The organism is Paracoccus alkanivorans (assembly GCF_003697785.1).
Lineage (GTDB): Bacteria > Pseudomonadota > Alphaproteobacteria > Rhodobacterales > Rhodobacteraceae > Paracoccus > Paracoccus alkanivorans.
The window spans coordinates 225,928-452,164 of the sequence record NZ_QOKZ01000001.1 but is presented as its reverse complement, the minus strand read 5'-3'; the positions used below and the strand labels follow the sequence as shown (position 1 = coordinate 452,164).

Below are 226,237 nucleotides of genomic sequence, written 5' to 3'. Positions count from 1 at the left end.
CTATGGGAGGTCTGCAAGTTTCACTACAAGCCGGTGCTGGCGCAGACGACCGACTCCTATATCGTCAATCTCAAGGCGCTGGAGGAACTGAGCGACGAATTGCGCACTGCTTTCCTGGATACGGTTCAGGCGCGGTTCTTCCTGCGCACGGCGGAATATCAGCATCAGGAAGCCCTGGCGCTGGCGGATGGGGTTGCCAATCAGGGTGTGGAGGTCGTGACATTGCCTGACGACGTTCTCGGGCTTCTGGCCGAGGCGTCCAAGAAGATCCTGGAAGCCGAGGCGCAAAAGGGCGAACAGGCGGCCAAGGCGGCGGATATCTACCGCAACCTCATGAAGGATCTGGGCTATAGCTGATTCCTGACCGTTTCGCGGTGAGGACAGTCCACCGCGAGGCAGCCGGTTCCACTCACCAAGGCGGATCGGATGAGGACCATTCCGGTCCGGCCGCGTATCAGAACGCTAGAACAGGGGTTTCGGACCATGTTTCAACTGGCACGCGCCGTCACGCGCATCAACCGGTTCATAGGGCGTTGGGCTTCGCTCGCTGTCATTGCCCTTTTTGTTCTGCTGCTGGCCGACGTTGTCATGCGCTATGTCGTCGGCCGCCCCACAATCTGGACCGCCGAACTGGCCACGCTGATATTCGGGGGCTATGCGATCATCGGCGGCGGGTATCTGCTGGCCGAACGGGCGCATGTGAACGTCGACATCTTCTATGGCCGGTTCGGCAGCAAACGGAAGGCCTTGCTGGATATTCTCACTTGGCCGCTGTTCATGCTCTTTGTCGGAGTGTTGCTGTGGCAGGGATGGGTTCTCGCATCCGATGCCATAACGGCTATGGAGCGATCCAATTCCATCTGGAATCCTCCGCTCTGGCCGACCAAGTCACTGATCCCCGTGGCCGCTACCCTGTTGCTTCTACAGGGCTTTATTCGGCTTTGGGCCGATATCCGGGTCCTCATGGACCTGCCTGTGCCCGAGGATGTCTTCGGTAAATCCGCCGCCGCCCCGCATACCGATCCGCAGGAGGAACATCTATGAGTGTCGAACTGCTTACCCTGCTGTTCTTTGGCTCGCTTCTGCTGTTCGTCCTGCTGGGCACGCCGCTGGCCTTCGTCCTTGGCGGCGTCTCTGTCGTGTTCCTCTATTTCGAGATGGGGTCGATCGGCTTCTACCTCCTGGCCTCGAAAATGTGGGAAACGATGCAGTCGCCCACGCTGATGGCGATCCCGCTTTTCGTCTATATGGCCATCCTGCTGGAAAAATCCGGCGTCGCGAATGACCTTTACGACATGATGCATCAATGGTGGGGTGGCCTGCGCGGCGGGCTGGCCATCGGCACGGTGCTGATCTGCGTGATCTTCGCGGCCATGTCGGGCATATCCGGCGCCGCCGTGGTGACGATGGGCACCATCGCGCTGCCCAAGATGCTGGAGCGCGGCTATGACAAGAAACTGGCGCTGGGCGCGATCAATGCCGGGGGTGGCTGGGGTATCCTGATCCCGCCATCCATCCTGATGGTCCTGTATTCCTTGCTGACCGAGGTCTCGGTCGGACGTCTTTTCGCGGCCGGTATCGGGCCCGGGCTGACGCTGTTCGTGCTGGTGTCGCTTTATATCGGCCTGCGCTGCTGGCTGCAGCCGCATCTGGGGCCGGCACTGCCGAAAGAAGAGCGGGCGGGCTGGGGACCGAAACTCCGTTCGCTGCGTTCGGTCATTCTTCCGATCCTGATCGTGACCATCGTGCTGGGAGCCATCTTCGGCGGCTACGCCACCCCGACCGAGGCCGCCGCGATCGGCGTCTTTGGGGCATTGGTGGCCACGATGATCAACCGGCAGCTTTCCTGGGGGGTGATCCATGAGACCGCCATCTCGACCCTGCGGCTGACCGCATTGGTCATGTGGATCCTTTTTGCAGCACATGCCTTTTCCGCCGCTTACACGGCGCTTGGAGCGCAAAGCCTGATCTCCAATCTGATGGCTTTTATTCCGGGAGGGAAATGGGGTGCGCTGCTGTTCATGCTGTTCATTCTTTTCATCCTGGGGATGGTGCTCGATCCGGTCGGGATCATGCTGATCACCTTGCCGGTCTTTCTTCCGGTCGTTCGCGATGCCGGTTTCGATCCGATCTGGTTCGGTATCCTCTTCATCATCATGATGGAAGTGGGCTACATGACGCCGCCCTTCGGGTTCAATCTTTTCTATCTCAAGGGGGTGGCGCCGCCCGATGTCACGATGGGGGATATCTATGCTTCGGTTGTTCCCTATGTTCTGGTGACATTGCTCGGGGTGCTGCTGATGATCCTGTTCCCCTCGATCGTGCTGTATATTCCCGGGCTGCTTTACGACTGAACCGGGCATCTGACCTGCTTGTACCGGTGCCGCAAGAGTGCATTTTTTCTCGCGGAACCGGTTGGCAGGCTGACAGCAAGTGATTAGCGGATAAGGCACCCGGTCGCGAAACCGGCGGGTGCTTTTGAAGGGATTGGGTGATGAGCAAGGTCAACGAGGATATCGAGGCCGAGGGCGACAGGAATTTCGTCACCGCGATTGCGCGGGGTTTCGACGTTCTGCGGTGTTTCCGCCTTGACGAGACCACCCTCACCAACCAGGAAATTGCCAGCCGGACGAAACTGCCCAAGCCGACGGTAAGCCGGCTGACATATACCTTGTGCAAACTTGGCTATCTTGTTCAGTCCGACGCTACCGGGGCCTATCGGCTAGGCGCCGGTGTGCTGGCGCTTGGTTTCAGCGCATTGGCGGGAATGGAAATCGGAACGCTGGCCAAGCAGGAGATGCGCAAGCTCTGCTCGGGCCCCAATCCTTATGTCACCGCTGCCCTCGCCGAGCGGCATCGGCTGCAAGTCATCTACATGGCCGTGCGTCGCTCCAATCAGGCCGTGTCCCTGACGATGAATGTCGGGGCGCGCCTGCCCCTGTTTCATTCCGCGATCGGCCGCGCGGTGCTGATCGGAATGTCCGAGGACGAGAGAGAGGCGATGCTGCAGCTGGCCATTGAGGAGCATCCTGAAAAAGAGGCGCTGGTGCGGCAAAGCCTGCAAGAAGCGCAGGAAGATTATGCCAGATACGGCTTTACCACATCCTTCGGGAAATGGCGAAAGGAGGTCAACGGGATCGCTGTCCCGATCGAGGCGCTGGATGGCGACCGTATCTATGGGCTGAATGTCGGAGGGCCGTCCTTTCTGGTATCGCCCAAGGAGCTGATCGCGGAATATGGCAGCCGCTTGAGAGAATCCGCAGATATGATCGGCCGGCGGGGAACCGGGGCGATATGACCGTGGCGAGACCCTTTCAGGAAAGAGAGTTGTCACCTATCCGGGGGGCAGTTAGGCTGCCGGGCAGCATGGAAATCTGTGGGAGTGACTGATCAGTGGGTCGCGAGAATAAACGTTTGTCCGCGGTGCGCGAAGAGCTTCTGGAAGAAGCGGACATCACCAACGTTCAGAACCAGACCCTCATTCAGGAAAAACGCCAGCAGATTTGTGACGCCGCGCTGGAGCTTTTCCTTGAAAAGGGCTTCGCGGCCACGACGATCCGCGACATTTGCGCGCGTTCCAAGGTCAACCAGGCCAGCATCTACGATTATATCGCCAACAAGAACGACATCCTGCGCCGGCTTCTGAACCAGCTCTGGTTCCGGGCGGATGTGCCGACACTGCCCGAGATCCTGCTGGATGACTCCCTGTCGCTTGAAGAGGCGATCGAGCGCTATTTCGTCGATACCTGGAAATACAAGCGTCAGGGGACGCTATTGGCGTATCGCACCATTCCGCATCTTCCGCCCGAAGACCGCAAGGCAATGCGGCTGCGGGAGATTGCCGTGATGAAGGACCTGGCAGATCAACTGGCCGACAGGCTGGGGCTGGAAGCCGGGGATCAGCGGTTGGAAATCGTGGCGAATCTGATGGTCTTTCTGTCGGCTTTCGGCCCGATGCGCGACTGGCTGAACCGGGATCAGCCCGAGGACGTGATCGTCAAGACCATTGCGGCAGGCGCTTCGGCCATGATCCGGGCCACGGTCAGCGAGATTCGGGAATAAATCCAGCATTCCTTCGCCAGATTGTTCCGGCATCGCATGTCGCGATGCAGGCGGATATTCCGTGCAAATGCCTTGAGCGCGGCGCAGCGGAATTATCACTTTATTTTTCTAATAATTATTAAATATCAAATAAATAAACTACTTTATTAATCTCAATTCAAGATTGCATCTCGGTGCTGTTCGCACTCCCTGACCGCTTTGGGCACGCCAATGTCGGTGCTTTTTAATGTCATTTGTTTTTTGTTGACAATTTACAGGGCGAATGGAATCGTCACCGTGCCGCCGAAAGGCAGCGCGGGAGGAAAGCATGAATTCTCGGGGCGCGATCCGGGCGCTTGAACGGCGCCGCAGATATGCTTTGGCGATGGGCGGAGAGGAAAAGCTCGCAAGCCAGATTGCGCGTGGCCGGCTGAGCGCCCGTGCCCGGATCGAACGGCTTTGTGACGCGGGTTCCTTCAGGGAGATAGGGAGCCTCAGCGGCGCGGGGCGGTATGACGCTCAGGGCAATCTCGAGTCAGTCACCCCCGCCAACTTCATATTCGGGCGTGCCCGGATCAATGACCGCGATGTGATAGTCACCGCCGACGATTTCACCGTGCGGGGCGGAGCAGCGGATGCCTCGATCCGGGAAAAGACCGTGCAGGCAGAGCGTATGGCGCATGAACTGCGGCTTCCGCTTGTCCGGCTTATCGACGCGACGGGCGGTTCCGTCCGCACGATAGAAGCCATGGGCCGCACCTATGTTCCGGCAAATCCGGCATGGGATTCGGTGATCACCAATCTTGAAACCGTGCCCGTCGTGGCCCTCGTCCTAGGCTCGGTTGCCGGGATCGCTTCGGCGCGGGCGGTTTCGGCACATCTGACGGTAATGGTGCGCGGCACCTCGCATATGTTCATCGCAGGGCCGCCCGTGGTGCGGCGCATAGGGATCGAAATCGACAAGGACAGCCTCGGCGGGCCCGAGCTGCACGAGAAATCCGGTGCGGCGGATCTGCTCGTGGATGACGAGGATGCCGCCTTCGAGGCGGCTCGCCGGTTCCTTTCCTATCTGCCTTCCTCGGTCGGTGAACCGTTGCCCGAGACGGGGCCCGTCGCCGTGCCGCCGGATCCGGGGCTGCGAGATATCGTCCCCAAGGACAGGCGTCATACCTACAGGATGCGGGATCTGCTGGGCCGCTTGCTGGATCCGGGAAGCATCATGGAGCTTGCGCCCAGATTCGGGCGCTCGACCATCACCGCGCTGGCCCGGATAGATGGCAAGCCCGTGGCCCTGCTGGCGTCCGATCCCAATATCTATGGCGGCGGCTGGTCGGCCGACACCTGCGACAAGGTCACCCGCTTTCTGGATTTTGCCGAAACCTTCCGCATCCCGGTGGTGCATTTCGTCGATATTCCGGGTTTCATGATCGGACCGGAGGCCGAGAGAGCCGGAACCATTCGTCGCGGCGCGCGCAGCCTTGCGGCGATTTATCGGGCGAGCATTCCAGTGATGACTGTGATCATCCGTAAATGTTTCGGGGTCGCAGGCGCCGCGCATATGAACCCCGAGGGCTATCGTCACAGGATCGCTTGGCCGTCGGGTGACTGGGGCTCGATTCCCATCGAGGGCGGAATCGAGGCGGCTTATCGTGCCGAACTGGACGCGGCAGAGGATCGCGAAGCCGCGATGGATGAGATCGTGCGGCGGCTGGATGCGTTGCGTTCGCCGTTCCGGACCGCCGAAGCCTTCGGGGTGGAGGAAATCATCGATCCGGCCGAGACGCGTGATCATCTGGTCGAGTTCGTCCATCTCGCTTATCGCCGCAATCTTCGCGATGCGCCAGCCGTGAGATATCGCCCATGACAGATATCCCGGTTCTCGAGGTCACGGACCTGTCCATAGGATTTGGCGGGCGCCGCGGCCATCCGGCGCTGGAGATCGTGCGCGACCTGAATTTCTCGATCGCCCGCGGAGAGCGGGTGGGGCTGGTCGGCGAATCCGGCTGTGGCAAATCGGTGACCGGTCTTGCGCTGATGCGGCTCTTGCCGTTCAACGCGCGGCTTGGCGGGCGGGTCATGCTGGACGGTGTGGACATGACCGGCGCCAGCGCGGCCAGCGTCCGGAAAATGCGTGGCAAGAAGATCGCGATGATCTTCCAGGAGCCGATGAGCGCGCTTGATCCGGTCTTTACGGTCGGTGAGCAGATCGGAGAGGCTCTTCGCCTGCACGAGACCCTGACGCGCAGCGAGGAACGCGACCGTGTTGTCGCGGGCTTGCGCGAGGTCGGGATTCCCGCGCCGGAAAAGCGTTACGGGGAATATCCCCACCAGCTTTCCGGCGGGATGCGGCAGCGTGTGATGATTGCGATGGCGCTGATCAACAAGCCCGACCTTATCATCGCGGACGAACCGACGACGGCGCTGGATGTCACGATCCAGGCACAGATCATGGATCTGCTGACCCGGCTTTCCGAGGACAAGGGAACCGCGTTGCTGTTCATCACCCATGACCTTGGCGTGGTGGCCGAGACCTGCCAGCGGATGCTGACCATGTATGCCGGCGAAATCGTCGAGGACGCGCCGGTTGATGATGCGCTTGGCGCGCCACGGCATCCTTATACCTCGGGGTTGTTGCGCTCGCTGCCGCATTTCAACGGGGAACGGGGGGATTTTGCCTTCATACCGGGCCGGGTTCCGGCGCCGAACGCAATGCCACGCGGGTGCCGTTTCGCGCCGAGATGCACCTATGCGGGCAAGGAATGCACGGCACCCCAGGCCCTTCACCATGTTTCGGACGCGCGGCGGGTGCGCTGCATTCGCAGCGCAGAGTTACGGCTTGATGGCGCCGTTGCCCGGGAAAGCGCGGGAGAAACGGCATGAGCGATCCGGTAATCGAGGTCCGTGACCTGAAATTGCGTTTCCCCAGTCTCGACGGCACCGAGGTCGTGCATGCGGTCGATGGCGTAAGCTTCCGGATAGAAGCAGGCGAAACCTTTGGCATCATCGGCGAAAGCGGTTCCGGCAAATCGACCATCGGGCGGGTGCTTGTCGGTTTGCTGAACCCATCCGACGGCGATATCGTATTCGCCGGACGCAGCCGCAGCTCGATATCGGGGCGCGAATGGCGCAAGGCACGGCGCGGATTCCAGATGATCTTCCAGGATTCCAATGCCGCGCTGAACCCGCGCATGACGATCCTTGACAGTTTGATCGAACCCATGCGCATCGCCGGCGGCCGTTCCCGCGAGGAGATGCGCGAGACCGCGCTTGCCGCTTTGGTGCGGGTCGGTCTTCGCCCCGACATGGCGCAGCGCTATCCGCACGAACTGTCCGGTGGCCAGAAGCAGCGCGTGAACATCGCCCGGATTCTGCCGCTCGAGCCCCGGCTCGTAGTCTGCGACGAGGTGGTCGCGGCACTCGATGTCTCGATCCGGGGCGAGATACTGAACCTGTTTCGCGATCTGCAGCGCGATCTGGGCCTGGCTTATGCATTCATTGCGCATGATATCTCGGTTGTCGCGCAGATAAGCGACCGGGTCGCCGTCACATATCTGGGCCGCTTCGTCGAACTGGGCGCAACCGGTGATGTGATAGAGCGGGCGCTGCACCCCTATACGGTTGCGCTGCTGTCGGCCGAGCCGCAGCCCCTGCCGCGGGCACTGCGGGATGACAGGCGGCTGGTTCTGCAGGGCGATATTCCCAGTCCGGTCAATCCGCCATCGGGATGCAGGTTCCATACCCGCTGTCCCTGGGCGACTGAAATCTGCGGGCGGGTCGATCCCGAATGGCGGGAATTGCGTTCGGGACATCGCGTTGCCTGCCATCACGCCACCCCGGAAGGGCTGCCGTCGCCCGGCCGGGCCGGAACAAGAGAAATGACGGCAACATGGGAGGAGACGTCATGACATGGAAACTCGGTGAACTGCCCAAAGCCCTGCCGCCGCTGCGCCGGCGCCAGGTCCTGACCGGGATGGCGGGAGGCGCCGCCCTGGCGATCCTGCCGCGAAGCGCCCTGTCGCAGGGCGGCAAGGTGCTGAAAATTCGCGGAAACGCCAATCCGTCCAGCCTCGATCCGGCCACCGGCGGTGCTGGTTCTGATCATGTCTACCTATACAATTTCTACGATACGCTGGTGGATTGGGAAGCCGGGACATTGACACCCAAGCCGGGCCTCGCCACTGCATGGAAATTCGAGGATCCGACAACGCTGGTTCTGACATTGCAGGAAGGCGTGAGTTTCCACGACGGAACACCTTTCAACGCCGCCGCGGTCAAGTTCAACCTGGACCGGAACCGGATGGCGGGCATTTCCAATATCAAGCAGGACGTCGCCAGTATCTCTGAGGTCGAGGCGACCGACGATCTGACCGTCACGATCCGGCTTGCGGCCCCCGATACGGCCCTGCCGCTGATCCTGTCCGATCGGGCGGGAATGATGGTCTCGCCCGAGGCGCTCGGTAACGATCCCGAGGCGAATATGGATCGGGGTCCGGTCGGCACCGGCCCGTGGCAATTCGGGACCTGGACCGATGGCGAGAAAATCACCGGGACCCGGTTCGCTGACCATTGGCGCAACGGGATTCCCGGGGTGGACGGCATCGAGATATTGGTGATCCCCGAGACCGCGACGGGATTGCGCGCGGTGCAGTCGGGGCAGGTGAATATCGCCTATCAGCTCAGCGAGAACCAGCAGCCGCTGATCGACAGGATGCCGAACCTGGAACTGGTATCGGGGCCGACGCTGTATATCTACCAGCTTTATGTCAATTCCAGCCGTGGCCCGTTGCAGGATCCGCGGGTCCGCAAGGCCCTGTCGATGGCCATCGACAGGGAGGCCTATGTCAATGCCACGCAAGCGGGCATCGGCGAGCCCGCCTATATGAACCTTCCCAAGGCGCATTGGGCCTGGTCCGAAGAGGTCGCCAAGCTGACTGTCTACGATCCCGAGCAGGCCAGATCGCTTCTGGAAGAGGCCGGGTTCGCCGACGGGCTTGATTTGGACCTGCGCGGCTATCCCGACCAGGCTTCGGTGCAGCGGCAGGAGGTGATTCTTGCGCAATGGGCCAAGATCGGTGTGACCGGCCGGTTCCAGAACGCGCCCATCGCCGAAGCTTCCGGCCGGTTTTTCGGCGAAGAGAAGCTGGGCGACCTGCTGTTGTCCGCATGGACGGGCAGGCCGGATCCAAGCCTGACCTATGCCCTGATGTATTCGGAGGATTCCTACTACAATCCCGGCCGCGTCGCGCCGCCCGAAGGCTATATGGAAGCGCTTCAGGCCAGCCGCGAAACCGACGATCAGGCAGAGCGGGTGGCGGCGCTCGCCACGGCACAGAAACTGGCGATGGAGGCGCAGCTCTGCATCCCGCTATCGGTCCGCTACGAGGTCGATGCGATCGATTCCAGCGTGCGGAACTTCAATGCCAATCTGCTGGGCAAGCCCAAGTTCCGCGACGTGACGCTCGGCTGATCCGGTCTTTCTCTCCGGGTGATCGCAAGGCCGCCCGGCGCATTCGCAACCAATCGTGACGGATCTTTCCGCATGTTAAATCCATTGCAACGCAGAATGCTTCGGCGCAGGCTGGTTCAGACCATCCCGGTTCTGGTGCTGGCGACATTCTCCGTTTTCATGCTGCTCAAGCTGCTGCCGGGAGATGTCGCGATCACTATCGCCGGCGAGAACGCGACAGTCGAACGGATCGAGGAAATCCGCGAGTCGAGGGGCCTCAACGATCCGCTGCTGGTGCAGTATGGAAACTGGGTCTGGCGTGCGCTGCATGGTGACCTTTCCCAATCCTTCCTCTCTGGCGAGGAGGTCGGGACCACCCTGCTGCGGGTCTTTCCCAATACCCTGTTCATCGTCTGCTACGCGATCCTGATCTCTGTCCTCATTGGCGTGCCGTTGGGGATGCTTGCCGCGGCCCGCTCGGGCGGGTTGATCGACCGGCTTGTGATGATGCTGTCATCTGCCGGGGTGGCGTTGCCGAATTTCTGGATCGCGATGATCTTCGTCATGATCTTTGCGCTCAACCGGGCCTGGTTTCCCGCGACCGGCTTCGTCGCTCCTTCCGAGAACCTTGCCGGTGCGATCTGGCACGCGACCCTGCCTGCGGTGGCACTCGCGGCCAGTGGCATCGCCGAGGTCGCGCGGCAGTTGCGCTCGTCGTTGGTGGAGATCCTTCATTCCCAGCATTTTCGCACCCTTCATGCCAAGGGGCTGCCCTTCGGCACGATCCTCTGGAAGCACGGGCTGCGCAATGTCTCGGTCAACTTGCTGACGGTGATTTCCCTGCTCGTGAACCGCACACTCGCGGCAACCGTTGTGGTCGAGGTGGTCTTCGCCATTCCCGGCATGGGCAACACTATCGTCAACGCGACGCTGCAGCGGGATTTTCCCGTCGTCCAGGGGGCCGTGCTGGCCATGGTGCTGACCGTGGTGACCGTCAATCTGGTGACGGACATGCTCTATTCCGTTCTCGATCCAAGGATATCGCAGCGATGACCGAGACGAGCGCAACACCCGGAGAAATTCGCAGCACCCGTCCCGCTTTCACGACCCGGGCCAGGGACTGGATGCGGGACGATCCCGTGGCCGTGATCGGGCTGGTCGTGCTGCTGGTGATCGTGCTGTGCGCGATCTTTGCCGATGCGATCGCTCCCCATGATCCGACATTGCAGGACTACAACGCGATGCTGGAGGCGCCATCGGCGCAACATCTTCTTGGGACTGACGATCTGGGCCGCGATGTCCTGTCGCGCCTGATCCATGGCGCCACCGCATCGATCTATGCGTCGCTGCTGGCGGTCGGGGTTGCGGCGTTGCTGGGTATTCCGGTGGGATTGATCGCGGGTTACACGGGGGGGTGGGTGGACGAGGTGATCAGCCGCATACTCGACACTTTCCTGTCCTTTCCCGCCATCGTTCTGGCGATTGCCGTCACGGGGGTGCTGGGCATCGGGCTGACCAATGCCATGCTGTCCGTCGGCATCGTGTTTGCCCCGCAACTCGCCCGGCTCGCCCGCGCTCGCGCACTGGTGCTCAAGCAGGAACTCTATGTCGATGCCGCCCGCTGTTTCGGCGCCTCGACATGGTTAATCCTGAAAAATCACGTCCTGCCGAATGCAATTCAGCCGGTGCTGGTGCAGATTACGCTGCTGATGCCTGTCGCCCTGCTTGCCGAAGCCTCTCTCAGTTTCCTGGGGCTGGGGATGCAGCCGCCGGATTCGTCCTGGGGCTCTATGATCGCGCGCGCCTATGTCTATGCGCAGATCGCGCCGGCCCAGATGTATGCGCCGGGGATCGCGATCCTGGTGACGGCGCTTGCCTTCAATACCGTGGGGGAATCCCTGCGGGAGGCGCTTGATCCGACAGCGAGGAGATGACGATGGCTGAAATCGGCCTGAAAAGCGAGGTTGCCGGCAGGGTGTGGCTACTGGCCCGGCAAGAGGGTGACGAGGTCGCGGCGCAAGAGGCCGTGGTCATCGTCGAGGCCATGAAAATGGAAATCCCCGTCATCTCGGAGAGGTCGGGGAAAGTCGTGAAACTGCTCGTGTCGGAGGGCGACGAGGTTGCCGAGGATCAGACCGTCGCGATCATCGATGTGGCGCCATGATTTCCGCGGCCGAGTGTTTCGAACTGATGAGCCGCGATGGCGACTCTGTTCTGCATCGCTTCGACAGCCATGCCGCGCGCGATCCCGACAGGCTGTTCCTGCTATATGGTGAGAGTGGCGAGCGGTTTTCGTTCGCGGAGTTCCAGAAGCGCACGCGCCAGATGGCTGCCGGGCTTGCCGGGTTGGGGGTCGGGAAGGGAGATCATGTCTGCGTTTTGTCGCCGACCGCAATCCTGCCCGCGCTGGCGATGTTCGCGATCTGGCGGGTCGGGGCCGTCTTTGCGCCGATCAACCACTTTCTGCGCGGTGGTTTCCTGACCTATCAGATCGCCGATGCAGCACCCAAAGTCGTGATCGCCGATGCGGCAGGCGTTGCCTTGCTGCAACCGATACGTGGCGAACTGCCTGATTTCGTGCTTGCCGGTCCCGGCGGTGATATCGAGATACTGGAAGGTGACGATCCGCCCCCGATCCTGCTGGCGCCGTCCGATCCGGCCGCGATCATCTACACCTCGGGCACCACGGGACCAGCCAAGGGAGTTCGGCTCGGGCACCGCTGGATCAACCAGTATTGCTTCAACTCACGTGTCCTCAATACGCCCGAGGATGCAGTGCATTGCGATCTGCCCCTTTATCACGTCGGAGGCGCCTTCAACCTTTTCGCCCGTGCGGCCTGGACCGGCTGCACGGTCGGGCTTTGGGACAGGTTCTCGGCAAGCGCCTTCTGGCAACGCATAGCCGCGAGCGGGGCTTCGGTGGCGACGCTGCTGGATGTGATGATCCCGCATATCATGTCTTTGCCTGCCCGTCCGGATGACGCGGCGAATACACTGAACAAGGTCCATATCCAGCCCTTCAATGCCAATCACCACGCATTCGCCACCCGTTTCGGCGTGGACTTCATGACAGTCGGCTTCGGGCAGACCGAAAGCGGATCGGTATTCGGGGCCGTGCTGGACGAGTTTCCGGAGGGGCAGGGCACGCCCGCCGATTTGTGGAAAGGCTTGTCGAAAGCTGATTACCGGCAGGCGGCCCGGGACTTCGGGCGTCCGTTGTTCGATGGCCGGGAGAGGCTGCCCAAGGGTGTGATGGGCGCGCCGTCGCCTCTTTTCGAAGTGGCGGCGCTGGATGAACATGACGCGTTGGTTCCCGAGGGCGCAGTGGGACAATTATGTATCCGCCCCCGTTTTCCTGACCTGATCCTGCAGGATTACATCAACAAGCCCGAGGCGACGCTGAAGGTGTTGCGCAACTGCTGGTTCCATACCGGCGATGCGGTCCGGCAGATCGACGCCGCCCGCAACCTCTATGTTTATGTGGATCGCATGGGCGGTTTCTTTCGGGTGCGCGGCGAGAATGTCAGCTCTTTCGAGGTCGAAAGCGTCATGCTGCGCCATCCATCCATACGCGCTGCTGCTGCCGTGCCGGTTCCCGCGGCGGTCGGGGACGAGGACGATATCGCCGTCTTTCTTGAGTTGGAGAGCGGCGCAGAGGCCGACCTTACCGATATTCGCGCATATGCCGAGGCCGAGATGCCCCGCTATATGCGGCCAAGGCATATCCGCATCATCGATACCATGCCCGTCACCCCGACATCGAAAATCGAGAAATACAAGCTGCGGGCGCGGCTGATCGCAGAACTTGAGCAGGAAAAAGGGGGCAGCCAATGACGGATGCCGAGGCTTATCTGGCTGATCTTGCCGGGATGCATGCGAAGGTCTGGCCCTCAGGATTTGCGCGCGAGGTGCAATATCCGCAGGGCGAGGTCACGTTGACGCGGCATTTGGCCCATTGGGCGGAAACGACACCCGAGGCACCGGCGCTGATCTATTACGGAACCCGGATCAGTTGGGCGCGGCTTGATGCCGATGCGAACCGCTTTGCGGCGCTGCTGACGGTGCGCGGGATCGCCAAGGGGGAACGCGTCGCGGTCTTTCTGCCCAATTGCCCGCAATTTCATGTCGTCTTCTATGGCATTCTCAAGGCAGGCGCGGTTCATGTGCCGGTCTCGCCGCTATCCACCCCGGACGAACTGGCCTATGTGTTGAAGGATGCCGATGCGAAATGCCTGGTGACACTCGACAGCCTGGCAGCGGTGGCGCTGGCCGCCATTCCCGGCACGATGGTCCAGGAGGTTTTCAGCACCGCGCTGGCCGAGATGCTGCCGGAGGCGCCCGAGATAAACTGCCCGGCCTCGGTCGCCTCCATCGCCAAGCCATGTCCCGGCACGACCGCTTTGCTGCCCGCGATCGCGGCGATGCCGGCGGACCGTATCGAGGCGGGCGATCTCGACAGCCCGGCTGCGCTGAACTACACGGGCGGCACCACCGGCATGCCCAAGGGCTGCGTGCATACGCAGCGCGACATGGTGTTTACCGGTGCAGCCAACTGGTCTGTCACCGCGGGCAAGGAACCCTCCATCAGCCTCAGCTTTTTCCCGGAGTTCTGGATCGCGGGGGAGAATGCGGCACTGATCTTTCCGCTGATGACCGGCGAACCGCTGGTGCTGATGACGCGATGGGATCCCCTGGGCGTTCTGCAGGCGGTCGAGCGATACCGGGTTACCACGGTCGCACTTGTCGTCGATGGGGCGGTCGAGTTGATGAACCGCGCGGATTTCGGCGATTACGACCTGTCGTCGCTGCGTCGGGTGCGGGTGGTCAGCTTCATCAGAAAGCTCGACGCGGATATTCGGGCCGCATGGAAGGCGCGGACCGGGACGGTTCTGGCCGAAGCGGCCTGGGGGATGACCGAGACCCATACCTCGAACACCTTTACCACCGGCATGCAGGACGATGATTTCGACCTGAAGCAGCAGCCGGTCTTTGTCGGTCTGCCGCTGCCTCACACGGAATTCGTGATCCGGGACTTCGAGACGGGAGCAATCCTCCCCTTCGGACAAGAGGGCGAGATCACGGTCCGCACGCCCGCAATGTTCAAGGGTTATTGGAAGCGGCCGGATGCGACGGCCGAGGCGATCCGGGACGGATTCCTGCATACGGGCGATATCGGGGTGATCGATGAGATGGGGTATCTGCACTATCTCGGACGCCGCAAAGAGATGCTCAAGGTTCGCGGCATGTCCGTCTTTCCCGCAGAGATCGAAGCGGTTCTGGGCAAGCATCCGGGCGTGAAGGGATCGGGCGTGGTGGGGCGCGGCGATCCCCATGCCGGGCAGGTTCCGGTGGCTTTCGTTCAGCCTGCCGACCCGATGCTGACGGCCGGGGACCTGGACCATTGGCTGGCCGGGAAGCTCTCGAAATACAAGCTTCCGGAAATCCGGTTTGTCGAGGCGCTGCCGATGACCGCGACCGGCAAGGTCCGCAAGGCCGAATTGCAGGAATGGGTAAATGAGAAGGAAGAGACCACGTGACCAGGATCAACAGGCTGCTTATCGCGAACCGGGGGGAGATTGCGCTGCGGATCGCCCGGACGGCTGCCGATCTCGGGTTGGAAACCTGCGCTGTCCATCCACGTGACGATGCCAACTCGCTTCATGTCCGGCGTGCGGATCGTGCGGAATTGCTGCCGGGGCAGGGTGGCCGGGCCTATCTAGACATCCCCGAAATGGTCGCCGCCGCGCGGCGCGGCGGCTGCGACGCCGTTCATCCCGGCTATGGGTTTCTCAGCGAGAATGCCGAATTCGCCGAGGCGGTCGAGGCGGCGGGAATGCGGTTTCTTGGTCCGACGCCGGAATCGCTGCGCCTTTACGGAGACAAGATCGCTGCACGCAAGCTGGCGGACGAAATGGGGGTGCCCGTTGTTCCCGGCACAGCGGACCCCGTCGATGCGGCGCAGGCCGAAGCGTTCTTTGACCGCCTGCCCGAGGGGGCGGGCATGATCGTCAAGGCGGTTGCCGGCGGCGGGGGGCGTGGTATGCGGGTCGTGCATGACCGCGCCGGGATTGCCCCGGCCATCGAAGCTGCGCAGCGCGAGGCAAAGGCGGCTTTCGGTGCCGCTGACGTCTATGTGGAGCGGTTCATTGCATCGGCGCGTCACGTCGAGTTGCAGGTTCTGGGCGACGGGCAAGGCGGCGTCGCGGCGCTTGGAGAGCGCGATTGCACCCTGCAGCGCCGCCACCAGAAGGTGATCGAGATCGCACCGGCCCCGAACCTGTCCGAAGAACTGCGCAGCAGACTGACCGGATACGCGGCCGAACTGGCCCGCGCGAATGCTTATCGCAGCCTTGGCACGTTCGAATTCCTGCTTGATACGGCCACCGGAGAGGTTTTTTTCATCGAGGCAAACCCTCGGATTCAGGTCGAGCATACGATCACGGAGGCGATCTACGATATCGATCTCGTCGCCCTGCAAATCCGTGTGGCAGAGGGTGTCACGCTGGCGGATCTGAATCTGCCGCGGGATGCCCGGGGCGTAGCGATCCAGTCGCGCGTGAATATGGAACGCATCGCGCCGGATGGCGGGATCCGTCCGGCGGGCGGGACGATATCGGCCTATGATCCGCCAGCGGGTCCCGGCATCCGCGTCGATGGCTTCGGCTATGCGGGATATCCGGTTTCGGCGGCTTACGACTCGCTTCTTGCCAAGGTGATCTCCCGGGGGGACACGTTGCCCGCGGCGCTTGCACGCAGCCGGCGGGCGCTGTCGGAGTTTCGCATCGACGGGCTGGATACGAATCTGAACTGGCTGCGTGCCCTGCTCGCCCGGCCGGAACTTGGCGATTACAGCGTGAACACACGCTTTATCGAGGCGCATTATGCCGAACTGGCCAGCGCGGCTGCCGATCTGCAAGCGGCTTCTTACGGCACGCCTGTCCATGCCGAAACCGAGGCAACCGGCCATGCGGAACTGCCCGGGGATGAGGTCGCGGTGGTTGCGCCGATGCAGGCCACCCTTGTGGACCTGCGTATCTCGTCCGGGGATGTGGTCGCGAAAGGCCAGGTCGTCGCCGTGCTGGAAGCGATGAAGATGGAACATGCGATCGAGGCCCCGGTTTCCGGCCGGATCGGAACGGTGCTGGCCGGGCCGGGACAGACGCTCGCGTCGGAAGAGGCAATTCTTTCGATTGCTCCGGGCGAGGGGCCACAGGAACAGGCAGGTGAAACCGAGGAAGTCGATCCGGATGCCGTGCGTCCCGATCTGCAGGAACTTTTCGATCGCCAGGCACTCGGCCGCGACGAAGCCCGGCCAGAGGCAGTGGGTCGTCGCCGCAGCCGCGGGCAGCGCACGGCCCGCGAGAATCTCGCCGATCTTTGCGATCCCGGCAGCTTCAACGAATATGGCGAACTTGCCATCGCCGCGCAGAGCCGCAGGCGCTCTCGTGAGGATCTGGTACGCAATACGACCGGAGACGGCATCCTGACAGGCACTGGCAGGGTCAATGGCGGCCGCTTCGGTGCCGAGGCCGCGCGCTGCGCCTTTGCCATCGGGGACTACACCGTGCTTGCCGGGACACAGGGGCAGCGGCATCACCGCAAGCTGGATCGCATCTTCAACCTGGCGAAACAGCACGAATTGCCGATGATCTTCTTTGCGGAAGGTGGCGGCGGCCGGCCCGGCGACACGGATCGGGCAACCGTCGCGGGGCTTGATGGACCAAGCTTTGCCACCTTTGCCTCGCTTTCGGGCAAGGTGCCCGTCATCGGGGTTGCAGAGGGACGCTGTTTTGCCGGGAATGCCGCGCTTTTGGGGTGCTGCGACGTGATCATCGCGACCGAGCGAAGCAATATCGGAATGGCCGGTCCCGCGATGATCGAAGGCGGTGGGCTGGGCGTTTACAAGCCCGAGGATGTCGGTCCCATCGATGTGCAGACCGCCAGCGGCGTCGTGGATATCCGCGTGCGGGACGAGGCCGAGGCCTGCCAGGTAGCGAAACGGTATCTGTCCTATTTCCAGGGAACCGATACCGCATGGAGCGCGCCCGACCAGCGTCTGTTGCGGCGCGTCATTCCCGAGAACCGGCTGCGAGTCTACGAGATCCGCGATGTCATCGATACCCTCTGCGACGAGGGATCGGTGCTGGAACTGCGCCGGGGCTGGGGGGCGGGCATGGTGACCAGCCTTGTCAGGATAGAGGGACGGCCCTATGGGCTGATCGCGAATAATCCCAGGCATCTGGGCGGTGCCATCGACGCGGATGCGGCCATCAAGGCCACCCGTTTCCTGCAGCTTTGCGATGCTCATGGACTGCCGGTGATCTCGCTTTGCGATACTCCGGGCTTCATGGTCGGCCCCGAGGCCGAAAGGACCGGGCTGGTGCGAAAGGTTTGCCGCATGTTCGTCACCGGAGCTGCCCTGCGCGTTCCGGTCTATACCGTGGTGTTGCGCAAGGGCTATGGCCTTGGCGCCATGGCAATGGTGGCGGGAGGGTTCAAGGAATCCGCGCTGACCGTTTCATGGCCGACGGGAGAGTTCGGTGGCATGGGGCTGGAAGGCGCGGTCCGGCTCGGCTTTCGCAAGGAGCTTGACGCGGTTGGAAATCCACAGGAAAAGCAGGCGCTGTTCGGGAGGCTGCTGGCTGAGCTATACGAGAACGGCAAGGCTGTTAATTATGCCGCCGCGACCGAGATAGACGCGGTGATCGACCCGCTTGCGACACGCGGATGGATAGCCAATGCCAGCAACGCGGCCCCGCCGGTTGCAGGACGGGGCGGACGGTCGTTCGTCGATACTTGGTAGGATCGGCCCGAAGGGATAGTTTCGTCACGGGACCCGGAAAGAGCAAGGCGGATATTGTAACGATGACAAGGCGAGAACCCGGTGAAAGACACGAGATCGGCTATGCTGCGAGCGTTCCGGGTTTGTCGGGCAATGCGCGCCATATCGGTCGCAATATCCGTCCCCTCACCATCGCGGAGCAAGTGGCGGACGCCTTTGGCGTGATGATCGTCGAGGGCAGCCTTGCACCCGGCGAACGCCTTGGCGAAGAGAAACTGGCCGAGATGTACGGGGTCAGCCGCGGCCCCGTGCGCGAGGCGTTCCGTATCCTCGAAAAACGGCGTCTGGTCGAGATCATCCCGCGGCGCGGCGCTTTCGTGCGGCCGGTCACACTGGCCTCGATCGAGGATCTTTTCAATGTCCGCAATGCGCTGGCCTCCATGGCGGCGGCCAGCTTTGCGCGGCGGATCCACGACCAGGAAGGTCATGCCCGGATCGTCAAGCTCGACAGGCGCCTCGAGCAGCTTCGCGAGATGACGGCGGACCCGGACTGCCTGCCGCTTGATTTCACGTTCCAGTTGACCCGGATCGTATACACTGTGGTGATGGGCAGCGGTAACCAGCTTCTTGGCGAGATCTGGGCAGATCTCAACAACGATACCTTTTGGACGACGATCTGGAAGACGCCGCAGGACAGCCTTACCGTCGAGGAGCGCCGCCGCCGCCTTGCCCAGGTCGAACACAGCGTTGCCGCAATCCGCGATGGCGATTCCGATGCCGCCGAAACCACCATTCGGCTGTGGCTTGAAGAGATACGGGATAATGTCCTGGCCAATCTGCAAAACAGCCGTCCGACGGGGATGCGGTAGTTTACTGTTGTCGTTAGCGTTTTTCACGACGTTGCTCGATCACGAGCGCATGAAACCGTATCCTGCCGAAATACTTGCAGCCCTCCCTGACGATTTTGCAGCTGTCCTGCGCTGCATCGCCCGATGCGCAGTTCGTCGCAGAGATGATCCGTCCAAGTATAATTTGTAACATTCATGAGGATATGTTCTTTCAATCATATCTGAAAGAGAAAAGCTGAATTTTCACATATTTTGACCTGATGCTCAGGGTGCTCCATGAGTATTGAAGCTTTATGTATCATAATTATTGATATTATAATCAAAATATGTAACGTTCTGGCGCGCGATATGACCGGATGAGGGGACATGATGCGGAATATTCTGAAAATCGGCGGCAAGATCGAATTCCGGGGGGGCGGAGCGGTGCTGCCGGTGGCCACCCATCTGGCCAGCTGGCAGGGCGGGCTGCGCCACGCGGGGATGGAGGGCTGAGGTGACGGATTACTTGCTGGGGCTGGACAGTGGTCTGACCGTGACGAAGGCGGTGATGTTCTGCACCGATGGAAGTGTTGTCGCTTCGGCGAAGCGGGAGATCCCGCAGATCAAGGAGCGGGCGCGACATGTCGAGCGGGACATGGAGGCCCATTGGAATGCCTCGGCCGAAGCAATCCGCGAGGCGCTGCATCTGGCCGCCGAGACCGAGGGGTGTGAGGTTCAGCCGCTGGCCTTGTCGGTTGCCGGGCATGGAGATGGCGTCTATCTGCTGGACGAGCAGGGCAGGCCCTTGGGGCTTGCGGCGACATCCCTTGACAGCCGGGCGCAACAGGTGGTCGAAGGCTGGGATGCCAAGGGCGTATCGGCGCGTTCACTGGCGCTGACCGGGCAGGAGCCGTTTCCGGCCTCTCCCGCCGCGATCCTGGCGCATATCCGCGATGCCGAGCCACGTCGCTTCGGGCAGATCGCCGCGATCCAGTCCTGCAAGGACTGGCTGCGCTATTGCCTGACCGGCGAGATCGCGACCGATTTCACCGAGGCGAGCGTGGCCTTCACCGATGTCCGGACCCAACGTTACAGCGATGAGGCACTGGCGCTGTTCGGCCTGCAGGATCTGACCGGGGCCTTGCCACCAGTGATCATGCCGGATGCGGTGGCGGGACATGTCTCCGGCAAGGCGGCGCGCATGACCGGGCTGCGAGCCGGTCTTCCCGTCGCGGCCGGGCTGCATGATGTGACCGCATGTGCCGTTGGATCGGGGGTCATCGCGCCCGGGACCATTGCCGTGATCGCCGGGACCTATTCGATCAACGAAATGCTGATGGACCGGCCCGAGACTTCCGCAGGATGGTATGCGCGCAACGGCCTGATGCCGGGGCAATGGATGAACATGTCCATCTCGCCCGCGTCAAGCGCCAATCTGGACTGGTTCCTGCGGCAATCCGCCCGTGACGCATTGGCGCAGGGTGATCCGTTCCGCGAATTGCAGCGCGAACTGGACGCGGTCGCGGGCGATCCATCTGATATCGTCTATCTGCCCTATCTGTTCGGCTCGCCGCATCGCGCGGATGTCGCGGGGGCGTTCCTTGGGCTGCGGGGCTGGCATCACCGCGGGCATATGCTGCGCGCAGTGGCCGAGGGGATCGTGTTCAACCACCGCCATCACGTCGATCTGCTGGATCCGGATCATCGGACAGACCGGGTGCGCCTGACCGGTGGCAGCAGCCGCAATCCCTATTTTTGCCAGCTTTTCGCCGATGTGCTCGACCGCAGGATCGAGATCCCGGCCACACAGGAGGCCGGGGCACTTGGCGTGGCGATTTGCGCCGGGCTGGCCTGCGGAGCCTATGACGATTGGCACGATGCGATCAGCCGCACCCAGTCAGACGCGCGGATCTTCGAGCCGGGCGCGGGCCGGGCGCAGGTCGAGGAAGCCTGGCAGCGGTATCGAAGGGTTGCGGCAGAAATGGTCCGGTTCGAAGAAAGACAAGCCAATGAATGATGCCGCGCAGAGCCGCGAGGATTTGCTGGACAGGTTGCGGCGGAGCGATCATGTCCCGGTGCTGATCGTTGGCGGCGGAATCAACGGGATGGGCAGTTTCCGGGATCTGAGCCTGCAGGGTATCGACTGCCTGCTGGTCGAGCGCGGGGATTTCTGCTCAGGCGCCAGCCGGGCGCCGTCGCGGATGATCCATGGCGGGCTGAAATACCTGGAGACAGGCGAATTCCGGCTGGTGCGCGAATCCGCCCAAGAGCGCAACCGGTTGCTGGCCAATGCCGCGCATTACGTGCGCCCGCTGGAAATGATCATCCCGATCTATTCGTGGTTTGGGGGCACATGGGCGGCTGTCCGCAAATTTCTGCGCCTGCCGGCCCGGATGCAGCAGCGCGGGGCATTGATCGTCAAGCTGGGGCTGGCGCTTTACGATATCTATGGTGCGCTGAACCGCGCCATGCCGCGTCACCGGATGATCCGTCGCAAGGACGTGCTGCGAGAGATCCCCGACCTCGATCCCGGAATCAGGATCGCGGCCTCTTACTATGACGCGTGGATCACCTCGCCCGAGCGGTTGGTGGTGGAGCTTGCGCTGGACGGCATGGCGGCAAATCCCGGCAGCATCGCACTGAATCATCTGCGCTTCGATGGAGTCGAGGGTGGTCGCGCCCGGCTGGTCGATACGATGACGGGTGAAGCCTTCCTGATCGGCTGCGACCTGATGGTGAATGCCGGGGGGGCGTGGATCGACAGCGTCAACGGCGCGGCCGGCTCGTCGAAACGGATGATCGGCGGGACCAAGGGCAGTCATCTGTTGCTGGACCTGCCCGCTTTCGCGGAAACCCTGCATGGCCGGATGATGTATTTCGAGGCCGAGGGCGGGCGTATCTGTCTCGTGTCCAACTTCATGGGGCATGCACTGCTCGGTTCGACCGATATCCCGATCGAGGATCCCGACAGCGCTGTCTGCGAAGATGACGAGGTCGAATACCTGCTTTCCGCCTTCCGCCGGATTTTTCCCGATGTGCCTGTATCGCGCGATGACATATTCTTCAGCTATGCCGGTGTGCGCCCGCTGCCCGCGAATGATGCCGATGATCCGGGCGCGGTCAGCCGTGACCATTCCATGCCCGAACTGCCGCCCGAGGGCGACCGGCGCTTTCCGATCCTGTCCCTGGTCGGTGGAAAATGGACAACATTCCGTGCCTTTTCGGCGGAACTCACTGACGAGGTGCTGCGTCGTTTGGATATGTCACGAAAGATGGGCACCGAGGCGTTGCCTATCGGCGGCGGGCAGGGCCTGTCGCAGCAGGCGGCCCCGGTTGAGCGGTTGCTGACCTGCATGATCCGCCATCACGGGTTGACCCGCAGCCGTGCGCGGCAACTGGTTGCCCGTTATGGCAGCCGTGCGGAAGGGCTGGCGGCGGCACTTGCGGATGGCGAGCGCTTCCTGACTCACCTGCCGGGTTTCTCGCGGGAGGAGATCGCTCTCGTGGCTCGCTCCGAACTGGTCCGGCATGCCACGGATTTCCTGTTCGGGCGCAGCTCGCTGTTTCTGGAGGGGCCGCTTGGCTTTGAGGCACTGCAGGAGATCGTTGACGCATTGGCGCATGCACTCGATTGGGATGCTGAACGGCGTATATCCGAGCTTGAACATGTTATCGGTCGCTACCGTGATCTGCATCGAATGGAAGTAACACCGCAAAGCGGTGTCAGGCCGCGCTTTGTCCGGACGGTGGGTGCATGAAGGCCAGGGAAAGACGCAAGGATATACTGGAATTGCTGCTTCAGCGCGGCACGGTGCTGGTCGAGGAACTGGTGAACCGGCACGAGGTCAGCCGCATGACCGTTCACCGCGATCTGGATGAACTTGTCGAGGAGGGCTGGGCGGCCAAGATCCGCGGCGGCGTGACCGTGCTTTCGGCGACGCAATTCGAAAGCGACTTCAGCTTTCGCCAGCATGTGAACCAGGCCGAGAAACAGCGGATCGCGGCAATCGCTGCGGCTCAGGTCAATGATGGCGAGGCGATTGCTCTTGGCTATGGGACGACCGTGGCCCGGATGCTGCCCGAACTGAGGAAAACCCCGGATCTTACCATAGCGACCGCCAGCCTGCCCTGCATCGCGGCATTGTCGGAAGACAAGAATGTCGAACTGCTGGCTATCGGCGGGAAATATATCCGCAAGTTCGACGGGTTTTTCGGAAGGATCGCCGAGAAAGGCTTTGGTGAACTGATGCTGGACGCCTGTTTCATCTCGACCTCCGCCATGCGGATGCCGAACCTGTATCATCAGGATGAGCGGGTCGTGCAGATCAAGCTGGTCATGCTAGCCGCCGCCAGACGGAAATATCTGCTGATGGATCACGACAAGATCGGCCATTCCGCTCTGTATCACATGGGCCGGATCGACCTGTTCGACACGATCATCACCGACAGGGCGCTGACCCCGGAAGATGCCGAGATCGCGGCCAGTCACGGGGTCGAGGTGATCGTGGCCTGATTCCGCCGAATTTCAAGGCAGGATATGCCTGCTATCACGTCCAAGCTCGTTTGACCCAAGCTGAATTTCTGTAAATCGGATCATGAACCGGCCCCGTTTCGAAGCAGGCCTCAAGCGCACCGGGAGGCGATCTGCGCATTGCAGATCTCCTTTTGGTATCCGGTCACGATTGGTGATGGTCCCGGGATACCATGGTGCATCAAGAGTTCATTCCCTCTGGCTCAATAGGGAATGCGATATAGTCATGCCCCGTATCCATAACACAGGACATTCCGTCAGGAAGGGTAAGCAACACCGTCCACGAACCATCAACCGACGCCCATAGTTCAATGATGGCGCCGGCGTTGTTCAGGCCCGCCATGACGCGGTTCTCGTGATATGTATCGGCGAGCTGCGTGTGTATTTGCTGCGTCGGCAGGCAGGCAACGACAGCGGCCATGATGAAGCCGAACATCTACTCACCCCCTTTCGGATAGGCGTTTCTCGAGACGATCGGACGTGTTGCGTCCTGACATCGCCTTGCCGTCCTTCCCTCTTCCGGAAAGCGCATTTCCCCGTTCGCCGGGAGAACCGGGATGCTGCCTCATTCACACCCCATGTCCTGCCCCAAAGGCATTCGACACATCGACACGCCTGCGCGAGCGGCGGCACAATCACTTGTGCAACGATGATGCGATTGGCCAAAATACGGACCAGCGCAGCTTGTCTTAAATTGTCTGGAAAGCTATTGCGCCGATCTGACTGGCTCTGAATTCTCTTCGTCGATATGACTTATGTGAGGATCCAACGAAATAGTTTCAAGAGCGGGAGAGCGGTGGAAACAGGTTCTTAGCCCGTTCCGGTGCCTCATCACGAAGCGGGCGCCGCATGTCGATTGCATATGCCATGCCCATCCACGCTGCCATTCGTCAGGATTGCCGACATCGGTGTGTCCGGAATGCAAGGTCGAGGCCTGACGCTACTCGAATGGCCTTTGCTGATACGCGGGATAACCTGCTGGATATGAAGCCCAAAATCCTGACGACTCTGCAAGCTTATAGAGAATATCTGCCTTCGGCCTTTCATCGTCTTCCTGACTGGCGTCGAATTATTGCTATTGGCCTGGTCGCCGACCGGATGATCGCGTGCCGGCATCGTGTCAATACGGAGCTCATCACGCAAGGGGGCGGTGATCTCGGATCCTTGCTGTTCGGCAGCCTGACGCGACCCTCTCGCCCGTGGCACGGCAACCAGTATCGCCACCGGAATCGTCGCCGCATGGAAAACGTGGAATACAAGCGCCTGATGGCAGCCGGAAGTGTAGGGAAACGCCTTGGGATGCTCAGTTCGCGGGCTTGAGACGGTAAGCCGATCAGACACGGTGCCACGAACCTTGGCAAGCTGATCTCGGCAAAGAGTTCGGGAGTGCCCGTGAAATCCCGCTGTCATCTGCTGCAAATTGCGCTGTCACGCCATACAGAAAATCTGCGTCACGCTACTTGAGCTTCACCAGGCGGGGCTGAACAAGAGCAGGATTGCAAACCACGGTTTTCGCCGTTCATGAACCGCTTCGGCATCACATCGGTTTTCCGGGCGGAGTGTGGTCGGGGCGGCGAGATTCGAGCTCACGACCTATGGTCCCATAACCATAGTTTTTAATTGATTTACAAAGCTTCCTTTGCAAAGAGATCCCTTTTATATTTATTAAAATCAATAACTTGCAGGCGAGCTGCAAAATCATTTCTCCTCCACCAGCTTCAACAAAATGGCCTCCCCGTTTTCCGGATTTGCCCTGGCGTACTTCTCGATCATCTCGGAAGCGTGCTTGAGCGACCATCCCATAAAGCTCGCGATATCGCCCAGATCTGGCATGCCATGAGAAGCCGTGTCGCGGCAGTTCACCGAACCAGAACGGTTACACCATCTGTGGCGCAGGAAGTTCGTCCGGCATGTTTGCGCGGGCAAGGTTGTTCATCTCGGGGTTCTCGATTGCCACGCGCTCGATCGGCGTGCGCCAGCAGGCAATGAGCAGGTCAACGCCGTCCTCAAACTCGGCCTTCATGCTTTCCCATGTTCGTCCGCGCGGCAACTTCTTGGGCTGGGTCCATTTAGCTGGTCCTGACATCCAGCGACGGGCCGATCGGTACAGGCGAGTGCATGACGGCGAGCATACCCATATCCACTGAACTTGCGATGGAATCATGTTCGGTGGTTTCCTGTATATCTCACCGGTATTTGAACAGCAGCTTCGGCTTCCAGCTCTTCTGCGAAGCTCACGACGGAAGCCCGGCCGGTACATTGCCGATTGATGATCGCTTATTGGCCCGTGCGGACGGCGTGCCTGTCGAGAAATGGCGCGATCTTTGCGCCCGGCCGATATCGCCGCTGCATAATTGGCACAAGGTTCGATGCGACAATGGTGCGATCCGCCTCGCCCATGATGTCGTCACGCAGGTCGCCAAGGGGTAGGTGAATGTGGCGGGGCTCTATCGCGATCTTGTCGAACGGCGCGGCGCCGGTGGCATGAAGCTGGCCAATTTCGAAGGACGGGCGGCTTCCAGATCCGGGCAGGGCAGGGACTTCATGGATGTCTTCCTCGCCGAGGGCGAGGTGATCCGGCGGTGCAGCGCGCGATCGGCAATGGCGTGGCGATGCAGGTTCGTCGGGTCCGACCATCGGCGCAGGGCGGGAAATCGGCGCGTAATAGCCGGGATTGTGACCTGGTCGATGCGGTCTGCCTGCAGGGGAAGTCGTTTCGGTAGGTGTGGCAGGCGCATGGGTGGGCTGTCTCCGGGCAAAATGTGAAGATAGTTATTTGTGCACTGGCGGCCATCATGGAGCGTATGCAGTCCCATTGAAAGCAGCAAGAAAACCCTTGCTTTACATTTCGGAGTGCCCGCGAGTGGTTCTTATAGAGAAACCCTTGATCGGAAGCCGCCTTTGTTGTTCTTTTGATCGAGATGCACCGAATGCGATAATTGAATTTGGACGGGCCTGCCTCACTCACCTAGTGGGGCTACGTTCTCAGCCTGATGCCATAACGCATTGTGTTCATGGAGAATGTGTGGAATACGATACTGCTTGGGGGCTATTTCGACGTAGGTCAGTTAGGACTTGACGTTGGCAGGAAGGGCGCTGATTATACCAGTTGCAGCTTTGCCGCGCTGATCAAGGCAAAGATCAATTTGCCAAGTCGATTTTTCCGAAAATAGTAGCTCTCAATTAAATAAGTTCCGGGTCATAGTCTGTTTCAAATATAACAGGTTTCTGGTTATCACCTATAAATCTTTAGGATGCCAGGAAAAGATGATAAGAAAATCTCCGCGTGTTCTACCCGCTTCCGAACATGCCAGTATTAAAGGACATTGGATCCGGTGTGCAGCTCGACGTTTAATCTCTGTCGTCGTGCTCGCTCTTCTCTTCTTGCCCGCTGCTACATCTGCACATGCGCAACAGGACGTAATCAATTGGAGCGGCGAATGGGATACGCGCTGGCGCGGTGGCGGGGCGCGTCTTATTCTGGAACAGAATGGTAACCGCGTCACCGGCACTTATCCGTTATATGAAGGGCGCATTGATGCGCAAGCGGAAGGGCGCCAGCTTACCGGGCACTGGAAAGAGGCTAATTCGGAGGGCGAGTTTCTTTTCGTGATGTCGCGTGAGGGTGACACGTTCTCGGGGCGCTTCGACAGGAGAGTGGTGGACTGCTACCCGTGCCGAGGTCGTCTCGCATCCAGAGAACCCCATCGATCAAACGAGCCCGATGGCGACTATGCGCTCCTTTCTGCGGGCGATCGACCAGATCGGTGCCGGTTCCATGGACCAGTTCGGCACAGCGGCCAGCCTAATCGTGTCGACGAGAGAAAGCCGCGGTGAACGTATCAACCGCCCTGACTACGCTCATCTTCTTTTTCGAGTTATCGACAGGTTGACCTTTAGACTCTGGGAACTTCCGAACTCACCGCAAGGCGACAGAGTTATTGCTACCCTCGCCCAAGCCGGTACTCAGGAAACCTTCGAACTCGCCTTTCAATACATCGATGGGGCCTGGTTTATCGATCCGCCGCCGGTGCCCGAACTCGAAAAAACACTCGAAAGGCTCCGCACCGCGCGTGATGAGGCGGAGGACACGGTCACGCCCTCGCCGCAAGAACTCAGGACGCCGCGTGACACTTTCAAGACTTTCTTGCTGGGTATGCAAAATTTCGGCTCCGAGCCCGACAATCCGGCATTCGCTACTCTGGATACCAGCGGGATGACCGAAGTGGTGCGTCGGCAGGAAGCGCCGCTTCTGGCAGGATACATCCTGCAGGTACTTCATCGCATCGGCTACGTTTATTGGCAAGAGATCCCTGACGATCCGGACAGCCGCATTCCTTATGTCCACTTCCAACATCCTGAAGGCGACATTGTCGTCGCCCCTGTGGAAACAGAGAATGGCGTAATCTGGCAGTTCACACCTGACACATTGGCCAGTATTCGTGCTGTCTATGCAGCCGTCGACGATCTGCCAATGCCCCCCGATATCGAGACGGTGATGCAACCCGACGTCTTTTTCCAGATGCGTGGCTTTGTTCGCGCCACCTTACCGAGCCTCCTGAACCGAGCAGGGCCGCTCGAGCAATGGCAGTGGGTGGCTGCATTTGCGGCGTTAATTGCCGGTTCCGGGCTGGGCATATGGGTCAGCCGGATCGTTTTCCGGATCTTTGGACAGAAAACTGCAAATATCGAGGAAGAAGGATACCCCCAGGCAGACTTCATCCGAGAAATAGTGAAATGGTCGATCCGTGCTGTCGTTCTCGGCATCACCATGCTTGTTGTACTTTACAATCTGGGTCTGCCTGACGTTGTGGCGACCGTCGCTGCATCGACTGCCTGGAGTCTCGTTGTTTTTGGTTGTGTGCCAATCGCTTGGCAGGGAATTGCCGCAGCCGTTGATAGCTATGGTCGAAACCGGCGGCTTCCAGCCCACCAGATAACGCTTCTATCCTTCCTCAGCGGACTTGTCCGCATGGGGATTATTGTGTTTGCGGTGCTGGTGCTGGCCGAGTTGCTCGGCTTACCCTATCAGGGCGTAATTGCCGGTCTTGGCATTGGTGGCCTGGCAATAGCGCTCGCTGCGCAGCCAACATTGCAGAATTTTCTGGCCGGTTTCACGCTTTTTGCGGACCGGCCGCTAGAGGTGGGTGATTTTTGTCGCTTCGGTGACATGATTGGAACCATCGAACATATAGGTATGCGCTCCACGCGTATCCGTTCGCCCGATCGTACGGTGATCACGGTGCCGAACTCCGATTTTGCGAACATGAAACTGGAGAATTTCTCCAAGCGTGATCGCATCCACCTCAACACTACCCTGCAACTGCGCTATGAAACGACCCCCGATCAGCTTCGCTTTGTGCTGGCAGAGTTGCGCAAGCTCATGATCGCTCATCCCAAGGTGGCCGCTGATCCCCTGCGCGTGCGCTTCATTGGCTTCGGCGCGCATTCCCTTGATATCGAGATTTACACTTACCTGTTAACTTCGGACTATGGCGAGTCGCGTGCGATCCAGGAAGATCTGTTCTTGCGCATCATGACGGTTGTGGAGGGTGCCGGAGCACAATTTGCCTTCCCGTCTGCGGTCCACTACCAGGCACAGGACGTGGCTCCTGATGCGGAGCGTGTACACCAAGCGGAGCAGGCAATCTCTGCTTGGCGAAAGGAAAACCATCTGCCATTCCCCGACTATGCCTGGCAGGAGAAGGCAGAGCTAAGCAATTCGCTCGACTATCCGCCTGAGGGTTCGGCCGTTGCCGAAGAGATGCAGCCACTGCCTTTCGAAAAAGCGCAGAAATCGTGACAATCTTTCCCAACTCCGAAAAAATACTTCCTTGACGGTTAATATCACACGGGCTTATTTTTTTCTTTACCATCAAGACGTGACCATCAAGACGTGCGCCCGCAGGGACCATCCAGAGCGGGCGTTCTTTGTTCTCGAAACCTCAGATTGTAGTCGAGAGGTAAAGGCATTTGAGAGTCGAGGGCACGTGCCCATCGGGAATAAGTTCTCCGGGGACCTTGATAGCTATTCTCAACTGTGCTCTCGGATGATTTGGCCTGCTAAGCCAACCTGTCACTTCGCCTCGGGAAATCCCGGGGCATTCGATGACAGCTGAGAAGTTCTGTTTGAGCGGCAAGCAATCTGCGATACCCGACGGTACCGTACCTAAAAATACATGATGGTGCGGATATCGTTCGAAATGCAGATGGTCTGCATGTCTGACCAGAAATCTCATGCAAGTAGCCGATAATATGTTCAGTTCAATAAAGAGAAACGGATGAGCCTGCTGGAGTCCATCCTCGCATGCGCTGCTCGTTTACGCCTTTTGCAGGATAGCGCGGCGATCTGGTTCGCGCCGATCGCATGAGGACGCTGATCTAGGACCTGATCGTGACCTTCGGCGCGGCGATGGACAACCTGCCGGACTTTGCCGAGATGAACTTCGGCTTCTCCGCCCAGCAGGCGGCACAATTGCAGGATTATTGCGATGAGCTGCGCTTGGAGGTCCGGCGCCAGGTCGAAAGCCGGGCGGTGCCTTGGTGTCGATGACCGGTTCGCAGTCGGAGCTGGATTTCGGCTGATGGTCGACATGCTCGATCACGGACTCAGCCAGTTGAGCTGGATCCCGCCCCTGCCGCCATCACATCATGAGCATCATCGACGGCATCCAGAATATCCTGCAGCCGATCATTGTGGACTATGCCACCTGCTGATCTTCGGCGCCCTGGCGTGGTTCTTCCGCCGTCTGCCCGAGCATTGGCGGATCGACATCGAGGCCAATCACAGCGAGGCGCTGCACCGGGCTTTGCATAGCGGCGCTGAACTGCTGATCGACACGTTGCAGAAACACCCGGCTGTTGCCATCCCCGATCGTGCAATCGGCGAGATCGTGGATTATGTGCGCATGTCGGTTCCCGCCGCGATCCGCAGGCCGGGACCATTGCAGGAGCGGATGGCGCGGGCAAAGCTGCGGGAGCGGCTGGATGCGATCACCGGGCGGGACCGCTTGTCGAAGACTCTGGAGCGCGCGGGGGCAATGTGAAGTTCCGCCGCGTGCTCCCGTATTGGTGAAAACGCTTGAGGCGTTTTCGCATTTTTGCTGGCTGGCGATTGCGCAATATGGGAAACTTCTACTTGCGATAGTTGTAATCGCCTCCACCTAATGTTCGTCACCCGACAGAAGATTTCCATTTTTTGTCAGGTGACGAACACCAGCTTGAATTACGATTGCCGTCCCATGTGAGCCCATTTTGTCAACACGATCTAAAATATAAAATCGGTACTGGACAACGAGCTAACCTGGTTCAACTGTATCTCAAAATCATACACGGCATCTCCATCTGCATCGGCTCGAATCAGCGCCCGACCATTCCAGTAGCCAACCCAAACGCTGTTTGGAGCATCATTCAGACTCCAGCTAAACGACTGGTTGCCGTCTTTCGTCGTGTCAGCGTCTAGCGCGCTAAGGACAATTTTGTCCTGACCGACCTCGAAGTCTCGGATAACATCTCTTGAAATTCCCGGCGTGCTATCTGCCGGTTTTTCGAATACAAAGAAGTCTATACCTGCCCCACCAAGGATTACGTCAGTGTCTTTCCCGCCGTAGATGGTATCATCCCCATCGTTGCCAAAGAGAGTATCTGAACCAGCGCCACCGTATATACGATCGTTTTCCGCTCCACCTTGCACATAGTCATTCTCGGTTCCAGCGGCTATATTGTCATTCCCAGGGGAGCCGTAAATGGTATCATCGCCGCCTCGCCCGTAGATGGTATCGTTTCCTTCTCCGCCATAAATTGCATCATTGTCATAGCCTTTGCTGACGATATCTTCGGTATCGCCATCTATCCAGTCGTCACCCGACCCTGCGGAAATTGTGTCGTCACCTCCACCGCTAGTAATGCGATCATCTCCTTCATCTCCGTAAATCAGATTTTCCCCGCGACCGCCGTGCAACCGGTCATTTCCAGAGCCGCCGCCGATCGTATCAGTTCCATCTCCAGCGAGAACAACATCATTCCCTGCGCCCCCTCTTAATAGCTTGGACGATGACTCTAAATTGGAAAAAAACTCTATGCGGTCATCTCCATCGCCTCCATTCACCTCCACATATCCCGTTCCTCGAACCGAAATGACGTCATCGTTTTCGGTTCCGTAAATGGTCAAGCTCCCGGATATGCTCTCGTAATCGATGTGCATCTCTCCGCCAAAGGAATTCCTTAGGCTGCGAAGGTCAATAACATTTAACGGCACCCCGTCTCCGCTGAAGTAATCATAGTATACAATCTCTTGTCTGCCGTACTCACCTTCTCCAACTAACCACGAAAAGGTTGTCTCACTAACAGGGTCATAGGCAAATCCAGAGGCCATTTCTAAAGAGTATCGGCTACTCAGATAATAATTATGATATCTCAGATCTCCAAAAGCATAAGCCTCAGACGGCGCAGTATTGCCATTTGTATCGGTTGCGAAGTATACCCCATCCTTTTGCCAAAGCCCCATTGCACAACCTCCTAATTTTGAACGTTAACGATGCCACTCATTGCAAGGTTTAAACGGGTCACAAGCTATGGGCTATGTCAACCGTAATTTTCCAACGGGATCGGTGATTTTTTCCTGCATCACGATATTTCTTATATAAATCGGCTTTGTTACGAAAACCGGACTCACGATATAGTTTCCCTTTTCTCGGACAGGCTTGTCCTGCGGCCTGTGCGAAGGTCTGACGAGAGCGGAGTAGCAATTCATGATAGCGCAGCGGATTTGAATCTCCGCGGCCTGCCGGCCGAATTCGTGCGCCTATCCATGAGATTGGGTTGCGCGGCGCGTATCACCTGTGCGCCAACGAGTATTTTCGCAGCCAATGGAAAAAACACCTCACCGTATAGGCGCGCCATGCCTGCAAGGCCGCCATCATCGCATTGTCCAAGAAACAAACAACTGCATCATGCCGCTGCCGACAAGGTGCCGCTGGTCATGCGCTGCGATAGCTGTCGACGGATTGTGCACTATTGGCGGAAGATCTGATCCTGGTTCCGGGCGAAGAGTATCGGATACATGATATTCCGCCTTTTCCGTGTGGCAAGTGCGGGACCGCCTAGTCTCAAAGACCGCTACCAGACGGCCCTGAAACTGGTCGACAACCCCGTTTGAGGGGAATGAAATGTCTGACGAAGCGAAAAGCGAGATGGTCCTCGAGGTCGCCCCAAACGGCGCGGAGCCAACCCAGTGGATGGTCTTCTGGGCGGACGGCAAACCTGTGTCGTCCGCCGATGACCTGATCTTCGAGAGCCGCGACGACGCGAGCGCCAACGATCGAGCGGTAGCGACCAAGGGCCCGGTGCGGATCATCGTGCACGAAGGGCAGGGGCATGCCGAGGAGGAGTGGGCCGAAGAAGAATGGAAGCCCTTCTATCAGCGCGATGAGTCGGAGGCTACTCGGCAAGGCTGAAACGGGGCAGGGAAAGAACAGAACAGTGTGTCACCGCCCGTTTTAGGGTGTATCGCCTCGATTAAAATGAGTGTAATCAGTTGGTTGGGGAAGTAATGGCGATCCCGGAAGGACTTGAACCCTCAACCTGCCGATTAGAAGTCGGCTGCTCTATCCAGTTGAGCTACGGGACCGCAGTTCCTGCTTCATGCGTGATCGTGCCGGTTTGCGCAAGCATGTCGTCGGGACCGGCAGGATCACACCATCATGATTGACCTGATTGCCAAGCGACCATGACGAAATCAATCCCATACCGGTGTAAAACCTTCGATGCCCGTCGATGAGCGCACCATGTCTGCGGGACGGATGTCATCCCGTATTCGTGTCGCTGCGGGCAAGTTCGATCACCAGCTCCCGCAGTCGCAAGGCCAGCGGTGACAGGGGGCGGCGGCGCAGGCTGAGCAGGTAATAGGGCGAGACGCGGATTTCATGCGGCATGGGCAATGTCGTGAAACCGGCGCTGACCGGCGGGCGCATCAGCAACTGTGCAACCTCGTCGGACATCGGCGACACAGCATCGCTTTGCGCCAGATAGGCAATCGTCAGCAACAATGATGGGCTGCTGACGATATTACGAGGCTCGGGCAATCCGACGCTGGCAAAGGCTGCAAGCGTTGCCTCGCGGATTGGCGCGCCGCGCTGCTGCATGATCCATTCGTAATCGGTCAGTTCCGTCAGAGTGACTGACGCCGCGCGCGAAAGAGGATGGCTTGCGCGAGCGAGAAAGCTGACATTTTCATCGCGCATCGGCAGGATATTGAGGTCCCGGCTGTCGAATTCCGGCAGGATGCGGGCCAGCACGAAATCCATCTCCCCCGCTGCCAGATGTGTCAGCAGGTCACGGGAAGGCAGGACATCCACGGTGATATCCGCCTCGGGCGCCCTCGCCTTGATCTTGCGGATCGCGGAAACCAGATAGCCCACGGCGGGCCCGGTCACCGCGCCCACCCTGACGGTGCCAGCCATGCCACCCTGCATTTCCTGCACATCTATCGCCATGCTGAACATCTCCCGCAGAATTACGCGGGCACGGCGCAGCACCGTCTGGCCGATCTCGGTCGGCTCCATCCCTGTGGGCTGGCGCAGGAACAGCCGCGCCCCCACCTGCCGCTCGATCCCGGCCAGCATGCGCGAGGCGGCGGGTTGCGTCATTGCGCAGGTCTCGGCTGCCATCTGGAGTTGCCCATGCTGGGCGATCTCGTGAAGCAGCCTGAGCTGGATGGGTTTGAGCATCATTCGAAAGAGGGGCCTGGACATATCACTTTTGCTATACAAATGGCCGAAGATGTCATTTTACCATCATGTCTTCGACTTGGTAAGCCTGCTGGAGTGTTGCCTGAAGCGAACGGGCGATCGTTCAGGGCGGGGCGAGAGGGTCCTGCCACTCAGAGGGAGGTTGATATGAAATTCACCACTGCCGCCATCGCGCTTGCGATCGGCGTTTCCGGGCTTGCCTTTGGTGCCATGGCCGAAACCGTGGGCATCTCGATGCCGACGAAATCCTCGGCCCGCTGGATCGACGACGGCAACAACATGGTCAAGCAATTCCAGGAAGCCGGTTACGACACCGACCTGCAATATGCCGAGGACGATATCCCGAACCAGCTTGCCCAGGTCGAGAACATGATCACCAAGGGCGTCAATGTCCTGGTGATCGCGGCCATCGACGGCACCACGCTGTCGAACGCGCTGGCGAATGCCAAGGCCGCCGATATCAAGGTCATCGCCTATGACCGCCTGATCCGTGACACGCCCGATGTCGACTATTATGCCACCTTCGATAACTTCAAGGTGGGTGTGCAGCAGGCGAACACGCTGGTCCAGGGCCTGGAAGAGCGCTTCCCCGACGAGAAACCATGGAATGTCGAACTGTTCGGCGGCAGCCCTGACGACAACAACGCCTATTTCTTCTATGATGGAGCGATGTCGGTTCTGCAACCTCTGATCGATGCGGGCGATATCGTGATCCCGTCGGGACAGATGGGCATGGATACGGTCGGCACGCTGCGTTGGGATCCGGCAACCGCGCAGTCGCGGATGGATAACCTGCTTTCGGCCAATTACACCGACAAGACGCTGCATGGCGTGCTGTCGCCCTATGACGGCTTGTCCATCGGTATCCTGTCCTCGCTGAAGGGCGTGGGTTACGGCTCGGGCGATCTGGCCATGCCGATCGTTTCGGGGCAGGACGCCGAAGTGCAGTCGGTCAAGTCGATCGTCGCAGGCGAACAATATGCGACGATCTTCAAGGACACGCGCGAACTGGCCAAAGTCACTGTCAGCATGGTCGACGCGATGCTGAAGGGCGAGGAGCCCGAGATCAACGATACCGAAACCTATGACAATGGCGTCAAGGTCGTGCCGTCCTATCTGCTCGAGCCGGTGCCGGTGGATGCCTCGAACTGGGAAGAAGTGCTGATCGGATCGGGCTATTACAGCGAAGATCAGCTGAAGTAACCGGCATTTGCGTTCCGCGATAGCCGGGGGGCTGTCTGTCCCCCGGCGCCAGCTGGTTCTCGAACCAGCGGCGCACCACCCGACGACCCCCAAAGGTATTTTCGCAAGGAAAAAGGGGGCGTTCGCAGCCGTTACAGTGGGGGAACCGCATGACTGCGCTTTTGGAGATGCGCAATATCACCAAGACATTTCCGGGCGTGAAGGCCCTGGACAATGTCAGTCTGTCTGTGCGCGAGGGCGAGATCCATGCCATTTGCGGCGAGAACGGTGCCGGCAAATCCACCTTGATGAAGGTGCTGTCGGGCGTCTATCCCGCCGGCAGCTATGACGGCGAGATCGTCTATGACGGCCAGACCGCCGAGTTCGACGGCATCCGCGACAGCGAGGACCACGGCATCATCATCATCCACCAGGAACTTGCGCTGGTGCCGCTCCTGTCGATTGCCGAGAACATCTTTCTGGGCAACGAACGCGCCAGTAACGGCGTCGTCAACTGGCGCGAGACTTTCCGCCAGACCGAGGGGCTGCTGGCCAAGGTCGGACTGCGCGAGGCTCCGGGAACCAAGGTGGACAGCCTCGGCGTCGGCAAGCAGCAACTGGTCGAGATCGCCAAGGCACTCTCCAAGGATGTCCGCCTGCTGATCCTTGACGAACCCACTGCAGCCCTGTCCGAGGCAGACAGCCAGGCACTGTTGGACCTGTTGCTGGAGCTGAAGGGGCAGGGGGTTACGTCGATCATCATCAGTCACAAACTGAACGAGGTTCGCCGGGTCGCCGACAGCGTCACGGTAATCCGCGACGGCGCGACCATCTCGACCATCGACGCGCGCGGCGGCGACCTGACCGAGGATCGCATCGTGCGCGACATGGTTGGGCGCGACATGGCGCACCGCTACCCGGATCGCGAGCGGCGGGCGGGTGAGGTGGTGTTCGAGGTCAAGGATTGGAATGTCTGGCATCCCGAACATGCCGACCGGCAGGTGATCCGCGATTTGTCGATGAATGTCCGCGCCGGAGAGGTCGTGGGCATCGCCGGACTGATGGGCTCGGGGCGCACCGAGCTTGCGATGAGCATTTTCGGGCGCAGCTACGGCCGCAATATCTCGGGCCAGGCGGTGATGCGCGGCCAGCCGGTCGATTTGTCGGCGGTGGACAAGGCGATCGCGGCGGGGCTTGCCTATGTGACCGAGGACCGCAAGACGCTTGGCCTGATCCTGGAAGAGACGATCCGCCGCAACACCATCCTTGCGAATCTTGATGGCGTCGCCAACCGTGGCGTGGTCGATGAAAGCCGCGAGACCGAGGTGGCCGAGAAATACCGCAAGGTGATGAATATCCGCACGCCGAGCGTGTTCCAGAAGGTAATGAACCTGTCGGGCGGCAACCAGCAGAAGGTGGTGCTGGCCAAATGGCTGTTCACCGAGCCCGAGGTGCTGATCCTGGACGAGCCGACGCGGGGCATCGATGTCGGCGCGAAATATGAAATCTACAGTATCATCAACGATCTCAGCGCGGCCGGAAAGGCCGTCATCATGATCTCGTCCGAGATGCCCGAACTGCTGGGCATGTGCGACCGGATCTATGTCATGAACGAGGGCAGTTTCGTGGGCGAATTGCAGGCAGAGGACGCCTCGCAGGAAAGCATCATGTCACTGATCGTCAGGGAGTAGGACAGCATGGAACAGACCGAACGCGCGCCGGGTATCGGGATCGGCGCTTATATCGCCAGGCATATCCGCGAATACGGGCTGTTATTCGCGCTGATCGCGATCATGGCGTTTTTCCAGATCGTGACCGGAGGCACGCTTCTGCGGCCGGTGAACATCACCAACCTGTTCCTGCAGAACAGTTATATCATCATCATGGCGCTTGGCATGCTGCTGGTGATCGTCGGCGGCAATATCGACCTCTCTGTCGGCTCGGTCATGGGCTTCATCGGCGCGCTGGCCGCGGTCATGATCGTGTCATGGAAACTGCCCGTCGGTGTCGCGATGGTTACCTGCCTGATCGTCGGCATGCTGATCGGGGCGGTCCAGGGCTATTTCGTCGCCTATTGGAAAATTCCGTCCTTCATCGTGACGCTGGCCGGGATGCTGGTGTTCCGGGGCCTGTCGCTCTGGCTTCTGGCCGGGCAGTCCATTGGCCCGTTCCCGCGCAGTTTCCAGTCGCTCTCAACCGGTTTCATTCCCGATCTCTTCGGTGCGGACAAGCCGAACGTCGTGGCTCTCGCCGTTGGCGTGGCGGCGGTTCTGGTGCTGGTCTGGCTGGCCCTGCGCAACCGCGCGCGCAACATGCGCTATGGTATCGAGGACGAGCCCTGGGGCCTGTTCGTTCTGCGCAATGCCATCGTCTCCATCGCGCTTTTGTTCGTGACATGGAAGCTGGCATGGTTCCGTGGCCTGCCCAATGTCCTGCTGTCCATGGTGATCCTGACGGTGATCTATGTCTTCATCACCGAACGCACCACGCTCGGGCGCCGCATCTATGCCGTGGGCGGCAATGCCAAGGCCGCCAAGCTGTCCGGCATCCGGACCGAGCGGCTGACTTTCCTGACCTTCGTGAATATGGGGCTTCTGGCGGCGCTGGCCGGGCTGGTCTTTGCGGCGCGGCTGAACACGGCCACCCCAAAGGCGGGCTTCGCGGTCGAACTGGACGTGATCGCCGCCGTCTTCATCGGCGGGGCGTCGATGGCGGGCGGTTCCGGCAAGATCGTCGGCGCTGTTGTCGGCGCCTTCATCATGGGGGTGATGAACAACGGCATGTCGATCCTTGGGATCGGCATCGACTACCAGCAGGTCATCAAGGGCCTGGTGCTGCTCGCCGCCGTGTTTTTCGACGTCTACAACAAGAACAAGGAAGGCTGATCCATGCTTCTGTCGCAAATCCGACTGCCTGATGGCAACCGTGCCGTCGCCATGCGTGACGGAGAGGAGGCCCGGCTGGTTCTGGGCGCAACCAGCACGCTCGATTTGGCGCTGGCTGCCATCGCCGCCGGCCGCAAGCTGGGCGAAGAGATCGCCAGGCGCGGCTTGGGCGAAACGATCGATCTGGCGGCGGCGCTGGCCGAGGGGCGGATGCTCCTGCCGCTCGATCACCCCGATCCGGCGCATCTGCACCTGACCGGCACGGGATTGACGCATCTGGGTTCCGCGTCGACGCGGGATTCGATGCACCAGAAAGCCGATCCGGAAGACCTGACCGACAGCATGAAAATGTTCCGGATGGGGCTGGAAGGCGGCAAACCCCGGGCGGGCGAGGCCGGTGTGCAGCCCGAATGGTTCTACAAGGGCAATGGTCATGCCGCCGTCGCGCCGGGAGCGGCGCTGATCTCGCCACCCTTCGCGCTGGATGCCGGGGAGGAGCCCGAGATCGCGGGACTTTACGTGATCGGCCCGGATGGGCGGCCCTTCCGTCTTGGCTTCGCGCTTGCCAACGAGTTCTCGGACCATGTGACCGAGCGCGGCAATTACCTTTGGCTCGCCCATTCCAAGCTGCGCCCCGCAAGCTATGGCCCCGAGATGCTACTGGGCGATCTGCCGCAGCATGTCGAGGGCGCCAGCCGGGTTATCCGCGACGGCAAGGCCGTTTGGGAAAAGCCGTTCCTGTCCGGTGAAGGGAACATGTCCCACAGCCTTGCCAACCTGGAGCATCACCATTTCAAATACGATCTGTTCCGCCAGCCCGGTGACGTGCATGTGCATTTCTTCGGCACCGCGACCCTGTCATTCGCCGACGGGGTAACCGTCCAGCCGGGTGACGAATTCGAGATTGCCTGCGATGCCTTCGGGCACGCGCTGCGCAATCCTCTGGAACAGCAGGCGGCCGGGGCGGAACCCGTCGCCGTCCAAGCACTCTGAGGCCCTGAATGTCCTTCACTCCCGCACCCTGGCCCCGCAAGCTGCGTTCGCAGGAATGGTATGGCGGCAATTCGCGCGATACGATCTATCATCGCGGCTGGTTGAAAAATCAGGGCTATCCGCATGACCTGTTCGACGGGCGCCCGATCATCGGCATCCTGAACACATGGTCGGACCTGACCCCCTGCAACGGTCATCTGCGGGAACTGGCCGAAAAGGTGAAGGCGGGTGTGTGGGAGGCCGGAGGGTTTCCCGTCGAGGTGCCGGTATTCTCGGCCTCGGAAAACACCTTCCGCCCCTCGGCGATGATGTTCCGCAATCTTGCCGCGCTGGCTATCGAGGAAACCATTCGTGGTCAGCCGATGGATGGGGCGGTGCTGCTGGTCGGCTGCGACAAGACCACGCCCTCGCTGATGATGGCGGCGGCATCGACGGATATCCCCTCCATCGTCGTCACCGGCGGGCCGATGCTGAACGGTTATTTCCGGGGTGAGCGGGTCGGTTCGGGCACCCATCTGTGGAAATTCTCCGAGGCCGTGAAGGCGGGTGAGATGACGCAGGAAGAGTTTCTGGAGGCCGAGCAATCCATGTCGCGGTCGTCCGGCACCTGCAACACGATGGGCACGGCATCGACGATGGCCAGCATGGCGGAGGCTCTGGGCATGGCGCTTTCGGGCAACGCGGCGATCCCGGCCGTGGACTCGCGCCGCCGCGTCATGGCGCAGCTCTCGGGGCGGCGGATCGTGCAGATGGTCAAGGACGATCTGAAACCCTCGGATATCCTGACCAAGCAGGCGTTCGAGAATGCGATCCGCACCAATGGCGCGATTGGTGGCTCGACCAATGCGGTGGTCCATCTTCTGGCGCTTGCGGGCCGGGTGGGCGTCGATGTGACGCTGGATGACTGGGACCGCTGCGGGCGCGATGTGCCAACCATCGTCAACCTGATGCCCTCGGGTGAATATCTCATGGAAGAATTCTTCTATGCGGGTGGCCTGCCCGTCGTCATCAAGCGCTTGGGCGAGGCGGGCTTGCTGAACCGGGATGCGCTGACAGTTTCGGGTGCGACGATATGGGACGAGGTCAAGGACGTCGTTAACCACAACGAGGATGTCATCCGGCCCACCGAAAAGGCGCTGACGCAACAAGGCGGTATCGCCGTTCTGCGCGGCAATCTTGCCCCGAACGGCGCGGTGCTGAAACCTTCTGCTGCCAGCCCGCATCTGCTGGCCCATCGGGGCCGTGCAGTCGTGTTCGAGGATATCGACGACTACAAGGCGCGGATCAACGATGACGCGCTGGATATCGACGAAACTTGCGTGATGGTGCTGAAGAACTGCGGTCCCAAGGGCTATCCGGGCATGGCCGAGGTCGGCAATATGGGATTGCCGCCCAAGGTGCTGAAAAAGGGCATTACCGACATGGTGCGGATCTCGGATGCGCGCATGTCGGGCACGGCCTATGGCACCGTCATTCTGCACACTTCCCCCGAGGCCGCTGCGGGCGGTCCCCTGGCCGTGGTGCGGGACGGCGACATGATCGCACTGGATGTGCCGAACCGCCGCCTGCATCTTGAAATCAGCGACGAGGATCTTGCCGCCCGGCTGGCCGAATGGCAGCCAAGGCATGAGCAGGCCGAAAGCGGCTATGCGTGGTTGCATCAGCAGCATGTCGGCGGCGCGGATACCGGTGCCGATCTGGACTTCCTGAAAGGCTGCCGGGGCAATCCGGTCGGAAAGGACAGCCACTGATGAAGCTTGCACTTGTCGGCATCGGAAAGATCGCCCTCGATCAGCATGTTCCCGCGATTGCGGCCAGCCCGGAATGGGAACTGGCCGCCACGGTTTCGCGCAGCGGGACGGTCGAGGGAGTCGAGGCCTTCACCCGGATCGAGGACATGCTGGAAGCGCGTCCCGATATCGAACTCGTCAGCCTCTGCCTGCCGCCGGTGCCGCGCTTTGCCGCGGCGCAGGCGGCGCTGCGGGCGGGGCGGCACCTGATGCTGGAAAAGCCTCCCGGCGCGACCTTGTCCGAGGTGCATGCGCTGGCCGATCTGGCACAGGCGCAAGGCGTCAGCCTGTTCGCGACATGGCATTCGCGCATGGCCCATGCGGTCGCCGGGGCCAAGGCTTGGCTGGCGGGCAAGACGATCCGCGAAGGCCGCATCACCTGGCGCGAGGATGTGCGCAAATGGCATCCCGGACAGGACTGGATTTTCGAGGCCGGTGGCATGGGCGTATTCGATCCCGGCATCAACGCGCTGTCGATCCTGACCGAGATCCTGCCCGATCCGGTGCATTTGACAGGCGCCGAGCTGGATTTCCCGGCCAATCGCCAGGCACCCATCGCCGCCCGGCTGGCGTTCACGCAAAACATCTTTGCCGATTTCGATTTCCGGCAGGAAGGCCCGCAGACCTGGGACATGGAATTTTCCACCGATGCCGGGAAACTGGCGCTGCGCATGGGCGGTAATGTGATCGAGATCGACGGCCAGCCCGCCGGGGGCGAGGACAGCATCATGGGCGAGTATCCCGCGCTTTATGCCCGGATGGCGGAACTGGTCCGGGACGGGGTATCGGATGTCGATCTGTCGCCGATGGTGCAGGTCTCGGACGCCTTCACACTGGGCCGCCGCAACATTGTCGAAGATTTTGAATTCCAGAAGGAAACGCAATGACTTTCACACCGCATGGCAAACATCTGGTCGCAGGCGAATGGGTCGGGGCGGATCGCAGCTTTCCCTCGGCTCCCGCGCATGGTCCGGCGCATGAATTCAGTGCCGGAACCGTCGATCTGGTGAACCGCGCCGTAGAGGCCGCCGAAGACGCCTTCTGGACTTATGGCTACACGCCCCGAGAAGAGCGCGCCGCTTTCCTTGACGCCATTGCCGACGAGATCGAGGCGCGAGCCGATGCGATCACCGAGATCGGCACGCAGGAAACCGGCCTCCCCGAGGCGCGGTTGCAGGGCGAGCGCGGACGCACCACTGGCCAGCTTCGCCTGTTCGCGGAACATATCCGCAAGGGCGATTATCTTGACCGCCGCCATGATACGGCGCTGCCCGAGCGCCAGCCCCTGCCGCGCCCAGATCTGCGGATGATCCAGCGGCCCATCGGTCCGGTCGTGGTGTTTGGTGCCTCGAATTTCCCGCTCGCCTTCTCGACCGCCGGAGGGGATACTGCCTCGGCGCTGGCCGCCGGTTGCCCGGTGGTGATCAAGGGCCATCCCGCCCATCCCGGCACCGGAGAGATCGTGGCCGAGGCGATCCATGCCGCCATCGCCAGAACCGGCATGCCCAAGGGCGTGTTTTCCTTCATTCATGGTGACAGCCACGAGGTCGGAGCGGCACTGGTCCAGCACCCGCTGATCAAGGCGGTGGGCTTCACCGGCAGCCTGCGCGGCGGCCGGGCGTTGTTCGACCTCTGCGCCGCGCGCCCCGAACCTATCCCGTTTTTCGGGGAACTGGGCAGCATCAATCCCTGCTTTGTCCTGCCGCAGGCCCTGACGGCTCGCGGCAAGGCGATTGCCGAGGGCTGGACGGGTAGCCTGACCATGGGGGCGGGGCAGTTCTGCACCAATCCGGGCCTGCTGGTCCTGCCAGAGGGCGATGCGGCGGATGCCTTTGCCGAGGCTGCCCGTGCCGCGCTGGCCGACCCGGCGGAGCAGGTGATGCTTACCGATGGTATCGCCGAGGCTTACCGTCAGGGGGCCGGGCGCGTGGCCGCACTGGCCTCGGCGGTGATCGAGACCGAAAGTCCGGGCCGCAATGCCTTGCCGAATATCTTCAAGACCAGTGCCGATGATTTCCTGCGCGATCATGCGCTTGGCGAGGAAGTCTTCGGTCCGCTCGGCCTGATCGTCACCGCCCGCGACGCGGACCAGATGTTGGAGCTGGCGCGCGGGCTGGAGGGGCAACTGACCGCGACCCTGCAAATGGACGAGGGGGACACGCTGCTTGCTCGCCGCCTGATGCCGGTTCTGGAGCGCAAGGCGGGACGGGTTTTGGCCAATGGCTGGCCTACCGGGGTCGAGGTCTGCGATGCTATGGTGCATGGCGGTCCCTATCCCGCATCGACGAATTTCGGAGCCACCAGCGTCGGCACCCTGGCGATCCGCCGCTTCCTGCGGCCGGTTTGTTTCCAGAACCTGCCCGAGGCGCTTTTGCCCGACGATTTGCGGGGCTGAGGACTTCACGATCCAGTTTGACCGGAGGCGTTTCATGACCGCGACCATCTTTGACGACCGTATCTGCCAGTTGGGGGAAGGCCCGTTATGGCACCCGGAACGCGGGCAGTTCTTCTGGTTCGACATTCTTGGACGCAGGCTCTTGTCGCGCGATGCCGGACAGCCACTGGAGTGGAAATTCGATCGCATGGCCTCGGCGGCGGGTTGGGTGGATCGTGACCGCCTGATGATCGGCACCGAGACGGGGCTCGCCCTGTTGGATCTGCGGGATGGCGCGCTGGAGCCTGTCGCCGGGATCGAGGCGGACGACCCGGCGACCCGTTCGAATGACGGGCGGGCGGACAGGCAAGGCGGTTTCTGGATCGGAACCATGGGCAAGGGTGGCGAGGCCGGGCGCGGCGCGATCTATCGCTATTACAAGGGAGAGGTCCGGCAGTTGGTGGAGGGGATATCCATCCCCAATGCCATCTGCTTTTCACGCGATGGCGGACTGGCTTACTATGCCGATACGCCGGAGGGGAAAATCTGGGCGCAACCGCTGGACCGGGACGGCTGGCCGCAGGGGGAGCCGGAATTGTTTCTTGACCTGCGGCCCGAAAGGCTGAGACCGGACGGGGCGGTGATCGACAGCGAAGGCGTGCTATGCGTGGCCTGCTGGGGCGCCGGCGCGGTGATCCGTTTCGCGCCTGACGGGCGGCAACTGGACCGGATCGAGGTCGGCGGACGGCATAGCAGTTGCCCTGCCTTCGGCGGCTCTGATCTGCGCGACCTGTTGGTGACGACCGCGCTGCAGGGGATCGAGTCGCCCGACGCGGCGCAGGGCCTGACCTATCTGGCCCGCACCGGGGTGGCGGGTCTGCCGGAATCGCGGGTAATCCTGTGAGCCAGGCACTGTTCGGAAAACTGCCGGACGGACGCGAGGTGCATAGCCTTTCGCTGCAATCCGGCCGGCTGAGCGCGAAGATTCTCACGCTCGGTGCCATCCTGCAGGATCTGCGGATGGAGGATGTGGATCATCCTCTGGTTCTGGGCACGCCCGCTGTGACGGACTATCTGGGTCCGGCGCGCTATTTCGGGGCCATTGTCGGGCGTTTCGCGAACCGGATCGGAGAGGGGAGCTTTACGCTCGACGGAAAGACATATCGCACTGACCCGAATTTCCGGGACCGTCACACTCTGCATGGAGGGAGCGAGGGGATCGATACACAGATATGGCAGGTCCAGTCGCTCGCGCCGGACCGCGCAACCCTGACGCTGGACCTGCCGGATGGCCATATGGGCTTTCCGGGCACGATCTGGATTACCGCAGGGATCCACCTTGCCGGGGATGAGCTGAGTTTCACCCTTTCCGCCCGGACGGATGCGCCGACGATATGCAGTCTCGCGCATCATGGTTTCTTTGATCTGGACGGGCGGGGCGACATCCGCAACCACTCGCTGATGATCGATGCCGGGCATTACCTGCCGGTCGATGACGACCTGATCCCGACCGGGGAAATCAGGCCGGTAGACGGCAGCGATTTCGATTTCCGCAGCCCCCGCCGGATCGGTTCGGCGGGCTACGACCACAATTTCTGTCTCTCGGACGGTCAGCGCCCCCTGTGTCCGGTCGCCCGGCTGACCGGTGAAAGCGGTTTGTCGATGCAGGTGGAAACCACCGCCTGCGGGCTGCAGTTCTATGACGGAGCCTATATGCGGGATGTGCCGGGACTGGATGGCCGGATCTATGGCCCTCATGCCGGTCTGGCGCTGGAAACGCAGCACTGGCCCGATGCCCCGAACCGGCCCGGATTTCCGGATGCCGTTCTGCGCCCCGGTCAGGTCTACTCGGAAACCACGATCTACAGGTTCATCGCGTGATGCCGGAACTGATCGCCATTGACTGGGGAACCTCTTCCTTCCGCGCATGGCTGCTGGGGGTGGGCGGCGCGGTGCTGGACGAGATCCCCTCGGGTCCCGGCATCCTTTCCGTGCCCGGAGGAGATTTCGACGCCGCGTTCGAGGCGGCTATCGGCCAATGGCAGTCGAGGCATCCGGAATTGCCGGTGATTGCCTCAGGCATGATCACCAGCCGCAATGGCTGGGTCGAGACGCCTTACCTGCCGCTGCCGCTCGATGCACAGAGTCTGGCGGACGCCTTGACCGTGCATGTCACCGGGCAGGGAAGGCGCGTGCATTTCGTTACCGGTGCGGTGCGTAATCCCGGCCACGGGCTGCCCGATGTGATGCGGGGCGAAGAGACTGAGATCATCGGGCATCTCGCGGCCAGCGGTGCGGATGAGGGGCTTTTCGTCCTGCCCGGCACCCATAGCAAATGGGCCAGGGTCGAGGGCGGGCGGCTGACGGGTTTTGATACCTGCATGACGGGCGAGGTCTTTGCCATCCTGCGCGATCACTCGATCCTCGGCCGCCTGATCAATGACGGTCCATCTTCGCCGGATGCTTTCCTGCGCGGGCTGCAGGCCGGTCGCGACAAGGGAGCATTGCTGACCCGGGTTTTCTCGGCACGCTCGCTGGCGCTGATGGATCGGCTGGACGGGGGCGAGATTGCCGATTACCTTTCCGGCCTGCTGATCGGAGATGAGGTCGCGGCGGCGCTGGCCTCTGCACGGGGGTCGGTCACGGTCATCGGACGGGGCGATCTGGCCGAGCGCTACCGGGTCGCACTGTCGCATGCCGGGGCAAAGGCGGCTCTGGCGGCACCCGGAATGGCGCGTGCCGGGCTATGGAAAATCGCGAAACTGGCGGGAGTGATCACATGATGGACTGGAATACTGGCTTCAGGACCTGCCCGCTGGTGGCGATCCTTCGCGGCGTGAAGCCCGATGAAGTCGAGGGCATCGCGGAAGAGTTGATCGGGGCGGGCTTCGCGCTGATCGAAGTGCCGCTGAACTCGCCGCAGCCCTATGACAGCATTGGCCGGCTTACCCGGCGATTCGCGGACCGGGCGGTGATCGGCGCCGGCACGGTGCTGACCGCCGAGCAGGTGGCAAAGGTCGAAGACGCCGGCGGCCGCCTGATCATCGCGCCGAATTTCGACATCCGCGTGGCCCGGGCGGCTTCTGATCGCGGACTGATCTATGGTCCCGGTATCGGCACCGTCAGCGAGGCTTTCGCGGCGCTGGATGCAGGGGCGGCTTTCCTCAAGCTGTTCCCGGCCGAGATGATCCCGCCCGTTGCCGTCAAGGCAATGCGGGCTGTCCTGCCGGGCGAAACGCAGCTCTTGCCGGTGGGGGGCATTCAGCCGGACAACATGGCCGGATATCGTGCAGCCGGGGCGGATGGCTTCGGACTCGGCTCGGCACTATATAAGGCCGGGATGACGGCGGCGGAGGTTGCAAATCGTGCTGCCGACTTCATGGCGGCACTGCGAACCGGGTGAAACGGAGAACAGAGGCGGGTTCCTGGAAGTAGGATAGAGCTCTGTTTTCACGAAAATCACCCTGGGCTCTGCTCTCCTTCTCCAGATTCTGCGCCGCTTCTTCGTTGCATAAATACCTTCAGAGGTGTCGGTTGATCGAGCCGCTGTTTTAAGGGGGCTGTCGGCAACGCGGCGGAACGCCCCGGCCTTCGCGGAGCGCAAACCCTCTCAGCATCCGATCAGATCCATCGCCCGCGCGACATTCGCATCCAGCTCTTCCGACATCTCCAGCATGATAGCCCGTTCCTCGGGTGTCGGGAGTTCCAGCGCCTCGATCTGCGAATCCAGCAGCTCGGCGGGCATGAAATGCTCGCGCGCCACCATGCGTTGCCGGATCAGGTTGCGCGGGGCGGTCAGACAGATCAGGCGCATCTCGCCGATCCCCTCTCGCAGCAGGTCGCGGTAACTGCGCTTGAGGGCCGAGCAGGTGAACACCGTGTTCCGTGTCACCCGAGATTGCCTGACGGCCTCGGCAAGGGCAGAGAGCCACGGCATGCGCATCTCGTCGGTCAATGGGCGGCCCGCGCTCATCGCGGCGCGGTTTTCCGGCGTGTGATAGTCGTCGCCCTCGATGAATCTCGCGTCCAGTGCCCTGGAGAACGCTTGGGCGAAAGTGGTTTTCCCGACGCCGCTCGGACCCATCACCAGAACACATAGCCGGGGTGGATGTGCGGGACTCGTCATCGTGATCCTGTCCTGGCTCATGATTGCCCGCCGCCCGACAGGCGGCGGGGAGGTTCAGCGGCCGGTAATGCCGGGGAAGGCGATCAGCAATCCCACCGCCAATATCTGCAGCGCGATGAATGGCAGCAAGGAGCGAAAGATCACACCGAGCGTGATATCGGGCGGTGCCACCGATTTCAGGTAGAAGGCGGCGGGGCCGAAAGGCGGTGACAGGAAGCTGACCTGCATGTTCATGCAGAACAGCACTCCGAACCAGACCGGGTCCATGCCGAGTTCGGTGATGATCGGCACGAAGATCGGCATGGTGAGCAGGGCGATGCCGACCCAGTCAAGGAAAGCGCCGAGGAAAAACAGGATCAGCATCATCACCAGCACGATCACCGTCGGGTTGTCCGATATGCCGGTGATCATGCCCGAGACGAAATCGACTCCGCCCATCAGGTTGTAGACACCAACGATCGCCGTCGCGCCGATGCCGATCCAGACGATCATGCCGACGGTCGCCAGCGTCTGCATCGCCGCGCCCCGCAACAGTTCGTAAGAGAACTCCCCCCGCAGGACGGTGGACAATAGCACACCTCCGACACCGATGGCCGAAGCTTCGGTCACCGAGGCGATGCCGCCATAGATCGAGCCCAGCACCATGAAGACGACCAGGATCGGCAGCGCCAGTCCCTTCAGCAGCCGCAGCTTTTCCTCGCGCGGGACCGGGGTGGGGTCGATATCGGGCACCGCGCCGGGTGTCAGGTAAGCGCGGGCAAGGATATAGATGCAATAGAACATCGCCAGCATGAAGCCCGGCAGGAAGGAGGCGGTGAACAACTCTCCGATCGAGACATTGGCGGTCAGGCCATAGATGATCAGCACGATGGAAGGCGGGATCATGGTGCCGAGAGAGCCGCCCGCGCAGACCACACCGATGGCGAGGTTGCGGTCATAGCCGAGACGCAGCATCTGCGGCAGGGCCAGCAGGCCAAGCAGCACGATCTCCCCGCCGATGATGCCGGACATGGCGGCGAGGATGACCGAGACGAACACAGTCTGGATCGCCACGCTCCCGCGCACGCGGCCCGCGAACAGCTTCATCGCATCGAAGAGGTCGCGGGCGATTCCCGATCGGTCGAGGATCGCCGCCATCAGCACGAACATCGGCACCGAGACGAAGACGAAGTTCATCACGAATGAGTAGACGCGGCTGGTGATCAGCGGGATCGACATCGGTCCGAACCAGCCAAGAGCGAATATCAGCGCGACCAGCAGCGTCACGAAGGCCAGAGGCATGCCGGTCAGCAGCAGCGCGATCAGCATGCCGAACATCAGCACCGTGCCCCATTCGATGCCGAGCACTTGCAGATTGAAGCCAAGATCCATCATCGGCATTACCCTTTCGCCCGGCGGGCATAATTGACGGCGAGTATCAGGAACTGCAGGACCAGCAGGAGCATCACGATAAAGATGAATACCTTGATCAGTGCGGGCGTGGGCGGGCTCCACGCGCTGCCGGTGGTCTCCAGCCGGATCTCGCCGGAGGGGGCCCAGACAGCCCGCGTTACCATGTGCCAGGCCGCATAGGCGAAGAACGCCGAGGCGATGGCGCTCACGATAGATATGATCACGTTGAACACGCGCCGCGTGCCTTCGGGCAGCCAATCATAGATCAGCACGACCCGGATATGGCTGTTGCGGCTGGTGCAGTAGAGCCCGCCAAAGGTAAAGGCCAGTCCACACAGGAAAATCGTGGTTTCATGCGCCCAGATGGTCGGGCGGTTCAGAATGTAACGCAGGAACACCTCTGTCAGCAGAATGGCAGCGGCAATGACGATTCCGGCGGCGAAAATATAGGCGACGCGGTCCACCAGGCGGCCCATCAGCCCGGCCTCCGGAGCTAGATGGCCGGCGCCTTCGGTTATGGCGGCGAGGTCGATTTCGTCCTCGCGTTGATCCTCGGTCATGCGGTGATCCCCCTTGAAAAATGTGGCTGCCCCAGGCAGGTGGGGCAGCCTTGGCAGCCTTATTCCAGCATACCCTTTTCCTGCATGTAGGCGGTCAGAGTGTCGAAGACCTTCTGTGCCATGGGCGACTGGCTGGCGATCTTTTCCCATTCGGCCATGCCAAGCTTGCGGAACTTGGCGCGCTCTTCGTCGGACCAGTTATGAACGGTGATGTTCGGATCCGCCTCTGCCTCGGCCAGCGCCGCCTCGTCCGCCTCGCGATTGCCCTTGATCTGGGTCTGCTGGAATTCCTTCACGGTTTCTTCCAGCAGCGCTTTCATCTCGTCGGGAAGGGCGTCCCATTTCGCCTTGTTCATCGACACCTCCACCAGTGGCAGAGAGTGGAAGCCCGGATAGACCGGGTGCGGTGCGATCCCGTTCAGGCCCTGTTGCTGATTGACCGAAAACACCGAGTAGTCGGCGGCATCGACCACGCCCTTGTCCAGCGAGGTATAGACTTCGGATGAGGGCAGGTTGACGGGCGAGGCACCCGCAGCGGAAAAGACATTGGCGACCGGCCCCTCGGGCGCGCGCATCTTGACGCCTTTCAGGTCGTCCACCCCGTCCAGCGGAACCCGCGACACGAAGGCTTCCAGTCCCGGGGTGGAGACTCCGATGAAATGCAGGCCATAGCTGCCCAGCAGTTCCTGCATCAGTTCCTTGCCGCCGCCGTTTTCGACGAAGTCGATCATCTGCTCAGGATCGGACCACGCCCCGACCGGGTTCGAGATCAGGCCGAATGCCGGGTCCTTGCCCGCCCAGTAGGAACTGTCGCAGATCTGCCCGTCCAGGATTCCGGCGGCAACCGCATCCAGCGTTTCGTTATATTCGACGACCGAGCCGACCGGCAGGATCTCGATCGCGATCGCGCCTTCCGACTTCTCGGCGACCAGTTCGGCCCAGCCTTGCTGGAACTCGAAATTCGGGTTGCCGGCCGGGTCGGACGACTGGAACTTGAAGCTGTATTCCTGAGCCCCGGCAGTGCCGGCCATCAGGATCATGGCCGTCATGGCCGTTTGGATCAGTCTCATCTGGGTCCTCCCAAAAACAATCAGTTTTTTCCGATGGGTTCCAGGCATGCTGCGCCGGTTATCGGCGGGTCTCCATGCCGGTTGCGGGCTACATCGCCCGCCCTCCTTCACCTCCTTCGAGGCCGAAGCTTATATCCAGCAGTGCCGGATCGATATTCCGTTCAAGCCGGGTCAGCATGGCGATGCCGAACTCGACCAGTTCGTCGGACATGGCGCGGGCGCGGGACACGTCGCCTTCCAGCACCGCGCGCATGATGGCCAGATGGTGGCCGACCGTTTCGTCCAGCCCCTGCTGACCGCTGACATGGCTGATATCCAGATAACCGGTGCGCCGGCCCAATGCCTTCAGCGGGCGCAGGCTGCGTTCAAGGAAACGTTCGCGCGAGGCCTGGATCATCAGCATGTCGAAAGCCTTGTCGAGCACGTTGAATTGGTCAAGCGTGATTGTGGGGCGTTCTGCCTCAAGCCGCCGCATGATGTGGGACAGCCGGGCGCGCTCGTTTCCCTCCATTCCCGCGATGGCGGTGGTGCAGACGAAACGGTCCATGTCGCGGCGCAGATCGGCAAGACGCCTTTCCCGCTCCAGGTCGATGGGGGCGATGCGCAGCCCGTTGCGCGGTTGAACATCCAGCAGCGTTTCGGCAGCAAGGCGGCGCACGGCCTGGTGCACGGGGGTGCGCCCCAGCCCGGTGAGGCGTTGCAAATCCTGCGTGCGCAGTGTCGCCCCCGGCGCCAGTTTCATCGAGATAAACAATTCCTCGATCCGCTCATAGGCGGCGCTGGTCAGATCGCCCGCCGGCGGAATCGCCACGGCATCGGCGCGCTCGACCGGGGGCTTTGCTGCCTCGTCTGGTCCTGCCGATGTTTTGGCTTGCGGCGGCATCTGCTCTCCCTTATTGATGTTTTCTGATATTTCACGGCATATCGTAAAAGTCAATGCGATTCGTGCCATTGCCGTGTGACGCCAGAGGACCAGAGGAGGAGACAGGATGAAAATCACGGCGATAGAGACACTGCGGACCGAAGAGTTCTCGAATGTCCTGTGGGTCCGGCTGCACAGTGACGAGGGCAGCATCGGGCTGGGCGAGACCTTCTACGGTGCCGAGGCCGTCGAGGCGCATATCCACAACACGCTGGCCGGACGGCTTCTAGGGCGCGACCCCACACGGATCGAGGCATTGAACCGGGCGATGACCGACCTGCCGATGGCGCAAAGCTCGACCGGGGTGGAATACCGCGCGGCCTCTGCCATCGATATCGCGCTGTGGGATCTGTTCGGCAAGATATGCGGTCAGCCGGTCCATAACCTGCTGGGCGGGCTGAATTGCGACAAGCTGCGCATCTATAACACCTGCGCGGGTTACGGCTATGTGCGCAGCAACAATATCCGCCCCGTTGACACCTGGAATATCGGCGATGCCGAGGGGCCGTATGAAGACCTGAACGCCTTCATGACCGATGCCGGCGCGCTGGCCGAGAACCTGCTGGAAAGCGGCATCACCGGAATGAAGATCTGGCCTTTCGATCCGCCCGCGCAGGAAAATCGCGGCATGTATATTACAGCCGAGCAGATGCGCACCGCGCTGGACCCCTTCGAGAAAATCCGCAAGCGCGTCGGCGACAAGATGGATATCATGGTAGAGTTTCATTCGCTGTGGAACCTGCCCGCTGCCAAGCAGATCGCCCGCGCGCTGGAGCCCTACAACCCGTTCTGGTTCGAGGATCCGATCCGCATGAATTCACCGCAGGCGCTGGCGGAATACGCGGATGCGACCGATGTCTGGGTCTGTGCCAGCGAAACCCTCGGCTCGCGCTTTCCCTACAAGGATATGCTGGATCGCGGCGCCACCCATATCGCGATGGTCGATCTGTGCTGGACCGGCGGATTGACCGAAGGGCGCAAGATTGCCGCGCTCGCCGACACTTATCATCGCCCCTTCGCGCCGCATGACTGCACCGGTCCGGTCGGGTTCGTGGCCGCCATCCATGCCTCGTTCAGCCAGCCCAACACGCTGATCCAGGAAAGCGTCCGGGCCTTCTATGACGGCTGGTATCGCGAGCTTGTCACCGAGATGCCGGTGATTCGCGACGGTCACGCCCTGCCGATGGAGGGGCCGGGCCTCGGCACCGACCTGCTGCCCGCCGTGTTCGAGCGCAGCGACCTGACCACCCGCAAAACGGAGCTTTGACCATGACCGCAAACAAGCTTTTCGACCTTACCGGGCGCACAGCGCTGATCACCGGCTCGACCCGTGGGTTGGGCCGCGCCATCGCCGAGGGCATGGGACAGGCGGGCGCGGCCCTTATCGTCAATGGCCGCAATCCGCAGGCGACCGAGGCGGCGGCGCAGGAATTGTGCGATGCGGGGCTGAGCGCCCGTGCCGCGCCATTCGACGTTACCGACGAGGCTGCAGTCGAGGCGGTTTTCCGAGAACTGGATGCCGAAGGGGTCGAGGTCGATATCCTGGTGAACAACGCGGGCATACAGCATCGCCAGCCGATGGTCGAACTGAGTCTCTCCGACTGGCAACGCGTGATCGACACCAACCTGACCAGCGCCTTCCTGCTGGGGCGCGAGGCGGCGCGGCGGATGATCCCGCGCAACCGGGGCAAGATCATCAATATCGGCTCGCTGACCAGCGATCTGGCACGGGCGACTGTCACGCCCTACACGGTGGCCAAGGGCGGGATCAAGATGCTGACAAAGGGCATGGCCGCCGAATGGAGTGCGCATGGCATCCAGGCCAATGCCATCGGGCCGGGCTACATGCTGACGGATATGAACGAGGCGCTGGTCTCGAACCCGGAGTTCGACGCATGGGTCAAGGGACGCACCCCGGCGGGACGTTGGGGACGCCCCGACGAGCTGGTCGGCACCGCGATCTACCTGGCCTCGGATGCCTCGAATTATGTCAGCGGGCAGTTGATCTTCGTCGATGGCGGGATGATCTCGGTCTTGTAAGGCGTCATCGGTAAAGGTGTATTGCCGATAAAAACAGTTTGATATAGCGTCGCCCGCGAAACGCCCATCGGGCAGGAGAGGCAGCGTGTCCCATATCAGACATCACCGGAGCACCGGGATCATACCGCAAGCCTCGGGCGCGGCCGTGGCGGCGCTCAAGGCGCGGGCAGCGGCATGGGAAGTGCCGCTAGTCGAGACGCCCGATCAGCTCAGCATGTTCGTTTGGGATTGCGAGCTGCGACTGAAGATCGAAGCGGACAGCCTTCGGATCGATCTGAGCGGCCCCGAGGCGCGGCTGATCGGCATCCTGCGCGACAGCGCGACCGAGCTGTTCGCCGAAGTCGGGTTGAGCGCGAAATGGGATCAGCTTGATGTCGGCGCGCTTGCCCCCGGCCTGTCGCTGATGCGGGTCGAGGCCGTCACTTCGTTGACGCCCGGCTTCATCCGTGTGCGGCTATCGGGTTCCGATGCGCCGAGATTCGGTGAAAGAAGCCTGCATTTCCGCCTGCTGTTGCCTCCGGCGGGCCGCACCCCCGTCTGGCCCCGGATCGCGGAGACCGGGCGCACCGCATGGCCCGAAGGCGAGGATGCGCTGCATCGCCCGGTCTATACGGTTGCCGCGCAATCCGGGAACTGGATCGATTTCGACATCTTCCGGCACGAGAACAGCCCGACCTGCGATTGGGCCATGTCGAATCCGGCCGGGCAGGAGGTCGGCATTCTCGGTCCCGGCGGCGGCTGGTGCCCCGAAGCCGATCGCCTGTGGCTGTTCGGCGACGAAACCGCCTTGCCCGCGATCGCCCGGATGCTGGACCTCGCCCGGGGACAGGTGTGCGCGGCCCTTTGCGTTCGACCCGAGGACATGGGGGCATTGGCTGGCGATGCCCGCGTGGACAGGGTGGATGATCTGCTGGCGGCGCTGTCCGGTTTGCCGGAACCGGGAGAGGGAGACTTCGTCTGGTTCGCCGGTCCTGCGGAACAGGCCCGTGCCGCGCGCAAGCATCTGTTGTCGCTTGGCATGGCGAAGAAGGATTTCATGTCAGCGGCCTATTGGGGCTGAGGCGGAGGGGGCGCTGCCCCCATCCGGCTATGCCGGATTCCCCCGAGGTATTTCGGCAAAGAAGAAGGCGCGCGTTCAGGCCGCGAGCGCGGCATAGATGCCGCCTTGCGCGATCAGTTCGGCATGTGTGCCGATCTCGGCGATGCGGCCTTCCTTCATTACCACGATACGGTCGGCATTGCGGATCGTGCCGAGGCGATGGGCGATGACGAGCGTCGTGCGTCCGACCGCCAATGCGTCCAGGGCGGACTGGATTTCGCGCTCGGTCTGGCTGTCCAATGCGCTGGTGGCCTCGTCAAGGATCAGGATCGGCGGGTTCTTCAGGAAGGCCCGGGCGATGGCGACACGCTGTTTCTGGCCGCCGGACAGCATCACGCCGCGCTCTCCGACGATGGTCTCCAACCCCTCGGGCAGGGTTTCGATCAGCGAAGTCAGTTGCGCCTGCCGGGCGGCATCGCGGATTTCCTGCTCCGAGGCGTTCAGGCGGCCATAGGCGATATTCTCGCGCAGCGTGCCGCCAAAGAGGAACACGTCCTGGCTGACCAGCCCGATCTGGCGGCGCAGCCCGGTCAGGCGCATTTGCGGCAATTCGAGGCCGTCGATGAAGATCCGCCCCTCGGTCGGGTCGTAGAAGCGGGGCAGGAGCGCCAGCAAGGTCGTCTTGCCCGCGCCCGACGGGCCGACGAAGGCGACGGTTTCACCGGCACGGATCGTGAGGTCGATATCTTGCAGGATCGGGCGGCCTTCGTCATAGGCGAAGCCGATCCTGTCGAAGCGGATATCGCCTTTCAGGGCGGGCGCTTCGACGGCATCCGGCGCATCGGCGATTTCGGGTTCGGTCGCCAGCAATTCCTGGTAGCGGCGAAAGCCCGCGATGCCACGGGGATAGGTCTCGATCACGGCGGCGATCTTTTCCAGCGGGCGGTAGAATACCCCGACCAGCAGCAGGAAGCCCACGAAACCGCCGGTGCTGAGATCGCCCGACAGGACGAACCCCGCGCCCAGCACCATCACCACGACCTGCACCAGCCGCAGCCCGATATATTGCAGCGCCGACGAGGCGGCCATGACGCGATAGGCGTCCAGCTTGGCCTGCCGGTAACGGGCGTTGTCGCCTGCGAAAAGATGGCTTTCATGCGCCTCGTTGCCGAATGCCTGCACCACCCGGACGCCTCCGAGAGCCTCTTCCAGGCGGACGTTGAAATCGCCGACACGGGAATAGATCGCCCGCCATGTCCGGGTCATGCGACCGCCATAGACGATCACCAGCGCCAGCATCGCGGGCACGATCAGCGCCACGACCAGGGCCAGTTGCGGATGGATCCAGAACATCAGCAGGAAGGCGCCGACAAAGGTCATGATCGCGATGAAGGCGTCTTCGGGGCCGTGATGGGCGACCTCGCCGATCTCTTCCAGGTCGCGGGTGACGCGGGCGACCAGCTTGCCGGTCCGGGCGCGGTCATACCAGCGCCATGACAGCCGGGTCAGATGGTCGAAGGCGCGGGCGCGCATCTCGGTCTCGATATTGATGCCCAGCTTGTGACCCCAATAGATGACCACGGTCAGCAAACCGGCATTGATCGCGTAGAGCAGCAGCAGTCCCGCCGCCGCGGCTAGCGTCAGCGCCCAATCGCCGCGTGGCAGCAACACGTCAATGAAGCCGGTGATTGCCAGTGGGAAGGCGAGTTCAAGCAGGCCCGACAGGACCGCGCAGCCGAAATCCAGCCAGAACAGGCCGAGCCAAGGGCGATAATAGGAAAAGAATTCGCGCAGCATCTGGTTTCTTTCAGGCGGGGATCGCGACGGGCTGGCCGTCGGGTCGGGTCAGCACCTGCATAGGCAAGCCGTAGATTGCCTGCAATGCCTCGGGTCGCATCAGATCCGCCGGGCTGCCCTGCATCGCCAGTCGGCCGCCCTTGAGCGCGACGATATGGTCGCAGAAGCGAGCGGCCATGTTGACCTCGTGCAGCACGATCACGGCGCTGCGGTTCTGGGCGTGGCACATGCGGCGGACCAGCGCCAGCACCTCGACCTGATGGGCGATGTCGAGTGCCGAGATGGGCTCGTCCAGCAGCAGGGTGCCCGCCTCTTGCGCGATCATCATGGCGAGCCATGCGCGCTGCCTCTCGCCCCCGGACAGGGTGTCGACCAGCCGGTCTGCGAAATCCGCCACGCCACATTCCTGCAACGCCCTTGCGACGGCGGCGTGATCGGCCGGGCCAAAGCGGCCAAGCGCGCCATGCCACGGATAACGGCCAAGCGCGACCAGTTCCCGCACGGTCATGCCTTCGGCAGGCGGGGTGGTCTGGGGCAGGAAGGCCAGCCGTCTTGCATAATCGCGGGAGGCCCAGTCCCTCAGTTCGCGCTGCTCGAAGGTAATGCGACCCGTGGCGGGAATCTGCCGGGCCAGCACCTTGAGCAGGGTCGATTTGCCCGAGCCGTTATGTCCGATCAGTGCGATCACCTGTCCGGCGGGCAGCAGCAAGGTGATATCGTCCAGCAGTCGGCGGGTGGGGACCTCCACGGTCATGTTCTCGATTCCGAACAGCGTATCGGTCATGTTCTCGACCTCGTCATCAGCCAGATCAGCCATGGCGCTCCGATCAGGGAGGCGAACAGGCCAAGCGGCAGTTCATAGGGAAATCCGGCCATCCGGGCGCCGAAATCGGCGGTCAGCATCAGGATCGCGCCGATCAACGCCGCACCGGTAACATGATCCGCGGCGCGGGCCAGTCCGATCCGGCGGGCCAGATGCGGGGCCATCAGCCCGACAAAGCTGAGCGGACCGACCAGCATCGTTGCCGCGCCCGTGGCGATGCCAGCCAGACCGATCAGCGACAATCGCGCAAGCCGCAGCGGCAGGCCAAGCCCACCAGCGACGCCGGCGCCAAGCGGCAGGGTTGCCAGCCAGCGCCGCATCGCCATCGCGATGCCCCAAACGGCCAACGCCAGCGCCAGCAGCGGCAATGCCCCACTCATGCCGATGGCCGAGGAGGAACCGCTCAGCCAGGCGAGGATCATCCATGCCTGCGGGCTGCCCGTCGCCATGATCGCCAGCAACACCGACGATGCCAGGGCCGAGACCGCGATTCCGGCCAGCAAGACCCGCTCGGCGGGCATGTCGCGATGGCTTACGAAAGCGGCGACCAGTGCAAGCGACAAAGCCGCGCCGGTCATGGCCCCGGTGCTGAGCGCCGCCGCCGTCGGGGCGGTCAGCGCGAAGGCGATGGCGGCATATCCCAGTGAGGCGCCTCCGGACACGCCCAGCACTTCGGGCGAGGCGAGCGGGTTCGCCGTCAGCCGTTGCAGCAACGCTCCGGCCAGCGCCAGCGCCGCGCCCGCCGAGGCGGCGGCGATCAGGCGTGGCAGGCGCAGGGGCAGGAAGGCGTTGAAACTGGCCCAGTCCAGCACCGTCCATCCGCCCGGCACACGCCCGATCCAGACCAGCACCAGCGCGGCGGCGATCAGCAGCATCAACAGTCCAAGCAGCACATGACGGGGGCGGGCGAGATGGGGGGCGGGGCCTTCGGCGCGCTCGGTTCCCGGCGGGGTGGAGCCGCGCAGGCGTGGCAGCAGCCATATCAGCAGCGGTCCGCCGATCAGCCCGGTCAGGGCGCCGGTCGGGAACATCTCTCCGGTCGCGCCCGCCACGGTCAGAACCAGCCCGTCGCAGACCGACAGGATCAGGGCGCCGACCAGCGGCGACAGGGCAAGCAGCGGCCCGATCCCGCGTGCACCCATCGTCCGCACCAATGCCGGAGCGGCAAGGCCTACGAAGGCGATCAGCCCCAGCTCGGCCGAGACGCAGGCCGCGATCCACACCGCAAGCGCTGCCGCTGCCAGCCGCACCAGCGCGACATTCATCCCCAGCCCCGCAGCCCCCTCGGCGCCAAGCGACAGCACCCGTAGCGGACGTGCCAGCAACGCTGCACCAAGACCGCCAAGCACAAGAACCAACGCCAGCGACCGCACGCCCGACCAGTCCTGCTGGACCAGTGCGCCGCCGTTCCAGATCACCAGCGACAGCAGATATTGCCCCTGTGCAAGGGTGACGGCGGTTGCGATGGCGCTGGCGGTCATCCCCACGAGCATCCCGGCAATGACCATCGTGACGGGGGCAAAGGCCCGTTGCGCGCCGATCAGCAGGACCAGCCCGGCGGCCAGCCCCGCCCCGGTCATGGCGACGGGCCAGCGCCCGGCCTCCAGCAGACCGGGGGCGATGATTGTTGCCAGAACCAGCGTCAACTGCGCCCCGGACGAGATGCCCAGCGTGGTCGGATCCGCCACCGGGTTGCGCAGCACCGCCTGCAGGATCGCCCCCGACAACCCGAGCGCCGCCCCGGCCAGCAGCGCGATCACCCCGCGCGGCATCAGGCCGAATGCCAGCAGGATCTGCTGAAGGCTCATCCCGTCGGGCCGGAAGGGCAGGGCGGGCCAGTCCGCCAGCGGCAACAGCCTGATGGCCGCCAGCCACCACAGGCCGAATGCCAGCAGCACCGCAAGCGGCAGCCATATGCGGATGCTCCGGCTCATATGCCGGGTGCCGGTCCGTCGCGAAATGCCTGCTCCAACTGCCGGGCAAAGCGCAATGCTGACGGAATCCCGCCAAAGGCGTTCATATCGGGCAGCCGGTAAAGCCTCCTCTGACTGACCGGCGACAGGGCCTCCCACAATACGCTGCGCGACAGCCCCCGCTGCGCTTCGGCGGGGATTTTTCCGATGATGACCAGCCGCGCCTCGGGCATCGTTGCCAGCCGCTCGATGGGCACCGGGGCCATGAAGCTGAACTTCGTTCCCTCGCTCCAGGCATTGCGCAGGCCAAGCCGCGCCAGCGTGCTGCCGAACAGGCTGTCGAAGCCGAAGGCGCGCAGATGCCGGGCATCGCCGATATTGACCAGGCAGACAGGCCGGTCGGTGAACCCGGCCAGCTCCTTCGCGTGACGGTCGAGCGTGGCTTCGGCCTCGCGCCGGGCCTGCTTGCCTGCCTGCGGATCGTCCACTGCTTCGGCGAGCGCCTCCAGCGCCGCCAAGGCCTTGGGCAGGGGCGCTTCGCCGGGGGTATAAAAAGGCAGGGACAGAACCGGCGCCAGAGCCTTCAGCCGTTCCTCGTAATGGGTGTAATAGGGCGAACTCAGGATCAGGTCGGGGCGGGTGAGCTGCAGCAGCTCGTAATTCGGCGACCCGCGCAGGCCCAGATCGACGACATCATCGGGGACCACCGGCTCGACCGCATCGGCGCGAAAGCGGATCAGCTCGCAGGCCGCGACCGGCATATGCCCGATGGCGATGGCGGTTTCCAGCATTGCCCAATCGATTGCGGCGAGCCGGGGGCGCACCGACGCCGCCCGCAAAGGCAGGCCCGCCGCCAGCATCATGCCGGCGGCGGTCAGGAAGGTGCGACGGTCAGGCCACAGGGACACGGCCCGGCCTGTTACCACTTGTAGCTGACCTTGGCGGTCACGGTGCGGCCTTCGCCATAAGAGCAATAGGAAAAGCCGCAGCTTGCCACATAGGTTTCGTCGGTGAGGTTGCTGACGTTCAGCGAAGTCTCGATATTGCCACGGGTATAGCTTGCCGCGAGATCGACCAGCGTGACGTCGCCCAGTTCAACCGTATTCGCGGTGTCGGTGAAACGCGAACCGATATAGCGCAGACCACCGCCGACGCGCCAGCCGTTGCCGAAATCGCGGTCGAGCCAGATGCTGGCCAGATGCCGGGGCGCATTTACCATGGCATTGCCATTGGTGGCTTCGCCTTTGGCGACCTGTTCGGTCTTGTTGTAGGCATAGCCGGCGCGCAGGTCCCAGCCATCTGCGATCTCGGCTGTGGCCTCCAGTTCGAAGCCGCGGGATTTCACCTCGCCGATCTGCTGATAGCGAGTCGGGGTGGTGTCCGGGATGGCGTATTTCACGTTGGTCTGGCGCAGATCATAGACCGAGGCCGTAATCAGGCCGTCAAATGCGGTCGGCTGATACTTGACGCCGATTTCCCACTGCCTGCCTTCGGTGGGCTTCAGCATGTCCTCGTTGATGTCGAGCCCGGTTTCCGGATCATAGGACGTCGCATAGCTGACATAGGGCATCACGCCATTCGCAAAGACATAGGACAGCCCGGCGCGGCCGGTCAGCTTGTTATCCTTGAACTCGGCGGGATTGCCATATTGGCTGCCGGTCTGTTCGACCCAATCATAGCGAAGGCCGAAGGAACCACGCCAGTTGTTGTAGGCAATCTCGTCCTGCACATACAGTCCGACCTGCTTGAATGTGATGCTTCCGGCGCTCGGTTCTCCGGTGAAGACCGGATCCGGGCCGTAATAGTCCGGGTCGCGCCAGTTCAGATCCGGAGCGGAGCCGAAATGGCTGCTCTCGTCGGCTTCATATTTCAGCACGTCCACGCCAACCAGGATCTGGTGGGTCGCCTGCCCTGTCACCACCTCGCCGGACAGGCGGGTGTCCAGGCTGATGGCGTCGCTTTCCTCGATCTGGTGGCTTGAGCCGCGAGTGAATACGTCGGGATTGCCCTCGACCATGTCTCTGGCATAGGTGCCCTTGTATTCCCAATCGAGTTTTTCGTAGCGGAAGCCCTGGCTAAGCGTCCAGCCATTATCCAGTTCATGGCTGACTTCGACACCGAGATTCCACATCTTGCGGTCGCTGTCATCCCAGTTCTTCTGACCGGTATAAAGCTCGCGCAGATAGTCGTGATCGACATCGGGGTTCAGTGCCAGGGCGACCGGCACACCTGTGGGCGGAATGGGCGAGTCCTTCGTGTAGGATGCCAGAAAGTCGATCGTGGTCCCATCACCGGGATTCCAGCGAACCGCTCCGGCGAGATAACCCCGCTTGTTGGTCAGATCCTCGATCTGCGTGCTGTCGTCCCGGGCAATGCCGGTCAGGCGCCATGACAGAGCCTCCGAGGCGGTGCGGTTGACGTCAAAGAAAAGCTGTGCGCTCTGGTTGCTGTCGTAACCGATGCCAATCTCTCCGAAATCGGCTGATTGCGCCCGTTTCTGTATTTGGTTGATGATCCCGGCGGGGGAACCGGCACCATACAGGGACGAGGATGGACCACGCAGAACCTCGACCTGCTGCATTCCATAGGTTTCATAGGACAGTGCACCGAAATAACGGAACTGCCGAAGCCCGTTCACATATTGCGCGCTCTCGGCCGAGAAACCCCGGAATGTGGGGTTGTTGAAACGGGCGTCCGCGCCAAAGGGCTGGCCCAGCACACCCGAGGTGTATGACAGGGCTTGCCCGAGATTCTCGGCTCCCTGATCCCTGATCTGCTGGTTGGTCACGACCGAGAGGCTTTGCTGGGTTTCCGCCAGCGGCGTGTCGGATTTCGTCGCGATCTGCGCATGGTTGGCGACGTAGCCCTCCGGGGCCGCTGTCGTATCGGTGGTTGCCGTCAGGACGATCGGATCCAGGACGATGACGTTCTGATCGTCTTGCGCCACCGCCGCCGTGGCAAGGGCGATCGTGCTGACACCGGCAAGGCGGAGGGTGCGGAAACTGGGATACATGCGGAACCTGCCTGAAGGGAATATGATGATGTGGCTACAAATCGACTAAAACAGTAAGGAATGTCAAACCAATCGGCCCGATTTTCCCGGATTATCGCTGCGATAGACAGGAATTGTGACTGAATCGTCACGGATATTACAATGATGACCGCTATCCGGGGGCGGCATCAAGGATAGGTTATCTCGCCCCATAAGGTCTCGACATGGCGAAGAACCCGCCTATCTGTTGCGGGATCGGGACAGGGAAGGCCAGTTCGTGACAATTGCCAATCAAGGAGGGGCGCTCGGTCCCGCATTGTATTTCCGCAGCCATGTAGACGGGGTCACGCGATTGGCCGCCCTTGTCGCACGACCCGACGCGGCGGGCGAGCCGGGAGAATTGCGGGCCGGGGATGCGCGGATCGCCCCTGCAAGACTGGCCCGGGTGGCAGATCTGTCGGTATGGCGATACGATTTCCGGCTTGGTCCCGATGACCTCGGCTATGAGTTCGAAGGGCGTTTTCATTCCGTCAATACCGATGTGACTGGCGACATGCGTATCGCCTTCGTCTCCTGCAATGGCGAGGAGGAGGGGGATCTCGATCGCGATATGGCCGAGCGTAACGCCATGTGGGCGCGCCTTGCCGCGCAGCACGAGGCGGCACCGTTCGCATTGATGCTGCAGGGCGGCGATCAGATTTATGCCGACGAGGTGACAAAGGGCCATCCGCTCAGCAACGACTGGCCGGATCGGGCGCCGCCCGATGCCTCGCCCGCAGAGATCGAGGAGCTGCGTCAATACCTGCGCCAAGGCTTTGCCCGGCGCTATCTTGGCGTCATGACTGCGCCGGAATATGCCCGGCTGTCTGCGACGGTTCCCAGCCTTTCGGTCTGGGACGATCACGACATCTGCGATGGCTGGGGTTCACTCAAGGACAACCGCACGCATTCGGCTGTCGGGCAGGCGCTGTTCCAGGCCGCGCGAGAAATGTATCTGTTGTTTCAGCACGCCGCGACCGAAGAGGATATCCCGGATCTTTTCATGGATCCGCAAGGCACCAGTCTGGGCTGGTGGAAAACCCTGCCGGATCTGACCATCGTCGCACCCGACCTGCGCTCGGAGCGTTCGCGCCACCGGATCATCGGAGAGGCGGGCTGGCACGCCCTGCGCCGGATTCAGCCGGTCGAGGGCCAGATCCTGCTGGTTTCCAGCGTGCCGCTGCTTGGACCCCGGTTGTCGCTGGTGGAAATGCTGATGATGGCGATCCCCCGGATGCAGCATTACGAGGACGATCTGCGCGACCAGTGGCAAAGCCGTTCCCACCGTGCCGAATGGCGCGAGATGCTGCGCGAGGTGTTGCGGATGCGCAGGGCGGGGCCGCTGACCGCGATCTCGGGAGAGATCCATCTGGCGACGCGGGCCGAGATGGGCGCAGGTGCCGACCATGTCCACCAACTGGTTGCCTCGGGGATCTCGCACCGTGCCCCGCCCAAGGGTTATGCACGCGGATTGGGCTGGTTGGCGGGGCTTGGCGAGGCGCCGCTGCCCGAACATCCTATCCGCATCCTGCCGTTGCCGGGGCAGAACCAGCGCTATATCGCCGAGCGGAACTTCCTGGTGCTGGAACGGAGGGACGGAGCGTGGCAGGCCATCTGGCATCTGGAGGAAAGCGGGCCGACGCCGCCTCTGCCATTGTCCGGCTGACCCAGGCCCCGCACCCCACGAAGCTTCCCGTAGTGCTGCACACGGGATCCATTACGGGGCGGAGGTTGTTTCCGGTTGCTCTTCCTCGGCGGTCTCCATCCGCCGGATCAGCAGATCGGGCAGGGCGGGGGCATCGAGTATCGTCATATGCGTGGTGTCGGGCAGAACCGTCAGCCAGGCATCGGGGATGGTTTCCGCAAGCTGGACCGCATGGGCGGGGCGGATGAAGTCGCGATCCCCGATGGCGATCATCACCGGCACCGGGATTGCGGCCAGTTCCTCGTCGCTCCATCCCCAGTCAGAGGCCAGCAAGGCCCCCAGTTTCTTCATCAGCGGGACCATCGCACCGGACCCGCCGGGGTTCTGCTCCTCGAAGCCACGGCGCATTTCAAGGAAATCCTTGGGCGAGGGCAGAAGTTCCACCAGTTCGGGCGAGGGGGGGTGATCGGGGTTGCGGTTCATCTCGACCAGTTCGGGCAGCATGCCTCCGTTGTTCTGGCTGGCCGAGATCGCGGTCAGCGAGGCGACACGCTCAGGCGCGTTCACCGCCAGTTCGAGTCCCAGCATGCCGCCAAGCGAAAAGCCGATGACATGGGCTTTGTCCACCTGCAATGCGTCCAGCACGCCGATCGTGTCGGCGCGCATCGTCTCCAGCGTGACCGGTCCCTCGTGATCGGCGGTGTGGCCATGGCCCTGCTGGTCGATGCCGATCACCGGGCGGTCCTGAGACAGGGCCGGGATCAGGTCGGCCCATGCCAGTTCGGTATTCATCATCCCGCCATGCAGCAACAGCACCGGCGTCTGTTCCGCGGTCAGGTCGCCGTGAACCTCGTACCAGACCTCGTGCCCGTCCACATTCGCGGTTTCACCCAGGGCATGCAGCGGCAGCACGATGAGCGCCGCCGCGACCGTCAGATGCAGCTTCATGCCGATGCTGCCGCCTTTTTCGCATCGGCGGCATGCCAATGGGCCATGTGATCGGCCATGGCGCGGCCGAAAGCGGGGCGGGCGGTGGCGCGTTCCAGATATGCGGCGAGTTTCGGCAGATCGTCCAGCAGCCCGTTTGCTGCCGGCGCGCGCAGGACATCTGCCATGAACAGGTCGGCGACGGTGAACTCGCTGCCCGCCAGCCAGTCGCGATCCGCCAGCGCGTCCTGCAGCATGGACAGTCTGCCGCGCAGGGATTTCTCGAAGCGGGCGGCGGCGGCCTCGTCCTTGTCGAAGAAGCTGGCGGTGGACCATTGCATCGCATAGGGCTCGACACTGTTCAGCGCGGCGATCAGCCATTGCCGGGCGAGGGCGCCCTCCTTGCCGTCCGGCATCAGCGGGGTTCCCTCGGCCAGGTGCAGCAAGATCGCGCCGCTTTCAAACAGCGACAGGTCGCCATCCCTCAGCATCGGCACCTGCCCAAAGGGCTGCCGGGCGAAATGCTCGGGGATTCTGTCCTGCACCGGGACCGTGTCCACCTCATAGGGTCGTCCGATTTCCTCGAGCGCCCAACGGATGCGGATATCGCGCACATAGCCATGCGCGAATTCGGGAACCCAGTCAAAGGTAGTAACGGTGACTTTGGTTGGCATCAGCTTGTCTCCTTTGGTCCGACGACGGCGAAATGCGCGCCTTGCGGGTCCTGCGCGATAGCGATGAAAGCGCCGCCGGGAACCTCCTGCGGACCGTGCAGGACATTGCCGCCATGCGTCTTGATACGGTCCATGGCCGGGGAGACACCGTTCACGCCGAAATAGGGCATCCAGCAGGGGACCGGGGCATCACCCAACCCCATCATCCCGCCGATATCCGTGCCGTCATGCGAGAAAAGCTGATAGGTGCCCATCTCGCCCATATCGATGGGTGTGGATTTTTGCCAGCCGAGCAGGTCGGAATAAAAGGTGAACCCGGCCTCGGGGTCGGTGCTCATCAGTTCGTTCCAGTTGCCGTGCCCCGCCTTTCCCTGATCGAAGGCGGCGCCGTCCTGTCCGTTTTCCATCGGTTCAAGCTGCATGATGCCGAAGGCGGCGCCCTGCGGATCGGCGGCAATGGCAAAGCGTCCGGTGCCGGGAATGTTTTCGGGCGGGCGGTGGATCGAACCGCCCGCGGCGCTGATATCGGCAGCCGCCTTGTCGGCGTCGTCAACGGCGAAATAGATCATCCAGAAGGGCGGCATTTCGCTGACATCCGGGGGCATCACCATCAGTCCCGCCACCATGTCGCCATTGGATTTGGCAAGGTGATAGTCGAACCCTTCCATCCCGGAATCCTCGACCTGCCAGCCGAGGATCTCGCGATAGAAACTCCCGGCGGCGGCGAGTTTGCCCTCGCCGGTCGCCAATTCGTACCAGCAAGGGCGTCCATGCTTGATCGTCATGATCCGCCCTCAGCTTTCGTCGACGATGGGCGTGAAGCCGCCCCAGAACATCCGCATGCCGTCGAAGGGCATCTCGGGCATTTCCTTGCCCTCGAAATCCACGGCCATAGCTGCGAATGCCTTGTCGGCGGTTTCGCGATCCGGCCATTCGATCCACGAGAACATCGGGGTTTCGTCGTCCTTGCACTTGGTGGCGCGATAGAAATCGGTCTCCTTGCCATGCGGGACATCCTCGCCCCAGCCTTCGATCATGCGGATCGCGCCGCGTTTCTTGAATATCGGCCATGACTCCACCGCGTGATCGATGAAGGCCTGCTTGTTCGCGGTCGGCACCGCAAGAACGAAACCGGAATAATAGGTCATCTCATCCTCCTCTGTCGGTAATACGAATCGAAGCATGCCTCTTGTAGTATGAAAAAGCAACTGATAGTATGAAATTATGATGAAAGACGGCGAAAAAATGCGGATCAGGTATGACGAGGGATGCCTTGCGGCCCATGCGCTGAACGTGGTCGGCGACCGGTGGGCGCTGCTGGTGGTGCGGGAACTTATGTTCACGCCCAAGCGGTTCCAGGTGATCCGGTCGGGTCTGCCGGGGATTACCGCGGGGGTGCTGACCCAACGCCTGGCACAATTGGCCGAGGCGGGGGTGGCGCGCCATGATCCCAATACGGGCGCCTATGCGCTGACCGAGTCGGGGCGCGACCTGTTCCCGGTGCTGCAGGCCATCGGCCGTTGGGGGGCAAAGCATCCCGGCCATGATCCGCGCCGCTTCATCAGCCCGACGGCTCTGATGATCTCGATGACGGCGATGATCAATCGCAATGCGGCGCAGGGCCGGCATATCACCGCCGGGTTCCGCTCTGGCCACGAAGGCTTTGTCATTCGGCTGACGGGCGACGGTATCGCCCGGGTCGAGGCCGCGCAGGAGATAAACGCGGATTTCGTGCTGGAGGGCGACGGCAACCACCTGGCCGCCGCCGTTTACGGACCGACTCCGCTGGCCGAGCTGGCGGCTGCCGGAGCGATTGGCCTGACGGGCCATGCCGTTGCCGCGCAGCGTTTCGTCAACCTGTTCAGCCTGCGCGTGGATTGACCGGCGCGATCAAAGCCCCATGCAGTTGGCGTAGAAAGTCGTCGTCGCGGGCCAGTCCGAGAAAACGCCAGCGACCCCGACATCCTGTGCCAGCAGGTCGAGGATTTCATAAGCCTTGCCATCGCTGTCCAGCCAGTCCTTCGCGGTCTGGTAATACCAGCCGCCACCGGATGACAGCGGGCCGGAGCGCTCGAAGCTCCAGGTGATCAGCTTGAGGCCGGCTTCCTTGGCGGCCCTGGAATAGGCGGACTCCACCAGTTCCCCACCCTCGACCGTGAACAGCACCCACAGGGGCGGTGCGAGATAGTTCACGCCCCGCGCATGCAGGTCCTCGAAATCCTCGTCCCAGGTTGCGGGATCCTGGTTGTCGAAGCCTGCCTCGGAATCCGGCTCGATCAGGTAGACGGCCTGCTTGCCGAATTCCGGTTCGGCCTCGATCCAGTAAAGCACATCGTCGAGGCTGAAACTCTGGGCGAATACATCCGAGGCAGGTATCCCGGCGGCCTTGTATTCGTCGATCAGCTTCTGGGCATAATCCTCTTGGGTGAAGCCGTCGAAAGGCATGTCCACGACCGCTTCCTTCAGTTCGGGCGTGAATTTCGTGCCGAGCGATTTGAACAGCTCGATCGATTCCGCATGGGTCATCAGCGTATTGGCCTCGCCCGCGTAAAGATCGGTCCGCCAGTTGGCCGTGCCGTTCATATACTCCTCGACCGAAGCTGCGGTCTCGTCTGCGGCATCCATCTTGGCCTTGAGGCCGCGGAACTCGTCGAGCGTGATGTCGGAAGTCCTGCATTCCACCGCCGCGCCCTGTTCCCCGGCTGCCGGGGTGAAGCCCTGCGTGCATTTGTCCGCAAGATCCGTGGCGAGGATATTGGTCGTCCTGTGCAAATCATCCTGCGCATGGCGGCAGACCAGTTCCTTGTCGCCGGTGAAGGTAACGTCGCATTCCAGTATTCCGGCGCCCTGCCGCGCGGCCATGACATTGGCCTCGACCGTATGCTCGGGGAACTGGAGTTGCGCGCCGCGATGACCGATAGACCATGTGCTGGGTTTCATCTCCTGATCAAGGCAGGCGGTCAGCTTGTCTTTCAGCGGCCCGTCTTCCATCAACCCGACAAGATAGGCCGGGCGGACGCCGATCTCGACTTTCCCGACCTTCTCGGCCAGCGCTGGCAGCGCCACCGTGGTGGCCAGCACGGCGCAAGCGCCGGCGATCTTGATGGTTGCGGTCATCTTTCCCTCGCGATTACAGGTTTTGAAACATCATGGTCACCATCTGCCGCTCAAATGTAACAGGACGGTTGCAATCCGGTGATGAGATTGCGGAGCGTGGCATTTTCAGACTGCACGGTCCAGCTTGGTCCCCAGATGGATCAGGCTTTCCGAAGAGCGCACACCGTCGATCCCGCCGATCCGGTCCAGCAGGTCGTCCATCTCGGCCGTGGATCCCGTCGCCAGTTGCAGCAGCAGGTCGACGCGGCCGCTGGTGGTATGTATGCGCTCGACCTGCGGCATGAGTTTCAGCCGCGGGAGAATGCCCGGCAGGCTGCGCGGCTCGATCACCAAGAGGACAGTCGCACGGATCCGGTTGGCTCGCGCAGCCTCTCCCAAGCGCAGGGTATAGCCCGCGATGGCGCCGCTGGTTTCCAGCCGTTCCAACCGCGCCTGCACGGTCGATCGCGCGACCCTGACCCGCCGCGCCAGCACTGCGACCGACATCCGCGCGTCCTGCGACAGGAGCGCCAGAATCCTGCGATCCAGATCATCCATGGCTGCAATCCTTCGGTTTCGTCAAATCGTCATGATTTTCGTCATAATAACCGGAGTATCACACATATATGCCCTTTTCATCGGTGAAATCGGAACTCAAAAGCGCCATTCTGGGTTCTAACGATCAACCCCGTCCGTTAACCTGCACTCCATGCGCGAAAGGTCATCCATGGGACATAACAAGACTGTCTGGGACAATCCGGCCGAGGTCATCCGCAATCTTCAGCCCGACAATCCGGTGATGGCCTTTGCTCCCACCGTCTTGCAAGAAAGAGCGCGCAGGTTCATCAACGGATTTCCGGGGCTTGTCACCTATGCGGTCAAGTCGAACCCCGAGGAGGTGGTCGTCCAGAACCTGCTGAGCGCCGGGCTGAAAGGCTTTGACGTGGCCTCCCCGGCCGAGATCGACCTGGTCGGGCGCCTGGCTCCGGGTGCCGCGCGGCACTATCACAACCCGGTCCGCGCCCGCTGCGAGATTGCCCATGCCGTCGAGGCGGGTGTCCGGGCGTGGTCGGTGGACAGTCAATCGGAACTCGACAAGCTGTTCGAGCAGGTGCCCACCTCGATCGACGGGCAGAAGGTAGAGATTTCGCCCCGGTTCAAGCTGCCGGTCCTGGGGGCCATCTATGATTTCGGCTCGAAATTCGGCGCGACGCCCGAAATGGCCGCCGAGATGCTGCGTGCGGTGGAGGCGCGCGGCTATGTCGCTTCGCTGACCTTCCATCCCGGAACGCAATGCGTCGATCCGGCGGCATGGGAAAGCTATATCCGCGTGGCCCGGGATATCTGCGATATGGCGGATGTTCGTATTCGCCGGCTGAACGTGGGGGGCGGTTTCCCCTCTTACCGCGTCGTGGGGGTCGAGCCCGAGCTGGAGGCCATTTTCGACAGGATCGGCACCACCGCCGAGGAGATGTTCGGGCAGGATGCGCCCGAACTGGTCTGCGAGCCGGGCAGAGGGCTTTGCGCCGATGCGTTTTCGTTGATCACGCGTGTCAAGGCGGTCCGAGACGGCAGCAGCGTGTTCCTGAATGATGGCGTCTATGGCGGGCTGGCCGAGCTGCCGGTCGTCGGCAATATCGACCGCGTGCAGGTTTTTGACGCCGATGGCAGGCTTCGCGAGGCCGAACGCAGCGGACGGATCATCTTTGGCCCCACCTGCGACTCGGTGGACCGCCTGCCGGGTGAACTGGGCTTGCCCGCAGATATCACCGAAGGGGATTATGTGATCTTTCACGGGGCAGGTGCCTATTCGACGGTCACCAATACCCGGTTCAACGGCTTCGGTGCGATGACCCACGCGACTGTGATGGCACTGGAGTAATTTTTTCCTTACGGCGCGATGCTAGCATTCGTTCATGACGACGATTCGCAGCAACAAGATCCATGTTATCCTGATCGATGGCACATTCGCCTCGCTGGACGACGGTAAACGCAGTTCGATCGGGCGCATACATGCCCTGTTGCGCGGCAAATACGGGCCGCTCGGCGGATCCGATCTCCGCGTGCATTACAGTTCGGGGCAGCAATGGAACAGTTGGCGGACCTTGCCCGAGCTGATGATGGGGCAGGGGCTGCCGGTGCGGATCACCCGCGCCTATGCATGGCTGGCGAGCGAATACCGGCCCGGTGACCAGGTTTTCCTGTTCGGATATTCCCGTGGCGCTTTCGCCGTCCGCAGTCTGGCGGGGATGATCAGCAGGCTTGGCCTGCTCCGGCCGGAACATGTGAACAGGCGGAATGTCTGGCTCGCATGGCGCTATTACAGCGAGCAGACTTCGGACAGAAAGCTGGACATCTTCCGCCGCCGCCGCGCCCGGATCAATGTGCCGATCCGCATGGTTGGTTGCTTTGATACGGTCATGGCGCTTGGTATCCGCCTGCCGCTTCTGTGGATGCTGACCGAACCGCGCTTTCGCTTTCACGACACCCATCTGGGTGAGGATGTCGATTACGGTTTCCAGGCGCTGGCCCTGAACGAAAACCGCGCCGCCTTCGCGCCGATACTGTGGGATAACAGCAGCACCGCGGGGCATATCGAGCAGATGTGGTTCCAGGGGGCCCATGCCGATATCGGCGGCCAGCTCAGCGGCCTGGAATTCGCGCGACCGCTGGCCAATATCCCGCTGGTCTGGATGCTGGACCGGGCGCATGCCGTGGGCCTGCCCCTGCCCGAAGGCTGGCGCGACCATTTCAGTTGCGATGCATCGGCGCCCTCGATCGGTTCGTGGCGAAGCTGGGGCAAGGCATTCCTGGCCCGGGCACCGCGCGTCGCCGGTCAATACGAAACCGAAATGCTGCATGCGACGGTGCCCCGCCCTTATCCGGGCCCGGCGAAGCTGACCGGCTACCTGGCTGATCAGGCAGAGAAAGATGTAAGGCGCAGACCCGGCCGCGCGCGATATGCCGAGCCTGTTGAGGATGCCCCCGAGGTCGGCAGGGCAGAGACCCTGTAGCCTTTAGCCGCCCTGTCAGGCCACGTCCTCCAGCTTGCGGGTCGGTTTGACGCCAAGAGCCAGGCAGACATCGCGCGTCAGCTCCGGCCGGTTCAGCGTGTAGAAGTGCAACTGGTCCACGCCGCCGTCGATCAGCTTTTCGCAAAGCTCGATGCAGATGCCGGTGGCCAGTTCACTCTCGGCTTGCGGATCATCGGCCACCCTGGCGAAAGCATCCTCGGCCCATTGCGGCACGCTGGTTCCGCAGATGCTCGCGAAACGTTTCGTGCCGCTCCAGCTTTGGATCGGCAGGATGCCGGGGATGATCGGGGCGTCGATCCCGGCCGCTTCGCATTTGTCGCGGAAACGGAAAAATGTTTCGGGATCAAAGAAAAACTGCGTCATCGCGCTGGTCGCCCCCGCCTCGACCTTGCGTTTCAGCCATGCGACATCGGCATCCGTTCCGCTGCTGTCGGGATGGGGTTCGGGATAGGCGCCGACACGGATGGTCATGTCGCCACGTGCTGCAATCGCTTCGATCAGCTCGATCGAATGGGCGAAACCGTCGGGATAGGGGGTGAAACGCTCCTGTCCCTTGGGGGCATCGCCACGCAGCGCCACGATCTCGCGGATACCGGCATCGGCATAATCCTGCACGATCTTCATGGTCTCGGCGCGGGTGGCCTCGACACAGGTCAGATGCGCCGCCACCTCCAGCCCGTAATGGCGGTTGATGGTCGTTACGGCCTCATGCGTCAGCTTGCGGGTGGTGCCGCCCGCGCCATAGGTAACCGAGACGAAATCCGGCGCCAGAGGGGCCAGGGCACGCGCGGTTTCCCACAGCCGAAAGGACGCATCCAACGTCTTGGGCGGGAAAAATTCGAAACTGATACTCGGCTTGGTGCGGGCCATGGTGATTCCTTTCATTGCCGGTCTTGTGTCATGTCGCGCGCCGTGAGACAAATTCATAATCTTCAAGATTGTAATGAAAGCGGCTCATATGCATCTGGAACTCCGCCATCTGCGCACCGTCCGCGCGGTCCATGAACAGGGTGGGCTTGCCCGCGCGGCGGATGCGTTGAACATAACCCAATCGGCGCTTTCGCACCAGATCAAGGCGCTGGAAGAACAGGCCGGAGTCGAGCTGTTCGTGCGCCGGGCCAAACCGATGCGTCTGTCGGCTGCGGGGACGCGCCTGTTGCGGGTGGCCGAGCAGGTCCTGCCGCTGATCGACGCCGCCGAGGCAGAATTCAAGGGGGTCGAGATGGGCCGCGTGGGGCGGCTGCATATCGCGATGGAATGCCATGCCTGTTTCGACTGGCTCCTGCCGGTGTTGGACCAGTTCCGGCGTTCATGGCCCGATGTCGATGTCGATATCCGCCAGCGGCTCGCCTTTACCGCCCTGCCGGCGCTCGCCCGGGAAGAGGTCGATCTGGTGATCTCCTCCGATCCCGAGGACATGCCGGACATCACCTTTCAGCCGCTGTTTGATTATTCCCCGACACTGGTCGTTCCCGCCGGACATCGGCTGGTGGCCAAGGGCTATGCCGATCCCGAGGATTTCGCCACCGAAACCCTGATCACCTATCCCATGGATCGCGGCAGGCTGGACGTGTTCAGCCAGTTCCTGACACCCGCCGGGATCGAGCCCGCCCAGAGCCGCACGGTCGAACTGACCGCCGTGTCACTGATGCTGGTCGCCTCGGGGCGCGGGGTGGCGGTTATGCCCGATTGGGTGCTGCGCCGCGAATCCGCCAATCCCGAGCTTGCCATGCTGCCGCTTGGACCGCAGGGGATCAGGCGGCGGTTATACGCGGCGGTGCGTGAATCCGATCTGGATTATCCCTACATGGCGCATGTGCTGAGGCTTTCGCGCACCGAACCGTTGCGCATGCTGCGCGATCCTGCCGCCTGATCCTTGGCATTTGCGCATCTTGCGCCTATGACGCCGCCAACCCCATAGGAGCATGTGATGGCAAGCGCCAATCTGAACATCATGATCAAGGCCGCCCGAAAGGCCGGGCGCAGCCTCGTCAAGGACTTCCGCGAAGTCGAGAATCTGCAGGTCAGCGTCAAGGGCGCGGGCGATTTCGTCAGCCGCGCCGACCGCGAGGCCGAGCGGATCATCAAGGAGGAGCTGCGGACCGCCCGCCCCAATTACGGCTGGCTGGGCGAGGAGACCGGCGAGGAGGCGGGAGAGGATCCCACCCGCCGCTGGATCGTCGATCCGCTGGACGGAACCACCAACTTCCTGCACGGGCTGCCGCATTGGGCGGTCAGCATCGCGCTTGAGCACAAGCGCGAGATCGTCGCTGCCGTCATTTTCGACGCCGCAAAGGACGAGCTTTACGTGGCCGAGAAGGGCAGCGGCGCTTTCATGAACGATCAGCGGCTGCGGGTCTCGGGGCGCACGAAGCTGATCGATTCGCTGTTTTCCACGGGAATCCCCTTTGCCGGGCGCGGACCATTGCCCGCCGCCCTGCAGGATCTGGCGCGGCTGATGCCCCTGACCTCGGGCGTGCGGCGGCTTGGCGCGGCGTCGCTGGATTTGGCCTATGTCGCCGCCGGCCGGTATGACGGCTATTGGGAGCGCGGCAACCAGCCCTGGGACGTGGCTGCCGGTATCCTGATGGTGCGCGAGGCTGGCGGTTTCGTCGAAGGTATCCGCGACGGCGACGATCCGCTGGAATCGGGGCGGATGATCGCTGCCAATCCGCAGCTTTTCGACGCATTCGCCAAGGTCGTCCGCAGCCGCGATTGATGCAAAGGCGATCTGTATTCGCTGCATGCCTGTCATGACTTGACCTTGCGCCGCCACGGGCGCAAGGGCGGGCATATGGAAGAACGCGTTACCCTCGGCCAAAGCCCCGATTCGCAGGCGCCCTACGCAGCCTCTGCCGCGACCGCCTCGGCCCCGCCCCCGATGCCGCCAAGGACGGTTGCGCCGGTTATTGACCGGACTGGCCTCGCGATCCTGCTGATGTGCCTGACCAGCCTTATCTTTGCCGTGCAGGACGGGTTTTCGCGCGTGCTGGGCGAGGCCTACCCGCCGGTGCTGGTGGTGATGATCCGCTATTGGGTCTTTGCGCTTTTCGTCATCGCGATGGTGTCGCGCCAGCCCGGGGGGCTGCGCCGTGCGATCCGCACCAAGCGGCCGGTGACCCAGATCATCCGGGGGGCGTTGCTGGGGCTGGAGACAGCCGTCATGGTCGAGGCTTTCGTGCGCCTCGGGCTGATCGAGACGCATGCCATCTTTACCGTTTATCCGCTGCTGGTTGCCGCTCTGTCCGGCCCGATCCTGGGCGAGAAGGTCGGTTGGAGGCGCTGGACCGCGATCGGCATCGGCTTTGCCGGCATTCTTGTCATCCTGCAGCCGGGCGGCGGTTTCATGACCCTGGAAGCCTTCCTGCCCTTTGCCGCAGCCCTGATGTTCGCGCTTTACGGGCTGCTGACCCGGCATGTGTCGCGTGACGATCCGGCGATGGTCAGCTTTTTCTGGACGGGGATATCCGGGGCCGTCTCGATCACCCTGTTCGGTATCTGGGAATGGCAGTGGCTTGCTCCGCAGGACTGGATCTGGATGGCGGGGCTGTGCCTGTGCGGCATGACCTCGCATTACCTGCTGATCCGCTCCTATGAGATGGCCGAGGCGTCGGCCCTGCAGCCATTCGCCTATACGCAGCTGGTCTGGGCCAGCATCATCGGCCTGACCGTCTTTGGCGATATCCTGCGGCCTAACGTGATCGTCGGTGCGGTGATCGTCGTGGCAGCGGGGCTGTTTACTCTTTGGCGACAGCGGTTGAAGTCTGCTTGACCCAATCCCCGGGCAGCCGTGGTCCGATGAACGGTTTTTCCGGAGGGCGCGACGACAAGGCCAGGGTCAGCCGCAGTGGCGGGGGCGGCATCAGCCCGCCACCGGTCAGATCCCATGTCGGCAGGATAGGCGCGGGTTTGCCCATGATCCGGGCGCGATAGATGGGCATCGCCTCGGTGACGCGCATGACGTAGTTGCGCGTCTCGTCGAAAGGGATCAGTTCGACCCAGTCAACCGGATCGAAATCCCGCCGCAGATCGCCGAAATCCTTCAGCCAGTTCAGCGGGCGCCCCGGTCCGGCATTGTAGCCCGAGGCGGTCAGCGCCGAGGATGCCCCGAACCTGTCCCGCAGGCCCGCCAGATATGCGGCCCCCAGCCTCGCGTTATAGGCGGGGTCGGAGGTGAGGCGCGCCCGCTGATACGGCTCGCCCAGTTTGCGCGCCATCTCTTCGGCGGTGCCGGGCATGAGCTGCATCAGCCCCTGCGCGCCGACATGGCTGCTGACGGTATGGTTGAACTCGGATTCCTGGCGGGCGATGGACAGCACCAGTTCCGGCGGCAGGCCGAGATCGAATTTTTCGAGCCCGGTCAGCGGGAAATGCGCCGCCGGATAGATCACGCCCTGCCCGGCGGCGCGCTTGGACAGGCGCAGCCCGTACCAGGGGGTGTCCGCTTCGATCATCAGCCGCGCCATGCGGGCGATGTCCTCGGGCGAAGCGGTTTCGGACAGGTGAAGAAAGAAGCGCTGCGCTTCGTCGGGCCGACCGGTGGCCAGCAGCCAAAGCCCTGCCCGGAACACGGCATTCTCTCGCAGATCGCTGCCGCGCCAGTCCGGCAAGGCTTCGACCGCCTTGCCCGGTACGGCGTATTCGGCAGGCATCGTAGCGCCGGTCTTTTCCGCCGAAAGCTGCCCGTAAAAGACTCCCGGCATCTCGGCGCCATTCGCATAGGCCGCCCGCGCGGCGGGTTCATCGCCCAGGGCTTCATATGCGCGGCCCTGCCAATAGAAGGCCCGCGCCTTGCTGATGGCACTGCCGACCACGGTTTCCAGATGCTGGAAATGCTTCAGCGCCCGATCCGGGGCACCCGATTTCAAGGCGGCATACCCCGCGAGCCATTCAAGATCGGAATAATGCTCGTTTTCAGGCGGCAGGAAATGCGGGGCGGCCAGGCGTTCCGCCATTGACCAATCACCGTTGCGCATGGCCAGACGCGCATAGTCGACCCGCATCTGTGCCCATTCAGCGGGGATACGCAGAGCCTCGGCGCTGGTCGATGCCTCCAGCATCAACGCTCTTGCGCCGTCATGCTGCTTTGCCCGGACCCGCCACAGAAAGCGGTCCATGGTCAGGCCGGGATCGGCGCGCTGATCCTCGGGCAGGGCGAGGATCAGATCGTCTACGCCGGCCCGGCCGGCCTGCAAGGCGATCCGCGCGGTCACTAGCGGGCGTTCGGTCTCGGCCAGTCTGGGAAGGAGCCGTTCGGCCTGCTGCCATTCCTGCAAGTCCAGCATCCGCTCGGCCCGGGCGCGATGATGCGGGGCAAGCTCCTTGTCGTTATCGGCGAGAAACGCGGTCTCGTCCGCCGCGCTCAATGGTGTCTCTGTCCAGAAGCGGATTCGTTCCCGCCTGGCTGCCTGTTTGTCCAGAATTGTCAGATAGGCGGTCTCGGCCACAAGCGAATCGGGCAGACGGTCGCCGAACCAGTCGCGGATATCTTCGGCGGGCAGGTCGGTGCTCAGTTTCGCATCGCCCTTGCCGCGGATCAGGTCCAGGCCCGGCCAGTCGGGATTCTTGCGGATGAACTCGAGGTAGTTTCCGAACTCGCCGTAACCCGCGCGCAATGCCTGCCAGCCGACCAGCGCCTCTGCCATCGGACCCGAAGCGGCGGCGGCGTCGCGTGCCGTCACCCAATCGCGAACATCCGCAGCCGCCAGCGCCAGCGCCATTGCGCCGGCATCCTCGGCCCGGGGGGCAGAAAGGGGCATGGTGATCAACAGGGCCACCGCCAGCATGTCGCGCATATGTCGCATCACCACCCTGTGTCTCCGCGATAGCGGCAAAGCGCAATTCACAACCTTGGCAAGACGCGCGCTTGGGATTAGGTTCGCGCGACTTTAGCAAGGAAACCACAGGAGCGTGTCATGTTCAAAGGGTCGATGCCTGCCCTCGTCACGCCGTTCACCACGGACGGCGAGCTGGATCTGGACACGCTGAAGAAACTGGTCGAATGGCATGTCGAGCAGGGCAGCCATGGTCTGGTGCCGGTGGGCACGACCGGCGAAAGCCCGACGCTGACCCATGACGAACATCGCATCGTCGTCGAAGAGGTCGTGAAACTTGCCGCTGGCCGTATACCGGTGATCGCGGGCGCCGGATCGAATTCAACCCGCGAAGGGATCGGGCTGCTCCGCCATGCCGCCGAGGTGGGGGCCGATGCCGCGCTGGTTGTAACACCTTACTACAACAAGCCGAATCAGGCCGGGCTCATCGCGCATTACACCGCGCTGACCGAGGCAGTCGACCTGCCGATCATCATCTATAATATCCCGCCCCGCTCGGTCATCGACATGCTGCCCGAAACCATGGGCGAGCTGGCGAAGCTGCCGGGGATCATCGGGGTCAAGGACGCCACCGGCAAGCTGGAGCGGGTCAGCCAGCAGCGGATCACCTGCGGGCCGGATTTCGTGCAGCTTTCCGGAGAGGACGCGACTGCGCTTGGTTTCAATGCGCAGGGCGGGGTGGGCTGCATCAGCGTCACGGCGAATGTCGCGCCGAAGCTTTGCGCCGAGTTCCAGGAGGCAACGCTGCGCGGCGATTATGCGACGGCGCTGGAATATCAGGACCGGCTGATGCCGCTGCATATGGCGATCTTCATCGAGCCGGGACTGGTCGGTGTCAAATACGCGATGTCGCGCCTCGGGCTGTGCGAAGAGCGCGTGCGCCTGCCGCTGACTCCGCTGAGCGACACGACCCGCCGGCAGATCGACGCGGCGCTGGAACATGCCGGGCTTCTTTAGGGGCGGCGCTCAGGCGTGATTGGGGCTCTGCCCCCGCCCAGCCCGTTAGGGCTGGGCTCCCCCGAGGTATTTTGGCAAAGAAGAAGCCGATCCGGGTTCATCATGGGCGATTTTCGAGACCGAGTGCCGCATCAAGCGACCACGCGCCGGGGCCGCGGGAGATCAGGATCAGGAAACATACCGCCCATAGCCCGTGGGTCTGCCATGCGGAGGGGTAGACGAAGATCTGGATGACCGCGGTCATTCCCAGCAATGCCAATGCCGAAAAGCGGGTCATCAGGCCCATGGCCAGCAGGACGGGAAAGACATGTTCGGCGGTGGCGGCGAGGCGCGCGGCGATTTCGGGAGGAATCACCGGCAGGGCGTATTCGTTCTCGAACAGGAACAGGGCCGAAGGTTTCAGCGTCAGTCCCTCGACCTTGGTGCGCCCGCTGTTCCAGAAGATGATTGCCGGAAACAACCGCGCGGCAAATGCGACCAGGCTGTAGGGCAGGTGGTCGCCGAGCGCGTTCAACCGTCCCACCAGCCGAGATGGGGGCGAAACTTTCGGAATCCTGGTCATCTCGTCATTTCCTCTTCGCAGATCAGTTTTTCGCGTAGTAACAAGGACAGCATCGCGACCGGGTCGGTGATTTCCGCCGCCTTGACCAGCGATCCGGTCTCCAACAGGCCGGTGATGAAACCGGCGTCGTCCGCGCCGATCCTTATGGTTGCGACCGAAAAATCGCTGCGCCGCCAGATCAGGGCGCTTTCCGGGCCATTGACCTTGATGCGGCCGTTCTGGCCGGGCTGATTGGCTTGCCAGATACTGACGGCGGGATGATCCAGGCGCAGCAGGGCGAGTGACGGATGCAGATGCAGAACGTCGCGTTCGGCCAGGGTGGCGGGATCGATGGGCTGCGCATCGGCTGCGTGATAGGCAAGGCCGCGCGCCCATTCGATGCTGGCAATATCGGGCAGGTAGGGCAGGGCGGCGACCTGTGGAAAATCCCGGAGGAACCCAGGCATCGCGCCACCCCATTCCTGCAGGACCGGAGAGCGGGGAGGGTGTTTCGAGATGAATTCCCGCGCGAGAGCCGTGAAGAACTCTGCCCCCACCAGCCGCTGAATGACCGGGAAGCGCCGGGCAAGCGCCTGCTTCAGGCTGTGCGCGACATTGTTGCGGTAGACGGCGAAGCGGCGGGCGGCTTCTTCCGCGTCGGTATAATTCAACCCTATCCGACCGGGACCGGTGGTCAGCGCATTGCGAAAATCGTCAGTGAAATCACTGAGCGGCTGCATGTTGCCTCCGATCCGCCAGCATGGAGCTGGCACGGTCGGCCTCTGCCTTGAGCACCGGCCATTCCGGGATGTCGTTGTCCCATTCGACCAGCGTCGGTAGCGGGCCGGCCCGGTCCAGCACTTGGCCGTACAGCGCCCAGACCGGTTCGGCCACCTCGCGGCCATGAGCATCGATCAGCAGCGGGCCGGAGGGGAGTTCCTCTTCGTCATGGCCGCCAAGATGGATCTCGCCCACCAATTCCAGGGGAAAGCCGCCGAGCCAATCCAGCGGATCGCTGCGGTGGTTGGTGCAACTGACAAAGACATTGTTCACATCGAGCAGAAGCCCGCAGCCGGTGCGGCGGGCGATCATGGCCATGAATTCCGTTTCGGGAATGGTGCTGTCGGCAAAGGTCACGTAGGTGGCAGGGTTTTCGAGCAGCATTCGGCGCCTCAGCACCTCCTGAACATGATCGACATGTTCGCAGACCCGGTTCAGGGTCTCGGGCGTATAGGGCAGCGGCAGCAGGTCGTTCAGATACTCGTTGCCGTGGCTGGACCATGCCAGGTGCTCGGAAAAACTGTCGGGTTGATAGCGGTCGCACAGCGCCTTGACGCGTGCGAGATGGCCAGGGTCCAGCGATGACCCGCCGATCGACAGCCCGACGCCATGGATGGAGATCGCATAATCCTGCCGCAACGCCGCCAGCATGGCGTGGGGAGCCCCGCCTGCTCCCATGAAGTTCTCGGCATGGATCTCGAAGAACCCCAGGTCGGGGCAGGTTGCGCGGATCGCCTTGAAATGCTGCGGTTTGAAGCCGACGCCGGCTTGCGGGGGCAGTGCCATCGGATCACCTCATGCTTGCTGCGGGCGCGGGGCGGGGCATTGCCCGCCCCGTACGATCAGGATTCAATCGGTTCGAGCGAGCCGTTATGGCCGGCAGGCGTCTCGATCTCGGTGCAGGTGCCGGCGGGAACCAGTTTCCAGGCATTGCCTTGGTAGTCCTTGGTCGACGTGCCGGCGCAGGTCGTTCCCGGACCTGCAGCGCAATCGTTTTCACCCGCCAGCGCGACACCGTAGCATTTCTCCATATCGCCCTTCTCGGCTTTTTTTGCGTCATCTGCATATGCCACGGCACCCGACAGGCTGATGGCGGTGGCGATCGCCGTTGCGAGTTTCGGATTCATTGAACTCTCCTTTGGTTGGACCGGACGGCGTCGCCGCCCTGAAAGACCATTCGCGATGCATCCGGAGATCGTTACCCCGATCACGGACAGGTGAAGATTGTCATTTTCCGGCGTCGCGGTGTAACGATGTGGGGCCACAACACGTAGGGTCGATTGATGCGGGATGGTAAAGGCGCGCCGAAAGCGCAGTCCGATTGGTCAGATATGATGCGATCGGCACTACGTGGCGATGCCGCCGCCTATAAACGCCTGCTGACTGAGATGGCGCCGGTGCTGCGCGGGATTGTCCGGGCGCGCGCCTCCGGCATGGATCTGGATTGGTGTGAGGATGTGGTGCAGGACAGCTTGATGGCTATTCATCTCAAGCGCGGAACATGGGATCCGGGGCAGCCCTTGCGGCCATGGGTCTATGCCATTGTGCGCCACAAGATCGTGGATGCCTTTCGCCGCAAGGGACGCGCGGTGCATGTCCCGGTGGATGAGTTCATCGACCAGTTCGAGGCGGAACCCGGCACCGATCCACTGGAGAACCGCGACGCGGAGACACTGATCGACCGCCTGCCCGAACGTGATGCGGCGCTCTTGCGTTGCCTGGCGCTGGAAGAGCGCGGCAGCGAGGAATGCGGCCGCCGGCTCGGGCTGGCTCCGGGAGCGTTGCGCGTGGCATTGCATCGCGCGCTCAAGCGGCTGGCGGTGATCCGGAAGGAGGAAGGGTTATGAAAACGGATCAGTTGATAGCCATTCTTGCGGGCGACACTGTGCTGCCGCGTCGGGTCGTGCCGCGTATCTTCGGGTTTACCGCTGCGGGGCTTGTTCTGCCCGCTGCGATGGCATTGGCGATTCTGGGGGTGCGGGGCGATCTGATGCAGGCGATGGCGGCACCGGTCACGATGATGAAATGGCTGCTGCCTCTTGGCGTTGCCCTTCCCGCATTTGTGGCCGCGGCAAGGCTTACCCGGCCCCAGACCCGCAGGGTGCCGATGCTCTGGATCGCGCTTGTGGCCGGGATCGCCGCGGTGACGTGGCTGCTGCTGTCGGTGATCACCACTCCTGCCCCGGAACTGTGGCCCGGCGTGATTGGCAGTTCCCGGCAGGCTTGCCTGACTTCGATCATTTCGATCTCGGCACTGCCGCTGGCATTGGCCATCCGGGTGATGCGGGACGGTGCAAGCCCCGCGCCCATGCATTGCGGTGCCTGCATAGGCCTGGCGGTCGGGGGATTGTCCGCAGCCATCTACGCGCTGCACTGCACCGAGGATGCGCCGCTGTTTTTCCTGACCTGGTATGGGCTCGGGATACTCATCGTTACCGGGATCGGGGCAGTCGCGGGACACTACCTGCTGCGCTGGTAGGATTGGGCATAAAAAAAGGGGGCCGTGAGGCCCCCTTTCCATGACGGTCAGTTGCGGCTGCGATCGACCATCTTGCCCTTGCTGATCCAGGGCATCATCTCGCGCAGCTTGGCGCCGACCTGTTCGATCTGGTGTTCGTCATTGATACGGCGCGTGGCCTTGAACATCGGCTGCCCGACGGCGTTCTCCTGCATGAAGTCGCGCACGAAACGGCCGGTCTGGATATCGGTGAGAACATCCTTCATGCGTTTCTTGGTTTCTTCGTAGGGGAGGATACGCGGGCCGCTGACATATTCGCCGTATTCGGCAGTATTCGAGATCGAGTAGTTCATGTTGGCAATGCCGCCTTCATAGATCAGGTCCACGATCAGCTTCACCTCGTGCAGGCACTCGAAATAGGCCATCTCGGGCTCGTAGCCCGCCTCGACGAGAGTCTCGAAGCCCATGCGGATCAGCTCGACCAGACCGCCGCAAAGCACCGCCTGCTCGCCGAACAGGTCGGTTTCGCATTCCTCGCGGAAATTGGTCTCGATGATACCCGAGCGTCCGCCCCCGATGGCTGAGCAATAGGACAGGCCCAGATCCATCGCCTTGCCCGAGGCATCGTTATGCACGGCGACAAGGCAGGGGACGCCGCCGCCCTTGACATATTCGCCGCGGACGGTGTGGCCGGGGCCTTTCGGGGCCATCATGATGACATCGACACCCGGCTTGGGTTCGATCAGGCCGAAATGCACGTTCAGGCCATGGGCGAATGCGATGGCCGCGCCTTCACGCAGATTGTCATGGACGTATTTCCTGTAGGTTTCGGCCTGCAGTTCGTCCGGCATGGTGAACATGATCAGGTCGCACCAGGCGGCGGCCTCGGCAATGCCCATCACCTTCAACCCCTCCGCCTCGGCCTTGGCGGTCGAGGGACTGCCCTCGCGCAGCGCGATGACCACGTTTTTGGCCCCGCTGTCGCGCAGGTTCAGCGCATGGGCGTGGCCCTGGCTGCCATAGCCGAGGATCGCCACCTTCTTGTCCTTGATCAGGTTCACATCGCAATCGCGGTCGTAGTAAACGCGCATGGTCCAAGTCCTTTCCTGTCTGATGGCGGTGTTGTAGTCCTTATATGCTGCCGGGGATGTTCATTTTTCGCGAATTATGCGAATATTGATAAATATTCATGCCTGAAAGATGGAAGTTTGATAAAATTCATGCCTGATGCGACGGATCGGCGCATATTGCGCCAGCTTCTCGCCGATCCTGACGCCTCCAATTCCGCGCTGGCGGACCGGGCGGGGGTGACTACTGCCAGTCTTTGGCGACGCGTGGAGCGCATGCGCGCAGCGGGCGTGATCTCTGCGATACGGAGCCGCATCGACTGGCGGGCCCTGGGGTGGGAGGTCGAGGTGAGCCTGCGCTTCACGCTGGACAAGACCAATCCCCGCGCGCTGGACGAATTCATCGCGGCGGCGCGCGAGGTGCCCGAAGTGACCGAGATCCAGACATTTCTGGGGAGTGTCGATCTGCGCCTGTCGGTGATCGCGCGCGACATGGCGCACTGGCAGCAGGTTTACCGGGACCGGATCCTGACATTGCCGCATGTATCCGACAGCGATGCGCTGATGCTGGTATCCACCATCAAGGACAGCGCGGAGCTGACGCTGTGAGCGGACTGGATTCGATCGATCTGGCGATTCTGCGGCTTCTGGCGGAAGACGCGACCAGAAGCGCGGCCGAGATCGGTCGGTCGATCGGCATCGGGCAATCGGCAGCCTGGCGGCGGATTCGCAAGCTGGGAGAATCCGGTGTGCTGGCAGGACGGCGGGTGGTCGTGGATAACGCCGCCCTGGGCTTCGGCGTAACCGTGTTTCTGGGGATACGCCTTGCGGCGAAGGGGCGCGTCTCGCTGGAAGATTTCGAGCGTGCGGTAACGGCGATTCCCGAAGTGCAGACGGTGCAGCATGTGCTGGGACAATTCGATTACCGCCTGCGCATCACCGCCCGCGACATCAGCGATTTCGAGCGCATCCTGCGCCGGCGGATCATGACCTTGCCCGGAGTGGGGCAGGTCGAGGCGAATGTCATGCTGTCGGAAGAGCGGCTGCCGGGGCCCTTGGGGGCACTCGCAGGACGCTGACCCTCTTTCGGCGAGGCCCCGCCTGAAAAGAAGCGAGGATGCTGGCGCATGTGTCCTGCCGGGCAGCTGTTTCTGCCTCTCGGCAATCTGCCTCGCTTCGGGGCCGGGTCTCCCGGCAGGCCATGATTTGCCGGCAGAGAAAAACCCGCGCCCGATATGGCATACCGCCCTATCGAACGCGGGTTACAGGGAGGAAACATATGACCACACTCGCTACGCAGCAACGGTAACAGGCTTATGTTTCGATGTATTTCACGGATTCGCGATGAGCGAAAAGAGGCCAGAGCAGCATTAGGATGATCAGCTTTCCGACGCACCAAAGCTGTCGAGGTCATATCACAGGATTCCATATGGTGACCCCGACAGGATTCGAACCTGTAACCTGCCCCTTAGGAGGGTATTGATCGATCTGCTTAATACATTGTAATTATTTTGTTTTCAGGCCATTGGCGGGAACCTGTGCCAATTTTTTGCCTTCGAAGGCCGAGGCCACACGTCGCCCCGGATCATCGCTGTGGACATAGGTTTCCATGAAAAGGGCGGCTGATTTCCATCCGCCGGCGTCCATCGCATCCTTGATCCCCACCCCGAGGCGCATAGCGTTCGTCGCGAAAGAATGGCGACCTGCAGAGTGAGGCGATCGGTATTCGATCTGCGCCCGTTTGCAGACCTTGCGCATGCGATGGTTGATTGAGGTCGGATGCGAATATCCGAATACCTTCTTGCCGTCCGCGATCTCCAGCGAAGCCATGCGGGCCACGAGTTCGGCGGTCAGATATCTCGGATGCCACTCGGCTGTCTTCGTCTTCGCCAGCACCACGGCGGCATTTGGCAGGTCGACATGCTCCCCCATCAAATTCGCTGCCTCAGACGCCCTTGCCCCCGTCTGGTTCATGAAGAGGACAGCGGCGGCCAGATGTGGCAGGTTGTCTTTGTCGCACTGATCGAGGAAGGCATCCAACCAGGTCCGATCGACCGGTTTGTGTTTTCGCGACTTCGGCACCGGAAATAGTTTCACGCTGATCGGACCACACCAGCCGCGTTCATGGGCATGGTTGATCACCGATCTGGCAGGGGTAATGCCCTGACGGTTTCGTGTTGCGGGATTGTCGAAGAGCTCGATCGCCATCTGACGGATATCGCCGGGCTTGATCGAGGCGACTGCACGGCCTTTGAAGTGTTTGAGTATCGGTGGCAGGAACCTACCTTCTCCGCCCTGCTCAAGGTAACTGACAGCTGCTTCCTCGAATGTCCTTACGGCCTCTTCGCCATAGGTATGACGTTTCCAGAGCCGCGCTTCGTATTGCGCCCGGAGTTCTTCGGCTTGCCCCTTGTCGCCAGTTCCAAGGCTTTTTCGAATGCGTTGGCCGCCAATGGTTCCGGTGGCGTACCACGTTCCGCCTCGCTTTTTGAGCTGCAATCCTGACACTTAAACGCCTCCCTCAGCTGACGGATATGTTCGGGGTAGAAGACTAACTTGCGGCCCCGCCGTTCGTAATAGGGCCATTGCTTCAGACGATCTGTCAACGTCCGCGAACAAATGCCGAGGGCTCGGGCCGCTTGATGGCGATCGAGAGGCTCATCGGCCCATGAGGGTAGCGACCGTCCCATCAGAACATCACCTCCTGCCTTGCATCGATCCGATCCATCCATCGGAAATCGGGGTAAAGCTGTGCCTGGTCGCGCCCGCGCGGATCGCGCCTATCCCAGATGAACCACGCGTTTCGCTGTGGCGGGCTGCCCTCGCCGGTGAAATCCAGCTTCCAGCGCATCAGGTAGCAGTAGCTGAACGGATGCGTGTCCAGCAGCTCGCCAAGGCCATTGGCCCGAGCCGCAGGCCAGTCCCATGACAGCAGCAATGCGAGGTAGTCCCAGCCCTGCATGTCCAATGTATGGCGTAGCCAGCGGCCCTTGCCGTCACGGGCATTGATCTCGCAATAGGGCGGATTGGTGATGATCCCACGGGCCGGGCTGGCCTGATAGCTGTAGAAATCCGCAATCCAGCTCTTCGGGCAGCCGCGGTCGATCAGATCGGAAGCCAGGCAGCCAACGCCCATAGCGCGGATCTCGCGGACCAGGGCGCCATCGCCGCAGGCCGGTTCCCATATCACCCCGCAATCTCGAATCCGCTCGCCGTCATAGGCAAGCAACGCCCGGATCGCCTCGGGCTGGCCGGTTGGATAGAAATCCTCGTCGCGGCGCTGATCGGCCTGAGGGCGGCGCTGCTCGGGCAGATCGGCGAACATCGACCTTGCGTCGGCGGGCCTCGATGCCTTGCCGCTGATGGCCCGGAACAGGGGCTTGGTGGATGGGGCGCGGGTCATTGCGCTGCCCTCGCCTTGATTCCCGTGAGCGCCTCGGCCGCAAGCGTCAGTTCCGTGAGTTCTGCGGCGAGGTCACCGGGATGACGGCCGGCTTTTAGCCCCGCAATCAATGCGGCAAACAGCAAAACCGCTGCGGCGGTGTCTGCGCAGTCGCCGCATTGGGCGATGGTTTGATCCGCAATGAACAGCGAACCCGGGCATTGATGATCGGTCACGCCAACCTCTCCCTCATATCAACACCATCTGCGTCTCGACCGGCGTCTCCGCCGGGGGCTCCCAAATCCAGGGGCCGGAGACCGTGGGCAGCCGCGAGAGTGCGCCACGCATATCCCGCTGCCAGCGGATGAACGCCGTTTCCGAGGCCGCGCAGAGCGCGTGACCTTCCGGCCAGCCCATCAGCCATTCGACAAAGAGCGGATTGAGCCGCCGCGCCGCCCGGCCCCGCAAGAGCCGCCGCCAGGTCGCCCGCCCATGACAGACAATCACGTAGGCTCGCAGCCGGCGCGAGATACGGAGACGTTCCGAGAATGTCGGCCCACCGATCGACATCGGCAGGTCCGGGCGGGTGAAGGCTTGCTCGGCCCGATGGTCCAGAAGGTCCAGCCGGGTTTTTCCATTGACCCGGATCATGCTCGCGGGGCTGCTGCCCTTGTGATCCCGGCTGGCGGGCGTTGGCCATTGCGCTGCCTGCGCCGGCAACGGCATCCCGCCCGCTCCGAAACTCTGGCCAGGCCCGCCTTTCGCGCCGTCCGATCCCCTCGGAATGCCCCATAGACCCCGCGCCAGTTCCTCGGCCTTCCGGCTGAAATCCGAGTTGCCCGCCGCATTGTTGCCGTTCTGCGCCGGAGTGCCCGCCATCGGCGTGGGCCAGTTCCGGACTGCTTCCTGAAGGTCCGGTCCGCCCGCGCCGCGCGCTTCCCGATTGCAGTTCGCACCGCCGGTCATTGCCTTGGCGGTGGGCCACGATGAAGACGCGGAGGCGCTCATGCGTCGTGCCTGTTTCGCCCGCCGAGAAGAGGCCAGCCGCAGGCGTGAAGCCCATGTGCCATATTCTTCGCAGCACGGTTTCAAGACCGAGGCTGACATGACCTGCGACGTTCTCGAAAAACAGCCACTCGGGGTCGATCTCTCCGACGATCCGCTCGATATCGGGCCAGAGATGCCGCTCGTCACCCTCGCCACGACGCTGGCCGGCGGCGCTGAACGGCTGGCAGGGATAGCCCGCAAGGATCGTGTCGATATGCCCGCGCCAACCATCGCCGACGAAGCTGCGCAGGTTGTCCCACACCGGGGCCGGCCGGAAAGATCGGGCGCGCCGTCTGCTTGCGGCGGTCGATCCGGTTCTCGAAGGTCCGGCGCCATGTTCGGCAAGACCGGGCAGATTTCCACCCACCATTCCAGCGACAAGCGCGGCCTGGGCGTCGGGATCGAGCTCAACAAAGCAGCGGGTGTGAAAACCCGGCTCGGCAAGCTGCAATCCGAGATCGAGCCCGCCGTATCCGGCGCAGAGGCTGAGGCCGTTTCGGGGCCGCCCGGGATATATGCCCATGTCATGTATAGCCATCTTACGCCGTCGGCCAGATAACAACGCGATAGATTGCCCGGACCAGAAAGTTGCACTCGGCGGTCATGCCTGATTGCCCTCCGCCTCAACTGCCCGCCCGATCTCCGTCGCCAGCTGCTCGATCTGGTCGTCGGTGGCATCGGAGCCCAGCAGCTTCATCGCGGCAGCGGTGCGACCCATGTCGCCCGTGTAGCCCTGGCGGACCTGAAAGGCGTATGCCCCGCGCAATTGTTCGCGGGTGAAGGTCCTAACGCTCATCTCAGCACCCACATAGCCAGCGCGCCGCCTGCGAAACACGCGAACATGCCAATGGCAATATAGACCAGATCGCGGCGTCCGAGGGTTTGGAGAGGCGAGGGTGGTTCCTCGCCCCCGACGGCAGGCAGATCGATCGGCAGCGGAGCATCAGGCGCTTTGCTCTGCTGGATAGCCTTGATCAACTCGGCGAGTTTCTGATCACAATGTTCCGGCAACTCGCCGCGCCGAAGGCCTTGGATGAATTCAAGGAAATTGAGCTCGTGCCGCGTCATGGGCAATCCTTTCAGACTAAAGAAGAAATGCGGCGGATGCACGGCAGAGCCGCCAGTTGCCCGAGCGCCGCGATCTGACATGCGGGAGGCTGCGCGGGGAAAATCGGCCGGAATGGCTTCAAAGTGTCCGTGGAAAGGAACAGCCTTTCAGAAAAATTGGCTGCCGCCCCGGCGCCGCGCCCACCACGGGCGCGGATCCGAAATACAAGATGTCGTGCTTCACCAAACGTGTGGGGCAAGGTATATTGGCAGCACCGGAAAGTGTTACCCGCACTTCCCGGTGCCTTCATCACCTTATGGAACACGCACAAGGAGACGATTTGAATGGGAGTGATCAGATGGGCGAGCGCACCGAAGCCGAGCAGTCCCGGCTCGAAACCGAACCCGGGCGGGGGCACCAAGGGCCAACCACCAATTATCCAACCGCCCCAAAAGTAGACCCTACATTCAAACTGCTGTTTTCGGCGCTGTATCACGATATGGCCGAAACCACGCTGATGCGGTGGCACCGTCTTTTGACGATGCTGAACCTGCTTCTCGGTTCTGGCGCGGCAGCGGCCATTGGAGCCAGGCATCCAAATTGGGCGCTTTGGATGGGCCTTGCCGTGGCGCTTATCGGATCGCTGCAGCTGGTTTGGGACTTTGGCAAGGTTGCGCGAGATCACGCGGTTCTGCGGCAGCGCTATTACGACCTCATGGCCGATTTTCAACGAGGGAAGAGTGCGAAAGAAGTCGAGGCCTGCATGACCGCACTTTACGGTGCGGAGCCGCCGATTATCGAGCGCCTGCGAAAGCGCGCCCACAATAAGGCTGGACGGTCTCTGTACGGCGGCAAATTCAATCGCATCTGAGATGAATTGCGCGCTCATCGTCACCAGCCCATCGCCTGGCGCAGCGCCATGCCGCCCCACCGGATCAGCAACGCCATGAAGGTCGGGGCCGTGAGTAGGAACATGATGAACAGAACGGCTTGGGCGGCGCGGAGGGCGATCAATTCGAGGATCATGGCTGATCCTCCGCGTCATCGAGGCGGAAGCTCAGACTGGCGACCTCGGACAGGTTGATCACAAAACCGAGGCCGCCATCTGCTGTAACACGGAGAGAGCCGGTGAAACTCCCGGCGTCATGAACTTCATCGAAGACCCGATTGGCAGCGGCGAATGCTACCCCCGGAAAGCATTCAGGTTCACCGTCGCGATACCGGACAATGAGCGTGCCGCGCCTTGCCGGCGTGTTGACAGGCTCGGTCCGGGCAAGGGTGTCAATAGGAGAGAATGACATGACAATGGCCCCATCGGGTTACGATGAAGCTAAATGTGCGATTATCGCAATTAAAGGTCAAGAAGAAATAATGCGATTATCGCATTCAATGTGCATCATGCCATGAAATGGCAGCGCCGATAGTTGCAGATTCCGCACTCATAGGGTTGCGCTATCGGCGAATAGTTGCCTAATGTTCTTGTTATGTTCTATAGAGTGAGGGGCGCATGACGGGAGATTTGCCGGAAAAATCCCGACGCTTAGCCGCAGAAGTTGAGCGAGCTATCCTGAGTCTTAGTCCGAATCAGATTGCTTGTCTCGCGAACTGCTTTCTGATGGCTGAACAAGAGATGGGGTCTCCAGAAGTTCATTCAGTTGCCTTTGTAAAAGCCGTTTTCCGTCACTATTCAACTTGCTCGCCCCGCGAAGAAGCGTCTCCAAATCCTGGTCCAGATTGTCGTGTGTCACGATCCGCGCATTGAAGAATGATAGCACTTTTGGAATTTCATCTTGCTGAATTTCCCTGGTGCCGCTCATGATTTTTGACATCTTGTTCGGGTCGATGCCGAGGTGGTCCGCAAGGCGCGCCTGTGCGCCGCGCCCCATACGTGCCAGCCGTACTTTGATCCAATGGCGGTCAATGTTCTCCATACATGCGTTTGTTGCGGATTTCGCAATCACTGTATATCGATGAAAATCGAAACAATCTGACTTGACAATTAGTGCGATTATCGCATCTTTTAGAGTCATGTTGGAACCTGCTCACTCCATAATCAAACTTTGCGGTGGCTTCGCTGCCGTATCTGGCATGACCGGTCGAAGCGAGATTCGCGTACGTCGTTGGACGTACCCGAAGGATCGAGGTGGGACTGGGGGGCTTATCCCAGCGGACTGCCAGCAGATGATCATGTCTGCAGCGCGCGAACGCGGCATACCTCTGTCCCCCGAGCATTTTTTCCCCGATTTCGAGATTTCGCCTCCCAAAACCTCCGAGGACGCCGCATGACCAAACACGCCGCGTCCCCGTTTGCCGATCCATCTCCAGTTTCATCATCGCAAGTGAAACATGGAGACTTTCCGATGAAAAATCCTGCCGAAAATCCACGAAGGTGGTTTCGCAACATGCTTTGGCGCGCGTTTCCGTCACCATCCGAGCATGATCTCACCGTCAAGGCGGCTGGCGTCCTCGATGTATCGCAACGCCAGGTGAAGAACTGGCTTCGCGAAGAACATGACGCTTCGCTGCGCTACGTCATGGCCGTTCTCGCCATCGCCGGCGCCGAAATCGTCTTTGGCAAGATCGAGGGGCGGAGATGAGCAAGCTTCTCAATTATCTGCTTTACCGGTTCTACAGGGCGCGGTCTGTCCGCGCCCTCAACCTGCATCACCGGTTCAAGTCGACGGCGGAAAAATTCTTCCGGCGCGGCGGGTTCGATTGGGATGAGAGAGAATGATGAGATCCGATCACGGATATCCGCATATCGAGACGGATAGCTGCCGGGCGCTGTGGTGCAACGTGCTCTCGACCGCATGGGAGGATGCCCTGCATCCGTCGGTCAGTGCGCGGCCATGGGATATTGCGCATGCACGCAACTGGTTCGGCAGCCGGGATTTCCGGCTGGTCTGTGCGGCGGCCGGCATTGATGCCGATCAGGTACTGATGAAGTTCCGGCAGGCCGTGGCAGAGGGCGATCATCGCGCGACCCTGATCCGCAAGAGGATCGCGGCATGAGTGTAAGCGCCGACTACAGCCCCAATGCCTCGCGCAATGCGGCATTCATGCGGGTTTGCCAGCCGCGGCCGCCTGCGCGCAAATGTTCGAGGACGTCATTGTCCAGCTTAACAGTGACCTGCGACTTGTTCGACCCTGCAGGGCGGCCACGCCGGATAACCTTCGCATCAGGCGACGCCTCCCAGGTGTCGGGATCGTCGGCAATTGCCCGACGGATTTCCTCGTCCTCTTCGGGGGTGTTGTCCGGAATGATCAGTGGTGCTTTCTTACCCATGGCTGAACTCCTTTCTCCAAAGGTTAATTTCGGTATTGGTGGCGCGGCGCAGCGAGATGATCCGCAGCACGGCGCCATGGCGTTCGGTTACGACAACAGCAAAGAGCCTGTTTCCGATGGGGCCGGCCCAAAGTTCCCGCTCTTCGAAGTCAATGGTCTGCGTCTCCAGAAGCGCGGCAAAGTCCCAGTCAAAACCGGCCATTTCGTTGAAGTCGATGCCGTGTTTCTGGCGGTTCGCAGTGTTTTTCTCGTCATCCCACGCATATCGCATCGATGGGTCACATCCTCTTTTCGCAGAATTAAAGTAGTGACTTTAATTCGTCGCTTCAAGAATAAAAGTAACTTCTTTTATTTCTGTGAACGGCGAGTAAAGGCGGCGACATGACGCAGGTACATCTCGCCGCTGTCGATGATCTGGACGAATATCCGCTGACCGCCGAGGTGCGCCTGGATGGCCATTACTTCATGGCTTGGGAGCGCCGGCGCTGGCTGAACTGCGATATGCGCCTGAAAGGCACGGCTGAATGCCGGGCGCTGTATTTCGACCTGATCAATATCAGCTATGACCAGTCACCGGTGGGCACGCTGCCGACCGATCACGCGGTCCTGGCGAAGATGCTGTTCATCGATCGCGATCATTTCTCGCAGCTCTGCCGGCTGGAGTTCGGTCCGCTACATAAATGGCGACGGGTCAGATGCGGCGATGAGGTCCGGCTCATGCATCCGATGGTGCTGCGATCGCTGACCGAGGCGATCTCGCGCAAAGAGGATCACCGGGCGCGGAGCGACGCGGCCAGTGCCGCGAAACGTCTGCTGCGCCTGCGATCGTCGCTCGCAGGCTACCAGGCGGAATTGGCACAGAACGATGCTGCAGTTCGCTGGATTGATGAATGGTTGGTGAAAGAAGGCTGTGAATATAGGTCAGCAAGCTGGATCGAGCGCGGTATCGCCCGGTGGTCCGATCATATGCTGGACCTGACCATGACGCGAAATCGAGCGCGCGGCTGAGATATATCCGAACTGTCCCGACATTGTCCGAAAGACAGTCTGAGACAGTCCGAAGACACTTCAAGACTGTCTCGTTCGATAGAGACAGGGACAAAGACATAGACAGGGACAGCGGCGTTGTCGCGACACTGGCATCGCCGCGCTTGTGGATAAGTCGGAAGGGCTGAGAAAGGAGGGATGATTGCGATGTCGGGTGTGACGGCGGAAGCGAGGGCGCGGGTTGATGCGCTGCTGTTCGAGCCCTTGGCGGGCCTGTCGCGCAAGCGCGGCGTGAGCGCCGAGGCGCATGACAAGAGCCTGGGCCGGTTGCGCGGCTGGCTTGGCTACATGTCGGATGACAATCTGCGCGCCATGCGAGATCTTATCGCCCGGCACGCGGTAAAGGGCATCTGGCCCGAGGAGGGCCTGATCCGGCACTGGGCGATGACCCTGCAATGCCCGCCGCCGCGTGACTGTGCCTATGCGCGCAGCCTGATCAAATCGGCCATGGGGCGTCAGGCGATGGCGGAGGGCTGGGCAGTGGAGCTGTTCCAGATCGCCAAGAAGCTTGGTCCGCCACCGGGCAAATACATCATCTCCCGGCTCAGGCAGGAGGCCGATGGCAACCGGCACAAGCGCCGGGTGATCCGTGAGAATATCGAGGCCGGGCGGGCCACGCCCGAGGAAAGGCGCTGGCTGGAAGGCTGGCATGCCGAACTGGCCGAGATCGAGGCTATTCAATCCGCCGTGGAAGAAGGGACAGGCCATGACAGTGATCAATCCGGTAGCGGGTGCGGTGCGGCTGCATGAGGAACGTGACCGGCTGGAAAGGATTATGACCCGGGCGGCTCCGGCCGAGGGTTGTGGCCCGGCCATCCCGGTGGCTCCGGCGCGCGGGCCCGCGCGCAGCGTCACCCCGCATGTCATGATGCCTGACCCGAAGGACAGGAGCGGCTGGAAGGTTGAGGAAACCGGCTGGCGCGGGTTCAAGGCGGCGCAGGCCATGGATATCTTCGACACGCTGGCGCTCAAGGCGGCGAAACGGAACGAGACCCCGCCCTTCACCAAGGGGCAGGTGAACGTGGCACGGCTCTATCGCGATCTTGTTGAACGACATGACGCCGGCGGGATGAAACTGGCCAGCATGGAGGGCCGGGCCGAGTCCGGATCGGGGCAGGGCAGGGATTTCATGGATGCCTTCATTGTCGAAGGCGAGGCGATCCGGCGGATGCGGCGGGCAATCGGCAACGGTGTGGCGATGCAGGTCCGCCGGGTCCGACCGTCGGCACGGGGTGGAAAATCGGCGCGTAATATCCGGGATCGTGACCTTGTCGATGCGATCTGCCTTCAGGGGAAGTCGTTTCGTCAGGTGTTGCAGGCGCATGGGTGGGCGGGGGATGGAAAACACGTCAAGCGATTGGTCGATGCTCTTGCGAATGTGTTGGATCGCATGCGGTGATCCGGATATCGATGTCTTTCTGGTGCGTAGCTTTAGGTTTGATCTGCCTGGCAGCTGGCGCACAATGAAGGCACTCCTGGCATTGGAAAAATCGAGAATATGACGGCTGCAATGGTGCCACATTGCAGCCGTCGCCTCGGTGCTAACGAGGAGCAATCTAGGAGAATCGTTTGATTGCGTAGCTGTACAGGCGCAGGAATGCTCGTCTGCGTCATCACCAAACATGATGAAGAAGCTGCAGTTGAGGGGTATTAGAGTAATAATAGCGTCAGGCCGGCGGGCATCTATCATAGCAGCAGTCCAGAACCCTAAATGACGTCTGGACAGCTCCACATGTCATGCGTGTGGGAATGCCTGAAAAGGAAAAAAGCAAAGCTCGCCTGAACGCAGCTATGCAGGCGGTTCGGTCAGAATGGTTAATCGGTTCTCTTTGTTTCTGGAAAGAAAAACAAGACGAAATCCAACTAAAAAATCCAAATTTGATATTCTCTTTATTTCAATTTTTTCTCTTATCCTGCGAGATTGTGTTCTGAGTGTGGAAATGCTTTTGTGACTGTCGCGCGCAATGTCTTCAAGCAAGTGCCCGCTTATAAGCTTGCATAACAGCGTTGCTTCTGCCGTGGTAATTTTTTCCCCGTGAAATTCTCGTTCAATGAATTTTATAATTGCGTTGATGCTGAACATAACAATCTCCCCGGATGCGGGGTATTTTCCTGGCAGCATTGTCCAGAGAATATTGCTTCCAAAGTAAAATGGATAAGGCAGTTTCCTGAAACTGCCAAGACATTCTTTCGCAAAAACTCTGTAATGATGAGGGATGGTATTAAAAAATTCAGATTCGAAACCATCTGCAGTGAATTTCAAAACTGGAGAGATCGTTCCGGATATTTCAATCGCAGAAGATGAAGCAAAACCCTGTAAACTTCTTTCGGATTGAGTCCTGTTCGGGAGCGGAGGAGCTTGGGTAAAAGTGGTGAAATCGAAAAAGACTGTTCTCATGCTGTTTATTTGAGGGAAATCTGGCGCAAAGATTGAAGCTCTAAGTAATGATGAAATGTGTGCTGGACGGCTAACTACCCGGATGTCGTCACTGATGTCATCATCAAAAAAGATGATGTAATCGCGCTCATATTTTGCACTGCAGAGTTCATTTTTAAGTCGATGAAATTTAATGATAATATTAAACCATAACAAATTCAGTCGGTTGCGCATAGGTAATCGTACCTAGAATACTTTACTGACTTCATCATAAGCTCGACCTTCTTTCTGGGTGTGCTGCAGTCCGTGAGCCGGACATTTTTCATCATGCTTGGCGATGACAGGGGAGGAGAACTCAGGCTTTTTCACCCTCGAATCTTCTGCGAGTTAATTAAAGATTTCGGAGATGTGGATCGACCCTGTCGAGCAATGTGGCGGAGATTCTTTTCAACTAAACTGCCGTAAATATCTCAAGCAGTGAGATGTTTGGCATGTAGAAAAAGGTCATCGTGAATAATGACGATTTATGCATACAAAACGTACGTGGTAGACGGAGTTGTACAGTCAACTTCGGAGCTGGTTCCTATTTCCGGTGTGGATGCCGATGGTGATAATCAGATTACGCAAGAAGAATGGGCTGCATATCTGGAAGCCTCTAATGGTCATACACAGGGCTCGGGATCTGATGGTTTGCTTTACGATGGAGCGGGTGATGGCAACACAGGCGAAGGCTACCTGTACTCCTCTACCGCGTATGAGCAAGGGGATGATATCAGCGACGTCATGGCGGCCTTGCAGCAGAACTATCCACCTGTAAGTCTTGAGAGTATTGGTGTCGTGTGTTTTGTGCGCGGGACAGTGATTGAGACCAGAGAAGGTCCGGTTCCGGTAGAGAACCTGCAAGTCGGTACTTCTGTCCTGACGAAGGATAACGGTTATCAGTCGATCCGTTGGATCGGCACTCGAAGGTTGTTTGTTGGTGACCTGATGAATGATCCTCGACTGAAGCCAATACGCATCCGGGCTGGTGCGCTCGGTGACAATAAGCCATCGACGGATCTCCTGGTCTCGCCTCAGCATCGTGTCCTGGTACGTTCCAGGATCGCGCAACAAATGTTCGGGACCCTCGAAGTCCTCGTTGCCGCAAAACAACTTCTCTGCCTGGAGGGCGTTGATATCTTGGACGATGTCGAGGAAGTGGAATATATACATTTTCTGTTCGACCGCCACGAGATAGTTTGTTCGAACGGCGCGGAGACCGAAAGTCTGTATACCGGGCCTGAGGCACTAAAAACTGTCGGGAAGGCAGCGCTGGAAGAGATTTTTGATATCTTTCCGCAACTGCGTGACCGCAATCCGGCCGATCTTCCTGCGGCTGTTCGTCCCCTTGTCTCAGGGAGAATGGGACGAGAACTAGCGGCACGGCATGTTCGGAACAACTGCGCGATGATTGGCGCTTAAGGTGCTGTATTAAAAGGTTCAATCTTAATGATTGAGAAGGGCAGCCGCTAGGTTGCTCTTCTTGATATGGGTTAGGGGAAGATCGGCGAGGGCGGTGCCCCTGAGTGTTGGGCCGGTAAATCGGAAAAAATACTTCCTTGACGGCTTATCCCGCACGGGCTTATATTTTTTCCTATCATCAAGACGTATGCCCGCAGGGATCATCCCGAGCGGGCATCGTCATTTCCGGGGACAGTCATGTCGCGCTTTGGTCTGTACAAGACGGCGCGCTGGAAACGCTCCCGCCTCGCTCATCTCGCCAGCGAACCGATCTGCCGGTACTGCCGCCAGATGGGGATCGTGAATGACGGCTCACTGACAGCGGCGGGCGAGCGGCAATCGAACCCGAAACGGTGCTTCCTGGTCGTTGACCATATCGTGCCGCATCGCGGTGATCTCACCCTGTTCTGGGATCCGGGCAACTGGCAGACGCTGTGCCCGGATCACCATGACATCGTCAAGCAGCGCGAAGAGCTTCGCGGGTTTTCCAATGCCCGCGGTGCGGATGGCTGGCCGCTCGATCCCGATCACCCGGCCAACCGGTAGGGGGGTATGGGAAAGTCCAGGGGACTGCGGGCTGGGGACCGGTGGCGACAGTTTCTGTGCGCAAAACCGAAATTGAGTTGAAAAAACCCACTGTTCAGAGGGTAAAAGGAGAGCGGAACATCATGGCACGAGGGCGGAGGCCGAATGAACAGGCCATCATCCCGATGCGGGAGGATGGCGATGCCGGGCATAACCTGCAGGCGCGCGCCATCGCCCGCGCTGCCGAGTTACGCCCGGAAGGCATGTCGGGCGAGGTGCGCTGGATCTATGACCGCTTGGCGCCACCGCTCTGCCATCCGGCACGCAACCGGCTCGATGAGGTGAATGTGTTCGCATTCGAACTCCTGTGCGAGACGATTGCCCGCTACAGGCGGCTCAAGCTGGTTCTGGACGAGGATGGCGAAAGCTACGCCACCAAGGGGGGCCGCAACGGGGATCAGCTCCGCTCCCGCCCCGAGGCCGCGCAGGCCAATGTGGTTTGGGGGCAGATACGCGGGATGCTCAATGATTTCGGGATGACGCCGGCGGGCGCGCGGGCGCTCGGTGCCCAGGCACAGCTCGGCTTCAATTTCGGCGACGAGGATGACGATTTCAGCTGAGGCCGCCGACCAGGCGCGTTACGAGGCCGATCCGGTCACGGCCTGGGCGCAGGATGTGGTCGCGGGCAAGATTGTTGCCGGGCCGCATGTCCGGGATGCCGCTGCACGGCATCTGCGCGACCTGGAAGAGGGGCCGGCGCGTGGGCTGGTCTGGGACCTGGCGGCGGCGAAGAAGGTCATCGGCTGGTTCGCGCGGAACCTGCGTCTGAATGGTGGCCAGTTCGAGGGGATTCCCTTCGTGCTGCACCCCAGCCAGGCGTTCCGGGTCGGATCGCTTTTCGGCTGGAAATGGAAGGCGACGGGGTTGCGCCGCTTTCGTCGTTTCTACGACGAAGAAGGCAAGGGCAACGGCAAGAGCCCGATGCTCGGCGGGATCGGCCTTTACCTGATGGTCGCGGATGGCGAGGCGAGGGCCGAGATTTACTCGGCCGCCGCGAAGAAGGACCAGGCGCGGATCCTCTTTCAGGATGCTGTTGCCATGGTCGACCAGTCGCCACGGCTCAGCCGCAAGATTGGCCAGCAGGGCCAGAACCCGGTCTGGCAGCTGACCTACAAGGGCAAGGACGGTGGGACACGGTTCTTCAAGCCGATCGCCAACGAGGCCAAATCGGGCGGTCAATCCGGGCCGCGCCCACATGGCGCCCTGTGCGACGAGGTGCATGAGCATCCGAGCCGCGACACGATCGATATGCTGGAACGCGGCTTCAAGTTCCGCATGCAGCCCTTGCTCTGCATGGCGACGAATAGCGGCTCCGACCGCAAGTCGATCTGCTGGGAGGAGCATCAGCACGCGGTGCGTGTCGCGGCCGGTATCATCGAGGATGACACCAGCTTCGCCTTTGTCTGCTCGCTCGATGAGGGCGATGATTGGGAGAATGATCCTTCCTGCTGGGTGAAGGCCAATCCGCTGCTGGATGTGACGATCAGCACGGAATGGCTGGCGGCACAGGTTGACCAGGCCAGGAAGATGCCCGGCAAGCGCAATGGCATCGCGCGGCTGCATTTCTGCGAGTGGACGCAGGCGCAGACCGCTGCCATCAAGCGCGAGTCCTGGCTTGCCTGCCGGCATGATTTCGACCCCCGCGACATGGTCGAGGCAGGATATCCCTGTTTCGGCGGGTTGGATCTCAGCCAGACGCGGGACTTTTCGGCCCTGACCCTTCTATGGCTGATCGATCCGACACGGGACGCAGAGCGCTTTGCGGCCAGGACCTGGTTCTGGACGCCGAAGGATACGCTTCTCGATCGCGCTGCGACCGATCAGGCACCCTATGATCAATGGGCGCGCGAGGGGCATATCGAGGCGGTCCCGGGGGATCGCCTCAAATACGCCTGGCTGGCCGATGCCATTGCAAGGATCAATGCCGAGTTCTCGCCCCAGGTGATCGGCTGCGACCAATACGGGCTGGAGCGCCTGCAGGAACACCTGACCGATAACGGCATCGTCATTCCGGCCGAGATCCATCCGCAGGGGTTCCAGAAACGGATTCTCGAAAAGGATCCACAGGCCCCGGAAGGTCAGCAGGAAATCTACCTGTGGATGCCGGACAGCATCAACAAGCTGGAGGCGGCCATTTACGAGGAGCGGATCGGGATCAGTTTCAACCCGCTCCTCGACAGCATGGCGGCCAGCGTCGTCTATGCCGAAAACCGGACCGGGCATCGGATGTTCGACAAGCCCAATGCCTTCGGGCGGATCGACGGCATGGTCTCACTGGCCATGGCCACCGGCGTGGCGCTGATGCGCTCGCCCAGGGAAGACAACCAAAAACGGCAGGATTCGTATTTCCGGAGCATGGTGACGGCATGAAGCTTTTGCGCAAGATGTTCGGCTGGTCACGGGACGAGGTCCGCCCGCTTGACCTGCGGAACCATGCCGATTTTCGCGCTCCAGGCACGGGAAACGATGCCGGACCCGCAGTTAGCGCAACGTCCAGTATGGCGCTCGCAGCAGTATGGGGTTGCGTGAATCTGATCTCGGGCACGATCAGTTCGCTGCCCCTGCAGGTTTACCAGCGCGAGGCAGATGGCAATCGGCGACCGCGCCGCAATTTGTCGCTCCATGCTGTGCTGCATGATAGTCCCAACGCGGATCAGACGTCGCTGGATTTCTGGGACTTCATCACGATGTCGATCGAGCTGTGGGGCAATGCCTATGCCCGGATCGAGCGGCTTGGCGGCAAGGTCGTTGCCCTTGTCCCGGTCTGGCCGAACATGATGTCGGTTCGGCGGGAGGCATCCGGCGCGCTACGCTATCGCTGGACCGCCGATCGTCATAGCTTCGACTTGCCCGAAGATGATGTGCTGCATATCCGTGGTCCCGGCGGCGACCCGATGGGCGGCATGTCGACGCTGTCATTTGCGCGGCGCACGTTTTCGCTGGCGATGGCGGCGGATGAATCGGCCTCCGGTTTCTTCCGCAATGGCATGCGGCCATCCGGGATCCTGAAATTCAAGGATTGGCTGTCAGAAGAAAACCGCGAGATCGCCCGGAAATACATGCTGGGCGAGTTCCTGGGCGCGGCCAATTCGGGAAAGCCGTTCATCGCCGAAGGTGGTGTGGAATGGCAGAGCCTGGTGGTTCCGCCAGCCGATGCCCAGATGCTGGAGACGCGCGGGCATTCCGTCGAGGAAATCTGCCGGTTCTTCGGGGTGCCGCCAGTGATGATCCAGCATGGATCCAAAACCACCAGTTGGCCGACCGGGGTGGAGCAACAGGTTCTGCTGTTCCAGAAATTCACCCTGCGCCGCCGTCTCAAGCGGATCGAGCAGGCCTTGTGCAAGCAGTTGCTGAGCCCCGCCGAGCGCCAGGCGGGCATCATGATCGAGTTCAATCTCGAAGGATTGTTGCGCGGTGACAGTGCCGGTCGCGCCGCCTTCTACAAATCGGGGCTGGGCGATGGCTGGCTGACGATCAACGAGGTGCGGGCCAAGGAAAACCTGCCGCCGGTCGATGGTGGCGATGTGCCACGCATCCAAAAACAGAATGTTCCGATTTCCGATCTCGAGGCCCTGATCCAGGGCGGAACAGTCGAAGGGGGCTGAAATGAAGATCAAGCAGGGTGCAGCGCTTCTCGACATCAAGGCGCTGAGCGACAAGGGGCAGTTCGAGGGTTACGCCAGCACATTCGGTGGCGAACCCGACAGCTATGGTGATGTCATCGCGCCCGGGGCATTCTCTGACAGCCTGGCAGAACATGCGACCAAGGGCACCATGCCCAAGATGTTCTGGCAACATGATCCGCGCGAGCCGATCGGCCGTTGGACCATGGCGGTCGAAGATGGCAAGGGCCTCATGGTCACCGGCCAGCTCAACATGGGTGTGCAGCGTGCCCGCGAGGCTTACGAATTGCTGAAATCCGGCGACATCGACGGGTTGTCGATCGGTTATCGCATCCAGGGCTACGAGGTCGATGAGGATCGCGACATCTGGACGCTGACCAAGCTGGACCTGCGCGAGGTGTCGATCGTCAGCATCGGCGCGAATGAGAACGCCACCATCGCCGCGGTCAAATCCGAGCGGCGGGTTCATGAAGCAACGGAAAAGCTCCGGGCCGGGGATCGGCTGACGGAGCGGGAGTTCGAGACATTGCTGAAGGGGGCCTTCGGTTTTTCGAACTCGCAGGCGGAGCGTGCCGTGCGGCTCCACCTGAAAGGTCAGGGGGAACCTGACAACGCGGCAAACGGGCTTGCATTCCTGCAGGCTCTCTCGGGCTGACGCCCTTCATCTCGAAAATCTGGAGGTTCCCCATGTCGGAACAGAAATCGGCTCAGCAGCTGGCCGAGGAATTCAAGGCTGCGCAGGACGAGGCGGTGAACAAGGTCAAGGCCATCGCCGACGAGGCACTTGGCAAGGCGCAGGCCGGAGAAAAGCTGACCGATCAGCTCAAGCAGGATGCCGATGAGGCCCTTGTCAAAATGAACGAGCTCAGCGGCCAGGTGACCGAACTGGCCCAGAAGATGGCCCGATCGGGTGGTGACGAAGCTGCCGAGGTGATGTCGCTCGGCGCACGTTTCGTCGAAAGCGAAGGGTTCAAATCCTGGGCCGATGGCCGCCCGCGCCAGGGCAAGGCCGATCTTGCCGTCAAGGCCACGATCACTACCTCGACCACGAATGCGCCAGGCTCTGTCGGCGCCGCGACGGATCGGACCCGGTTGCCCGGCATCCAGGAACTGCCTCGCCAGCGTCTGGTCGTTCGCGACCTGATTTCGCAGGGGCGCATCGATACTGCCGCGCTGGAATATATCCGCGAAGTCGGCTTCACCAATAACGCGGCGCCGGTTGCCGAAGGGGTGAAAAAGCCGGGATCGGATATCCAGCTTGACCTGGTCTCGACCTCCGCGAAGGTCATCGCGCATTGGATGAAGGTGTCGAAACAGGCATTGAGCGATGTGTCGCAGCTGCGCTCGCATATCGACAACCGGCTTCTCTTCGGCCTGGCTTATGTGGAAGAGCAGCAACTGCTTCATGGTGATGGCACCGGGCAAAACCTGCACGGGATCATTCCGCAGGCGACGGCTTATGCTCCTCCCGTGGGTGTGCCGACGGAAGGCCTGACGATCATCGATACCCTGCGCATCGCGGCGCTGCAGGCTGTCCTGGCCGAATATCCGGCAACCGGGCATGTGCTTAATCCCATCGACTGGGCGGCGATCGAGCTGACCAAGGACGAAATCGGCCGTCACATCATCGGCCAGCCCCAGGGCAATGCCCCCTCCAGCCTCTGGCGCCTGCCGGTGGTCGAGACACCGGCCATCATTCAGGGCAAGTTCCTGACCGGTGCGTTCCAGATGGGGGCCGAGGTCTTCGACCTCTGGGATTCCCGTGTCGAGGCGGGCTTCGAGAATGACGATTTCACCAGGAACCTGCTGACGCTCCTGGCCGAAGAGCGCATCGCCCTGGCCGTCTACCGGCCGGAAGCCTTCATCTACGGCGATCTCGCGCCCGTCGTTCCGGCTCCGTAAGGCGGAATGCGATTACCAGGAGGGCGGCGCTGCCGCCCTTCTTCATTCTGGAGGTTCCCATGAAATCCTATCTCGTGAAACGTGAACATATCGGCGACAGGCCCTATAGAACCGGCGACACGCGCAGGGCCGATCCGGCGCTAGTCGGGCACCTGGTCAGATCCGGCGTGCTGGCCGAGGCGAAAGGGGAGGCCAAGAGGCAAGACAAGGCTGCGCCGCCGCCGCAGAACAAGGCAGAGCGGACGCCACAGAACAAGGCCAATCAATGAGCCTGACCCGGGTCACAGCGCCTTCCGAGAACCTGGTGCCGCTCGATGCGCTGAAACATCATCTCCGCGTCGACGGGAGCGAGGATGACGACTACATCGGTGCCCTCTACGCGGCGGCGATGGCGCATATAGACGGCCCGCGCGGTGTGCTTGGGCGCTGCATCCAGCCGCAGGAATGGCAGATCATACTGCCCGCAGGCTCGACCGTATTGCGATATCGTTTGCCGCTCTTCGGAATCAGCAACATTTCTACCGAATGGTTGAATGCCGACGGCACGTCAGAGCCGGCAGATATCACGATAGATTGTACCGATCCGTGGTTCGTGATCTCGGTCCCCGGTACGCTTGAACGTGACCTGGCGGTCAAGATGTCCGCCGAAACTTCGGAGGATTCCTGGGGTGCGATCCGGATGGCGGTCATGCTGCTGGTCGGACATTGGTATCTGCATCGCGAGGCGGTTGCGGACATCTCGGCTGCAGCCTTGCCATTCTCGGTGGAACGGCTGCTCACACCGCTCAAGGTCTGGCGGGTCTGATGCGCGCCGGGGATCTCGATCGCCGCGTGCAGTTCCGGCGAGATTTTGGGTCTGTTGGACCGCTCGGCCAGACTGAAGACTGGCAAGATCATGGTACGCCAATATGGGCGAGGCGGCGTGACATGAGCGATCGGGATCGTGAGACCGCGATCGCAGGGTCGATATATGCGGAGATCGCGTCACGCTTCGTTGTTCGTTCGACCCAATTTACACGAAACATCACCGCGAAAGATCGCCTGGTCGAGGGTGGGCGCGAGTTTCGGATCACCGGCATCAAGGAAATCGGCCGGTGCGATGGGCTAGAAATCACCGCAATCGCGAGGGTGGATCATGGCACGTGACAGTCTCAGGATCGCCGGCCTGCGTGAGCTGCAGCGCAATCTTGAACGCATCGAGAAAACCTCGACCCGCAAGGCCGTGCTGCGCCGCTCCCTGAAGAAGGCGGCGCAACCCATGGCCGATCTCGCCGAGCAATATGCACCAGTCCTCAGCGGCGATCTGTCCGAGGGGATCAGGATCGGCACGCAGGTAGTCAACGAGGCAGGCAGGGCGGCCTACGCACGGACGATGCGCGAGGGCGGCGACAAGGCCGGTGCGGTCTCCGCGATGCGAGATGCGCGCCGGGCAGCCAAAGCCAGTGGTCAGGCATCTGACGTGCAGCTCTACCTCGGGCCGTCGAAGGATTCCTTCTACGGCAAGTTCCAGGAGTTCGGCACCGTGCATCATGCGCCCGATCCGTTCTTGCGCCCTGCCTTCGATCGCGAAGCGCAACCGACCGTCGAGCGCCTCAAGCCGATCCTCTGGGAGGAGATCGAGAAATCCGTTGCACGTGTCGCCGCCAGGAAGACCGGAGGCTGATCATGATGGAAGAGGATTTCTGGACGCTGCTGACAGGTTCAGCGGCGATTGTCGCCGTCATACCCTCCAGCTCCATTGTCTGGGGGGCCTGGCCGCAGGGTCAGGCCTGGCCGGGCATCGTGCTGAATATCGTCGAGAACATCGACGGCCTGACCTATGCCGGCCCCGATGGTTTCTGGCAGGGGCGTGTCCAGGTGGATTGCTACGCGGAAACCTATCCGGTGGCCAAGCAACTTGCCCGATCCGCCCTGTCTGTCCTGTCCGGTCACAGGGGTGGGGCGTTCCGAGGGATTTTCCTCGCAAGCACCCGGGATCACCGGGAGGATGGGGCGAGCGATCGCCCCTTTCGTATTTCCATGGACTTCATGACGCATTGGAGAGCGCAATGAGTGAAGCTGATCTGGGGTATGGCCTGACCCTCGAAATCAAGGCCACGGCAGATGCCGCAGGTTTTACGGAATTGGCCGAGGTCTATTCCTTCACCCCGCCCGAAGTCAGCATCGACCAGGTCGATGTGACCCATTTCAAATCGCCGAACCGGCGGCGGGAATTCATTCCGGCGCTCTCGGATAACGGGACCGCTTCGGCCGAGATGAATTATGTGCCCGGCTCGGCAACCGATCTGCTGATCGAGGGGCTGATCGGCTCGGGCGATGTCGTCGATGCCCAGGCAACCTATGCCAATGGTACGGTCGTGACCTTCACCTGTTCGGTCTCGGGTTACAGCAAGGGGATCCCGGTCGATGACCGGATGACCGCAACGCTGGAGCTGAAGGTCACTGGCGAAATCACCGTCACGCCTGCGCCGGTGGTGCCCTGATGGCGAACGCATATAGGGGCGAGGTCGCACTCGAATACGAGGGCGAGACCTACACCATGGTGCTGGATTTCAATGCCATGTGTGAATTCGAGGATCTGACCGGCACGCGCTGGCAGGATATGGAAGCCGTCATGGAGAATGGCGAGGCGCGCATGAATGATCTTCGTGCGTTGATGCTGGCCTGCCTGCGCGATCGTCATCCGGATATGGATGCGCGCATGGCGGGGCGGATCTTCAGCCAAAATATCGATGCGTTCCAGCGTGCCGTCACTGCCGCGAATCCGGAGGCGGACGCGGGAAACGCCAACCGCCCGGCACGTCGGACCGGGCGAAAGTAAGCATCCTCGATATGTATAGCGACTACGTGTCCGCCGGGTTTGACCCAGTGGGCTTCTGGTCGCTGACGCCGCGCCTTTACCTGGCCCAGATGAAGGGAGCGAATGCCCGCATCGAGCGCGAGGCCCGGGAGGCCGCATGGCACGCCTGGCATGTTGCCGCGTTCACCCGGGCCCGGAAACTGCCAAAGCTCGACAAGATCCTGAAACCGGCAGCCAAGACGCGGCGGACAAAAGTGAACTGGCAGGACCAGGCCGGCATGTGGGCCGCCTATGCGGCCCGTCGCGCCCGGAAACCGTCCCGATCGTAAAGGAGAGATCATGCCGTCATCGATCATCGGCGCGCTGCGCGTCAATCTCGGTCTCGACATGTCCGAGTTCCAGGCCGGATTGCGGACGGCATCGAACAGCCTGCGCAATGTCGGCCGCGACATGCAGCGGATCGGGCAGGACCTGTCCCTGAAAGTCTCGGCGCCGATCGCGGGCTTCGGTGCGCTCGCAGTGCGCACCGCGGGGAACTTCGAGGCCTCGATGAACCGTGTCGGCGCGGTGACTGGCGCAACCGAGAAACAGATGGCGGCACTGGCGGCACAGGCCAAGCAGCTCGGCGCCACCACCCAGTTCAGCGCCTCGCAGGCCGCTGATGCGATCGAGGTGCTGGCCAAGAATGGCCTGTCTGTCGCCGATATCATGGGCGGTGCGCTGGAATCCTCGCTGATGCTGGCGGCGGCGTCCGGCACCGATCTGGCCAATGCCGGGGACATCGCCACGGATGTGATGCTGCAATTCGGCAAGGCGGCAGGCGATCTCGCCCCGGTGGTGGACGGGATCACCGGGGTTCTCTCGGCCTCGAAATTCGGCATCGACGATTACCGCCTGGCGCTCGCCCAGGCTGGCGGTGTTGCGGGCGGCCTCGGCGTCGAGTTCGAGGATTTCAACGCCGCGCTCGCGGCCACCTCCTCGCTCTTCGCCAGCGGCTCGGATGCGGGAACATCCTTCAAGACCTTCCTGCAACGGCTTGCCCCGCAAAGCGCGCCTGCCGCAGACGCCATGCGGGAACTCGGCCTCGAGTTCTTCGATGCCGAGGGCAACATGAAATCCATGGCCGAGGTCGCGCAGGAGCTGCAGGATGGCCTCGCAGGCTTGTCGGATGAGGCAAAGACCGATGCGCTGACCAAGATATTCGGCCAGGATGCCCTGCGTACGGCGATCGGCCTGGCGCAGCAGGGTGCCGATGGCATCAATGAGTTGAAGGTGGCGATCGACGAGGCCTCGGCCACTGAACAGGCCGAGGCCCGGATGAAGGGCTTCAATGGCGAGATGCGGAAACTCGCCTCGGCCTTCGAGGCGCTGCAGCTCGCCATCGCCGAAAGCGGCTTGCTGCAATTCGTGACCGATATTGTGCAGAAGCTGGCCGAGCTGGTTTCGCAGCTGTCGCAGGCCAATCCCGCCCTGCTGAAATGGGGCACGGTCCTCGCCGGTGCTGCCGCAGCTGTCGGTCCCGTCCTGATCGGCTTCGGTCTCATGACCACGGCCATTGCGCCGCTGATCAAGGTGATGGGCGGGCTGGTGACGGTCATGCGCGCGGTGTCGCTTGCGTTTCTCGCCAACCCGATCGGGCTTGCCGCTGCCGCCATCGCCGGTGCCGCCGTGCTGATCTGGCAGAACTGGGAGAAGGTTGGCCCGTGGTTCAGCGATCTCTTTGCCAGCCTCGGCAGTATTTTCAGCGGCTTCTCCGACCTGGTAGGCGGTATCGTCACCGGTGACATGTCGCTGGCGGTCAGCGGGCTGAAGACGCTTTGGGGCGGGCTGAGAACATATTACCAGACACTCTGGGACGGGATCTCCGGGATCTTCGCCGCTGCCTGGGAGAATGCCATCAAGCCGATCACCGATGCGCTCGGTTTGACAGATGAAATCACGGCAGCCTGGCGCATGGTGCAGACGGTCCTGGAGGCGGTTCTCGATGCCGTCGCCGCCAAGTTCCAGTCGGCCTGGAACACCATCAAGCCGATCATCGACAAGCTCAAATCCGGCTATGACCAGGCCAACCAGTTCCTGAACCGGGCTACCGGTGCCAACAAGGGGCCGATCAGCAGCGGCTATGATCCCTCGACCGATCCCGGCGATGCCGGGCTGATGCTGCCGCCAACCAGCGGTCACATGGTCGAGGGGCTGGCGGCGGGCACCTCGGGCGCAGCAGACCAGGGCCGCGCCGATGCCGAAGCATATTCGGAGGGTTGGCGCGAGGGCATGGGCATCCGTTCCCCCTCCCGCGTCATGCAGGAGATCGGGCAATATATCACGCAGGGCCTGCAAAGCGGGATCATCACTGGCTCGACGGGCGTCCGGGCCGCATCCGACAACCTTGGCCAGGGCATCAAGGACAATATCCTGACCCATTTCAGCGGCATCACGCAGGGCGCGCGCAGCCTGTCGGATGTCTTCGACAACATCAAGACATCCTTCGCCAACATGCTCTCGGATATGGGGTCGCGGCTGTTCGCAAGCGGGCTGAGCGGGCTTCTCGGCTCGCTTTTCGGTGGGGGAGATCCGCTGACATCGGCTCTGCGCGGAATCGGATTGCCCGCCATTCCCGGCTTCGCGAATGGCGTGACGGATTTCGGGGGCGGGCTGGCGCGCATCAATGAGCGTGGCGGTGAGCTGGTGAACCTGCCCGGCGGCAGCACGGTCATCCCGCATGACCTGTCGCGGAGAATGCTGAACGATATCGGGAACGGGCAGACCGAGGCCGGGCAGATGGATCTGCGCGTCTTCGTGGACCAGGACGGGAACTGGCAGGCGCGTGTCGAGCAGATCAGCAAGGGCGTGGCCACGGGCGAGATACGCCGCGCAGCACCCGCGATCCTGTCGCAGGTGCCCAAGGCCATGGAAGAATATCGGATGAAAAGGGGTTGATGATGGAGGTCACCTTTCCCCATCTGCAACTCTTCAAGGAAGTCCAGTTCTTCCCGGTCGGCATGTCGCTTGATCCGCAGCGCTCGATCAGTGGCGCGGAGACCGTGGTACCGACGCTGCGCGGACATTGGATGGCATCGGCAAGTTTCCAGCTTGTCGGCGAGGCCGATACGCTGGAATGGCGGTCTTTCCTGGCCCAGATGGAAGGGCGGATCGGCACCACGCTGGTGCCGGCACTTTCCCGCTTCCGTCCGAAGGACCGCGATGGCCATCCGCTGCCGTTCGGCGATGCGGCCGGCCTGGCCCATGCGCAGACCTGGGAGCATTTCGGGTTCCAGAACACCAATATCGAGCGGATGACCGTGGCGGCAAACGCGCCGCTGCGGGCCATGCAGATCGATGTCACCCTGGGCGACACCACCGGTATCCGTCCCGGTCAGGATTTCAGCATCGGGGATCGCTTGCACCGGGTGCAGGCACATTGGCAGCCCGACGCCAATACGCATCGCATCATGTTTACGCCGGCGCTGCGTGAGGCGGTCGCGGCAGGGACAAAGGTCGAGATCGAGAAGCCGGTCTGCCGGATGCGGTTTGCCACCGAGCAGGAGGGGGCATTTGCCGAGAGCCGTGAGATCGGAACTATCGTGACCTGCAATTTCGTGGAGGCGATCTGATGGGCGCGCGCGAGGACTTGCTGGCGATCCCCGACGAGTTCCTGCGTCATGGCCGGATTGGGCATGCGGCCCTGGTCCATATGGACTTCCTCGATGCCCCGAAGCGCTGGTGGACGGGCTATGGCGACCTGGAGGTAGGAGGCTTCACATGGCAGGGGCTCGGGGACCTGATCAGCATCAGCCCGATTGAAACCTCCTATGAGGTTTCTGCACAGGATGTCACATTCGAACTGGCTGCTACGCCGGAAATGCTGGCGCTTGCACTGGCTGCCAAATCCCGCGTTCGCGACCGCAGCGTCACGATCAGCTGCGAGCTCTTCGCGATGGAGGATGTGAGCGTCGGCCCGAATGATATCCAGCGCGGGCAGCCCGTCGCCAGCCCGTTCTCGATGTTCTCCGGCACCATGCAGCGGATGCCATGGAAGGCGGAAGGGCCGAACAGCCGCACGATCCAGCTGGAATGTCATGGCCTGTTCCTTCGTCGCAATGCCGCCGCGCTCGGGCTGTGGAACGATTCGGATCAGAAGGCCCGCTATTTCGGCGACAAGGGTTTCGAACGCCTGCCCATCTACGCCAATGACTACGAGACGCGATGGAGAGGTTAAGATTGGCCGGCGCAGCCGATGTGCTGCGCGTCGTGGACATGATCGAGGAACTGCGCGCGGCCGTCAACGGCCCGGTTCCGGTCGATCGGAGCTGGACAGCCCGGACCGTCGTCGGGCTGATCGCCGATCCCGACGGCGCGGTATGGGTTTCGGGCGGCGGCTTCATCGCCGGGCATATCCATCCGACGATCATCAACCCGGCGCCGGTGGCCTTCGAGATGGGCTGGTATGCCTCGGACGGATCGGGGCTGCGCCTGTTGCGGGTCTTTGAAAAATGGGCGGCTGAGCGGGGCGCGACCGCGGTGCAGCTCTCGACCGGGGCAGGTGGGCTGGACCTCGCGCGCCTAGGATACCGGCTGACCGAACAGGCATGGGTGAAATAGATGGCGATATTCACGCTGATCAGTACCTTCGTTCTTCCGGGCGCGGGGGCATTCTCCCTGTTCGGATTGTCGCCTGCCGTCACCAACGCGATCTTCACGATCGGCCGCAGCGCGCTGTGGTCACTGGCTGGCGCGGCCCTGAACCAGCCGGACATCCCCCGGCAAAAGGTCATGGCCACGCTCAGCCAGACGGACGGGGCGCGCATCCGCGCCTATGGCCGGAACCTCCTCGGCGGGCAGCGGGCGTTCTTCGAGGCCAGCGGCGGCCGCTTGCACCAGGTCGTCGTGGTCCATCACGGTCAGGTCAGCGGGTTGATCGATATCTGGGTCGATGGTGAGAAGGTCGAGACCGGGGCGACACCGGCAATCGTGGATGGCGGCGGCAGGATCAACCGCTATTTGACGGTCTATTTCCGGGACGGCTCCGGCAATGGCGGGGATTATGCCGGGGTCTACAATACCGGTGACAGCGGCAATGACCTGGACTGGGGCGATCTGACCGAGGTCTTTCCGGATCTATGGACACCGCAGCATCGCCTCGAAGGACAGGCGACCTATTACGCGGTGTTGGGCGATCCGGCGGATGAGGATTTCCAGGAGTATTTTCCGAAAGGGCCGCATACCAATGTCCAGGTCGAGGTCTTGGGATCAGTCGTCTCGGACCTGTCCGGAACACCGGTCTATTCCGAAAATGCCGGGCTCTGCATCCGGGATCTGCTGACGCATGCAGATGGCTGGAACATTCCCGCCGCGCGTCTGAACAGTGCCAGCTGGGCGAGTTTCGCAGCGCTTTGCGATGAAGCCGTGCCACTGGCATCCGGTGGAACCGAGCCGAGATATCGCATGGGCGGCTATTACAGCCTGACGGAACCATTGAAGGATGTCACCGCCAGGATGCTGGCGACCTGTGATGGCCAGGTTTACGAGGATGCCGATGGCAATATCGGCATCCTCGGCGGTGCCTGGTCCGAGCCAGACGTGACCATCACGGCAGAGGATATCCTGTCGATCGAGATGGATGACGGCTTCGATCCGCGCAAGAGCTATAACGTCCTGAAGGGATCATTCACCAGTCCGGACCATGCCTATCAGTCGACACCGGTCGAGGAAATCAGGGACGAAGCCGCCTTGCTCACGCAGGAGCGGCGGGTGGATTCACTCCCCCTCGATATGTGCCCCTCGGGCACGCAGCTGCAGCGCCTGATGAAGATCAAGTTCGCCAAGGACCGCCGCACCCATGTCGGCACCATGCGCACCAACCTGGTCGGGTTGAAGGCGCGCTTCCCGAAGGGCGACGGTATTCACACGATCCGGGTGCAGGCGGCGGATGAATTCGGCCTCGATGGCGTCTTCGAGGTGACCTCGCACAGTTTCTCGATCCCGGATGGGTTCTGCGAGATCGGGATCGCCAGCATCGACAATCCCTATCCCTGGGATGCCGCGACCGAGGAAAAGCCTCTGCCGCCCGGGGTGAATGATCTGGGCAAGCCCGATCATCTGCCCCCGCCCATGGATGGCATCACGCTCACCCAGGAAAGCGTCAGGCTCACCTCCGGCGTCACCGGCGTGCGCATCGTGCTGCGGGTCAATGATCCCGGGCGCGATGACCTGGAACTGCGCGCGCAGGTGGCCGAGGGTGTGCAATCAGCGCAGGACCCCAATGCCGGATGGGCCGAGATGTCGGTTGCCGGATACCGGGCACAGACTGGCATTCTCGATGACGGGCAGACCTATACCGTCCGGCTGCGCTGGAAGCGGAAAATCTTCCAGCCGGGTTCGGATTGGGGTCTGGCAGGCACCCTGACCGTCACCGCCAATCCGACACCACCGGCGCCGCCGTCGCAATTCGGCGCGATGGTCACCGGCAGCGATGTCTACCTGGACTGGATCAACCCGGCGGCGGATTTCTACCGCACGCGGATTTACCGCAACACGGTCAGCGATTTCGGCACGGCCATCGTCGTCGAGCCGAATGTGGCCGGCCTGGAAGGGCAGCCGGCGAATTACACCGATGAGGGTCTGGCACCCGGCACCTATTACTACTGGGCCACCACGGTGAACCCGTCTTCGGTGGAATCCACGCCGGCCGGACCGGAAACCGTCACCATCTGACACTGCCCCAAAACTACCCCGACAATCGCCCGCCATGCGCGGGCTTTTTGCTGTGAGGCCATATGTCCGTTCAACTGATCAATGAAATCCTGCGCGACTTCGAGCGCTATACCGGTGATGGCAAGCCGAATGAACCTGTCGGGCATCCTTTGCCGATCGGTGATCCGCGCAGCGGCACTCATGACCCGGCCAAGTATCGGCTGCGCGAACTGCTGCTGTCGATCCTGCAGTCCATGGGCGATCCGCAGGCACTGCAGGATATTCTTGATCAACTGGCGCAGAAGGCGGATCTCGCCAATGCTGTCAAATATTTCGGTTCACGCGCAGGCGCGGAGAGCGCAGGCCAGGCGGCACTGCCCGCTAGTTACGGGACCATTATGACGGGTGAGGGCGGCGTTGTGGCTCTTCGCGGTGCTGCTGTTGAAGACGACGATCCCTTGTTCGCAACTGCGCCATTCTGGGGTGTGCTTATTCGCATTCCGGTTGCTGAATTTGTGGCGCAACAGATCGGGCTTATCCATCTCGAGAATGTCGAGGGTACGCCCGACGCCATTACAGCAAGTATGTCGCCGGTCCTTGGTGCAATACAAGCTGACACGATCTTCGGCTTCAGCCCGATCGGGACAAACTCAGCACCGGATCCGACCGTTACGGTGAACGGCGTCACTGTGACCCTGAAAGACCCTGATGGCAGCGCGTTGCCGGTCGGGGTCCTGGACAACTCAGAATACTATATCTGGCGGGTCAACACCGCCCTGGAAGCCCGGCTCCTGTCCCGCCCCATCGGCTTCAATGAATGGATCGAGGCCATCAATGCGGTTCCGTCATTCGAAGCGGTTGCGGGCGGTGAGACGGTCGCGGATATCAACCTGCTGCAAAACGAACTGATCGAGGACGGGCCACCGCAAGAGCGCGGTTCTGTGGATGACCTGTCCCTTGTCGCGTCTGCCACATCCGCAGGATCAGGAAACATTGCTATATCAACGCCGTTGACCGGCGAGCATGTGACGGATGTTCTCAAGATTTTCGCGCCGGTTGCCGATACACTGTTTGTCCGCAGTTGGACCAGCCCGGACGCTATCAACTTCACAAGGCACGCCGAACAGGCAATAGAGGTCGCAGCTGGATACGGGGAATATCCCGTTGCCATCTCGGTCCCCTCTGGTGGTTATGTCGGTGCACAGAGCAGCGGCGGTGCTATCGGCATAAATGCCTCCGGAACGGCGTTCAGCTTTTACGCGGGGCAAGGGGATGCCGGCTTCACTGACTCGAACGGCACGGGGTCCAATTCATACACATTCACAATCACCCTGAAATCCAGAAGGCTGAAAGCCGGGGCCGCTGCGAATACCACATTCCTGACCTCCGTATGGATGTTGGGCCTGATGGGCCAGTCCAACGCTGTTGGCGCTCCTGCAACGACCCCTGTCACCACTCGGCAACGATACGGAGCCATTGGTTTCGATAACAAGGGCACGCTTCTCGCGCCTCTCACTGTGGCAGGGACCAGCACCGTGAACAACAGCGAGTGGCCCGGCATGGGACTAGCCCACGCGCTTCGGGATAGCATCATGTTTGCGGGCGGGACTTCGCCCACCAATGTCACGGAAGGCATGATTATCGGCCATTCCGCCAAGGGCGGCACACCCATTGCTCAGTTGGGGCCGGGTAGCGCCGAGTATAACGGGGCGCTGGAACAGATCACGGCGGCAGGGAATTACTGTATCTCTATCGGAGCAACACTCAATTACCTGGGTTCCGGTTGGATTCAGGGTGAAAACGATATTGTTGCCGCAACCCCCGAGGAGACCTATGAGGCTGCGCTTATCAATATCGCGGAGAGCCATGACGCCGATGCTCGGGCTGCCTTAAGCGCCCTCGGGTTCGACGCTGGTCGAAAATATCCCCTGTTTGTGGTTCAGACCACTTCGGGCCTGCCCTACGCACCTACCGCCGAGGCGGCGTGGGCCATTCCCAAGGCACAGCTTGACGCCTCGGATCAGTCGCCGTTGGTCCAGGTCGCCTGTCCGATGTATATGGCCCCGTTCGTTCAGTACAACCATGTTGACGGATGGGGTTCGAGGCTTCTGGGAGCCTATATTGCACGGGCTGCATACTTCTGGCGGACGTTTGATGTGGCCTATTCTCCGCTTCGGGCGGTGGATTGGTGGACCGAAGGAAACGATATCCTCATCGCCTACAGCCGCGACGGGCTGGTTCTGGATGCCTTGTGGCAAGTCCCGCAGCAGGCACAGGAGGGCTTTACCGTTTACGACGATCTCGGGTCCGAAGTGCCTATTGTATCCGTCACCGCGTCCGGCAATGAAGTTCGCCTAACTCTCGGCACCGCCCCGGCTCCGGACTGGCGCTGGACCTATGGCGAGAAGGCCGCGACAGGACTGCTTCCCTATGGTGGTGGCGCGGGCAATCTGCGCGACAGCGCTGGCGACTACAGGTCATTCGACGGCGTCCCGCTGCACAACGCGGCGCTGATGCAGGGCGGGGTGGTTTGATCCGCGTCAAACTGAAGAATGCTGCGCGGTCGTGAAGTCTACTATCTGCAATGTACAGGAGGAGTATCCAATGCTATCGCCGGGTTCGGCGCGAGCGGTTATTGAATAGCAGCATGGTTGCAATTTGCGGGTAGGTGTCGATAATTGCGCCGAGGATATGGTGGCGGGGTGTTCCGCTGGCTGCGAATGGGAACCCAAGTGAAAATCTGCATCATTGGCGACGAGCATGCCGAAGACCTCAAGGCCGCGTGGAATGATTGCCAATGGATCACTGAAAAGTATAGCGCCACGTACATACTGGCTGGTACCATGTTGGGCGTCAACACCGGATTTGATAATATCGAAGTTGAAGATTTTGACGTCTTCCTTTTGGTGGGCTTCAGTCGAAGGGTCGAAGACCTCGTACACACGTTTGCTTATCCGGGCGTCTCATCTCAAATTCGATCACTGGCTGTACGTGATTACTGGCGCGAGACGTTGCTGCCGAGAGTGACAGAACGTATTCTCGAGGCCTACGGTGCGCCAATTTTCCTGATGCACGACCCAATGCGCGCGTTACGTAAACCCGACCCTGCTCCCATCGGCGCCTATTCTGATATGATAGGGGCAAGCCAAGTTCAAGTATTCGATGATCTTTCGGCAACTCTGCTAAGACAGCCTAATTTCACGCTGAACGGTGGGATGTCGACGCAAGTGAAGTACCGCGTCAAGGGTACGAAGCAAGTGGGCGATGGCGCCGATGGTGTCTTTAAGCGGCAAAAGGCTAGGATGAATTCGGCCTTTTGGTTGGCGATGCTGGAAGCTCTGATGGAAGAAATTAGACAAATCAGAATCGAACGCCCGCGCTCCAAATACGCGTGAGAAGCGTTGTGACATTCGCCTAAGCTGTCGAAAACATACTCGACATCTGTAACCCGCTTCGGCGGGTTTTTTCATGCCTGAAAGGAGGCCACATGGCTTGGGAATTCGATCGCCGGATTAGCTTCGGCAACCTGATAGTGCTGGCCGGAATGGGCATCGCTGGCCTGATGGCCTACCGAGACCTGACCACACAGACAGAGCTTCTGATCCAGCAACAGGACACCAACACCAAAGCGATCTCTTCCAATGAAGGGCGCATCAGGTCGGTGGAATACACGACGGCCCGGCAGGATGAGCGGCTGATCCTGATTCTCGACAGCTTGCGCAAGATTGAGGCGAAGATCGACAGAGGTCCGTAATGAAATGACTGCGGCCGAGGGAAGCATGCCGAAAATTCCCTCCCACGGCCCCATGCCTCCCGTTCCGACAGGGAGTTGGTCTTGGGAGGCACAACCAGCCTAGTCACGTCGCAGACCATTCACTAGCCCGCCAAACGGCGAGCTTTTCTCATTTCATGGAGAACACCATGCTTCAGTTCCTGTCCACGCTTCTGGCGTGGTTGAAATCGCTTGTCTCGACAAAACGCAAGGCGACGATCACAACCGGCACTGCCGCGATCCTGGCCGCTGTTGCGGCCTTCGTCGGTCCCTGGGAAGGGGAGCGCACCGAAGCCTATCTCGATCGCGTGGCCAGCCCGCCTGTCTGGACCGTCTGCTATGGCGAGACGCGGGGGGTGAAGGCAGGTGATCGATACAGCTCGGCCGAGTGCAGCGAGATGCTGATCGACGCCCTGACGGATTACTATACCCCGCTTGTCACATGCATTCCCTCTCTCTCGCAGCAGCCCGAAGGCGTCCAGGTCGCGCTCACCTCTTGGTCCTACAACGTGGGCACCGGTGCCGCATGCAGCTCGACGCTCGCAAAGCGCGCCAATGCTGGCCGATGGCTGGATGCCTGCAATGAGCTCCCACGATGGAACAAGGCAGGCGGCCAGGTGGTGCAGGGCCTCGTGAACCGGCGCGCAGCCGAACAGAAACTTTGTCTCTCAGCTATTGGAGGATAAACCATGAGCATCATCGACAGCATCCAGAACATCGTGCAGCCGATCATCGTGGACTATGCCGCATGGCTGATCCTCGGGGCGCTCGGATGGTTTTTCCGCCGCCTGCCTGAACGCTGGCGAATCGACATCGAGGCCAAGCACCGCGAGGCGCTGCACCGGGCTCTCCATAGCGGTGCTGAACTGCTGATCGACACGCTACAGAAGCACCCGGCTGTTGCCGTCCCGGATCGGGCAATCGGCGAGATCGTAGATTACGTGCGCATGTCGGTGCCGGGTGCGATCCGCAGGTTGGGGCCTTCGCAGGCACAGCTGGAGCGGATGGCGCGGGCGAAGCTGCGGGAGCGGCTGGATGCCATCACCGGGCGGGACCGCTTGTCGGAGGCATTGGGGCGCGCAGGAGCGAGGTGAAGACCCGGCGTGTGCTGCCCGTTGATGAAGAAGGACGAGGTGGTGAAAGAGATGTAGGCAGTCTTTACGGTTCGGTGGCGGCAGGACTTGTCGTCGGTATCGCAGCAGGGCCGATAGTGCATTGCTTCAGCTTAATTTTTGGCAGCGGTGATAGGCGGATTTTCGCCCGTCACACAACTTTTATTTGATGGATTGCTCCGAAGGGAAGAGCCTAGACTCGCAACCGACGAGGCGTCACTCCAACGTACAAAGGATCATGAACATGGCGGGCAATGAAGATCGAAAGCGTCTCCGGCAACTGAATCAGCGTATCTCCATAAAGCGGGAAGATGTAGTACGTCTTCGCGAAGAACTTTCCACTCTAATCGCTGAACGCAAGGCTTTAAAAGAAAAACTGGCTGCGCAGACAGCTACATCAGAAAGCTAGACGATCCTGTCGCTGCTTTTCTGGATGTAGCGCGTATACGCTGTTGCGGATCTTTAGTCACCTCCACATATATTTCGTCATGATGATTCGAAGTTCCGTGTGTGTTGAAATTGTTGCGGCATTTCGTGAGCGGATGCCGTGTACAAGCTTGTACACCTTTGAAAGTGTGGTTCCTGGCAGTTTTGTAGCATGCCGCAGACATGAATATTCCTTTGTTCAAAAGGTGACGAAATAGGTTTGGGTAAAGTAGGAGAAGGTTCGCTTGTTACTGAATTGCGCAAGGGAGCAACCTTTAAGTCCCGTGTAGTTATTGATAGACGGGCATCCAAACCAATGGCTGAAGAACATCATGCTGATAGAAAAGACCGCACTTCCCGGCGTTCTCGTGCTTGTGCCGCAACGGCATGGCGATAACCGGGGTTTTTTTTCGGAAAGCTGGAACCGCAAGACGCTGTCTGAAGCGGGTCTGGAACTGCCAGGATTCGTGCAAGACAATCACTCGCTGTCGGCTTCTGCGGGAACCTTGAGGGGGCTGCACTTTCAGGCGCCGCCTCATCCCCAGGGCAAGTTGGTGCGCTGCGGGAAGGGCCGGCTTTTCGACGTGGCGGTCGATATCCGCAAGGGTAGCCCGACCTATGGTCAGTGGGTCGGCGAAGAGTTGTCCTTCGAGAACGGTCGGCAACTCTGGATCCCCGCAGGCTTTCTGCATGGCTTCGTCACACGGGAGCCGGACACGGAAATCTGCTACAAGTGCACCGATTATTACGCGCCGGAATGTGATGGCGGTGTGGCATGGGACAGCGCGAGCATCGATTGGGGGCTATCAGCCGTGCCGACCCTGTCGGGTAAGGACTCGGCCCAGCCCGCGCTTGCCGATTTCGACAGTCCTTTCATATATGAAGGCCCCTTCGATTACGAGGCAAACCTATGAAGATACTCGTGACTGGTGGAGCCGGGTTTATCGGTTCGGCAGTGGTGCGGCTGGCGGTTGCACGCGGGCATGAGGTCGTGAATCTGGACGCGCTGACCTATGCCGCGAATCCTGAGAATGTTGTCTCGGTGGCCGATAGTCCATTGTACCGTTTCGAGCAGGCCGATATCCGCGATCGTGCGGCGCTTGACCGGGTGCTGGAGACACATAGACCCGACGCGATTATGCATCTTGCGGCTGAAAGTCATGTCGACCGCTCGATCGATGGGCCGGGCGCCTTTATCGAGACCAACGTGACCGGCACCTACAATCTGCTCGAAGCTGCGCGTTCTTGGTGGCTGGCGCAGGATAGGCCTGAGGGTTTCCGTTTTCACCACATCTCCACGGATGAGGTATTCGGATCGCTCGGTGAGGAGGGCCAATTCACGGAAACGACGCCTTACGATCCACGCAGCCCCTATTCGGCCAGCAAGGCCGCCTCGGATCATTTGGTTCGGGCTTGGCACGAGACCTATGGCCTACCGGTCGTTTTGACTAATTGCTCGAACAATTACGGTCCTTTCCACTTTCCCGAAAAGCTGGTGCCGGTGGTGATCCTGAACGCGTTGCGCGGGTTGCCGATTCCAGTCTATGGCGATGGCGGCAATGTCCGAGACTGGCTTTACGTCGAGGATCACGCCGATGCGTTGCTACTTGTGCTGGAGAAGGGTAGGCTTGGCCGTAGCTATAATATTGGTGGCGAGAACGAGGTGAAGAATATCGATCTCGTCCGCACTATCTGTGCCGAGATGGACAGGCTGCGCCCGGATGCCGCGCCCCACAACCGGCTGATCAAGTTCGTTACCGACCGCCCTGGCCATGACCGTCGTTATGCGATCGACCCGATCCGGATCCGAACAGAGCTGGGCTGGCGGCCCTCGGTCACCATCGAGGAAGGGTTGCGCCGTACCGTCGAATGGTATCTGGACAACGAGAACTGGTGGTCTCCACTGCTGAGCCGGCAGGGTGTTGGCGAGAGGCTGGGTAAGGCATGAGCGGGTTGCTGGTCTTCGGCCGGACGGGACAGGTTGCGACCGAACTGGCGCGTGCGGTGCCCGAGGCACGCTTTCTAGGCCGGGACGAGGCAGATCTGTCCGATCCCGCTGCCTGTGTTCGCATCCTGCTTGCCTCGAATTGCGATGCAGTGATCAATGCTGCCGCCTATACGGCGGTGGATCGCGCTGAGTCCGAGCCTGAATCGGCCCATGTGGTCAATGCCGCCGCGCCCACCGCCATTGCCGGGGCCGCTGCGGCAGTGGGTGTGCCGTTCGTTCATATCTCGACCGATTACGTCTTTGATGGGTCGGGTGAAGCTCCTTGGAACGAAACCGGTCCCACCAATCCGCTGGGGGTTTATGGCAAGACAAAGCTGGCAGGGGAGCAGGGTATCGCAGCGGCGGGCGGTCAATGGGCTGTGCTGCGGACCTCATGGGTGTTCTCGGCCCATGGCGGGAATTTCGTCAAGACCATGCTGCGGCTCGGTCGCGAGCGCGAGACATTGCGCGTAGTCGCTGATCAGCATGGTGGTCCGACTCCGGCAAACGGGATAGCTGCCGCCTGTTTGACGATGATACAGGCGATGCTGTCGGATCGGACTAAGGGAGGCATCTATCATTTCTCGGGGGCGCCAGACACGAGCTGGGCGGGATTTGCGCGCGAGATCATGGCACAGGCCGAGCTGTCTTGCCGCATCGAGGATATCACCACTGCGGAATATCCGACTCCGGCTCGACGTCCTGCGAATTCCCGGCTGGATTGTCACGCGATCAGCCGCGATTTCGGCATTGCACGCCCCGACTGGCGAGCAGAACTCAACAAGGTTTTGGCGGAGATAGGCAGATGAGCAATCAGGCGGAATGCACCGGTCGGCGCAAGGGCATCATCTTGGCAGGGGGGTCGGGTACACGGCTGTACCCAATCACGATGGGTGTCTCGAAACAGCTGTTGCCAATTTACGACAAGCCAATGATCTATTACCCGATTTCGGTTCTGATGCTCGCTGGCATTCGTGAAATCGCGATCATCACCACACCCGAGGATCAGGATCAGTTCCGCCGTTTGCTCGCTGACGGCAGCCAATGGGGGCTGAGCTTTGACTATATCGTCCAGCCTTCTCCTGACGGACTGGCCCAAGCCTATATCCTGGCCGAAGAGTTCTTGGCGGGTGCCCCTTCGGCGATGATACTAGGCGATAACATCTTTTTCGGTCATGGTCTTCCCCAACTGCTCGAGGCGGCAGATCGTCGAATATCGGGAGGCACCGTGTTCGGCTATCACGTCGCCGATCCAGAACGTTACGGCGTGGTGGATTTCGACGAAACTGGTAAGGCCCGTGCAATCATAGAGAAACCAGAGGTTCCACCCTCGGACTATGCGGTAACCGGTCTCTATTTTCTGGATGGTACTGCGCCCGAGCGTGCGCGGCAGGTCAGGCCCTCAAACCGGGGTGAACTCGAAATCACAACACTTCTGGAGACCTATCTGCATGAGGGCAACCTGACCGTGGAGCAGATGGGACGCGGTTTCGCTTGGCTTGACACCGGCACCCATGGAAGTTTGCTGGATGCGGGAAACTTTGTGCGTACGCTGGAAAAACGCCAGGGTCTACAGACAGGCTGCTTAGATGAGATTGCCTATAATCAAGGCTGGATTGAGGCCGAGGAATTAGCTGAACGGGCACGAAAATTTGCCAAGAATGATTATGGGCGATATCTTGAGGCCATGTTACGTTAATCCCTTCTTCCCATTTAACTCTAGGTTGCATCCTATCTCTTGCCCATTCAAAGACTGAGAAGTGATCAATGTCGTAAATCGGATCTAAGTTGTCTTGCCCAGAAATCTGGGAATTTCTGACATTACCTTCTCACAAATATAAGAAGATCAAAAAATGCCAATATTTACCCGCTCAGATATATCCGCTCCCATTTTTTATTCGCATGTTCCGAAAACTGGAGGAACATATATTGAAGATCTATTTATTAAGAACGGGTATAAGCGGCATCTGTGGAACTCTCGCCCAAAGCGCACCGGATTTGTAGTTTCTCCCCAGCATTTTCATGCAGAAATATATATGAAAATTGTAAATTTTGGCCTTGTAAAGTGGAGCTTCATGACAGTGCGAAACCCACTTGATCGACTTCTTTCTGAGTTTAGGGCTCACCCTATTCCCGGGAAGAGAAAGTTTAAGGACTGGTTAAGTTATATTTCATCGGAGTATTCAAAGGACAATTACATTAGAGATAATCACTTGCGACCACAAGCTGAGTTTATGCGTGACGGCATCGAGTTCATCAAAACTGACGCTCATTTATCGGAAGATTGGGCAAAGTCAATTTCATTGGAACATGGGTTGGATTTCAAATACTTTTCTGTTGACAAGAAGAGAAATACGACCTCTAAGAAGAACTTCGCTCTTGATGATGAAGATCTTGATATGGCAATAGAATTTTGCCAAAAGATATATAAAAAAGATTTTGAAGCTTTCGGGTACAAAATCGAAGATGCAAATGCAGTTTCTGGACGGGATCGGCGATAATATGGAGTTCAGAAAATTTGATGATAACGCGGATAGTGCCACTATATCGAATAAGAAGCTTACTTATGAGGTGTTCGATGGCGCATATATAGTGCCAAAGTCAAAAGGCAATAAAAATAAGGGTGGAGTTTATCGCGCTGATGGTAGCCCAGTAGAAAAATCAGCACTGGCTAGAGGTAAGTTTTTATATCAATCACCGGGTAAGAGAAAATTTAATAATCCCGTAGAGATTCGAGATGAGAGCGTAGTTTTTGCCGGTCATTACTTTGACCATTTTGGTCATTTTCTTTTGGAGAGCCTTGCTAGAATTTGGGCTATATCAAGTGAGGAAAATGTAAGCAAGATTATTTATATTCCAGGGGAGGGTGTTGCAGGAAAATTTCTTCCCTTGTTAAGGGAGATTTTTCTGGATGCCTCCATTGAGGTGGAGATTCTGACTAGTCCGGTGAGATATAGAAAAGTCGTTGTTCCAGAGCCCGGAATAATTATCAAGAAGAGCATAAATTCCAATTATCAGAAGTATCTAAGGAAGATTTCTGAGAAGTTTTTCGATCCAAAATCTTTAGAGAAGTATAAGGAACCTTTGTATCTGTCTCGCGCAGGGCTTGGTCAAAAACAGAGATTGGCATATGGCGAGCGGGAGCTCGAAGCAGCATTGCAGGAAGCCCACATCCGCACTGTTCGACCTGAAAAATTGAAATTTTCAGATCAATTAAAGCTCATTCATCAGCATGACTTAATATTGGGGTTCGAAGGCTCCCAGATGCACAATGTTTTATTTTCTGATGGGGGGAAGAAGATCCTATATTTCGATTACAGGCCGGTAAACTCAAATTATGTAATGATAGATAAGCTGATGGGAAACGATTCTGTGTACCTCTCCACCGAGCCTCCTGCTGAGTACAGGAAATTTGTTCCTGGAGGCCTCACTTCGGAACCTTTCATTTTCGATCCCGGGAAGCTTTCATCAGATATACAAGAAATAACGGGTGTTAGAATATCTCCCCCTGTGATTACAAAAACATCTAGAGTTGAGTTTGCGGCTCATTGGTCTTCGTGGATGTGTAATAAGCTAATTTCATGGAGAGTGAAGGGGATTAAAAATGGACCGATGGATGCGGATTTATTTTCAAAGAATATGCGGGTGCTAACTTCAGCCATTTAGGACGTAACTAAAATTCAGATAGTGTGCGATTTTTTTGTACCGATATAAGCCCGCATTCGCCAAGTGATCCAGCATTTTTGCTGTCCCGATCGAAGTATATCCTATATAAATCAGGGAGTTGATGGTTTCGAGAGGCGAGTATGACGGTTCACCCAGCGGGTTTAGGTTCAGACCGGGGTAATCGGGTTGATTTCGACCGTCGTGTGCGGCTGGAGTTTCGCGGTGCGCAGATCAGTTCCGATGGCGGCCTCCTGGTGATCCGCGAGCTTGATGACGCGCTTGGCCTGTCCGATCTCGCAGCTGCGGTCCTGCGCGACAATCGCATCGGCAAGAACATTTGTCACCGGCTTGGCGGGCTGTTCCGGCAATCGGTCTATGGGCGGCTATGCGCAATTTCGGCCGTTACCCCGACCGAAGCCACCATTTGGCCGCAAGAACACTTGACCTGCTTGACTCGTCAGGCAAACATCCCATCATGCGGCAGGCCACATGGGGAATGTTGGTTGTGATGAATACCATAAATCGGATCAACAAGAAGATGACCTTTCGGTCCTACCTGTACTGATGTCGATCAGCAGGCCGTTCGGTCAATTACCCTGCGTTTCTATCAAGCAGGGCACACGACAGACAGATGACGAGTTTGGGAGCAAGACTTGACTGTTTGCGATTTTCGACCGATCAGTGCTTCGGATGAACGGTTTTAGCTCGCAGTGGGCAATTGAGTTAAATTTATGAATGCAACCGATTTGAGAGGAGAGGGCGCGTGAATCCATACGAATCCCAACCAGCAAAAGCATTTTGGGCCCAAGCCGTCGGTCGTCGCAGCATGTTCGATATCGACGAGTTAACCGTTCCGAAGTTCCGGTTGCTGCCACGGCATCGTGTTTCCACTTATGGTTCATGCTTTGCGCAACATTTCGGGCGAGCACTGGTCTCGCGTGGTATGTCGTGGCTCCAGACAGAGATGCCGCCAAAAAGACTGAGCGATGAGAGCCGAAAACGTTTTAACTACGAGGTGTTTTCCAGCCGCACAGGCAACATCTACACTACGCCTCTATTGCTTCAGTGGCTTAAATGGGCTACAGGCGAAGCGAAAATGCCAGACGAGATTTGGGAAAAGGACGGTCGGTTCTTTGACCCATTCCGCCCGGCTGTCGAACCATCTGGCTTCGCTTCTGTCAAGGAACTGCGCGCCTCCCAAGCCATAACGCTCGAGGCATTTCGACGCTCTGTAACCGAGTCCGATGTGTTCGTGTTCACGCTGGGACTGACTGAACGTTGGGTTAATAAACAGGGTTATGAGTATCCGGTTTGCCCTGGAACCTTGGCGGGTACTTTCAATCCAGAAGACCATATATTCGAAAATTTGGAATATAATCAGGTGCTGAAGTCTTTAAGGCAAGCGCTTAAAATCATGCGCAAGATGAATCGGAAACTGCGAGTTATCTTGACCGTATCTCCTGTTCCGCTTACTGCCACCGCAAGCGATAAACATGTCCTTGTTGCGACGATGCATTCCAAGTCGGTGCTTCGTGCAGTTGCAGGTCAGTTGGCCAAATCTGTTCGATTTGTTGATTATTTCCCCTCCTATGAGATCATCAACAGCCCCGCATTTAAAGGTGCGTTCTTCGAGCCAAACATGAGAAGTGTGCATCAAGAAGGGGTTAATTTTGTTATGTCTTCCTTTTTTAAGTGCCAAGAAGAGAAGTTCGGCAAAGCACCCCCTAAGCGCCGTCACAGAAAGATCAAGCAGAGCAAGGTAGATGTGGTCTGCGAGGAGGAATTGCTTGGAGCGTTCAGTAGTACCTGATGAAAGGCACCAATATGAAGCTCTGTATCGTTGGTAATTCGCATATTGCTTGCCTGCGCTCTGCGATGAACGGGAATGACAGTTTTTTCAAGAACAATGATGTTACATTTTTCGGTGCTCCGAGACGTATGTTGACGAAGCTCGCCACGGATCAAAGCGGACGAAAGTTGATCGCTCCGCCGCGCGTGGAAAGGTATCTTCAGAAAACCAGTGGCGGGCTTATTAATATTGAATTAGATAAGTATGACGCGTTCCTTGTAGGAGGGTTATCTTATGCGGTGCAAAGTCTTGTGCCGACGTTTGCCTCGGATCAGTATTCATCGGAAGTTCGGCGAGCGACAGTCAGGGACTACTGGACTAGCCAAACAATTAATCAGGTCATAGGTGTTCTTCGTTCAGTTTGTGCCGCTCCGATCTTTGTGATGCACGCGCCACTCGCGGCCGTTCTTGATCCAGTTCAGGTTCCGGAGTCAGTATACGCAAGCATGATCGAAACCAGCCAAGATGCCTATTTTGACGATTTCTCCGCTAGATTGCTGCGTCAGCCAGATAGCACGCTGAATGGAGGCATGGCAACGCGACGCGAATATTCTGTCGGCTCGGTGCGACTTGAAGGCGTGGGATCTGATGACTTGAAAGAGCATCACGAAGATGAAACCGAACATATGAATGCCGCCTTTGGGGGCATCATGCTGAATGTATTGGCCGAGGAACTATCCAGGGTTTCAGTTAGGAAAAGAGCTTCCGCCTAAACTCGTGATTTCCAATTTTGATCTATCTAACCCGTCCTTTCGGCGGGTTTTTTCATGCCCGAAAGGAGGTAATATGCCGAATAACGACCCGACGGAGAGTAACGCGACGACGCGATCGCGCATGCCAAGGATCGAGCGATCGCCATCAAGGGCCCGGTGCGGGTCATCGTACACGAAGGGCAGAGGCATGCCGAGGAAGAGTGGGTCGAAGAGGAATGGAAGCTCTTCTATCAGCGCGATGACCTGGAGAGCATCGGGTAATCCGAATCTCTATGCTTTGATCTCTTTCGCTAGCCTTTCGAGGGCTTCGATCGGAGCGTCATAGCTGTTTCCAGCCTTAGGGAACTTATCCCGCATTCCACGATAGAACGCGAGCTGTTCATCCAGTTGTTCGATTGGATAGGTTCCTGACCAGTATTTTCCGATCAGGGTGAATGTCTTGTCGTCGTGGGTCGTTTTCATGGGGAGGTATTGGCGCGGCGAGAGTTGGATGGCAACTGCCCGAAGCGCGAACAGATCGGGAATCGCTGTGTCAAATTTGTGCCACAACTCTATGCGCGTTCATGCCACGTTCTGCCGCATAGGGTTAAAGGGAAATCGGGCAGTGTCGAGGAATTTTGTGTTAAATCATAATCTTTTAAATGGTGACCCCGACAGGATTCGAACCTGTAACCTGCCCCTTAGGAGGGGGCTGCTCTATCCAGTTGAGCCACGGGGCCATGCCGGGCTGTTTTGGCCGGATTAAAAGAGATTGGCAAGGTTGTCGTGCGCATTGATGTTCGCTAACATCCGTTTGTCATCCTACTTTCACCGGCAGCACATGAACAATCCTCGTCCTCGTCGTCCGCTTACCCTACGTGATGTCTCAGAGGCTTCCGGCGTATCCGAGATGACGGTCAGCCGTGTGCTGCGCAATCGCGGCGATGTCTCGGCGGCAACGCGGGAAAAGGTGCTGACAGCCGCCAAGACATTGGGATATGTTCCCAACAAGATTGCCGGCGGACTGGCGAGCCAGCGGGTCAACCTTATCGCCGTGGTCATTCCCTCGCTGTCCAACCTGGTGTTCCCGGATGTGCTGGGAGGGATCTCTGCCGAACTCGACGATACCGGATTACAGCCGGTGATCGGAGTGACCAACTACTCTCCGGCGCGGGAGGAGATGGTGCTTTATGACATGCTGTCATGGCGGCCTTCGGGAGTCATCCTTGCCGGGGTGGAACATAGCAAGGCATCCCGCGCGATGCTGGGAAATTCGGGGATCCCGGTGGTCGAGATCATGGATACCGATGGTGAGGGCATCGATACGCTTGTCGGAATTTCGCATATCCGTGCCGGCCGCGAGATGGCGGCGCGGATCTTGAAGGCGGGCTATCGAAGGATCGGATTCGTCGGCACCCATATGCCCGAAGATCATCGCGCCCGCAAACGGATGGAAGGTTTCGAGCAGGGGCTGGCAGCCGCCGGGGTGCAGCTTGAAGCGCGTGAATATTACCAGGGCGGTTCTTCGTTGCTGAAGGGGCGCGAGTTGACAGAGCGGATCCTGGTCCGCGCCCCGGATCTGGATTTCCTGTATTTTTCGAATGACATGATCGGTGCCGGCGGATTGCTGCACTGCCTGGACAGGGGTTATGATATCCCGAATGGCCTGGGATTGGCGGGCTTCAACGGGGTGGATCTGCTGGACGGGCTGCCAGTGCGGCTGACCACCACGGACGCGCGGCGGGTAGAGATCGGACGACGGGCCGCAAGGCTGGTCGCGGGAAAGGAAGCACCGCCGGAAAGCCGGGTGATCCAGATGACGCCTACCTTCATGCCCGGCGATACGATCCGGGAACCCGGAGCCTGAGAACCTCCATTGTAACGATTTGATTGCCGCCGTTTTCACGCAATGAGCGAAAAACGCGGCCGCGCCTTGCCGGATGCCGGGGACGCGCATATGTGAAGCCGCATGCGTATTCCATTTCTCAATCGATTTCCGGGCCGGGGACCGCGTGTGTCGGTCCTTCGCTTGCAGGGTGCCATCGGCATGGCCGGACGTGGCGGCGGATTAAACGATGCGTCGCTTGCTCCGTTGATCGAGCGGGCGTTTCGTCGGGGCAAACCCGCTGCCGTCGCCCTGGCGATCAACTCTCCCGGCGGCTCGCCTGTGCAATCGTCGCTGATCGCTGCACGGATCAGGCGACTGGCAAATGAGACCGGGATTCCCGTTCATGCCTTTGTCGAGGATGTCGCGGCTTCGGGCGGCTATTGGCTGGCCTGTACGGCGGACGATATCTGGGCGGATGACAGTTCCATCCTGGGCTCGATCGGAGTGATCTCGGCCGGGTTCGGGTTTCACGAGCTGATCGGACGTTGGGGGATCGAGCGGCGCGTGCATACTGCGGGCCGCTCGAAATCGACGCTGGATCCCTTCCGCCCCGAAAATCCCGAGGATGTCGAACGGTTGCGCAATGTGCTCGAGCCAATCCATGCGGCTTTCAAGGAACATGTCATCGCCCGGCGCGGCGAGCGCCTGAACAAGGAACGTGATCTGTTCACCGGCGAGTTCTGGGCCGGCCGTGAAGCCGTCGATCTGGGGCTGGCCGATGGGATCGGTCATCTCGTCCCGAGGATCAAGGAGCTTTATGGCGATAAGGTCCGGTTCTCGGTTCACAGCCCGCGCAAGCCGTTTTTCCGCCGCCTCGGGCTGTCAGCCGATGCGGTGCTGGATGCCGCCGAGGAACGTGCGGCCTTCGCCAGCTTCGGGGCGAGAGGATGAGCGTCCGCTTCGTCATCGTCTTCTTGTTGGTCATGGTCATTCTGGCGCTGGTCAGCGGGCCCGGCTTCCGCAAGTTCCTGCTGAAACTGTTGGGGATAAATAAACGTGATCGTTGATCTGCTGTTGGTGTTTGCCGGGTTGGTTCTGTTGGTTCTGGGTGGCGATCTGCTGGTCAAGGGGGCGGTGAACCTGTCGTTGCGGCTTGGAGTCGCACCGGTCATTGTCGGACTGACGGTAGTGGCTTTCGGCACTTCCGCGCCGGAATTGCTGGTTTCGGTGTCGGCGGCGCTAACGGGGTCGACCGATATCGCGCTTGGCAATGTAGTGGGTTCGAATACCGCGAATGTGCTGATAATCTTGGGGGCATCCGCGTTTATCTCGGGGATCACCACGAAGGGGCATGACCTGCGCGCAAGCTGGGTCATGATGATGGCATCTTCCGTATTGCTGATCGCGCTGGCCTTTACGGGCGAGATCGGACGAGTAGAAGGCTTCGTGCTTCTGGCGGTATTAGCCGCGGTGCTGTGGCGGCAGATTTCAACTGCACGGGCTGAAAGGCCGGAGCAGGTCGAAGGGGCCGAACCGGGCGCGACGGGGCGGCAGATCGCGATATGGCTGATCGGCGGACTGATCGCCCTGCCGGTGGGGGCGCATCTGTTGGTAATGGGGGCGAGCGATATCGCCCGGTTGATGGGGATCAGCGAGGCAGTGATTGGCCTGACGCTGGTAGCGGTGGGCACTTCGCTGCCCGAGATGGCGGCTTCGGTCGCTTCTGCTGTGCGCAGGCGCGGCGATCTGGCGCTTGGCAATGTGGTTGGTTCGAATATCTTCAATATTCTTGCGATTCTTGGTATCACCTCTGTCGTCGCACCGTTGCCGGTTCCACCCCAGATGATGCATTTCGACCTGTGGGTGATGCTGGGCAGTTCGCTGCTGCTCGCGCCTTTCCTGTTTCGCGGCATTCCGATAACACGCCCGGTGGGAGGGGTGTTTCTGGCCGGTTACGCAGCCTATGTCTGGGTGTTGCTATGAGCGTTGCATTGGTGACTGGCGGGGCAAGGCGGTTGGGACGCGCCATGGCGCTTTGCCTGGCCGGGCGAGGTCACGACGTTGCAATCCATTACGATCGCTCTGCCGACGACGCCGAGGCGACCGTGGCCGATGTCCGCGCCATGGGAGTATCGGCGCAGGCTTTCCAGGCAGATCTGCTGGACGAGGGCGCCACGGCCGCGCTGATCCCAAAGGTGGTCGAACGCATGGGCCGCCTGGCGGTGCTGGTGAACAACGCCTCGATCTTCGAATACGATAATATCCACAGCGCCACGCTGGCGGGTTGGAACCGTCACATGGGTTCGAATCTGCGGGCGCCTTTCCAGTTGATACAGGGCTTTGCCGCGCAAGCTGCCCCCGCCGAGATCGATGATGCAGGCGAGCCGGTCGCGACGGGTCTGGTGGTCAATATGGTTGATCAACGGGTGCTCAAGCCGACACCGGAATTCATGACTTACTCGCTGGCAAAGGCGGGGCTATGGGCACTGACCCGCACCGCAGCGCAAGCGCTGGCACCGGGGATACGCGTGAATGCGATCGGACCCGGTCCGACCTTGATAGGCACCCGGCAAAGCCAGGATCATTTTGCCGCACAGCGTGCTGCGACGATCCTGCAGCGGGGCGCGGATCCTGGGGATGTGACTGGCGCGCTGGCATATTTTCTGGATTCCAAGGCAGTGACCGGGCAGTTGATCTGCGTCGATGGGGGGCAGCATCTGGGCTGGCGGACGCCGGATATACAGGGACACCGATAACTGCGGAAACTGCTTGACGTCACCTCTTGTCCACCGTGGAAAATCCCGCTCACGCGAATTACAGATTCTTGCCTGTTTTTCAGCCTCTTGGCGAGCGAAGATAAAAAAATGTTTGTTTTCAACCAAGTTAATTATTGCTTAACTTTTAGGCACGGTAACAAAACCGTAACAATTGCAGGACAAAGCCTTGCCCCCTAACAGCCTCTCCACAGAGTTATCCACAGATTCCGTGGAAAGGTTAACGCTTGCATTCGGTCTCGGGAACTTGCAGCCCGAGGCGGGAATCACCAATCTGATGCCATGAACCAAAAGACCGGCCACGCGCTGATCCAGGATTATCTTCGCACGCTCGAGCGCAGCCCCGGGGTTTACCGGATGCTGGATGCGCAGGGGGCGGTGCTTTACGTCGGCAAGGCGCGCGACCTGAGGGCGCGGGTGTCTAATTACGCGCGTCCCTCGGGGCATTCGGCGCGGATCGCGCGGATGATCCGCGAGACCTGCTCGATGATGTTCCTGACCACCCGAACCGAGACCGAGGCGCTGCTGCTTGAGCAGAACCTGATCAAGCAGCTCAAGCCGCGCTACAATGTGCTGCTGCGTGACGACAAGTCCTTTCCCAACATCCTGGTCGCCAAGTCGCATGCCTTCCCACAGATCAAGAAGCATCGCGGCGCCAAGTCCGAGAAGGGCGATTATTACGGCCCCTTCGCCAGCGCAGGGGCAGTGAACCGCACACTGAACCAGTTGCAGCGGGTCTTCCTGCTGCGCAATTGCACGGACTCGGTGTTCGAATCCCGCACTCGCCCCTGCCTGCTTTATCAGATCAAACGCTGCAGTGCCCCCTGTGTGGGCCGGATCTCGGAAAAGGATTATGCCGGGCTGGTATCGGATGCCGAGCGGTTCCTGCAGGGCAAGTCAACCGATATCCAGGCGACGCTTGCGCGCGAGATGGCCGAGGCATCGGAGGCGATGGAGTTTGAACGCGCAGCCGCCCTGCGCGATCGGATCAAGGCACTGACCGCTGTGCAATCCGTGCAGGCCATCAACCCGCGCGGCGTGGCCGAGGCCGATATCATCGCGCTGCATATGGAAAGCGGACAGGCCTGCGTGCAGGTGTTCTTCATCCGCGGCAATCAAAGCTGGGGGAATCGCGATTTCTATCCGCGTCTCGGCGGTGCGGAATCGCAGGACGAGGTGATGCAGGCTTTCCTGATGCAGTTCTATGACGACAAGCCGCCGCCCCGGATGATCCTGCTGTCGCACCCGCCCGAGGATCCGGAACTGACCGCCGAGGTGTTGGGTCAGCGGGCGGGGCGCAGGGTCGAGGTTCTCGCGCCGCAACGGGGCGAGAAATTCGAACTGGTGACCAACGCCCTGCGCAACGCCCGCGAAAGCCTTGCCCGCCGCATGTCCGAAAGCGCGGCACAGCAAAAGCTGCTGGCGGGAGTTGCCGAGGCCTTCGACCTGCCTGCCGCGCCGCGCCGGATCGAGGTCTATGACAACAGCCATATCCAGGGCAGCAATGCCGTGGGGGGCATGATCGTCGCCGGACCGGAAGGCTATGTCAAAAGCCAGTATCGCAAGTTCAACATAAAGGGCACCGAGATCACGCCGGGCGACGATTTCGGCATGATGAAAGAAGTTCTGACCCGCCGCTTCCAGCGATTGCTGAAGGAGGATCCCGACCGGCAGACCGAGGCATGGCCCGACCTGTTGCTGATCGATGGCGGCGCGGGGCAGGTCTCCGCGGTCGAAAGCATCCTGACTGAACTGGGCGTCGATGACATGCCCGTCATCGGTGTCGCCAAGGGAGTGGACCGGGATCACGGCAAAGAAGAGTTCCATCGCCCCGGCAAGCGTCCCTTCGCGTTGCGGATGAATGATCCGGTGCTGTATTTCGTTCAGCGGTTGCGTGACGAGGCGCATCGCTGGGCGATCGGCACGCATCGGGCGCGGCGGGCCAAATCGGTGATGGCCAACCCGCTGGACGAGATCTCCGGCATAGGTGCCGCACGTAAACGCGCATTGCTGGCGCATTTCGGCAGCGCCAAGGCGGTGAGCCGGGCGGGGCTGCCCGATCTGCAGGCGGTCGAGGGCATTTCTGCGGCGATGGCGCAGAAAGTCTATGATCATTTCCACGCCAAGGGGTGACATGTTCGGCGAAATATCGCCGATTCGTGTTCTGAATTCTTTTTATCGGAATTTCCTGAACTTGCCCGGTATTGTCAGGTTCCGAATGCCGCTTCTGGTTGTGTTGGTGTTATGATACCTCTTCCGTTAACCAGAATCGCGCTAATGTGACCACCTGCTCACCCGTTTCGCAGAAGGAGGCTGCCATGCCGCATTTCCCATGCTTCGGCATCAATGTGATCCGAACGCGGTTGTTTTCACCCGATGACGGGCTGTCGGATGATCGCTGGTCGGATTTCGAGGACGAACTGACCCGGCTGGATGCCACGATCACCGATATCAACATCTCGGGCAGCGACCCGACATTGCAGGTTCGCGCCAGCGATGGCGTGAACTGGACCATCGAACTGGGCGGCCACAGCCGTAACCGTGAAACCGGGCTGGAGGATGCGCTTGCCACACCCGGCGACCCGATCTCTGTCGTCGGCCGCTGCACGCATCATTTCGGCGAGAACCGTATCAAGGCGGTCAAACTGACTATTGGCGATCGCGATTACCAGCTTTATCCCGAAGAACTGGACGGTGCCTCCTGACCCGGGGGCGCCGCCATCGATCCGGTGCGGCCGTTACCGCTGTGCTACGCTTTACCATCATTTACTGAATTCGTGACAACGGTGCCTCTTTCCAAGCGCCTCGGCAAAGACTAGCTTGCCCGCATGCGCTGGAACCTTCCGAATATCCTCACCATGCTTCGGCTGATCGCGGCACCTGCCGTGCCGCTGATGTTCTTGTATTTTCACCGGCCATGGGCCGATTGGGCGGCATTGGCGCTGTTCATGCTTGCCGCCATCACCGATTGGTTCGATGGCTATCTGGCCCGTGCCTGGCAGCAGGAAAGCCGCTTCGGCGCCGCGATGGATCCGATCGCCGACAAGGCCATGGTGGTCATCGCCATCGTGGTCATCACCGGCTATTCGGGGATGAACCCGTGGCTTATCCTGCCAGCGGCTGTTATCCTGTTCCGCGAGGTCTTCGTTTCGGGCCTGCGCGAATTCCTGGGTGCGAATGCCAGGCTGCTGAAAGTCACCCGGCTGGCGAAATGGAAAACCACGTTCCAGATGGTTGCCATCGCCGTGCTGTTCCTGGGCACCGGCCTTGCCTATGTAGAACATGGCCGCCCACCGCTGGTCGGCGAGGGGAAACTGCCGTGGTCCGACAGCTGGTCCGACCTTGCCACCCAGCTTGGCCTGCTGCTGATCTGGCTGGCGGCGGCGCTGACCGGCTGGACCGGTTGGGAATATTTCACCAAGGCGCTGCCCTATTTGCGGGAGCCTGAAGATGACGCTTGATATCCTCTATTTCGCCTGGCTGCGCGAACGGGTCGGCCAGCCCCGCGAACGCATCGAGACCGAGGCTGCCACCATCCGTGACCTGGTGGCCGAACTTGCTGTCCGCGACGAATGGCACGCCGCAGCCTTTGCCGACATGTCGGCGGTGCGCTGCGCAGTCGATCAGCAACTGGCCGATCTGGACACGCAACTGGCGGGAAGCCGTGAGGTGGCCTTCTTTCCGCCCATGACCGGAGGCTGAGCCATGAATGCCCGCGTTCAGAGTGCTCCGTTCGATCTGGCCGCCGAGATGCGCGGCTTTGGCGAGGGCGCCGGGGCCGTGGTGACTTTCTGTGGCATCGTGCGCGACGATAGCGGCCGGATGACCGCGCTGGAGATCGAGCATTACCCCGGCATGACCGAACGGGCCCTGAACGATTACGGGCAGGAAGCCGCCGGGCGCTTCGATCTGACGGATTGGCGGATCATTCACCGCTACGGGCATCTTGCCGTAGGCGAGCAGATCATGATGGTCGCCACCGCCGCCCGGCATCGCCGCGCGGCATTTGATGCCGCCGATTACCTGATGGATTGGTTGAAATCCCGTGCACCCTTCTGGAAGCGCGAAATCGCCCACGATGGCAGCGGCGAATGGGTGGAAGCCAAAACCAGCGATGAAGAGGCATTGGCGCGGTGGTGATCTTCTTCTTTGTTCAAATACCTGTCCGCCACAGCCACCCATGATCCCGGTTGCCTGGACAGACCGGCAGCGCGCCCTCGCGATGCTCGATATTCACGCCGAGGGTCCGATCTTTCTGCAATCCAACCTGCGCCACCACGGGCTTGCGGGTAAAGATCCCCGCTCGTTGCGCATGTGGCGCACGGAGGACTGGCGCGGTTTCGTCGGCCTGACGAATAATCATGTCCTGCTCCCGCAGATGCGGGATGCGGGCGATGCGGATTGGGCCGGGCTGAAGGCTGCTCTTGCCGGGCACCGGGTTGCCGGGATGAATGGCGCATCGGCGCAAATCGCCCGCATCCGCGAAGCGCTGCATATATCTGATACCGCCACGATACTGGACCGGGAAGAACCCTGTTTCCGTCTGGAGCTTGTCGATCTTGTCCTGCCCGAATCCGCAGGTTTCACCCTGCGCCGCCTGACACCGAACGACAGGCGGGTCTTGTGCGAGTGGCGCGCGGCCTATCGCGTCGAGATTCTCGGCGACCGGCCCGAGATGGCGGCAGAAGGTGCCGCGGGCGAGGTTGACGAATGGTTGCGGACCGACAGTCACAGGTTGTTGTGGCAGGGGGGACATCCGGTCTCGCTGGCGGGGATCAATGCAAGCCTGCCGGGGCTGGTGCAGGTCGGCGGAGTCTATACGCCGCCACGGCTGCGGGGGCGGGGCCTGGCACGGCGGGCAGTTGCGAAGCTGTTGGCCGATCATCGCGATCGGGGCATTACCCGCGCCATGCTTTTCGCCGCCTCGAACGACGCGGCTCGCGCCTACAGGGCCATCGGCTTCCTGCCGGCAGGCCGGATGCGGATCGTTATCCACGAAAACCCGGTCGAGATCGGAACATGATTCGCCCCGAACTGCGCATAGCGTTGTCCCGCTGGTCCGAGGCGCTGATCGCCGCCGCCGTGACGCTGGCCGGTCTCTGGCTGATCCTGCGGGGCGGCTGGTTCTTTGCATTGGTCGGGGCGTTGACCGTTCTGGTCGGGGTTGCACTGCTGATTGGCGCATGGCGGCGTCTGCCCTTTCGCCGGCAGGTCGGGGCACCGGGCGTGGTCGAGATCGACGAAGGCGCCATCCGCTATTACGGCGCAACCGTGCTGGGGGGCGAGATCGCCCTGCGTGACCTGACCGAGATCCGGTTGCTGCGCCTGAAGGGCCGCGGCTACTGGCGGCTGCGCTCAAGCACTCAGGAGGCTTTGCTGGTGCCGGTTGACGCAGCCGGTGCTGATGGGCTGGCACATGCCTTCACTGCCCTGCCGGGGCTGGACATGGGTGCGCTTTCGGCGGCCCTGTCGCATGTCGCGGAACAGGGAGACGCTGTCCGCACCGTCTGGCGGAGACCCGGAGGGTAGCACCGCCGGAGCGAAGGGGTTGCCGGCGACGCACGGTGCCCCTGCCATCGCGGTAATGGTGAAACGGTTCCGACCAAATGCGGAACCGGTCCGAGGCGGGTTGACTTGCGCCTCGCCTGTTGCCACCTGTGACCGACCGGTAACCTTGGAAAGGCCCCGTTCCCATGTCCATTCCCCAACAGGGCGGAGGCCCGATCGAAAACCGCGATCAACTGGCTGCCTATCTCGCCGCCGGAGAGAAGCCCCGCGACGCGTGGCGGATCGGCACCGAGCACGAGAAGTTCGGCTATTGCAAGGACAAGCGGCTACCGCTCCCCTATGAGGGAGCGTGTTCGATCAAGGCGATGCTGACCGGCCTGCAGGAGCGGTTTGGCTGGAGCCCGGTTCATGAACAGGGCAATATCATCGGGCTGGAACGCGATGGCGCCAATGTCAGCCTGGAACCCGGCGGGCAGCTTGAACTGTCCGGTGCGCCGCTGGAGACGATCCACCAGACCTGCGACGAGGTGAACCAGCATCTGGCCGAGGTGAAAACCGTCGCCGACGAGATCGGCGCGGGCTTCATCGGCCTTGGGGCTGCGCCGATCTGGACGCAGGATCAGATGCCGATGATGCCCAAGGGGCGTTACCGGCTGATGACCGATTACATGGATCGCGTCGGCACCCTGGGCAAGCAGATGATGTATCGCACCTGCACCGTGCAGGTGAACCTGGATTTCGCCTCTGAACCCGACATGGTGCAAAAGCTGCGCGTGGCGCTGTCGCTGCAACCGGTGGCGAATGCGCTGTTTGCCAATTCGCCCTTTCTTGACGGCAAGCCCAATGGCATGAAAAGCTGGCGCGCGCATATCTGGCAGAATCTGGACGATGCACGAACGGGAATGTTGCCCTTCGTTTTCGAGGACGGTTTCGGATATGATGCCTGGGTGGATTACGTCCTCGATGTGCCGATGTATTTCGTCTATCGCGACGGGCGCTATATCGACGCGCTTGGCCAGAGTTTCCGCGACTTCCTGCAGGGCAGGCTTCCGGCACTGCCGGGCGAGATCCCGACGCTGTCGGACTGGGCCGATCACCTGACCACGGTGTTCCCCGAGGCCCGGGTCAAGAAATTCATCGAGATGCGCGGTGCCGATGGCGGCCCCTGGCGCAGGCTATGCGCATTGCCGGCCCTGTGGGTCGGGCTGACCTATGATCAGGAGGCGCTGGATGCCGCTTGGGACCTGGTCAAGGGCTGGGATCACGAGACCCGCGAGGGGCTGCGGCGCGCGGCGGGCAAGCATGCCCTTGCCGGAGAGGCGGGCGGCATTCGTCTGCATGATCTGGCGCGGGAGGTGCTGACCATCGCCGAGCAGGGGCTGAAGAACCGCCGCCGTGAAGGTGCGGGGGGGCTGGTTCCGGACGAGACGCATTTCCTGAACGCGCTCAGGGAAAGCGTCGATACCGGCAAGGTGCCAGCCGATGAGCTGCTGGAAAGATATCACGGCGACTGGCAGGGCGACCTGTCGAAAATCTATGCCGAATACTCATACTGAACTTGCGCCCCCATCTTCCCCATGACAGCCTCACGGTATCGTGAGAGTTTATGGAGATTATTGGATGCGTGACTTTTTCATTCTCTGGATGGAGCGGATCATCAATGTGGTGATCGTCATCGGGGCGATTGCGGTGGTGATATCCGGCTTTGTCGCCATGTTCAGTGCTCAGGGCGGTTTCCTGCAGGGCCTGATAGTCTGGGTGATCGGTGCGTTCTATCTGGTCCTGATGGGGGGCATGATCTATCTGGGGCTGGGGATTTACAACAATACCCGCCGCACCGCCGAGGCGATCGAGCAGTTGAACGCGCGTTCCTGATCCTTTCGGACAGGGCTTGCAAGACGACGCACGACAAGGTGACCGCCCGCATCGCCTTGCCCGCTTGAAAAGAGTTGCCGCCAGTGGCACCCGATGGAAAATGGATATGTGGCCGAGGGTGTGATGCGGGCGGATCTGATGGGTTGGGTGCAACGATTGGTGGGCGCGGTATTCGTAATCGGGCTGCTGGCCCTGGTTGCGGCAGTGGTCACGCTTGTCCGTCAGGCCGAGGGTGTGCCGCCGCTGCCGATCTATGCCGGCTTGATCGGAGCTGTGGCGCTGATATTGCTGGCCGGGGCTTGTCTGGCGCTGATGTCCATCGCGGCCTCGGCGCGGCGTGGAGCAAATGCGCTGCAGCGGATGGCAAATCGGGGAGGTATGGCGGCTGAGGCTGTCGGGCCTGCACGTTCTCTCACGACAAGCCAGATACGCGATACACCGAAAGAACCGGAGCCCGAAACAATCGCCGCGCCTCAGCGCCCCTCCCGTCCCGAGGGCAAGATGCTTGTCGCGAAACGCTGAAGGTTACTTTCTGCCGATCCGCGGTTCCGATCCGTCCAGCAGCCGGGTGATATTGGTCTTGTGACGGATAAAGATCAGCGCTGTGATGAACAGGCAGATCAGGATCAGATCGCTTCGTCCCATTGCCCATGCCAGCACTGGTGCGAAAGCTGCGGCAATCAATGCCGAAAGGCTGCTGATACGGCTGATGATCGCGGTCAGCAGCCAGATGGCGCAGGCGCCGAGCCCCAGGGGCCAATGCAACGCGATCAGGGTGCCAAGGAAGGTGGCGACGCCCTTGCCGCCCCTGAAACCAAGCCAGACGGGAAAGCAATGGCCCAGAAAGGCAGCCCCGCCCGCCAGCATGGCCGCGACGTCACCGGCGAAATAGCGTGCCAGCAGGACCGCCAGCGCGCCCTTGCCCGAATCCAGTAGCACCGTCGCCAATGCGGCGCGCTTGCTGCCCGTGCGCAGCACATTGGTCGCCCCGATATTGCCCGAGCCGATCTGGCGCAAATCGCCCAATCCCAGCAGCCGCGCGATGACCATACCGAAGGGGATCGAACCAAGCAGGTAACCGAGCACCGTCCACAGGATCAAACTCATTTCCCGCCTCCGAATACGCGCTTGCCTGCAACCCAAGTGCCCAGAATGCGCCCCTCCAGCCGGGCGCCGTCAAAGGGGGTATTCTTGGATTTCGACAGCAGCTTGAAGCGATCCAGCACAAAGGGTGCGTCGGGGTCGAACAGGATCAAGTCGGCGGGGGCGTTCTTGCTCAGCCGCCCGGCCTCCAGCCCCAGCCTGCGGGCCGGGTTCAGCGCCAGCGCCCGCCAAAGTTGCGGCAGCGACAGCCCGCCCTGATGGTAAAGCCGCATCGCCGCTGGCAGCAATGTCTGCAACCCGACCGCACCGGGGGCGGCGGCTTCGAAGGGTAGGCGCTTGGATTCCTCGTCCTGCGGGGTGTGGAAACTGGCGATTACGTCGATCGCGCCATCCGCCACCGCCTGCACCATCGCCAGCCGGTCCTCTTCCGAGCGCAGCGGCGGAGTGAAACGAAAGAAGGTGCGGTAATCGCCGACGTCATATTCGTTCAGCGTCAGGTGGTGGATCGAGATCCCCGCTGTCACGTCCAGCCCGGCATCGCGGGCGCGGGCCAGCGCGGGCAGGGCGCGCGTCGTGGTGATCTGGTCGGCATGCCAGCGGCAGCGTGTCATGGCGACCAGCGACAGGTCGCGGTCCAGCCCCATCACCTCTGCCATGGGAGATACCGAGGGGATGCCGTAAAGCGAGGCGAACTTGCCACTGGTCGCCGCCGCGCCCTTCGACAGCCCCGCATCCTGCGGATGGCCGACGATCAGTGCGCCGGTGCCGCGGGCATAGCTCATGCAGCGCGACAGCAGCTTGGTGTCGGTGACGACGCGGACGCCATCGGTGAAGGCAACCGCGCCAAGGTCGGTCAGAAAGCCGATCTCGACCATCTCGCGGCCTTCGCGCGCCTTGGTAAGGGCCGCCATATGGCGGATGTTGACCGGCGCATCGATGGCACGGCGCGTCACGAATTCCAGTGATTCCGGCGTATCGATGGGCGGCAATGTGTCGGGACGGGCGATCAGGGTGGTCACACCCCCTGCGGCAGCGGCCAGCCCGGCGCTGCGGAAGCTTTCCTTGTGCCGCTCTCCCGGTTCGCCGATCTTGACGCCCCAATCGACCAGTCCGGGGGCCAGCACCCTCCCACCGCAATCGATTACACCCGCGCCTTCGGGGGCAGGCTCATCAGGGGCACCGATCCCCTCGATCCGGCCGTCCTTGACCAGAAGGCTGCCCGGTGCGTCGCTCTGCGCCTCGGGATCGATCAGGCGGGCATTGGTGAAAAGGATAGTCGTATCCGCACTCATACAGTCACCTCCGCCGCCACGCGTCCTCGTTCGGCGCGCAGGTTTCGGGCCAGCAGATCCAGTGCCGCCATGCGAACGGCAACGCCCATCTCGACCTGATCCTGGATGACGCTGCGATTGATGTCGTCGGCGATGGTGCCGTCGATCTCGACACCGCGATTCATCGGACCGGGATGCATGACGATGGCGTCATCGGCGGCCAGTGCCAGTTTCTCGGCATCCAGCCCCCAGCGGTGGTAATATTCCCGCTCCGAAGGGATGAAGCCGCCATCCATCCGTTCGCGCTGAAGGCGCAGCATCATGACCACATCGGCGCCCTTCAGCCCTTCGCGCATGTCCTCGTAAAGCTCGACCCCCATTTCTTCCACGCCCGAGGGCATCAGCGTTGAGGGCCCGATCAGCCGCAGGCGATTCTCCATCTTGCCCAGCAGGATCAGGTTCGAACGCGCCACCCGGCTATGGGCGATATCGCCGCAGATGGCGATGGTCAGCCGCTGCAATCTGCCCTTGGCACGGCGAATGGTCAGCGCGTCCAGCAATGCCTGGGTGGGGTGTTCATGCCGCCCGTCACCGGCATTGATGACGGCGCAGTTCACCTTTTCGGCCAGAAGGTTCACCGCGCCGGAATGGCCATGGCGCACGACCAGAAGATCGGGATGCATGGCGTTCAGCGTCAGCGCGGTGTCGATCAGCGTCTCGCCTTTCTTCACGCTGGATTGCGCCATGGCCATGTTCATCACATCGGCTCCGAGCCGCTTGCCGGCCAATTCGAAGCTGGCCTGCGTGCGGGTCGAATTCTCGAAGAACATGTTGATCTGGGTCATTCCCGCCAGCGCGTCGGAATGTTTCACCGTGCGTTGGTTCAGGGCGACATATTCCTCGGCCAGATCCAGCAAGGTGGTGATTTCCGCAGGCGCGAGATGGTCGATGCCCAGAAGGTGACGGGCGCGAAAGGTCATGGGCGGCCTCGGACTCGGGTCGGGATCAGGCCTTCTATTGCAGATGCAGCGGGTTGCGGCAAGGGTGGCCGTGAAACGGGGACATCGGGGAATCCGTCATAGAATCCTGCAATGGCTGAGTCCGTCATTGCGCGCTGAACTACTCTCGTATCCCACCTGGAAACCGGGGGCTAATCCGCCGAAGGATGCGCATTACTGCACATCCTGCAAACTCCACGATTGCCTGCCCCCGCAAGCCCGGTTATGGCGATATGATGCACCGCTACCGCCCGCATATTATCGCGACCCTGTCGCTTGGGCTGCCCCTGATCGGCAGCCATCTGGCGCGCATGGCCATCGGCGTCAGCGATACGGTCATGGTCGGGTGGTATGGCGTCGAGGCGCTTGCGGCGCTGGTCATCGCCACCTCCTTCCTGATCATCCTGTTTTTCCTGGGCATGGGTTTTGGCACCGGTGTGATGGGGCTGATCGCCACCGCCATCGCGCGCGGGGACGAGACCGAGGCCCGTCGTTCCACCCGCATGGCGCTGTGGTTGTCGGGAATATTCGCGTTGGCGGTCATGCCGCTGATGTGGTGGTCCCGGCCGATCCTGCTTGCGCTTGGGCAGACGGAAACCGTGTCTGCGCTGGCGCAGGATTACCTGCGCATCGCGGGGTGGGGGCTGTTGCCGATGCTGGCCGGGTTGACGCTGAACTCCTATCTGGCAGCGCTGGAGCGGACGCAGGTGGTGATGTGGATCACCGTCGCGGGACTGCCGCTCAATATCGGGCTCAACTGGCTGCTTATCTTCGGCAATCTGGGCGCGCCCGAATTGGGTGTGCAGGGGGCGGCCATCGCCAGCCTCAGCGTGCAGATGGCGCAGCTGGTGATGCTTGTCGCCTATTGTGAATGGCTGCCGATGGCGCGGAAATATCACCTGTTCCAGCGGTTCTGGCGTCCCGACTGGCAGGCCTTCTTCGCAGTGGCCCGGCTCGGCTGGCCGATCGGACTGACCATGACGGCAGAGGGCGGGCTGTTCGTGGCCTCCAACGTGATGATGGGCTGGATCGGCACGCAGGAACTGGCGGCGCACGGGATCGCATTGCAGATCGTCTCGATCACCTTCATGGCGCATCTGGGCCTGTCGAACGCCGCGACGGTTAGGATCGGGCAGGCCAAGGGACGGGGCGACGCCGTCTGGATGCGGGATGCGGCGGTGACGGTGATAGGATTGTCGATGGCCGTCGCGGTGGTCGCTATCGCCATTTACCTGGTTTTCCCCGAGGCGCTGGTAAGCCTTTACCTGGACCCGGCAGAGCCGCAAGGGCCCGCGATCGTCGCCATCGGCGCGGGGCTGTTGTTCTACGGCGCACTGTTCCAACTGACCGATGCGCTGCAGGTGGTGGCGTTGGGATTGCTGCGCGGGGTGCATGACACACGGGTGCCGATGTGGATCGCGGGCTTCAGCTATTGGGTGGTTGGAATGCCGGTCGCCTACGGGCTGGCCTTTGTCGCCGGTATCGGCGCGCGGGGCCTGTGGCTGGGGCTTGTTTTCGGCCTTTCCTTCGCTGCCGTCCTTTTGCTGCTGCGCTTCTGGCGCGGCCATGCGCAGGGGGACTGGACCCGCACGCAACCGGCGGTCTAACCTGCCCCCGCGTCGATCATCAGGAGGTCAACCATGCGTCCCGTCTTCGTTCAGTTCCGCTGTGAGCCCGGCAAGACCTATCAGGTCGCCGAAGCCATCTATGACCGCGAGATCGTCAGCGAGCTTTACTCGACCTCGGGCGATTACGACCTGCTGGCCAAGGTCTATATCCCAGAAGAGGAGGATGTCGGCCGCTTCCTGTCTGAGCGCCTGTTCGACATACCCCATATCAGCCGCACGCTCACGACGATGACCTTCCGTGCGTTCTGACGCTTGCGGGGCGGGTTGAAATGGGCGAGTCTCGGGGCATGAAAATACCGCATTTCGCCCCGATCCCCGCAGGTTTGCCTGCCACCGTTCCCTTTATCGGTCCCGAGACGCTGCAACGTCAGCGGGGCCGCCCCTTCGCGGCCCGTCTTGGCGCGAACGAGAATGGCTTCGGTCCCAGTCCCAAGGCCGTCGAGGCGATGTGCGGCGCCGTGGCCGGGATCTGGCAATATGGCGATTCGACCAGCCATGACCTGCTGGAGGCGCTCTCGGTGCATCTGGATATGCCAGCCGCGAATATCGTGATCGGCGAGGGGATCGACGGGCTCCTGGGCCTGCTGGTCAGGCTGATGATCGCGCCGGGGGATGCGGTGGTGACCTCGGACGGGGCCTATCCGACCTTCAACTATCATGTCGCGGGATTTGGTGGCGTTCTGCACAAGGTGCCCTATCGCGATGATCGCGAAGATATCGGGGCTCTGGCCGCCCGCGCGCATCAGGTCGATGCGCGGCTGGTCTATCTGTCGAACCCGGACAACCCGATGGGAAGCTGGCATGACGGCACCGCGATAGAGGCGATGCTGGATGAGCTGCCCCAAGGCGCGCTGCTGCTTCTGGACGAGGCCTATGTCGAATTCGCCCCCGCGGAGGCGGTTCCCCGAATCGCCGCCGATGATCCGCGCGTTATCCGGATGCGCACCTTTTCAAAGGCCTATGGAATGGCGGGCGCGCGGATCGGCTATGCCATGGGCCATCCCGAACTGATTGCGGGCTTCGAGCGGATCCGCAACCATTTCGGCGTCAACCGTATCGCCCAGGCCGGTGCCCTGGCCGCGTTGTTGGATCGGGACTGGCTTGTTCATGTCCAGCGCGAGGTTGCCGCCGCCCGGGACCGTATCTCCCTGATCGCAGTGGAAAACGGGATGAGCGCATTGCCCTCGACCACGAATTTCGTCGCGGTCGATACCGGACAAGACGGTAGGTTTGCACGCGCTCTCGTCGATCGGCTGGAGGAAGACGGCGTCTTCATCCGCATGCCGGGCGTCGCGCCGTTGAACCGTTGCATACGGGTCAGTTGCGCCCCTGCGGCGGAACTCGAGATACTGGCAGAGGCGCTGCCGAAGGTCCTGGCCGAGATGCGACGTGCTGAAGCCTGATCAGCACGCTGTTCCCTGGTGAAAGCGTAGCTGCCACCGCCCGTTTTTTCTCGTCCAAAGCGATGAGCGGCGCCCCCGTTCGAGGTTATCACCATATCGCACCTCGCTTATGTAGGTTGCCAGAGCGATATTCGGAGCGATGAGTTCTACGGAATAGTCGGGAAGGGGAAGCGTGGCGTTGATCACGGCGTCCGGACCGGAGTCGAATATCATCTCGGCCCTTTCATAGCGGCGCCCGGACCTGCCGATTTCGACAAAGCCGGAAGCGAATATGCGATCCATCAGCGCACAATCAAATCGGGTTTCTGCGCGCCAGAGCGTTTCCTCCAGTGCTTCGAGTGTTTCCTTTTCGTCAGATGCCAGGTCCATCTAAACATCCTTCACATGGTGTTCAGCGCATCGCCTCCAGCTGCGCCAGTGCGGCATGCAACCGGGAGATATCGTCATCCAGGGCGATGAGCTTGTCGCGGGTTTCCTCGATCACTTCCGCATCCGCGTTTTCGACGAATTTTGGATTGTTCAACCGCTTGCGCAATCCATCGGCGTCCTTTCCCGATTTCGCCAATGACTTTTCCAGCCGCGCCGTTTCGGCCGCGGCATCGATCACGTCGCCAATGGGCAGGGCAAAGCTGGCGCCCTGTGCGGAAACGGCGATCATGCCCTTGCCCGCCACGCCGTCCTGCGGGGCGTTGACGCGGGCCAGCCGCTCGATCAGGGGGGCGTTGGCGGTCAGCGCCCTGCTTGCGGCGGCATCGGCCTCGGTCACGATCAGGTCCAGCCTCGCGCCTGCCGGAACCCCCATCTGGGCGCGGGCCGAGCGGATGTCCTCGATCAGCGAGATGACCCAGTTGATCTCGCGGTCGGCATCTGCGTCGATCAGCTCGGCGCCATATTCCGGCCAGTCGCCGTGGACCAGCATCTTGCCGCGCTCGCCGGTCAGCGACCAGAGCTCTTCGGTCACGAAAGGCATGACCGGATGCAGCATCAGGTAGCATTGATCCAGCACCCAGCCCATCGTGGCGCGGGTTTCATCGGCATATTCGCCATCGAACAGCGGCTTGGCGAATTCCACATACCAGTCGCAGACCTTGCCCCAGACAAAGGCATAAAGCCCGTTCGCCGCGTCGTTGAAGCGATAGCTTGCCAGCGCCTCGTCAGTGGCCATGCGGATACGGGCGGTTTCCCCGATGATCCAGCGGTTGACGGTGTGGCGCGGGGCAGGGCGCCCGCCTCCGCCGCGAACCCCGTTCATCTCGGCAAAGCGGGAGGCGTTCCAGATCTTGGTCACGAAGTTGCGGAAGCCCTCGACATGGCGCGGCCCCAGCTTCGGATCGCGCCCCATCGCCGCCATCGAGGCCAGCGTCATGCGCAGTGCATCGGCGCCGAAATCGTCGATCAGGGTCAGCGGATCGATGACGTTGCCCTTGGACTTGGACATCTTGGCGCCCTTTTCGTCGCGCACCAGCCCGTGGACATAGACGGTGTGGAAGGGTTCCTTCTCGACGATGGCAAGCTGCATCATCATCATCCGGGCGACCCAGAAGAAGATAATGTCGAAGCCCGTCACCAGCACATCGGTCGGAAAATATTTCCGAAGCGCCTCGGTATCCTCGGGCCAGCCGAGCGTGCCGATGGGCCAGAGACCGGATGAGAACCACGTGTCGAGCACGTCGGGGTCGCGGGTCAGGTTCCTGCCCGGAGCCTGGGCCTGTGCCTCTGCCTCGGTCGCGGCGCAATACTGGTTGCCCTCGCCGTCATACCAGACCGGGATCTGGTGCCCCCACCAAAGCTGACGGCTGATCGTCCAGGGCTCGATATTCTCCAGCCAGTGGAAATAGACCTTCTGGTGCTGCTCGGGCAGGATCGTGGTGCGGCCCTCGCGCACGGCGTCGATGGCGGGCTGCACGATCTTTTTCGTATCCACGAACCATTGATCGGTCAGCATCGGCTCGATCACCACATTCGAGCGGTCACCGAAGGGCTGCATGATCTTCTTGTTCTCGACGAAAGGCGCGCCCTCGGCATCGGTGACGGCCAGCCCCTCTTCGGTGATCGCCGCGATCACGCGCTTCCGGGCATCGAAGCGGTCCAGCCCGCGCAGCTCTTCGGGGACGAGGTTGACCGCCGAGACATCGCCCACATCCTCGCCATTCGCGGCACGGGTGGCGATGGCGGCGCTATCCTCATAGGACAGCCCGTCCACGCGCATCGCGCCCTTGGTATCCATCAGCGCGTAAAGCGGGATGCCGTTGCGGGTCGCCACGCCGTAATCGTTGAAATCATGCGCCCCGGTGATCTTGACCGCACCAGAGCCGAAATCCGGATCGGGATATTCGTCGGTGATGATCGGGATCAGGCGGCGGTGTTCCTTTGGTCCCACCGGGATCTCGCACAGCTTGCCGACGATGGGGGCATAGCGGGGGTCGTCCGGGTGAACCGCGACCGCCCCGTCGCCCAGCATGGTCTCCGGACGGGTCGTGGCGATCGAGATATAGTCGCGGGTCTCGCGCAGGGTGATGTTGCCGTCCTCGTCCCGCTCGACATATTCATAGGTCTCGCGTTCACCAGTTTCAGGATTGACCGCCAGCGGGTATTTGAAATGCCACATATGGCCGGGGACCTCGCGGTTCTCGACCTCAAGATCGCTGATCGCGGTCTCGAAATGCGGGTCCCAGTTCACCAGCCGCTTGCCGCGATAGATGATGCCCTTGTTGTAGAGTTCCACGAAAACCCGGATCACCGCATCGTGGAAATTCCCTTCTTCGCCTGTGGGGGCGCTTGGGGCGCCCGACATGGTAAAGGCGTTGCGCGACCAGTCCAGCGACGCACCGAGGCGCTTGAGCTGGTTGATGATCGTGCCACCGGATTCCTGTTTCCATGCCCAGATCTTGTCGACAAAGGCATCGCGGCCGATCTCGCGCCGGTTCGGCTCCTGCCGCTCCATCATCTGCCGCTCCACGACCATCTGCGTGGCGATGCCCGCATGGTCCTGCCCCGGCTGCCAAAGCGTGTCAAAGCCGCGCATCCGGTGCCAGCGCACGAGGATATCCTGCAGCGTGTTGTTGAACGCGTGGCCGATATGCAGGCTGCCGGTCACGTTGGGCGGGGGGATCATCACCGTGAAAGTCTCGGACCGCGAGGCATTGGCCCCGGCGGTGAAGGCATTCGTCTTTTCCCATTCTGCGCTGATGCGGGCCTCGGCGGCCTTTGCGTCAAAACTCTTTTCCATGCTCATTTCGGCGATCCCTTTGCTTGGGCACCCGATTACCTAAGCGGAGCGGAAAGGCCAAGACTATGCAAGCACCGCGTTCCAGTCCAGTTGCGGAAAACACTTACAAGATTTTGCTTGCTTCAACAGGGCAGTGCCGTTGTGATGGCGAGGTAGGTAAAAACGGGCCAACACGCCCAGTCACGATGTTTCAATGGGAGGAAAATCGATGAAAAAATTGCTGATTGCAACCTGTGGTCTCGCGCTCATGGCGGGGGCTGCCGCAGCCGACCCGGCGGGATGCGACGGTGAAGAGGTCAAGGTCAAGTTCAGCCATGTCACCAATAGCGACAAGCATCCCAAGGGGATCGCCGCCGCGCTTTTCGCCGAACGCGTGAATGCCGAGATGGACGGCAAGATGTGTGTCGAGGTCTATCCGAACTCGACCCTGTACGACGACGATGCCGTGCTGGAGGCTATGCTGCAGGGGGATGTGCAACTGGCCGCGCCCTCGCTGTCTAAATTCGAAACCTTCACCAAGGTTTTCCAGATCTACGACCTGCCCTTCATGTTCAAGAACATCGAGGCGGTGGACGAATTCCAGGCGTCAGAGGCCGGAACGGCGATGAAAGCCTCGATGGAGCGTCGTGGTCTGTCCGGTCTGGAATTCTGGCATAACGGGATGAAGCAATTCTCGGCCAGCAAGCCGCTGATCAGTCCCGAAGACGCCAAGGGTCTTAAATTCCGCGTGCAGCCTTCGGACGTGCTGGTCGCGATGATCGAGCAGCTTGGCGCTTCGGCTCAGCCGATGGCCTTTTCCGAGGTTTACGGCGCACTGCAGACCGGCGTCGTGGACGGGCAGGAAAACAGCTGGGCGAATATCTATGGCCAGAAATTCTTCGAGGTTCAGGATGGCGTGACAGAGACCAATCATGGTGTCCTTGATTACCTGGTCGTCGCCTCGATCGACTGGCTGGACAGCCTCGATCCCGAGATGCGTGACCAGATGCTGACCATTCTGCACGAAGTCACCGAAGAGCGGAACGCCGCCGTGAACGAGGTTGACATGGCGGCGCGCCAGGCCGTCATCGATGCCGGGACCGAGGTGCGCGAACTCGACGACGCACAGCGCCAGGCATGGGTCGATGCGATGAAGCCCGTATGGGAACAGTTCGCCGAAGGTGTCGGCCAGGAAAACATCGACGCCGTTCAGGCCATCAACGAAAAGCACTGATCGACAGCAGGCCCGCCCCGCTCCGGGGCGGGCCACCTAGTTCCGGAGGAGTCGATGAGCCATCGATACGTGCCCCGCGGTCCGGTGGGCCGTTTTGTCAACGGCCTTGAAGAGAACCTGATCGCAATCCTGTTGGGATTGATGACTGTCCTGACATTCGTGAACGTTATCCTGCGCTACCTGTTCCAGAGTTCGCTCATCTGGGGGCTGGAGACGGTGCTGGCGCTATTCGCGTGGCTGGTGCTGATCGGCATGTCCTATTCGATCAAGGTGAACGCGCATCTTGGCGTCGATGCGGTGATCAATATCCTGCCTCCGGCTGCGCGTCGCATACTGGCCCTGGCGGCGGGGGCGATCTGCGTGTTCTACGCGGTGTTGCTGCTCAAGGGCGCCTATGACTACTGGGCGCCATTCGCAGGATTTCAGCAAACCTCGGGACGCTGGTTTCCGACCGGCTTCGCCGAGACCCGCGATCGCGCCTTCTACACCACCGACCAGATTCCAATGCCTGGCGTTCTGGCCTGGATGGGAGACGCCTTCAATCAGGGCGAGGCTTATGAAAAGCTGCCACGTCTCATCCCCTATTTCGCCCTTCCGCTCGGTGTGGCCCTGCTGCTTTACAGGTTGCTACAGGCCATGTGGCACATCTGGAAGGGCGAACGTGACGGATTGATCGTCAGCCATGAGGCCGAGGACGCGATCGAGGACCTGCGCCACATGAAACGCGAGGACTGAGTTAATGGATATCGCAATCCTGTTTTTCCTGATCGTCGGGTTCATGTTGATCGGCGTGCCGATCTCGATCTCGCTCGGCATGTCCTCTACCCTGTTCCTTCTGTGGTATTCAAACACCTCGCTCGCTTCGATCGCGCAGACGCTTTACAATGCGATGGAGGGGCATGCGACGCTTCTGGCGATTCCCTTTTTCATCCTCGCATCCAGCTTCATGTCCACGGGAGGCGTGGCGCAGCGGATCATCCGTTTCTCTATCGCTTGCGTGGGGCATTTCCCGGGCGGGCTGGCGATCGCGGGGGTTTTCGCCTGTATGATGTTTGCCGCCCTGTCCGGATCGTCCCCCGCCACGGTGATCGCCATTGGCTCCATCGTGATCGCGGCGATGCGTCAGGTGGGTTATTCCAAGGATTTCGCCGCTGGCGTAATCTGCAACGCGGGCACATTGGGTATTCTGATCCCGCCTTCGATCGTCATGGTTGTCTATTCCAGCGCCACAGATGTCTCGGTCGGACGGATGTTCCTTGCGGGTGTCATTCCCGGACTGGTCGCAGGCGGCATGCTGATGGTGACGATTCTTGGCATCGCGCTTTGGAAGAACATGCCGCGCGGCCAATGGCAGGGCTGGCGCGAGATATGGGAAAGCTTCGCCCAGGCCTTCTGGGGCCTGATGCTTATCGTCATCATCATGGTCGGGCTTTACGGTATTCCCGGCACCCGCATCAAGGCGATCTTCACCCCGACCGAAGCTGCCGCGGTCTCGTCTGTCTGGGCCTTCATCGTGGCGATGTTCATTTATCGCGATATGGGGCCGCTGCGCGATGGCGACCGGCGTATTCCGCTATGGCAGAAACCGCAGGCGCTGGTGACGGTGTTCTTCCATCCGGGCACCCGCGACGTGCTGCTCGACGCGGGCAAGCTGACCATCACCCTGATGTTCATCATCGCCAATGCGCTGATCCTCAAGCATGTTCTGACGGACGAGCAGATTCCGCAGCATGTCGCCGGGCTGATGCTGGACGCGGGCTTTGGCAAGATCATGTTCCTTGTCGTCGTTAACGTGATCCTGCTGATCGGCGGTCAGTTCATGGAGCCGTCGGGCCTTATCCTGATCGTGGCCCCGCTGGTTTTCCCGATCGCGCTCGAACTGGGTGTCGATCCGATCCATCTGGGTATCATCATGGTCGTGAACATGGAGATCGGGATGCTGACACCTCCGGTCGGTCTGAACCTCTTCGTGACCTCGGGTGTGGCGGGGATGTCGATGGTCCGGGTAATCAAGGCCGCAGCGCCTTTCCTGGCGGTGCTGTTCCTGTTCCTGATTCTCGTGACCTATGTTCCCTGGCTCAGTACCTGGCTGCCGACGACCATGATGGGGCCGGAAGTGATCATCAAATAGGGCGCCTCGCAATGAGCCGGGCATGGCCCCGGGGATTGTTTCCACGAAAAAGAAAAGCCCCCGGCCGCCAATGCCGGGGGTTTGGTGTTTCAAATTGCGATAACCGTTCAGCCCTAAAGCATGGCGATTCCATTTCCTGCTGGCGCGTATCCGGCCTTGGGAGACAAGGCCCGGACCGAGCAGGAATCGCAACGGAAAATCCGGGTCGACGGCGTGATCATTTCTTGCAGTTGTCCGAAACGGCTTGATTACAAAAGGCCATTCCACGGCTCACCGTATCGGGCATCCGCGGTGGGACGGCTTTTCCTTGCCGATCGAACGGCTGTCAAAACGCTTCCATCGGCGGGGTTCCGCACCGAATCCCGCTTTGCGTCGAATGACCCGAACCATTCTCCGGGCACAGTGTTAGGCAGATAGCGCATCAAGGCATGCGCACTCATTGACGGAAAAGGAGTCATATATGTTCCGCCAAATCGCTTTCGCTCTGGGCGTTACGCTCGCCGCATCCGCTGCCTTCGCGCAGGACACGGCCGAGACGCAGCAGGCACCGGCAGCAAGCACCACGGATCCTGCCGTCGCCTACGAGGCTGCGCGCAACCAGCTCGGCATTCTGAAATACTGCGAAGCGCAGGGCTTTACCGGCTCCGAAGCGGTCGCCGCCCAGGAGAAGATGATCGGCATGTTGCCCGAGGGCGACACTGCGGCAGGCGACACGGCCGAACAGAAGGGCAGCGAGGGAACCGTCGCCGCGGCTGGCAACGAGATATCGCTGGAGGAGGCCTCCAGCCAGCAGGATACCACCGTCGAGGCGCAATGCCAGCAGATCGAGGCTGCGGTGAATCAGGTGGCGGCACAGCTTCCCGAAGGCTGAGCGCTTCCCGAAGTCGACGAACAGCAAACGGGCCGGCACATCCGCCGGCCCGTTTGCATATGGAAAATGATGGGAACCATCACCGGCTTTGGGTGTTACCGTTACGCCTTGTTGCCACCAGGAGATTCCCTCATGCCTATTACCCGCCGCACCGGGCTGACGCTTGCCGCTGCCGCCATCGGCGCCAATGCCTTGCCAAGATTTGCCGCCACCCAGGAAGTCGCAAAGACCTTCCGCTATCCTGTTGATGGCGGCGAGGTGATTTTTCACCCCGTGGACCATGCCTCGATGGTTATCGAAACGCCGGGCGGGGTCATTCATGTCGATCCGGTCGGCGGCGGTGCCAGCTATGCCGACCTGCCCCAGCCCGAGCTGATCCTGATCACTCATGAGCATGGAGACCATTTCGATCTGCCAACGCTTGAGGCGCTGCCCGCCGTGCGGCTGATCACCAACCCTGCCGTGCATGACATGCTGCCCGGGGAGATGAAGGAGCGCGCCAGCGCGATGGCCAATGGCGACATGGCCGAGGTATTGGATCTGCGGATAGAGGCGCTGCCCGCGCATAACATCACCGAGGAACGGCTGCAGTATCATCCAAAGGGCCGCGACAACGGCTATGTGCTGACCATCGGTGGCAAGCGTTTCTATATCGCCGGCGATACCGAACCCACGCCCGAGATGCTCGCACTGACCGATATCGAGGCCGCCTTCCTGCCAATGAACCTGCCCTATACGATGACGGTAGAGCAGGCAGCCGAGGCCGTCGCCGCGTTCAGGCCCGTGGTCGTGTTCCCCTACCATCACCGTGGCAGCGACATCGACGAATTCGCCCGGCTGGTCGAGGCCGGTGGCTCGGGCAGCCTGGTCATCGTGGCGGATTGGTATCCCGAAGGGGAAAGCTGAGCTTGCAGCCGGGCGCGCTGATCGGATCTTCCCTTTGATCGAGAACGGAAAATCCTTGCCAGGGGTGGTGAAAGGTTGGAGGGCACATCGTCCAGGCCGGTTTCAAGCAGTGGATTTCCCTGAGATCAACCGCCTGCCGGCCCGTTCAGCCGCTCTCCCTGATCATCGAACAGGTGCAGCGATGTCGCCGCAGTGCGCAGACGGATCTGGTCCCCACGGGCGAGATCCAGTAATCCCGCGAGCTTTGCGATCACCGCTTGATTGGAAAGCCCGACATCGAGATGCACCAGCTGGACCTCGCCCAGATGCTCGATATGGTCGATAGTGCCGGAGAAGATGTGAGGGCCGTCATCGGCCAGTGACAGATCCTCTGGGCGGACGCCCATGCGAACGGAACGGCCGATCACCTCCTCCTCCATGTGCAGCGCGATTTCGGCAGTGCCTTTTGCGGCATGTTCCACGGTCACGTGGTCACCGCCGTTATGGACGATCCTGCCCTCGATGATATTCATCGCCGGAGAACCTATGAATTGCGCGACAAACATGTTGCGTGGGCAACGATATAGCTCTTTCGGGGCACCGACCTGCTCGACATAACCATCCTTCAGCACGACGATGCGGTCGGCCAGCGTCATCGCCTCGACCTGATCATGGGTGACATAGATCATGGTCGTATCGGGCATGGCCTGTTTCAGCTTGGCGATCTCGATCCGGGTGGCGACGCGCAATGCGGCATCCAGATTCGACAAGGGCTCGTCGAACAGAAACACCCGGGGGTCGCGAACGATGGCCCGTCCGATGGCGACGCGCTGGCGCTGCCCGCCGGACAGCGCCTTGGGATGGCGATCCAGATAGGCGCCCAGTTGCAGGATATCGGCAGCGTGCCGGATGCGCTGTTCGATCTCGGGCTTTTTCATGCCGGCGATCTTCATGCCGAAGGCCATGTTGTCGCGCACTGTCATATGCGGGTAAAGCGCGTAGGACTGGAAGACCATGGCGATGCCCCGTTTCGAGGGCGGGACATGGTTCATGAGCTGGCCCTCGATGCGCAACTCTCCCGAGGTGATGTCTTCCAGCCCGGCAATGCTGCGCAGAAGCGTGGACTTGCCGCAGCCCGAAGGGCCGACAAAGACCATGAACTCGCCCTTCTCGATATCGAGATCGATGCCATGCAGCACCTCCATCGCGCCATATGATTTCCTTACTTGACGGATTGTCAGTTCGGCCATTTCGCGAAACTCCAGTTACGGCTTGTCCGTGGTGCAGGCGGGTCGGCGCCCGGGGGTCATGTCCGACAGGACGCGGGTGATCGGGTCCGGCCGCTCATTTCGAATTTCCAGTGCGTTGCGGCGGCGAATGGCGGCGCGCACCAACCTGCCGCCAAGATATCGGAAAGGTTCAGGGGGCAGCTTGAGGCGTTTGCCGATGCCGACCAGCCTGCTTTCGCTCCAGCGGTCGCGGCTGCCAAGGGCAAGGCTGGCCAGGATGCGGCCGGCAATCGGGGTCTGGGCAATGCCGGTGCCGTTGAACCCCATGCCGAAGAAGATGTTGGGATGATCGGCCAAATGGTCGATGACCGGCAGGTGATCGGCCGAGCAGTCGATGGGGCCGGCCCAGTCATGGGTGATCTCGACATCCGCCAGTTCGGGATAGACGCGGCGAAGTTCCGCGACATTGTCGCGCCCGCGCTTGGTGCTGCGATTGAACTCGGCGCCGAAATTCTCGCGAAAGGCGGTCAGTCCGCTGCCATGGCCAAAGATCACCCGGCCTTTCGGTGTCCGCTGGTAATACAGAACCTGACGTTGGGAATCGCAGATTGCCGCCCCATCGCGCCAGCCCAATTTGTCCAAGCGTTGCGGGATTTCCGCCGTGGCGATGACCTGACTTTGCACAATATAGAGATATTGCCGCAACTCGGGAATTCCGGCCAGCCAGGCATTGGCAGCCAACACGAGCGTTGGCGCAGTGACCTCGCCGGAGGAACAGCGCAGGCGGCAGACCGGGCCCGGATGGATTTCGAGAACAGGCGAGTTCTCATGGACGATCACGCCGCGCGCAGTGGCCAGATCACGCAGGCCAATGGCCAGCTTGCCCGGATGAACGGAACCGGCATCGGGTTCCACGACCCCGGTATAGGATACGGGTGAACCGGTGCGACGGTGGATTTCGTCTGCGTCAAGCGACCGGAAACGATCGGCGCCGGCAGTCTCGGTCATCGCGACAGCCTGTGACCATGCCCCTTCCTGGGCCGTCGAACTGGCCGTCCAGAGCCAGCCGTCAAGACGCAGGTCGCAATCGATCAGGCCCCGGTCGTGAAGCGCCTTGATCTCGGCAATACTATCGGCTGTGTCGGCGCAAAGGCGCCGCGCTTCCTGCTCGCCCACCACTGCGGCCAGCTGATCAATCTCGGCATACCAGGAATGGATCTGCCCGCCATTCCGCCCGGAGGCGCCCGAGCCGCAATGTCCGGCCTCAAGCACCATGATCCGCTTTTCCGGCGCCTGTTCGCGCAGGCGCAGCGCGGTCCACAGACCGGTATAGCCACCGCCGACGATCACGATATCCGCCTGTTGGCTGCCCGCCAAAGGCTCGGTGACGCTTTGCGCGTCAATATCCTGTAGCCAGAAGGAACGATCGGCAGAGGGAGGCAGAACCGGTTGGCGCAAAGTGATGGGGGGCATGCTCAGCACTCCTTTGCGGCGTCGATGATGTCGGCGTATTTGGCCAACAGCCAGTCCGGGGCCGGGCGAAGCTTTTGCGGAAAGCCGCCTTTGTGCAGGCAGGTCCGGGCAGCGGCGCGGGTCGCCTCGGCCATGGCGTCCTGTGGCCTTGCTCCGGACATGCAATAGGCGGTCAGGAAAGCGGCAATGAAGCTGTCGCCTGCACCGCAAGTGTCCATGGTTTCGATATTCTCGGCGGGATAGTGATGCAGAACCGTCCCGTCGTGGAACCATGCGCCCCGGCTGCCGCAGGTAACGATTGCCTTGTGCGCACCGCTGTCAAGAAGCGCATGGACCATCGGTTCGATGGGGGTGTCCGCCGCCTCGGGACCGGATGCGAATACCAATGGAACGCCGCTCAATGCGAGGCTTTGCGGTTGGGTCGAGACATCGACGCTGAACGGCACCTGCTCGTCGACAAGACGCCGGACAAGGGCGGCATCGGAATGGGTGCCGAGATGCACCCAATCCGCATCTCGCAGTGTCGCGTGACGGTTGGGGGAGGGCAGGTAACCTTCACCGACGCCAAGCTCTTCGAGCAGGAAATGCCGGTCGCCCGCCCTTTCACGGATCAGGGTCACGGCAGTGTCGCCGGGGCGGCGCTCGACATCCCGTTGCGCGAGGCCGGCTGTGGCAACCTCCTCCAGCAGCATCTTGCCCTCGGCGTCCTCTCCAACGGCGCCGAAATATCGGGCGGGCCAGCCGTGCCGCACCCATTGCACCGCGACATTCAGGGCATTGCCGCCGACCGCCATGACCCGCTGATCAACATAGACATCCAGGCAATTGTCGCCCACCGCCACAAGCCTGGTGCTGCGGTTGATGATCGGATCCGTCATGACCAGGTCACCTCGCCGTCCAGATATGGGGCAATGGCCGCAAGGTTGCGCTTCAAGGCGGTCACCGGCTCCAGGGCATAGTTGCCATCACCGAAAGGCTCGAACGAAAGGCGGCCGCGATAGCCGATGGCGGCCAGTTGATCGAGCCAGTCACCCAGAGGCAGTTCCCCGTCGCCCCAGACCAGATGCCCGGCAGGCTTGCCATCGGCGATATGCACATGCGCAAGAAGTGATCCGAAGCGTTCGACATAATCCGCCACGCTGTCGCCCGCCGCCTGCATTGCCACCAAGTCCAGCACGATATCGATATTGTCGCGCCCCAGTGCCTTCAGCATCCGCTGCAACCCCGAGGCATCCAGCAGGATATTGCTCTCGACCCTCTGCAACGGCTCCAGAAGACAGCGCAGCCCGAGCGTGGCGGCATGATCGGCGATGCGCGCGATAGCTTCGACCGAGCGATCCCAAGCGATATAGGCGGGTTCGGTCTCGAAACCCCGGCCCGAGGTCAGGAAGATATGTTCCGCCCCCAGTTCCGCGGCGATCTCGGTTGCCCGGAGGAAATGGGCGATGCTGGCCTCGCGGAACGCGGCATCGCCCGAGGCGATATTGACCGGGTAAAGCACCTGCTCGGGCGTCAGACAGCAGACCGATATGCCGTTGTCACACAGGATAGCTGACAGCCGAGCGATATCGGCGGCGTTTGAACGGAACAGATCCAGATGCGGAGCGATCCCCCAAAGCTCCATTCGCGAAAGCCCGTGTTCGCGCAAGGTCCGGGCAACGATCTCGAACGGGACATGCTGAAAGCTGAAATTCGAGCCGATCAGTTGGGAAGTGGCTAGCTTGGCCATGAAAACCTTGTTCCGATAAGTTACTTGCCGATGCCTTCCGTCAGCCCGCGGATGAAATACCGCTGCATCAGGAAGAACAGGATGACGATGGGCAGGGCCGAGATGGTCATTGCCGCGAAGACCTGCGCATAATTCGTGCCATGCTTTGCCATCAGCGAGGTCAGGCCCACCGGCAGGGTCTGCACGTCCAGATCGCTGGTGAAGATCATCGCAAAGAGATATTCGTTCCAGGCAAACAGGATGTGCAGGATAACGCTGGACACGATGATCGGCCGGCATAGCGGCAGCATGATCCGCCAGAATATCTGTCCGTCAGAGGCGCCGTCCATGCGTGCCGCCTCGTCCAGATCGGAGGGCAGTTCCAGCATATAGGCCCGGATCAGGAAGGTGGTGAAGGGAATGCGAAAGGCGGTGTAAAGAATGATCAGCGCCCAATGCGTGTTGTAGAGCCCGATCGATTGCATCATCCGCACCAGCGGAATCAGTGCCACGGTGGGGCTGAGCATCATGCCGCCAAGGATCAAGGCCGTGATGACGGGCTTTGCCGGCATCCGGGTCCGGGTCAGGCCATAGGCAGTCCATGCGCTGATCAGAACGGTGCAGGCCGCCGAGGCCGCAGTCACCACGATGCTGGAAAACAGAAAGCTGCGCACACCCTGATTCCATGCCGCGACATAGTTTGCCCATGAAAAACCCGTGGGCAGGTCGAAGGGAGCGCTGAAGATCTGTGAATTGGTCTTGAAGCCGCTTAACGCCATCCATAGCAGCGGATAGATCACCAGAATGCCCAGACATAGCAGGAAGCCCAGCAGGACGGCCCGGGCGAGGGTGCTCCATATGTTGGCTGGTGCGGCTTGCGATGCGGGAGCAGGCATTGTCACAATTGCACCCTCCGTTTTCTAGTATACCAGACTTGGGCGATGCCGGTGAGCATGGTCACTGCGAAGATGATCGCGGCGATCGCGGCCCCGTAGCCGAAATCGTTCAGGATAAAGGCTTGCTGATAAAGCCATGTGCCCAGAACCTGGCTGCTGTTGCTGGGGCCGCCACCGGTCATCACCATGACCTCGTTAAAGACCTGAAAGGCGCCGGTGATGGTCACGATGATCATCAGGCCGGACATCTCGCGGGCCATCGGGAATGTGATGCTGAACAATTGCCTGACCGGGCCGGCGCCATCCATGGTCGCGGCGTCGTAGAGTTCGCGCGGGATCTTCTGGATCGCGATCGAGAACAGCAGGGTGGAATAGCCGAAACCCTGCCACTGGCTCATGGCGATGATCCCGAAGATGGCAGTGCTTTCCAGCGCCAGCCACGGATGCGAGAATTGTTCCAGCCCCAGAAAACTCAGCGCGGCATCCATCAGTCCGACATCGGGCTGGTAGATGAAATAGAACAGCAGCCCGGTGACAGTCGTCGAGATTGCCGAGGGGATGAAATAGACCGCGCGCCAGAAGTTTCTTGCCCGGCGGCTGCGGAGACCTTCGATGATCGCGGCAAGAATGAAAGCGCAAAAGACCTGAAAGACGATCGAGATCAGGGCATAGAACGTGTTGTTCAGAAGCGCGCGCCAGACCACCGGATCGTCGAGCAGGCGCTGATAATTCGCCAGCCCGACATTGCTGACTTCACCGGTGAAGATATCACGGTTGGTCATGCTGACGCGGAAATTCTCTACGATGGGAATGTAGATGAAGCCGCTGACGATGATCACCGCGAGCAACACCCATCTGAGCGACAGCAACTTGTCGAACAGCCGCCGCGCCGGGGATGGGCCCTGCATGTCGGTGGCGCCGCCGCGCGAGGCCGCGCCACCCTGTGTTTGCCGGAATGCCTCCATCGCCGGAATCGCTTACTGGTCGGCTGCGGAGGCCGCGTCGCGCACGGTGTTCATGACCTCTTCGGGGGTCATGCCGCCGCTGGTCAGCGATTGCAGGCTGGTAAGCCAGGCCGCCGCGACGCGCGGGTGGTTCACCGTGTCGAGCCAGGGCATCAGGTAGCTGGCCTTGTCGATATCGGCCATGCCGGCCACGACGTTCGGATTCATCGTCGCCTCGTCCGAGCCGCCGATCACCGCACTGGGCTGACCATAGGGACTGGCCGAAAGGATCTTGCCGTTTTCCTGCGAAGTCAGGAACTTGAGGAAGTCGACGGCAAGGGGGATATTATCCGAGGCCGCGCTGACCATGTAGCCTTCCGGGGCGCCTTCGATGGCGTTCGGATCGCCCTTGGCGCCCTCGGGAACCGGGAGTGTGAAATACCCGAAATCTTCGGGTCTCATCGTGGTTTCTTCGGTGGCGGACTCATCGAATTCGAGGATTTCCTGATAATACATGGCGGATTTCTCGTCACTGAACGCCTGCACAGCAGCCTCGTAAGATATGCCGTTGGGCGCACCGTCCGTGCAACGCTTGCGGAATTCATCGAATTGCCGGAGTGACGCGATATAACCCGGATCGCTGTATTCCGCGGTCGCAGGATCAAAATCCTTCTTCAAGGTTTCGGTGGGCACGTTATAGGCGACCAACTGGCCGATATAATGGACAACGGGCCATGATTCCTTGTTACCCAACGAAACTGGCGTAATGCCGGCATCACGGATACTGTCGCAGGCTGTCAGAAGCTCCTCGAAGCTTTCCGGAACCTCGATGCCGAGATCGGCGAAGATTTTCTTGTTGTAACCCATGAACTTGGCGTCGAGATATAAGGGGACGCCGAAATTGCGGTCATTGTAGACAAAGGCGTCCAATGCGGCCGGAGTCAGGGTCCTGCCCCATTCCGTGTCCGGGCCGACAACCGCGGTCAGGTCGACCGCGCGGTCGCCGCGGATGAAGTTTCCGCCCCAGGTTCCCGTCCAGGTGAAGAAGATATCCGGAAGTGAGTTCGTCGCGACCAGCGTCTTGGTCTTGTCTTTCACGCTGTCGTCGGTTTCCTGAATAAGCTCTATCGAGACATCCGGATGCAGTTCCTGATATTTTTCGGCGATATCGGCGAAATAGGGCGACAATTGCTGAGAACCGAATTTCGTCAGGATCGATAGGGTGCCACTGTGATCGACCTGTGCATCGGGATCTGCGACGACAACCTCCGCCGCGGCGGCATTCGCCGCGGCAAGGCCGATGGCCGAGCAGGCCGACAATAGAACTGTTTTCATGTATTTGCTTGTTTTCATTTTTACTCTCCCCTGTTGTTGGTTGTGTTCAATATTCGACGCGCTTGTAATAGCGCCGCGTGGTCAGCGGATGATCGCGCAGCACCTCGAGATGCGCACTCAGCCGTTCCAGCAGGCTGGCCAGCAGGATCGGGGAAATCATCGCCCGCACATCACCGCTGATACCCGGCAGTTTCACGCTTGCCGCGTCGAGGATGCGAACCTTGTCGGTGTAGCGCCGGGCAAAATTCTCAACGCGATCGGAAAGTGGCCGGCAGGCGTCTTCGCTCTTGAACACGAAAATACTGACGCCGGGTTCGACCAGTTCGAGCGTTCCGTGGAAGAAATCCGCCGCATGAACCGGGCGCGTGCGGATCCACTGCATCTCTTCCAGAATGCACATGCCGTAATAATGCGCCTCGGGCCAGGCGGAACCCGCCCCGGTAAAGATGTGATAGGTTTCATCCTTGATCTCTGCCGCCAGCCGGGCAGCTTCGTCCTCGAATGCCGCCTTGGCATCGGCCAGCAGGGCCGGAAGCAGTTCCAGCTCGGCGACGATCCGGTCGTAATGCTTGATTTCGCCGCGCTCATCCAGGATTGCCAGAACCAGCAGGAGGGTTTGCAGGTAGAAGGATTCCGACGATGTGTCGTCTTCGGCAAAATTGGTAAAGTTGTAGTCTGCCTGTTGCGCCAGCGGAGTGTCGGAATGGCCGGTCAGGGACAGTGTCTTTGCACCCGTCTTCTTGAGGAATGACAATAGCTCGACGCTTTCCTTCGTCGTGCCGGACAGCGAGGGCAACACCACGAGGGCGGAGCCGTCAAGGCCCGCTGGCGGGGCCAGCACGACTTGCGCCGGCAATGCTGCAGAGATGGGAAACACGGAATGCCGCGAGGCCAGCTCTATGGCCGGAAGTGTCAGCAACTGGACACCGCCCGTGCCCATGAAGAAAACTCTTTCGATCCCCGAGGACAGCAGTTCACCGACCAGCTTCCGCATGTCGCTGGCCATGCTGACCGCGCCGCCCTGGATGGTCAGAAAACGGTCCTTGTCGAAGTTTAGCATCTCGCGTTCCTTGTTTTTTCGGGCTGCCAACCTGTCGGGCGCGCGCCGGTGCGAAGGGCTGTTGCGACGCGCGCGGCAGATGGATTCCTGCTTGGTCGGATTGTATGATACCGATCTCACATGTCGTTTCAAAAAAATCGGCCCAGTCTTAAGGTAAGACGTGATACCGATCTCACATTGAGCGTCACACAAAATTTTCAATCTGGCAAGTGCCGTGAAAGTATTTTTAATAACACATATATATTATTTGATTATAGTTGGTTACGGGATTTACATCAGAAATTTTACGCCTCCGGAGGGTGGATTCCTTCTTCGTTCGGGCATTCACCATGACTGCTAACCTGGGAATCGGCATTGCCGACTCGCGCCTGTGGCTGCGGTTTGCCTTGGGCCCCAACAGTGGTTATCGGCTGCCTGAGGAGATGCCGCGAATGGTGGGGCAAACCTGCCGGCAACAAGGGAGCCGAATGTGACGCGCAAGACAGTGACCCTGAAAGATGTTGCTGCCGCTGCCAATGTCTCGCGGGCGACCGCCGCGCGGGCGCTGAACCGGTATGGTTATGTCGGGGACGAGACGGCATTGCGGGTTTTTGAGGCAGCCGATCGGCTTGGATATCGTGGAAACCGCGTGGCGCAGGCGTTAAGGCGGGGTGATCTGCCGCTTGTGGGGTTCATCCCGGGCGATATACAAAACCCGTTCTTCGCCCGGATTGCCCATGATCTGGATGTGCATCTGCGGCGGCACAGGCACAACCTCCTGATCGCCAGCAGCGAAGAGGATATCGAGCAGGAGAAAGAACTTCTGAACAGCCTGCGCGCGCTCAGCGTCCGGGGCATGATCGTTGCGCCGACTTCGGCTGCCGAAACCAAGCATTTCGAAAGCATGAGCCGCGAAGGTGCCCCCCTGATCATGATCGACCGCTATGCGGAGGGGATCGCTTGTGACAGTATTCTGGTCGATAACGAGGGCGGGGCACGGGAAGCAATTGATTACCTGATCTCCAACGGACACCGGCGGATCGCGTTTCTGGGAGATGAGGCGCGCATTTTCACCGCGCAGGAACGTTTGTCGGGCTATCGGCAGTCATTTGCCGCGCATGGGATCGAAGCTGACGAGCGCCTGATCGCCGTGTCCAGATCAACGATCAAGCATTCCGTTGACGCGACCATTCGCCTGTTCAGCCGGGAGCGGAAACCAACTGCAATCTTTACGGTCGACAGCCTGATGACGCAGGGCGTACTGGTTGGCCTGCGGGCAATGGGGCTTTCTGTGCCGCGCGACGTCTCGCTTATTGGCTTTGACGATTTTGATCTGGCCACATTCATAGATCCGCAGATTACCGTGGTGGCACAGCCTATCAGCAAGATCGGGCCGCTGGCCGCCGAAATCCTGTTGAAGCGGATCGACGGCGACAAGTCCGAGCCGCAGCACCATAAATTCGCAACCAGGTTGATCATCCGCGGATCGGTGGCGCCGGTTTGAGGTGGCGCAGTGGCGAATATGGCGACCCGATGCGGCCAGAGTGATTTCTGATCAATCCGTGCCTGATGGCGGATCTGGGACGTCGTGGCGTGACCATGGGCTGTGGTCACTGTTGCGGACCAGATCGTTTTCATGGATGAAGGCAAGGTGACGGCAGCCGGTTCGCCCAAGCCGCTCGTTACGGCTCCACGCATCGAACGGTTGAGGAAATTCTTCGCCGATGTCCTGTAATCACGCGAAACCCGGAGAAATCGATATGAAGCCTGTTCGCTGGGGTGTTCTCAGTACCGCCGGAATCGGTATCAAGGCGATGCTTCCCGCATTGCGCGTAGCGGCAGGTTGCGATTTGCGCGCTATCGCCTCCCGACAGCAGGACCGCGCCGAGGATGTGGCCCGTCAGTTCGGAATCGAGCACGCTTATGGCAGCTATGACGACCTGCTGGCCGATCCCGAGATCGACGCGGTTTACAATCCACTGCCCAATCATCTGCATGTGCCCGTTACCCTGCAGGCGTTGAAGGCGGGAAAGCATGTGTTATGCGAAAAGCCGCTGGCCATGACCCAGGCCGAGGCAAGGCAGGTCGCCGAGGCGGCGTTGGCTGCGGGCCGTCAGGTGGCCGAAGCGTTCATGGTCTGCCACCATCCGCAATGGGTGCGGGCACGCGAATTGCTGCGAGAGGGACGGATCGGCAAGACTTCGGCGATCCAGGTGCTGTTCAGCTATTCAAATACCGATCCCGGAAATGTCCGCAACCGGGCCGATATCGGCGGTGGTGGACTTTATGACATCGGGTGCTATGCGGTTCGGGCCGGTCGGTGGTTTTTCGATTCCGAACCCGAGGCGGTTTGCGTCGTGATGGATCGTGATCCGGCATTCGGCACCGACCGGCTGACTACCGGAGCGATCCGTTTTCCCAGTGGCGCGCATCTGGGCTTTACCGTCGCAACGCAATCGGCATTGACGCAGCAGATGACAATCCTTGGTGCCGGGGGCAACATGCTTTTTGATGCGCCATTCAACTGCCCGTCGGATCACGCGGCGCGGCTGATCATCGATGACGGTTCGAACCTGCTGGGAAAGGACCGCCAGATCGAAGTCTTGCCGCCCGCAGATCAATACCGGTTGCAGGCCGAGGAGTTCTCCCGCGCGATCGTAAGTGATGAGGCTCCGCTCAACGGTCCCGAGGATGCGATCCGCAATGCTTCCGCAATCGAGGCCCTGATGCGCGCCGCTGCAAGCGGTCAGTGGGAGCCGGTGGCAACCTGATCCCGCATGGTTCGGAAAACGTAACATCAAAACCTGCAGAAGAACCATCGTGAGCTCCGCCGCCCTCGCAATTGAAACCGCCGTCATCATCGGCGGAGGCATATTCGGCGTATCCACGCTACCCAGGCCCAACGTTATGGCGATAGCGAACGCTACGAACAGGTGATCTGTAGTGTGTTCGCCAAATCAAAGAGCTTGATGGTAGAAGGCGCTTGTCTCGTTGTCAGAACCGATCGGCGTCAGTTTACTTTAGAGACGACTGCCTATGCGCTGCACGATCTTTGGCCCGATTATAGGCTTTGGGGTCGCGCGCACATGGCCAAAGGCCCGACGCAAACTGCCCTCTTCGGAGACAAGTCTACAAAACCAGGGGAGGTTGATCTGCTGGTTCCGCCAAAGCGTCGGTGTATGCCTGAAGGTTTCTTAGACAACTTGGCGCTTTCAGAGCGTGATGGGCGATAGCACCTTTTGAGTGTCCGCCGTCACTCGCTTTCCTCTGACTTCCAAAATACAAGTAGATCTTGAAGCCGTCCGGTTACGGGCGAGGACCTTCCGCATTATGGGAGTGCACGAAGGGTGTGAGGCATATAATGGTCTAAATATCAATGTATTGCCATCAATCTCAAAAGCGATAGAGGCAAACTTCCTGATAAAAAAGGCAGAACCTATCTGCCTCTTTCCAAGGAATGGGCAGCACCACAAAGACTTGCCCTCGGCGAACGAAATAACACAATGAAATCAATGGCGGATTTGTCATGCCGAGCGTTGGTGTTGCCTTTTTTATCAGAAAGCCTCGCCTCTCCCGGGACATGAAAAAGCCGGCATTGCGCCGGCTCCCTCCGATATTGTGGTCAGGTCAAGCGACGTCGGAACGTCGAAACATCATGGTGCTCCGCAATCCTAACGGAAGGGGTATCGCACCATTGCTCAGTTGATGATTGAATTCATCATCGCTCGATCGCCCAGACAGTTCAGCCAATTCGTTCAGGGAAATATACGAGGCTTGGAATTCTTCCAGAGAAATCCTGCAGGTATAATGGCCCCTCTGAATCCAGCAGCCCTTACGAATCTTGGGTGATTTCAGAAAACCGGCCTCACGCAATCGATATACCGTTGGCCTGGTTGTCTTGAGGATCTTGGCAACGCCCAAGGATGAAACGATGGACTCTTTGGGTCTCCCGTAGATATTTTTCAGAGATTCGGGACGTAGGCGAAATGCGCGGAAACTTTCGGTAGAAGGGCTGTCGATGTAAAGGGGGATGCGTTGCTCAAGGATCATCTCGATGAGCGGTGCAATCATCACACCGCGTCGACGAGCAGCCGTCGAGATGTCGATGAGTCCCTTATCGGACTCGGTTCGGCTGGCGAGTTCCCGCAATCGTCCAATGAAATCTTTCACATCATTCGGATCGTAATAAGGAGTCGTTAGCCCGTCGTCGAAATGGCGTTTCACGAGACCATGGGTCGCCAATTTTTCCAACAGCACATAGTTGATTCCGATCATCCTTGCGGCTTCCTTCGAGGTGAGGAGCGCGTTCACCTCGGTGACAAGGTCGTTCAGCATTGCAGCAGGGATGTATCGCTCCAATGTGTAGAATCGGCCGCGGGAATGCCTCTTTGCCATCCCCATGGTGGCAAGCTTTCGGCCGAGCTTCCAATGTGAGACGCCAAATATCTGCTTTGCCGTCGAGAAAGAATGGACATGTTGTTCGGGACAGGGCTTTCCAAGCACGATTGACCCCTCCGTGACGGGAAAATTCTTAAAGATGAAATCGCGAACCACATCCCTGACGGCGTTGAATTCGCTATCGTCGTCACGATATCGCAGCCAGTCAAAGAATACGCGATAATGCGAGCGGTACAGCTTTTCGCCGACGGGGTGTGAGTCCTGGATGCTCTTGAGCTTCCGTCGCAGCGCCTTTGGCCCTCCTCGCAATACACCAATGCCCGCAGTACCGGCGGCACACCATTCCTCATCTGTCACGTCGGCGCGTTTCATCCGTGGTCCACTCGTCAGAAGAACGCCAACCATCTCGCAGGTCTGTGCCGCAACATGAAAGGGCAGACGATCCAACCAGGACTTTCCGGGACCATTTCGTACACGATCCATCAGATAGCGCTCCAATTCCAGATCATCCTGATCAGCAATCTGCGACTCACCGGGTCGGTTGTTGCGAAGCAGACCGATGTGATCGAAGGAATCGTTCGAGCTGCTCGGCTTTGGCAATGACACGAGACAGCAGCTATGTTTCACACAGGTGCGGATCGAGGAGAGTTGCCAGATTCCGTGATGCATGACCGCCACGTCATCCGGTGCTTCCGCGACGCATTTCGGGCAAATCCGAACTGTTGTTCGGATGAAGCCCGTGAATTTTATTCGCTCTTTCCCGAGGCGGAACCAGCCTGACTCAAGCAAGGTTGGGGTCGCCTCCTGAAGCGCCGCCGCATCGACACCGCCGAGCGCTGCGAGCCGCTCGATTTCCATGGGGTCACCGTTGACGAGCCGGAAATAATCGATCCCGATATCCGAACAGAATTTGATAAGCCGGGGCACGCCATTGCGACAGGCGAGGCGAGAAGCGAATGAGGTTGCGGATTCCCCGGGAAGGGTCGAAACCGTCAAGGGAAGCGCCCTGAGTGCACTGAACATCAGTTCTCCTCCCTTGTAAAAACCTGGCGCACGTCGATCCGGTGGTAATCCGGTACGATGAAGGGGTTGAAGGCGTCATCCGAACCGGATCGATGCGCATAGGCGCGTGCGAAATGCGCTCGGACGAGCGAAGACGCGCCCCGGAGATAGGCCTGCTCAATCGCCGCAAGCGTCAGTTCGATAACAAGACCAAACTGATTTGCCGCAGCGTGAATCAACCGCTCGGCAAGCTCGGTTGTCCCGACATCTTCGCCAACTGAGAGCCTTCCGCGTTCACAGTAAGCCTCAACGAGGTCCAGGACGTCATTGGCGTGGCCAATGCTGGATAAGGGCCCAAAGTAGATTGTCTGCATCCGTCGGGCCAGTTGTGGATCGTGGTTCAGGATATCTTCGAGTTCCGTGGTGCCCGACAGGATAATCCCGACAGGCCAGTCATTATCCGTCATCAGGGTTTTAAGCATGGCCGCGACGGCATTGAGTTCATGCCGCGTCCCACGTGATGCAAGATCCTGCGCTTCGTCGAGATGAACAAAGAGCACCCTGCGCTCACGAAGATGATGGCGCACCAGATCCCAAATATACCATGCCTGCCGTTCCGAACTGATCTGGAATCCCAAGGCCCGCAAAAGCGATTGGCCGACCAGTTTCAACGTGGCGGGAGACGGCACCCTAAGACTGACAATCGTCAGATCCTCATGCCCCGCACCGTCGAGACGCTGTCGCGCACGTTGCAGGAGATGCATGATCGCCGCGCTTTTTCCAGCACCTGACGCTCCGGACAAGGCGAGGCCATGGGCCTCCCTGGCCCGCCCCGTGGCAATATCGGCGATGCGTTTCTCTGCAAGCAAGGTGAAACGGTTTTCCAAGGGATCAAACCGCTCATGCTGCACGAAGTGATCCCGTAGGGCGGCAATGCGCTGTGCTGTCTGCATAATTTTCTTATTTGTCATCGTCGAATCTCCAGCGGTTGCGGCGTTCGCGTGGTTTTTGCTGTTTCTGTTTGTCGTACGAGGGAAGGACTGAAGGGCGCTTTGATGAAGACGATTTCGGTACGACAGGAATGCCGTCCTTCAGCGGATCGTTCGAGCGGGTTTCCTGCCCCATGCGCTCGGCATCCGAACGGATAGGATAATGAAGAGCGTTCTGGTTGCGCTCGACATCTTGATCCGAGACATGAAACGGCGTCAGCTCTCGCAGCAGGAACGCTTGCCGATTGGCCTCGGAAATGCGCTTGATGGCGCGGCTGATGACCGGTGCGGCCAATTCGGCGTTTTTCCGATGGGTCAGCCGCAACGCCCGTGTTGCTTCGACGAGCTCATCATAGCTGACGCCGTCGAAGCCTTGTTGGTTGGCAACCGCCGGATACCATGTGGCGCCCACCTTGACCGCGACCCAGCCCAGATCCTTCAGATCGGCGCGGATTTCGACCTCGCGGGTCGGCGAATGCAGGAATGCCTCGCGCAGCGCCTCGCAGTTATAGCTAATGCCTGCGAACCTCACCCCATCACCGCGGAGCTTGCGCCGCAGGGGGCGCCCGAATGCCCTGCGCAATGTTAAACCGTCCGGGACCGGCGGCGTTCCGTGTTCGGCGACCAATCTGTCCCAGGCCTCATTGGGGGTTTCGCCCCCCAGGGATCCATGTGGCTGGTTGTGATAAATGTCGACGACATAGGTCAGGAGGATCCGGATCAGGTCATCATCGCAAAGACAGGCCAGCTGTTCCGATGGGTAGTCGCCACGTTCGACCGAGTTGAAAAACGTCCGCCCGGATAACAGGGGCATGAGCTGATGGCCAAACGTTCGAAAGAACGACTCGACATGCCCGCGAAGCCAAGGAATTCCTGCGGGTGGCAGATGTGCCGTGATCGCCAACGATGATACCGTTCCCTGGAAATCGTCGGAAACAAACGCTGCTCCCATATCAGTGACAAGGGTCCCGATGCCCCCATGATGATGCCATTTGCTTTCGCAATCGGCGGCCCGGGCGATCGGTGTCTTGTCGATGAAGATGTCTCGGAGCGCACGGATTGCGTCCGCCGAATTCGGAGTCTCGGCCAGGCGCATTGTCAGGATGCATTTGGTCGCACAGTCGACGGCAATGTAAAGCCAGCGACGCCCCTTCTCGAATTGGGCCTGTCGTTCCGGCGGCAAGTGATCCCAGATCCCGGATAGTGTGAGCAGAGAAATCACATCGAGCTGGTTTTCGTCCATTTCGACACGTTCGAGCGGCCGCTCGACATCCGGGCCGGTCTCAAAGAGCGTGAACTTGCTGTTTGCCGCCGCAATTCCATATCGCTTGGCGTGGACGTAATAGGGATCCGCCATTTTCAAGCGTCGGTCAATGCTCACTGCAGACGGGACAACAAGTGGCGGCTGGCCAGCATCGGATCTGCGTTCGTTTTCAATATCAAATAATCGGAGCGTATCGGCGATGGCCTGCGCCTTTGATGGACGCTGCGTGCTGGCATAAAACTCGATCACCCGCGTCATCAGGGCTTCTGAGCGGTGGCACCACCGCATCTTTCGGTTGCCGCAGCGATGGGTTTCGGGGATGAGTGCGAAGGCAGAAAAGCCCCCTTTCTCGTAGCGTCTCAACCAATTGAACCCTGTTCGGTAACCAGGTAGCCGACGTGAAACGACGCTATCACCAGGCCGTGTCGCCTTTGTGGAGCAGTCTCCCTCGCCAACGAGACGGTTGGTTTCCTCAGTAATGCGACCCCGGTAATCATGGTAACTTGCGGCTGTACGCCGCAATTCACCTTTCCACTGTAGGGTCAGGCAGGCTTTACAAAATGCTTCCCGCCAGAGGACGAGATGGCGTATCTTGCCGGGAAGTTCATTGACCAGATCGACCGGCTTTCGCCCTCTGAACTCCTGGTTGGCTCTATCGAAATAATCCGCGAAATACTGCGTGTCTGGCCGTTTGAAGAGCTCGGCCAGTTGCTCGTGGGTCATCCGCTCTGTGATGTCGGGCCGCCCGACATGTTCGAGCAAGGCGCCGTTGTCGTCATTCTCCAAGGGGCGGTACCGGACACCGCCTACATTGATCATGTCGGATTTGCTGAAACGAAAACGGATGGTCATGCGGCGACCTCCGTCAAAGCGGCGCGCGAATACGCAAGTTGACGCGCGGCGTCTGCTGCAGCTTTGCGGTCCAGATGCCGCTCTGTGATCAGCAGGACGCGATCTGCGAACTGCTTTGTCACCGCCGCTGCGACCAACTCCAGCTCAGACAGAAAGCTACGCTGAACAACACGCTTGCTCGGCTTGATGGCCACTGCAATGCGCTCGCCAGTGACAAGAACCACAAGAAAGTCAAACACATGGGAGCGCTTGGTGCCGTCCTGATCCGTATAGCTGATCTCGGTCGGCTGATCCCAGATGCTGTGGATGTCGTCACGCACGAGCATCAGGCAAAGAAACGCATATTCCAGTGCGCTTTCGAATTGGATGATACGCGGCCGTGCGAAGCCGGGCAGCTTCGCGACCATTGAACCTCGTAAACTGGCTCGGGAACGGCGTGATATCCTGCGTGTTGCGCGACTCGGTTCGGGATCGCGATAGATGGTTTTCTTGTTCATGTTGATTGGAGTGCTGCCCGCTCGCACCCGCGCGACAGCGCGCGAGGCGAACGGAAGCCTTCTCCCCCTCTGAGATATGTTGAACTGCCCTGCCGGATCGAGCGTCCGGCAGGTTGACTTTTTGTTCGACTCGGGGGATGAATAAGGTGTCGGTACCAAACGACGCTTTACTCAAAAGGCCTTCCTGTTGACGCAGGGAGGTCTTTTCCTTTGTCGAAATGGAATTATTTTGGCGTGAGGTCCTCCTTTTTTGGGTAGCGGTCGGGGAAAAGCGTCTGAGGCGTTGTCCCGAGTGCCGCGGCGATAGCTGTCTGGATCCTATGTGAGCGGCGGTAACCTTGGCTCACAACCGTGACGCTGGACTGTAGAACACCAAGTTCTCTGGCAATACTCGCCAGCGAACGGCCTTCGGCTCTCAGTCGGAGCTTCACAAATTGATGTCGACGCAGGTCAACTGACATGGATCACTCCTGGCACCTACTTGGTCCAACTCTCATCTGATATAGATTCAGAGGTGATTCCATCCGTCAACCAGGGGATCCGATGTAGGAATCATTGTTTTCACTTCACCCCCCAATTATTTTTTTGATCATGTCAAACTGTTCGAACAGCACAATTCCTGATCGATTCAGCCTTTTTCATCGCAGAGATGAATGGCTCGCATATGGCGAGATCTCCGATGGCATATGGTTTGGTCGAGTGATCAGCGCCGAGCAGTTGCGCCAAGCCTATATGGAAGCGGGGACACTGAAAGGATTTGCGGAAAAATATGCGCTTACCCCTGCAACAGCACGCACGGTCCTCGACGTACATGGTCTGTCCTTCGAGGCAATTTTGGCGGAAGAGTGGAAGGCTGGACCAAGTCTTCGAGAGCTATCTAAACGACATGGTCCAAAGCCAGAAACCTTGGGGAAGTGGTTGAAGAAGGCAGGATACGAGATTCCAGCGGGAAATCATCGCAAAGGTGTTGATGCCAAAAAGCTGAAGAAAATCGTCAAGAAAACAGCCTCGATCAATCAGGCCGCTAGTGCTTTCGGAATTCATTGGAAAACGGCGAAACGCATCAACGATCAAAAAACGCCCGAAAATGCCCAAACATCGCGAGAGGATTGAGCATAGGGCACCATGATTTATGACGGTTTCTCGCGCGCACGCGAAGCTGATGATCGCCAACTGCTGGCGTAACGCCACCCCGCATCCAAGGATCGCGATTACCCGTCTCTGACGTTCCGCTTTCGTGGCCTGCCGGCTGATCGCCGCACTTCGAAGGCACACCGACCGGGTAAGGGCTCAGGTGGTGAAACTGGTCAAGTCAGTGCTGTTTCGGGCGACTTTGAGGACCTGACCGATCCCATCATCTGTTGACGCGGATCTGTGAATCGTCCGCCAATAGGCCTGACCTACCCTTGAGTTTTCATCCAGCGGCAACTGGAGCCCGGTTGCTATTTACACCGATCGGCGCGGGTTGAGCAATCGCCCGACGCGCGGAGCTTTCATCTCGCGTAGCGGGGCGGACGATTGTGGTGGTCAAGTTTAGTGCGAAGGCTGCGGGGTTTCCGGCAATCCTGACATAAGAAAACCGGACTATTCAGATGATGCCGATCAATCATTCCTCAAATTTCGCGGCCTCGCCGGGGTGCTTGTCACGGCTGAGGTCCAGATCGGTGCCAAGACTATCCGCAAAGCGGGACCGGAGCTGTTGACCGAACCCACCGGTTTTTGAGACCATAACGGCATGTGCAAGGATGGCACGAACTTCAGCGTTTAAGCTTCTATTGTTCTGCTCGGCACGCTGCCGTAGCGCATCATGGACCTGCTCAGGCAAGTTCCTGATGCTCATATTGACCATTTTTCAGTCCTCGATCGCTTGTTACGCGTAATCATATCATTTCTAAACGGCGGCTGCGATTTAGCGAAGTTGAATCATGAGCAGCGCGTTACTTTGTGCCTGCGCAGCTCATTAAGTCGGCAAGCGGCTGAACCACGCCGGGTTTGCCGGAGGCTCCAACTCCTGAGTAGGATGGAGCATCATGAGCAAGACCACGCATCACTCGCAGACATAACCTCGCACCACGTCAATCTTCGCCCCACTGTTCGTCCATGAACGCTTTATCAGCTTCAGGATTATCAGATGGCCCGAAACCCAATATTTTCGCGAATTCCTGAACCTTGCGAACCCGTTCGCTCAGGCTTTCACCTGTAACGGTTCCGGTTTCCTGCGGAAATGGGCGCTCTCGTTCCATGAGCGCATGTTACCCTGATTGAGCCCGGAAATGAAGAACTGCTGGCAGCGGGACCGATCCATGGTTTCCCCTCCAGTTGCCAATACACTGCGCTTCGTCCGTGACAATCGTGCAGCGAGCGTTTTATACAAGTACTTGGACTATCAGTCTGATTTGCGCGGAGAACTGTTTTGAGCATAGAGAAAACCCTGTTTGCGGCGGCCGACAAGATGCGCGGGGCGATGGATGCGGGGGAATACAAGCATATCGCGCTCGGCCTGTTGTTCCTGCGCTATGTCTCCGAAGCTTTCGAGCGTCGCAAAACACTGATTGTCGAAGATGGCGGCGACTCCGAAGATCGCGACGAGTACCTGGCCGAGAACACCTTCTTCGTTCCGTCCGCTGCCCGATGGTCGGCCCTCGCTACGCAGTCCAAGGACGCCCGCATCGGTGTGATGATCGACGACGCCATGCGCCAGATCGAGGCCGAGAACCCCAGCCTCAAGGGGGCGCTACCCAAGGTCTTCGGCCGAGAATCCATCGACCGTGCCATGTTGACCGGTCTGATCGACCTGTTCTCGAACCTGAAACTCGACGGCACCCGTGCCGATTTCGATCTGATCGGCCGCATCTACGAATATTGCATCGGCGAGTTCGCCAGCAGTGAGGGAAAGCGCGGCGGCGAGTTTTATACCCCGAAATCCGTCGTCAACACGCTTATCGAGATGATCGAGCCGACCCGTGGCCGTGTCTATGACCCCTGCTGCGGCACCGGCGGGTTCTTCGTCCAGTCCGAAAAGTTCATCGATGCCCATCAGGGCCACAGCGACGACATCGCCATCTACGGGCAGGAACGAAACCACACCACCTTTGGCCTTGCCCGGATGAACCTGGCCATCCGTAGCATTTTTGCGGACATCCGCTGGAATTCCGAAGGCACATTGCTGCGCGACGAGTTTCCGGATGAACGCTTTGACTACATCCTCGCCAATCCGCCCTTCAACATTTCGGACTGGTCGGGCAACCTGTTGCGCGAGGATCACCGCTGGCGTTTCGGTGCCCCTCCCGTGGGCAATGCGAATTTCGCGTGGATCCAACACATTCACGCGCATTTGTCGGCCACCGGCATCGGTGGCGTGGTCATGGCCAACGGCTCCATGTCCTCGATGTCAGGCGGCGAGGGCGAAATTCGGCAAGCACTGGTTCAGGGCGATGCGGTGGACTGCATGGTCGCTCTGCCGGGACAATTGTTCTACGGCACCCAGATTCCGGCCTGCCTGTGGATTCTGGCGCGTGACAAATCGAACGGCGTGGCAATGGACGAGACCCTGCGCGACCGGCGCGGTGAGGTGCTGTTCATCGACGCCCGGAAGATGGGCGCGCTGGTCCCCGGTTCGCGCAAGCAGAAGGAACTGTCCGAGGAAGAAATCCGCCGCCTCGCCGCCACTTATCACGCTTGGCGAGGAGAAGCGCGCGAGGGCAACTACGAGGATGCCCCGGGCTTCTGCAAATCCGCCACGCTGGAGGAAATCGCTGCGCACAACTTCGTCCTGACACCAGGTCGTTATGTCGGTGCGGGCGCGATTGAGGACGATGGCGAACCCTTCGAGGAAAAGTTTGAGCGGCTGCTGGCTACTTTGCGCGAGCAATTGGCCGAAGGACGACGGCTGGAGGCCGAGATTGAGACGCGGTTGGGGGCGCTGCGATGAGCGAGTGGCCATTGCGGAAAATTGAGGACGTCGCCGATTTTCTTAACCACCGACGCATCCCCGTCAAAGCCTCCGACAGAGCCACACGCCAAGGAGTGTACCCCTATTATGGTGCGTCAGGGATCGTAGACTATGTGAATGACTACCTTTTCGACGGAGATTTTCTTCTCGTTTCCGAGGATGGTGAAAACTTACGGTCGAGGAATGCCCCAATCGCATTCATGGGCCGGGGGAAATTCTGGGTAAACAATCACGCACATATCCTCGACGAAAAGGAGCCTGGTATCCTTCGATATCTAGCGTTGGCACTCAATAGAACGGATCTGTCACCCTACATTACAGGGGCGGCCCAGCCCAAACTCAACAAGCGCACCCTCAGCCAAATCGAGATACCCGTTCCGCCGACAAAGGAACGACTTGAAATCAACTCCACCCTCGGCGCACTCGACGACAAAATCGAGCAGAACCGCAAGACAGCGGCCACACTGGAGGAGATGGCGCGGACGCTCTATCGCTCGTGGTTCGTGGATTTCGGCCCGGTGCGCGCCCGCGCCGAGGGCCGCGCGCCGGCTCACATGGACCCTACCACCGCTGCCCTTTTCCCCGACAGCTTCGGCGAAGATGGGCTGCCTGTGGGGTGGCGCAGGGGACTGGTGGAAGAATTATTCACTCTCCAGCGGGGCTTCGATTTGCCCACGGCAATGCGGACTGAAGGACCTTTTCCCGTAATGGCAGCTGGTGGATTTCATGGAACTCATTCAGAGTTCAAGGTCGCAGGACCCGGTGTAACGACGGGGCGGAGCGGCGTAATTGGGGAAGTATTTTTGACCTTAGAAGATTTCTGGCCACTGAACACCTCGCTGTGGGTCAAAGAATTCAAGATCGGTTCAGTCTATTTCGCCTATCATTTTATACAGTGTCTCGATCTGAGAGGGCTTAATTCTGGTTCTGCTGTACCATCGCTGAATCGTAACAATGTACATAACTTGGTCACGGATGTTCCCCCGAAGCAAATAATCGAAGTTTTCGATAAAGTCGTGGCACCAGTATATGCAAAGGTCTCTCATCTAACCCGAGAAAACCAGACCCTTGCATCCCTGCGCGATACCCTACTCCCCCGTCTCATGTCTGGCGAGCTTCTCGTCGGAACGGCGAAGAAGCAAGTCGAGGAAGCGGTATGACCGTTCTTTATCACACCGACGGCTTCCCTCCCGGTGACCTGCGCTGGCCCGAACTGATCCCGCTAATCGGACCGGCCAATGCGGCAGTCGCCCGTTACGAGGGTGTCCTCCATGGGATCCCCAATCCCAATGTTCTATTGTCACCCTTAACATCGCAAGAAGCCGTCCTTTCAAGTCGAATCGAGGGCACTCAAGCCACCCTCGGAGAAGTTCTGGAATACGAAGCAGAGGGCGACCAAACCGATGAAAGCACCCCACAAAAGGCTGACATTCGCGAGGTCTTGAACTATCGGGCCGCGTTGAACGAGGCATTGCGATTGCTGAATGACCTGCCCTTGTCACAACGGTTGGTGCGGCAAACCCACGCCGTCCTGATGCAGGGCGTGCGCGGGCGCAACAAGTCACCGGGCGAATACAGGCGCGTGCCCAACTGGATCGGCCCCGAAGGCTGTACTATCGACGAGGCGCGCTTTGTTCCCTGCTCTGCCAACGAGTTGCCGGGCGCGATGCAGGCATGGGAAGCGTATATCCATGCCGACGCCCCTGACAAGCTGGTTCAACTGGCTGTCCTTCACGCCGAATTCGAAGCGATCCACCCCTTTCTGGATGGGAACGGCCGACTTGGGCGCCTCATCGTTCCGCTGTTCCTGAAATTCAAGGGTTTGCTGTCCTCTCCCAACTTCTATCTGTCGGAATTTCTCGAACGAAATCGTGGCGAATACTATGATCGCCTTCTGGCCGTCTCTCGCGATGGGGACTGGACCGGGTGGTGTGCATTCTTCCTCCGCGCCATCATCCATCAGGCGGAGGCCAACGAAAAAAAGGCTCAGGCGATTCATGCGCTCTACAACACACGCAAGGACTGGATGGTTGAAGTAACGCGGTCGCAGTACAGTGGACGGGCGCTGGACTGGTTCTTTACACGACCTATTTTCGCCGCCTCTGATTTCGTTGCGCGCGTCGACATCCCGAAGCCGACAGCAAACCGCATCCTGCGGGAAGTACGTGATTGCGAGAACCCGCTGCTTACCGTGCTTCGCCCTGCAAGTGGGCGCCGCGCCGCCGTGCTGGCTTTTCCTGAGCTGCTGAACATCTGCGAAGGGAGACCCGCATTTTGAGGATCATCTGTTCGCGACAAGCGTCTTTGCGGATCATGTAGAGAGAAATATGATCCATAAGTCCGGTAGCCATCAATCCGTGATCCACAAACAAACACCCATGCCAAACTGTGTCACGAACGACAAAGAAATACTCGAAAATCATGATCCAAATCGACCGTTCCGCAAATATTCTCCATAAACTTGAGCATGCTTCCTTCGACAAGGAGTCTTGGCCAGAGATGCTGGCATGGTTATCTGAACATGTCCGGGCGCTCGAAGTAGCATTCAGGGATCCACTGAACGGGGCCGGGCGGACTCTGCGTCTGCAGGATGGGAGCGAGGAATAATGGCCTGGATCAGCGAGGCGGAACTGGAAACCCATTTCATGGAAAGCCTCGCGCCTCTTGGCTATGCCTTGTGGCACGGCGCGGATGTTTCGCCCGAGATGATCTCTCCACCGCGCGCCAGTTTTCGCGAAACCGTGCTGTCGACTGTGCTGCTCGACAGTCTTGTCCGGCTGAATCCCGATGTTCCGCAGACCGCACTGGAAGATGTAGGACGTCGAATAGCAGATTCGGTCTTCGTCACTGATCTGGTGCAGGAAAACCGCCGTCTGCACGAGATGATGGTCCATGGTGCACCGGTCACCTATTTCCGCGATGGCGAGGAGCGAAACGCCCGCGTCCAGCTAGTGGATTGGTTCAATTCAACGAACGACTGGCGCGCAGTGCGGCAGTTCGATGTCGCGGGGAAATCGGCCCGGATCCCCGACGTGGTCCTGTTCTTGAATGGCCTGCCGCTGGTCGTCATCGAGTTGAAGGGCGTAGCTGGAGCCGACATCAAGGCCGCCTGGAACCAGATCAACACATACCACATAGACATCCCTGACTTGTTCAGGACGAACCTGCTGACCGTCATTTCGGACGGGCTACATGCACGCTACGGCTCGATCTCGGCGGGTTTCGACCGTTACATGAGTTGGCGGACCGTCGATGGCGAAACGCTTGTGCCGAAGGGCTCCACATTGGAGCTATCAACGTTGACCAACGGGTTGCTGGCACCGGAAACGCTGCTGGATATGCTGCGTTGGTTCGTGGTGTTCGAGGATGAGGGCAAAGGTCCAATCAAGAAAATCGCGGGTTATCACCAGTTTCATGCTGTGCGAAAAGCCTGCGATACGATCCTGGCGGCCCGCGCGGGTGACGGCAAAGGCGGCGTCATCTGGCATACGCAAGGTTCGGGCAAGAGCTTGTTGATGACGTTCTTGTCGGGGCGCGTCATGCATCATCCGGCGATGGAAAACCCGACACTGCTAGTGCTGACCGATCGCAACGATCTGGATAACCAGCTTTTCGCGACCTTCGCCCGGTGCAAGGATCTCCTGGGTGAAGAGCCGGTTCAGGCAGAAAGCACCGAGGATCTGCGCCAGCTATTGGATCGCAATGTCGGGGGCATCGTCTTCTCGACCATCCAGAAATTCCGCCCCGAGACGGGCGAAACATTTCCAGAACTGACTTCCCGATCAAACGTCGTCGTCCTGGTCGACGAGGCGCACCGCACGCAATACGGGTTTGAAGCGAAACTGAACAAGGAAACCGGCGAGATCCGCCATGGCCTTGCCTATCAGTTGCGACGCGCACTGCCGAACGCGGTTTACGTGGCCTTCACCGGCACGCCGGTTGAGCTGGTGGGTGCCGATACGCGCGGTGTCTTCGGCGAATATATCGACGTCTATGACATAGCGCAGGCAGTCGCCGACGGAGCAACCGTGCCAATCTATTATGAAGCCCGGGTCGCAAAGATCACCCTCGACGAAGATGTCGCGGCAACGCTGGACGAAGAGTTCGACGAAGCCACCGAGATGCTGGCCGATGACCAGGCAAGCGCTACCGCCAAGAAATGGGCGCGCGTTGAAGCACTGGTCGGGGCGGATCGCAGGCTCGAAACAGTGGTACAGGACATCCTGACCCATTTCGACGCGAGGCTAGAGGCGATGGACGGCAAGGCGATGATCGTCTGCATGAGCCGCAGGATTTGCGCCGAGGTTTATGACCGCATTGTCGCCGCGCGCCCGAACTGGCAAGGTGACACGGATGAAACCGGTTGCGTTAAGGTCGTGATGACAGGTTCGGCCACCGATCCCGCGGCCCTGCAACCACACATCCGGTCAAAATCCCGGCAGGAGTCAATTCGGGGACGTTTCAAGAACCCTGCCGATCCTCTGAAGCTGGTGATCGTCCGCGACATGTGGCTGACGGGATTCGATGCGCCTTGCATGCATACGCTCTATGTCGACAAGCCAATGAAGGGTCACGGGCTGATGCAGGCCATCGCCCGTGTGAACCGGGTCTTCGCCGACAAACCTGCAGGGCTGGTAGTGGACTACATCGGCGTCGCAGCCGAGTTGAAGGCGGCGTTGGCGCATTACTCACAGACCGACCAAGCACAGACTGGCATTGAAGAGAGCGAGGCTGTGGCTGCTTTTCTCGACGCACTAGATGTGGCTCGGGCGCAATTCCATGGATTCGACTATTCCGCCGCCTTACACGGCAATCCAGGCGAACGACTGGCCGTCCTGCCCGGCGCCATCGAGTACATTCTGGCGAATGACCGCGACAGTGATACCGGTACGAAGCGCTTCCACGATACCGTGGCGGCGCTGGTAAAAGCCTATAAACTGGCCTCCGGCAGCCCGCAGGCGACCGAGCATGCGGAGGAGGTCGCGTTCTTCGCTGCCGTTCGCTCCAGCCTCGCAAAGCTAGATATAGGGGCGCAGCGCAATCATGGGGGCAGCGATTTCGCGATCCAGCAGCTGATCAACAATGCCGTTGCCTCCACCGAGGTCGTCGACATCCTGGAGGCGTGCGGCTTCGATCGCCCCGACATCAGTGTGCTGTCCGACGAGTTCATGTTGGAGCTGCAAAACATGCAGCATCGCAACCTTGCGGTCGAGGCGTTGAAGAAACTTCTGAACGGTGAAATTTCGGCGCGAACCCGCACGAACGTCGTACAGAAGGAGGTTTTCTCGGCCCGGTTGGAACAGGCTATCGCCCGATATCACAACCGCAGCGTCGATGCTCTACAGATCCTGCAAGAGCTGATCGCGTTGGCCAAGGACCTGCGTAACGAACCCGAAGACGGCCTCACTGCGGCAGAGCGGGCGTTCTATGATGCGCTGGCCCAGAACGACAGTGCCGTGCAGCTGATGAGCAACGAAGAGCTGCGCATTATCGCGACAGAGTTGGTTTCCACCGTACGGAACAACGCTGGCGTAGATTGGTGGAAACGCGAGAATGTCCGCGCAAAGATGCGCGTAGCCATCAAGCGTATCCTGACGCGCCACGGTTATCCGCCTGATCTTGCATCTGAAGCTGTCAAGATGGTGCTGAAACAAGCAGAAGCATTGGCAAGGGAGGTCAATTAGGCCCGACTACGGTCTATGCTTTCATGCAGGCCACGCGATTGATAAACGATCACGTCGAAGGCTGTGTCCTGCATGAAGACGTGAAAAGGGCGCGGGAAAGCTTTCTGCGCCCAGTATGATGAGGCGTCAGTCAGCATGCTGACCTGTAGCCCTATGCCGATGCAACTGCAGGTTCGGCCCTTTGCCGACTTCCACCGGTGGTTTTGATGCTGCGGTGCGACCCGTCATTCCTGCCGTTCGCTGCAACCGCAATATCCGGTGATGGGTGAACTCACAGTGTGCGGGACCTTCCGGAAGTTCGCTGCATAAGCAGTATGGATGATCTGAGCGGCCGCAATTACCAGCAGAGCGGTGTCTACAAAGTTGCGAGTTGCGGTCGTCCTTTCAAGCGTGATCGGCCTTGAGCCAGCGCTTGACCATCTCGAAATTAGCACCTGCTTTGCACGCGTCTCGGCCGCTGTGGTGACTTTGGAGAGGTAGGAACGATAGGTTTTATCTAGGTGTAATGTGATCAAACTGGCTTAGCTGATTCGGCATTCTGCTCAGTCGCGTTCTTTCGCCACGTTGAATACCGCTTCCGCTTGATACCGAATTTCTTGCAGATTTTTGTGTCAAGATCGATAGCAGTCTGAACACACACACGCGTCAAATCAACCAGATCGTCAAAATCTAGGTGCGCTCTTTTACCCTCAATAAATTGGAACCTCTGGTGCTGCGTCACCCTGCCTAAGAATATTTTATTAACGACACCACGATTGTGAACTTGAATATTTCTAACCTCTACGAAAATTTGCGTCAATTCGCGGGCGTGGTCATCCGGGAACATCGCTACTCCCATCGATTCGTTAATGAATCGCTCAACTTTAGACATGCCGCCGTATGAAAGGGAATTCACCTTTCTATCGATGAGATAGTCAATTAGCTCTCTTTTATTGCCGAATTCAAATATATCTTCAATCCTCACGGACTCCCCGGATTTGACTATCTCGGGTCTCTTCTTCATTGCACTTTGTATCGTCGCGGAAATGAACCAAAGAAACGCATCTACGGTATTAATAGTTAAATTTTTTGAATTAAGAGATCCAAATTCATTAAGCTTTTTCACAGCCCGAACTGGGTTGTCTATATTGGCTTGTAGCCGCTGCCTTTCCTCTTCATTCTTTGCGCCTATCATAAGAGCTTCACTCGCGATCAGAGATGCATTATCCGCGCTATGAGCCAAATGAAGTGTAAAAAAGAACAAGTCCACCACTTTGTAGTAGTCCAGCAGAAATAGATACAGGCTTCTACTGCTTAGTGTCGATTGAGGCGGGAAATAAAAAGTGGGGCCCATCTTTTCGGCTTCGCATGACATGTGCTTCCTCCGTATGATTGACGACTAGATCTTATACCTTACTTTCGCGTAGTGTCGCTTGGGACTAGGTGCAAATCGCGGACGTTCCGGACGTTCGCTTCGCCTGCCGCGTCCGGTGCAACTCTAGCAGAATGATCGAACTGTAGGGCGGAAAGCGGATTCAGTGATGCCTGCGCAAATCCGGCCGAGGCTGTGTGAAAACTCGACTGAGCATGGCTGGCTACGGAACAACGTTCTCTCGCAGACACGCCTGCGATATTTCATTCTGATGCGGGCCGCCACGGACGGTATACTTAGGAAGCCGTTCTTCGCAGGTTCTGGAAATTGCAGTTTTCTCACAGCCTCGGCCCTCTGCCGCCATTTGACAGGGCGCTGTGCCGCCCTGCGGCATTCCCCAGACCGGTCATTCGTGCTGCACGCAGCAATTTCGACTGGTCGGTGCCAGCGACGCGGGACAAAGTGAGTTTTCGCTGCGGCTGCGCCAAAGTTTGCTGTGACGAAGCCCGCTAAGTAAAAAGCGGTCGTTTCCGCCCGGTGACAAAACGTATGGATATCGGTTGTTCTTGCCGTCGGATGGTTGAGGACCGGTCATGCGACCGTATCCAACAGGTACCCTAGATTCCCTGTTGGGATATTAAGTTAGCATGTCTGTGTAGTAAATCTTGAGTGTAAACCGGGCTGAATGTCGATATATAGAAGTTATGCATACCGACTTCTCTGCCTTATCGCCCTCTGAGTTCGAGGCGCTTTCAGCCGACCTGATCGGTCGTGCTCTTGGCATCCGCTTCGAGCAATTCGGCGAAGGAGCCGATGGTGGGATAGATGGACGTCACGCGCCGGAGGCGCAAGGCCTGACGATCCTACAAGCTAAGAGATACGAGAGATCTGCTATCTCAGCTTTGAAGCGTGAAATGTCGAAGGAGCGGGCGAAGATCGATCAGTTGGCGCCCGATCGCTACATCCTGTCGACGTCTGTAGCGATGACGCCACAACGAAAGCAGGACCTCGTAGAGATTTGCGGCCCCGCCATCCGATCTCCGGGAAACATCTTCGGGCGCGAGGATCTTGAGGCGCTGCTACGCGCTCATCCTGACATCGAAGAAGCTCATCCCAAGTTATGGACCCCGGCGAGCGGGCGTACGCTGAAGCGGATGCTGAATGAAACGCTGGATGAGCGCGAAGGCCGCTTGACGCCACCGTCGGTCCTTCAAGCGTTGCTTCCAAAGCCAGGGATCGGCAGCAAGGTGGAGACGGAGGCGGAAGCGCAAAGGGATACTCTGTTCCTCGTCGGAGCACGCCCCGACCACGATCAGTTCATTCTATGGCTCGGTCCAAAGCTCGAAGCGCACGGGTATCGCGTTTTTTCCGAGATCCTGACCCTCGAGCCTGGAGACAGGTGGCACAAGGAGATTGGAGTGGCGCTGGAGCACCGCGCTGCAAAGGTGCTGGTGGTGTCGGGCGCGGCCACCCGGGCAAACGAAGACGCAATGGACCTGATCGACAGGGCGAAAGCGCTTGCTGCAAGTCTTGGCGACACTCGCCTGATAATCCCATTACGGATCGAGGATGGGGCCAAGATTGATGGCCTCCGCGATGCGACGCCTGCTGATTTCGCGCGGGGTTGGGCAGAAGGGCTTTCGAAGCTTCTCGAGACATTGCGCCGCCAAGGCGTGATGCGTCGATCTGAGGACATCGTGGTCGCAGCTCAATGGGACAGCTTCCGCAAGCGCGGTGCTGTTCCGCTGGTCCGCGAGCCAGAGTCCTTGGTCTCGAATTGGATTCAGATATTGGAAATGCCCGATGAACTCCACTTCTACGAGGCGACGGGAGCAGTCCAAACCGGCGTCCTCAAGAGACGGGTGCAAGGGCTGTCGTTTCCTGCCGTAGCGCATGAGCGAGGCGTGATCACTTTCGCAGCGCCGCCTGATATTGAGGAAAGCCTCGGAGGTGTGGCGAAGTTGCGCCTGCGTACATCTGTGCCGGTTGTGGATGCAGTGGATAAGGGTATGCCCGAGATCGGTGTCGCAGGGCGCGATTTGTCGAACATGCTCACGGGCCTGCTGCGCGATGGATGGGAGCGGCACTGCAGGGAGATCGGCATGGTCGCTTACGCGTATTCCAACGGCGATGGTTTCCATGTGTCCCCCAGCCAGGTTGGAATTGGTGAACGGGTACCCTGGGGCCGGCAAGGCGAGCGCCGGTCGTCGATGCTGCGCAACATCGCCCGAAAGCATGTCTGGTCGTATGGGGTTACAGCGATTCCTCGGAACTGGCCTTTCTGGCACTTCCGCCTGAAGGCGCGCGTCCTTTTCGCGGAGGACAACGATACAGAGCAGGGCGGACGCATAGACGACCCGAAGAAGATGCATCGCCTTCGCAGATCGGGCTGCAAGGGTTGGCGCAACAAGCAATGGCATGGGCGGCTTCTGGCATTCCTTCAGATCATGTCCGGTGAGTCCGCCTACATTCGGGTTTCGCTGGCTCCGGGTCAGGACATGCTTCTTTCATCTGAGCCCCTTCTCTTTATGTCACCGGTCAGCACCGCACTTCCAGACGTGGGCGACCCGGATGCCGAAGAGCAGGACGAAAGCACGCTCGGTCGGCCAGGGGATGACGACGAAGATGCTGTGCCCGAAGGAGACGGTACATGAGATTTTCCGAGGCACACTTGATCGTGGATCACTTCGACGAGCCAGAACTCGACTTCTACCATGACCAGAGAAGTCACCACCCAAAGGACGGTCTTTATCTATATGGACCTCATGACGGCCCAAGGAAGCCTCGAGAGGTTCGAATTGGGATTGTCGGAACGTCGGACGGGGTCGGTCACTTCCGCTCATGGAGCCGTCGGTTGCTTTCGGGGATACCGGTGCCGCCTCCGGGGCCGACGGAGAAGAAGGACCGCCTTCATCTCGCGGATTTCGTCGGGCTTGAAGAGACGTTCGGCGTTACGTTCGATCCAGATCGGCTCAGGGCCCTGACGGTCGAGTTCGACGCTATCGAGCGCGCGACGAGGGTGCAGAACATGCACGAGGCCGTCGATGCGGTCGCCCGTATCTACACTGAGCGCGTCCACAAATTCAGGCGGAACGAAGAGGGATCGATCGACGTATGGATATTCGTCGTGCCCGAGATAGTCTACGAGCGCTGCCGTCCGGAATCGAGGCGGACCGGTCTGACCCTCGTCGCCGGAAAAACGCCCAAGAAGCAGCGCGCAAGGTCACCCCAGTCATTCCTTTTCATGGACGAACGGTTCGACCCGCGCATCGAGGACGTGTTTGACGACATTCCCGACTTCCGTAGGCACATTAAGGCGACCTTGCTCTCGATCGCGCCATCTCAGATCCTGCGCGAGTCGACCCTCGAACCGACAGCGTTCACCAACAATGCGGGCTATCCCAAGCGAACCACCCAAGACCCGGCGACAGTGGCGTGGAACATCGCGACGGGGCTTTACTACAAGACTCAGGACCGACCGCCCTGGAGGCTGTCGAACGTGCGCGAAGGGGTATGCTACATCGGGATGGTCTACAAAAACCTCCCGAACAACCGCGACAATCACGTCTGCTGCGCTGCGCAGATGTTTTTGAGTGAAGGCGATGGCGTGGTGTTCCGCGGCGCAAATGGCCCTTGGAAGACCGGCGAGTACGAGTACCATCTAAACGCTGACGCCGCTGAAGAGCTTCTTAGGACTGTGATCGAAGCGTACCGGGAGTTGCGCTCCGAACCTCCCAAGGAGCTCTTCATCCATGGGCAGGCGTCGTTCAACGACGAGGAGTGGAATGCCTTCTGTCGCGCGGCACCGAAGGGGACGAATGTCGTTGGCGTACGGATCAGGCCAACGGGTGGTGACGCAAAGCTCTTCCGTGCAGGCGACTACCCCGTGATCAGGGGAACGGCCCTAAATTTGGACGAGAAGAATGCCTACCTTTGGACGAGCGGTTACGTCCCGCAGTTGGATACGTATATTGGGCCTGAAACACCCAACCCGCTTTTGGTGACGATCTTGCGCTCAAAGCATCGACAGCCAGAGATGCGGACGGTTCTTTCTGACATCATGGGACTGACAAAGATCAACTACAACTCGTGCAACTTCAATGACGGGCTTCCCGTAACGGTTCGCTTCGCGAAGATGGTCGGCGACATTCTTGTGATGGGCTCGGCGCGGGAGGGCGGCCCGCAACCATTCAAATACTATATTTAGCGGGGCTGCTCTCGGGCATGTGCTCAGATAGCTGAGGCAACGACGGCCCTTAGCTGACCTCCAGCACAGTCTCAAAATGCTGCGGTGGTAGCCCGCATTACTGCGGTTCTCGCGTGAGGCATATTGCTCAATATCAGTTGTTTGGTTGCAGCAGCTTCATATACCGGATCGTAGTCGATGGTCCTGGTGATATTGGCCTTGGTGGATAGGAACCAGTTCGTTGGTTGCAGGGCTCGCCAATAACGAAGTCATCATGTCAAACGTATGAGCCGATTATCATCGCACCATAAGTAAACCGTTAACTGCTATGCGGCAATGCGTGCAATAAATGCGCTCAGACAGGAGGGTGGATCAATCATCGAACTCAAAACCCTAACAATCGACGACTTGGGATTAAATGTAATTTTGCGTCGCTCCTTAAATTTCACAGGCTCGGATGAACAACGATCCTCCTGAAGTTGCGCAAGAAGTTCCACGAAGAAAAATAGAGTAAACTTCCCGCGCCAGTCATCGGCGGGATCTAATTCCCCGAATTTAGTGGCAGTATCGTTGCAATCGAAAATGTCAGCCCCTTCTGGGAGTCCAATTAATCGTTCGAGGTCATCTTTTTCATAGTTTGAAATGACAGCGTCCAATGTGACTGAGACATACTGCTTAATGCGGTTGTCAACAGAACCAGACCGAACACCCTTTACCCTACAGTAGTGCAGAGCCCTGTTGGCTAGTTTAATCGCGTCGAAGAATTCGTTTAGACGCTCTTCAAACATTGCTTTCAGTTCGGTAATCTCATCTTCACCCACCGCGCACTTGTACTCTCCAACCAGCAACTCTTCGAATACGCTGGAAGTCACAAGAAGGTTTTCGATAGAGTAACCAGGTGTGCAATAGAGGTTTGGGCCAGGTATATGTCCCTTTAGATGATCATAATCTTTATCGACCATATAGTAAGTTCTTGAAGCATCCTCATCTGTGTTTCGCAACAACAACTCGCGTAAAGCTAGGACATTATCTTTACCGCGACATACAAGAGGAACCCATTTGAAGCTTGAGTCTATGTTTCTGATGCAGGTCTTATAGAAAATCGGATCATCGTCACCCTCTAAAGCAATTACGACATCGCCAGGGTGTTTAGACCGAAGTGTATTATACCCTTGCAGGACTACGACATCTTTCTGTCGTGCCGCTCTCATGCGCTCGGTCAGGCCGCTACGCTTTACTTCCTCAGTGGCTGTCAACTGTCTACTATCCCTCATCCGATCGACGATTTGTGATCTTCAAGGGGCCCGCATATGGATCGAGTTCATTATCAAAAACAAACGGAGAATGAGTGATTGCCACCATTTGAGCACAGCTTGGAGACCGCAAAATATCAGGCAAAAATCGCTTTTGCCAATCCATGGAAAGAGACAATTCAGGTTCATCAATGAGCACAATAAACTGCTTCCGCTCGCTCAAATATAATCGCGCGAAGATGCTAACAATCTGCTTTTCACCTGAGGACAGGGCATTCAGAGGGAGAGAATTTCCTGTAAATTTGTTCTCCACACGTGTGGAAACCGAAAGCTTGTCAAATATGAATCGCTTCTCATCAAAGTCATTCTCCCAATATGAATTGATGACTCCAACGAAAGCTTCAATCGCCTGCTCTTGCTCTTTGTTTGATGCATAGACCTCCAAAAGCTGTCTAAGAAAGCTCCTCAGGTACGAGTGCTCAGGTTGGTTGATCTCTCCATTATTGATCAATTCGGCGATCCGAGCCTCAACTTCACCGTCTGCCTTGCCTAGTCGTGCTAGTACTACGCCCAATTCAGTGGTATCAATGTTCTCAGGGCCACCTTGCATTTTTCCTGGGCCAGAAAGCAGTTCCTCCAATGTTCGACCACCAATTCTGGTGTACGCCTCAAATGTCCCAGACCTAATTAGTTCTGCAATATTTTTGAGGCGGGTTTCTACATCCTCTAAGCCGAAGTAGATTAGCTGATCCATCTCCCACGAGGAACGAGACCGACGATTCATACCTCTGCGGCTGGGATGTATATTGCGGGTATGTAAGTAATATCTGTCAGGTCGCTTCGACTGCATAATGTCGCTGGGCATCTCGGCTTCGATCCGCCGATATGTAGGCAGATACAGGACTGTTGCACCTTTCAAACCAGTCTTGACATAATCCTCAATTTCAGAGAAACGGCTCTCACTATCAGGGAGTCTGGCAATCAATTCCTCACACATTGTAGAAATATCGTCCCGGTCGAAAGGACTCATTCGATAGAAGTGATCAAACCAGTCTGACTTATAGAAATCATCCGCTTGGCCAAGTGCAAGCTTTGTCAATGCATCTAGAAGGCCATTATCATCTCGCACAAACTCTCTGAGCTGAGGGAAGCTGTCATCAATCATCTCGATGATATCAGTTGGCAGAGGTGTTAGCTCTCCCTTTGAGACCCTCAGTTCATCTTGGTTGCGTAGTTTTATCACGAACTGATCGAATTGCACTTTCTGAATTTGCGCGGGTTTTCCCGCCAAAATCCCGTACAGGGCATTGAGCAGAGTTGTCTTTCCCGATCCATTTTCAGCGGAAACGATCTTGGCCGACGCCGAGCAATCAAGTTGAATGGTTTTATACCCATTGACACCTTCCAGCCTGAAATACTCAATGACGGGTTCTTCCACCATATCAACCAAATTGTTCATGCGTGGGTCCTTGCTCTGCTCTGCGTTGTTCACCAAAAATTCCCCGATCAGTGGTTCTGGATAGAGCGCACCATGGCTGAAATGGTCAAGCCATTGGTTAACCACAGAGGCCAAGTTACCCTCCCATAACCGTCGTGTCACCCGCTTCATTGCATTACCGAAGGCGGTCGGCCTAGAGGACCTGGATTGGGTTTGCGTCAACAGGCTTTATTGGTCAGGAAGACACACACTCGAACTGAGTGGTCCCAAGGGACTCTACTCAGATTTGTGAAGGGGGTGCCAACGGCGCACGAACACGGTGTATCGCAGATGCGGCCCGAAACAGGGCGACTCAGAAAATTTCGGCGCCGAAAGTTCGCTTTCGCGGCTTGCGAAGCATCCCGTGGCAACGCAGCGAAAGGCTGGTACCCGCCCTATCGGCTGAATCAGCAATAATCTCGCCGCGGTCTGTACGAACGGCTGCTCCGGTAAGTTGCTGCGGCGGCCATGCCGCACCGCCGTCAGACGGCTTTCCGCCCAAGAGGCACGACCTCTTGGCCCTAGGTAGCGTGAATCACATAGAACAGTCGAAATATCAATGTATTGGCTATCATATGCAAATGCGACAGAGGCAAAATCAATGATAAAAAGGGCAGAACTATCTGCCTCTTTCCAAAATCAAACTGGTCGGAGCGAGAGGATTCGAACCTCCGACCCCCTGCTCCCGAAGCAGGTGCGCTACCAGGCTGCGCTACGCTCCGACCGTAGGAGGGGCAGGTAGCGCGAGCCGCGACGGAATGCAAGACCCGTCAGCGGCGAGGGTGCAACAATCTTTGTAATATGGCCGCTTTGGGCGCGGTGACGGACTCGTTTCGCAGACGTGCGGCGGTTGCGGGGCGGTTAGCCGAGTTGCCGCCGCTGCTTTCACGCCAGACGATGTAAAGACCAGAGGCGATGATCACCAGCGCCCCGATCAGCGTCGGCAGGTCCAGCATCTCGTTAAACAGGAACCAGCCATATAACGTGGCCCAGATGATCTGCGAATACTGCATCGGCGCGACGATGGCTGCCTCGCCGGCGCGATAGGCGGCGATGACCAGCAGCCCGCCCGCCAGGCCAAAGATCGAGATCAGGCCGGCCAGTCCGAGATCCTGCAGCGGCATTGGCTGGTATTGCAATGTCAGTGCACCGCCGGTGACAACAAAATTGCCCAGCATCGGCCACATTATCAGCACCAGCGGCCGTTCTCGACTGCCAAGCTTGCGGGTGACGACCGCGACCATGGCGCTGGCCGAGGCTCCGATCATCGCCGCGAAATGGCCGGGCTGCAGCGGATGGGTGCCGGGCCGCAGGACGATCAGCACCCCGCACAGCCCGACGATCACGGCGCCCCAACGATGCAGGCCCACTTTTTCCCCGAGAACCGGAATCGACAGGACCGTGATCAGCAGCGGCGTGGTGAAGAGGATCGCATAGACCTGTGTGAGCGGCAGGGTCGAGAAGGCAAAAAAGCCCGCAAGCCCGGCCGAGATCGCGCAGGCCGTGCGTAGGATCAGCCAGCCCGGGTTGTTGGGGCGCAACGTGCCCGAAGTGGGATCACGCAGCAGGATGAGCGAGACCAGCGGGAATGACAGCAGCGAGGCGAAGAACAGGATCTGATGCGAGGGATAGCTGCTGCCAAGAGTCTTGATGACCGCGTCATGCGTTGCGAACAGGCCCATAGCCGCGAGTTGCAGCAATACGCCCCGGACGTTTCCGGACAGTTGCACTTATATCCCGGCAGCCAGGGCCGCGACGATCCTGTCGCCCATCTGTGACGTGCTGACCGGCGTGCCCCCTTCGGGTCCCATCAGGTCAGGAGTGCGGACACCGTCGGCCAGCACGCGCTCGACCGCGCGTTCCAGTTCAGTCGCAGCGTCGCCCTGGTCGAAACTGTAGCGCAGCGCCATGGCAAAGCTGAGGATGCAGGCGATGGGATTGGCCTTGCCTTGCCCGGCGATATCGGGGGCGCTGCCATGCACCGGCTCGTAAAGCGCCTTTGGCCTGCCATTCGCCATCTTTGCGCCAAGGCTGGCCGAGGGCAGCATGCCAAGGCTGCCGGTCAGCATCGCAGCCGCGTCCGACAGGATGTCGCCGAACAGGTTGTCGGTCACGATCACGTCGAATTGCCGCGGGTTGCGGACAAGCTGCATCGCGCCGTTATCGGCATACATATGCGACAGCTCGACCTCCGGGTATTCGTTGTCATGCACCCATTGCACCTCTTCGCGCCAGAGGATGCCGGATTCCATGACATTGGCCTTTTCCATCGAGCAGACCTTGTTGCCGCGCCGTTTCGCCAGCTCAAAGGCCGAGCGCGCCACGCGCCGGATCTCTCCGCTGGTATAGCGCTGCGTGTTGATGCCGACTCGGCCGCCCTCGTTTTCGGGGTTGTTATTGTCGTCATGGATGCCGCGCGGTTCGCCGAAATAGACGCCCGAGGTCAGTTCGCGCAGGATCAGGATATCCAGCCCCGCCACGACCTCGCGCTTGAGCGACGAGAAATCCGCCAGCGCCTCGAAGCACTGCGCCGGACGCAGATTGGCAAACAGGTCCATCTCCTTGCGCAGCCGCAGCAAGCCCCGCTCGGGCTTCACGCTGAAGTCGAGATCGTCGTATTTCGGCCCGCCCACGGCACCCAGCAGCACCGCATCGACCTCTTGCGCGCGGGCCATGGTCTTATCGGCCAGCGGCGTGCCGTGCTTGTCATAGGCCGCGCCTCCGACCAGATCATGGCTGACATCGAAACGCATGCCGCGATTGGCCTGGAACCAGTCGATCACCTTGACCACCTCGGCCATGACTTCGGGGCCGATCCCGTCTCCGGGCAGGATGAGCAGCGAATAGGGGGTGGTCATGCGTTTCTCCTCAGTGGCTTGTCGTCGGGTTAGACCCGGGGTGATGACTGGTCAAGATCAGCGCACCTGCTCCATGAGGATTTTCGGCATCGGACAATCCTCGCGTGCGTCCGGCGCGCAGTCGCGCGGTTCAAGGTCGCGGGTCAGGCAGATGCGCACCTCCTGCAGCGACCGGTCGCGGCAGGTGACGGTGATCCCGTCGCGCGTCAGTTCGGGATTGGCTTCGATGAAGGCATCCTCGACGACCGAAGGGGGCAGGGTGATGTCCCGGTTCAGGGCATCGAACACCTCGGGGATGGGCGCACGCTCCGCCGCCTCGCGGATCGCATCGTAATAGCCATGGGCCGAGAGTCCCGAGCAGCGCCCGTGTTTCTGCCACTGATACCAGGCCAGCCCGCCTGACCCCATGATATCGGCCATGGCCGCGCTTTCCCGCCGGGACGGATCACGTTCCTGCGTGCGACAATCCTGCGGCCAACCATCCTCGTATTGTGGCCAGAGCCCGTGCACGACGAAATCCGTGTCGCGCTCCGGGTCGCATTGCTCGGCATTGCGCTGATCGCCGGTCAGACTGCACCATGTCGGCGACCAGCTGAGCGCCAGCACGTAATAATCGAACTCGCCCGCGATATCCTCGGCATGGACGGTGAATGGCAGCAGGGCGGTCAGCGCGGCGCGAAACAGGTATCTCATGGCAGTCAAACTAGCCGCATCACAGGCGCCGTCCAGCCCGGATTGCGCGAATCCTCTTTTCTATCCGCTTGGAAATCGTTATATCCGCCCCCAATTCCCCCGATTCAGAGGAATGGCGCCCGCCAAAAGCCGATTCCCGGCCCAAGCAGGCCATGGGTTCGGGGCAGAGACGCGAAGGAGACTGACATGAACAAGCCATTGATGGCAAAGGCCACCGCCGTCTGGCTGGTCGACAACACGACGCTCAGCTTCAAGCAGATCGGCGATTTTTGCGGTCTGCATGAGTTGGAGGTGCAGGGGATCGCAGATGGCGACGTCGCGGCCGGGGTCAAGGGCTATGACCCGATCGCCTCGAACCAGCTATCTCCCGACGAGATCAAGCGGGGTGAGGCCGATCCGGCCTACAGGCTGCGCCTGAAATACAACCCCGCCGCCGAGGGCGAGGAAAAGCGCCGCGGGCCGCGTTACACGCCGCTTTCCAAGCGTCAGGACCGGCCCGCGGCGATCCTGTGGCTGGTCAAGTTCCACCCCGAGCTGGCGGATTCGCAGATCGCCCGGCTGGTCGGCACCACCAAGCCCACGATCAACGCGATTCGCGAGCGGACGCATTGGAATATCCAGAACATCCAGCCGATCGACCCGGTCGCGCTTGGCCTGTGCAAGCAGACCGAACTGGATGCCGCCGTGCAGAAGGCTGCCAAGAAGCGCGCCGCTGACGGCGACGTGATGACCGATGACGAACGCCGCAAGCTGGTCAGCACCGAGACCTCGCTGGCAATGGGCGAAGAGGCACGGTTGCCGACCGCGATCGCCGGGCTCGAGAATTTTTCGCTGTCCAGGGACGAGGACGAAAGCGAGCAGGAGTCCGAAAAGGAACTGGATGCCGACAGCTTCTTCAACCTGCCCGAGAAGGACGATGAAGACGAGGACGACAACCGCTGATTTCCACGGCGAGCGTCATGAAAAAAAGCCGGCGCGAGGATCTCGCGCCGGCTTTGATTTTACAGAAATGCTTCGAAGAAATATTCCGATCAGGTTTTGCTGCGAATGAGGCGATAGCCCCAGATCAGGATGCAGGCGCCGATAACGGCAACAACCAACTGTCCGAAAATTCCGCCAAGCGTCGAGCCAAGCAATGTGCGCAGCAACCAGTTGCCAAGCAGCGCGCCGACGATACCCAGAATGATGTTCGTCAGTAGCCCGTGATCCGATTTCATGACTTTCTCGGCGATCCATCCGGCAAGTCCGCCCAGGATGATCGTCAGGATCCAGCCAATTCCTTCCATGTCAGGTTCTCCCCTCTCGGTTGTTAGCGACCCGGTAGGCCCCTTGCTTTGAGAAATGCATAAAGAGCCGGTTTCGTTCCATATTTTCCAACACTCAAATTTCACTCTCAGATAGACAGGCAAACATATTTCATCTCGAGAAAGTCATCGATGCCATGCCGGCTGCCCTCGCGGCCAAGTCCAGATTGCTTCACTCCGCCAAAGGGCGCAACCTCGGTCGAGATAATGCCGGTATTCACGCCGACGATACCATATTCCAATGCTTCCTGCACCCGCGTGATGCGCCCGATATCGCGGGCATAGAAATACGAGGCCAGCCCGAAGATGGTGTCATTGGCCTTGGCGACGACCTCCTCCTCGGTCTCGAACCTGAACAGAGGGGCCAGCGGGCCGAATGTTTCCTCGGTCGTTACCTTCATGCTGTCGGTGACGCCGGTCACGACCGTCGGCTTGAAGAACAGCCCATCCATGCGTTCGCCGCCGATGGCGACCGCGCCGCCCTGGTCCAGAACGTCCCTGATATGCTCCTCGACCTTTTCGACCGCCGCCTCGTTGATGAGCGGACCGGTGGTGACACCATCCTCAAGCCCGTCGCCCACCGTCAGCTTGTCCACCGCCTCGGCCAGTTTGCGGGCGAATTCGTCATAGACACCGGCCTGCACATAGATCCGGTTGGCGCAGACGCAGGTCTGGCCATTATTGCGGAATTTCGAGGCCATCGCGCCCTCGACCGCGGCATCCAGATCGGCATCGTCAAAGACGATGAAGGGCGCGTTTCCGCCCAGTTCCATGCTGCATTTCAGCACTTGGTCGGCGGCCTGGCGCAGCAGGATGCGGCCCACTTCGGTCGAGCCGGTGAAGGTCAGCTTGCGCACCAGCGGGTTCTCGCAGAACTCCTTGCCGATTTCGCTCGAACGCGACGAGGTGACGACCGACAGGATGCCCTTGGGCAGGCCCGCCCGCTCGCCCAGCACCGCCATGGCCAGCGCCGACAGCGGTGTTTCGGCGGCGGGCCGCGCGACGAAACCACAGCCGACGGCCAGAGCGGGCCCGGCCTTGCGGGCAATCATCGCATTGGGGAAATTCCACGGCGTGATCGAGGCCACCACTCCGATCGGCTGACGGATCACGCTCAGCCGCTTGTCGGGCTGATGGCCGGGAATGGTTTCGCCATAGACGCGCTTGGCCTCTTCGCCGAACCACTCGATGAAGCTGGCGCCATAGGCGATCTCGCCCTTGGCCTCGGGCAGGGGTTTGCCCATCTCGGCAGTCAGGATACGGGCCAGATCGTCCTGGTTCTCGATCATCAGGTCGAACCATTTGCGCATCACCTGCGCGCGTTCCTTGGCGGTTCGGGCAGCCCAGCCTTTCATCGCCTCGGCCGCGGCCGTGATGGCCTGCGCCGCCTCGGCCCTGCTTAGATCGGCGACACGCGCGATCACATCGCCCCGGGCAGGATTGATCACCTCGAATGTCGCGCCATCGCCGGCCTCGACCCATTCCCCGGCCAGGAAGGCCCGTGTTTCCAAAAGCGACGGATCGCGCAGAAGTGTCCGGAGATCGGTGGAATGCTTGGTCATGACAGCCCCGTTTGCTGGATTTGCCGAAAGATGACCACGCGGCAGCCGACTTGTCAAAGGGCTCGGGTCATACCGGTATGGCGGTGGTCCGGAACACCGTGCGCAGCGCAAACGACGAATGCATCTGCGCCACGCCGGGCAAGCGCGCAAGATGCTGGCGGTGGATGCGTGCGAAATCGTCGGTATCCTCGACCACGATCTTCAGCAGGTAATCCGCCGTTCCGGCCATCAGGTGACATTCCAGCACATCGGGAATCGCCCGCACCGCGCGCTCGAACGCATCCAGCAGCTCGTCCGCCTGACCCGACAGGGTGATCTCGACAAATACGGTGGTTTGCCGCTGCAACTTGCGTGCATTCAGCAGGGCGACGTAATCCTGGATCACGCCTGTCTCTTCCAGGCGCTGCACGCGCCGGTGACAGGCGCTTGGCGACAGATGCACCCGTGTCGCCAGTTCGGCATTACTGATTCGGCCATGCTTTTGCAGCAAGGCGAGGATTCGGCGGTCTATTGCGTCAATTTCGCTCATTGGGGGATATTCTTCGAAAAACATCTGGATATCCAATGTTTTCTCTTGTCACCTGGTGTCGTGACACCCCAGCTTCGCAGCACTTTGCGGCGATTTTCTGGCAATCTGTCTGCTGCCAAGGCTTGAACGGTTCCAATCAGGGGAGGAGCAGCTTCATGAAAATCGGTTGCCCGAAGGAAATCAAACCGCAGGAATTCCGGGTGGGGTTGACCCCCGCCAATGCCGCCGAGGCGGTTCTGCGCGGCCATCACGTGCTGGTAGAGACCGGGGCAGGGCTAGGCGCCGGCTTTTCGGACGAGGATTATCTCGCCATCGGCGCCGAGATCGCCCCGGATGCGGCGGCGGTGTTCGACAGATCCGAACTGGTCATCAAGGTCAAGGAACCGCAGGCGGTGGAGCGCAAGCTGCTGCGTGAGGGACAGTTGCTCTTCACCTATCTGCACCTCGCCCCGGATCCGGACCAGACCCGCGACCTGCTGGACTCCGGTGTGACCTCGATCGCCTATGAAACCGTGACGGACGCACGTGGGGGGTTGCCGCTGCTGGCGCCGATGTCCGAGGTGGCCGGACGCCTCGCGCCGCAGGTCGGATCATGGGCGATGCAAAAGGCCAATGGCGGGCGCGGCGTGCTGATGGGCGGCGTGCCGGGTGTTCGTCCGGCCAATGTGATCATCATCGGTGGCGGCGTGGTCGGGGCCGCGGCGGCCCGGGTTGCCGTGGGCATGGGTGCGAATGTGACGGTCATGGACCGTTCGGTGCCGCGCCTGTCCTATCTGGACGACGTGTTCATGGGCAAGCTGACTACCCAATACGCCAATGCCGCCGCCACAGCCGAACTGATCCAGACCGCCGATATGGTGATCGGCGCAGTGCTGATTCCCGGCGCGGCCGCGCCCAAGCTGATCAGCCGCGAACAGCTATCGACCATGCCGCAGGGCTCGGTTCTGGTGGATGTGGCCATTGATCAGGGCGGCTGTTTCGAGACTTCACGCCCCACGACTCATCAGGATCCGATCTACGAGGTGGACGGGGTGGTGCATTACTGCGTGGCGAACATGCCGGGCGCGGTGGCGCGAACCTCGACCCAGGCCCTGGGCAATGTGACCCTGCCGTTCCTACTGGCACTCGCCGACAAGGGCTGGCGGCAGGCGGTCAGTGACGATCCGCATCTGCGGGCCGGACTGTCGACGCATCAGGGCAGGCTGACCTCGCTGCCTGTGGGCGAGGCACTGGGAATCGCCGCGATCACGCCGGAAGAATTGTTGAACGGATAATGGATCAGCGGGGCGCTCCCGGCTGCGGAAGCGCCCTCGATATCAGGCTTTCGTGGCCAGCAGGTCGCGAATCTGGGCGAGCAGCTCTTCCTGGGTCGGGCCCGCCGGGGCTTCCTCTGCTGCCGGTTTTTCCGGCATTGCTGCGGATTTGGCGCGGTTCACCGCCTTGACCAGCAGGAACACCACCCATGCAATGATCAGGAAATTCAGCACCGCCATCAGAAACGAGCCATAGGCAAACACAGCCGCTCCCGCATCGCGTGCCGCGGCCAGACTGGTGCCATTGGCGACCTCTCCTGAAAGGACGACATATTTATTGGTGAAATCGACGCCGCCTGTCACCAGCCCGATGATCGGGTTGATCAGGTCGTCGACCAGTGATGTCACGATCGCCGTGAAGGCTGCGCCGATGATAATGCCGACGGCCATGTCCATGACATTGCCCCTGGCGATGAACTCTTTGAATTCCTGAATCATATTTTTTCTATCCCCTGTGAACCATAGGCAGCGCGCTGCTGCGGAAAGGATATGTCACCATTGCGCGACAGGCAATTATTTGCTGTTTTGCAGCGGTGGGCGCCTTTCTGCTCGGCGCGTTTTCGCCAGTGCCCTTGTCAACGCCTCCAGCTGCGGAAATCCGGTTCCCGCTTTTGACATTTTCCGTTGCATCCTGATCCGCCCAGGACTGCGGAGTGAAACAGGGCCAAGAGCATGCCGCTGTCACCTCCGGTGGCGAGCTTCGGCTGGACTGGATCTGTCGACCGCGTGTTATATTCTTGGGGCACGCGCTTGAAAAAAACGTTCAGCGTATGCCAGAAAGGTTTTTCATGTCCGATCCAGCCGCCGCGCCGTCAAGGAATCCGACCATTCGCACCATCGCGATGCCCGCCGACACCAATCCGGCCGGGGATATTTTCGGCGGCTGGCTGATGAGCCAGATGGACCTTGCCGCTGGAACCGTGGCCGCGTTGACCGCGCATGGCCGCAGTGCCACCATAGCAGTCGAGGGGATGAAATTCCTGCGCCCCGTCAAGGTCGGAGATGAGGTCTCGCTTTTCACGGAACTGCTGAAGGTCGGCCGAAGCTCGATGCATATCCATGTCGAGGCATGGCGGCGTGAGCGTGATCACGAGCATAGCGAGAAAGTCACCGAGGCGAGATTCACCTTCGTCGCCCTGGACGGGGAGGGAAGGGCGAGGCCCGTTCGCTCCGCCCCGGGCGGGGATGGCTGATGCCGGCGATTATTGCGTGATTTCCCAGGGCCGGATATCCGCATCCATCCAGGTGCCATGCGCGGCGTTGGGAAAAACGATCCAGTCCTTGCCAAAGCGGTCGGCGTGATCCTCGGTCAGCCTGTGCTGATCCTCCAGCGCGGTTCCGGCGAATGCGTCGTGAAAATCATGCATCGTATCGCCCAGTTGCAGCACGATGCGATGTTTCGCGGCAATGGCGGCGCGGCGCTCGGCCTTGGGGGGACCGTAAAGCAGAACCTGTTCCGCCGTGACCTGGGGGAGGCCCAGGCTCGTCAGGGTCGCCATCGTTGCCGGCTTGTTTTCATCAAAACGATCAGAGACATAGAAAATCGTCACTCCCGACTGGTCGGCCAGATCAAAGAAATCCGTTGCACCGGGGATCAGATGGGGCTGGCCCTCGCACTCCCATAATTTCCATGTCGCGATATTATCGCGTTGCTGCCTTTGTATCATGGCATGGGCCATGACGGCGGTGTTGTCGAGGATCGTCTCGTCGATATCCGACACGATCGCCAGCCCGGCACCCGATCCACCGGCGCTATCGATCGCGGCGCGCAGCCGCAGCGTCGCCAGCGCATAGCATTGCCGTTGCAGGGCTTTCACCTCTGCCGAGCGTTGCTGATATCGGATTGCCATCGCGTATTCATGCGGATGGCGCAGGGGGCTGCTGTCGGTCATTCTGCCTGCCGGTGCTGTCGATCTGTCGCGACATGCCTAAGCGTTGCGTCCGGCCTTGCCAAGCGGTGGCACGATGCAAGGGGTCAGGTATCGTTCAGCAGAAGCCTTGCCGTCACGTCATCCGTGATCAGCGTCGTGGCGATACCCTGACTGGCGACGACGCGGATGATATCCACCTTGTGCGGTCCCGCCGCCGCGAGGATCCGCTCGGGCACGGATTTCAGGATCTCCAGTTCGATGCCGATCGTCTGCCGGTCCAGCCTGTCCGAAACCAGATTGCCATTGGTGTCCAGAAAGCGGCAGACCACATCGCCGATCGCCCCCGCCTCGATCAGACCCTCTGGCGTGACTCCCTCGGGCAGGCCGGAAGATATGAGATAGGATTTCGCCGAGATATTGCTGGCCGTCAGGATGGCCGCATCGAGCGTTTCCAGTTTCTTGAAATGCTTCTCGAAATTTTCCTGCGCCAGGAATGCCCGGCGTTCGACCTCCTTACCCAGGAAGATAGGGGCCGCGAGAAGCGAGTATCTTGCGCCGAAACGCTCGGCAAAGCCGGATGCGATGCCGAAGGAATTGAACGCCTCCCCCCGGCTGGTGCCGCCGATCATCGAGATGATCTCGATATCCGGGAGCGAGAGCTTGGGGAGGCGGTCGATAGTGGCTTGCAGCGTCATCCCCCATGACACGCCGATCCTGCGCCAATGTCCCGATTTTACCCGATCGAGCATATAGCTGGCCAAGGCGCTCCCCGCCGGGCGGTGGAAGTCGTAAAGCTGTGGATGGGTGGGGGCGACCTGGACCCTGTGCAGGCCGAACCGCTCCTGCAGTCTTTCCTGCAGTTCGATCCGGGGCAGGTAGGGCGATTCGATCTGGACCCTGACGATCCCCGAGGATTTCGCCTTCTGGATGGCCTGATTGACCCGCAAGCGCGTGACGCCAAGGTATTTGGCAATCTCCGCCTGCGTCAACTCGTTGACGAAATACTGCCAGCAGACCTGGGCAAGAAAAGCATCTTCTTCAGAGATATCGACATTATCCATCCGCGCATCCCATCACGAGTTTCGAAAATTCGTCAAGGCGCTGACTGCATGGATGTTACAAGTGTAATTAGATTCATACAAACGAAAATTTCTCTTGCATGCATGGCCATACATTTGTCATGATGAGGCGGAGGCGAGGCCTGCCCGACTGCTCGCAAGGCCGAAGGGCCACGGGATCGCTCGCATAGGGAGTGGAGACATGAATATTGCATTGAAGATCGGCGCTTCGGCGCTGGCGCTGTCATTCGCCGCTGGCATGGCCGCAGCCCAGGACGACAGTTTCTGGAAAGAGGCGGGGGCGCAATTCGAGGGCGTGACCCTGCGTGGCGTAACCGAGGCGACGCCGCCCTCGAACTACGTCAAGGACGTGCTCGCCCCGCAATTCGAGGAACTGACCGGCATCCGCGTCGATATCGAGACCACCTCATGGGACCAGATGTATGACAAGGCCATCAAGGACATGGAGGCCGGGACCGGCATCTATGACATGGTTTATATCGAACAGGATATCGTCTATGCCTATCTGGCCCGCGATTTCCTGACCGACATCACCGGCACGCTCACGGAAAAACCCGAACTCAAATCGCCGGCATTCGAAGAATCGATGCTGACCAGCTTTGCCGAATTCTTCCGCGACGAGGATGACCATCTTTACGGCATGCCGGTCGAGGCCTTCATCAAGCCCTATCTCTACCGCACCGACCTGTTCTCGGATCCCGAGATCATGGCGGCGTTCAAGGAGCAGACCGGCCGCGACCTGGCCCCGGCCAAGACGCATGAGGAATATACCGAGATCGCGGATTTCTTCACCCAATGGGGCAAGGATCACGACCTGGACCTGTGGGGCACGACCGCGCAGGCCCATACCGGCCATGCCGCGTCGTGGTATGAATATTTCGAATCCGTCGCCCCGACTTTCGGCGTCTATAACTGGGGGATCGATCCCGAGAACAACTATGCCGCCACGGTCGAGAATGGCGGCCAGATGAACTCGCCCGAGGCCAAGGAGGCGCTGAAATGGTGGCTCCATCTGCGCGACATCGCGCCGCCCGAGTCGGTTCAGTCGACATGGACAGAGGTGGCAACCACCTTTGCCGCAGGGCGCGCTGCGCAGGGATTGGTTTACGGCGAGAACGCCGCCTGGATCGCCTCGGACGAGAACCAGTCGCGGGTCGTCGGCAATGTCGGCGTCGCCCTGCCGCCGCTGTCCGAAGGTGTGCTTGAGGATGCCGAGAGCGGCGAAGGCTACCTGGGCTATTATGACGGCGGCGCCTTCGGCGTGCCAGTCACCTCGAAGAACAAGGAGGCCGCGCTGTTGTTCCTGCAATATATCGCCCAGGACGAATTGCAGGCCGATTGGGCGCTGGCCGGATCGCGGATCACCAACAACGCGACCTATGACGATCCCAAGGTGCAGGCACTGAACGAGGAACTAGGCGGCTATTTCGACATGCTGCGCGATCAGGGCGACCTGTTCGGCGGTGCCCCGGCCTATCCTTTCCACGCGCAGGTCCGCGAGGCGACCGCGCCGATCTTCTACTCGATCCTGACCGGCGATATCGGCCCGGACGAGGGGCTGGACCAGATGGCCGCCAAGGCCGAGGAAGAACTGACCTCGCTCGGCTATCGCCAGTAATCGCTTTGCCGCCGCGACAGTGGCCGCGGCGGCGCTTCATCCGGCACGGCGCTGGCAGGGTTTCCTGTCCGCGAATAGGTTGGGAACAGGCCGATGCATTCCAAGACACTGGGCTGGGCGCTTCTTGCCCCGACGCTGATCCTTCTTTTCTTCTTTGGCGTGGTGCCATTCATCTATGTCCTGTTCGTGTCGTTCCACCAGTGGAACCCGTTCGCGGTCAATCCCGACATGATCTTCAACTGGGCCGAGAACTACCGCAGGGTCGTGTTCGACGCGCAGTTTCTGGCCTCGCTTGGCGTAACGATCGCCTTCGTCTTCTTTGCGGTCGTCTCGGAACTGATCATCGGCTATGCGCTGGCGCAGGCCTTCATGCGGGATTTTCCGGGCAAGGCCTTCTTTCGCACCATTCATACCCTGCCGCTGATCATGGCGCCGATCATCGTCGGTTCGATCTGGAAACTGATGACGACGCCTTCCATCGGGATCCTGCCGAATATCCTGGACGACTGGTTCGGCTATAACCTGAATATCGGGCAAAGCGCCCTTCAGGCATTCACCGTCACGGTGATCATGGATATCTGGCACTGGACGCCGCTGGTCACGCTTTCGCTGATCGCCGCACTGGTATCGCTGCCGCCCGATCCGTTCGAGCAGGCGCAGATCGACGGCGCGAACAAGCGGCAGATATTCTGGCACATCACCCTGCCGATGATCCGCCCCGCCATCATCGCCACCGTCTTCATCCGCCTGATGGATGCGCTACGCACCGTGGATGAGGTGCTGATGCTGACCGGGGGCGGGCCCGGCTCGGCCACCCGCTATGTCGGGGTGCATATCTTCAAGGAGGTCTTTCCGCGCACGAATTACGGCTATGGTTCGGCGATATCGGTCGTGGTCCTCTATCTCACCATCGTGGCGTGCTGGCTGCTCTATGTCAGCCTGATCGCACCGCGCAACACCAGGAAGGGCTAGGCCGATGAGGAATGGTAATCGCTGGTTGCCCGTATTGTTCTGGACATTGATCAGCTTTCTGACGCTGTTTCCGATCTACTGGCTGTTCGTGATCTCGGTCAAACCCGCCGTCGAGCTGTTCTCGACCCCGAGCGTGATCCTGACCGATATCTATTGGCAGAACTACCTGGACGTGCTTGGCGACCGCACCCTGCGCGGCTACATGGTCAATTCGCTGGTGATCTCGACCGGCAACGCGGTGCTTTGCACGCTGCTGGGCTTCATGGCCTGCTACGCCCTGTCGCGTTTCGACCTGCCGGGCAAGGAGAGCATCTTCTTCTGGACCATCACCAACCGGATGGCTCCGCCCGCCGTGTTCCTGCTGCCGCTGTTCCTGCTGCTGACGCAGGTCTACAGGATCGGGGAATTCTCGCTGGCCGACACCCGGACCGGGATGATCCTCGTCTATTGCACCTTCAACCTGCCCTTCGCGATCTGGACCCTGCGGCCGACGCTGGACGGCATTCCCAAGGAGCTGGACGAGGCCGCCTATGTCGACGGGGCCAGCGCCTGGAAGGTGATTTCGGAAGTGGTTTTTCCGCTGGCCCGTCCCGGGCTTGCGGTCACGCTGATCCTGACATGGGTTTTCGCATGGAACGAATATCTTCTGGCCGCGACCCTGACCAATTTCAACGCCCGCACGCTGACCACCGGGCTGTCAGAATATGTAACCACCACGGGCACCGAATGGGGCATCATGGCCGCCATCTCGGTCTTCACGCTGATCCCGGCGCTGATCATCTTCAGCCTCGTGCAGCGGCATATCGTGGCCGGCCTGACCTTCGGCGCGGTAAAGGGATGACGACATGAGCGAAGATACCAAGACGCCCAAGCCGGGCTTTCTGCCCATCGAGACCAACTGGTTCGACCGCTTGTTCATCAGCGTCGTGATCTGGGTCGCCCTGTCGCTGTTCTGGTTCCGCTTCATCGAGCCTCTGGGCCTGTCGATCTGGATCTGCTGCGCGATCTCGGCGGTTCTGGCGGCATATATCATTCGGAGGGGATAGCCCATGGAAGCGCTTGTTCTCGAAACCAAGGATCAATTGTCCCTGCGCGACTTCCCGCAGATCGACCGCGAGGAAGAGACCCTCGGCCCCCGCGATGTCCGCATCCGCCTGCATACGGTCGGGATCTGCGGCTCGGACGTGCATTACTATACCCATGGCCGCATCGGTCCCTTCGTGGTGAACGAGCCGATGATCCTGGGTCACGAGGCCTCGGGCGTTGTGATCGAGACCGGGCCGGAGGTGACGACGCTGAAACCCGGGGATCGGGTCTGCATGGAGCCGGGCATCCCCGATCCCAACAGCCGCGCGACCCGGTTGGGGATGTATAATGTCGATCCGGCGGTGCGTTTCTGGGCCACGCCCCCGGTGCATGGCATCCTGCGCCCGACCTGCGTGCATCCCGAGGCTTTCACCTACCTGCTGCCCGATAATGTCAGTTTCGCCGAGGCGGCGATGGTCGAGCCGCTGGCCGTCGGTGTTCACGCCGCCACCAAGGCGCGGATCAAGCCGGGCGATATCGCGCTGGTCATGGGGGCGGGTCCCATCGGTCTGGTCACGGCGATATCGGCGCTGGCCGCCGGTTGCGCGCGGGTCTATGTCACGGACCTTGCCACGCCGAAGCTGGACATCGCGGCGGGGCTCAGCCCCGCCATCACCCCGGTCAACGTGGGGTCCGAGGATGTCGAGGCGATCATCGCCCGCGACACCGATGGCTGGGGCGCGGATGTGGTGTTCGAGGCGACCGGTTCGCCCCGGGCCGCGGCGGGGGTCTTTGCGCCCCTGGCGCCCGGCGGCTGCGTGGTGATGATTGGCGGACAGCCCGATCCGATCTCTTACGATGCGGGGGCGGCGATGGTACGCGAGGCGCGGGTCGAGAACATTTTCCGCTATGCGCATGTCTTTCCGCGCTGCGTGAAGATGCTCGCCTCCGGCGCGATCGACGTCAAGCCGCTGATCACCCGGACATTCGATTTCAAGGACAGCGTGCGTGCATTCGAGATCGCGGCTTCCGCGCCTGCGGGCGATGTGAAGATGCAGATCGAGATGCCGCAATAAGGAGCAATAACCGTGGCAAATGTCCAGATTGACAACGTCATCAAGCGCTATGGCAGCGTGCAGGTGATGCATGGCGTCAGCGTCGATATCGAGGATGGCGAATTCGTCGTGCTCGTCGGCCCCTCGGGCTGCGGCAAATCCACGCTGCTGCGGATGCTGGCGGGGCTGGAGGAAATCAGCGACGGCACGATTTCCATCGGCGGCAAGGTCGTGAACGACAAGCCCCCGAAAGAGCGCGACATCTCGATGGTGTTCCAGAGCTATGCGCTTTACCCGCACAAGACAGTGGCAGAGAATATCGGTTTTCCGCTGAAGATGGCCAAGCGCCCCAAATCCGAGATCGACGAAAAGGTCCGGCACGCCGCCTCGATCCTCGATCTCGCCCATCTGCTGGACCGCTATCCCAAGCAGCTTTCGGGCGGCCAGCGCCAGCGTGTCGCTATGGGCCGCGCCATCGTGCGCGATCCGCAGGTATTCCTGTTCGACGAGCCCTTGTCGAACCTGGATGCCAAGCTGCGCGTGACCATGCGGGTCGAGATCAAGGAACTGCACCAGCGCCTCAGGACGACGATCGTCTATGTGACCCATGACCAGATCGAGGCGATGACCATGGCCGACAAGATCGTCGTGATGCGCGATGGCCGGGTCGAGCAGATCGGCGCGCCGCTGGATCTTTATGACAATCCGCAAAGCGTGTTCGTCGCGGGCTTCATCGGCTCGCCGGCGATGAATTTCCTGCATGGCCGGATCGCGGGGCAGGGGGAGGGGCGCCGCTTCGTCTCGGAAAGCGGGCTCGAACTGCCGGTGCCGGATGCGGGTCTGGCCGATGGGCAGGAGGTGACTTATGGCATCCGTCCCGAACATATCGTCATCGGCGAGGGTGGTATCCCGGTCAATGTCGTTGTAACCGAGCCGACGGGATCGGAGACTCAGGTCTTTGCCCGCGTTGGCAAGGACCTGATCGATGCTGTCGTGAAGGATCGTGTCCACGCCAATCCCGGTGAGCAGATCGGTTTTGTCATCGACCCGGCAAATGTGCATCTGTTCGACCGCAAAACCGAACGCAGGCTTTGAGGCACGGCCCAGGCCAGGAACAGGATTACCGGATGCAAGCCACGCAGGCCGTCATCTTCGATCTCGACGGTTGCCTCGTCGACAGCGAGATCCATTCGCTCCGGTCCCTGGCCGCCGAGATGCGGGCAGCGGGGGTCCACGATGTTACCACAGAGGAACTGGGCCGCCGCTTTCTGGGCGTGTCGCTCAGCATGGTCTGCGAGGATGTCGCCGAGCGCACCGGCCATCCCTGTCCCGATGGCTTTGCCGAGCGCTTCGAGGCGCGTCTGATCGAAACCTATCGTCAGCAACCGCTCCGGCCATATGATGCCGTGCCCGGCATGCTGGACATGCTGCAAGAACGCGGCATCGCCATGGCCATCGCGACCGGCGGCTCCCTGCGCCGGATGCATGCGACGCTGGAAATCTCCGGCCTCGACCGCTGGTTCCGGGATCGTGCCTTCAGTGCCGATCAGGTCGAGCACGGCAAGCCCGCGCCGGACCTGTTCCTGTTCGCGGCGGCCCGGTTGGGCGTCGATCCGGCGCGCTGCGTGGTGATGGAGGACTCTCCCCACGGCGTCAAGGGCGCCGTCGCGGCGGGCATGCGCGCCGTCGGCTTTACCGGAGGTGCGCATCTGCAGGGCAAGCGCCGGGAACATGGCGACAAGCTGACCGGGGCGGGGGCCGCGATGGTCCGGGACAACCTGGACGGTATGGCCGAGACATTATTGGCTTGCGAAGGCTCCTGGAAGGAATCGGGATTGCCCTGAACCGCCGAGCCTGATCCTCTTCTTCTTTGGCCAAATACCTCGGGGGTCCGGGGGCAGAGCCCCCGGTCATCGCGGGACGCTATCCATGGCGCCGCCCTCGCCGGTTCCATTACCTGGCGACTCAGAGCTCTACCTGGCCGAATAACCCCCGTCCGCCATCAACACCGCCCCGTTTACGATACCTGCGGCGGATGAGGCCAGATACAGCGCGGCGGCGGCGATTTCCGAGGGCTGGGCGAACCGCCCCACGGGGATTTCGCGCTTGGCCTGCTCGCCTTTCTCGCCCGCCCAGCCAATCGCCGCCATGGGCGTTTCCACCACCGTCGGAGCGATCGCGTTGACGGTGATGCCGAATTTCGCCCATTCCACGGCAAGCACCTTGGTCACCAGGTTCAGCCCGGCCTTGCTGGCGCCATAGGCGACATGATCCGTCAGCGCGATGACGCCTGCCTGGGAGGTGATATTGACGATCCTTCCCCGGCCCGACCGCTTCAGCCATGGCAGGGCGGCGGCAGACATCAGCCATGGCGCCCGCAGGTTGATATTCACCGTCCGGTCCCAATCGGCGATACGGGCCGCGCTGCTGTCTTCGGCGGGAAAGACGATGCCGAAACCGGCATTGTTGACCAGCACGTCGATCCCCATCTCCTCGCCGATCACCGGCACCGTTCGGGCGATGGCCTCGCCGTCCGAAAGGTCCAGCTCATATGCCCGGTGATCGCCCGGCAATTCCGATGCCAGATCCGAGGTGTCCGAGATATCGACCAGCGCGAGCCTTGCCCCTTCTGCTGCGAAAGCCTCGGCCATCGCGCGCCCGATACCGCCTGCCGCACCGGTGATCAGCACGCTCAGCCCCGTGAATTCAGCCATGGTTTCCCCTCCCTTGCCGGTTGCCACAGCAGGCTCAGATATCGAAATTCGTCGGCAGCACGATCATGTCGCGGATCGTCACGTTGCGCGGGCGCGTCAGCATGTACATGACCGCATCGGCGACCTCTTCCGGCTCGATCAGGCTGCCGGATTCCCTGGCCTTGCGCAGGTTCTCTTCGGGCCAGTCCGCCAGCAGCGCCGAAATCACCGGCCCCGGGGATACCTGTCCGACGCGGATGCCCTGCTTGTTCAACTGCCGCCGCATGGTCTGGACAAAGCAGGTGATCGCCCATTTCGAACCGGAATAGACCGGCTCCCACGGTACCGGGAAATGCCCCGCGACCGAGCAGGTCACGATGATGTCGCCGCTGCCGCGCTCGCTCATATGCGGGATGACGGCATGGACATTCTTCATCACCGCATTGACGTTGAGGTTCAGCATCCGGTCGATGGTTGCGGGATCGGTTTCGGTGAGGTCGCCGCCGATATAGGTGCCGGCATTGCAATGCAGAATGTCGATGCGCCCGGTCTTTTCCAGCGCCTCGGGCACCATCGCCGCGCAGCTTGCCGGGTCGAGAAGATCGGTCACTTGCGGGATCGCGTTTTCTCCAAACTCGCCTGTCAGCCGCTCGAGCGCCGCCTCGTCACGATCAGCCATGACCACCTTCGCGCCCGTCTCCAGCAGCGATTTCACGGTCGCCAGCCCGATGCCCGAGGCAGCGCCGGTCACGAGTGCCACCTTGTCGTTCAGTCTCTCTGCCATGTGACTCATCCTTCCCTGTTCAATGCGTGGTGTAACCGCCATCGGCGACCAGGATCGCGCCGGTGACGTAGCTTGCCGCGTCGGAGGCCAGGAACAGCGCGCAACTGGCCATTTCCTCTGGTTCGGCAAAGCGGCCCATCGGGGTGTTCTCGGTCCAGATGCGGTTCCATTCCGGATCGGCGATCCCGCCCGCCGTCATGTCCGAGACGACATAGCCCGGCGCCAGCGCATTGACCCGGATTCCCTTGTCGGCATATTCGAAGGCCATGGTCCTGGTCATCTGGTGAATGGCTGCCTTGGAGGAATTGTAAGCCACCTGCAATTGCGGTTTGTTGGCGACATATGCCGAGATCGAACCGATATTCACCACCGCGCCGCTTCCCTGCTGCAGCATCGGCATGACAGCCGCCCGCGCGATGCGGAATGGCGCGATCAGGTTCGTGCTCATGACGAAATCCAGCTGCGCATCGGTGAATTCGTGGAAATTGCCATTGTCGGCGACGCCGGCATTGTTCACCAGGATATCCAGCCGCCCGAACCGCTCCAGCGTGGCCTTGACCATTCGCTTCGGGGCGTCCTCGTCATTCACATCCGCGCCTATCCAGGCCACCCGGTCCGGTTCCTGCTTCAGCAGCTCCTTCAGGCCCGGAGTCTCGCTGCGGCTGGTCAGCATGCAGGAGGCCCCCGCCTGGACAAAGAGCTGTGCAATGGCCAGCCCGATTCCGCGATTGCCGCCGGTGATCAGCGCCGTCTTTCCGTCCAGCCTGAATTGTTCAAGCGTCATGCGATTCCTCCTGCCGATGGCTGCCGGGTGGTTGCGCCGATCCGCAGCAACGATGTTTGGATCAGATTACATTTGTATGACTGACTTTACAATTCATCGATGCGATGAAAATCGAAAAATCACCGGTCACGAGAATTTGCGTCCCGCGATGGCCGGGGCCCTGCCCGTCGCCAACAGGTCTCTCGAACCAGTGGCGCGACCGGCCGACGACCCCGGGATATTTCCATGAAGAAGAATGTATTAAGCTGTTTCAGCGTGATACCGGGCCGTCCTGCTCCGCCAGCGATAACCATTTTTCCGCGTATTTCTTCAGCAATGCGGCATTTGCGGGTGGAGGAGTGCGGATCGTGCCGGGCGCCGCGGCGTGGCCCATGCACAGCAACGCAGCCCCTGCCGAGGTGCCGGTGGCGGATTGGGCTGTCTCGATTCCGTCGGGATGCAGGGCGGCCAGCATGGCGAGGAAATCCGGGTTCCTTGCGAATGGCCCCTCGACGATCACCGGCCCGCGCGAGCCGATCAGCGCAAGACAGCTATGGGTCATCAGCGCAAGATACCACGACAACGCGACCATCCGCTGGCCATCGCTGCCGGGCTCGGAACTCCAGCGCATTTCACGCCCCGGGAACGGGCCGGAGCCGGGTTCCACCGCAGGCAGGATCATCAGGCCGGTTTTCAGCGTGGTGTCCCGGTCTGCCTCGGATGGCTGCGCTTCGCGGCCTGCCCGGATGATTTCGTATTCCCGTCCCCCCATGAAACGGGCCGAGGGAACCGGCTGGCCCAGGGCGTTCACGTTCACCAGCACATCGCGGGCCGGGTCAAGCGTGACGGGTTCTCCGCCCACCGCCATCGCGACGACCCATGTGCCGGTCGAGACCACCGTGAACGGCGCCTTGCGGCCAAGGATATAGGGATAGAGCGAGGCGTTGCTGTCATGGATGCCGACAGCGACGGGAGTGGCGGGGGGCAGGCCCGTCCGCGCCGCGATCTCTGGTCGGATATGCCCCAGCACATCGTTCGAGCGTCGGGCCGGGGCGATCTTGCCTTCAAGTCCCAATCGTTCGGCCAGCGACGAGAGCCCGCCTTGCCATGGATTCCACAGATCGGAGTGACAACCCAGTGAGGTGACGTCGCTTGCCAATTCTCCGGTCAGCCGCCAGCCCCAGTATTGCGGATAGGTGACGATATGGGCGGTGCGATCCAGCAGCCCGAGCTGGTTTTCGAACAGCCAGTGAAACTGCGCGCCGAGATTCAGCCCAAGGGGAAGGCCCGGAGAGCCCGTTTCGGTGAAATCCGGGCGGAGCGTTTCATATCTGCGGCGCAGATCATCCGGGCCGGGATGCTCGTAATCCAGCATCGGCGCCGCAAGCCCGCCATCGGTATCCAGAAGAACCGCTGCCGCGCCGTGGGTGGTGACGGAAATCGCGTCGATGCCGTGGCGGGCGTGAAATTCCGTCAGATGCGTCAGGAAGAACCGCCAATGCCCCTCCAGGTCGAAATGCGGCCAGGGCGGGCCCGGCAAGGTCCGGTTCGGGCGGGTGACGACGGCGATCTCGGCCAATGTCTCTCCATCCACCAGCGCCAGCTTGGCATTCGTCTTGCCGATATCGATGACGGCGATACGGGTCATGGCATGTGGAACATCGGGATGAGGGGAACGGCGACAGGTTCATTGTCGGGATGGGTCGCCATGATATCGGCCATATATGCCCACCAGCGCCGCATGACCGGATGGGCGGGCAGCGCGTCCATGCCGTGATCCTCGCGCCGCCACATGACACCGAACAGGGCGTTGCATTCCGGGTCCAGGTGGATCGAGTAATCCTGCACTCCGGCCTCGCGCAGAAGCTCGACCAGTTCCGGCCAGATCTGGTCATGGCGGCGGCGGTATTCATCCGCCATGCCGGGTTTGAGCATCATTCGGAACGCGTATTTCTCCATCATCCCCTCCGGAGCATGGCCCATAGCCGGGGCAAGGCGATCACCGCGATCAGCAAGGCGCCGACCACGATGGACATGACGATGCCCGGCACGTTCAGAAGGCCGAGGCCGAATGTCACCAGCCCCATGACCAGCGCCGCCAGCACCACGCCGGTGATCGAGCCCGAACCGCCGAGGATCGCGACCCCGCCGAGGACGACGATGGTGACGACTTCCAGTTCAAAGCCGAAGGCGATCGAGGGGCGGGTGGAGCCGAGGCGCGAGGTCAGGCAGATCGCGGCGACCCCGCTCATCAGCCCGGTCAGCAGGAACAGGATGAAGCGGACCCGCCCGACCCGGATGCCCGAGAAGCGGGCGGCGGTGGCATTGTTGCCGATGGCATAGGTCATCCGCCCGAAATTGGTGCGGTGCAGCAGGATGCCGAAACCGAGGGCGGCGAGGATGAAGATCACCATCTCGACGGTGATGACCCAGAACACATAGCCTTGACCGAACCATGCGAAACCGGACGGATAGCCGGTAAAGGCCCCGTCGCCGAGAACGATATAGCTGATGCCGCGAAACAGGCTCATCGTGCCGATGGTCACGACGATGGCTGGCAGGCCGAGACGCGCGACAAGCAGCCCGTTGAAGGCGCCGCAGGTCAGCCCGGTTCCCAACCCCAGCAGGACCAGAACCGGGGTCGGCGCACCAAGGGTCATGGCCACGCCCATCACGGTCGAGGCAAGCGCGATGATCGCGCCCACCGACAGGTCGATATCACCCGCGATGATCAGCATCGCCATCGCGAAGGCGATCATCGCCTTTTCGGTAAAGTTGAAGGTTGCGTCGCTCAGGTTCCACGGATCGAGGAAATAGGGCGAGGCGACGGAATTCAGGACAAAGATCGCCACGGCGACGACCAGCAGCAGCGCCTCCCAGCTTTTCAGGGCGCGCGACAGGGGCGAGGTCAGGCGGTCGGGGATCCGGCGTCCGGTCTGGATGGTGGTCATGTCCGGTGCTCCGCCCGTTTCAGGATGATCCGCCCCGGTGCACGCTGGCTCTGGGCGTTGAAGGCGATGGCGATCAGGATGGCCGCGCCAGAGATGGCCATTTGCCAGAAGGGCGAGATGCCGACGACCGGCAGGGCGTTCTTGATGATGCCCAGGAACAGCGCGCCCATCACGCAGCCTGCAACCGTTCCCGCGCCTCCGGCAATGGCGATGCCGCCGATGACACAGGCGGCGACGACATCCAGTTCGAACCCACCGGCGATATCGACATAGGCGACCGCGTAACGCGCGACCCACAGGTAGCCGGTCAGCCCCGCCAGCGCGCCCGCCATGACGAAGGCGGCGAACTGCGTGCGCCCGACCGAGATGCCGGTATAGACCGCCGCATGCGGGTTGCCGCCCACCGCGTAGAAGGCGCGGCCTAGCGGGGTGCGCATCATCAGCAGGGCAACGGCGGCGATGATGACGACGGCGATCCATGCCATGACCGGCAGACCGGCGATCACCGTGCGGGGAAAGGCCTTGAAGGCGGGGCTCATCTGGTGGGCATTGATCCACGCACCACCGGTCAGCAGGAAGATCACGCCGCGATAGATCGTCATCGTGCCGAGCGTGACGACGATGGAAGGGATGCCAAGGGTCCAGACCAGCATCCCGTTGAACGCGCCAAGCGCCGCGCCGAGTGCGATCACGCCGATCAGGATCAGCGGCAGAGGAATGCCCGCGCCGTTCATCAGCGCCGCGACCATGCCGCAGAGCGCCAGGTTGGCCGCCACCGACAAGTCGATGCATTTCGTCAGGATCACGACCATCTGCCCCAGTGCCAGCAGGATCAGCGGCGAGCTGTCGGTGAATACGGCGGCGAGATTGGCGGGAGCGACAAAGCCGGGAAAGCGGCTGGCGATCAGCGCCAGCAGACCAAGGATGGCCAGTGCCAGAATGGCCTCGCGCGATTTCAACAGGCTCATGCGGCGGCTCCGTTCTCTGATCCGGCGATGCCGACGGCAGCGCGGACGAGGTTTTCGGGGGTCATTGCACCATCCTCGAACTCTGCCGCGATGCGGCCCTCGCGCATGACGATGACACGGTCGGACATGCCCAGAACCTCGGGGATCTCGCTGCTGACCATGATCACGGCCAGCCCTTCGGCGGCCAGTTCCGACATGAAGTCATGCACGGCGGCTTTCGAGCCGATATCGATGCCCTTGGTCGGCTCGTCGAGGATGATGATGCGGGGTTTCGTGGCCAGCCATTTGGCGATCACCACCTTCTGCTGGTTGCCGCCCGACAGCAGGCCCACATCCTGATCCAGCGAGGCTGCCCGAAGATCCAGCCGTCGGGTATATTCACGGGCAAGCGCGAATTCCTCGGCCATGCGCAGGAAACCGGCCCGGCTGGTGCGGTCCAGCGAGGGCAGGGTGACGTTCTGAAAGATCGGCAGCCCTTTGACAGTTCCCTGCCGCCCGCGATCCTCGGGGACATAGACGATCCCGGCATCGACGGCCTGCGAGGTCGAGCGGATGACACGCACATCCCCGCCTACCCGGCAGGCGCCTTTCGACGGTTGGGTGATGCCGAACAGCGATTGCATCACCTCGCTGCGGCCCGCGCCGACAAGCCCGTAGAAGCCCAGGATCTCGCCCTCATGCAGGGTAAAGCTGATCTCGTCGAATTCGGTCGGGTGGCAATAGCCCGCGACCGTCAATGCGGGTTTGCCGATCCGCGCGGGGCGCTTGGGATAGATCTGATCGACCGAGCGGCCGACCATCATGCGGACCAGATCGGCCTCGTTCGTCTCGGCCATCAGCCCTTCGCCCACGAATTGCCCGTCGCGGAACACGGTCCAGCGGTCGGCGATGCGGAAGATCTCGTCGAATTTATGGCTGATGAACAGGATCGCCTTGCCCTGCGCCTTCAGCTTCTCAACCAGTTCGTAAAGCTCGGCGATTTCCTTGTGGCTGAGCGCGGCAGTGGGCTCGTCCATGATGACCACACGCGCGTCGATGGAGAGCGCGCGGGCGATGGCGACCAGGTGCTTCGAGGCGATGCCGAGATCGCGCAGCTTCACGCCGGGGTTCAGCTCGGCGCCGATGCCGCGCAGGATTTCCCGCGCGCGGGATCGCATCGCGCGGCGGTCGATCAGGCCGAAGCGGTTGCGGGGGGCATGGCCGATGAAGATATTCTCGGCCACGCTCAACTCGTCGAACAGCACGGTTTCCTGGTGGATGGCGGTGACGCCGGCCTGACCCGCCGCCTGCGCGGTGGGAAAGCGTGTTTCGGTGCCATCGACTTCGATCAGCCCCTCGTCGGGCTGATAGATCCCGGTCAGGATCTTCACGATGGTCGATTTTCCCGCACCGTTCTCGCCGACCAGAGCCGTGACCTGTCCGGGATAGAGATCCATCTGCACGCCATCCAGGGCGCGCACTCCGGGAAATGTCTTGACGATGCCGCGCAGCGACAGCACGGGGCTTGTCTGGGCCTGCATTGGGATGATCCTTCGGATGATAGCCCGGCGCGAATGGCCGGGCCGGTCGAATGTCAGTGCGGATCAGAAGACGTCCGCGAATTCCTCGACATTGCTGGCGTCATAGACGAAGGGATCGGCCATCGCCGCCTCGGTATTGTCGTCCAGCGCCACCTCGCCCATGCGGCCCATAGGGATGGTCGCCCCGGGTTCGGCACTCGCGTCGCCCTTGGCCAGGTGATAGGCGATCATGGTCGCGGAATAACCCAGATCAATCGGATTCCAGATCGCGAAGGATTTCGACGCGCCGGATTTGACATGTCCCGCCATTTCCGAAGGCAGGCCAAGCCCGGTCACATTGACCTCGCCGATCTTGCCGGCATCGGTGACGGCCTGCGCCGCCGCGACGATCCCGACCGAGGTCGGCGCGATGATCGCCTTGAGATCGGGATAGGTCTTCAACAGCCCCTGCGTTTCGCGATAGGATTTATCGGCCAGGTCGTCGCCATAGACGGTGCCGACGACCTCGACATCCGGGTAATCGCCCGCGACCTTGTTCATCTCTTCGATCCAGACATTCTGGTTCGTCGAGGTGGTCGTCGCCGATAGCACCGCGACCTGTCCGCCTTCGGGCATGTTGTCGGCGGCCAGCTTGATGATCATGTTGCCGATCAGGGGCGCCGAGGACGGATTCAGATGCATCTGCCGTCCCTCTGGCGCGACGCCGGAATCCCAGCTTATGACGGTGATCCCGCGCTGCATCGCCTTTTTCAGCGTCGGCACCAGCGCGTCGGTGTCATTGGCGCTGACGGCGATGGCGTCCACGCGCTGCGCGATCAGCGAATTGATCACCTCGACCTGGCCCTCGGCGGTGGTGTCGGTCGGGCCGGTATAGATGATCTCGACATCGCCCAGCTCTTCGGCGGCTTCTTGCGCGCCCTTGTTGGCTGCCTCGAAGAAGCCGATGCCCAGTGCCTTGGCGACTATGGCGATGCGCATGTCCTCGGCCTGCGCGGCACCTGCCAGCAGGGCAGACGCCATCGCGGCGGTGGTCAGGGCCTTTTTCAGAATGCTCATGATGTTCCTCCCCCTATGAGCGGTGCCGCGCGTCATTCCTTCTCGGCGCGGGTTCTTCGGTTCGATCCGGCCGTCTCGGCCACGATCAGGCGTATCTCGGCGGCCTCCAGCATCTTGGCCGCGCGATCCTCGATGCCGTCATCGGTAATGACGGTGTGAATGCGGTTCAGCGGGCAGAGCAGCAGGCTGGAGCGCTGCCTGAATTTCGAGCTGTCGGCCAGCACGATCAACTCGTCCGCCTGGCCGATCAGCTTTTGTTCGGCCTGCACCAGCAGCGGGTCGCCCTCCATCAGCCCAAGAGGCCCAAGCCCCCGGCAGCCCATGAACATGCGCCGCGCATAGAAATGGCCCGAACCGTCATCGTTGAAGGGCGACAGGATGATGTTCTGCTCGCGGTAGATGGCACCGGCGGGCAACAGGACGGTGTTCTTCGACTGCTTCAGCAGATGCTCGGCAATCGGGAAACTGTTGGTAAAGACCTGCAGCCGCTTGGTGGTCAGCGGATGGACCATCTGGAAGGTCGTCGTGCCGCCATTGATGATGATCGCGTCGCCATCCTCACACAGATCGACCGCGGCCTGCGCGATGGCGCGCTTTTCGGCGATGTTGATCGTCTGGTTGACGGCGAAGGGGCGGGCGTTGATGCCCACGAATTGCGGCGGCGAGATCGCCTCGGCCCCGCCACGGACACGGCGCAGCTTCTTGGCAAGGTGAAGCTGGGCGATGTCGCGGCGCACCGTGGCCTCGGAAACGCCGGTCAGGGCGCAAAGATCGGCGACCGTCACCACGGGCCGTTCCTGCACGGCTGACAGAATGATCCGATGGCGTTCGGTTTCGAGCATGGCGTCCTCCCTGAATGCACAGTTTCCTTTCTTTTCGCGCAATGTCAATCATTTTCGATCTATACTTGTCGATATTAGCGCAATTTATGACTGATTATGATTGAATATGATTGACATCCGGGCGGGTGAGGGCGTATCTGCACCAGGAAGGCCCGGCGTTCCGCCGCTGCCAAGGGAGGCATCCATGACCCAGACTGTCGCCGCCAATCGGCTTGAAAACCTGTGGGATGACGCCAAAGCCGCGTCGATGAGCGAATCGGAAAAGCTGCTATACCGGTCGAACCTGCTCGGTTCCGACAAACGGGTGACCAATTACGGGGGCGGCAATACCTCGGCCAAGGTGATGGAAACCGACCCGCTTACCGGCGATCAGGTCGAGGTGCTGTGGGTCAAGGGCTCGGGCGGCGATATCGGCTCGATGAAAATGGACGGTTTCGCCACGCTTTACATGGACCGGCTGCGGGCGCTGAAGGGCAAATATCGCGGGATCGAGCATGAGGACGAGATGGTCGGCTATCTGCCCCATTGCACCTTCGCGCTAAACCCGCGCGCGGCATCGATCGATACGCCGCTGCATGCCTATGTGCCGCGCAAACATGTCGATCACGTTCATTCCGACGCGATCATTGCCATCGCCGCCTCGGTGAATTCCAGGGAGTTGACGGCAGAGATCTTCGGCGACGAGATCGGCTGGCTGCCATGGAAGAAACCGGGTTACGAACTGGGGCTGTGGCTGGAGAAATTCGCGACCGAGAACCCGCAGGCGAAGGGGTGCGTGCTGGAAAGCCACGGGCTGTTCACATGGGCGGATGACGCCAGGGACTGCTACCTGACCACGTTGGAGATCATCAACAAGGCCGCCGCGTGGTTGGAGGCCAAGACAGCCGATACCGCCCCGTTCGGCGGCGTCAAGCGCCCCACGCTGGAGCCCGCGCAGCGGCGCGAGGTCGCGGCAAGGCTGATGCCGGTGATCCGGGGGCTGATCTCGAAGGAACGGCACAAGGTCGGCCATTTCGATGACCAGCCCGCTGTATTGGAATTCGTCGGCTCGCAGATGCTGGAGACTCTGGCGCCGCTCGGGACATCCTGTCCCGATCATTTCCTGCGCACCAAGATCCGTCCGCTGGTTGTGGATTTCGACCCGGCCAATCCCGATCTGGACAAGACCATCGGGGGGCTGGCCGATGCGGTGGCCGCCTATCGCGACGATTACGCGGCCTATTACGACCGCTGCAAGCATGATGACAGCCCGGCCATGCGCGACCCGAACGCGGTCGTCTACCTCGTGCCCGGCGTCGGCATGATCACCTTCGCGCTGGACAAGGCGACGGCGCGGATCTCGGGCGAGTTCTATGTGAACGCGATCAACGTGATGCGCGGGGCTTCCTCGGTCAGCACCTATCAGGGACTGCCCGAGCAGGAGGCCTTCGACATCGAGTATTGGCTGCTTGAAGAGGCCAAGCTGCAGCGCATGCCCAAGCCGAAATCGCTGGCGGGCCGGGTGGCGCTGGTCACTGGCGGGGCGGGCGGCATCGGTGCCGCGACGGCCGAGCGCTTCCTGCGCGAGGGTGCATGTGTGATGCTGGCCGATATCGATGCGGATGCCCTGAAAGAGGTGCATGAGGGATTTGCCGCGCGGCATGGCAAGGATGTCGTCCGCAGCGTGCAGATGAATGTCACCGACGAGCATCAGGTTACGGGCGCCTATGCCGCGATGGCAGTCGAGTTCGGCGGCATCGACATATTGGTATCCAATGCCGGCATCGCCTCTTCCGCGCCTGTCGAGGAAACCTCGCTGGCGCTGTGGAACAAGAATATGGACATCCTTTCGACCGGTTATTTCCTTGTCAGCCGCGAGGCGTTCAAGAACTTCCGGGCGCAGGATATCGGCGGATCGGTGATCTTCGTCGCCTCCAAGAACGGGCTGGCCGCCAGCCCCAATGCCAGCGCCTATTGCACCGCCAAGGCCGCCGAAATCCATCTGGCCCGCTGCCTCGCACTGGAAGGGGCGGGGGCGGGTATCCGCGTGAACGTGGTGAACCCGGACGCGGTGCTGCGCGGCTCGCGGATCTGGGAGGGCGAATGGCTGGATCAGCGCGCCTCGACCTATGGCACCGACAAGGAGGGGCTGGAGGAAATGTATCGCCAGCGCTCGATGCTGAAACGCTCGGTCCTGCCCGAGGATATCGCCGAGGGCGCGTATTTCTTTGCCTCCGACTTGTCCGCCAAATCGACCGGCAATATCCTGAACGTGGATGCCGGTAACGTCCAGGCCTTTACGCGGTGAGCATGATGATCGACAAGGCATTGATCGAGGCGGAAAACGCCAGGCGCCAATCCGATCTGGTACAGGATTACGATGCCCTTGGCGCGCGGCTGGCGCGCCGGGGCGTGGATATCGAGGCCCTGACCGCCCGCGCCATGGGCTTTGGCGTGGCGGTGCCAAGCTGGGGCACCGGGACGGGCGGCACGCGTTTCGCGCGCTTTCCGGGCGAGGGCGAGCCGCGCGGCATCATGGACAAGCTGGACGATTGCGGTGTGATCCACCAACTGACGGCGACGACGCCCCGGGTCTCGCTGCATATCCCCTGGGACAAGGCCGATCCGTCCGATCTGCGCGCCAAGGCGGAAGAGGTTGGGCTAGGTTTCGACGCCATGAACTCGAACACGTTCCAGGATCAGCCCGACCAGGCGCATAGCTACAAGTTCGGCTCGTTGTCCCATACCGATGCCGCAACCCGGCAGCAGGCCGTCGAGCATAACCTGGAATGTATCGAGATCGGCCAACAGATCGGATCGAAGGCGCTGACGGTCTGGATCGGGGACGGTTCGAACTTTCCCGGCCAGACCTCGCTTTCGCGGCAGTTCGACCGCTACCTGGAATCGATGAAGGCGATCTATGCCGGGCTGCCCGATGACTGGCGGATCTTCTCGGAGCACAAGATCTACGAGCCCGCCTTCTATTCGACGGTCGTGCAGGATTGGGGCACCAGCCTGATGACGGCGCAGGAACTGGGACCCAAGGCGCAGTGCCTTGTCGATCTTGGACATCATGCGCCGAACGTGAATATCGAGATGATCGTCTCGCGGCTGATCCGTGCGGGCAAGCTGGGCGGCTTCCATTTCAACGACAGCAAATATGGCGATGACGATCTGGACAGCGGCACGATCGATCCGTTCCGGCTGTTCCTGGTATTCAATGAACTGGTCGAACTGGAGGATACGCCCGGTCTCGACCTGGCGCATATGATCGACCAGAGCCACAATGTCACCGATCCCATCGAGAGCCTGATGATCTCCGCCTGCGAGATCCAACGCGCCTTCGTGCAGGCCTCGCTGGTGGATCGTGTGGCGCTGGAGGGTTTTCGGCAGGGCAACGACGCGCTGATGGCGGCGGCTACCCTGCGCGAGGCTTTCCGCACCGATGTCGAGCCAATCCTCGCCATGGCCCGGGTCAGGGCAGGGGGCGCGGCGGATCCGATCTCGGCCTATCGCGCCTCGGGTTATCGCGCAAAGATCGCGGCGGAGCGACCCCGGGCCGCGGCCGGAGGTGGCGGCATCGTCTGACGGCGTTCTGTCCCTTCCCTTTTTTCGCGCGTTCAGGATGTCTTTGACCTGAAAGGCGAAAGCCCGCTATCACTCGGGACAAAGAGCAGGGAAATGTGATGTCAAGATGGCGATGGTTTCTGTTGCAATATATGCGCAAGCTCTGGGTGCGGGCCACGCTGATCGGTGTGCTTGGTATCGCGGGGGCGGGGTTGGCGGCGCTCGCCGATCGTATTGTGCCGCCGCATCTCGTATTCGAGATCGGCGTCGACGCCATCGACAGCCTGCTGAGCATCATTGCCTCCAGCATGCTGGCAGTCACCACCTTCTCGCTAAGCGTGATGACAGCGGCCTTCTGGACTGCGTCTGCCAATATTACTCCGCGCGCAACCAGGCTGTTGGCCGAGGACAGGCTGACACAGAATGTCCTGTCCGTGTTCGTCGGCTCGTTCCTGTTCAGCATCGTTGGTCTTGTCGTGCTGAAAGCCGGCGCCTACAGCGCGCAGGGCCGGGTGGTCCTGTTCACCATTACCGTCGCGGTGCTTGCCATGATCGTGATGTCGCTCATGCGCTGGATCGATCATCTGACCCGGTTCGGCCGGGTGGGCGAGACATTGGAGCGGCTGGAGGAGGCTACCAGATCAGCCTTCGAGGCGCGGCTGAAAGAGCCCTGTTTCGGTGGGCGACCGCTGATCAACACCGAAAACGGCCTGCCTTCGGATACTATGGCGGTGACATCGCCTGAAACCGGTTATGTGACCCATTTCAGTATGGAGGAACTTGCCTGCGCGGTGGCGGATAGTGGCGGGAAAGTTTATCTCGCGGTGATGCCGGGCCGCTTCGTGTATCGAGATACGGTTCTTGCATGGGTTCATTTCAGGACCCCGCCGGGCGCGGATACAGACCGGAGCGCGGTCTCCGCTGCCGTCAGGGACGCATTTACACTTGAGACCTACCGCAGCTTTGACGAGGATCCGGGTTACGGAATTTCGGTTCTCGGCGAGATCGCGCAGCGTGCGCTTTCGCCCGCTGTCAACGATCCCGGCACTGCGATCGATGTGATCGGCCGCATGGCAAGGCTGCTGACCCTGTGGGCAGAAGGTGCCAGGAGCAGGCCGGATGACGAGATCGCCTATCCCGACATATACGTTCCGCCGCTTGAAACCGCCGAACTCTTCGCGGGAGCATTCGAAGCCATTGCCCGTGACGGAGCCAAGATGATCGAGGTCCAGCTGAAGCTGCGGGAAACCCTGCGCTCGCTTGGCCGGCTCGGGGACGAGAGCTTTCGCTCGGCTGCCCGGCATCAGGCCGAACTGGCGCTGAAACGGGCCGGGGCCGCGCTGGTGCTGGATGAGGAAATGCGAAGGCTCGAAATGATCCGGATCGGTGACTAACCGAGCCGGACCATTGCTGGAGCAGGTTGATATTTTGCTGGAGATTGTAACCGTAATGAATTGATATCATTTCGTTTATAATCAAATAGTAGATGCCGGACCCTGACGGAACCGCCTTGCTGGCATCAGAACGTCTTGCTGAGCGAGAGCTTGAAGTTGCGCCCCGGTGCCGGGCCGGTCACATAGGTCGCCGGGACGTATTCGCGGTTGGTGACATTGTCGATGCCCATGTTGACCTCCATGCCTTTCAGCGCCCCATGTTGCGGGGTCCAGATCGCATAGATGTCATGCACGCCAAAACCGGCGCGGTCGGTCCCTTCGCGATTGAGGGCGCTGACCGGCTTTTCGCGCCCATCCGCGAGGATGCTGCGCATTCCGATTTTCCACTCGTCGCTGGCCTGCCATGCCGCCGACAGCACAACCCGGTTATTGGGCAGGGTATCCAGGATCTCGCCATCCTGATCCCTGCCATTGACGACCGACAGCGCCGCGCCGAATTCCCAGTCCCCGGTCATGTAATTGGCCTCCAGCTCGCCGCCGCGCAGATAGGCGCGATCGATATTGGTGTACGAGGGCGTTGGCGCGGGCATGTTGGTTCGCACGATCATGTCGTCGATATGGTTGCGGAACAGGGTCAGTTTCATCGCCGCTTCGTCCCCGCTGCGGAAGATGTCATTGCCGCGATAGCTGACGCCGATTTCGATATTCTTGCCCTTCTCGTCCTTCAGATCGGGCGACGGCGCGCCTGCGCCGCCCCTTCCGTCGCCACGGCTGTCGTAAAGCTCGTCCACCGTCGGCAGGCGGTTGACGAATGCCAGCGAGCCAAAGACCGACCAGTCGTCGTTCAGGCGATACATGACCCCGACCTGCGGCTCGACCGACTCCGATTCGACCCGGTCGTCGGTGGCGGTGACGCTTTCCTTCGGCTCGGTTTTCTGGCGCTCGTAGCGCAGGCCGGAATTGACCGTGACCCGGCCCCATTCCAGTTCGGACCAGGCAAAGACCGCCGCCGATTTCGTATAGCCCTCGGGGTGGGAGGTGGACAGCGAGGTGCTGGAACGATCCTGCCTGAACGTCTCGGCGCCGATGGTCAGGTAATGGCTGTAACCCGTACCCGACAGGTCCATGACATTCTGTGCCCTCAGCTTCCACAGCGCATAGTCGCGGCGGCCAAGCAGGGTCGGCGAAATCGGCTCATCCGCGACGTCGCCCTGTTGCACATCCTTGATCGTGTTCGTGTATGACAGGGTTACGGTTGCGTCGATCAGCCGGTTGTCGGCGGGGTTCCAGCCCCATTCCAGCCGCGCCACCTGATCGCGCGTCAGGATATCGCCGACGCCCCAACCGGTGAAGCCCGGAAACAGCCCGATCTGCGGACCGTCGAGCTGGTTGAAATCCTGATCGTCGCCGCGCGCCTCCAGATGCTGATAGGAGGCCTCGACATAATGATCGCCGAATGTCCTGCGGGCTTTCAGCAGCAGGTTCGGCGTGTCCGAGTTGGACCGCACGATGGTTTCGCCATCCACATCCTCGGATTCCCCTAGCTTGCGATAGGCGAAAGCCGCCAGCGCCTCGAAATCCTCTGCCGGGCGCCAGCCCCAGGCTACACTGCCGAACGCGGTATCGGGGTTCGAGGCATAGCCCAGCTTCACCCGTCCGCCGCTGCTCGCGCCTTCGGGTATCAGGTCGCCCGGATCGATCGTCTCCATCGCGATCACCCCGCCCAGTGCGCCCGAGCCGTAAAGCGTGGCTGCGCTCGGCCCGCGCAGCACCTCGACGCGCTTCAGGAAGTCGGGCTCCACGAAGAGCGAGCCCTGACGGTAGCTTTCGAAATATTTCTTCTCGCCATCTATCAACTGGACGATGCCTGCCTCGGAGGCCGCCGTTCCGGATGATCCGAAACCGCGGATGTTGAAGCCCTGCCCGAAAAAGCTGGATGAGCCGACGCCCGCCACCCCCGGCACCTGTTCCAGCACATCGCCGATATTGCCGGGTGAGATCTCGTTCAGTTCCTCCGCTTCCACGACGCTGACCGATTGCGGAACCGACGAGGCGACCTTTTCCGTGCCCGCACGCAGGACGATGGGATCGAGGGTGATGGGCCGCGTATCATCCTGCGCCATAGCAAGTGTCGTTGTTCCAAGCAGCAGGGCAAGAGCCGTGATTGGTCTGCGCATCGCCAGTCCCTCATTAATGAAAAGATATGTTGGAGGCTGGCGCGGGCTGGCGGCTTGCATTGGCTATGGATTCCGACTAATTATGTCAAGTATTGCGTCCAGCCATTCTGCCAGATGCCGGTGAACTGATGCAGCAGAGGCACATGATGAATGACCTGACCCCGGCACGCCTGCGTGAACTGAAGCGTGACGCCACCGTCCGACCCTATGATCTTGCAGCGCAGCTTGGCCTGTCCGAGGCCGCGCTGGTCGAGGCTGAACTGGGCTTTGGTGCGACGCGGATCGACCCGGCGCTGTCCCGGCTGATACCGGCGGTGCAAAAGCTGGGCGAGGTCATGGCGCTGACCCGCAACCGCTCTTGCGTGATCGAGAAGATCGGCACCTATAACGAATTTCACGACGGCGAACATGCCGCGATGACGCTGGATACCGAGATCGACATGCGAATGTTTCCACGCCATTGGGTGCATGCCTACGCGGTCGAGGCAGCGGGAGCGGATGGCATGCGCCGCTCGATCCAGGTGTTCGATGCGGCGGGAGGCGCCGTTCACAAGGTGCATCTGCGTGCAGGGTCGAACCTTGAAGCCTGGAATGAGCTGCTGCGCGATCTGGCGCTGCCGGATCAGGCCGGTTTGTCGGATTTCGACGCCCGGACCCTGCCGGAGGGGGCGCGGATTGCCGAAGACCGGGCCGACATCCTTCGCGCCGAATGGGCGAAGATGACCGATACCCATCAATTCAACACCCTCGTCCGGCGGCTGAAGATGAACCGTCTCGGCGCCTATCGCATTGTGGGCGCTCCGCTGGCCATGCCGCTGAGCGTCGAGGCGGTTTCCGCCCTGTTCGAAAAGGTCCGGGCCGAGCAGCATAAAGTGATGCTCTTCGTCGGCAATGCGGGCTGTATCGAGATCCATTCCGGTCCGATCCGGAACCTGAAGCCGATGGGGCCGTGGCTGAACGTGCTGGATGATCGATTCAACCTGCACCTGCGCGCCGATCACGTGGCGGAGGTCTGGTTGGTCGACAAGCCGACAAGGCGCGGTCCCGCCATATCGGTCGAGGCGTTCGATCAGGCGGGCAGCCTGATTTTCCAGTGCTTCGGCATGCGTCCCGAGAAGGGCGGCGACCCCGAGGCATGGGCACGGCTGGTGCAATCCCTGCCCGCTGCGGGTGCGGCATGATCCGCCGGGTCTCCCAAGCTGCGGCGCTGGCCCTGTCGCTGGCACTGTCCGCGCAGGCCGAGCCGCATCCCGATGCGCAGCGCGTGCTGGCCATCGGCGGCTCGGTGACCGAGATCATCTATGCCCTGGGCCAGCAGGACCGGCTTATTGCCCGGGATACGACGTCGAGCTTTCCCGCAGAGGCGCAGGAACTGCCCGATGTGGGCTATATGCGGGCGCTGTCCTCCGAAGGCGTGCTGTCGGTGAAGCCTGATCTGATCCTGTCAGAGGAGGGCGCGGGGCCGCCGGAAACCATCGCGGTGCTGAAAGAGGCCGGGATCCCCTTTGAAACCATTCCGTCCGGCACGGATGCCGAGGGATTGACCGCCAAGATCGAAGCCGTGGCCGAGGCGCTTGGCGTGCCCGAAGCCGCCGCCTCTCCAGTTGCGGCACTGAAGGCCGATCTCGACAAGCTGTCAGCGGCGGTTGGGGGCGGTGCTCCGTCCAAGCGCGTGATGTTCGTCCTGTCGCTGCAGGGCGGCAGGGTGATGGCGGCGGGGCAGGGCACCGAGGCCGACGCGATCATACGCCTCGCGGGAGCGGAGAACGCGGTGCAGGGCGTCGATGGCTACAAGCCGCTGACCGACGAGGCGATAACCGCTGCGGCCCCCGACACGATCCTGATGATGAAGCGCGGCGCGAACGACAGCGATCATGCGGCTGCGACCGAGGCGCTGATGGCCATCCCCGCAGTCGCTGCGACCCCGGCGGCAAGGAATGGTGCGGTCATTCGCATGGACGGGTTGTATCTGCTGGGCTTTGGCCCGCGCACCGGGCAGGCGGCGCTGGACCTGCATGACGCGATCTATGGAGGCGCCTGATGGTCGCGCTCGACGCGTCCGGTGAAAGGTTGGCGGGGGATCGCCGGCATCTCGGGCGCTCTCTGGCTTTCTGGCTTTTCGCCTTGCTTGCCGCGGTCGCCATGCTGTCCCTGGGGCATGGCGCTTCGGGCGTATCCGCGCCGCAGGTGCTGCTTGACTGGTTCACGGGGCACGAGATTGCCCGGACCGATCGGGTCGTGCTGTTCGATATCAGGCTGCCGCGCCTGTTGACCGGTATGCTGGTCGGGGCCGGGCTGGCGGTCTCGGGCGCGGTGATGCAGGGGTTGTTCCGCAACCCGCTTGCCGATCCCGGTCTGCTGGGGGTCAGCGCCGGAGCCTCGCTCGGCGCGATCGCCGCCATTGTGCTGGGCGGTCTGTTGCCGCCTGCCATCCTTGCCGCTGCGGGTTGGCATCTGGTTCCACTGGCGGCTTTTGCGGGCAGTTGGCTGGCAATGGCCGTCCTTTACGGCATCGCCACGCAACAGGGGAAAACATCGGTGGCCACGATGCTGCTTGCCGGTATCGCCATCGCCGCGATGATCGCGGCGGTCTCGGGTCTGATCATCTATCGTGCCGACGACCAGCAACTGCGCGACCTGACCTTCTGGAGCCTCGGCTCGCTGGCCGGTGCAAGCTGGGTGAAGCTGCTTGCCGCCGGGCCGGTCATTGCTGCCGCGCTGGTGGTTTCGCCATTGCTGGCGCGGGGCCTGAACGGGCTGGCACTGGGAGAGGCCGCCGCCGCCCATGTCGGCATTCGCGTGCAGCGGGTAAAGACCGCCGCCATCCTGATAACAGCCGCCGCGACCGGCGCTTCGGTCGCCATCTCGGGCGGGATCGGCTTTGTAGGTATTGTCGTGCCGCATCTGCTGCGCCTGCTCACCGGGCCGGACCATCGTTGGCTGCTGGTGAATTCCGGTCTGCTCGGGGCCTCGGTGCTGCTGGTCGCGGACATGGTCAGCCGCACGATCATCGCCCCCGCCGAACTGCCCATCGGCATCATCACCGCGATGATCGGCGGGCCGTTCTTTCTGTGGGTGCTTCTGTCGAACCGCCGGATGCTGGACGGATGAGACTGCAGGCACGAGATATCCGGCTGTATCTCGGCCGTGCCGAGATATTGCATGGCGTCGATCTGACCGCCCATGCGGGCCGCCTGACCGCCATCATCGGCCCCAACGGCTCGGGCAAGACCACGCTGCTGCGTGCCCTGACCGGCGAGATCGCCCCGGCCTCCGGCAACGTCGTGATGAACGGCAGG

General features: G+C 60.7%; 226 protein-coding genes, 3 tRNA genes and 3 pseudogenes (2 of these 232 running past the window's edge). 143 read left to right on the top strand and 89 right to left on the bottom strand.

Annotation, left to right across the window (positions count from 1 at the left end; all coding sequences use genetic code 11):
* From dctP to C9E81_RS02170, 20 genes are all read left to right on the top strand, one after another.
* Positions 1–357: the end of a TRAP transporter substrate-binding protein DctP gene (gene dctP, locus C9E81_RS02260; RefSeq protein ID WP_243698460.1), read on the top strand. Its footprint begins 708 nt before the window's first position; 357 of the gene's 1,065 nt are visible here — the last part of the coding sequence; the start codon falls outside the window, past its left edge; its stop codon occupies positions 355–357.
* 126 nt (positions 358–483) lie between these two features.
* Complete coding sequence (locus C9E81_RS02255) at positions 484–1,044, top strand: TRAP transporter small permease subunit (protein ID WP_122110680.1); 561 nt, start codon at positions 484–486, stop codon at positions 1,042–1,044.
* A complete protein-coding gene (locus C9E81_RS02250) occupies positions 1,041–2,354 on the top strand; it encodes a TRAP transporter large permease (RefSeq protein ID WP_122110679.1) in 1,314 nt (437 codons plus the stop codon). The genes C9E81_RS02255 and C9E81_RS02250 overlap by 4 nt, the downstream gene beginning before the upstream one ends.
* 140 nt (positions 2,355–2,494) lie before the next feature.
* A complete protein-coding gene (locus C9E81_RS02245; protein WP_122110678.1) occupies positions 2,495–3,298 on the top strand; it encodes an IclR family transcriptional regulator in 804 nt (267 codons plus the stop codon).
* Between the two features lie 95 nt (positions 3,299–3,393).
* Complete coding sequence (locus C9E81_RS02240) at positions 3,394–4,062, top strand: TetR/AcrR family transcriptional regulator (protein ID WP_122110677.1); 669 nt, start codon at positions 3,394–3,396, stop codon at positions 4,060–4,062.
* A 307-nt stretch (positions 4,063–4,369) separates the two neighbouring features.
* Entirely contained in the window at positions 4,370–5,905 is a 1,536-nt protein-coding gene (locus tag C9E81_RS02235; RefSeq protein ID WP_122110676.1) for an acyl-CoA carboxylase subunit beta, read from the top strand.
* A complete protein-coding gene (locus C9E81_RS02230) occupies positions 5,902–6,921 on the top strand; it encodes an ABC transporter ATP-binding protein (protein WP_122110675.1) in 1,020 nt (339 codons plus the stop codon). The genes C9E81_RS02235 and C9E81_RS02230 overlap by 4 nt, the downstream gene beginning before the upstream one ends.
* Complete coding sequence (locus tag C9E81_RS02225; RefSeq protein ID WP_122110674.1) at positions 6,918–7,946, top strand: ABC transporter ATP-binding protein; 1,029 nt, start codon at positions 6,918–6,920, stop codon at positions 7,944–7,946. Before C9E81_RS02230 ends, C9E81_RS02225 begins: the two co-directional genes overlap by 4 nt.
* Complete coding sequence (locus tag C9E81_RS02220) at positions 7,943–9,508, top strand: ABC transporter substrate-binding protein (protein WP_122110673.1); 1,566 nt, start codon at positions 7,943–7,945, stop codon at positions 9,506–9,508. Before C9E81_RS02225 ends, C9E81_RS02220 begins: the two co-directional genes overlap by 4 nt.
* Before the next feature lie 96 nt (positions 9,509–9,604).
* A complete protein-coding gene (locus tag C9E81_RS02215; RefSeq protein WP_208021073.1) occupies positions 9,605–10,540 on the top strand; it encodes an ABC transporter permease in 936 nt (311 codons plus the stop codon).
* Entirely contained in the window at positions 10,537–11,421 is an 885-nt protein-coding gene (locus C9E81_RS02210; RefSeq protein ID WP_208021072.1) for an ABC transporter permease, read from the top strand. The genes C9E81_RS02215 and C9E81_RS02210 overlap by 4 nt, the downstream gene beginning before the upstream one ends.
* Positions 11,422–11,423: 2 nt before the next feature.
* A complete protein-coding gene (locus C9E81_RS02205) occupies positions 11,424–11,651 on the top strand; it encodes an acyl-CoA carboxylase biotin carboxyl carrier protein subunit (protein WP_122110671.1) in 228 nt (75 codons plus the stop codon).
* Entirely contained in the window at positions 11,648–13,321 is a 1,674-nt protein-coding gene (locus C9E81_RS02200; protein ID WP_208021071.1) for an AMP-binding protein, read from the top strand. The genes C9E81_RS02205 and C9E81_RS02200 overlap by 4 nt, the downstream gene beginning before the upstream one ends.
* Positions 13,318–15,024, top strand: a complete 1,707-nt coding sequence (locus C9E81_RS02195; RefSeq protein ID WP_122110670.1) for an AMP-binding protein — start codon at positions 13,318–13,320, stop codon at positions 15,022–15,024. The genes C9E81_RS02200 and C9E81_RS02195 overlap by 4 nt, the downstream gene beginning before the upstream one ends.
* Positions 15,021–18,290: an acetyl-CoA carboxylase family protein gene (locus C9E81_RS02190; protein WP_122110669.1), complete on the top strand. Its 3,270-nt coding sequence runs from the start codon at positions 15,021–15,023 to the stop codon at positions 18,288–18,290. The genes C9E81_RS02195 and C9E81_RS02190 overlap by 4 nt, the downstream gene beginning before the upstream one ends.
* A gap of 62 nt (positions 18,291–18,352) precedes the next feature.
* The gene (locus tag C9E81_RS02185) at positions 18,353–19,138 is read left to right on the top strand and encodes a GntR family transcriptional regulator (protein ID WP_166461793.1); all 786 of its coding nucleotides are present in this window, start codon (positions 18,353–18,355) and stop codon (positions 19,136–19,138) included.
* A 345-nt stretch (positions 19,139–19,483) separates the two neighbouring features.
* Complete coding sequence (locus C9E81_RS23515) at positions 19,484–19,609, top strand: hypothetical protein (protein ID WP_279432697.1); 126 nt, start codon at positions 19,484–19,486, stop codon at positions 19,607–19,609.
* A 1-nt stretch (position 19,610) separates the two neighbouring features.
* Entirely contained in the window at positions 19,611–21,113 is a 1,503-nt protein-coding gene (locus C9E81_RS02180) for an FGGY-family carbohydrate kinase (RefSeq protein ID WP_208021070.1), read from the top strand.
* On the top strand, positions 21,106–22,854 hold the full coding sequence (locus C9E81_RS02175; protein WP_166461792.1) for a glycerol-3-phosphate dehydrogenase/oxidase: 1,749 nt from the start codon (positions 21,106–21,108) through the stop codon (positions 22,852–22,854). Before C9E81_RS02180 ends, C9E81_RS02175 begins: the two co-directional genes overlap by 8 nt.
* Entirely contained in the window at positions 22,851–23,609 is a 759-nt protein-coding gene (locus C9E81_RS02170) for a DeoR/GlpR family DNA-binding transcription regulator (protein ID WP_122110666.1), read from the top strand. Before C9E81_RS02175 ends, C9E81_RS02170 begins: the two co-directional genes overlap by 4 nt.
* A gap of 199 nt (positions 23,610–23,808) precedes the next feature.
* On the opposite strand, the gene C9E81_RS02165 is transcribed toward C9E81_RS02170, so the two are convergent.
* Positions 23,809–24,063, bottom strand: coding sequence for a hypothetical protein (locus tag C9E81_RS02165; RefSeq protein WP_122110665.1), 255 nt, complete (start codon positions 24,061–24,063; stop codon positions 23,809–23,811).
* Between the two features lie 512 nt (positions 24,064–24,575).
* On the opposite strand from C9E81_RS02165, the gene C9E81_RS02160 reads away from it, so the two are divergent.
* On the top strand, positions 24,576–24,947 hold the full coding sequence (locus C9E81_RS02160; RefSeq protein ID WP_122110664.1) for a hypothetical protein: 372 nt from the start codon (positions 24,576–24,578) through the stop codon (positions 24,945–24,947).
* Positions 24,948–25,325: 378 nt separating this feature from the next.
* Here the strand turns inward: C9E81_RS02160 and C9E81_RS23510 are convergent, their stop codons facing one another.
* Positions 25,326–25,460 (bottom strand): hypothetical protein, encoded by a 135-nt coding sequence (locus C9E81_RS23510; protein ID WP_279432696.1) that lies wholly within the window; start codon positions 25,458–25,460, stop codon positions 25,326–25,328.
* Between the two features lie 43 nt (positions 25,461–25,503).
* A complete protein-coding gene (locus C9E81_RS23085) occupies positions 25,504–25,650 on the bottom strand; it encodes a hypothetical protein (RefSeq protein ID WP_208021069.1) in 147 nt (48 codons plus the stop codon).
* Positions 25,651–25,745: 95 nt separating this feature from the next.
* Between C9E81_RS23085 and C9E81_RS23080 the strand changes: the two genes are divergently transcribed.
* The 4 genes from C9E81_RS23080 (at position 25,746) to C9E81_RS02140 (ending at position 30,673) form a co-directional block, all read left to right on the top strand.
* Complete coding sequence (locus C9E81_RS23080) at positions 25,746–26,057, top strand: hypothetical protein (protein WP_208021068.1); 312 nt, start codon at positions 25,746–25,748, stop codon at positions 26,055–26,057.
* A 1,303-nt stretch (positions 26,058–27,360) separates the two neighbouring features.
* Positions 27,361–29,430, top strand: coding sequence for a mechanosensitive ion channel family protein (locus C9E81_RS02145; RefSeq protein ID WP_166461791.1), 2,070 nt, complete (start codon positions 27,361–27,363; stop codon positions 29,428–29,430).
* 591 nt (positions 29,431–30,021) lie between these two features.
* Positions 30,022–30,180, top strand: a complete 159-nt coding sequence (locus C9E81_RS22815; protein WP_166461790.1) for a hypothetical protein — start codon at positions 30,022–30,024, stop codon at positions 30,178–30,180.
* Positions 30,181–30,211: 31 nt separating this feature from the next.
* Positions 30,212–30,673, top strand: a complete 462-nt coding sequence (locus C9E81_RS02140) for a hypothetical protein (protein WP_122110661.1) — start codon at positions 30,212–30,214, stop codon at positions 30,671–30,673.
* 221 nt (positions 30,674–30,894) lie between these two features.
* On the opposite strand, the gene C9E81_RS02135 is transcribed toward C9E81_RS02140, so the two are convergent.
* Positions 30,895–32,133, bottom strand: coding sequence for a calcium-binding protein (locus tag C9E81_RS02135; protein ID WP_122110660.1), 1,239 nt, complete (start codon positions 32,131–32,133; stop codon positions 30,895–30,897).
* 661 nt (positions 32,134–32,794) lie between these two features.
* Here C9E81_RS02135 and C9E81_RS02130 point away from each other — a divergent pair.
* The gene (locus C9E81_RS02130; RefSeq protein ID WP_122110659.1) at positions 32,795–33,082 is read left to right on the top strand and encodes a hypothetical protein; all 288 of its coding nucleotides are present in this window, start codon (positions 32,795–32,797) and stop codon (positions 33,080–33,082) included.
* Positions 33,083–33,178: 96 nt separating this feature from the next.
* Here C9E81_RS02130 and C9E81_RS02125 read toward each other — a convergent pair.
* Positions 33,179–33,255, bottom strand: a tRNA-Arg gene (locus C9E81_RS02125).
* A gap of 175 nt (positions 33,256–33,430) precedes the next feature.
* A complete protein-coding gene (locus C9E81_RS02120; protein WP_243698459.1) occupies positions 33,431–34,357 on the bottom strand; it encodes a LysR family transcriptional regulator in 927 nt (308 codons plus the stop codon).
* A 165-nt stretch (positions 34,358–34,522) separates the two neighbouring features.
* On the opposite strand from C9E81_RS02120, the gene chvE reads away from it, so the two are divergent.
* From chvE to C9E81_RS02065, 11 genes are all read left to right on the top strand, one after another.
* Positions 34,523–35,578, top strand: coding sequence for a multiple monosaccharide ABC transporter substrate-binding protein (gene chvE / locus C9E81_RS02115; RefSeq protein WP_122110657.1), 1,056 nt, complete (start codon positions 34,523–34,525; stop codon positions 35,576–35,578).
* Positions 35,579–35,727: 149 nt separating this feature from the next.
* A complete protein-coding gene (mmsA, locus tag C9E81_RS02110; RefSeq protein WP_122110656.1) occupies positions 35,728–37,248 on the top strand; it encodes a multiple monosaccharide ABC transporter ATP-binding protein in 1,521 nt (506 codons plus the stop codon).
* Positions 37,249–37,254: 6 nt separating this feature from the next.
* Positions 37,255–38,442 carry a multiple monosaccharide ABC transporter permease gene (gene mmsB, locus C9E81_RS02105; RefSeq protein ID WP_122110655.1) on the top strand — a complete coding sequence of 396 codons (1,188 nt, stop codon included), beginning with the start codon at positions 37,255–37,257 and terminating at the stop codon, positions 38,440–38,442.
* Positions 38,443–38,445: 3 nt separating this feature from the next.
* Complete coding sequence (araD1, locus tag C9E81_RS02100) at positions 38,446–39,435, top strand: AraD1 family protein (RefSeq protein ID WP_122110654.1); 990 nt, start codon at positions 38,446–38,448, stop codon at positions 39,433–39,435.
* Positions 39,436–39,443: 8 nt separating this feature from the next.
* Entirely contained in the window at positions 39,444–41,186 is a 1,743-nt protein-coding gene (gene araD, locus C9E81_RS02095) for an L-arabinonate dehydratase (RefSeq protein WP_122110653.1), read from the top strand.
* Positions 41,186–42,112 (top strand): Gfo/Idh/MocA family protein, encoded by a 927-nt coding sequence (locus tag C9E81_RS02090; RefSeq protein WP_122110652.1) that lies wholly within the window; start codon positions 41,186–41,188, stop codon positions 42,110–42,112. Before araD ends, C9E81_RS02090 begins: the two co-directional genes overlap by 1 nt.
* Positions 42,109–43,620, top strand: coding sequence for an aldehyde dehydrogenase (NADP(+)) (locus C9E81_RS02085; RefSeq protein WP_122110651.1), 1,512 nt, complete (start codon positions 42,109–42,111; stop codon positions 43,618–43,620). The genes C9E81_RS02090 and C9E81_RS02085 overlap by 4 nt, the downstream gene beginning before the upstream one ends.
* Positions 43,621–43,654: 34 nt before the next feature.
* Complete coding sequence (locus tag C9E81_RS02080; protein ID WP_122110650.1) at positions 43,655–44,503, top strand: SMP-30/gluconolactonase/LRE family protein; 849 nt, start codon at positions 43,655–43,657, stop codon at positions 44,501–44,503.
* Positions 44,500–45,480, top strand: coding sequence for an aldose epimerase family protein (locus tag C9E81_RS02075; RefSeq protein ID WP_122110649.1), 981 nt, complete (start codon positions 44,500–44,502; stop codon positions 45,478–45,480). The genes C9E81_RS02080 and C9E81_RS02075 overlap by 4 nt, the downstream gene beginning before the upstream one ends.
* Entirely contained in the window at positions 45,480–46,382 is a 903-nt protein-coding gene (locus C9E81_RS02070; protein WP_122110648.1) for a 2-dehydro-3-deoxygalactonokinase, read from the top strand. The genes C9E81_RS02075 and C9E81_RS02070 overlap by 1 nt, the downstream gene beginning before the upstream one ends.
* Entirely contained in the window at positions 46,379–47,002 is a 624-nt protein-coding gene (locus C9E81_RS02065; RefSeq protein WP_122110647.1) for a 2-dehydro-3-deoxy-6-phosphogalactonate aldolase, read from the top strand. The genes C9E81_RS02070 and C9E81_RS02065 overlap by 4 nt, the downstream gene beginning before the upstream one ends.
* A gap of 207 nt (positions 47,003–47,209) precedes the next feature.
* On the opposite strand, the gene C9E81_RS02060 is transcribed toward C9E81_RS02065, so the two are convergent.
* The 5 genes from C9E81_RS02060 to C9E81_RS02040 form a co-directional block, all read right to left on the bottom strand.
* The gene (locus tag C9E81_RS02060) at positions 47,210–47,746 is read right to left on the bottom strand and encodes a gluconokinase (protein ID WP_208021067.1); all 537 of its coding nucleotides are present in this window, start codon (positions 47,744–47,746) and stop codon (positions 47,210–47,212) included.
* Positions 47,747–47,779: 33 nt separating this feature from the next.
* Positions 47,780–49,096 carry a TRAP transporter large permease gene (locus C9E81_RS02055; protein ID WP_243698503.1) on the bottom strand — a complete coding sequence of 439 codons (1,317 nt, stop codon included), beginning with the start codon at positions 49,094–49,096 and terminating at the stop codon, positions 47,780–47,782.
* An 8-nt stretch (positions 49,097–49,104) separates the two neighbouring features.
* Positions 49,105–49,677, bottom strand: a complete 573-nt coding sequence (locus C9E81_RS02050; protein ID WP_122110645.1) for a TRAP transporter small permease subunit — start codon at positions 49,675–49,677, stop codon at positions 49,105–49,107.
* A 59-nt stretch (positions 49,678–49,736) separates the two neighbouring features.
* Entirely contained in the window at positions 49,737–50,747 is a 1,011-nt protein-coding gene (locus C9E81_RS02045; RefSeq protein WP_122110644.1) for a TRAP transporter substrate-binding protein, read from the bottom strand.
* 88 nt (positions 50,748–50,835) lie between these two features.
* Positions 50,836–51,630: a GntR family transcriptional regulator gene (locus C9E81_RS02040; RefSeq protein ID WP_122110643.1), complete on the bottom strand. Its 795-nt coding sequence runs from the start codon at positions 51,628–51,630 to the stop codon at positions 50,836–50,838.
* 106 nt (positions 51,631–51,736) lie between these two features.
* Between C9E81_RS02040 and C9E81_RS02035 the strand changes: the two genes are divergently transcribed.
* From C9E81_RS02035 to C9E81_RS02025, 3 genes are all read left to right on the top strand, one after another.
* Positions 51,737–52,936, top strand: coding sequence for a mandelate racemase/muconate lactonizing enzyme family protein (locus tag C9E81_RS02035; RefSeq protein WP_122110642.1), 1,200 nt, complete (start codon positions 51,737–51,739; stop codon positions 52,934–52,936).
* Between the two features lie 2 nt (positions 52,937–52,938).
* On the top strand, positions 52,939–53,709 hold the full coding sequence (locus tag C9E81_RS02030; protein WP_122110641.1) for an SDR family oxidoreductase: 771 nt from the start codon (positions 52,939–52,941) through the stop codon (positions 53,707–53,709).
* An 85-nt stretch (positions 53,710–53,794) separates the two neighbouring features.
* A complete protein-coding gene (locus tag C9E81_RS02025) occupies positions 53,795–54,769 on the top strand; it encodes a siderophore-interacting protein (protein WP_122110640.1) in 975 nt (324 codons plus the stop codon).
* A 75-nt stretch (positions 54,770–54,844) separates the two neighbouring features.
* Here the strand turns inward: C9E81_RS02025 and C9E81_RS02020 are convergent, their stop codons facing one another.
* From C9E81_RS02020 to C9E81_RS02000, 5 genes are read right to left on the bottom strand one after another with little or no spacing between them, the layout of a single operon-like run.
* Positions 54,845–56,545, bottom strand: a complete 1,701-nt coding sequence (locus C9E81_RS02020) for an ABC transporter ATP-binding protein (RefSeq protein ID WP_122110639.1) — start codon at positions 56,543–56,545, stop codon at positions 54,845–54,847.
* A 10-nt stretch (positions 56,546–56,555) separates the two neighbouring features.
* On the bottom strand, positions 56,556–57,329 hold the full coding sequence (locus C9E81_RS02015; RefSeq protein WP_122111121.1) for an ABC transporter ATP-binding protein: 774 nt from the start codon (positions 57,327–57,329) through the stop codon (positions 56,556–56,558).
* The gene (fhuB, locus tag C9E81_RS02010; protein ID WP_122110638.1) at positions 57,326–59,302 is read right to left on the bottom strand and encodes a Fe(3+)-hydroxamate ABC transporter permease FhuB; all 1,977 of its coding nucleotides are present in this window, start codon (positions 59,300–59,302) and stop codon (positions 57,326–57,328) included. The genes C9E81_RS02015 and fhuB overlap by 4 nt, the downstream gene beginning before the upstream one ends.
* Entirely contained in the window at positions 59,299–60,207 is a 909-nt protein-coding gene (locus C9E81_RS02005; protein WP_122110637.1) for an ABC transporter substrate-binding protein, read from the bottom strand. The genes fhuB and C9E81_RS02005 overlap by 4 nt, the downstream gene beginning before the upstream one ends.
* Positions 60,201–62,294 (bottom strand): TonB-dependent siderophore receptor, encoded by a 2,094-nt coding sequence (locus C9E81_RS02000; protein WP_122110636.1) that lies wholly within the window; start codon positions 62,292–62,294, stop codon positions 60,201–60,203. Before C9E81_RS02000 ends, C9E81_RS02005 begins: the two co-directional genes overlap by 7 nt.
* Before the next feature lie 256 nt (positions 62,295–62,550).
* On the opposite strand from C9E81_RS02000, the gene C9E81_RS01995 reads away from it, so the two are divergent.
* Complete coding sequence (locus tag C9E81_RS01995; protein WP_243698458.1) at positions 62,551–63,978, top strand: alkaline phosphatase D family protein; 1,428 nt, start codon at positions 62,551–62,553, stop codon at positions 63,976–63,978.
* A gap of 51 nt (positions 63,979–64,029) precedes the next feature.
* On the opposite strand, the gene C9E81_RS01990 is transcribed toward C9E81_RS01995, so the two are convergent.
* From C9E81_RS01990 to C9E81_RS01975, 4 genes are read right to left on the bottom strand one after another with little or no spacing between them, the layout of a single operon-like run.
* On the bottom strand, positions 64,030–64,905 hold the full coding sequence (locus C9E81_RS01990; protein WP_122110635.1) for an alpha/beta fold hydrolase: 876 nt from the start codon (positions 64,903–64,905) through the stop codon (positions 64,030–64,032).
* Positions 64,902–65,558: a glutathione S-transferase family protein gene (locus C9E81_RS01985; RefSeq protein WP_122110634.1), complete on the bottom strand. Its 657-nt coding sequence runs from the start codon at positions 65,556–65,558 to the stop codon at positions 64,902–64,904. Before C9E81_RS01985 ends, C9E81_RS01990 begins: the two co-directional genes overlap by 4 nt.
* Positions 65,558–66,343, bottom strand: coding sequence for a VOC family protein (locus C9E81_RS01980; protein WP_122110633.1), 786 nt, complete (start codon positions 66,341–66,343; stop codon positions 65,558–65,560). Before C9E81_RS01980 ends, C9E81_RS01985 begins: the two co-directional genes overlap by 1 nt.
* A gap of 9 nt (positions 66,344–66,352) precedes the next feature.
* Positions 66,353–66,706 (bottom strand): DUF1428 domain-containing protein, encoded by a 354-nt coding sequence (locus C9E81_RS01975; protein ID WP_122110632.1) that lies wholly within the window; start codon positions 66,704–66,706, stop codon positions 66,353–66,355.
* Positions 66,707–66,785: 79 nt separating this feature from the next.
* On the opposite strand from C9E81_RS01975, the gene C9E81_RS01970 reads away from it, so the two are divergent.
* A complete protein-coding gene (locus C9E81_RS01970) occupies positions 66,786–67,439 on the top strand; it encodes a winged helix-turn-helix transcriptional regulator (RefSeq protein ID WP_341802627.1) in 654 nt (217 codons plus the stop codon).
* A 9-nt stretch (positions 67,440–67,448) separates the two neighbouring features.
* Here C9E81_RS01970 and C9E81_RS01965 read toward each other — a convergent pair whose 3' ends face one another.
* Positions 67,449–68,675, bottom strand: coding sequence for a glycerophosphodiester phosphodiesterase family protein (locus C9E81_RS01965; RefSeq protein ID WP_122110630.1), 1,227 nt, complete (start codon positions 68,673–68,675; stop codon positions 67,449–67,451).
* 105 nt (positions 68,676–68,780) lie between these two features.
* Entirely contained in the window at positions 68,781–69,212 is a 432-nt protein-coding gene (locus C9E81_RS01960; RefSeq protein WP_122110629.1) for an Lrp/AsnC family transcriptional regulator, read from the bottom strand.
* A gap of 169 nt (positions 69,213–69,381) precedes the next feature.
* Between C9E81_RS01960 and C9E81_RS01955 the strand changes: the two genes are divergently transcribed.
* Positions 69,382–70,536 (top strand): type III PLP-dependent enzyme, encoded by a 1,155-nt coding sequence (locus C9E81_RS01955; RefSeq protein ID WP_122110628.1) that lies wholly within the window; start codon positions 69,382–69,384, stop codon positions 70,534–70,536.
* A 34-nt stretch (positions 70,537–70,570) separates the two neighbouring features.
* The gene (locus tag C9E81_RS01950; protein ID WP_122110627.1) at positions 70,571–71,668 is read left to right on the top strand and encodes a DUF2235 domain-containing protein; all 1,098 of its coding nucleotides are present in this window, start codon (positions 70,571–70,573) and stop codon (positions 71,666–71,668) included.
* A gap of 15 nt (positions 71,669–71,683) precedes the next feature.
* Here C9E81_RS01950 and metF read toward each other — a convergent pair whose 3' ends face one another.
* Positions 71,684–72,559, bottom strand: a complete 876-nt coding sequence (gene metF, locus C9E81_RS01945; protein ID WP_122110626.1) for a methylenetetrahydrofolate reductase [NAD(P)H] — start codon at positions 72,557–72,559, stop codon at positions 71,684–71,686.
* Between the two features lie 88 nt (positions 72,560–72,647).
* Between metF and C9E81_RS01940 the strand changes: the two genes are divergently transcribed.
* From C9E81_RS01940 to C9E81_RS01930, 3 genes are all read left to right on the top strand, one after another.
* Positions 72,648–73,562 (top strand): LysR family transcriptional regulator, encoded by a 915-nt coding sequence (locus tag C9E81_RS01940; RefSeq protein WP_122110625.1) that lies wholly within the window; start codon positions 72,648–72,650, stop codon positions 73,560–73,562.
* Between the two features lie 54 nt (positions 73,563–73,616).
* Positions 73,617–74,408 (top strand): inositol monophosphatase family protein, encoded by a 792-nt coding sequence (locus C9E81_RS01935; RefSeq protein ID WP_208021066.1) that lies wholly within the window; start codon positions 73,617–73,619, stop codon positions 74,406–74,408.
* A 162-nt stretch (positions 74,409–74,570) separates the two neighbouring features.
* Entirely contained in the window at positions 74,571–75,461 is an 891-nt protein-coding gene (locus tag C9E81_RS01930; RefSeq protein ID WP_122111119.1) for a DMT family transporter, read from the top strand.
* Here the strand turns inward: C9E81_RS01930 and C9E81_RS01925 are convergent.
* Positions 75,427–77,493, bottom strand: coding sequence for a lytic transglycosylase domain-containing protein (locus tag C9E81_RS01925; RefSeq protein WP_122110623.1), 2,067 nt, complete (start codon positions 77,491–77,493; stop codon positions 75,427–75,429). The two genes, C9E81_RS01930 and C9E81_RS01925, sit on opposite strands and share 35 nt — an antisense overlap.
* 111 nt (positions 77,494–77,604) lie before the next feature.
* Here C9E81_RS01925 and dapA point away from each other — a divergent pair, with 111 nt between their 5' ends.
* Positions 77,605–78,480 carry a 4-hydroxy-tetrahydrodipicolinate synthase gene (dapA, locus tag C9E81_RS01920; RefSeq protein WP_122110622.1) on the top strand — a complete coding sequence of 292 codons (876 nt, stop codon included), beginning with the start codon at positions 77,605–77,607 and terminating at the stop codon, positions 78,478–78,480.
* A gap of 100 nt (positions 78,481–78,580) precedes the next feature.
* Here dapA and C9E81_RS01915 read toward each other — a convergent pair whose 3' ends face one another.
* From C9E81_RS01915 to C9E81_RS01900, 4 genes are read right to left on the bottom strand one after another with little or no spacing between them, the layout of a single operon-like run.
* Entirely contained in the window at positions 78,581–79,042 is a 462-nt protein-coding gene (locus C9E81_RS01915; protein WP_122110621.1) for a DoxX family protein, read from the bottom strand.
* On the bottom strand, positions 79,039–79,761 hold the full coding sequence (locus C9E81_RS01910; RefSeq protein ID WP_122110620.1) for an HvfC/BufC N-terminal domain-containing protein: 723 nt from the start codon (positions 79,759–79,761) through the stop codon (positions 79,039–79,041). The genes C9E81_RS01915 and C9E81_RS01910 overlap by 4 nt, the downstream gene beginning before the upstream one ends.
* Positions 79,745–80,587, bottom strand: a complete 843-nt coding sequence (bufB, locus tag C9E81_RS01905) for an MNIO family bufferin maturase (protein WP_122110619.1) — start codon at positions 80,585–80,587, stop codon at positions 79,745–79,747. Before bufB ends, C9E81_RS01910 begins: the two co-directional genes overlap by 17 nt.
* 56 nt (positions 80,588–80,643) lie before the next feature.
* Positions 80,644–80,928 carry a BufA1 family periplasmic bufferin-type metallophore gene (locus tag C9E81_RS01900; RefSeq protein WP_122110618.1) on the bottom strand — a complete coding sequence of 95 codons (285 nt, stop codon included), beginning with the start codon at positions 80,926–80,928 and terminating at the stop codon, positions 80,644–80,646.
* Between the two features lie 156 nt (positions 80,929–81,084).
* Here C9E81_RS01900 and C9E81_RS01895 point away from each other — a divergent pair, with 156 nt between their 5' ends.
* Together C9E81_RS01895 and C9E81_RS01890 are read left to right on the top strand one after the other, a co-directional pair.
* Positions 81,085–81,648, top strand: a complete 564-nt coding sequence (locus tag C9E81_RS01895) for a sigma-70 family RNA polymerase sigma factor (RefSeq protein WP_122110617.1) — start codon at positions 81,085–81,087, stop codon at positions 81,646–81,648.
* Entirely contained in the window at positions 81,645–82,280 is a 636-nt protein-coding gene (locus C9E81_RS01890; RefSeq protein ID WP_166461789.1) for an NrsF family protein, read from the top strand. The genes C9E81_RS01895 and C9E81_RS01890 overlap by 4 nt, the downstream gene beginning before the upstream one ends.
* A gap of 47 nt (positions 82,281–82,327) precedes the next feature.
* On the opposite strand, the gene ilvC is transcribed toward C9E81_RS01890, so the two are convergent.
* A complete protein-coding gene (gene ilvC / locus C9E81_RS01885) occupies positions 82,328–83,374 on the bottom strand; it encodes a ketol-acid reductoisomerase (protein WP_279432699.1) in 1,047 nt (348 codons plus the stop codon).
* Between the two features lie 105 nt (positions 83,375–83,479).
* Between ilvC and C9E81_RS01880 the strand changes: the two genes are divergently transcribed.
* Positions 83,480–83,935, top strand: coding sequence for an Lrp/AsnC family transcriptional regulator (locus C9E81_RS01880; protein ID WP_122110614.1), 456 nt, complete (start codon positions 83,480–83,482; stop codon positions 83,933–83,935).
* Complete coding sequence (locus C9E81_RS01875; RefSeq protein ID WP_122110613.1) at positions 83,932–84,405, top strand: Lrp/AsnC family transcriptional regulator; 474 nt, start codon at positions 83,932–83,934, stop codon at positions 84,403–84,405. Before C9E81_RS01880 ends, C9E81_RS01875 begins: the two co-directional genes overlap by 4 nt.
* A gap of 427 nt (positions 84,406–84,832) precedes the next feature.
* Here the strand turns inward: C9E81_RS01875 and C9E81_RS01870 are convergent, their stop codons facing one another.
* From C9E81_RS01870 to C9E81_RS01840, 7 genes and pseudogenes are all read right to left on the bottom strand, one after another.
* Positions 84,833–85,834: a tyrosine-type recombinase/integrase gene (locus C9E81_RS01870; RefSeq protein ID WP_147457547.1), complete on the bottom strand. Its 1,002-nt coding sequence runs from the start codon at positions 85,832–85,834 to the stop codon at positions 84,833–84,835.
* Positions 85,835–86,015: 181 nt separating this feature from the next.
* Complete coding sequence (locus C9E81_RS01865) at positions 86,016–86,729, bottom strand: hypothetical protein (RefSeq protein ID WP_122110611.1); 714 nt, start codon at positions 86,727–86,729, stop codon at positions 86,016–86,018.
* Positions 86,726–86,944, bottom strand: a complete 219-nt coding sequence (locus tag C9E81_RS01860) for a hypothetical protein (protein WP_122110610.1) — start codon at positions 86,942–86,944, stop codon at positions 86,726–86,728. The genes C9E81_RS01865 and C9E81_RS01860 overlap by 4 nt, the downstream gene beginning before the upstream one ends.
* A gap of 13 nt (positions 86,945–86,957) precedes the next feature.
* Positions 86,958–87,716, bottom strand: coding sequence for a DNA methyltransferase (locus C9E81_RS01855; protein ID WP_341802626.1), 759 nt, complete (start codon positions 87,714–87,716; stop codon positions 86,958–86,960).
* Between the two features lie 10 nt (positions 87,717–87,726).
* A pseudogene (locus C9E81_RS23630) lies at positions 87,727–88,125 on the bottom strand (DNA cytosine methyltransferase); the annotation flags it as partial.
* A 231-nt stretch (positions 88,126–88,356) separates the two neighbouring features.
* A complete protein-coding gene (locus C9E81_RS01845; protein WP_122110609.1) occupies positions 88,357–88,551 on the bottom strand; it encodes a hypothetical protein in 195 nt (64 codons plus the stop codon).
* On the bottom strand, positions 88,548–88,823 hold the full coding sequence (locus C9E81_RS01840; protein WP_122110608.1) for a hypothetical protein: 276 nt from the start codon (positions 88,821–88,823) through the stop codon (positions 88,548–88,550). Before C9E81_RS01840 ends, C9E81_RS01845 begins: the two co-directional genes overlap by 4 nt.
* A gap of 338 nt (positions 88,824–89,161) precedes the next feature.
* On the opposite strand from C9E81_RS01840, the gene C9E81_RS01835 reads away from it, so the two are divergent.
* On the top strand, positions 89,162–89,674 hold the full coding sequence (locus C9E81_RS01835; RefSeq protein ID WP_122110607.1) for a hypothetical protein: 513 nt from the start codon (positions 89,162–89,164) through the stop codon (positions 89,672–89,674).
* Between the two features lie 20 nt (positions 89,675–89,694).
* Here C9E81_RS01835 and C9E81_RS23505 read toward each other — a convergent pair whose 3' ends face one another.
* The 3 genes from C9E81_RS23505 to C9E81_RS01825 all read right to left on the bottom strand — a co-directional run bounded on the left by C9E81_RS23505 (position 89,695) and on the right by C9E81_RS01825 (position 90,833).
* A complete protein-coding gene (locus tag C9E81_RS23505; protein WP_279432695.1) occupies positions 89,695–89,829 on the bottom strand; it encodes a hypothetical protein in 135 nt (44 codons plus the stop codon).
* Positions 89,826–90,104: a hypothetical protein gene (locus C9E81_RS01830; protein ID WP_122110606.1), complete on the bottom strand. Its 279-nt coding sequence runs from the start codon at positions 90,102–90,104 to the stop codon at positions 89,826–89,828. The genes C9E81_RS23505 and C9E81_RS01830 overlap by 4 nt, the downstream gene beginning before the upstream one ends.
* Before the next feature lie 273 nt (positions 90,105–90,377).
* Positions 90,378–90,833, bottom strand: coding sequence for a helix-turn-helix domain-containing protein (locus C9E81_RS01825; RefSeq protein ID WP_147457546.1), 456 nt, complete (start codon positions 90,831–90,833; stop codon positions 90,378–90,380).
* Positions 90,834–91,085: 252 nt separating this feature from the next.
* On the opposite strand from C9E81_RS01825, the gene C9E81_RS01820 reads away from it, so the two are divergent.
* Genes C9E81_RS01820 through C9E81_RS01815 form a run of 3 tightly spaced genes read left to right on the top strand, consistent with a single transcriptional unit; the run spans position 91,086 to position 91,815 of the window.
* Positions 91,086–91,400, top strand: coding sequence for a hypothetical protein (locus C9E81_RS01820; protein ID WP_341802625.1), 315 nt, complete (start codon positions 91,086–91,088; stop codon positions 91,398–91,400).
* Positions 91,397–91,537 carry a hypothetical protein gene (locus C9E81_RS22810; protein ID WP_166461788.1) on the top strand — a complete coding sequence of 47 codons (141 nt, stop codon included), beginning with the start codon at positions 91,397–91,399 and terminating at the stop codon, positions 91,535–91,537. Before C9E81_RS01820 ends, C9E81_RS22810 begins: the two co-directional genes overlap by 4 nt.
* On the top strand, positions 91,537–91,815 hold the full coding sequence (locus C9E81_RS01815; protein WP_122110603.1) for a hypothetical protein: 279 nt from the start codon (positions 91,537–91,539) through the stop codon (positions 91,813–91,815). The genes C9E81_RS22810 and C9E81_RS01815 overlap by 1 nt, the downstream gene beginning before the upstream one ends.
* Positions 91,816–91,828: 13 nt before the next feature.
* Here the strand turns inward: C9E81_RS01815 and C9E81_RS01810 are convergent, their stop codons facing one another.
* Entirely contained in the window at positions 91,829–92,089 is a 261-nt protein-coding gene (locus C9E81_RS01810; RefSeq protein WP_122110602.1) for a BrnA antitoxin family protein, read from the bottom strand.
* Positions 92,082–92,291, bottom strand: a complete 210-nt coding sequence (locus tag C9E81_RS23625; protein ID WP_425010601.1) for a BrnT family toxin — start codon at positions 92,289–92,291, stop codon at positions 92,082–92,084. Before C9E81_RS23625 ends, C9E81_RS01810 begins: the two co-directional genes overlap by 8 nt.
* Before the next feature lie 179 nt (positions 92,292–92,470).
* Here C9E81_RS23625 and C9E81_RS01800 point away from each other — a divergent pair, with 179 nt between their 5' ends.
* The 3 genes from C9E81_RS01800 (at position 92,471) to C9E81_RS01790 (ending at position 94,535) form a co-directional block, all read left to right on the top strand.
* Positions 92,471–93,097: a hypothetical protein gene (locus C9E81_RS01800; RefSeq protein WP_122110600.1), complete on the top strand. Its 627-nt coding sequence runs from the start codon at positions 92,471–92,473 to the stop codon at positions 93,095–93,097.
* 186 nt (positions 93,098–93,283) lie between these two features.
* Positions 93,284–93,886: a hypothetical protein gene (locus C9E81_RS01795; RefSeq protein ID WP_147457545.1), complete on the top strand. Its 603-nt coding sequence runs from the start codon at positions 93,284–93,286 to the stop codon at positions 93,884–93,886.
* Positions 93,843–94,535 (top strand): hypothetical protein, encoded by a 693-nt coding sequence (locus tag C9E81_RS01790; protein WP_122110598.1) that lies wholly within the window; start codon positions 93,843–93,845, stop codon positions 94,533–94,535. The genes C9E81_RS01795 and C9E81_RS01790 overlap by 44 nt, the downstream gene beginning before the upstream one ends.
* 390 nt (positions 94,536–94,925) lie before the next feature.
* Here the strand turns inward: C9E81_RS01790 and C9E81_RS22635 are convergent, their stop codons facing one another.
* Positions 94,926–95,747 carry a hypothetical protein gene (locus C9E81_RS22635; protein ID WP_147457544.1) on the bottom strand — a complete coding sequence of 274 codons (822 nt, stop codon included), beginning with the start codon at positions 95,745–95,747 and terminating at the stop codon, positions 94,926–94,928.
* A gap of 282 nt (positions 95,748–96,029) precedes the next feature.
* On the opposite strand from C9E81_RS22635, the gene C9E81_RS01785 reads away from it, so the two are divergent.
* The 35 genes and pseudogenes from C9E81_RS01785 to C9E81_RS01615 all read left to right on the top strand — a co-directional run bounded on the left by C9E81_RS01785 (position 96,030) and on the right by C9E81_RS01615 (position 126,138).
* Positions 96,030–96,974 carry a Hint domain-containing protein gene (locus C9E81_RS01785; RefSeq protein WP_122110597.1) on the top strand — a complete coding sequence of 315 codons (945 nt, stop codon included), beginning with the start codon at positions 96,030–96,032 and terminating at the stop codon, positions 96,972–96,974.
* 237 nt (positions 96,975–97,211) lie between these two features.
* Positions 97,212–97,559, top strand: a complete 348-nt coding sequence (locus C9E81_RS01775) for an HNH endonuclease signature motif containing protein (RefSeq protein WP_122110595.1) — start codon at positions 97,212–97,214, stop codon at positions 97,557–97,559.
* Positions 97,560–97,681: 122 nt separating this feature from the next.
* The gene (locus tag C9E81_RS01770) at positions 97,682–98,158 is read left to right on the top strand and encodes a P27 family phage terminase small subunit (protein WP_122110594.1); all 477 of its coding nucleotides are present in this window, start codon (positions 97,682–97,684) and stop codon (positions 98,156–98,158) included.
* Positions 98,142–99,968 (top strand): terminase large subunit, encoded by a 1,827-nt coding sequence (locus C9E81_RS01765; RefSeq protein ID WP_122110593.1) that lies wholly within the window; start codon positions 98,142–98,144, stop codon positions 99,966–99,968. The genes C9E81_RS01770 and C9E81_RS01765 overlap by 17 nt, the downstream gene beginning before the upstream one ends.
* The gene (locus C9E81_RS01760) at positions 99,965–101,203 is read left to right on the top strand and encodes a phage portal protein (RefSeq protein ID WP_122110592.1); all 1,239 of its coding nucleotides are present in this window, start codon (positions 99,965–99,967) and stop codon (positions 101,201–101,203) included. The genes C9E81_RS01765 and C9E81_RS01760 overlap by 4 nt, the downstream gene beginning before the upstream one ends.
* A 1-nt stretch (position 101,204) precedes the next feature.
* Entirely contained in the window at positions 101,205–101,876 is a 672-nt protein-coding gene (locus C9E81_RS01755; protein WP_122110591.1) for an HK97 family phage prohead protease, read from the top strand.
* A 32-nt stretch (positions 101,877–101,908) separates the two neighbouring features.
* Positions 101,909–103,123, top strand: a complete 1,215-nt coding sequence (locus tag C9E81_RS01750) for a phage major capsid protein (protein WP_122110590.1) — start codon at positions 101,909–101,911, stop codon at positions 103,121–103,123.
* Between the two features lie 59 nt (positions 103,124–103,182).
* On the top strand, positions 103,183–103,392 hold the full coding sequence (locus C9E81_RS01745; RefSeq protein ID WP_122110589.1) for a hypothetical protein: 210 nt from the start codon (positions 103,183–103,185) through the stop codon (positions 103,390–103,392).
* Complete coding sequence (locus C9E81_RS01740; protein ID WP_122110588.1) at positions 103,389–103,928, top strand: head-tail connector protein; 540 nt, start codon at positions 103,389–103,391, stop codon at positions 103,926–103,928. Before C9E81_RS01745 ends, C9E81_RS01740 begins: the two co-directional genes overlap by 4 nt.
* Positions 103,928–104,269 carry a head-tail adaptor protein gene (locus tag C9E81_RS01735; protein WP_122110587.1) on the top strand — a complete coding sequence of 114 codons (342 nt, stop codon included), beginning with the start codon at positions 103,928–103,930 and terminating at the stop codon, positions 104,267–104,269. The genes C9E81_RS01740 and C9E81_RS01735 overlap by 1 nt, the downstream gene beginning before the upstream one ends.
* Positions 104,259–104,786 carry an HK97-gp10 family putative phage morphogenesis protein gene (locus tag C9E81_RS01730; RefSeq protein WP_122110586.1) on the top strand — a complete coding sequence of 176 codons (528 nt, stop codon included), beginning with the start codon at positions 104,259–104,261 and terminating at the stop codon, positions 104,784–104,786. Before C9E81_RS01735 ends, C9E81_RS01730 begins: the two co-directional genes overlap by 11 nt.
* 2 nt (positions 104,787–104,788) lie before the next feature.
* Positions 104,789–105,175 (top strand): DUF3168 domain-containing protein, encoded by a 387-nt coding sequence (locus C9E81_RS01725; protein WP_122110585.1) that lies wholly within the window; start codon positions 104,789–104,791, stop codon positions 105,173–105,175.
* Positions 105,172–105,606, top strand: a complete 435-nt coding sequence (locus C9E81_RS01720) for a phage tail tube protein (protein ID WP_122110584.1) — start codon at positions 105,172–105,174, stop codon at positions 105,604–105,606. The genes C9E81_RS01725 and C9E81_RS01720 overlap by 4 nt, the downstream gene beginning before the upstream one ends.
* Positions 105,606–105,944, top strand: a complete 339-nt coding sequence (locus tag C9E81_RS01715; protein WP_122110583.1) for a GTA-gp10 family protein — start codon at positions 105,606–105,608, stop codon at positions 105,942–105,944. The genes C9E81_RS01720 and C9E81_RS01715 overlap by 1 nt, the downstream gene beginning before the upstream one ends.
* 11 nt (positions 105,945–105,955) lie before the next feature.
* On the top strand, positions 105,956–106,252 hold the full coding sequence (locus tag C9E81_RS01710) for a hypothetical protein (protein WP_122110582.1): 297 nt from the start codon (positions 105,956–105,958) through the stop codon (positions 106,250–106,252).
* A 10-nt stretch (positions 106,253–106,262) separates the two neighbouring features.
* Positions 106,263–108,860, top strand: coding sequence for a phage tail tape measure protein (locus C9E81_RS01705; RefSeq protein WP_166461787.1), 2,598 nt, complete (start codon positions 106,263–106,265; stop codon positions 108,858–108,860).
* Positions 108,860–109,534, top strand: coding sequence for a hypothetical protein (locus tag C9E81_RS01700; RefSeq protein WP_122110580.1), 675 nt, complete (start codon positions 108,860–108,862; stop codon positions 109,532–109,534). The genes C9E81_RS01705 and C9E81_RS01700 overlap by 1 nt, the downstream gene beginning before the upstream one ends.
* Entirely contained in the window at positions 109,534–110,139 is a 606-nt protein-coding gene (locus C9E81_RS01695; protein WP_122110579.1) for a hypothetical protein, read from the top strand. The genes C9E81_RS01700 and C9E81_RS01695 overlap by 1 nt, the downstream gene beginning before the upstream one ends.
* A gap of 2 nt (positions 110,140–110,141) precedes the next feature.
* Complete coding sequence (locus C9E81_RS01690) at positions 110,142–110,522, top strand: hypothetical protein (protein WP_122110578.1); 381 nt, start codon at positions 110,142–110,144, stop codon at positions 110,520–110,522.
* Positions 110,523–112,634 (top strand): phage tail protein, encoded by a 2,112-nt coding sequence (locus C9E81_RS01685; RefSeq protein WP_122110577.1) that lies wholly within the window; start codon positions 110,523–110,525, stop codon positions 112,632–112,634.
* A gap of 62 nt (positions 112,635–112,696) precedes the next feature.
* Complete coding sequence (locus C9E81_RS01680) at positions 112,697–115,147, top strand: hypothetical protein (RefSeq protein ID WP_122110576.1); 2,451 nt, start codon at positions 112,697–112,699, stop codon at positions 115,145–115,147.
* Between the two features lie 168 nt (positions 115,148–115,315).
* On the top strand, positions 115,316–116,008 hold the full coding sequence (locus C9E81_RS01675) for a hypothetical protein (protein WP_147457543.1): 693 nt from the start codon (positions 115,316–115,318) through the stop codon (positions 116,006–116,008).
* A gap of 92 nt (positions 116,009–116,100) precedes the next feature.
* The gene (locus C9E81_RS01670) at positions 116,101–116,367 is read left to right on the top strand and encodes a hypothetical protein (RefSeq protein ID WP_122110574.1); all 267 of its coding nucleotides are present in this window, start codon (positions 116,101–116,103) and stop codon (positions 116,365–116,367) included.
* A gap of 167 nt (positions 116,368–116,534) precedes the next feature.
* Positions 116,535–117,071 (top strand): lysozyme, encoded by a 537-nt coding sequence (locus tag C9E81_RS01665; protein WP_122110573.1) that lies wholly within the window; start codon positions 116,535–116,537, stop codon positions 117,069–117,071.
* 3 nt (positions 117,072–117,074) lie between these two features.
* Complete coding sequence (locus C9E81_RS01660; RefSeq protein ID WP_122110572.1) at positions 117,075–117,479, top strand: hypothetical protein; 405 nt, start codon at positions 117,075–117,077, stop codon at positions 117,477–117,479.
* A 262-nt stretch (positions 117,480–117,741) separates the two neighbouring features.
* A complete protein-coding gene (locus C9E81_RS22805) occupies positions 117,742–117,906 on the top strand; it encodes a hypothetical protein (protein WP_166461786.1) in 165 nt (54 codons plus the stop codon).
* A 349-nt stretch (positions 117,907–118,255) separates the two neighbouring features.
* Positions 118,256–118,837 (top strand): dTDP-4-dehydrorhamnose 3,5-epimerase, encoded by a 582-nt coding sequence (gene rfbC, locus C9E81_RS01655; RefSeq protein ID WP_122111117.1) that lies wholly within the window; start codon positions 118,256–118,258, stop codon positions 118,835–118,837.
* Positions 118,834–119,871 carry a dTDP-glucose 4,6-dehydratase gene (gene rfbB, locus C9E81_RS01650; RefSeq protein ID WP_122110571.1) on the top strand — a complete coding sequence of 346 codons (1,038 nt, stop codon included), beginning with the start codon at positions 118,834–118,836 and terminating at the stop codon, positions 119,869–119,871. Before rfbC ends, rfbB begins: the two co-directional genes overlap by 4 nt.
* On the top strand, positions 119,868–120,719 hold the full coding sequence (gene rfbD, locus C9E81_RS01645; protein WP_122110570.1) for a dTDP-4-dehydrorhamnose reductase: 852 nt from the start codon (positions 119,868–119,870) through the stop codon (positions 120,717–120,719). The genes rfbB and rfbD overlap by 4 nt, the downstream gene beginning before the upstream one ends.
* Complete coding sequence (gene rfbA, locus C9E81_RS01640) at positions 120,716–121,609, top strand: glucose-1-phosphate thymidylyltransferase RfbA (RefSeq protein ID WP_122110569.1); 894 nt, start codon at positions 120,716–120,718, stop codon at positions 121,607–121,609. The genes rfbD and rfbA overlap by 4 nt, the downstream gene beginning before the upstream one ends.
* Positions 121,610–121,763: 154 nt before the next feature.
* The gene (locus C9E81_RS01635) at positions 121,764–122,411 is read left to right on the top strand and encodes a sulfotransferase family 2 domain-containing protein (RefSeq protein WP_122110568.1); all 648 of its coding nucleotides are present in this window, start codon (positions 121,764–121,766) and stop codon (positions 122,409–122,411) included.
* Positions 122,383–123,576 (top strand): glycosyltransferase family 61 protein, encoded by a 1,194-nt coding sequence (locus tag C9E81_RS01630; RefSeq protein ID WP_166461785.1) that lies wholly within the window; start codon positions 122,383–122,385, stop codon positions 123,574–123,576. Before C9E81_RS01635 ends, C9E81_RS01630 begins: the two co-directional genes overlap by 29 nt.
* Positions 123,577–123,716: 140 nt before the next feature.
* A pseudogene (locus C9E81_RS01625) lies at positions 123,717–123,992 on the top strand (transposase); the annotation flags it as partial.
* A 347-nt stretch (positions 123,993–124,339) separates the two neighbouring features.
* On the top strand, positions 124,340–125,386 hold the full coding sequence (locus C9E81_RS01620; protein WP_122110566.1) for a GSCFA domain-containing protein: 1,047 nt from the start codon (positions 124,340–124,342) through the stop codon (positions 125,384–125,386).
* Positions 125,386–126,138 (top strand): hypothetical protein, encoded by a 753-nt coding sequence (locus C9E81_RS01615; RefSeq protein WP_122110565.1) that lies wholly within the window; start codon positions 125,386–125,388, stop codon positions 126,136–126,138. The genes C9E81_RS01620 and C9E81_RS01615 overlap by 1 nt, the downstream gene beginning before the upstream one ends.
* A gap of 270 nt (positions 126,139–126,408) precedes the next feature.
* On the opposite strand, the gene C9E81_RS01610 is transcribed toward C9E81_RS01615, so the two are convergent.
* Together C9E81_RS01610 and C9E81_RS01605 are read right to left on the bottom strand one after the other, a co-directional pair.
* The gene (locus tag C9E81_RS01610; RefSeq protein ID WP_243698454.1) at positions 126,409–126,687 is read right to left on the bottom strand and encodes a hypothetical protein; all 279 of its coding nucleotides are present in this window, start codon (positions 126,685–126,687) and stop codon (positions 126,409–126,411) included.
* A gap of 93 nt (positions 126,688–126,780) precedes the next feature.
* Positions 126,781–126,857, bottom strand: a tRNA-Arg gene (locus C9E81_RS01605).
* Between the two features lie 101 nt (positions 126,858–126,958).
* Here C9E81_RS01605 and C9E81_RS01600 point away from each other — a divergent pair.
* From C9E81_RS01600 to C9E81_RS01535, 14 genes are all read left to right on the top strand, one after another.
* Positions 126,959–127,984, top strand: coding sequence for a LacI family DNA-binding transcriptional regulator (locus tag C9E81_RS01600; RefSeq protein ID WP_122110564.1), 1,026 nt, complete (start codon positions 126,959–126,961; stop codon positions 127,982–127,984).
* Between the two features lie 102 nt (positions 127,985–128,086).
* Positions 128,087–128,896, top strand: coding sequence for a S49 family peptidase (locus tag C9E81_RS01595; RefSeq protein WP_122110563.1), 810 nt, complete (start codon positions 128,087–128,089; stop codon positions 128,894–128,896).
* A 105-nt stretch (positions 128,897–129,001) separates the two neighbouring features.
* The gene (locus tag C9E81_RS01590; protein ID WP_122110562.1) at positions 129,002–129,928 is read left to right on the top strand and encodes a calcium/sodium antiporter; all 927 of its coding nucleotides are present in this window, start codon (positions 129,002–129,004) and stop codon (positions 129,926–129,928) included.
* Complete coding sequence (locus tag C9E81_RS01585) at positions 129,925–130,701, top strand: SDR family oxidoreductase (RefSeq protein ID WP_122110561.1); 777 nt, start codon at positions 129,925–129,927, stop codon at positions 130,699–130,701. The genes C9E81_RS01590 and C9E81_RS01585 overlap by 4 nt, the downstream gene beginning before the upstream one ends.
* Before the next feature lie 300 nt (positions 130,702–131,001).
* Positions 131,002–132,852: an excinuclease ABC subunit UvrC gene (gene uvrC / locus C9E81_RS01580; RefSeq protein ID WP_122110560.1), complete on the top strand. Its 1,851-nt coding sequence runs from the start codon at positions 131,002–131,004 to the stop codon at positions 132,850–132,852.
* Positions 132,853–133,037: 185 nt separating this feature from the next.
* Complete coding sequence (locus C9E81_RS01575; protein ID WP_122110559.1) at positions 133,038–133,424, top strand: hypothetical protein; 387 nt, start codon at positions 133,038–133,040, stop codon at positions 133,422–133,424.
* Between the two features lie 123 nt (positions 133,425–133,547).
* Positions 133,548–134,180: a CDP-diacylglycerol--glycerol-3-phosphate 3-phosphatidyltransferase gene (pgsA, locus tag C9E81_RS01570; RefSeq protein ID WP_122110558.1), complete on the top strand. Its 633-nt coding sequence runs from the start codon at positions 133,548–133,550 to the stop codon at positions 134,178–134,180.
* The gene (gene moaD / locus C9E81_RS01565) at positions 134,170–134,421 is read left to right on the top strand and encodes a molybdopterin converting factor subunit 1 (protein ID WP_122110557.1); all 252 of its coding nucleotides are present in this window, start codon (positions 134,170–134,172) and stop codon (positions 134,419–134,421) included. The genes pgsA and moaD overlap by 11 nt, the downstream gene beginning before the upstream one ends.
* A 3-nt stretch (positions 134,422–134,424) precedes the next feature.
* A complete protein-coding gene (locus C9E81_RS01560; RefSeq protein WP_122110556.1) occupies positions 134,425–134,859 on the top strand; it encodes a molybdenum cofactor biosynthesis protein MoaE in 435 nt (144 codons plus the stop codon).
* Between the two features lie 40 nt (positions 134,860–134,899).
* Positions 134,900–135,742, top strand: coding sequence for a GNAT family N-acetyltransferase (locus C9E81_RS01555; RefSeq protein WP_166461784.1), 843 nt, complete (start codon positions 134,900–134,902; stop codon positions 135,740–135,742).
* Entirely contained in the window at positions 135,739–136,248 is a 510-nt protein-coding gene (locus tag C9E81_RS01550; protein ID WP_122110554.1) for a hypothetical protein, read from the top strand. Before C9E81_RS01555 ends, C9E81_RS01550 begins: the two co-directional genes overlap by 4 nt.
* A gap of 164 nt (positions 136,249–136,412) precedes the next feature.
* Positions 136,413–137,783, top strand: a complete 1,371-nt coding sequence (locus C9E81_RS01545; RefSeq protein WP_122110553.1) for a glutamate--cysteine ligase — start codon at positions 136,413–136,415, stop codon at positions 137,781–137,783.
* Positions 137,784–137,847: 64 nt separating this feature from the next.
* Positions 137,848–138,102 (top strand): hypothetical protein, encoded by a 255-nt coding sequence (locus tag C9E81_RS01540; RefSeq protein ID WP_122110552.1) that lies wholly within the window; start codon positions 137,848–137,850, stop codon positions 138,100–138,102.
* A 93-nt stretch (positions 138,103–138,195) separates the two neighbouring features.
* A complete protein-coding gene (locus C9E81_RS01535; RefSeq protein WP_122110551.1) occupies positions 138,196–138,624 on the top strand; it encodes a hypothetical protein in 429 nt (142 codons plus the stop codon).
* 3 nt (positions 138,625–138,627) lie between these two features.
* Here the strand turns inward: C9E81_RS01535 and plsY are convergent, their stop codons facing one another.
* From plsY to C9E81_RS01520, 3 genes are read right to left on the bottom strand one after another with little or no spacing between them, the layout of a single operon-like run.
* Complete coding sequence (gene plsY / locus C9E81_RS01530) at positions 138,628–139,209, bottom strand: glycerol-3-phosphate 1-O-acyltransferase PlsY (RefSeq protein WP_122110550.1); 582 nt, start codon at positions 139,207–139,209, stop codon at positions 138,628–138,630.
* Positions 139,206–140,498, bottom strand: coding sequence for a dihydroorotase (pyrC, locus tag C9E81_RS01525; RefSeq protein WP_122110549.1), 1,293 nt, complete (start codon positions 140,496–140,498; stop codon positions 139,206–139,208). The genes plsY and pyrC overlap by 4 nt, the downstream gene beginning before the upstream one ends.
* Positions 140,495–141,457 carry an aspartate carbamoyltransferase catalytic subunit gene (locus C9E81_RS01520; protein ID WP_122110548.1) on the bottom strand — a complete coding sequence of 321 codons (963 nt, stop codon included), beginning with the start codon at positions 141,455–141,457 and terminating at the stop codon, positions 140,495–140,497. Before C9E81_RS01520 ends, pyrC begins: the two co-directional genes overlap by 4 nt.
* Before the next feature lie 251 nt (positions 141,458–141,708).
* Between C9E81_RS01520 and C9E81_RS01515 the strand changes: the two genes are divergently transcribed.
* From C9E81_RS01515 to C9E81_RS01505, 3 genes are read left to right on the top strand one after another with little or no spacing between them, the layout of a single operon-like run.
* A complete protein-coding gene (locus C9E81_RS01515; RefSeq protein WP_425010590.1) occupies positions 141,709–143,082 on the top strand; it encodes an MATE family efflux transporter in 1,374 nt (457 codons plus the stop codon).
* A gap of 33 nt (positions 143,083–143,115) precedes the next feature.
* A complete protein-coding gene (locus C9E81_RS01510) occupies positions 143,116–143,352 on the top strand; it encodes an Lrp/AsnC ligand binding domain-containing protein (RefSeq protein ID WP_122110547.1) in 237 nt (78 codons plus the stop codon).
* Positions 143,353–143,390: 38 nt separating this feature from the next.
* The gene (locus tag C9E81_RS01505; protein WP_122110546.1) at positions 143,391–144,506 is read left to right on the top strand and encodes a pyridoxal phosphate-dependent aminotransferase; all 1,116 of its coding nucleotides are present in this window, start codon (positions 143,391–143,393) and stop codon (positions 144,504–144,506) included.
* On the opposite strand, the gene C9E81_RS01500 is transcribed toward C9E81_RS01505, so the two are convergent.
* Both C9E81_RS01500 and C9E81_RS01495 read right to left on the bottom strand, forming a co-directional pair.
* Entirely contained in the window at positions 144,507–144,875 is a 369-nt protein-coding gene (locus tag C9E81_RS01500; RefSeq protein WP_122110545.1) for a nuclear transport factor 2 family protein, read from the bottom strand. It lies immediately after the preceding gene.
* A 22-nt stretch (positions 144,876–144,897) separates the two neighbouring features.
* Positions 144,898–147,741: a valine--tRNA ligase gene (locus C9E81_RS01495; protein ID WP_122110544.1), complete on the bottom strand. Its 2,844-nt coding sequence runs from the start codon at positions 147,739–147,741 to the stop codon at positions 144,898–144,900.
* 202 nt (positions 147,742–147,943) lie between these two features.
* Here C9E81_RS01495 and C9E81_RS01490 point away from each other — a divergent pair, with 202 nt between their 5' ends.
* The 5 genes from C9E81_RS01490 to C9E81_RS01470 all read left to right on the top strand — a co-directional run bounded on the left by C9E81_RS01490 (position 147,944) and on the right by C9E81_RS01470 (position 152,856).
* Positions 147,944–148,948, top strand: a complete 1,005-nt coding sequence (locus tag C9E81_RS01490; protein ID WP_122110543.1) for a DctP family TRAP transporter solute-binding subunit — start codon at positions 147,944–147,946, stop codon at positions 148,946–148,948.
* Between the two features lie 54 nt (positions 148,949–149,002).
* Positions 149,003–149,683 (top strand): TRAP transporter small permease, encoded by a 681-nt coding sequence (locus C9E81_RS01485; RefSeq protein ID WP_122110542.1) that lies wholly within the window; start codon positions 149,003–149,005, stop codon positions 149,681–149,683.
* Between the two features lie 4 nt (positions 149,684–149,687).
* Complete coding sequence (locus tag C9E81_RS01480; protein ID WP_122110541.1) at positions 149,688–151,079, top strand: TRAP transporter large permease; 1,392 nt, start codon at positions 149,688–149,690, stop codon at positions 151,077–151,079.
* Between the two features lie 460 nt (positions 151,080–151,539).
* On the top strand, positions 151,540–151,950 hold the full coding sequence (locus tag C9E81_RS01475; RefSeq protein WP_122110540.1) for a pore-forming ESAT-6 family protein: 411 nt from the start codon (positions 151,540–151,542) through the stop codon (positions 151,948–151,950).
* A gap of 132 nt (positions 151,951–152,082) precedes the next feature.
* Positions 152,083–152,856, top strand: coding sequence for an MBL fold metallo-hydrolase (locus tag C9E81_RS01470; protein ID WP_122110539.1), 774 nt, complete (start codon positions 152,083–152,085; stop codon positions 152,854–152,856).
* A gap of 125 nt (positions 152,857–152,981) precedes the next feature.
* On the opposite strand, the gene C9E81_RS01465 is transcribed toward C9E81_RS01470, so the two are convergent.
* The 8 genes from C9E81_RS01465 to C9E81_RS01430 are packed head-to-tail and all read right to left on the bottom strand — an operon-like array spanning position 152,982 to position 161,480.
* Positions 152,982–154,085, bottom strand: coding sequence for an ABC transporter ATP-binding protein (locus tag C9E81_RS01465; protein ID WP_122110538.1), 1,104 nt, complete (start codon positions 154,083–154,085; stop codon positions 152,982–152,984).
* A 15-nt stretch (positions 154,086–154,100) separates the two neighbouring features.
* Positions 154,101–155,537, bottom strand: a complete 1,437-nt coding sequence (locus tag C9E81_RS01460; RefSeq protein ID WP_122110537.1) for an NAD(P)/FAD-dependent oxidoreductase — start codon at positions 155,535–155,537, stop codon at positions 154,101–154,103.
* Positions 155,538–155,539: 2 nt separating this feature from the next.
* A complete protein-coding gene (locus C9E81_RS01455; protein WP_243698453.1) occupies positions 155,540–156,415 on the bottom strand; it encodes a PfkB family carbohydrate kinase in 876 nt (291 codons plus the stop codon).
* Complete coding sequence (locus tag C9E81_RS01450; protein ID WP_122110536.1) at positions 156,412–157,266, bottom strand: sugar phosphate isomerase/epimerase family protein; 855 nt, start codon at positions 157,264–157,266, stop codon at positions 156,412–156,414. Before C9E81_RS01450 ends, C9E81_RS01455 begins: the two co-directional genes overlap by 4 nt.
* A 20-nt stretch (positions 157,267–157,286) precedes the next feature.
* Positions 157,287–158,141: a carbohydrate ABC transporter permease gene (locus C9E81_RS01445; RefSeq protein WP_122110535.1), complete on the bottom strand. Its 855-nt coding sequence runs from the start codon at positions 158,139–158,141 to the stop codon at positions 157,287–157,289.
* A gap of 2 nt (positions 158,142–158,143) precedes the next feature.
* Positions 158,144–159,106, bottom strand: a complete 963-nt coding sequence (locus C9E81_RS01440; RefSeq protein ID WP_122110534.1) for a carbohydrate ABC transporter permease — start codon at positions 159,104–159,106, stop codon at positions 158,144–158,146.
* 12 nt (positions 159,107–159,118) lie between these two features.
* The gene (locus C9E81_RS01435) at positions 159,119–160,438 is read right to left on the bottom strand and encodes an ABC transporter substrate-binding protein (protein WP_122110533.1); all 1,320 of its coding nucleotides are present in this window, start codon (positions 160,436–160,438) and stop codon (positions 159,119–159,121) included.
* Positions 160,439–160,466: 28 nt separating this feature from the next.
* Positions 160,467–161,480 carry an SIS domain-containing protein gene (locus C9E81_RS01430; protein ID WP_122110532.1) on the bottom strand — a complete coding sequence of 338 codons (1,014 nt, stop codon included), beginning with the start codon at positions 161,478–161,480 and terminating at the stop codon, positions 160,467–160,469.
* A gap of 469 nt (positions 161,481–161,949) precedes the next feature.
* Here C9E81_RS01430 and C9E81_RS01425 point away from each other — a divergent pair, with 469 nt between their 5' ends.
* Positions 161,950–162,963 carry a LacI family DNA-binding transcriptional regulator gene (locus C9E81_RS01425; RefSeq protein ID WP_122110531.1) on the top strand — a complete coding sequence of 338 codons (1,014 nt, stop codon included), beginning with the start codon at positions 161,950–161,952 and terminating at the stop codon, positions 162,961–162,963.
* Positions 162,964–163,219: 256 nt separating this feature from the next.
* Complete coding sequence (locus tag C9E81_RS01420) at positions 163,220–164,230, top strand: Gfo/Idh/MocA family protein (protein WP_122111113.1); 1,011 nt, start codon at positions 163,220–163,222, stop codon at positions 164,228–164,230.
* An 856-nt stretch (positions 164,231–165,086) separates the two neighbouring features.
* Here C9E81_RS01420 and C9E81_RS01415 read toward each other — a convergent pair.
* The 5 genes from C9E81_RS01415 to C9E81_RS01395 all read right to left on the bottom strand — a co-directional run bounded on the left by C9E81_RS01415 (position 165,087) and on the right by C9E81_RS01395 (position 170,922).
* Positions 165,087–166,880, bottom strand: a complete 1,794-nt coding sequence (locus tag C9E81_RS01415; protein ID WP_122110530.1) for a TniQ family protein — start codon at positions 166,878–166,880, stop codon at positions 165,087–165,089.
* Positions 166,880–167,830, bottom strand: a complete 951-nt coding sequence (locus tag C9E81_RS01410; RefSeq protein WP_122110529.1) for a TniB family NTP-binding protein — start codon at positions 167,828–167,830, stop codon at positions 166,880–166,882. The genes C9E81_RS01415 and C9E81_RS01410 overlap by 1 nt, the downstream gene beginning before the upstream one ends.
* A complete protein-coding gene (locus C9E81_RS01405; protein WP_122110528.1) occupies positions 167,820–169,964 on the bottom strand; it encodes a Mu transposase C-terminal domain-containing protein in 2,145 nt (714 codons plus the stop codon). The genes C9E81_RS01410 and C9E81_RS01405 overlap by 11 nt, the downstream gene beginning before the upstream one ends.
* Positions 169,961–170,371, bottom strand: coding sequence for a TnsA endonuclease N-terminal domain-containing protein (locus C9E81_RS01400; RefSeq protein WP_122110527.1), 411 nt, complete (start codon positions 170,369–170,371; stop codon positions 169,961–169,963). The genes C9E81_RS01405 and C9E81_RS01400 overlap by 4 nt, the downstream gene beginning before the upstream one ends.
* A gap of 314 nt (positions 170,372–170,685) precedes the next feature.
* Positions 170,686–170,922, bottom strand: coding sequence for a helix-turn-helix domain-containing protein (locus C9E81_RS01395; RefSeq protein WP_122110526.1), 237 nt, complete (start codon positions 170,920–170,922; stop codon positions 170,686–170,688).
* Between the two features lie 94 nt (positions 170,923–171,016).
* Between C9E81_RS01395 and C9E81_RS22630 the strand changes: the two genes are divergently transcribed.
* Entirely contained in the window at positions 171,017–171,574 is a 558-nt protein-coding gene (locus C9E81_RS22630; protein ID WP_147457542.1) for a nucleoside triphosphate pyrophosphohydrolase family protein, read from the top strand.
* A gap of 301 nt (positions 171,575–171,875) precedes the next feature.
* On the opposite strand, the pseudogene C9E81_RS01385 reads toward C9E81_RS22630, so the two are convergent.
* From C9E81_RS01385 to C9E81_RS22800, 3 genes and pseudogenes are all read right to left on the bottom strand, one after another.
* Positions 171,876–172,013: pseudogene (locus C9E81_RS01385) on the bottom strand (IS3 family transposase); the annotation flags it as partial.
* A gap of 54 nt (positions 172,014–172,067) precedes the next feature.
* Positions 172,068–172,310: a FitA-like ribbon-helix-helix domain-containing protein gene (locus tag C9E81_RS01380; protein ID WP_122110524.1), complete on the bottom strand. Its 243-nt coding sequence runs from the start codon at positions 172,308–172,310 to the stop codon at positions 172,068–172,070.
* A gap of 226 nt (positions 172,311–172,536) precedes the next feature.
* Complete coding sequence (locus C9E81_RS22800) at positions 172,537–172,704, bottom strand: hypothetical protein (RefSeq protein WP_166461783.1); 168 nt, start codon at positions 172,702–172,704, stop codon at positions 172,537–172,539.
* 170 nt (positions 172,705–172,874) lie between these two features.
* Between C9E81_RS22800 and C9E81_RS01375 the strand changes: the two genes are divergently transcribed.
* From C9E81_RS01375 to C9E81_RS23620, 5 genes are all read left to right on the top strand, one after another.
* Positions 172,875–174,392, top strand: coding sequence for a type I restriction-modification system subunit M (locus C9E81_RS01375; protein WP_243698452.1), 1,518 nt, complete (start codon positions 172,875–172,877; stop codon positions 174,390–174,392).
* Positions 174,389–175,573 carry a restriction endonuclease subunit S gene (locus C9E81_RS01370; protein WP_122110523.1) on the top strand — a complete coding sequence of 395 codons (1,185 nt, stop codon included), beginning with the start codon at positions 174,389–174,391 and terminating at the stop codon, positions 175,571–175,573. The genes C9E81_RS01375 and C9E81_RS01370 overlap by 4 nt, the downstream gene beginning before the upstream one ends.
* Positions 175,570–176,691, top strand: a complete 1,122-nt coding sequence (locus C9E81_RS01365) for a Fic family protein (RefSeq protein ID WP_122110522.1) — start codon at positions 175,570–175,572, stop codon at positions 176,689–176,691. Before C9E81_RS01370 ends, C9E81_RS01365 begins: the two co-directional genes overlap by 4 nt.
* Positions 176,692–177,019: 328 nt before the next feature.
* A complete protein-coding gene (locus C9E81_RS01355) occupies positions 177,020–180,097 on the top strand; it encodes a type I restriction endonuclease subunit R (protein ID WP_122110520.1) in 3,078 nt (1,025 codons plus the stop codon).
* Positions 180,098–180,120: 23 nt separating this feature from the next.
* Entirely contained in the window at positions 180,121–180,216 is a 96-nt protein-coding gene (locus C9E81_RS23620) for a hypothetical protein (protein WP_122110519.1), read from the top strand.
* A 392-nt stretch (positions 180,217–180,608) separates the two neighbouring features.
* Here the strand turns inward: C9E81_RS23620 and C9E81_RS01345 are convergent, their stop codons facing one another.
* A complete protein-coding gene (locus C9E81_RS01345; protein ID WP_122110518.1) occupies positions 180,609–181,451 on the bottom strand; it encodes a hypothetical protein in 843 nt (280 codons plus the stop codon).
* A gap of 701 nt (positions 181,452–182,152) precedes the next feature.
* On the opposite strand from C9E81_RS01345, the gene C9E81_RS01340 reads away from it, so the two are divergent.
* Complete coding sequence (locus C9E81_RS01340) at positions 182,153–184,102, top strand: TIR domain-containing protein (RefSeq protein WP_122110517.1); 1,950 nt, start codon at positions 182,153–182,155, stop codon at positions 184,100–184,102.
* A complete protein-coding gene (locus C9E81_RS01335; RefSeq protein WP_122110516.1) occupies positions 184,099–185,655 on the top strand; it encodes an argonaute/piwi family protein in 1,557 nt (518 codons plus the stop codon). Before C9E81_RS01340 ends, C9E81_RS01335 begins: the two co-directional genes overlap by 4 nt.
* Before the next feature lie 305 nt (positions 185,656–185,960).
* On the opposite strand, the gene C9E81_RS01330 is transcribed toward C9E81_RS01335, so the two are convergent.
* The 6 genes from C9E81_RS01330 to C9E81_RS01305 form a co-directional block, all read right to left on the bottom strand.
* Positions 185,961–186,890, bottom strand: coding sequence for a DUF4435 domain-containing protein (locus C9E81_RS01330; protein ID WP_166461782.1), 930 nt, complete (start codon positions 186,888–186,890; stop codon positions 185,961–185,963).
* Between the two features lie 7 nt (positions 186,891–186,897).
* Positions 186,898–188,451 (bottom strand): AAA family ATPase, encoded by a 1,554-nt coding sequence (locus C9E81_RS01325; protein ID WP_243698501.1) that lies wholly within the window; start codon positions 188,449–188,451, stop codon positions 186,898–186,900.
* Between the two features lie 558 nt (positions 188,452–189,009).
* A tRNA-Pro gene (locus C9E81_RS01320) sits at positions 189,010–189,086 on the bottom strand.
* A gap of 48 nt (positions 189,087–189,134) precedes the next feature.
* Positions 189,135–190,094, bottom strand: a complete 960-nt coding sequence (locus C9E81_RS01315; protein WP_341802624.1) for a DMT family transporter — start codon at positions 190,092–190,094, stop codon at positions 189,135–189,137.
* Positions 190,095–191,222: a 3-isopropylmalate dehydrogenase gene (leuB, locus tag C9E81_RS01310; protein WP_122110513.1), complete on the bottom strand. Its 1,128-nt coding sequence runs from the start codon at positions 191,220–191,222 to the stop codon at positions 190,095–190,097.
* 57 nt (positions 191,223–191,279) lie between these two features.
* Positions 191,280–191,915, bottom strand: a complete 636-nt coding sequence (locus tag C9E81_RS01305) for a ribonuclease T2 family protein (RefSeq protein WP_122110512.1) — start codon at positions 191,913–191,915, stop codon at positions 191,280–191,282.
* 186 nt (positions 191,916–192,101) lie between these two features.
* Here C9E81_RS01305 and C9E81_RS01300 point away from each other — a divergent pair, with 186 nt between their 5' ends.
* Positions 192,102–192,857 (top strand): DUF1013 domain-containing protein, encoded by a 756-nt coding sequence (locus C9E81_RS01300; protein ID WP_122110511.1) that lies wholly within the window; start codon positions 192,102–192,104, stop codon positions 192,855–192,857.
* 89 nt (positions 192,858–192,946) lie between these two features.
* Here C9E81_RS01300 and C9E81_RS01295 read toward each other — a convergent pair whose 3' ends face one another.
* The 3 genes from C9E81_RS01295 to C9E81_RS01285 all read right to left on the bottom strand — a co-directional run bounded on the left by C9E81_RS01295 (position 192,947) and on the right by C9E81_RS01285 (position 195,310).
* The gene (locus C9E81_RS01295) at positions 192,947–193,201 is read right to left on the bottom strand and encodes a GlsB/YeaQ/YmgE family stress response membrane protein (RefSeq protein ID WP_122110510.1); all 255 of its coding nucleotides are present in this window, start codon (positions 193,199–193,201) and stop codon (positions 192,947–192,949) included.
* A gap of 107 nt (positions 193,202–193,308) precedes the next feature.
* On the bottom strand, positions 193,309–194,781 hold the full coding sequence (locus C9E81_RS01290) for an NAD-dependent succinate-semialdehyde dehydrogenase (RefSeq protein WP_122110509.1): 1,473 nt from the start codon (positions 194,779–194,781) through the stop codon (positions 193,309–193,311).
* A gap of 67 nt (positions 194,782–194,848) precedes the next feature.
* Positions 194,849–195,310: an Lrp/AsnC family transcriptional regulator gene (locus C9E81_RS01285; protein WP_122111110.1), complete on the bottom strand. Its 462-nt coding sequence runs from the start codon at positions 195,308–195,310 to the stop codon at positions 194,849–194,851.
* A 155-nt stretch (positions 195,311–195,465) separates the two neighbouring features.
* Here C9E81_RS01285 and ald point away from each other — a divergent pair, with 155 nt between their 5' ends.
* On the top strand, positions 195,466–196,584 hold the full coding sequence (gene ald / locus C9E81_RS01280) for an alanine dehydrogenase (protein WP_122110508.1): 1,119 nt from the start codon (positions 195,466–195,468) through the stop codon (positions 196,582–196,584).
* A 42-nt stretch (positions 196,585–196,626) separates the two neighbouring features.
* On the opposite strand, the gene mscL is transcribed toward ald, so the two are convergent.
* On the bottom strand, positions 196,627–197,061 hold the full coding sequence (gene mscL, locus C9E81_RS01275) for a large conductance mechanosensitive channel protein MscL (RefSeq protein ID WP_122110507.1): 435 nt from the start codon (positions 197,059–197,061) through the stop codon (positions 196,627–196,629).
* Between the two features lie 350 nt (positions 197,062–197,411).
* Between mscL and C9E81_RS01270 the strand changes: the two genes are divergently transcribed.
* Positions 197,412–197,816 (top strand): acyl-CoA thioesterase, encoded by a 405-nt coding sequence (locus C9E81_RS01270; protein WP_122110506.1) that lies wholly within the window; start codon positions 197,412–197,414, stop codon positions 197,814–197,816.
* A gap of 9 nt (positions 197,817–197,825) precedes the next feature.
* Here C9E81_RS01270 and C9E81_RS01265 read toward each other — a convergent pair whose 3' ends face one another.
* Together C9E81_RS01265 and C9E81_RS01260 are read right to left on the bottom strand one after the other, a co-directional pair.
* On the bottom strand, positions 197,826–198,515 hold the full coding sequence (locus C9E81_RS01265; RefSeq protein WP_122110505.1) for a 5'-nucleotidase, lipoprotein e(P4) family: 690 nt from the start codon (positions 198,513–198,515) through the stop codon (positions 197,826–197,828).
* 83 nt (positions 198,516–198,598) lie between these two features.
* Positions 198,599–199,555 (bottom strand): sugar-binding transcriptional regulator, encoded by a 957-nt coding sequence (locus C9E81_RS01260; RefSeq protein WP_122110504.1) that lies wholly within the window; start codon positions 199,553–199,555, stop codon positions 198,599–198,601.
* Between the two features lie 199 nt (positions 199,556–199,754).
* On the opposite strand from C9E81_RS01260, the gene C9E81_RS01255 reads away from it, so the two are divergent.
* The 7 genes from C9E81_RS01255 (at position 199,755) to C9E81_RS01225 (ending at position 206,088) form a co-directional block, all read left to right on the top strand.
* Positions 199,755–201,191, top strand: a complete 1,437-nt coding sequence (locus C9E81_RS01255) for an extracellular solute-binding protein (protein WP_122110503.1) — start codon at positions 199,755–199,757, stop codon at positions 201,189–201,191.
* A 93-nt stretch (positions 201,192–201,284) separates the two neighbouring features.
* Positions 201,285–202,163, top strand: a complete 879-nt coding sequence (locus tag C9E81_RS01250; RefSeq protein ID WP_122110502.1) for a carbohydrate ABC transporter permease — start codon at positions 201,285–201,287, stop codon at positions 202,161–202,163.
* A gap of 4 nt (positions 202,164–202,167) precedes the next feature.
* A complete protein-coding gene (locus C9E81_RS01245; protein WP_122110501.1) occupies positions 202,168–203,004 on the top strand; it encodes a carbohydrate ABC transporter permease in 837 nt (278 codons plus the stop codon).
* 4 nt (positions 203,005–203,008) lie between these two features.
* Positions 203,009–203,209 (top strand): DUF2160 family membrane protein, encoded by a 201-nt coding sequence (locus C9E81_RS01240; protein ID WP_122110500.1) that lies wholly within the window; start codon positions 203,009–203,011, stop codon positions 203,207–203,209.
* Positions 203,210–203,212: 3 nt separating this feature from the next.
* Positions 203,213–204,265: an NAD(P)-dependent alcohol dehydrogenase gene (locus tag C9E81_RS01235; RefSeq protein ID WP_122110499.1), complete on the top strand. Its 1,053-nt coding sequence runs from the start codon at positions 203,213–203,215 to the stop codon at positions 204,263–204,265.
* 12 nt (positions 204,266–204,277) lie between these two features.
* Positions 204,278–205,339, top strand: coding sequence for an ABC transporter ATP-binding protein (locus C9E81_RS01230; protein WP_122110498.1), 1,062 nt, complete (start codon positions 204,278–204,280; stop codon positions 205,337–205,339).
* 32 nt (positions 205,340–205,371) lie between these two features.
* Entirely contained in the window at positions 205,372–206,088 is a 717-nt protein-coding gene (locus tag C9E81_RS01225; RefSeq protein WP_122110497.1) for an HAD family hydrolase, read from the top strand.
* Between the two features lie 129 nt (positions 206,089–206,217).
* Here C9E81_RS01225 and C9E81_RS01220 read toward each other — a convergent pair whose 3' ends face one another.
* The 10 genes from C9E81_RS01220 to C9E81_RS01175 all read right to left on the bottom strand — a co-directional run bounded on the left by C9E81_RS01220 (position 206,218) and on the right by C9E81_RS01175 (position 215,821).
* The gene (locus C9E81_RS01220; RefSeq protein WP_122110496.1) at positions 206,218–206,958 is read right to left on the bottom strand and encodes an SDR family oxidoreductase; all 741 of its coding nucleotides are present in this window, start codon (positions 206,956–206,958) and stop codon (positions 206,218–206,220) included.
* A gap of 34 nt (positions 206,959–206,992) precedes the next feature.
* The gene (locus C9E81_RS01215) at positions 206,993–207,721 is read right to left on the bottom strand and encodes an SDR family oxidoreductase (protein ID WP_122110495.1); all 729 of its coding nucleotides are present in this window, start codon (positions 207,719–207,721) and stop codon (positions 206,993–206,995) included.
* Between the two features lie 19 nt (positions 207,722–207,740).
* Positions 207,741–208,505, bottom strand: a complete 765-nt coding sequence (locus C9E81_RS01210) for an SDR family NAD(P)-dependent oxidoreductase (RefSeq protein WP_122110494.1) — start codon at positions 208,503–208,505, stop codon at positions 207,741–207,743.
* Between the two features lie 250 nt (positions 208,506–208,755).
* Positions 208,756–210,132, bottom strand: coding sequence for an FGGY-family carbohydrate kinase (locus C9E81_RS01205; RefSeq protein ID WP_122110493.1), 1,377 nt, complete (start codon positions 210,130–210,132; stop codon positions 208,756–208,758).
* On the bottom strand, positions 210,129–210,443 hold the full coding sequence (locus C9E81_RS01200; RefSeq protein ID WP_208021065.1) for an L-rhamnose mutarotase: 315 nt from the start codon (positions 210,441–210,443) through the stop codon (positions 210,129–210,131). Before C9E81_RS01200 ends, C9E81_RS01205 begins: the two co-directional genes overlap by 4 nt.
* Positions 210,443–211,435 carry an ABC transporter permease gene (locus tag C9E81_RS01195; RefSeq protein WP_122110491.1) on the bottom strand — a complete coding sequence of 331 codons (993 nt, stop codon included), beginning with the start codon at positions 211,433–211,435 and terminating at the stop codon, positions 210,443–210,445. The genes C9E81_RS01200 and C9E81_RS01195 overlap by 1 nt, the downstream gene beginning before the upstream one ends.
* Positions 211,432–212,403: an ABC transporter permease gene (locus C9E81_RS01190; protein ID WP_122110490.1), complete on the bottom strand. Its 972-nt coding sequence runs from the start codon at positions 212,401–212,403 to the stop codon at positions 211,432–211,434. Before C9E81_RS01190 ends, C9E81_RS01195 begins: the two co-directional genes overlap by 4 nt.
* Positions 212,400–213,923, bottom strand: a complete 1,524-nt coding sequence (locus C9E81_RS01185; RefSeq protein WP_122110489.1) for a sugar ABC transporter ATP-binding protein — start codon at positions 213,921–213,923, stop codon at positions 212,400–212,402. The genes C9E81_RS01190 and C9E81_RS01185 overlap by 4 nt, the downstream gene beginning before the upstream one ends.
* A gap of 63 nt (positions 213,924–213,986) precedes the next feature.
* The gene (gene rhaS / locus C9E81_RS01180; RefSeq protein WP_122110488.1) at positions 213,987–214,979 is read right to left on the bottom strand and encodes a rhamnose ABC transporter substrate-binding protein; all 993 of its coding nucleotides are present in this window, start codon (positions 214,977–214,979) and stop codon (positions 213,987–213,989) included.
* Positions 214,980–215,011: 32 nt separating this feature from the next.
* The gene (locus C9E81_RS01175) at positions 215,012–215,821 is read right to left on the bottom strand and encodes a DeoR/GlpR family DNA-binding transcription regulator (protein WP_122110487.1); all 810 of its coding nucleotides are present in this window, start codon (positions 215,819–215,821) and stop codon (positions 215,012–215,014) included.
* 184 nt (positions 215,822–216,005) lie between these two features.
* Between C9E81_RS01175 and C9E81_RS01170 the strand changes: the two genes are divergently transcribed.
* The 3 genes from C9E81_RS01170 to C9E81_RS01160 all read left to right on the top strand — a co-directional run bounded on the left by C9E81_RS01170 (position 216,006) and on the right by C9E81_RS01160 (position 220,761).
* Positions 216,006–218,108: a bifunctional rhamnulose-1-phosphate aldolase/short-chain dehydrogenase gene (locus C9E81_RS01170; protein ID WP_122110486.1), complete on the top strand. Its 2,103-nt coding sequence runs from the start codon at positions 216,006–216,008 to the stop codon at positions 218,106–218,108.
* Between the two features lie 5 nt (positions 218,109–218,113).
* Entirely contained in the window at positions 218,114–219,388 is a 1,275-nt protein-coding gene (rhaI, locus tag C9E81_RS01165; RefSeq protein WP_208021096.1) for an L-rhamnose catabolism isomerase, read from the top strand.
* 98 nt (positions 219,389–219,486) lie between these two features.
* Complete coding sequence (locus tag C9E81_RS01160) at positions 219,487–220,761, top strand: DUF2254 domain-containing protein (protein ID WP_122110484.1); 1,275 nt, start codon at positions 219,487–219,489, stop codon at positions 220,759–220,761.
* Positions 220,762–220,886: 125 nt separating this feature from the next.
* Here the strand turns inward: C9E81_RS01160 and C9E81_RS01155 are convergent, their stop codons facing one another.
* Positions 220,887–222,938 (bottom strand): TonB-dependent receptor domain-containing protein, encoded by a 2,052-nt coding sequence (locus C9E81_RS01155; RefSeq protein ID WP_122110483.1) that lies wholly within the window; start codon positions 222,936–222,938, stop codon positions 220,887–220,889.
* Positions 222,939–223,081: 143 nt separating this feature from the next.
* On the opposite strand from C9E81_RS01155, the gene C9E81_RS01150 reads away from it, so the two are divergent.
* The 4 genes in view from C9E81_RS01150 to C9E81_RS01135 are tightly spaced (each overlapping or abutting the next) and all read left to right on the top strand, a layout consistent with a single transcriptional unit that may run on beyond the window.
* On the top strand, positions 223,082–224,119 hold the full coding sequence (locus C9E81_RS01150) for a hemin-degrading factor (protein ID WP_243698451.1): 1,038 nt from the start codon (positions 223,082–223,084) through the stop codon (positions 224,117–224,119).
* On the top strand, positions 224,116–224,979 hold the full coding sequence (locus C9E81_RS01145) for a heme/hemin ABC transporter substrate-binding protein (protein WP_122110482.1): 864 nt from the start codon (positions 224,116–224,118) through the stop codon (positions 224,977–224,979). Before C9E81_RS01150 ends, C9E81_RS01145 begins: the two co-directional genes overlap by 4 nt.
* On the top strand, positions 224,979–226,049 hold the full coding sequence (locus C9E81_RS01140) for a FecCD family ABC transporter permease (protein ID WP_122110481.1): 1,071 nt from the start codon (positions 224,979–224,981) through the stop codon (positions 226,047–226,049). The genes C9E81_RS01145 and C9E81_RS01140 overlap by 1 nt, the downstream gene beginning before the upstream one ends.
* Positions 226,046–226,237 carry the beginning of a heme ABC transporter ATP-binding protein gene (locus tag C9E81_RS01135; protein ID WP_122110480.1) on the top strand. It continues 594 nt past the right edge of the window, so only the first 192 of its 786 coding nucleotides appear in the window; its start codon is at positions 226,046–226,048; its stop codon lies beyond the right edge, outside the window. Before C9E81_RS01140 ends, C9E81_RS01135 begins: the two co-directional genes overlap by 4 nt.

Excerpts from the sequence above, each read along its gene's own strand:
- C9E81_RS01445 (WP_122110535.1), bottom strand. The coding sequence starts at position 158,141 with ATGCCTGCTCCCGCATCGCAAGCCGCACCAGCCAACATATGGAGCACC.
- C9E81_RS01775 (WP_122110595.1), top strand. The coding sequence starts at position 97,212 with ATGTCGCGCTTTGGTCTGTACAAGACGGCGCGCTGGAAACGCTCCCGC.
- C9E81_RS01460 (WP_122110537.1), bottom strand. The coding sequence starts at position 155,537 with ATGCCCCCCATCACTTTGCGCCAACCGGTTCTGCCTCCCTCTGCCGAT.
- C9E81_RS01890 (WP_166461789.1), top strand. The coding sequence starts at position 81,645 with ATGAAAACGGATCAGTTGATAGCCATTCTTGCGGGCGACACTGTGCTG.
- C9E81_RS01185 (WP_122110489.1), bottom strand. The coding sequence starts at position 213,923 with ATGCAGGCCCAGACAAGCCCCGTGCTGTCGCTGCGCGGCATCGTCAAG.
- C9E81_RS01560 (WP_122110556.1), top strand. The coding sequence starts at position 134,425 with ATGAATGCCCGCGTTCAGAGTGCTCCGTTCGATCTGGCCGCCGAGATG.
- C9E81_RS01630 (WP_166461785.1), top strand. The coding sequence starts at position 122,383 with ATGCAGTTTCTGGACGGGATCGGCGATAATATGGAGTTCAGAAAATTT.
- uvrC (WP_122110560.1), top strand. The coding sequence starts at position 131,002 with ATGAACCAAAAGACCGGCCACGCGCTGATCCAGGATTATCTTCGCACG.
- C9E81_RS01665 (WP_122110573.1), top strand. The coding sequence starts at position 116,535 with ATGCTTCAGTTCCTGTCCACGCTTCTGGCGTGGTTGAAATCGCTTGTC.
- C9E81_RS01680 (WP_122110576.1), top strand. The coding sequence starts at position 112,697 with ATGTCCGTTCAACTGATCAATGAAATCCTGCGCGACTTCGAGCGCTAT.
- C9E81_RS23085 (WP_208021069.1), bottom strand. The coding sequence starts at position 25,650 with ATGAAGGCCGAGTTTGAGGACGGCGTTGACCTGCTCATTGCCTGCTGG.
- rfbA (WP_122110569.1), top strand. The coding sequence starts at position 120,716 with ATGAGCAATCAGGCGGAATGCACCGGTCGGCGCAAGGGCATCATCTTG.
- C9E81_RS01575 (WP_122110559.1), top strand. The coding sequence starts at position 133,038 with ATGCCGCATTTCCCATGCTTCGGCATCAATGTGATCCGAACGCGGTTG.
- rhaS (WP_122110488.1), bottom strand. The coding sequence starts at position 214,979 with ATGAGCATTCTGAAAAAGGCCCTGACCACCGCCGCGATGGCGTCTGCC.
- C9E81_RS02045 (WP_122110644.1), bottom strand. The coding sequence starts at position 50,747 with ATGAGACTGATCCAAACGGCCATGACGGCCATGATCCTGATGGCCGGC.
- C9E81_RS01700 (WP_122110580.1), top strand. The coding sequence starts at position 108,860 with ATGATGGAGGTCACCTTTCCCCATCTGCAACTCTTCAAGGAAGTCCAG.
- C9E81_RS01585 (WP_122110561.1), top strand. The coding sequence starts at position 129,925 with ATGAGCGTTGCATTGGTGACTGGCGGGGCAAGGCGGTTGGGACGCGCC.
- C9E81_RS01290 (WP_122110509.1), bottom strand. The coding sequence starts at position 194,781 with ATGACCAAGCATTCCACCGATCTCCGGACACTTCTGCGCGATCCGTCG.
- C9E81_RS02175 (WP_166461792.1), top strand. The coding sequence starts at position 21,106 with ATGAATGATGCCGCGCAGAGCCGCGAGGATTTGCTGGACAGGTTGCGG.
- C9E81_RS01485 (WP_122110542.1), top strand. The coding sequence starts at position 149,003 with ATGAGCCATCGATACGTGCCCCGCGGTCCGGTGGGCCGTTTTGTCAAC.
- araD (WP_122110653.1), top strand. The coding sequence starts at position 39,444 with ATGTCCTTCACTCCCGCACCCTGGCCCCGCAAGCTGCGTTCGCAGGAA.
- araD1 (WP_122110654.1), top strand. The coding sequence starts at position 38,446 with ATGCTTCTGTCGCAAATCCGACTGCCTGATGGCAACCGTGCCGTCGCC.
- C9E81_RS02140 (WP_122110661.1), top strand. The coding sequence starts at position 30,212 with ATGGTCGACATGCTCGATCACGGACTCAGCCAGTTGAGCTGGATCCCG.
- C9E81_RS01155 (WP_122110483.1), bottom strand. The coding sequence starts at position 222,938 with ATGCGCAGACCAATCACGGCTCTTGCCCTGCTGCTTGGAACAACGACA.
- C9E81_RS01510 (WP_122110547.1), top strand. The coding sequence starts at position 143,116 with ATGCGTCCCGTCTTCGTTCAGTTCCGCTGTGAGCCCGGCAAGACCTAT.
- C9E81_RS01845 (WP_122110609.1), bottom strand. The coding sequence starts at position 88,551 with ATGAGCGTTAGGACCTTCACCCGCGAACAATTGCGCGGGGCATACGCC.
- C9E81_RS22800 (WP_166461783.1), bottom strand. The coding sequence starts at position 172,704 with ATGGAACGAGAGCGCCCATTTCCGCAGGAAACCGGAACCGTTACAGGT.
- metF (WP_122110626.1), bottom strand. The coding sequence starts at position 72,559 with ATGGCCCGCACCAAGCCGAGTATCAGTTTCGAATTTTTCCCGCCCAAG.
- C9E81_RS02250 (WP_122110679.1), top strand. The coding sequence starts at position 1,041 with ATGAGTGTCGAACTGCTTACCCTGCTGTTCTTTGGCTCGCTTCTGCTG.
- rfbB (WP_122110571.1), top strand. The coding sequence starts at position 118,834 with ATGAAGATACTCGTGACTGGTGGAGCCGGGTTTATCGGTTCGGCAGTG.
- C9E81_RS01340 (WP_122110517.1), top strand. The coding sequence starts at position 182,153 with ATGCATACCGACTTCTCTGCCTTATCGCCCTCTGAGTTCGAGGCGCTT.
- C9E81_RS01980 (WP_122110633.1), bottom strand. The coding sequence starts at position 66,343 with ATGACGATCAAGCATGGACGCCCTTGCTGGTACGAATTGGCGACCGGC.
- C9E81_RS01515 (WP_425010590.1), top strand. The coding sequence starts at position 141,709 with ATGATGCACCGCTACCGCCCGCATATTATCGCGACCCTGTCGCTTGGG.
- C9E81_RS01720 (WP_122110584.1), top strand. The coding sequence starts at position 105,172 with ATGAGTGAAGCTGATCTGGGGTATGGCCTGACCCTCGAAATCAAGGCC.
- C9E81_RS01265 (WP_122110505.1), bottom strand. The coding sequence starts at position 198,515 with ATGACCGACAGCAGCCCCCTGCGCCATCCGCATGAATACGCGATGGCA.
- C9E81_RS01420 (WP_122111113.1), top strand. The coding sequence starts at position 163,220 with ATGAAGCCTGTTCGCTGGGGTGTTCTCAGTACCGCCGGAATCGGTATC.
- C9E81_RS02085 (WP_122110651.1), top strand. The coding sequence starts at position 42,109 with ATGACTTTCACACCGCATGGCAAACATCTGGTCGCAGGCGAATGGGTC.
- C9E81_RS01615 (WP_122110565.1), top strand. The coding sequence starts at position 125,386 with ATGAAAGGCACCAATATGAAGCTCTGTATCGTTGGTAATTCGCATATT.
- fhuB (WP_122110638.1), bottom strand. The coding sequence starts at position 59,302 with ATGAGCCGGAGCATCCGCATATGGCTGCCGCTTGCGGTGCTGCTGGCA.
- C9E81_RS02020 (WP_122110639.1), bottom strand. The coding sequence starts at position 56,545 with ATGCTGCGCGAATTCTTTTCCTATTATCGCCCTTGGCTCGGCCTGTTC.
- mmsB (WP_122110655.1), top strand. The coding sequence starts at position 37,255 with ATGGAACAGACCGAACGCGCGCCGGGTATCGGGATCGGCGCTTATATC.
- C9E81_RS01685 (WP_122110577.1), top strand. The coding sequence starts at position 110,523 with ATGGCGATATTCACGCTGATCAGTACCTTCGTTCTTCCGGGCGCGGGG.
- C9E81_RS01790 (WP_122110598.1), top strand. The coding sequence starts at position 93,843 with ATGACAGTGATCAATCCGGTAGCGGGTGCGGTGCGGCTGCATGAGGAA.
- C9E81_RS01825 (WP_147457546.1), bottom strand. The coding sequence starts at position 90,833 with ATGACTCTAAAAGATGCGATAATCGCACTAATTGTCAAGTCAGATTGT.
- C9E81_RS01985 (WP_122110634.1), bottom strand. The coding sequence starts at position 65,558 with ATGCCAACCAAAGTCACCGTTACTACCTTTGACTGGGTTCCCGAATTC.
- C9E81_RS01305 (WP_122110512.1), bottom strand. The coding sequence starts at position 191,915 with ATGAGATACCTGTTTCGCGCCGCGCTGACCGCCCTGCTGCCATTCACC.
- leuB (WP_122110513.1), bottom strand. The coding sequence starts at position 191,222 with ATGACCACCCCCTATTCGCTGCTCATCCTGCCCGGAGACGGGATCGGC.
- mscL (WP_122110507.1), bottom strand. The coding sequence starts at position 197,061 with ATGATTCAGGAATTCAAAGAGTTCATCGCCAGGGGCAATGTCATGGAC.
- rfbD (WP_122110570.1), top strand. The coding sequence starts at position 119,868 with ATGAGCGGGTTGCTGGTCTTCGGCCGGACGGGACAGGTTGCGACCGAA.
- C9E81_RS01670 (WP_122110574.1), top strand. The coding sequence starts at position 116,101 with ATGGCTTGGGAATTCGATCGCCGGATTAGCTTCGGCAACCTGATAGTG.
- C9E81_RS01465 (WP_122110538.1), bottom strand. The coding sequence starts at position 154,085 with ATGGCCGAACTGACAATCCGTCAAGTAAGGAAATCATATGGCGCGATG.
- C9E81_RS01705 (WP_166461787.1), top strand. The coding sequence starts at position 106,263 with ATGCCGTCATCGATCATCGGCGCGCTGCGCGTCAATCTCGGTCTCGAC.
- C9E81_RS01235 (WP_122110499.1), top strand. The coding sequence starts at position 203,213 with ATGGAAGCGCTTGTTCTCGAAACCAAGGATCAATTGTCCCTGCGCGAC.
- C9E81_RS01785 (WP_122110597.1), top strand. The coding sequence starts at position 96,030 with ATGACGATTTATGCATACAAAACGTACGTGGTAGACGGAGTTGTACAG.
- C9E81_RS01140 (WP_122110481.1), top strand. The coding sequence starts at position 224,979 with ATGGTCGCGCTCGACGCGTCCGGTGAAAGGTTGGCGGGGGATCGCCGG.
- C9E81_RS01245 (WP_122110501.1), top strand. The coding sequence starts at position 202,168 with ATGAGGAATGGTAATCGCTGGTTGCCCGTATTGTTCTGGACATTGATC.
- C9E81_RS01505 (WP_122110546.1), top strand. The coding sequence starts at position 143,391 with ATGAAAATACCGCATTTCGCCCCGATCCCCGCAGGTTTGCCTGCCACC.
- C9E81_RS23515 (WP_279432697.1), top strand. The coding sequence starts at position 19,484 with ATGATGCGGAATATTCTGAAAATCGGCGGCAAGATCGAATTCCGGGGG.
- C9E81_RS01395 (WP_122110526.1), bottom strand. The coding sequence starts at position 170,922 with ATGTCAGTTGACCTGCGTCGACATCAATTTGTGAAGCTCCGACTGAGA.
- C9E81_RS01355 (WP_122110520.1), top strand. The coding sequence starts at position 177,020 with ATGGCCTGGATCAGCGAGGCGGAACTGGAAACCCATTTCATGGAAAGC.
- C9E81_RS01600 (WP_122110564.1), top strand. The coding sequence starts at position 126,959 with ATGAACAATCCTCGTCCTCGTCGTCCGCTTACCCTACGTGATGTCTCA.
- C9E81_RS02040 (WP_122110643.1), bottom strand. The coding sequence starts at position 51,630 with ATGCCGCCGCAAGCCAAAACATCGGCAGGACCAGACGAGGCAGCAAAG.
- C9E81_RS01760 (WP_122110592.1), top strand. The coding sequence starts at position 99,965 with ATGAAGCTTTTGCGCAAGATGTTCGGCTGGTCACGGGACGAGGTCCGC.
- C9E81_RS01490 (WP_122110543.1), top strand. The coding sequence starts at position 147,944 with ATGAAAAAATTGCTGATTGCAACCTGTGGTCTCGCGCTCATGGCGGGG.
- C9E81_RS01910 (WP_122110620.1), bottom strand. The coding sequence starts at position 79,761 with ATGCAGCCGCTCAGTGATTTCACTGACGATTTTCGCAATGCGCTGACC.
- rhaI (WP_208021096.1), top strand. The coding sequence starts at position 218,114 with ATGATCGACAAGGCATTGATCGAGGCGGAAAACGCCAGGCGCCAATCC.
- C9E81_RS01930 (WP_122111119.1), top strand. The coding sequence starts at position 74,571 with ATGCCGCCAAGGACGGTTGCGCCGGTTATTGACCGGACTGGCCTCGCG.
- C9E81_RS01770 (WP_122110594.1), top strand. The coding sequence starts at position 97,682 with ATGGCACGAGGGCGGAGGCCGAATGAACAGGCCATCATCCCGATGCGG.
- C9E81_RS02070 (WP_122110648.1), top strand. The coding sequence starts at position 45,480 with ATGCCGGAACTGATCGCCATTGACTGGGGAACCTCTTCCTTCCGCGCA.
- C9E81_RS01295 (WP_122110510.1), bottom strand. The coding sequence starts at position 193,201 with ATGGAAGGAATTGGCTGGATCCTGACGATCATCCTGGGCGGACTTGCC.
- C9E81_RS01750 (WP_122110590.1), top strand. The coding sequence starts at position 101,909 with ATGTCGGAACAGAAATCGGCTCAGCAGCTGGCCGAGGAATTCAAGGCT.
- mmsA (WP_122110656.1), top strand. The coding sequence starts at position 35,728 with ATGACTGCGCTTTTGGAGATGCGCAATATCACCAAGACATTTCCGGGC.
- C9E81_RS02230 (WP_122110675.1), top strand. The coding sequence starts at position 5,902 with ATGACAGATATCCCGGTTCTCGAGGTCACGGACCTGTCCATAGGATTT.
- bufB (WP_122110619.1), bottom strand. The coding sequence starts at position 80,587 with ATGGCACTGCCCCCGCAAGCCGGCGTCGGCTTCAAACCGCAGCATTTC.
- C9E81_RS01955 (WP_122110628.1), top strand. The coding sequence starts at position 69,382 with ATGGGACATAACAAGACTGTCTGGGACAATCCGGCCGAGGTCATCCGC.
- C9E81_RS01500 (WP_122110545.1), bottom strand. The coding sequence starts at position 144,875 with ATGGACCTGGCATCTGACGAAAAGGAAACACTCGAAGCACTGGAGGAA.
- C9E81_RS01550 (WP_122110554.1), top strand. The coding sequence starts at position 135,739 with ATGATTCGCCCCGAACTGCGCATAGCGTTGTCCCGCTGGTCCGAGGCG.
- C9E81_RS01635 (WP_122110568.1), top strand. The coding sequence starts at position 121,764 with ATGCCAATATTTACCCGCTCAGATATATCCGCTCCCATTTTTTATTCG.
- ald (WP_122110508.1), top strand. The coding sequence starts at position 195,466 with ATGAAAATCGGTTGCCCGAAGGAAATCAAACCGCAGGAATTCCGGGTG.
- C9E81_RS01740 (WP_122110588.1), top strand. The coding sequence starts at position 103,389 with ATGAGCCTGACCCGGGTCACAGCGCCTTCCGAGAACCTGGTGCCGCTC.
- C9E81_RS01595 (WP_122110563.1), top strand. The coding sequence starts at position 128,087 with ATGCGTATTCCATTTCTCAATCGATTTCCGGGCCGGGGACCGCGTGTG.
- C9E81_RS01300 (WP_122110511.1), top strand. The coding sequence starts at position 192,102 with ATGAACAAGCCATTGATGGCAAAGGCCACCGCCGTCTGGCTGGTCGAC.
- pyrC (WP_122110549.1), bottom strand. The coding sequence starts at position 140,498 with ATGAGTGCGGATACGACTATCCTTTTCACCAATGCCCGCCTGATCGAT.
- C9E81_RS01495 (WP_122110544.1), bottom strand. The coding sequence starts at position 147,741 with ATGAGCATGGAAAAGAGTTTTGACGCAAAGGCCGCCGAGGCCCGCATC.
- C9E81_RS01815 (WP_122110603.1), top strand. The coding sequence starts at position 91,537 with ATGAGATCCGATCACGGATATCCGCATATCGAGACGGATAGCTGCCGG.
- C9E81_RS01545 (WP_122110553.1), top strand. The coding sequence starts at position 136,413 with ATGTCCATTCCCCAACAGGGCGGAGGCCCGATCGAAAACCGCGATCAA.
- C9E81_RS01450 (WP_122110536.1), bottom strand. The coding sequence starts at position 157,266 with ATGGCCAAGCTAGCCACTTCCCAACTGATCGGCTCGAATTTCAGCTTT.
- C9E81_RS01225 (WP_122110497.1), top strand. The coding sequence starts at position 205,372 with ATGCAAGCCACGCAGGCCGTCATCTTCGATCTCGACGGTTGCCTCGTC.
- C9E81_RS01475 (WP_122110540.1), top strand. The coding sequence starts at position 151,540 with ATGTTCCGCCAAATCGCTTTCGCTCTGGGCGTTACGCTCGCCGCATCC.
- C9E81_RS01415 (WP_122110530.1), bottom strand. The coding sequence starts at position 166,880 with ATGTTCAGTGCACTCAGGGCGCTTCCCTTGACGGTTTCGACCCTTCCC.
- plsY (WP_122110550.1), bottom strand. The coding sequence starts at position 139,209 with ATGAGTTTGATCCTGTGGACGGTGCTCGGTTACCTGCTTGGTTCGATC.
- C9E81_RS22810 (WP_166461788.1), top strand. The coding sequence starts at position 91,397 with ATGAGCAAGCTTCTCAATTATCTGCTTTACCGGTTCTACAGGGCGCGG.
- C9E81_RS01250 (WP_122110502.1), top strand. The coding sequence starts at position 201,285 with ATGCATTCCAAGACACTGGGCTGGGCGCTTCTTGCCCCGACGCTGATC.
- C9E81_RS01660 (WP_122110572.1), top strand. The coding sequence starts at position 117,075 with ATGAGCATCATCGACAGCATCCAGAACATCGTGCAGCCGATCATCGTG.
- C9E81_RS22805 (WP_166461786.1), top strand. The coding sequence starts at position 117,742 with ATGGCGGGCAATGAAGATCGAAAGCGTCTCCGGCAACTGAATCAGCGT.
- C9E81_RS01285 (WP_122111110.1), bottom strand. The coding sequence starts at position 195,310 with ATGAGCGAAATTGACGCAATAGACCGCCGAATCCTCGCCTTGCTGCAA.
- C9E81_RS01950 (WP_122110627.1), top strand. The coding sequence starts at position 70,571 with ATGACGACGATTCGCAGCAACAAGATCCATGTTATCCTGATCGATGGC.
- C9E81_RS01410 (WP_122110529.1), bottom strand. The coding sequence starts at position 167,830 with ATGACAAATAAGAAAATTATGCAGACAGCACAGCGCATTGCCGCCCTA.
- C9E81_RS22635 (WP_147457544.1), bottom strand. The coding sequence starts at position 95,747 with ATGCGCAACCGACTGAATTTGTTATGGTTTAATATTATCATTAAATTT.
- C9E81_RS02065 (WP_122110647.1), top strand. The coding sequence starts at position 46,379 with ATGATGGACTGGAATACTGGCTTCAGGACCTGCCCGCTGGTGGCGATC.
- C9E81_RS01965 (WP_122110630.1), bottom strand. The coding sequence starts at position 68,675 with ATGACCGCAACCATCAAGATCGCCGGCGCTTGCGCCGTGCTGGCCACC.
- C9E81_RS02030 (WP_122110641.1), top strand. The coding sequence starts at position 52,939 with ATGACCGCAAACAAGCTTTTCGACCTTACCGGGCGCACAGCGCTGATC.
- C9E81_RS01865 (WP_122110611.1), bottom strand. The coding sequence starts at position 86,729 with ATGACCCGCGCCCCATCCACCAAGCCCCTGTTCCGGGCCATCAGCGGC.
- pgsA (WP_122110558.1), top strand. The coding sequence starts at position 133,548 with ATGCGCTGGAACCTTCCGAATATCCTCACCATGCTTCGGCTGATCGCG.
- C9E81_RS01765 (WP_122110593.1), top strand. The coding sequence starts at position 98,142 with ATGACGATTTCAGCTGAGGCCGCCGACCAGGCGCGTTACGAGGCCGAT.
- C9E81_RS01365 (WP_122110522.1), top strand. The coding sequence starts at position 175,570 with ATGACCGTTCTTTATCACACCGACGGCTTCCCTCCCGGTGACCTGCGC.
- C9E81_RS02035 (WP_122110642.1), top strand. The coding sequence starts at position 51,737 with ATGAAAATCACGGCGATAGAGACACTGCGGACCGAAGAGTTCTCGAAT.
- C9E81_RS23510 (WP_279432696.1), bottom strand. The coding sequence starts at position 25,460 with ATGCCAGATCTGGGCGATATCGCGAGCTTTATGGGATGGTCGCTCAAG.
- C9E81_RS23505 (WP_279432695.1), bottom strand. The coding sequence starts at position 89,829 with ATGATCCTCGAATTGATCGCCCTCCGCGCCGCCCAAGCCGTTCTGTTC.
- C9E81_RS02160 (WP_122110664.1), top strand. The coding sequence starts at position 24,576 with ATGGCCTTTGCTGATACGCGGGATAACCTGCTGGATATGAAGCCCAAA.
- C9E81_RS01215 (WP_122110495.1), bottom strand. The coding sequence starts at position 207,721 with ATGGCAGAGAGACTGAACGACAAGGTGGCACTCGTGACCGGCGCTGCC.
- C9E81_RS23625 (WP_425010601.1), bottom strand. The coding sequence starts at position 92,291 with ATGGCCGGTTTTGACTGGGACTTTGCCGCGCTTCTGGAGACGCAGACC.
- C9E81_RS01715 (WP_122110583.1), top strand. The coding sequence starts at position 105,606 with ATGGCGAACGCATATAGGGGCGAGGTCGCACTCGAATACGAGGGCGAG.
- C9E81_RS01480 (WP_122110541.1), top strand. The coding sequence starts at position 149,688 with ATGGATATCGCAATCCTGTTTTTCCTGATCGTCGGGTTCATGTTGATC.
- C9E81_RS01975 (WP_122110632.1), bottom strand. The coding sequence starts at position 66,706 with ATGACCTATTATTCCGGTTTCGTTCTTGCGGTGCCGACCGCGAACAAG.
- C9E81_RS01940 (WP_122110625.1), top strand. The coding sequence starts at position 72,648 with ATGCATCTGGAACTCCGCCATCTGCGCACCGTCCGCGCGGTCCATGAA.
- C9E81_RS23620 (WP_122110519.1), top strand. The coding sequence starts at position 180,121 with ATGCAGGCCACGCGATTGATAAACGATCACGTCGAAGGCTGTGTCCTG.
- C9E81_RS01195 (WP_122110491.1), bottom strand. The coding sequence starts at position 211,435 with ATGACCACCATCCAGACCGGACGCCGGATCCCCGACCGCCTGACCTCG.
- C9E81_RS01970 (WP_341802627.1), top strand. The coding sequence starts at position 66,786 with ATGAAAGACGGCGAAAAAATGCGGATCAGGTATGACGAGGGATGCCTT.
- C9E81_RS01755 (WP_122110591.1), top strand. The coding sequence starts at position 101,205 with ATGAAGATCAAGCAGGGTGCAGCGCTTCTCGACATCAAGGCGCTGAGC.
- C9E81_RS02225 (WP_122110674.1), top strand. The coding sequence starts at position 6,918 with ATGAGCGATCCGGTAATCGAGGTCCGTGACCTGAAATTGCGTTTCCCC.
- C9E81_RS01150 (WP_243698451.1), top strand. The coding sequence starts at position 223,082 with ATGATGAATGACCTGACCCCGGCACGCCTGCGTGAACTGAAGCGTGAC.
- C9E81_RS01190 (WP_122110490.1), bottom strand. The coding sequence starts at position 212,403 with ATGAGCCTGTTGAAATCGCGCGAGGCCATTCTGGCACTGGCCATCCTT.
- C9E81_RS01240 (WP_122110500.1), top strand. The coding sequence starts at position 203,009 with ATGAGCGAAGATACCAAGACGCCCAAGCCGGGCTTTCTGCCCATCGAG.
- C9E81_RS02165 (WP_122110665.1), bottom strand. The coding sequence starts at position 24,063 with ATGTTCGGCTTCATCATGGCCGCTGTCGTTGCCTGCCTGCCGACGCAG.
- C9E81_RS01800 (WP_122110600.1), top strand. The coding sequence starts at position 92,471 with ATGACGCAGGTACATCTCGCCGCTGTCGATGATCTGGACGAATATCCG.
- C9E81_RS01175 (WP_122110487.1), bottom strand. The coding sequence starts at position 215,821 with ATGCTCGAAACCGAACGCCATCGGATCATTCTGTCAGCCGTGCAGGAA.
- C9E81_RS01400 (WP_122110527.1), bottom strand. The coding sequence starts at position 170,371 with ATGGTCGCGAAGCTGCCCGGCTTCGCACGGCCGCGTATCATCCAATTC.
- C9E81_RS01145 (WP_122110482.1), top strand. The coding sequence starts at position 224,116 with ATGATCCGCCGGGTCTCCCAAGCTGCGGCGCTGGCCCTGTCGCTGGCA.
- C9E81_RS01555 (WP_166461784.1), top strand. The coding sequence starts at position 134,900 with ATGATCCCGGTTGCCTGGACAGACCGGCAGCGCGCCCTCGCGATGCTC.
- C9E81_RS01810 (WP_122110602.1), bottom strand. The coding sequence starts at position 92,089 with ATGGGTAAGAAAGCACCACTGATCATTCCGGACAACACCCCCGAAGAG.
- C9E81_RS01255 (WP_122110503.1), top strand. The coding sequence starts at position 199,755 with ATGAATATTGCATTGAAGATCGGCGCTTCGGCGCTGGCGCTGTCATTC.
- C9E81_RS01540 (WP_122110552.1), top strand. The coding sequence starts at position 137,848 with ATGCGTGACTTTTTCATTCTCTGGATGGAGCGGATCATCAATGTGGTG.
- C9E81_RS01960 (WP_122110629.1), bottom strand. The coding sequence starts at position 69,212 with ATGGATGATCTGGATCGCAGGATTCTGGCGCTCCTGTCGCAGGACGCG.
- C9E81_RS02135 (WP_122110660.1), bottom strand. The coding sequence starts at position 32,133 with ATGGGGCTTTGGCAAAAGGATGGGGTATACTTCGCAACCGATACAAAT.
- C9E81_RS01170 (WP_122110486.1), top strand. The coding sequence starts at position 216,006 with ATGACCCAGACTGTCGCCGCCAATCGGCTTGAAAACCTGTGGGATGAC.
- C9E81_RS01830 (WP_122110606.1), bottom strand. The coding sequence starts at position 90,104 with ATGTCATTCTCTCCTATTGACACCCTTGCCCGGACCGAGCCTGTCAAC.
- C9E81_RS01335 (WP_122110516.1), top strand. The coding sequence starts at position 184,099 with ATGAGATTTTCCGAGGCACACTTGATCGTGGATCACTTCGACGAGCCA.
- C9E81_RS01795 (WP_147457545.1), top strand. The coding sequence starts at position 93,284 with ATGTCGGGTGTGACGGCGGAAGCGAGGGCGCGGGTTGATGCGCTGCTG.
- C9E81_RS02015 (WP_122111121.1), bottom strand. The coding sequence starts at position 57,329 with ATGACCGATACGCTGTTCGGAATCGAGAACATGACCGTGGAGGTCCCC.
- C9E81_RS02080 (WP_122110650.1), top strand. The coding sequence starts at position 43,655 with ATGACCGCGACCATCTTTGACGACCGTATCTGCCAGTTGGGGGAAGGC.
- C9E81_RS01730 (WP_122110586.1), top strand. The coding sequence starts at position 104,259 with ATGGCACGTGACAGTCTCAGGATCGCCGGCCTGCGTGAGCTGCAGCGC.
- C9E81_RS01405 (WP_122110528.1), bottom strand. The coding sequence starts at position 169,964 with ATGACCATCCGTTTTCGTTTCAGCAAATCCGACATGATCAATGTAGGC.
- C9E81_RS01345 (WP_122110518.1), bottom strand. The coding sequence starts at position 181,451 with ATGTCATGCGAAGCCGAAAAGATGGGCCCCACTTTTTATTTCCCGCCT.
- C9E81_RS01205 (WP_122110493.1), bottom strand. The coding sequence starts at position 210,132 with ATGACCCGTATCGCCGTCATCGATATCGGCAAGACGAATGCCAAGCTG.
- C9E81_RS02200 (WP_208021071.1), top strand. The coding sequence starts at position 11,648 with ATGATTTCCGCGGCCGAGTGTTTCGAACTGATGAGCCGCGATGGCGAC.
- C9E81_RS02145 (WP_166461791.1), top strand. The coding sequence starts at position 27,361 with ATGCGCTCCTTTCTGCGGGCGATCGACCAGATCGGTGCCGGTTCCATG.
- C9E81_RS01200 (WP_208021065.1), bottom strand. The coding sequence starts at position 210,443 with ATGGAGAAATACGCGTTCCGAATGATGCTCAAACCCGGCATGGCGGAT.
- C9E81_RS01210 (WP_122110494.1), bottom strand. The coding sequence starts at position 208,505 with ATGACGCTTGAACAATTCAGGCTGGACGGAAAGACGGCGCTGATCACC.
- C9E81_RS01900 (WP_122110618.1), bottom strand. The coding sequence starts at position 80,928 with ATGAATCCGAAACTCGCAACGGCGATCGCCACCGCCATCAGCCTGTCG.
- C9E81_RS01370 (WP_122110523.1), top strand. The coding sequence starts at position 174,389 with ATGAGCGAGTGGCCATTGCGGAAAATTGAGGACGTCGCCGATTTTCTT.
- chvE (WP_122110657.1), top strand. The coding sequence starts at position 34,523 with ATGAAATTCACCACTGCCGCCATCGCGCTTGCGATCGGCGTTTCCGGG.
- C9E81_RS02245 (WP_122110678.1), top strand. The coding sequence starts at position 2,495 with ATGAGCAAGGTCAACGAGGATATCGAGGCCGAGGGCGACAGGAATTTC.
- C9E81_RS02130 (WP_122110659.1), top strand. The coding sequence starts at position 32,795 with ATGTCTGACGAAGCGAAAAGCGAGATGGTCCTCGAGGTCGCCCCAAAC.
- C9E81_RS01820 (WP_341802625.1), top strand. The coding sequence starts at position 91,086 with ATGACCAAACACGCCGCGTCCCCGTTTGCCGATCCATCTCCAGTTTCA.
- C9E81_RS02000 (WP_122110636.1), bottom strand. The coding sequence starts at position 62,294 with ATGTATCCCAGTTTCCGCACCCTCCGCCTTGCCGGTGTCAGCACGATC.
- C9E81_RS01160 (WP_122110484.1), top strand. The coding sequence starts at position 219,487 with ATGTCAAGATGGCGATGGTTTCTGTTGCAATATATGCGCAAGCTCTGG.
- C9E81_RS02050 (WP_122110645.1), bottom strand. The coding sequence starts at position 49,677 with ATGACCGAGGATCAACGCGAGGACGAAATCGACCTCGCCGCCATAACC.
- C9E81_RS02170 (WP_122110666.1), top strand. The coding sequence starts at position 22,851 with ATGAAGGCCAGGGAAAGACGCAAGGATATACTGGAATTGCTGCTTCAG.
- C9E81_RS02205 (WP_122110671.1), top strand. The coding sequence starts at position 11,424 with ATGGCTGAAATCGGCCTGAAAAGCGAGGTTGCCGGCAGGGTGTGGCTA.
- C9E81_RS02210 (WP_208021072.1), top strand. The coding sequence starts at position 10,537 with ATGACCGAGACGAGCGCAACACCCGGAGAAATTCGCAGCACCCGTCCC.
- C9E81_RS02185 (WP_166461793.1), top strand. The coding sequence starts at position 18,353 with ATGACAAGGCGAGAACCCGGTGAAAGACACGAGATCGGCTATGCTGCG.
- C9E81_RS01430 (WP_122110532.1), bottom strand. The coding sequence starts at position 161,480 with ATGCTAAACTTCGACAAGGACCGTTTTCTGACCATCCAGGGCGGCGCG.
- C9E81_RS01535 (WP_122110551.1), top strand. The coding sequence starts at position 138,196 with ATGGAAAATGGATATGTGGCCGAGGGTGTGATGCGGGCGGATCTGATG.
- C9E81_RS02195 (WP_122110670.1), top strand. The coding sequence starts at position 13,318 with ATGACGGATGCCGAGGCTTATCTGGCTGATCTTGCCGGGATGCATGCG.
- C9E81_RS01835 (WP_122110607.1), top strand. The coding sequence starts at position 89,162 with ATGGGCGAGCGCACCGAAGCCGAGCAGTCCCGGCTCGAAACCGAACCC.
- C9E81_RS02215 (WP_208021073.1), top strand. The coding sequence starts at position 9,605 with ATGCTTCGGCGCAGGCTGGTTCAGACCATCCCGGTTCTGGTGCTGGCG.
- C9E81_RS02090 (WP_122110652.1), top strand. The coding sequence starts at position 41,186 with ATGAAGCTTGCACTTGTCGGCATCGGAAAGATCGCCCTCGATCAGCAT.
- dapA (WP_122110622.1), top strand. The coding sequence starts at position 77,605 with ATGTTCAAAGGGTCGATGCCTGCCCTCGTCACGCCGTTCACCACGGAC.
- rfbC (WP_122111117.1), top strand. The coding sequence starts at position 118,256 with ATGCTGATAGAAAAGACCGCACTTCCCGGCGTTCTCGTGCTTGTGCCG.
- C9E81_RS02060 (WP_208021067.1), bottom strand. The coding sequence starts at position 47,746 with ATGAGCCAGGACAGGATCACGATGACGAGTCCCGCACATCCACCCCGG.
- C9E81_RS01270 (WP_122110506.1), top strand. The coding sequence starts at position 197,412 with ATGTCCGATCCAGCCGCCGCGCCGTCAAGGAATCCGACCATTCGCACC.
- C9E81_RS02255 (WP_122110680.1), top strand. The coding sequence starts at position 484 with ATGTTTCAACTGGCACGCGCCGTCACGCGCATCAACCGGTTCATAGGG.
- C9E81_RS01745 (WP_122110589.1), top strand. The coding sequence starts at position 103,183 with ATGAAATCCTATCTCGTGAAACGTGAACATATCGGCGACAGGCCCTAT.
- C9E81_RS01260 (WP_122110504.1), bottom strand. The coding sequence starts at position 199,555 with ATGGATAATGTCGATATCTCTGAAGAAGATGCTTTTCTTGCCCAGGTC.
- C9E81_RS01695 (WP_122110579.1), top strand. The coding sequence starts at position 109,534 with ATGGGCGCGCGCGAGGACTTGCTGGCGATCCCCGACGAGTTCCTGCGT.
- C9E81_RS01735 (WP_122110587.1), top strand. The coding sequence starts at position 103,928 with ATGCGCGCCGGGGATCTCGATCGCCGCGTGCAGTTCCGGCGAGATTTT.
- C9E81_RS01895 (WP_122110617.1), top strand. The coding sequence starts at position 81,085 with ATGCGGGATGGTAAAGGCGCGCCGAAAGCGCAGTCCGATTGGTCAGAT.
- C9E81_RS01520 (WP_122110548.1), bottom strand. The coding sequence starts at position 141,457 with ATGACCTTTCGCGCCCGTCACCTTCTGGGCATCGACCATCTCGCGCCT.
- C9E81_RS01880 (WP_122110614.1), top strand. The coding sequence starts at position 83,480 with ATGCCTGATGCGACGGATCGGCGCATATTGCGCCAGCTTCTCGCCGAT.
- C9E81_RS02235 (WP_122110676.1), top strand. The coding sequence starts at position 4,370 with ATGAATTCTCGGGGCGCGATCCGGGCGCTTGAACGGCGCCGCAGATAT.
- C9E81_RS02120 (WP_243698459.1), bottom strand. The coding sequence starts at position 34,357 with ATGATGCTCAAACCCATCCAGCTCAGGCTGCTTCACGAGATCGCCCAG.
- moaD (WP_122110557.1), top strand. The coding sequence starts at position 134,170 with ATGACGCTTGATATCCTCTATTTCGCCTGGCTGCGCGAACGGGTCGGC.
- C9E81_RS01380 (WP_122110524.1), bottom strand. The coding sequence starts at position 172,310 with ATGGTCAATATGAGCATCAGGAACTTGCCTGAGCAGGTCCATGATGCG.
- C9E81_RS01440 (WP_122110534.1), bottom strand. The coding sequence starts at position 159,106 with ATGGAGGCATTCCGGCAAACACAGGGTGGCGCGGCCTCGCGCGGCGGC.
- C9E81_RS01470 (WP_122110539.1), top strand. The coding sequence starts at position 152,083 with ATGCCTATTACCCGCCGCACCGGGCTGACGCTTGCCGCTGCCGCCATC.
- C9E81_RS01915 (WP_122110621.1), bottom strand. The coding sequence starts at position 79,042 with ATGACCAGGATTCCGAAAGTTTCGCCCCCATCTCGGCTGGTGGGACGG.
- C9E81_RS01455 (WP_243698453.1), bottom strand. The coding sequence starts at position 156,415 with ATGACGGATCCGATCATCAACCGCAGCACCAGGCTTGTGGCGGTGGGC.
- C9E81_RS01990 (WP_122110635.1), bottom strand. The coding sequence starts at position 64,905 with ATGAAGCTGCATCTGACGGTCGCGGCGGCGCTCATCGTGCTGCCGCTG.
- C9E81_RS01925 (WP_122110623.1), bottom strand. The coding sequence starts at position 77,493 with ATGCGACATATGCGCGACATGCTGGCGGTGGCCCTGTTGATCACCATG.
- C9E81_RS01840 (WP_122110608.1), bottom strand. The coding sequence starts at position 88,823 with ATGACGCGGCACGAGCTCAATTTCCTTGAATTCATCCAAGGCCTTCGG.
- C9E81_RS01725 (WP_122110585.1), top strand. The coding sequence starts at position 104,789 with ATGATGGAAGAGGATTTCTGGACGCTGCTGACAGGTTCAGCGGCGATT.
- C9E81_RS01710 (WP_122110582.1), top strand. The coding sequence starts at position 105,956 with ATGTATAGCGACTACGTGTCCGCCGGGTTTGACCCAGTGGGCTTCTGG.
- C9E81_RS23080 (WP_208021068.1), top strand. The coding sequence starts at position 25,746 with ATGACGGCGAGCATACCCATATCCACTGAACTTGCGATGGAATCATGT.
- C9E81_RS01220 (WP_122110496.1), bottom strand. The coding sequence starts at position 206,958 with ATGGCTGAATTCACGGGGCTGAGCGTGCTGATCACCGGTGCGGCAGGC.
- C9E81_RS02220 (WP_122110673.1), top strand. The coding sequence starts at position 7,943 with ATGACATGGAAACTCGGTGAACTGCCCAAAGCCCTGCCGCCGCTGCGC.
- C9E81_RS01435 (WP_122110533.1), bottom strand. The coding sequence starts at position 160,438 with ATGAAAACAAGCAAATACATGAAAACAGTTCTATTGTCGGCCTGCTCG.
- C9E81_RS02055 (WP_243698503.1), bottom strand. The coding sequence starts at position 49,096 with ATGGATCTTGGCTTCAATCTGCAAGTGCTCGGCATCGAATGGGGCACG.
- C9E81_RS01855 (WP_341802626.1), bottom strand. The coding sequence starts at position 87,716 with ATGAGCGCCTCCGCGTCTTCATCGTGGCCCACCGCCAAGGCAATGACC.